The organism is Burkholderia sp. SIMBA_062 (genome assembly GCF_046534765.1).
GTDB lineage: Bacteria > Pseudomonadota > Gammaproteobacteria > Burkholderiales > Burkholderiaceae > Burkholderia > Burkholderia ambifaria.
In genome coordinates, this window is record NZ_JAWRYD010000004.1 from 169926 (window position 1) to 348503 (window position 178578).

Consider the following 178578-nt stretch of genomic DNA (forward strand, 5'->3'; position numbering starts at 1 on the left):
ACACTGAATGGAGTCGAAACAGGAGGAAGTCCGGCACGATCGGAGGCCGGCGGCGACGCGATCGGTCGCCGGGATGCGAGTCGAGTGGAAGGCGGCCCTTCAACCCGACTGCGTGGAGGAAAAACAGGAGCGACGAAGCGCGCATGCACGTGTCGTCGCTCGCGGCCGGCGACCCGACAGAAGCAACACCGGCCGGGGCAGCGGCGACGCATCACCATGCGCCGCCGCCTGGCCGGCCCCGGTCAAGCCATCACGCGGCAGCTTCGCCGGCGGTTGCCGGCGCCCAGCCGCCGCCCAGCGCGCGATACAACGCAATCGCATTCGCGAGCCGCAGCGCCTTGAGCCGGATCAACTCGTGCCCGGACTCGTACGTGCTGCGCTGCGCGTCGAGCAGTTCGAGATACGTCGCGACGCCGCCCGCATAGCGGCGCTCGGCGAGTTTCAGCCGCGCGCCGTCGGCCGCGTAGACGTCCTGCTGCGCGGCGAGCTGGCGATCGATCCAGTCGCGCGCGGCGAATGCGTCGGCCACTTCGCGGAACGCGGTCTGCACGGTCTTCTCGTACTCGGCGACCGCGATGTGCTTGCGCGCATTCGCGACGTCGAGATTCGCGCGATTGCGCCCGCCCGCGAAAATCGGCAGCGTGATGCGCGGCGCGAACATCCACACGCTCGTGCCGCCCGCGAACAGGCTCGAGAACGCATCGCTGACCGAGCCGTAGTCGGTGGTCAGCGCGACGCGCGGGAAGAATGCCGCACGCGCGGCGCCGATCTGTGCGTTGGCGGCCTCGAGCCGCGACTCGGCCTGCCGGATGTCCGGCCGCCGTTCGAGCAGCGCGCTCGGCGCGCCGGGCGCCACCGGCGCGATCGCGAGCGTGTCGAGCGCGGTGCCGTCGGCGGGCACGTTGCGCGCAAAATCGCCGGCGAGCAATTGCAGCGCGCGCACCGATTGCGCATGCTCGCGCTGCAGCGCGGCCTGCGACGCCCGCGCGGACGCGACCAGCATCTCGGCCGAACGCAGTTCGATCGCGTCGCTCGTGCCGGCCGCGTAGCGGCGCTGCGTGAGCGCGGCGATGCGCTCGCGCGCGTCGAGCGTGCGCTGGGCCAGCGCCAGTTGCTCGTGCAACGATCGCTCCGACACGTACGCCCCCGCGACTTCGGCAATCACGCCGATACGCACCGTGCGCTGCGCGTCGGCCGTCGCGAAATACTCGGCGAGCGCCGCATCGGACAGATTGCGCACGCGGCCGAACAGGTCGAGCTCGTACGCGCTGACGCCGACGCCCGCGCGATACAGCCCGCTCACCGCGCTCTCGCGCACGACCGGGTCGTACTGGCGCGTGCGTTCGTAGCCGAGGTTCGCGTCGACCGACGGCATCAGGTCCGCGCGCTGCACGCCGTACAGCGCGCGCGCTTCGTCGAGCCGGCCGGCCGCGATCCGCAGGTCGCGATTGTTTGCGAGCGCGGCATCGATCCACGCCTGCAGCGCCGGATCGGTGAAATACGCGCGCCAGTCGTCGAGCAGCGCGGCGTCGGCCGTCCCAGCCGCCCCAGCCGGCCCGGCGCCCTGCTGCGTGCCGCCATCGACCGTCGCATAGCTGGCCGGCACCGGCGCCGCCGGCCGCTCGTAACGCGGCGCGAGCGAGCAGCCCGCGAGCGCGAGCACGGCGGCCAGCGCGAGCTGAAGCCTCGGTGCGGCGCATGCATTCAATGCAAACATCACTGCGAACCCTCCATCGTCGCCGGCTGCGATCCGCCGCGCCGGCGCGGGCCGACGTCGAACAGGCGGCCGACGATCACGAAAAACAGCGGGACGAGGAACACCGCGAGCACCGTCGCCGTGATCACGCCGCCGAGCACGCCGGTGCCGATCGCCATCTGCGCGCCGGATGCGGCGCCCGACGCGAACGCGAGCGGCAGCACGCCGACGCCGAACGCGAGCGACGTCATCACGATCGGCCGCAGCCGCAGGCGTGCGGCCTCGAGCGCGGCGTCGACGAGCGACATGCGCTGCGCGACCAGGTCCTTCGCGACCTCGACGATCAGGATCGCGTTCTTCGCGGACAACCCGATCGTCGCGATCAGCCCCACCTTGAAATAGATGTCGTTCGGCATCCCGCGCAGCGTCACGCCGAGCACCGCGCCGATCACGCCGAGCGGGACGACCAGCATCACCGCGAACGGGATCGACCAGCTCTCGTACAGCGCCGCGAGCGCGAGAAACACGACGAGCACCGACAGCGCGAACAGCATCGGCGCCTGCGCGCCCGACAGCCGCTCCTCGAACGACTGCCCCGACCACGCGTGGCCGATGCCGGCCGGCAGCTTCGCGGCGAGCCGCTCGATCGCGGCCATCGCTTCGCCGCTGCTGTGGCCGGGCGCGGCCGAGCCGTTGATCGTGAACGACGGATAGCCGTTGTAGCGCGTGAGCTGCGGCGGCCCGAGCGTCCAGTGCAGCGTCGCGAACGCCGCGAGCGGCACCATCTCGCCGCCCGCGTTGCGCACGCGCAGCTTCTGCACGTCGGCCGGATCGAGCCGGTGCAGCCCGTCGGCCTGCACGATCACGCGGCGCACCTGCGTGCCGTGCATGAAGTCGCCGATATAGTCGGAGCCGAACATCACCGCGAGCGTCGTGTTGATCTCGTCCATCGACACGCCGAGCGCCGACGCCTTCGCGCGATCGATGTCGAGCTTCAGCTGCGGCGCGTCCTGCGTGCCGGCGAACATCACGTCGGTGAGCGCGGGATCCTTGCCGCCCGCCGCGAGCAGTTGCTCGCGTGCGGCGCTGAACGCGGCGTAATCGAGCCCGCTGCGGTTCTGCAGCCGGAAGTCGAAGCCGCTCGTCGAGCCGAGATCGGGCAGCGCCGGCGAGTTCATCGCGAACACCGTGGTGTTCGCCGTGCCCGCGAAGCGCGCGTTGATGCGCGCGACGATCGCCTGCACCTGATCGCGCCCGGCCTTGCGTTCCTTCCAGTTCTTCAGCGTGACGAAGATCATCCCGCCGTTCGGCCCTTCGCCGTACAGGTTGAAGCCGCCGAGCGCGAACGTGTACGCGGCCGGCTCGTCGCGGCGAATATACGATTCGACCTCGCGCACGCTCTGCATCGTTTCCGCGAGCGGCGTGCCCTGCGGCCGGATCACCATCACCATGAAGTTGCCCTGGTCCTCGTCGGGCAGGAACGCGCTCGGCAGTTGCGTGAGCATCAATGCCGCGGCCGCGGTCAGCGCGCCGTACACGACCAGCCAGCGCAGCGGCTTCTTCAGCATCGCGCCGACGCGCGTCGCATAACGCTGCGTCGAGCGCGCGACGAAGCCGTTGAACCAGCCGAAGAAGCCGCGCTTCTCGTGATGGTCGCCTGACACCGGCTTGAGCAGCGTCGCGCACAGCGCGGGCGTGAGCGACAGCGCGAGAAACGCCGAGAAGCCGATCGACACCGCGAGCGACAGCGCGAACTGCCGGTAGATGTTGCCCACCGCGCCGCCGAAGAACGCCATCGGCACGAACACCGACGTCAGCACCACGGTGATCCCGACGATCGCGCCGCTGATCTGCCGCATCGCCTTGACGGTCGCGTCGTAGGGCGCGAGCCCCTCCTCGACCATCAGCCGCTCGACGTTCTCGACGACGACGATCGCGTCGTCGACGAGGATGCCGATCGCGAGCACCATCCCGAACATCGTCAGCACGTTGATCGAGAAGCCGGCCGCGTACATCACGCCGAACGTGCCCGCGAGCGCGACCGGCACGACGAGCGTCGGGATCAGCGTCGCGCGCAGGTTCTGCATGAACAGGAACATCACGAGGAACACCAGCACGCCGGCCTCGATCAGCGTCGTGACGACCTTGTTCATCGACACGCGCACGAACGACGACGTCTCGTACGGGATCTGGTATTTCACGCCCGGCGGGAAATACGCGGACAGCTCGTCCATCGTCGCGCGCACGCGCTTCTCGGTGGATACCGCGTTCGAGCCCGGCGCGAGCTTGATGCCCATGCCGGTCGCGACCTTGCCGTTCACGTACGACGGATAGTTGTAGTCGTTGCCGCCGAACTCGATGCGCGCGACGTCGCGCAGGTGGAGCGCGGAGCCGTCCGGCTGCGTGCGCAGCGCGATCGCGCCGAAATCGGCCGGCGTCTTCAGCGGCGCATCGGCGAACACGGTCGCCGCGATCGGCGCGCTGTCCGGCACCGCGCTGCGGCCGATGTCGCCGACCGTCACGCGCGCGTTGTGCGCGCGCACGGCCGACGCGATGTCCGACGCGGTGAGGCCGTGACCGGCCAGCTTCACCGGGTCGGGCCAGATCCGCATCGCGTATTCGGCGCCCCAGAACTGCACCTTGCCGACGCCGTCGACGCGGCGCAGCGCCTGCACGACGTTCGCCGACGCGTATTCGCCGAGCTGCACGGCGGTCATCCGGCCGTCTTCCGACGTCAGCGACACGACGAGCTGGATGTTGTCCGCGGCCTTCTCGACCTGGATGCCGTCGCGCCGCACCGGTTCAGGCAGCCGCGCCTCGACCGTCTTCAGCCGGTTCTGCACTTCGACGGCCGCGAGATCGGCGTTGACGCCCTGCTTGAACGTCAGGTACAGCGACGCGGCCCCGGCGCTGCTCGTCGCGGACGTATACAGCAGCCCCGGCGCGCCGTTCATTTCGCGCTCGATCAGCGCGGTCACCGATTCCTCGACGACCTGCGCGGACGCGCCCGGATACGTCGCATAGATGCTGACGACGGGCGGGGCGATGTCCGGGTATTGCGCGACGGGCAGCGCGCGGATCGCGAACGCGCCGCCGAGCATGATGAAGAGTGCGATCACCCACGCGAAGACGGGGCGATCGATGAAGAAACGTGCCATGTTGGTCTATTGAACCGGTCAGGTTTGACGGGCGGCCGCCGGTTGCGCGGCCTTCGTCGGCGATGCCTGCTCGACGGGCTTGACGGCGGTATCGGGCGCGAACTGCGCGGCGTTGTCGACGATCACGCGCTCGCCGCCCGACAGGCCGCGCGTGACGCGCCAGTCGCGTCCGCTCATCTGGTCGGCGACGACCTCGACGTCCTTCACCTTGCCGTTCGTGCCGACCACGCGCACCGACGTGCGCTCGGCCGTGCGCAGCAGCGCATCGCGCGGCACGAGGATCGCCCGCTGGTCGACGGCCGCATCGAGCGCGATCCGCACATACGCGCCCGGCAGCAGCTCGCGCTCGGGGTTGGGGAACAGCGCGCGCATCGCGACGGTATCGGTGGTGGGATCGACCGCGAGATCGCTGAACAGCAGCTTGCCCTTCAGCGGATACGCGCTGCCGTCGGCGCGCCGCAGCGTCACCGTGACGTCGTGCTGCGCGATCCCGGTCGCGTGTCCGCTCTTCACCGCGCGACGCAATGCGTCGACGTCGGCCGCCGGCTGCGAGAAATTCACGTAGATCGGATCGAGCTGCTCGACGGTCGTGAGCGGCGTTGCCTGGTCCTGGCCGACGAGCGCGCCTTCGGTGACGAGCGCACGTCGTGCGCGGCCCGAAATCGGCGCGGTGACGGTCGCATAGTCGAGCTGCAGCTGCGCGCGTGCGAGCTCGGCCTTCGCGGAAGCGACGTCGGCCTTCGCCCGCGTGTCGTCGGCGACGGCCTCGGTGTGATCGCGCTCGCTGACCGCGCGGTCGCGCACCAGGTCGTCGTAACGGCGGCGCTTGTCGCTCGCCGCGAGCGCGGCGGCCTGCGCCTTCGCGAGCGCGCCCTGCGCGGCATCGCGCGCGGCCTTCAGCGGCGCGGGATTGATGCGGAACAGCACCGCGCCCTGCTTCACTTCCTGGCCTTCCTCGTAAGTCCGCGCGGTGACGATGCCCGCGACCCGTGCGCGCACTTGCGCTTGCCGATACGCGTCGAGCCGGCCCGGCAATTCGACGGTCATCGGCACGGCCGTCGGACGCACCGTCACGACCGTCGCGTTCTGAATGGCCTCCGGCGCCTTGTCCTTGTCGCCCTTTCCGCATCCGGCCACGGCCAGCATGGCCGCGAGCGCGACGGGCGCCAGCCGGAGGCGGCGCCGCAGGGAGCGTTTGTTATTCATGTGTGACCTCGGATCGTTCGCCGCCGATACAATGCGGCGGCTCAGGGTGGTCGATTATAATCAGTCACGACTGATTAAATACATGCTGTCGCCATTCGTCCGCCACACTGTCTCAATAAAACGACAGCGAACTGTAAGGAAATTCACGCCATGGCCCGCAAGACCCGGGAAGAATCGCTCGCCATCAAGCACCGGATCCTCGACGCCGCCGAGTTGGTTCTGCTCGAAAAAGGCGTCGCGCAAACCGCGATGGCGGACCTCGCCGAGGCCGCCGGGATGTCGCGGGGCGCCGTCTACGGCCACTACCGCAACAAGATGGAGGTGTGTCTCGCGCTGTGCGACCGCGCGTTCGCGCGGACCTCGGAAGGCTTCGACGCGGTCGACAGCCTGCCCGCGTTCGCCACGCTGCGCCGCGCGGCGTCGCATTACCTGCAGCAATGCGGCGAGCCGGGCTCGATGCAGCGCGTGCTCGTGATCCTCTATACGAAGTGCGAGCAGAGCGAGGAGAACGGCGCGCTGCAGCGGCGCCGCATGCTGCTCGAACTGCAGATGCTGCGCATCACGAAGGCGCTGCTGCGCCGTGCGATCGCGGCCGGCGAAATCGCCGCCGATCTCGACGTGCATCTCGCGGCCGTCCATCTCGTGTCGCTGCTGGAAGGTGTGTTCGCGTCGATGATCTGGACCAACCGCCTGCGCGGCAATCTGTGGAACGACGCGGAGGCGATGCTCGACGCCGGTTTCGACGCGGTCAGGACCTCCAGCGCACTGCGCGTGCGCCCGCAAAAATTGCCTGACTGACGAAAAGCCGCGCAATAAATGCTGATTTAACCCGATTTACCGCAGTGCGAAACGAATGCGCCGACCCTCTTTAAAATTTTTAACGTTTCGCGGAACATCGGTAGACTGGCGCTGTCATCTTTCTTTAGCGTCTTCGTGATAATCCGGGTTCGACCCGGAAAGTTCACGCCGCCGTTCGAAGCGGGCACCCCGCGAGTTGGGTCGAACGGAAACGACACAGGCCCCTCGCGGGGCCTGTTTTGTTGCACGCCCGTCGCCCGCCCCGTCGTCACCCGACGGATATGCCGCCGATGGCTCCCGCCCACACCTCTTTGAACCGTTTTCCTGGATGTGGACACTTTTGGTCAAGCCTGCCGCAATTCCTGATGCTTTCGCGCCCGGCCGCGCGCAGCGCCTCGTGCGCGCGCTCGTGCCGGCCGCCGTGCTCGGCGCCCTCGCCGCCTTCGGTCTCGCCGCCGCGCTGCCCGCCGTCTCGCAACTGCCGGGCGCCGTCGAGTCGGGCACGGCCGCGCTGCCGCAGCGCGTGCTGTCCGACACGCCGTTTCCCACCGCGCAGCATTTCGTGACGAGCGAGCTCGCGCGCACGCTCGGCGAGCGCAACGAACTCAACGAACAGGGCGACCGCAGCCCGCAGCCGGGCCTGTTCGCGCCGCTCAGCGCACACCGCAACGACATGCTCGGCTATGCGAGCCTGTTCCAGTTCGCGGCGCCCGAAACCCGACACGGAACGCGCGCCGGCGACATCGAACTTACGCTGTCCGATACGCTGAACCGTCTCGACGTGCCGCCCGAGGTGCGCATCCAGCTCGGCGATCTCGTCACCGGCAAGGTTGCAATGCGCGCCAGCGCGCAGCGCGGCGATTACTACCGCGTCGCGTACGACACGAACAACGGCACGCCGCGCCTCACCGCGCTCGAGCTGCGCGTCGCGGGCCGCACGTTCGGTGCGATCTGGTTCCGCGCACCGGGCGCCGACCACGGCGCGTACTACACGCTCGACGGCGCCCCGCTCGAGGCGGCAGCGTTCACGATGCCCGTCAAGTGGACGCGCATCAGCTCGTTCTTCGGCGAACGCGTCCACCCGCTGTCGCAGGCGATGGCGTTCCACACCGGTGTGGATCTCGCCGCGCCGTCCGGCACGCCCGTCAACGCGGCGGCCGATGGCGTCGTATCGTTCGTCGGCACCGATCCCGGCGGCTACGGCCACTACGTGATCGTCGATCATGCGGACGGCTATTCGACCTACTATGCGCATCTGTCCGCGTATGCGCACGGGCTGAAGACGGGCGAAACCGTGAAGCAAGGCCAGCGCATCGGCTCGGTCGGCATGACCGGCGCGGCCACCGGCCCGCATCTGCACTTCGAGGTGCGCGTCGCGGACGATCCGGTCGATCCGCTCGTCACGCTCGCGAACGCGCAGACGGGGCTGTCCGACATGCAGCTCACCGCGTTCCGCCAGGAAGCGGCGCAATGGCGCTTGCGCCTCGCGTCGATCAATACGTCGCCGTTCGCGTTCGCGCAAAGCGACGGCCCGCTGTGGGGCGACTTCGCGACCGATTCGTCAACGCTGCGCGCGGTCTTCAACACGCACTACAGCGCGTCCTGACGTCAACGCGCCGAAGCCCCGACGCAGCGCCACGCCCGTCGCGCCCGTCGCGCCCGTCGCGCCCGTCGCGCCCGTCGCGCAGCGACGACGCGGCCGGCCGTCACCGCACGGGTTCCGTGCGTTCGGCCGCGGCCTGCGCGATGCGCGCCGCACGCGGGCCGCGTGACAGCAGCCAGCGTGCCGCGCCGTCGAGCGACGTGCACAGCACCAGGTAAAGCGCCGCGACGAACAGGAAGATCGGCGCCGGATACACCATCAGCCGGTTGTTCACCTGCGTCGCGACGAACGACAGTTCCGGCACGCCGACGATATACGCGAGCGACGTGTCCTTCACGAGCGCGACCCACTGGTTGACGAACGACGGCGTCATGATCCGGATCGCCTGCGGCAGCAGCACGTAGCGCACCGTCTGCCAGCGCGTGAGCCCGAGCGACAGCCCGGCCTGCCACTGCCCGTCGCCGGCCGCGACGATGCCCGCATGCACCGCATGCGCGAGATACGCGCCCCCGATCAGCGCCAGCGCACACACGACCGTCGCGAGCCCCGGCACGTCCACGTGCAGCAGCATCGGCAGCAGGAAGTACGTCCAGAAGATCAGCATCAGCACCGGAATCGCGCGAAAGAAGCCGATGAACGCGAGCAGCAGCACGCGCAGCGGGCCGCGCGCGAGCGCCATCGCGACGCCGAGCGCCACCCCCAGCACCGCCGACGCGACGGCCGACGCGATCGCCAGCACGAGCGACAGCGCGGCGCCGCCGAGCGGGCCGTCCGGGAACGCGCCGACGAGCAGGTACGGCAGATTGTCGAGCAGCAGCGAGACATCCATCCTCAACGCCCCGCCCCGAGCCGGTCGCGCCATTGCGTGGCCGCGTACGCGCCGGCCTCGATCGCGGCCACCGCGGCGACGTACAGCACGGTCGCGACGCCGAACGCCGCAAAGGTCTTGAACGTCTCCGTCTCGACCTGCCGCGACGCATACGACAGCTCGGCGACGCCGATCGCCATCGCGAGCGACGAGTTCTTCACGAGATTCATGTATTGGCCGAACAGCGGCGGCAGCGCGATGCGCACGGCCTGCGGCAGCACCACGTAGCGCAGCGACTGCATCGGCGTGAGGCCGAGCGCCGCGGCCGCATCGTATTGCGCACGGCGTACGCCGCGCAACCCGGCTTCGCATTCCTCGGCGACGAACGCGGCCGTGTAGGCGCTCAACCCGACCCAGCCGGCGACGAACTCGAACGACGGCCACGCGAGCGTGAGCGGGCCCGCGCTCAGTTCATGGCGCGCGTTCAGCCACGTGATCCACGTGTCGGGCAGCAACGACGCGACACCGAAGTACCAGAACAGCAGTTGAACGAGCAGCGGCGTGTTGCGGAACGCGACGACGTAGCCGGCCGCTACCGTGCGCACTGCCGTGCCGCGTGCATGCCGCATGACGGCGAGCAGCAGCCCGCCGACGGTCGCGGCGAGCGCCGCCGCGGCCGCGAGGCCGAGCGTGAGCAGGAAGCCCTGCCAGAGCCAGGACAGATATTTGGGCGCCAAGCCGAGCATGCTGATGTGTGGGGTCGCGAAGCGCGATCGAAAGAGGCGAAAAATGCGAAAGTAGACGGAAGCAAGCGGAAAGCGCCGCGACCCGCGCATACCGGCACAGCCGGCGGCGGATCGCGGCGCACGCGGCGCGGCGCGCGACTCAGGTTCGGTCGCCGATCCGGAAGATGCGCGTGAGCGGCGTCTTCGTCGCCGGCCCGAACCACGCGTCGTAGATCTGTCCCGCGCGGCCGTTCGCCTCGAGCCCCTTCAGCGTGTCGTTCACGAAGCCGAGCAGGCGCGTCTCGCCCTTCGGCACGCCGACGCCCATGTAGTCGTTCGAGATCGTGAACGCCGGAATCTCGTAGTTCTGCTTGTCGGGCACGTTCGCGAGCAAGCCGATCAGTTTTGGTCCGTCCTGCGTAATCGCCTGCACGTTGCCGGCACGCAGCGCGGCGAACGCGAACGGCGTGTCGTCATACGCGACGATCGTCGCCTTCGGATACTTCTCGCGCAGCGTGATCTCGTTCGTCGTGCCCTTGTCCGCGCCGACGCGCAGATTGTTCAACTGGTCGGCCGATTTCAGCACGCCCTTCTTCGCGAGAAACTGCTGGCCCGACGAGAAGTACGGAATGCTGAAGTCGACCTGCTTCGCGCGCTCGTCGGTAATCGTGAAGTTCGCGAGCACCAGGTCGACCTTGCCGGAGGTCAGGAACGGAATGCGGTTCGCGGGGTTGGTCGGCTGCAGTTGCAGCTTCACGCCGAGCTTGTCGGCCAGCGCCTTCGCATAGTCGACGTCGAGGCCGACGATGTGGTTGCTCTTGCCGTCGACATAGCCGAACGGCGGATTGCTGTCGAAGGTCGCGACGCGCAGCACGCCGGCCTTCCTGATGTCGTCGAGCCGGTCCGCGTGCGCGACCGTGCCTGCCGTGACGAGCGCGGCCCCGACGAGCCACGTGGCGAGAGTGTGGAATTTCATGAGCACGACCTGAGTTGTTATAAGGGCCGCCACGGATCGCGCGGCGGCCCGGTTCGAGGAACATCGCGACGTGGTGTCGTCGCGAAGCCGCTAACGTATCAGCGCGTGCGGCGATTCCGAACCAACAAATGGTGCTTTGCTCTGCGGGTTTCGTGATGACGCATGGATCACGCCGGCCTGATCGCCGAGCCGCGCGTCGCCGTCACGGAAACGTGAACGAAAATTCCGCACCGCCGCCGGCATAGCCGGGCCCCAGCTCCGCATCCGTACCGGTACGAATGTACTGCGCCCTCAACGGCATCACGGCCATGTCGCCCGTGCGACGCATCGGATACTGGATGGCCGTGCCCGGCTCGCCGTATGCAATCCGCTCGCCGGTCAGCGTATTCGTCATCACGATGTTGAACCCGCGCGCGACCGACTGACCGGCCGGTGCGCTCAATTGCAGCAGCGTCTTGTCCGGATTCGGCTGCGTGGCCTTGTCGCGGAAACTGATCGACGGCTTCGCCGCTGCCGCGCACTGGCTGAGCGCGATATCGAAACTGACCGGCTTCGACATCGCGTTCACGGTTGGAAAATTGTTGATCGAAAAATTGCCGAGCGTGACCGGCACGATCATGTTCGACTGGATCTCGCAGCGGTTCGGCACCTGGATCTCGCACTGGCTGCCGATGCACACGTTGCCGACGCCGACGAAGGTCTTCATCTGCTTGCACAGGTTGGGCGGCATCGTTTGCTCGGGTACCGTCACCGTGCCGCCGATCGAAGCGACACCTTTTGGAAAGTCGATCGCATAAATCGCGACGGTCGGGCTGCCCGGCAGGTTCTTGACGACCAGCTTGCCCTCCGGCAATTGCGACACCGGTTTGTCGAGCACCAGAAATTGCCGGAAACGCATCATTCGTATGTCGTTGCCGCCGCCCGCTGTTTGAGCAAGTTCGGTCTTTGCGGTTACCATCGGCAATGCACCCTGCTGCAGCGTTCGCTCGCTGCTGTCGTCGGACACGCCGGCCCATTTGAAGCCGATCCCGCTCACATTCGTCTGCGCAACACCGTCCGCGACCACGCTGCCGGGCATCCAGTGTGCGGCGCTCACCAGCTCGTGCGCCGTCGGCGCGACGCCGTACGCGAACGAGACCATCAGCGAAACCGTGCGTTGATACAGGGTCGCGCCGACCGGCGTCGTGCTCGTCAACGGCGTGATCATGCTCCAGGGTGACGCGTCGGGGTTGCTGAACGTGCACCCCAGCGCCGTCGCGCCACTGCTGCCTTGCGCCATCGCGTGCGTGCCGAATGCAAGGATGCATCCCGCCGTCGCCAGGCGACGCATCGCCCGGCCGACTCGCCAAAGCCAGCGCCGTCGAATCGTCTTCATGCTGCCCTCCCGTTGAATCGGCGGCGGGCGCCGGCCATGCTCGCCCGCCGCCTGCTGCATTACTCGATCACACCGAGATTGAGACCGGCGATCTTCTGCAGCGCAGCTTCGCCGGACACGGTGCTGTTACGGAAGATGCCGCGATTGATACCGACGAGGCCGCCGAAGGTCTGGTTCGGCCGTCCGTCGACGCGACCGCTTGCGTCACCGCGCTCGACGAGCCCGGCGTTCAGACCCACCAGACCACCGAGCGTCGCGCAGTAGGCGGCGCCAACCCTCCCCGACGCCCATACGTCGCGCATCGTGCCAAGGTTTTCGCCTGCGAACCCGCCGATCGTGCTCGACGGGCCGCCCGTCACGTTGCCGGTTGCCGACGCGACGTCGATCGTGCCGGACCGCCTGTTAGCGCCCGCGAATCCGCCCACCGACGCACTGGTGCCGGCCGACACGTCGCCGCTCGCCTCGACGTCAGCCAGTTCGGCATCGTTGCTGCCGACGAAGCCGCCCGTCTTGCTGTAGCTGCCGCCCATCGTCTTGCCGCGTGCGACCGAGTGAACAATCCCGCCGCCGAGATGACTGCCGACGAAACCGCCGTTCGAGCCCTGGCCGCCCGTTACCGCGCCATGCGCTTCCGCCATGTCGATGAACGCGTTGTCGCCAAGGTTGATGCCGACAAAACCGCCCGTCGAACCTGCCGACGGGCTCGACACGGCGCCCAGCGCCTTGCTGTCGGTCACCTTGCCCTGGTTCAGCCCGACGAAGCCGCCGACTGCCTGCGCGTATCGGCCGTCCACGGCACCGCTCGCGCTCGAACCGGTGATCGTGCCGGTATTGTTTCCGGCAAACCCGCCTGCCGTGCCGCTCGAGCCGCCCGTCACGCGCCCCAGCGCCGTTCCGTCGACGATCGTGCCGAGCAGGTTCGACCCCACGAACCCGCCGACATTCGCGCTGGCGACATACACGCCCGATGTGGTGCCGCGGCTCGTCGAGCGCAGAATTTCACCGCGCCGATTCACGCCCACGAGACCGCCGACCGACGCGCCGCCGGAAACGGTCGCGTTGGACTCGCTGTCCGACACGATGCCGGCATGCTGATCCAGCCGGTTCTCGCCGACCAGCCCGCCGACGGCATCCGACATGCCGTTGCCCGTTACCGATCCCGAAAACTGCGCGCGGGAAAGCTCGCCGCTATTGATGCCGACGAGACCGCCCAGCACATTGCTGCGGCTGGCGCCGGCGCTCATCTGCATGCCCGTCGCGGTCACGTTCCAGACCTTGCCGGCGTTTTCGCCCACCAGCCCGCCGATCGCGACCGGGCCGACGCCCGAGGCTGCACTGACACGCAACGACTTCAGGTTGAGGTTGGCGATCGTGCCGGTGTTGCGGCCGAACAGCCCGGCATACGCATCGCTGCTCGCGATGGCGAGATTGCTGATCGTGTTGCCGAGGCCGTCGAACACGCCGGCGAACGGCGTGCCCGAGCCGATCGTCTTGAGCGACGAGCCGTAATAATAGGAACCGGCGATATCGTTGCCGAGCACGTACAGCGCGTCGAGATTCGCGTTGACGGCCTGCAACTGCTGCAGATTCTGGATCACGGTATAGCGATAGCCGTTCGATTCGAAACCGGCGCCGGCCCCCGACAGCGTCACGGCCGCACCGCCCGCGAGCGAGTGCGCGACGCCGTAATCGAGCGTCAGCAGCGCGTTGGCGCCGGTCAGCGCGATCGGCGCCGCGATCTGCACGCTCTTCTTCGCGGCAATGGCCATGCTCGCATTCGCACCAGTCGCACGCAGCGCGCCGTTGATCGACACGTCGCCTTGCCGGCCGGCGAGCGTCAAGCGATTGCCGCTGGCCCAGGTTACCGGGCCGTCGACCGACAGTTGGCCGCGTTCGGCGATCAGCTCGACATCGGTGGTCGCGAGATTGCGCGACAGCGTATCGGCCACGATCGTACCCTGCTCGTTCGCGCCCGCCTTGACCGACATATCCGACGATGCGATGCGCCAGGTGCCGACGCGTCCGTTGGTCGCGCGCGTGTCGACCCTCGCGCCAAGCGCGACCTTCACGTCGGCGCCGCGGGTTTCGACCGTGCCGCCGTTGCCCGGTGTCGACGCGCTCGCGTTCATCACGCCCGCGACGTTGACGGTGCCGGCGTCGTAGCCGTCCAGCGAAATCCGGCCCGCGACGTTTCTTAGCGTGCGCGCCTCGATGGTGCCCTGGTTGTTGACCACCGTGCGCAGCAGCGTATCGGCGGTCTTCGCGCTCATCAGCACTTGCCCGCCGTCGGCCTTCAGCAACTGCGCGTTGCTGACGAGCGCATTGACGATGCCTCGGTCGATCTGCACGCTGAGCAGCTTGCTGCCGTCGAAGTTCAGCGTGGCGTCGCTGCCCGCGCCCAGCGCGACAGTGCCCATCTGCGCCTGGACGATCCCGTAGTTGACGACTTTCGCGCCGAGCAGCGCGATCGCGCCGCCTTCGCCTGCCACGAGATTGCCGAAGTTGTGCACTTCGTTCGGAGACTGGCCGGAAAACCGGTAGCGGCCTGCGTCGAAGTCGTCGTTCTTGATATCCAGCGTCGTCGCCACCAGGCCGCCGACATTGACCTGTGCGCTCTTGCCGAACAGGATGCCGTTCGGATTGACGAGGAACACGCGGCCGTTCGCATCGAGATTGCCGTAGATTGCGCTGCCGTCCTGGCCGACGACCCGGTTCAGTGCGATCGACGCAGCGGACGGCTGGTTGAACTTGACGCGCTCGCCTTTGTCGATGTTGAACGCTTGCCAGTCCGTCACCAGCTTGTCGCTATGCTGGTTGATCGACATCTGCTGCCCGTTGTCGTAGCGATGGATGTCGCCGTTCCCGGACACGATCTTCTCGCCTGTCGGCAGCGCATACGCCGATGTCGCCACGCCGCCGGCGAGCAGCGCGAGCACCGCGACGACGCGCGCGCGCGTCGCCGACTTGCCGCGCCGGCGTACCCGTTCGCCGGCGACCTGCCACGCGCCTTGCGCGTCGTTCCATACCAAAGAATAGGTCTTGTTCACTTTCGTTTTTCCTTGTTGTGGTTGAATCCCTGCCGATGCCCACGGCAGGGCGGGTACTGCAAGCTTCCGCGCGCCGCCCGTCACCGCGGCGCGAGCTGCGCACGGTATTCGTGCGTTGCGCCGCTATCGTCGACGGCGTCGAACACGATCTCGCCCGGCCCCGTGCGGGCCTGCGTGCCGATCGGGATCTCGACACGGCCGAACGGCGCAACGTCCAACACCGGGTTCGCCGGCCCGGCACGCTCTCCGTTCAGCAACACGCGCGTGAGCGTCACGTAGTACGGCGTCGGATTGAGCGCGACGAGCGACGCTGCCGCGTTCGTGCCGGCGTGCGTCCATGCGAGCCGGTTCGGTGCGTCGTCCGGATCGCCGTCGAGACCGGGCGGCCGAACCAGCAGCTTCATCCTGAGCCGGTACGCGATGCGCAACGCGTGGTCGCCCGCCGCCGCGGCCGGCGGCACTTCGAGCAGATTGATCCAGAAACAGGATTCCCGGTCCGCGGCGAGGCCGCCGCCGATGGACTGCACACGGATCGACAGCGGCTGCCCCGGATCGAGCCGGGCGAGCGGCGGCGCGACGATGAACGGCACGCGCAGGCGGCTCGGGTCGGCGTTCGCATCGCCATCGTCGAGCCACGCCTGGACGAGGATCGGTGCGTCCCCGCCGTTGCGCGCGAAGATCGTCAGAGCGCGTGCGTCGCCCGGATAAACGAAGCGGGTACCGGCCACGGACAACGCTGCGTCGCACCGGACCGCGCCGATGCTCGCGACGCAGGCGAGCACCGCCGCACGCACGACGCGCCCGATGCCGGGCCGATTGGGCACGCGGCGCGGCGACGTGGGCAGGACGGAAGCGAAACGAGACGTCGATCGATGCATTGGGCTAGCGCTCGTCGATACGATCGGCCGGCGGTACTGCCGGCGTCGGCACGATCGTCGCCGCGCGGCAGATGCCGTCCAGCGTCACGTATCCGGTTCCCGAACGCTGCGCAGCCGGCACCGCGTAATCGATCACGCATTGCTGATCCGCACGCGTGCCCCATTCCACGCGAATCCGGCCGTCATCCGCGGCACTGCGCACGAACAGCCGACTGCCCTGCCCGACCACGCCGAGCGCCGCACCGGTGCCCGCGTCGAGCGCGCGCGCGGCGAATGGCAGCGGCCGACCGTCGTCGGTTTGCGCGTCGATCAGCAGCGCGCGCGCCTTCAGCGTGTCGTAGGACAGCATGACGATCGAACCCGAGCGCGGCGCCACGCTGTGCGACACGGTCTTCAATTCGACGTCCTCGGGCACGTCCTTCGGATCGATGTCGACCTTGTTGAGCTGATACGGAATAAGGCTCGGCACGATCGCGTAACCGAAGCGGTCGACGCGTGCAGTCGTGTTCGCAACCAGTGCGCCGCGCGCGTTCGGCGCGTGCACGACGCCGATGGTCTCGCTCAACGTGGGGGCCGGCGTCAGACCGCCCGGGTGCAACACCAGGCCGCCCGTTGCGCTCGCCGACGCCTGCTGGTAGTCGCGCCCGATGCCGACATTCGCCGACAGCGACACCGCCGGCCGCTGATAGCCGACGCCGAAATTGCCCGACGACGCGCGGTTGCTGCCGTCGTAGCTCGACGACAACGAATACGATCCGTCGCCTTGCTGGCCGAAACGGCCCGCGAGGCCCGCCGTCGCGCTCGTACCGGTGCTGCTGTCGTGCGTGACGAACGAGCTGAAGATCGGTGCGCGCCGCGTGTTGCGACCCAGCGGAATCGACACGTTCAGGCTCACGAGCGTGCTGCCCGACGCGCCGCCGAACGCCCGATCCATCACGGACAGATTGCGCACGCGCTGCACCGACGCCGTGATCGTGGCGTCGCGCCACTGCGTGTTGTAGCCAAGCGTGAAGCTGAGCGTCTGCCCGCGTCCCGCCCAGTAGCTGAGCGCCGATCCGTTCGCATAGACGCTGCCCGTGCGCCCGACCTGCTGACTCACGTTGAGGTCGACGCGGTTGCGCACGCGCGCGATCGACGCCAGGCCCGCGCCGGTGTTGCTCTGGGCATTCAGCAGCAGCGCGTCGCGCAGGCCGAGATAGCCTTTGGTCGAGTAGCGATACGCGAGCAGCGAAAAGTTCGTGCCGCTGTTCGGCAGGTTCTTGCTGTATGACACGCGTACGCTCGAGCCGGTCATGCGCTCGCTGCCTTGCGGCTGGGTGCGCGCGATCGTGACGTCCGCTGCGAAACCGCCGATCGCCGTATTGAGCGCGACGCCCGTCAGCACCGACTGGTAGCGGTTCGCGAACGCGGCGCCGCCATAGGCCGTCACCGCATTGCTGATGCCCCGCCGCACGGTGAACTGGCCGACGTACTGCGTGCCGATGTCGGTGCCGCTGCCGAGTTCGATCGCCTGCCCGGCCATCGCGCTGAACTGCGTGCTGCCGGGCCGCAACAACTGGACCGTCGTCGCGAACGGAACCACGAAGCTGCGCGTTTCGCCGTTGGCCTCGGTCACCGTCACGTCGAGGTCGCCGCCGTAGCTCATCGCCTGCAGGTTGTCGATCGTGAACGGCCCCGGTGCGACGGTCGTCTCGTGAACGAGATAGCCGCGCTGGTAAATCGACACCTTGGCATTCGACTGCGCGACGCCGCGCACGACGGGCGCATACTCGCGCTGTTCGTCGGGCAGCATCCGGTCGTCGCTGGAGATTTGTACACCGCGAAACGACACACCGTCGAACAGCGTGCCGTTGGTCGAGCTTTCGCCGGCCAGCAACTGTGCGCGCCAGTCGGGCAGATCGGTTTGCGCGTAAACGTAGCCGCGCTGATAGCGGGTGCCGCCGCGCTGCGACCACGTGAGGTTGCCGTTGTGGCGAATCCGGAACCGCCCGGCGCTCGCCGCCATCGACAGCCCCGTGTAGAGCTGCGAGAACGTGTAGCCGCTGGAACGCGTGTTGAACACGCTCGCGCTGTAGTTCAGCCACGCGGCCGGCACACCGTTCGTCCAGTTCGAAGGATCGACGTAGGTGCTCCGGCTGGCGAGCCGCATGTAGAACTGCGGCGCCGTCAGATACAGTTTCTGCTCGGCCGCATCGAACGACAGCGCGGCACCGGGCACGTAGCGCGACAGCGCATCGCAGATCGTGCCGTCGGGCATCGGGTTCGGCGGCTGGCTGCCGTCCTGGCCGCGCGCGCTTCGGTCGAGATCGACGCCGACCCGCTGCAGCAGCGTTTTATCGTAGCAAGGCAGCACGTCGCCACGTGCGTCGGGCCGAAACGTGATGTCCTCCACGCCCCGCCACAGCCCGTTGACGATCAGATCGACTCGATGCACGCCTGCCGGAACCGTATTCGGGCGCTCGAAAGGCGTCGTATCGATCGGCTCGCTGTCCGGGCCGTGCATCAGCATCGAATCGTCGAAGCGCGTCGCACCGGCCCCGGGGTCGGCCGGCGCCGTACCCGCGGTCGTGCGACGCTCGTCCTCCTGCGCCACCGCGTCGATCGTGTCCGCGACGGCGTCCGCACCCGACGCCATCGCGATCGTCGCGAACACGGATGCGACCGCCAGCAGACACGGCCGCTGCGGCAACCGGCGGGCAAGCCCCCCAGCGCATGAAGATTGGAAACCTGCTGAACTGCGCATGTGAATTCAGTTAGTTCGCATACCGAATTGATAAATGGAACCCGGCATGCTGGGTCGTGCCTTCTGGATGCGTTGCGTGGACGGACTGCTCAGTCGGCCAGTTTTTTCGTTATCGTGGTGCGGCCGCCGTAGTCGTCGATAAGCATGTAGCGTACGGCCGTCGGACGATGCGACTGCACGGCGGCGCCTCGCAACGGAAAACGCTGCGACTCGAACGGTGCGACCATCCCGCCACCGGCTGATACGAACGTGCCGCCGAAGTCGCCTTCGACCGTCCCGAACGAAACGTAATACGGCGTCGGGTTGGAAACGTTGAGCGATATCTGCCGTTCGCCCGCATGCGACGGATCGGCGGACGCCTTCCACACCAGTTTGTCCGGCGCCGTATCGACGTCGTTTGCCAATGACGAAGGCCGATAAAACAGCTTGATGCGGGTTCGGAACGCGAAACGCAGCTGATTGTCCGCATCGGGCTGTACCGTCGGAACCTCCAGCACATTCAGCCAGAACACCGATTCACGGTCGGCCGGCAACTTCGCCTGCATGTTGGTAATGCGCAGCACCGCACTGCGCCCCGCTTCGACGCGCACCAGCGTTGGCGTGACGACAAACGGCACGCGCATCTGCTCGGGCGGAACGTCGACGCGGCCGTCGTCGATCCAGCTCTGTGCGAGCACCGGATCGGAGCCGGAGTTTTCCATCCGGACCGTGACGTCGCGCGAACGCTCGGGGAAAATCACCCGCGTACCGTCCAGCAAAAGCGCTGCCTGCGCCAGCGTGGCGCAGGCGGCCCACGCCATGACACCGGCCACGACTTGTAAATAAGGACGACGAATTGACAAGGTCATGACATGGAACATGGAACAGGGAATGCGCCGATCAGTGGTATGCGAGCAGATAGCGGATGAACGAGTTACCCGAGCCGGTCTTGATCGCATCCGGCGCGGCCGTCGACACATACGACGCCGTATAGCTGAGCGTCGCGACGTTGTTCGCGACGGTCGCGACCTGCGCTTCGGTGATGTTCTGCGGCTTGCCGAGCATGATCTTGCCGGCCTTGCCGTTACCCGCGTCGCTGATCTGGATCTCGACGCCTTCCGCCGGCTTCGTGCCGATGAGCTTCAGGTTGCCCGTGGCGGGATTGATGTTCACCGATACCGGATCGAATTCGATCACGACCTTCGAGCCGTTGGTACAGCCCGTGTTGCCGCCGATAGCGAGATTGAACGTGACGGGCGTGGACGTCGCGCCGATCTTGTCGAACGTGCTCGGACTGATGCGGTCGCCGAGCTGCACCTCTTTCCGGTTGCCCGGGCCGGGCGCTTCGCCGTTGATGTTGCAAGTGACGTCGGAGATGCTGCCGTAGAAATCGAGCTGGCCGTCGAAGGCGTGGGAAACCGACGGCACCATTGCGACGCTCGCGACACCCGCTGCAACGCAACCCCGAAGCAGATTCATTTTCATCGTTGAATTCCTCTCAAAATGGACATTTTTCTCGGAACAGACCGATCGACACGCAGGCATTAACCCTTCCGCCGCTTGGCGGCAACGCCGACCGAATCGCCTTATTCCGGAAGACTGGACAACTTCATCCGAAAATTGACGACCGCGCCTATTCTATTTATTGAAACGGTTTGCCGATATCGTACGAGTAAGAAATATCGAAACCATTAATCCATTCAGAAAAAATTCGAATAACGCACAGGATAGATGCCCGCACGCCCGGCGTGGTGGCGCCTATCTGCGCATAGCGGCCAGGTCACGCAGACCGCTCTTGAATCGACTGCCGCGGCGGTGCGAAATACGGTCAACCGGGGACGCTCATGGCAGCCCGCCCAGAAACCGTCAAGCATCATTTACCCAAGAGAAAATGACTTCATATCTCCGAAATAAATTGATGAATAATGTATTATTTTGAAACTATGAAAATTTGACAAATCGCATTGCCGAGTGCGACGCGCCGTCGATGTTTCATCGCTGGATTAACCATGCATACCGCGCGTGACAAGGGGAATTTGCTTTCATTCCGAGGCACGGTTGCGAACCCGCATTTTTTGACGGATTGCCATCGACTCACGCACCATTACGAACTTGTCCCATACGCGTCGTCAGGGCGGGAGCCGGGCCGGCATCCGCCGTTCCTCGCCCGGCAACGGGCATAGCGCAAAAAAAACGCCCGCTGCACGCAGCGGGCGCGAATCCCAGTCAAGGAGGTGTCACACGAACTACGGGTTCAGAATAAAAGGATCGCCGGCGGCGGACAACGAAGCGATTGCGATATCGATATCGCTCACGCCGCGATGCACCTGTGCGCGATCCCCGATCCCCGATCGTTGCTGCCGTCTGGAAAAAAAACGGCGCCCCGCCTCGATGGTGGGACGCCGCTGGATATCTGCCTCATCAGGCAGCGCCGGCCTCAAGGCCGGGCCGCCGCGCAACCGATCACGGCTCGTGACGCAGATACCCTTCCTTGCTCGGGTCGCGCATCCGCCACGACACGATCAGCGACACCGCGCACAGCGCCGTCACGTACCAGTAGAAGGTTTCCTCGCTGCCGATCGACTTGAACCACAGCGCGACGTACTCGGCCGAGCCGCCGAAGATCGCGTTCGCGACCGCATACGACAGGCCGACGCCCATCGCGCGCACTTCTGGCGGGAACATCTCGGCCTTGATGAGGCCGCTGATCGACGTGTAGAAGCTGACGATCGCCAGCGCGATCGTGATCAGCACGAACGCGGCCGTCGGGCTCGTCACGGTCTTCAGCGTGTGCATCAGCGGCACCGTGCCGATCACCGCGAACGTGCCGAACAGGAGCATCGACGTGCGGCGGCCGATCTTGTCGGACAGCGCGCCGAACACCGGCTGCATCAGCATATACACGAGCAGCGCGACGGTCATCACGTTGCTGGCCGTCTTCGCATGCATGCCGGCCGTGTTCACCAGGTACTTCTGCATGTACGTCGTGAACGTGTAGAAGATCAGCGAGCCGCCGGCCGTGAAGCCGACCACCGTGAAGAACGCGCCCTTGTGCTGCCACACGCCGCGGATCGTGCCCGCGTCCTTCTTGTCGCGCGATGCGCTCGTCGATGTCTCGTCGAGCGATTTGCGCAGGTACAGCGAGATCAGCGCGGCCGCCGCACCGCAGACGAACGGAATGCGCCAGCCCCACGCCTTCAGTTCGTCATTCGACAGCGTCTGCTGCAGGATCACGAGCACCAGCAGCGCGCAGAGCTGGCCGCCGATCAGCGTCACGTACTGGAACGACGCGAAGAAGCCGCGCCGCCCCTTCAGCGCGACCTCGCTCATGTAGGTCGCGCTGGTGCCGTATTCGCCGCCCACCGACAGCCCCTGGAACAGGCGCGCGACCAGCAGCAGCGCCGGCGCGAGCGCACCGATCTGCGCATAGGTCGGCAGGACCGCGATCACGAGCGAGCCGCCGCACATCATCAGCACCGAGATCATCATTGCCGCGCGGCGACCGTGACGGTCGGCGATGCGGCCGAATAGCCAGCCGCCGATCGGACGCATCAGGAAGCCGGCCGCGAACACGCCGGCCGTGTTCAGCAACTGCGTCGTCGTGTTGCCGCTCGGAAAGAACGCCGGCGCGAAGTACAGCGCGCAGAACGAGTAGATATAGAAGTCGAACCACTCGACGAGGTTGCCCGATGAGGCGCCGACGATGGCGAACACGCGCCGCCGGGTGTCATGCGCGGACAGCGCAGCTTGGTCGGTCTGGACGTCCATGGGTTGGTCTGTTCCTTTTAGTGCTTTCTAGGCGAGACGACCTGGGGCCGCCGCGTGCGGTCGACGTGGCACCGGTTCCGGTGCACGGCGCTACGGGATTTTAGCGAAATGTAAAGTAACAGGCTTTCCGGGTTCGTCCGGATGTAGAAAAATTTTCTCGCGCTACCCGTTCGCCATATGAAAACGCCAGCCGTCAGGCTGGCGTCCGATGCAAGCTCTTGGCCGACGAATTCAGATACGCACCTCGGGCGGCACGTAGCGGCACTCGTAGCGCTTGCGCACGGTACCGGCCTCGTCGACGCTTTCCAGGAACACGTCGAACTGCCAGAGCCGCGCCATGTGCTTGAGCACCTCCTCGCTGTCGTTAGACAGATGGCGGTTGTCGGTCATGAAGTGGCGCAGCGTGAGGCTACGGTCGCCGCGCGTGTTCACGGCCCATACCTGGATGTTCGGCTCGCGATGATGGATGTCGTACTGCCGCGACAACGCCTGCCGCACGTATTGGTAACCGGCCTCGTCGTGGATCGCCGATACTTCGAGCGAATCGCGCATGTCGTCGTCGAGCACCGAGAACAGCCGCATCTCGCGGATCAGGTTCGGCGACAGATACTGCGCGATGAAGCTCTCGTCCTTGAAGTTGCGCATCGCGTAGTGCATCGCCGGCAGCCACGGGGTGCCCGCGATCTCCGGAAACCACTTGTAGTCCTCTTCCGTCGGCGCCTCGCAGATCCGCCGGATGTCGCTCATCATCGAGAAGCCGAGCGCATACGGATTGATCCCGTTGTAGTACGGCTTGGTCACGGGCGGCTGGTAGACCACGTTGCTGTGCGAATGCAGGAACTCCATCATGAAGCCGTCTTCCAGCTTGCCCTGGTTGTACAGCGTGTTCAGCAGCGTGTAGTGCCAGAACGTCGCCCAGCCCTCGTTCATCACCTGCGTCTGCCGCTGCGGATAGAAGTACTGGCCGATCTTGCGCACGATGCGGATCACTTCGCGCTCCCACGGCTCGAGCAGCGGCGCGTTCTTCTCCGCGAAATACAGCAGGTTCTCCTGCGGCTCCGGCGGATAGCGTTCCTCCTGCTCCTCCATCTGCTCGGGCTTCTTGCCCGGCAGCGTGCGCCACAGCTCGTTGACCTGCGACTGCAGATACGCCTCGCGCTCGCGCCGCAGCGCGGCCTCCTTCGACAGCGACGGCTTCTGCGGCCGCTTGTAGCGGTCGACGCCGTAATTCATCAGCGCATGGCACGAATCGAGCAGTTCCTCGACGCGATCGAGGCCGTAGCGCTCCTCGCATTCGGCGACGTAGTTCTTCGCGTACACGAGATAGTCGATGATCGCGTGCGCGTCGGTCCACAGCCGGAACAGGTAGTTGCCCTTGAAGAAGGAGTTGTGCCCGTACGCCGCGTGCGCGATGACGAGCGCCTGCATCGTCATCGTGTTCTCTTCCATCAGATACGCGATGCACGGGTTCGAGTTGATGACGATTTCGTACGCGAGGCCCATCTGGCCGCGGCGATAGCTCTTCTCGGTGGCGAGGAAGTGCTTGCCGAACGACCAGTGGCGATAGTTGACCGGCATCCCGACCGACGCGTACGCGTCCATCATCTGCTCGGCGCTGATCAGTTCGAGCTGGATCGGATAGATATCGAGCTCGTATTGCTCGGCGACCTGCGAGATGTGCGTGTCGTATTCCTCGAGCAGTTCGAACGTCCAGTCGGACGGGCACGGCAGCGGCTTGCGTTCGGCAACGTTCATACGCGCTTCCTTCTGCCCGGAGCCGGGCAAGTCGGCGGCCGGCGGCGCCGGTTCGACCCGGCCGCTTTGCTGCGATGCGGCAGGGCCGGCCGTGGCGTCGCCGGAAGGGCGCGGCGCGTAGCCGCGCGACTCGTTGTGCAGATGGCGGGTCGTCATGACATTTCCACCTGCTTTTCGAACAATTCGCGAAACACCGGGTAAATGTCGGCAGCCGATTCGGCTTTCTTCATCGCGAGGTGCGGTTGCGACAACGCCAGCTGCGCGTACTCCAGCCACAGGTTCTGCTCTTCCGGGGCGACCTGGATGTACGCGAAATAGCGCGTCTTCGTGAGGATATCCTCTTCCAGGATTTTGCGACACTTCGGCGAATCGTCGGTCCAGTTGTCGCCGTCGGACGCCTGCGCGCCGTAGATGTTCCACTCGCTCGGCGAGTAGCGCTCGTTCATCACCTTGCGCATCAGCTCGAGCGCGCTCGACACGACGGTGCCGCCGCTCTCGGTCGAATGGAAGAAGGTGTCTTCGTCGACCTCCTCGGCACGCGTGTGGTGACGGATGAACACGACCTCGATGCGCTCGTAGTTGCGCTTCAGGAACAGGTACAACAGGATGAAGAAGCGCTTCGCGAGATCCTTGCGCTGCTCGTCCATCGAACCCGACACGTCCATCAGGCAGAACATCACGGCCTGGCTCGACGGTTGCGGCTGCTTCACGCGATTGATGTAGCGCAGATCGAACGGATCGATGAACGGGATGCGCCAGATGCGCCCCTTCAGGTGATGGATCTCGGCCTCGAGCGTCGCGATTTCCGCGCGACGGTCTTCCGGATCGAGCTTCATCACCTCGAGCTGGGCTTCGAGCTCGCGCAACTCGTTGACGAGCGGCGAGCCGAGCGCGATGCGCCGGCCGAGCGCGCTTCTCAGCGAGCGCACGACGTCGATGTTGTTCGGCGTGCCTTCCGCCGACCAGCCCGCACGCACGTTCTTCCAGCTCGGCACCGTCAGCAGGTGCGTCTTCACGAGGCGCGGCAGTTCGAGATCGTCGAAGAAGTACTGCATGAATTCGTCGCGCGACAGCTCGAACACGAAGTCGTCCTGCCCTTCGCCCTCGTTGCTCGCCTGACTGCCGCCGCCGCCCGAACCGCCCTGCGGACGCGGAATCTTGTCGCCGCGGACGTAATCCTCGTTGCCCGGGTGCACGTATTCACGACGCCCGCCCGGCCCGTGCCGGAAATTGGGCTCCGCGATGTCCTTGCGCGGAATCGTGATGCTTTGCGTGCTCTGGATATCCTTGATGCTACGGTCGCGCACCGCGTCCGAGACGGCGCGACGAATGTAGTTCTTGACGCGACGCAGAAAGCGTTCGCGGTTGGCGATGCTCTTGTTCTTGCCGGCCAGCCTGCGGTCGATGATTTGATGAAGCACTCCCGGTCTCCCGCTCGAAAGTCGATATGCCGGGACGCTCGCCGCACATGCCGTCTGCCGTCATGCGGGCGGCGTCTCTGAGGGCGCCCGTACGGACGAGCCGCACGGGCGCGGTACCGCGCGCGTCATGACGACTTGCGCACGCGCAGATACCAGTCGCAAAGCAGCCTCACCTGCTTCGGCGTATAGCCCTTCGCGACCATCCGATTCACAAAATCCTCATGCTTGCGCTGCTCCTCCGCCGAGCCCTTCGCGTTGAACGAAATGACCGGCAACAGTTCCTCGGTATTCGAGAACATCTTCTTCTCGATCACGACGCGCAACTTCTCGTAGCTCGTCCACACGGGGTTCTTCCCGGCGTTCGCCGCCCGCGCGCGCAGCACGAAGTTCACGATCTCGTTGCGGTAATCCTTCGGATTGCTGATCCCGGCCGGCTTCTCGATCTTCTCCAGTTCCGCGTTCAGCGCGGCGCGGTCGAAACTCTCGCCCGTGTCGTGATCGCGGAATTCCTGATCCTGGATCCAGAAGTCCGCATAGGTGACATAGCGATCGAAGATGTTCTGCCCGTACTCCGAATACGATTCGAGGTAGGCCGTCTGGATCTCCTTGCCGATGAAGTCCGCGTAGCGCGACGCGAGCACGTCCTTCACGAAGGACAGGTACTTCTGCTCGGTTTCCGGCGGGAACTGCTCGCGTTCGATCTGCTGTTCGAGCACGTACATCAGGTGCACGGGGTTCGCCGCGACCTCGCTCGAATCGAAGTTGAACACGCGCGACAGGATCTTGAACGCGAAGCGTGTCGACACGCCCGTCATCCCTTCGTCCACGCCCGCGTAGTCGCGATACTCCTGATACGACTTCGCCTTCGGATCGGTGTCCTTCAGGTTTTCGCCGTCATAGACCTGCATCTTCGAGAACAGGCTCGAGTTCTCCGGCTCGTGCAGGCGCGACAGCACCGAGAACTGCGACATCATCTTCAGCGTGCCCGGCGCGCACACGGCTTCGGCCAGCGACGAATTGCGGATCAGCTTCTCGTAGATCTTCGTCTCTTCCGACACGCGCAGGCAGTACGGCACCTTCACGACGAAGATCCGGTCGAGCAGTGCCTCGTTGTTGCGGTTGTTGCGGAACGCCTTCCACTCCGACTCGTTCGAGTGCGCGAGGATCACCCCGTCGAACGGAATCGCGCCGAATCCTTCGGTGCCCTTGAAGTTGCCTTCCTGCGTCGCGGTGAGCAACGGGTGCAGCACCTTGATCGGCGCCTTGAACATTTCGACGAACTCGAGCAGCCCCTGGTTCGCGAGGCACAGGCCGCCCGAATAGCTGTACGCATCGGCATCGTCCTGCGCGTACTGCTCGAGCTTGCGGATGTCGACCTTGCCGACGAGCGACGAAATATCCTGGTTGTTTTCGTCGCCCGGCTCCGTCTTCGCGATGCCGACCTGACGCAGGATCGACGGGTAACGGCGCACGACACGGAACTGGCGGATGTCGCCGTTGTATTCGTGCAGGCGCTTGACGGCCCACGGACTCAGGATGCTCTTCAGGTAGCGGCGAGGAATGCCGTATTGCTCCTCGAGGATCGGGCCGTCCTCGTCGTAGTCGAACAGCCCGAGCGGCGATTCGTTGACGGGCGAGCCCTTCAGCGCATAGAACGGCACGCGCTCCATCAGTTGCTTCAGACGCTCGGCGATCGACGACTTGCCGCCGCCCACCGGGCCAAGCAGGTAGAGAATCTGCTTCTTCTCTTCGAGCCCTTGCGCAGCGTGGCGGAAATACGCGACCACCTGCTCGATCACTTCCTCCATTCCGTAGAACTCACGGAATGCGGGATAGACCTTGATGACCTTGTTCGCAAAGATCCGCGACAGGCGCGGTTCGTTGCGGGTATCGACTTGTTCGGGTTCCCCGATTGCAGCCAGCATGCGTTCGCCTGCCGTGGCATACGCGGACGGATCGTTCTTGCAGAGCGCGAGGTACTCCTCCAGCGAGAGCTCTTCCTCTCGCGTTTTTTCGAAGCGGTTCGCGAAGCTGCTGTAAATATCCATGCTACCTCCCTCGCCTGAGTCTGAAGACGTGCTTGCCGTCGTATGACTGCGCAGAAGCAAGCGCGTTCGAATTCATCCTAAACCCTTTCTTATTTTTTTTCACGAACTCTTCGTATGAAGCGCGTCATTCTCCACAACACCGCTTGGACAACGCATTTTGACGCTTTACAATGGATCTCCCGAGCCGCAGAAACTGCATCCGCCACGTCTCGTCGAGCATCGGAACGTCTCACGCGTTGGACATCTCCGTCGTCGCTGCGCGCTTCACTCCCCCTTCATCCCTACACGTTCGAGCGCGCGTTTACGACGACATGCGGCGAGCACCGTTACAAATTTTTTTCGCATCGTCCGGAGATACCCGTAGCGCGGATGCGCGCATGCAACGCGCGGCGATGTGCGAACGTTCATGCGCGCTGTCACATTCCATCGGTCGCCGAAACGACAACGCCCGCAGTAGCGGGCGTCGTGTGCTGCCAAATAGGGAAAGATGCGGGGATAGCGGCGCCGCGCGTCCGAATCAGAACGTCTCCCAGTCGTCGGCGCCGGCAGTCGTGGCGGCCGGCGCGGGCGCCGCGGACGCGCCCGCCGGCTTGCGCACCGGCACCGCACGCTTGGGCGCTGCCTCGCGATCGTCGCGCGCCGCGGCCGGTGCCGGCGAGCTCGCCGGCACGGCAGCAGGCGCGGGCACCGCGCGCGGCGCCTGACGTGCAGCGGGAGCGGCTGCCGGCCGCGCCGCGTCGTCGTCGATCCGGAATACCGACGCCGTGTCGCGCAGGCGCGCGGCCTGTTCGTCGAGCGACTGCGCGGCGGCCGCGGCTTCCTCGACGAGCGCGGCGTTCTGCTGCGTGACTTCATCCATCTGCGCGACCGCGCGCGCGACCTGGTCGATGCCGCCGCTCTGCTCCTCGGACGCCGCCGCGATTTCGCCCATGATGTCCGTCACGCGCTGCACGGCTGCGATCACGTCGCTCATCGTGCGACCGGCCTCGTCGACCAGCGTCGAGCCCGTGCGGATGCGGTCCACCGACGCGTCGATCAGCGCCTTGATCTCCTTGGCCGCGCTCGACGAACGCTGCGCGAGGCTGCGCACCTCGCCCGCGACGACCGCGAAGCCGCGCCCTTCCTCGCCGGCACGCGCGGCTTCGACGGCCGCGTTCAGCGCCAGGATGTTGGTCTGGAACGCGATTCCCTCGATGATCGCGATGATGTCCGCGATCTTCGCGGAGCTGTCGTTGATCTCGCCCATCGTGCCGACCACCTGGCCGACCACCGTATTGCCCTTGTTTGCAATCTCCGACGCGTTCGCGGCCAGCGAGCTTGCCTGCCGCGCATTGTCCGCGTTCTGTTTCACCGTGCCGGTCAACTGCTCCATGCTCGACGCGGTTTCCTGCAGCGCCGACGCCTGTTCTTCCGTGCGCGACGACAGGTCGATGTTGCCGGCGGCGATCTGCCGCGCCGCGGTCGCGATCGACTCGCTGCCGCCACGCACCGTGCGCACCGTATCGACGAAGCCGCGCTGCATCCGCGCGAGACCGTCGAGCAACTGGCCCATTTCGTCGCGCCGATGCACGACGATCGAGCGGCGCAAATCACCCGCGGCCATCGCGTCGAAATGCGCGAGCGCGTCCGCGAGCGGACGGCCGATCGCACGGCTGAGCGTCAGCCACGACAGCGCCGCGGCGACCAGGCCGGCCACCAGCACGACGACCGACAGCACGCGCAGTGTGTCGTACACCGATTCCGCATGGTCGAAGCGCGCCTGCGCGTCGCTGAACTGGAAATTGCGCAGCGCTTCGCCCGACACCGAAAGGTCGTTGTACAGCGTCTGGAGCTGCTTGGCGCCCTCGCCGATGCGGTCGTGGTCGCCTGTCGCGATCGCGCTCCCGAACGCGTCGCAACTGCGCTGCAACGCCTGCCGCTTCGCGGCGACGTCCTGGGCGAGTCGGTCCTCCTCCGGGCCGCGCGGTAGCGCGAGGTACTTCTGCCACCACGCGTCGGACTGCGTGCGCATCGCGCGGCTGCGCTCCACCGCGGCAGCAGAGTCGGGCGAGCCGGCCAGCAGCGCGGCGCGATCGAGCGCCAGGCGCTCGCGCGCCGCGTACATTTCCGCCACGGCCACGTTCACCGCGCTCGGCATCTGGTTCGTGAAGATTTCGCGTGTCGTGTCGTTCGAGCGCGTCATCCCGTACACGCCCAGCACGCCTGTCAATCCCAGCAGCACCGCGAGAAACGCCATCGTCAGACCGATGCGCGCACGTATCGTCAGGTTTCCGATCACCATCATTCTTCCTGTGTTGCGTCGTCATGAACGGGCCGGGCCCGCTTTCGAAACAGTGTTTCGCCCTGATGCATTTACGACCGTTCGCTGCACAACTTGATGGCATTGACGTCAATTTTCTCCGCAATTGATCTGTTTATTACAGATAGCAGAATAATAGGTGCGAATCCCGCTGGCCCGTGCCGTGAGATGACGTAGCAAATGTCGGGTTCCGGCCGATCCCGGAGAGGGCCGCCGCCTGCTGTCGCAGGCGCCGGCCACGATGCGCGACCCGGCCCTATCCGGCCAGTTCGGCGAGGGTGGGAATGGACGGCTGCGCGCCCGCGCGCGTGACCGACAGCGCCGCCGCGCGTTGCGCGAAGCGGATCGCGGTGTCGACGTCCTCGCCCGCGGCGAGCCGCGCGGCGAAACCGCCGATGAAGGTATCGCCGGCCGCGGTCGTGTCGATCGCCTGCACGACGGGCGCCGGATAATGGCGCGCCGCGCCGTCGGCTGGCAACGCGAGCACGCCGCGCGCGCCGAGCGTGATCAGCACGTTGCGCGCGCCGCCCGCCTGCAGCGCACGCGCCGCGGCTTCCGCCTCGGCCGGGTCACGCACCGGCAGGCCGGTCAGCGCGGCCGCCTCGACTTCGTTCGGGATCAGGTAATCGACCAGCGGCAGCCAGCCGTCCGGCAGCGGCGCGAGCGCCGGCGCAGGATTGAGCACCACGGTGCGGCCGAGCCGCCGTCCAGCCGACAGCGCCGCGAATACGGCGTCCGGCGGGGTCTCGAGCTGGCAGATCAGCACGTCGGTCGCGGCCAGCGCGGCCTCGTGCCGCGCCACCGTCTCGGGCGTGACTTCGCCGTTGCCGCCGGCAACGATCACGATCGTGTTCTGGCTCGCGTCGTCGACGACGATCAGCGCGACCCCGGTCGACGCCGCCGCGCTCGTCGCGAGCCGCGCGCAATCGATGCCTTCGGTCTCGAGGCCGGCCCGCAGCGCGGCGCCGTGCGCATCCGCGCCGACGCAGCCGATCATCGTGACCTGCGCGCCGAGCCGCGCGGCCGCGACGGCCTGGTTGCCGCCCTTGCCGCCTGCCGCCTGCGCGTACGCATGGCCGGCGAGCGTTTCGCCCGGCAGCGGCAGCCGCGGCGCCCGCACGACGAGATCCATGTTGAGGCTGCCGACCACCGTCACGCGGCCGGCGCCTACGGTGCGCGCCGTCATGCGCGAGCGCCCGGCGCGGCCGGCTCGCGATAGACCGCCGTCGATTCGCGCAGCACGAGGCGCGGCGACACGACGCGACGACGGCTCGGCGCCGCCGTCGAACCACCGCCGATCCGCTCGATCAGCGTCTGCGCGGCCATTTCGCCGAGCGCGCGCACCGACTGGCCGACCGTCGACAGCGCCGGGTACGTGTAGCGAGAAAATTCGATGTCGTCGAAGCCGATGATCGAGCAGTCGTCCGGCACGCGCAATCCGCGCTCGGCCGCCGCGCGCAGCGCACCGACGCCCATCAGGTCGTTGCCCGCGAAAATCGCGCTCGGATGCACCGACTCGAACAGCCGCGACGCCGCGTGATAGCCGCCGAGGCACGAAAAATCGCTTTCCGCGATCGCGCCCGGCACGATGTCGATCCCGCGCTCGGCCATCGCGCGGATGAAGCCGTGCACGCGCATCGCGCTGACGGCCGTGTCGGTCGGCCCGGTGATGCAGCCGATCTTCGCGTGCCCGAGTTCAAGCAGGTGACGCGTCGCCAGGTACGCGCCGCGTTCGTGATCGATCTGCACGAGGTCGGCCGCGAGCCCCTCGATGTTGCGGTCGACGACGACGAGCGGCGCATGCGCGTGCGCGAGCGTCTGCGCGAGCACCGCGTCCTCGCCGGCCGATGCGACGATCAGCCCGTCGATGCGCTTTTCCTGCAGCACGCGCAAGTAGTTGCGCTGCTTCACGGGATCGTCGTCCGAGTTGCAGAAGAACACGCAATAGCCGTTGGCCGCGCACTGATCCTCGATGCCGCGCGCAAGCTCCGCGAAGTACGGATTCGTACTGTTCGGCACGACGAGTCCGATGGTCGCCGTCGAACGCGCCTTGAGCGAGCGCGCCACGGCCGACGGCACGTAATTCAGCTCACGGATCGCGCCCTCGACCTTCGCACGCACGTCGGCGGACACCGGCCGCGAATTGTTCACCACGTGCGAGACGGTCGTAAACGACACGCCCGCCATGGCCGCCACATCCTTGATCGTCGCCATTTCCCGTTTCTCTCTGGTCTGCTTTCTGTGTAGTTCTTACCGGGCGCGCGCGCGCCGGCTGCGATACGTATCGAGCACGACCGCCACCACGATCACCGCCCCGGTGATGATCCGTTTGGTCGGCTCGTTCGCGCCGATCTGCGCCAGGCCCGCGGCCAGCACGGAGATGATCAACACGCCGAAGAACGTGCTGATCACCGAGCCGCGCCCGCCCATCAGGCTCGTGCCGCCGATCACGACGGCCGCGATCACCTGCAGTTCGAGGCCCGCGCCCGCGTTCGGATCGGCGGCCTCGAGCCGCGAGATCTGGAACAGCGACGCGAGCCCCGCGAGCGCGCCCATCAATGCGAATACGAGGATTTTATACGGCCGCGGGTTAACCCCGGCGAGCCGCACTGCTTCCTCGTTCGTGCCGATCCCGACGAGATAGCGCCCGAACACGGTCCGCGTGAGCACGAACTGTGCCGCGATCATCACCGCGACCGCGATCAGGAACGCAGGCGAGATGCCGAGCGCGATCGGGTTCGACAGGAAATCGAACGCGTCGCCGATGTAGGCCGTGCGCGAATTCGTCAGCTGGTAAGCGACGCCGCGCGCGGCCTCGAGCACGCCGAGCGACACGATGAATGACGGAATCCGCCACCCGACCGTGATCGCGCCGGTCAGCGAGCCGGTCGCGGTCGCGACCGCGATCCCGATCAGCGCGGCGGGCAGCGGCCCCCACTGCCATTTCAGCGCGGCCACGCTGACCATCGACGCGGCCAGCGCGAGCACCGAGCCGACCGACAGGTCGATGCCGGCGATGATCAGCACGAAGGTCATCCCGACCGACATCACGACGAGATCGGGGATCTGGTTCGCGATCGTACTGAACGTATCGTAGGTCAGGAAATGCGAGCTCAGCGCGGAAAACAGCGCGATCATCGCGGCGAGCGCACCGGCGAGCCCGAGATAGTTCGACAGGCCGAGCCGCGTGCCGGACAGCGTGCGCGCGCGGCGCCCCGTCACGTCCTGCTGCGCGCCTGCGTCGCCCGGGGTTACGGGAGGCTGGGTCATTGCTGTCGTCCTGTCGTCGAAGTGCCGGAAGCCGCGCGCGGCGCCGCTTGCGCATCCGGGTGGCGCGCGCCTTCGGGCAGCGCTTCGCGGCCGAAGCCGGCGAACGCCGCGGCCAGCAGCGCATCCTGGGTCCAGTTGCCGCGTTCGAACACGGCGGTCATGCGGCCGGCCGACATCACGCCGATCCGGTCGCAGATCAGCATCAGCTCGCGCAGATCGCTCGATACGACGACCAGCGCGCGGCCCTCGCGCGCCAGCGCGCCCATCAGCGTGTAGATCTCGAATTTGGCGCCGACGTCGATTCCGCGGGTCGGCTCGTCGAACAGCAGCACGCCCATGTCGCGGGCGAGCCAGCGGCCGATCACGACCTTCTGCTGGTTGCCGCCCGACAGTTCGCCGACCGGCTGCGCGGCGCCGTGCGTGCGGATCCGCAACGCGTCGATCTGCTGCTCGGCGAGCGCCGTTTCGCGCGCCGTATCGACGATGCCGCCGCGCGCGAGCCGCTCGAGCTGGCCGAGCGACACGTTCGACGTGACCGACTGCGACAGCAGCAGCCCTTCGCCCTTGCGGTCCTCGGTGATCAGCGCGATGCCGTGCCGCACCGCGTCGACGGGCGATCCGATGCGCGCCGGCTTCAGCGGATCGCCGACCGAGATCATCCCGGCGTCCGGCGTATCCGCGCCGTAGATCAGCCGCAGCAACTCGGTGCGCCCCGCGCCGATCAGCCCCGAGATGCCGAAGATTTCGCCCGAGCGCACTTCGAGCGACACGTCCTGCACCGCCGTGCCGCGCGTCATGCCCGACACGGCGAGTCGCGGCGCGCCGATCCGGCGCGTGCCGAGATCGATGTGCTCGCCGATCTCGCGTCCGACCATCAGCGTGACGAGCCCGTCGGACGTTGTCGCGGCCATGTCGCCGACGTGCACGAGCCGGCCGTCGCGCAGCACCGCGACGCGCTCGGCGACGCGCGCGAGCTCCTCGAGCCGGTGCGAGATGTAGACGATCGCCACGCCGCGCGCCTTCAACCGGTCGATCTGCTCGAACAGCAGCGCGACCTCGCGCGCGGTCAGCATCGCGGTCGGTTCGTCGAGGATCAGCACGCGGCAGTCGCCGATCAGGTTGCGCGCGATCTCGACCATCTGCTGGTGGCCGATGCCGAGCGCACCGACCGGCGTATCGGGGTCGACCGCGTCGAGCCCGACACGCGCCATCGCCGCCTGCGCGTCGTCATGCAGCCGCGCGCGGTCGATGATGCCGAAGCGTCGCGGCAAACGGTTCAAAAACAGGTTTTCGGCGATCGTCAGCGTCGGCAGCAGATTCAGCTCCTGCATCACCATGCGCACGCCGAGTGCCTCGGCCTGCGTGCGGCTCGCCGGCGCATAAGCTTCGCCGCCGAGCTGCATCGTGCCGGTCGTCGGGTCGACGAGCCCGCCGATGATCTTCGACAGCGTGCTCTTTCCTGCGCCGTTCTCGCCCGTCAGCGCGAGCGCTTCGCCCGGCGCGAGCGTCAGCGTGACGTCGGCGAGCACCGGTTCGGCGTAGGTCTTGCCCACACCGGAGACGGACAGCACGGGAGCAGCTGAACGGGAGGGTTGGAAGGTCGGTTCCATCGCGATCCTGATTGCGGCCGCGCGCACGCGACGCGCGGGTATGACGCTCACAAGTGCATGTGAATGCAGTGGCCGTGATCGCGCTCACTCCGTATAACGGCCGCCGGCCCGGATTCTTGAGCGTGGCGGCCGCGGCGGGGCGGCGTTACTTCGTCACGAGATCCACCGGCGTCTCGACCACGCCGGTCATGTCGGCCTGCTTGCGATGCTCGGCAATCGCCTTGAGCGCCGTGTCGATGCCGAACACGGCCTGCTTCGCCGCGTACTGGTCGGCGGTCGCGAGCACGCGGCCGTCCTTGAGCATCGGCTTGATCGCGTTGATGTTGTCGTAGCCGACCACGAACACCTTGCCCTGCTTGCCCGCCGCCCGCACCGCCGACACCGCGCCGATCGCCATGTTGTCGTTGCCGCACAGCAGCGCCCGCAGGTTCGGGTATTCGTTGAGCATCGCGGACGCGACCGCATTGCCCTTGTCGATCTCCCATTCGCCCGACTGCACCGACACGGCCTTCATCCCGCCCGCCTTCATCGCATCCTGGAAGCCGGCCGTGCGCTGCTGCGCGTTGGTCGTCGTCGACACGCCTTCGATGATGCCGACCTGGTCGCCCGCCTTCAGCCGCTTCGCGAGGTAATCGCCGATCTTGCGCGCGCCCTTGCGGTTGTCGGGGCCGACGAACGGCACGTTCAGGTGCTTCGACTTCAGCACGTCGGGATCGAGCCGGTTGTCGATGTTCACGACGATGATGCCCGCGTCGATCGCCTTCTTCACGACCGGCACGAGCGCCTTCGAATCAGCCGGCGCGAGCACGATCGCATCGACCTTGGACACGATCATCTGCTCGACGATGCGGATCTGGTTCGCGGTGTCGGTCTCGTCCTTGATGCCGTTCGTGATCAGGTCGAACTGGCCGGCGTTGTGCTTCTGGTATTCCTTCGCGCCGGTTTCCATCGTCAGGAAGAACTCGTTGGCGAGCGACTTCATCACGAGCGCGACCTTCGGCTTGCCCGGCGCTTGCGCATGGACGGCCGGGGCGGCGGCGACCGCGACGGCGGCAAGCGCGGCGGTCAGGAAGCGACGGCGAAAGAGGACATTCATACACATCTCCTGGCAACTGGCCCGCTGGGCCGGATTGTTGTCTGGTTGTTGTTTTAATGTGAGCAAACGTTTGCGCCACACTACCCGGATACTGGCCATCGATGCTGCTTGTCGGTACCAAGGAATGGAAGCGGGGCAGACGGCCGACTGCCTGGCACGTGCTGTCGTCGACGCGCCACCGCCGGCGGGAAGCCGGCGGAGTGGAGGCTATGCTGTACCGTTTCGGGGCGACGCGCAACCCGTCTGATCAATAATTAAGGGTTTATTCGGAGCACGTGGTGACGCGCGCCGATTGCGGCGCGTTACATCGGGTTCGCGGTTCGGGTTCGGTGATCGGACTTCGTCGAATCCGTCTTGTGCGTCGAATTCGCCCTGCTTTTTCCGCGGGCGCGCTCTGTGGATTTCCATTCGCCGCGATGCGTGCGATGCGCTCGCCGTCGCAGGTCCGAGGCAGCGCCGACGCGCTTTGCCGACCCGCGTTCCGGCGCATCAAGTCATATCTTTGTCAAATTGGCCCGGTCGAGAAGATCGACGCGAGCATTCGAATGTGCCCTCTTGTTGTTCTTGTAATCGGCGCATAAGTGCGGCCCTCATGCAGCCCGTCCGGCGGGCGCTCGCCGCGCCCCCCGGAACATCGCCCCGCCGTCAGACCGCTTCGCGCAGCCGCCCGGCGATTTCCGCTTCGTTCAGGTGCGGCGCGAACATCTCGATCAGCCGGTACGCATACGCGCGCAGGAACGCGCCCTTGCGCAGCCCGACCCGCGTCGTGCTCGCCTCGAACAGGTGCTGCGTGTCGAGCGCGACGAGCCCGGTGTCGCGCTGCGGATCGAAGGCCATCGCCGCGACGACGCCGATCCCCATCCCGAGCTCGACGTAGGTCTTGATCACGTCCGCGTCGATCGCGGTCAGCACGACGTCGGGCACCGCGCCGGCCTGCGTGAACGCCTGGTCGATGTGCGAGCGGCCCGTGAAGTCCTGGTCATACGTGATGATCGGATACTCGGCGATTTCGTCGAGCGTCAGGTTCTCGCGGCCGACGAGCGGATGCCCCTTCGGCACGACGACCGTGTGGTGCCACGAATAGCACGGGAACGTCACGATGTCCGGATAGCGGTCGAGCGCCTCGGTCGAGATGCCGAGATCGGCTTCGCCGTTCAGGATCATCTGCGCGATCTGCTGCGGGCTGCCCTGGCGCAGCGCGAGATGCACCTTCGGGAACACGTCGGTGAACTGCCGGATCACCTTCGGCAGTGCGTAGCGCGCCTGCGTGTGCGTCGTCGCGACGACGAGGTGGCCGCTGTCCTGATCCGCGAACTGGCGCGCGACGCGGCGCAGGTTCTCGGCGTCGAGCAGCATCCGCTCGATCAGCTGGTGCACGGCCTTGCCGGGCTCCGTGAGCCCCGTGAGCCGCTTGCCGCGCCGGATGAAGATGTCGACGCCCAGTTCGTCCTCGAGATCCTTGATCTGCTTCGACACGCCGGACTGCGACGTGTACAGCACGTTCGCGACTTCCGTCAGGTTCATGTTCTGACGCACGGCTTCGCGCACGAAACGCAATTGCTGAAAATTCATGGGTATGCCTCTTAGGCTGTCGTTGTTCGAATGTCGCTCCGGAGCGGTATCCGCCCTCTTCTCTTTACCGGGTTCGGACGTCAGTGTGCGGGAAATACGCGCACCGCGCGCGGCACGGCCGTCGCGCCGTCGCCGACCTGCAGCGCGAGCGCACGCCACGCGTCGCGATCGAGTTCCGCTTCGAGTGCGCCGCCCGTGCGCGCCTCGAGTTCGACCCGCACCGAGCCGCCGAGCGGGATCACGCGGCGCACGTCCACCGCGATACCGTCGCGATGACCGTCGCCGGCCGGCCACAGCTGCAGGTCGTGCGGCCGCACGTACGCGTTCGCGGGGCCCGCGAAATCGGCATCGACCGTGATCGGCGCCGCCGCGCCCTCGGCGACGAAGCCACGGCCGGCGACCGTGCCCGGCAGGCGGTTCGCCGCGCCGAGGAACTCGTAGACGAACGCGCTTTGCGGATGATCGTAGACGTCCTGCGGGCTGCCGACCTGCTCCACGTGCCCGCGGTTCAGCACGACGATCCGGTCGGCCACTTCCAGCGCCTCTTCCTGGTCGTGCGTGACGAAGATCGTCGAGATGTGCAGGTCGTCGTGCAGGCGCCGCAGCCAGCCGCGCAGTTCCTTGCGCACCTTCGCGTCGAGCGCGCCGAACGGCTCGTCGAGCAGCAGCACCTTCGGCTCGACCGCGAGCGCGCGGGCGAGCGCGATCCGCTGGCGCTGGCCGCCCGACAGCTCGGACGGATAGCGCTGCGCGAGCCAGTCGAGCTGCACGAGCTTCAGCAGCTCGTGCACCTTGTCGCGGATCACGGCTTCCGACGGCCGCTCGCGGCGCGGCTTCACGCGCAGCCCGAACGCGACGTTCTCGAATACGGTCATGTGGCGAAACAGCGCGTAATGCTGGAACACGAAGCCGACCTGACGATCGCGCGCGCCGACCGATGCAACGTCGAGCCCCTGCAGCACGACCTGGCCGGCGTCCGCGTGCTCGAGGCCCGCGATCACGCGCAGCAGCGTGGTCTTGCCGCAGCCGGACGGCCCGAGCAGCGCGACGAGCTCGCCTGCGGGGAAGTCGAGCGACACGTTGTCGAGGGCGGTGAAATCGCCGAAGCGCTTCTGAAGGTGACGGACGGTGATACCCATTCTGGTTGCCTCTTTACGATTTCGACGAAATGGCGGCGACGGGGCCGGCATGAGCGGGAACGTCATCGCGTGCGCCGGCCAGTTCGGCGGCGAGATGACGCTCGGCGAGCAGCTTCAGCGCGAGCGTGACGAGCGCGAGCAGCGCCAGCACCGACGCCACGGCGAACGCCGCCGCGAAGTTGTATTCGTTGTACAGGATCTCGACGTGCAGCGGCATCGTGTCGGTCACGCCGCGAATGTGGCCGGACACGACCGACACCGCACCGAACTCGCCCATCGCGCGCGCATTGCACAGGATCACGCCGTACAGCAGGCCCCACTTCACGTTCGGCAGCGTCACGCGCCGGAAAATCTGCCAGCCCGACGCGCCCAGCACGCGCGCGGCTTCTTCTTCGTCGGTGCCCTGCGCCTGCATCAGCGGGATCAGCTCGCGCGCGACGAACGGGAACGTGACGAAGATCGTCGCGAGCACGATGCCCGGCACCGCGAAGATGATCTGCACGTCGTGGTTCTGCAGCCACGGCCCGAGCCAGCCCTGCGCGCCGAACAGCAGCACATAGACGAGGCCCGAGATCACCGGCGACACGGAGAACGGCAGGTCGATCAGCGTGGTCAGCAACGCCTTGCCGCGGAATTCGAACTTCGCGATCGCCCACGACGCGCACACGCCGAACACGAGGTTCAGCGGCACCGCGATCACGGCGACGGTCAGCGTCAGCTTGATCGCCGACCATGCGTCCGGATCGGCGAGCGATTCGAGATAGAAGCCGACGCCCTTGCGCAGCGCCTCGAAGAACACCGCGGCGAGCGGCACGACGAGGAAGAACGCGAGGAACGCCAGCGCGATGCCCGTGAGCAGCCAGCGCACGACGCGCGACTCGCTGACGGGGTCGGGCTGTTTCGCGGCACGCGCACGCGCGGCGGACGGGTTGTTCAGCACGGCACTGGACTCCTGGCTCATTGCTGGCCTCCTGCGGCGGTCGCGGCAATGGTTGCGCTCGACGGCGCAGGGCCGCTCGCCCCCTTGCTCGTACGACGCAGCAGATACCACTGCAGCGTGTTGATCAGCAGCAGCATCAGGAACGACACGACCAGCATCACGACCGCCAGCGCGGTCGCGCCCGCGTAGTCGTACTGCTCGAGCTTCGTGATGATCAAGAGCGACGTGATCTCCGATTTCATCGGCACGTTGCCGGCGATGAAGATCACCGATCCGTATTCGCCGAGCGCGCGCGCGAACGACAGCGCGAAGCCGGTGAGCAGCGCCGGCAGCACGGCCGGCAGCACGACGCGGCGGAACGTCAGCCAGCGCGATGCACCGAGACACGCGGCGGCCTCCTCCTGCTCGCGCTCGAAATCCTCGAGCACGGGCTGCACGGTGCGCACGACGAACGGCAGCCCGATGAAGGTCAGCGCCACCAGCACGCCGATGGGCGTGAACGCGATCTTGATGCCGAACGGCGCGAGATACTGGCCGACCCAGCCGTTGGTCGCATAGACGGCTGCAAGCGAAATGCCCGCGACCGAGGTCGGCAACGCGAACGGCAGGTCGACGATCGCGTCGACGAGGCGCTTGAGCGGGAACCGGTAGCGCACCAGCACCCACGCGACGAGAAAGCCGAACACGGCGTTGATCAATGCGCCGCCCAAGGCGGCGGAAAACGTCAGCCGATACGACGCGAGCACGCGCGGCGACGTGACGGCGGTGACGAACTGGTCCCACGACAGCGTCGCGGTCTTCAGGAACGTGGCGGCGAGCGGGATCAGCACCACGAGGCTCAAATAGGCCACCGTGATGCCGAGCGTCACGCCGAAACCGGGCAGCGCGCTCGGCTTGCGAAAGGTGTACGTCGTCATCGGATGCTCTTGCTGGGTCGATGCTGCTCATGGGTCCGACGCAAACGCCGGCGCGGGGAATCGCGCCGGCGGCCGTCGGGGATGCGGCGCGCTGTCGTGGCGCGCCGCTGTCGTTATGGGTTTGCTGCGTGGCGTTACTGTTCGCGTTACTGCGGCTTGTAGATCGAGTCGAACACGCCGCCGTCCGCGAAATGCGTCTTCTGCGCATTCGTCCAGCCGCCGAACGTGTCGTCGACCGTATACAACTTCAGCTTCGGGAACTGCTTGGTCAGCTCCGCCGGCACGTTCTTCGAACGCGGACGGTAGTAGTTGCGCGCAGCGATCTCCTGGCCCTGCGGGCTGTACAGGAAATTCAGGTAGGCGTCCGCCAGCTTGCGCGTGCCCTTCTTGTCCACCACCTTGTCGACCACCGCGACGGGCGGCTCGGCCAGGATGCTCACCGACGGCACGACGATCTCGAACTTGTCGGTGCCGAATTCCTTGATCGACAGGAACGCCTCGTTCTCCCACGCGATCAGCACGTCGCCGATCCCGCGCTGCACGAAGCTCGTCGTCGCGCCACGCGCGCCCGAATCGAGCACGCCTGCATTCTTGTAGAGCTTCGTCACGAATTCCTTCGCGCCCTGCTCGTTACCGCCCGGCTTGTGCACGGCATACGCCCATGCGGCCAGGTAGTTCCAGCGCGCGCCGCCCGAAGTCTTCGGGTTCGGCGTGACGATCGAGATGCCCGGCTTGGTCAGGTCGTCCCAGTCCTTGATCCCTTTCGGGTTGCCCTTGCGCACGAGGAACACGATCGTCGACGTGTACGGCGATGCGTTGTCCGGCAGGCGCTTCTGCCAGTCCTTGTTCACCAGCCCCTTGTTGGCGAGCGCGTCGATGTCGTAGGCGAGCGCCAGCGTGACGACGTCGGCCTGCAGGCCGTCGAGCACCGAGCGCGCCTGCGCGCCCGAGCCGCCGTGCGACTGCTTGAAGTTGACCGTCTCGCCCGTCTTCGCCTTCCACTCCTTGCCGAACGCCTGGTTGAAATCCTGATACAGCTCGCGCGTCGGGTCGTACGACACGTTCAGGAACGTCGTATCGGCCTGGGCATGCGTCACGACGCCCAGCGCCGCCGCCGCGCCCAGCGCGAGTGTTGCGATCAGGCGGCCCGCTCCGCCTACCAGCCCCGTATTGCGCTTCGCCATCCTTGGTTCTCCAGTGTTGTCGGTGTTGCGATGTCGGGCCAGTCTAGCGAACGGGTTACATGATTAAAAATAATCGTTATTCATTTTTTAATACTCAAAAGTGCTAACGCAGACTGGGCGGACGGTTGAGGCAGACAAACCGGCGTCAGGACGTCGCGAAATCGCGGCGGAACCGGCGCGATCGCGTCGAACCTCAAGTAACACTTGAAATTCGCGAAGTACTGTATAAAAATACAGCTCACTGTCTATCCATACAGTTAAGCCATGACCAAACTCACCGCACGTCAGCAGCAAGTGTTCGACTTGATCCGCCGGGCGATCGAGCGCTCCGGTTTCCCGCCCACGCGCGCCGAGATCGCGGCCGAGCTGGGTTTCAGCTCGCCGAACGCGGCCGAGGAACACCTCCGGGCGCTGGCGCGCAAGGGCGTGATCGAGCTCGCCGCCGGCGCGTCGCGCGGCATCCGCCTGCTCGGCATCGAGGATGCCCCGCACCAGTTCACGCTGCCGCATGCCGGCCTGATGCAACTGTCGCTGCCGCTCGTCGGCCGCGTGGCGGCCGGTAGCCCGATCCTCGCGCAGGAGCACATCTCGCAGCATTACGCATGCGATCCCGCGCTGTTCACGAGCAAGCCCGACTACCTGCTGAAGGTGCGCGGCCTGTCGATGCGCGACGCCGGCATTCTCGACGGCGACCTCCTCGCCGTGCAGAAGCGCACGGAAGCGAAGGACGGCCAGATCATCGTCGCGCGTCTGGGCGACGACGTCACGGTCAAGCGCCTGATGCGCCGGCCCGGCGGCCTCGAGCTGATCGCGGAGAACCCGGATTACGAAAACATCTTCGTCAAGGCCGGCAGCGCGGAATTCGCGCTGGAAGGCATCGCCGTCGGGCTGATCCGCTCGGGCGAACTCTGACAATCGGTCTCGCTGAGGAGAACACCATGGAACGCCTTTCCCGTTTGCTGCCTTTCCGTCAATTCGGTCGCCTGCGTCACCTGCGCGGCCGCACGCCCTGTGCGCCGCTGTCCGCCGCGGCGCCCGTGGTGAGCCAAGAAGTCGCAGTCGAACGGCAGGCGTCGCTGCTGCCGTCGGCGCTTCCCGCATTCGCGCGGGTCTCGCTGAATGCCGGCCTGAATCACGCGGAACCGGCGCGCCGTGCGCCCGTGCGCGTCTATCACGGTCGGTCGCGGCTGATCATGGTCGGGACGATCGATGCCGTGTGCCGGATGATCGATCGCTGCATCGCCGAGGAACGATCGTCCACGCACGGCGGTCTCTGATTGCGGAACCTGTTCCCACCGGAGGCATCGTGACTGGAACTTCGGGCCGCGCGTGGCGGCTCAAGCCCCTGCTGATTGTCGTGCTGGCCGTCGCCGTCCTGGTGGCGGTCGGCTATGCATACGCGTCGCCGTACGTCGCGCTAGGTCGCCTGAAATCGGCGATCGACGCGCGCGATGCGCAAGCGGTCAGCGAATATGTCGACTTTCCGTCGCTGCGCATCAGCCTGAAGCAGCAGGTCACGGAAGAGTTGATGCGTCGGATCGACGCGGTGAAGAAGGACAATCCGTTCGCGGTGATTGGCGCGCTGATCGGATCTGCGTTGATCGGCCCGCTGGTCGATGCCTATGCGACACCGGAAGGTGTGGCGGCGTTGATGAGCGGCATCCCGCCGCGCGGTAATCCGGGCGAGCGGCCTCCCGAATGGTCGGGGCCGCCGTCAGGCGGTGCGCCCGGCAACGCACCGGCCGCGCCACCGGCCAATCCGGCTAGCGCACCCCTGCCGGGCAGCAATACCACCGCCTCGGCTGCGTCTGCGCCGGCACCCGCGCCAGCGAGCCCGAGCGAGGCCGGTCATCCGCGGCAAACGAGCGCCGGCTACCGGAATATCGATGAATTCGTTGTGACGTACCAGCGCAGCGCCGACGGCACGCACTATGCGGCGGTCTTCCGCCGCTTCGGCCTGTTCTCGTGGAAGCTGTCCGCGATCGACCTGCACGCCTGAGCAATCGCAATCGCAGTGACGGTCGCGGTCGATGCCGCTGATGCGGCACTGCGCGCGACCGCGCCTGAATCGCAGGCAATCCGGCCGTTCACGCGATTACTGCGTTACTTGCCGTTCGCGATGGCCGCTTCGCGTTCGCGCGCGATTTCGGCCTTTTGCTCTTCGGCCGACGAACACGCGACCAGAATGCTGCAGTTCACGCGATCGAGCAGTTGCGTGTTGCCCGACCCCATCCACCATCTCGACAACCCGCTGCGGCACCGATGGCCGACGACGACGAGGTCGGCCTTCAACTCCGTCGCAAGATTCGCGATTTCGTCGATCGGATAGCCGAACGCGAAATGGCCTTCCGCCTGAACGCCACGCTCGCGCAGCCAGTTCACGCCTTCCTGCAGGATTTCGCGCGCGGTTTCCTCGAAGCGGCCGCACGCGACGTCGGTCAGCAAGCCTGCGCTTTGCGCGATGCTCGAGCGCATGTCGACGACCGACAGCAAATGCGTTTCCGCCTTCAGGTCCAGCGCGAGATTGGCCCCGCATCGCAATGCCTTGCGCCCTTCGAGCGTGCCGTCGTAGCACAGCAGAATCTTGTTGTAGCTAGCCATGAAACCTCCCTATCGCGACTACGTGCGCTATGCACTCATCATGGTGCGCCGCAATTCAGGACGCAAGGGATGGAAAACGCTGATTCGCCACGCGGGGCGCGTCGACGATGATGCGGTGCACGATCCGCGCGCCGATGCACCGTGCCGCGCCGGCATGCGCTGAAGAGACGCAGCCGATGCACTAGAATGGCCCGTTCGTGCCCTCGACGTGCGTTCGCCCCGGTCATGCCCATGTGACACGCATTCGCCCGATCCGTTCGCCGGCCCGCAAGCCCAGCCAGCCGGCCGGCCGCGAAACGCGTCCGCGCCCGCTTACAACGACAACCTGCCCATGTCCGTTGCACCGATCGATTTCCGGAACGTTGAAAAGCGTTATGGCGACAAGCTCGTCGTCAACGATCTCTCCTTTCACGTGCAGGCCGGCGAATGCTACGGCCTGCTCGGGCCGAACGGCGCCGGCAAGACCACGACGCTGAAGATGCTGCTCGGCCTCGTGTATCCCGATGCCGGCGCCATTTCACTGTGCGGCGAACCGGTTCCGACACGCGCGCGGCATGCCCGCCGGCGCGTCGGTGTCGTCCCGCAGTTCGACAACCTCGATCCGGACTTCACGGTCCGCGAAAACCTGCTCGTGTTCAGCCGCTATTTCGGGATGTCGGCGCAAGCCGCACGCGCGCTCGTGCAGCCGCTGCTCGAATTCGCGAAGCTGGAAAACAAGGCCGATGCAAAGGTGGGCGAGCTGTCGGGCGGGATGAAGCGGCGTCTGACGCTCGCCCGTGCGCTCGTCAACGATCCCGACGTGCTGGTGCTCGACGAGCCGACCACGGGCCTCGATCCGCAGGCGCGGCACCTGATGTGGGAGCGGTTGCGCTCGCTGCTCGCGCGCGGCAAGACGATCCTGATCACCACGCATTTCATGGAAGAAGCCGAACGCCTGTGCGACCGGCTGTGCGTGATCGAGGAAGGTCGCAAGATCACCGAAGGCGCGCCGCATGCGCTGATCGAGTCCGAAATCGGCTGCGACGTGATCGAGATCTACGGGCCTGAGCCGGTCGCGTTGCGCGACGAGTTGGCGCCGTTCGCGAAGCACACCGAGATCAGCGGCGAAACGCTGTTCTGCTACGTGACCGATCCCGAGCCGCTCAGTGCGCGACTCAAGGGGCGCGTGGGGTTGCGCTATCTGCATCGTCCAGCCAATCTGGAAGACGTATTCCTGCGGCTCACGGGCCGCGAAATGCAGGACTGATCGATCATGGACGCACGCAACTATTCCGCCGCGGCACCGTCCGCGCCGCCCCGCGAGTCACGCTTCGCGATCGCACTGCCCGCGAACGCGACCAACTGGATCGCCGTGTGGCGGCGCAACTACCTCGTGTGGCGCAAGCTCGCGCTCGCATCGCTGTTCGGCAATCTCGCCGATCCGATGATCTACCTGTTCGGGCTGGGGTTCGGGCTCGGCCTGATGCTCGGTCACGTCGACGGCGTGTCGTATATCGCGTTCCTCGCCGCCGGCACGGTCGGTTCGAGCGTGATGATGTCCGCGAGCTTCGAGTCGATGTATTCAGGCTTCTCGCGGATGCACGTGCAGCGCACCTGGGAAGCGATCATGCACACGCCGCTGTCGCTGGGCGACATCGTGCTGGGCGAGATTGTCTGGGGTGCGAGCAAGGCGCTGTTGTCGGGCGTCGCGATCATGCTCGTCGCGGGCCTGCTCGGCTATGCGCATTTTCCGTCGATGCTCGCGGCGCTGCCCGTGATCGCGCTCGCCGGCCTCGCGTTCGCGAGCACCGCGATGATCGTCACGGCGCTCGCGCCGTCCTACGACTTCTTCATGTTCTATCAGACGCTCGTGCTGACACCGATGCTGCTGCTGTCGGGTGTGTTCTTTCCGATCACGCAGCTACCGCCGATCGCGCAGCGCGCGGCGCACATGCTGCCGCTCGCGAACGCGGTCGAACTGATCCGGCCCGCAATGCTCGGCCGGCCGGCGACGGACGTCGGCCTGCATCTCGCGGTGCTCGCCGGCTATGCGATCGGCGGATTCGTGGTCTGCGCGTGGCTGTTCCGGCGGCGGATGATGCGCTGACGGCCGGCGCGCCGGCCGCCGGCCCGCTGCGACGACGTCGAGACGCCATTCGGACGACGTTACTCGTCGTCATCGCTCCACGGGATCTCGACGTCGGTCAGGAAAGCGACGGTCGCCAGCGGGCCGCCTTCCTGGCGACCGAGCTTGCCGTCCGCACGATGCCATTCGACGCGGAATTGCGTACCCGGATCGTCGGCGATCAGATAGACCGCACGCAGCTCTTCCGCGTCGGCTTCGTCCACCGGGCCGTCGAACGACACCAGCATCTTCTGCGGCCACAGGCCGTTTACCGGATCGTAAATGCGGTCGCCCTGCGGAATCTCGATGCTGGCCTCGACGCCGATCGTGGCGGAGGCCTCGATGATCATCGTGCCGAGCGCGTTCAGCACGGCAGTCGCCCGCGCGGAATTGGCCTGGCGGATCGCGAGATCGCCGCGCGTCAGCGCCTTTTCGAGTCGAGGATGAATCTTCGGTTGGGTCATGCGTTTTCCTGTTTGCTTCTTGTAAAGGGCGCCGCCCGCGTGAAGCGGCAGCGCCGGATGAATACGACGATCAAGCGACGGGACCGGTCAGCGCGCGGCGCAGCGGCCATCCCGCAGGCCCGGTTGCCGGCTGCCGGGCAGGTCGCGCCGGCTGGCCGTCCCGTGCGTCGCCGTCAGAACCCGAACGCGATCGCGAGCAGCCCGCTCGCGATCCCGAACACGACGACGAGGGCCGCGACGATCGCCAGCATGTACGGTTTGAACGAACGCGCGAGCATCGCGAGCGACGGCACGCTGATCGGCGGCAGCGTCATCAGCAGCGCGGCGGCCGGGCCGACACCCATGCCGAGCGACAGCATCGCCTGGATGATCGGCACCTCGCCGGCCGTCGGGATCACGAACAACGTGCCCGCAACCGCGAACGCGATGATCCAGCCCAGATGGTTGCCGATATCCGGGCCGATATGCGGGAACAGCCAGGCGCGCGCCGCGCCGAGCAGCAGCACGAGCACGATGTATTCAGGCACGAGCCGCACGGCCATGCGCGCGAGCAGCTTGATCCAGCGGACGAACGGATTGCCGGCCGCGGCCTGTCCGGCCGCCAGCGCGGCGAGGTGCGCGTCGTCGATGCCGCGGTCCTCGGGACGCGCGATGCGGTTCAGCAGATAGCCGATCCCGAACACCATCGCAATGCCGAGCACGAGCCGCAGCGCGCTCCAGTGCCAGCCGAGCACGAAACCCATGAACACCAGCGCGGCCGGATTCAGCACCGTGTTGCCGAGCCAGAACGCGACCGCGCCGCCCGGCGACGCGTGCCGCGCGCGCAGTCCGGCGACGACCGGCGCCGCGCAGCACGTGCACATCATGCCGGGCAGCGACAGCAGGCCGCCCGCGGCGACACTGCCGAAGCCCGTGCGGCCGAGCACGCGTGCGACCCAGTGCGCGGGCAGCAGCGCCTGCACGGCCGAACCGAGCAACAGGCCGAGCACCATCGCCTGCCAGATCGCCTTGCCGTATGCCCATGCGTAGTCGAGCGCCGCCTTCAGCGACGGCTCGGGCGCGCTCGCCGACGTGCCCATCAGGATCGACTGGCCGATCGAATGATGCTCGGCGGCGACGAATGCCTTGTTGTAGTACGGGAACCATTTCACGTAGAACAGTCCCGCGACTGCGATCAGCAGGAAGGTCATCCAGCCGAGCGCCGGATTGGGTTGGGTGCGTGTGGTCGTCATCGTGTGGTGGTCGATTGGTTTGTGTCGATGGGGGATCCTGCTGCCGCGCCGGCGACGGGCGACGCCGCGAGGCCGGAGCGCGCGAGCGCGTCGAGCAGCGCGCGCGCCTGCTGGCGCACGTCGGCCGCATTCGGCCGGAAAGTGAACGTCAGCACGCGGTTCGATTTGTCGTACGACGAACGATAGGTGCGTGCATACGCAGGATCGTAATGCTTGTCGATCAGCGTGCGGAACAGTTCGGCGCGCGCGTTCGCATCGATCAGGGCGTTCCAGCGCGCGACCTCTTCCCGGCTGTGCAGGCCGATCAGTCGATGCAATTGCGCCTTGAACGCGGCCGGTTCGTCGAACAGGTGCGCATAGTCCTCGAGCAGGAACGCGATGCGTTCGTCATGCTCGGCCTCGACCTGCACCCACGGCCCCGCGCGAAACGCGTCCATCAGCGCGAGCGGCAACTGTACGAGCCCGATCTTGCGGCTTTCCGATTCGACGAAGACGGGCCATGCGGGGTCGAAACGCTCCAGCGTGCCGACGAGGCCCGAATCGAACGACTTCTGCGCGGGCTGCGGCACACCCGGCAATGCGCCGAGCAGCGAGCCGCGGTGGCAGGCGAGCGCCTCGAGATCGAGCGTCTGCGCCCCTTCGTCGCGCAGCGCGTTCAAGAGCCGCGTCTTGCCGCAGCCCGTATGGCCGACGAGCGCGATGTAGCGGAACCGCGTGGGCAGCGTATCGAGCGTCGCGCACACCGAGCGGCGATATGCCTTGTAGCCGCCGTCGAGCTGCCGCGCCTGCCAGCCGATCAGGTTGAACCAGGTCGTCATCGAGCCCGAGCGCTTGCCGCCGCGCCAGCAGTAGATAAGCGGCCGCCAGTTGCGCGGACGGTCGGCGAACGTGGTGTCCAGATGGCGCGCGATGTTGCGCGCGACCATCGCCGCGCCGACGCGCGTCGCTTCGTACGGCGACACCTGACGGTACATCGTGCCGACGATCACGCGCTCCTCGTTGCTGAGCACGGGCGCGTTCAGCGCGCCGGGAATATGGTCCTCGGCGAACTCGAGCGGCGTACGCACGTCGATGATCTCGTCGAACTCGCCGGCGCGATCGAGGGTGACAATCAGGTTCTTCAATTTGGCGTCGAACAGGGGCGATGCGGCTCGGTGAGCCGCACGGGCACGGAAGGCGGATTCGCGATTATCTCACGCCCGGGCGTCTCGGGCCGCGCGCGGCAACGGGCGGTGGCGACGCGGCGCTCATCACGTCGACCAGATGGTCGCGAAACGCGCGCACCGACGCGGGCAGGTCGCGCCCCGCCATGGTCTGCACCTGGATGCTGCGCTCGCGCAACTGCGGGTTCGTGACGGGCACGACGACGAAGCCGTCCGAGTCGAAGCGGTCGCGTACCGACAGCAGCCCCGTGAACATCACCGCGCCGGTGCGCTGCGCATAGCGGTACATCACGGCGGTGTTGTTGCTGGTCAGTTCCGGCTCGAGCATGAGCCCGTCGAGCACGCACGCGATGTCGATCAGCTGGCGCACCGTCGTGCCGGCCTCCGGCAGCACATGCGGGTGCCGCGCGACGTCGGCGAGCGACACGGAGTCGCGCGCCGCGAGCGGATGGTCGCGCCGCACGAGCGCGAAGACGGGCGCACGCTCCGTATGTTCCACGCGCACGCCCTGCTCCGGCGCCAGGCTGAACGTCAGCCCGATGTCGGCGTCGCCGTCGCGCACGCGCCGCGTCGCCTCCGCCGGCGATACGACCCACACCGAGAACTCGACGCCCGGGTGGCGCGCCTTGAAGCCCGCGAGCGCGCTCGGCAGGAAATCGATCGCGAACCCTTCCGAGCAGACGATCTTCAGCAGGCTGCCGTGCAGCGCTTCCAGGCCGCCGATTTCCTTCATCACGTGCTCGGCCTCCAGCAGGCTGCGCTGCGCGAAGCCCAGCAGCCGTTGGCCGGCCTCCGACAGCGTCATCCCACGCGGCCGCCGCTCGAACAGCGGCGCGCCGAGCTCGCTCTCGAGCTTCGCGATCTGCCGGCTGATCGCCGAGACGGCCACGTGCAGCCGTACCGATGCGTCGCTGATCGACCCGGTGCGCGCCACTTCGACGAAGTACCGCAGCGCAAGACCATGCAGGAAAGCCGCCATCGTTCTGTCTCCGGGCCCTCGGTCCGGGCCGCTTTGCTTTGCCTTTTCGGCAACGAGATGTTCGAAATTCGATCATTGTGACAAAAAAAGCGGCTTTCTAGAATCGATCGCACTCCCCGCCATGCGCGCCGCGCCCGCAGGAAAACCGACTAAGGAGACACGTCTTGAGCCGTACCGCCGCCATCCAGCACGCGCTGAACCAGTTCGAATCGGGCGCCTTCTTCACAACCCTGAGCCGCCGCGTCGGCCTGCGCACCGAAAGCCAGGACAGCGGCGCGGGCGCCGCATTGCGCGCGTACCTGACCGACGAGATCGCGCCGGAAGCCGCGCGCCTCGGCTTCACGTCGCGCATCGTCGAGAACCCCGTCGTCGGCGGCGGCCCGTTTCTGCTGGCGTCGCGCCACGAGGACGACGCGCTGCCGACCGTCCTGATCTATGGCCACGGCGACGTCGTGCGCGGCTACGACGCGCAATGGCGCGCGCCGCTGTCGCCGTGGACGCTGACCGTCGACGGCGATCGCTGGTACGGCCGCGGCAGCGCCGACAACAAGGGCCAGCACACGATCAACCTGGCCGCGCTGGCGAGCGTGCTCGACGCGCGCGGCGGCCAGCTCGGCTTCAACGCGAAACTGCTGATCGAGATGGGCGAGGAAGCGGGTTCACCGGGCCTCGACGCGCTGTGCCGCCAGGAGCGCGACGCGCTCGCGGCGGACGTGCTGATCGCGTCCGACGGGCCGCGCGTCACCGCCGAACGCCCGACCGTGTTCCTCGGCTCGCGTGGCGCGGTCAACTTCAAGCTGAGCCTGCACGCCCGCGACGGCGGCCATCACTCCGGCAACTGGGGCGGCCTGCTGCGCAACCCGGCGACCGTGCTCGCGAACGCGCTCGCGAGCCTCGTCGACGCGCGCGGCACGATCCAGGTGGCGGGGCTGCGCCCGCCGCCGATCCCGGCCGCCGTGCGCACCGCACTCGCCGACCTGTCCGTCGGCGGCGGCCCCGGCGATCCGGCGCTCGACGCCGACTGGGGCGAGCCTGGCCTGTCCGCCGCCGAGCGCGTGTTCGGCTGGAACGCGTTCGAGATCCTCGCGTTCAAGGCCGGCAATCCCGACCATCCGGTCAACGCGATTCCGCCCGTCGCGTATGCGCACTGCCAACTGCGTTTCGTGGTCGGCACCGACTGGCAAGCGCTGCATGCGCACCTGCGCGCGCATCTCGATGCGCACGGCTTCGCCGACGTCGAGATCGACGTCGAACGCGGCGCGCCGGCGACGCGCCTGCCGCCGGACGATCCGTGGGTCCGCTGGGCCGTCGCGTCGCTCGCGCGCACGACCGGCAAGAAGCCCGCGATCCTGCCGAACCTCGGCGGCACGCTGCCGAACGAAGTGTTCGCCGATACGCTCGGACTGCCGACGCTGTGGGTGCCGCACTCGTATCCGGCCTGCTCGCAACACGCGCCCGACGAGCATCTGCTCGCAAGCGTCGTGCGCGAGGGGCTGCAGATGATGGCCGGCCTCTTCTGGGATCTCGGCGACGCCGCGCCGCCCGTTCGCCGCGCGGCGCCCGCCGCGGCCGGCGCCGCCCTGTAACGCGATTCGCCCCTTTCTCGGGACCTGCCCACACGATGAATACGACCACCCTGACCTCGCAGGACGCCGCGCTCCCCAGCGCCGCGAAGATCCGGCGCATCATCTTCGCCGCCTCGATCGGCAATGCGCTCGAATGGTTCGACCTGATCGTCTACGGCTTTTTCGCGGTGACGATCGCCAAGCTGTTCTTCCCCGCGACCAGCGAGGCGACGTCGCTGCTGCTCACGCTCGGCACGTTCGGGCTGTCCTACCTGATCCGGCCGATCGGCGGCTTCGTGCTCGGCGCCTACGCCGATCGCGCGGGCCGCAAGGCGTCGCTGCTGCTGTCGATCGCGATGATGATGGTCGGCACGCTGCTGATCGCGCTGATGCCGACCTATGCGTCGATCGGCGTCCTCGCACCGCTCGGGATCATGCTGTCGCGGCTGATGCAGGGCTTTTCGGCCGGCGGCGAATTCGCGAGCTCGACCGCGTTCCTCGTCGAACATGCGCCGCAGCGGCGCGGCTTCATGTCGAGCTGGCAATTCGCGAGCCAGGGGCTCGCGACGCTGCTCGCGTCGGGCTTCGGCGCGCTGCTGACGTCGACGCTGAGCACCGCGCAACTCGAAAGCTGGGGCTGGCGCGTACCGTTTCTGTTCGGGCTCGCGATCGGTCCGATCGGCCTCTATATCCGCCGCTACGTCGACGAAGGGGTCGAGTTCCGGACGCAGGCGCGCTCGGAGGCGCCCGTGCGCGAGCTGTTCGCGGACCAGAAGATGCGCGTGCTGCTGTCGATCGGCGTGCTCGTGATCTCGACCGCGATCAACTACATGGTGCTGTACATGCCGACTTATGCGATCAAGCAGCTCGGGCTGCCGGCATCGACGGGCTTCGCGGCGACGCTCGCGACCGGCTTCGTGCTGACGCTCGTCACGCCGCTCGTCGGCCATCTGTCCGATCGCACCGGGCGGATCCGCGTGATGGCTGCGGCCGCCGTGTTGATGCTCGCGACCGTCTGGCCGACGTTCGTGTGGCTCACGCATCATGCGTCGTTTTCGACGATGCTCGCCGCGCTGATCTGGATCGGCCTGCTGAAGGCGACGTACTGCGGCGCGCTGCCGGCACTGATGGCCGAGCTGTTCCCGGCGCAGACCCGCGCGACCGGTCTCGCGGTCAGCTACAACACGGGCGTCACGCTGTTCGGCGGCTTCGCGCCGTTCGTGATCACGTGGCTGATCAGCGCGACCGGCAACCGGCTGTCGCCCGCACTGTATCTGATGGGCTGCGCGGTGTTGAGTCTCGTCGCACTGTTGGTCGCGCGCACGCGGCTCGGGATGCGCTAACCGCGCGCAAAGGAAACGACCGCGCACCGATGCGCGTCGGACGCTGCCCGTCGCGGCAAACCTGCCGCGCGGGCCGCTCGCCGTTTAGGGCGCCGGGTTCGGCTGCAGTTCGTGCAGCGCGTCGATCTCGACCACGATCTCGTCGGACAGCTTCACGTCAATGCTGCCGATGTTCTCCTTCAGCTGGTCGAGCGACGTCGCGCCGACCAGGTTGCTGCGGACGAACGGCCGGCTGTTGACGAACGCGAGCGCCAGCTGGGCGGGCGACAGCCCGTGCCGCTTCGCGAGCGCGACATAGCGCGACGTCGCTTCGACGGCGTGAGGCTTGCTGTAGCGCTGGAAGCGCTCGAACAGCGTGATACGCGCGCCGGCCGGACGCGCGCCGTTCTCGTACTTGCCGGACAGCCAGCCGAATGCGAGCGGCGAATAGGCGAGCAGGCCGACGCCATCGCGATGCGTGAACTCGGACAGGCCGTTCTCGAACGTGCGGTTCAGCAGGCTGTACGGGTTCTGGATGCTCGCGATGCGCGGCAGCCCGAGCTTCTCGGCCGCGCGCAGGAATTGCGCGACACCCCACGGCGTTTCGTTCGACACGCCGATCGCGCGGACCTTGCCGGCCTTCACGAATTCCGCGAGCACGCCCAGCGTTTCCTCGATCGGCACCGTATACGCATCGTCGACCCACGGATACGCAGGGCGGCCGAATGTCGTCGTGCTGCGATCGGGCCAGTGCAACTGGTACAGGTCGACATAGTCGGTCTGCAGGCGCTTCAGGCTGCCGTCGAGCGCCTCGGTCAGGTTCTTGCGATCGAACTGGTTGCCTTCGCCGCGAATGTGGCGCGGATTGTGCGGCTGCCGCGCCGGGCCCGCGATCTTCGTCGCGAGCACAATCCGGTCGCGTTGCGCGCGATGCTGCGCGAGCCAGGTGCCGATGTACTGCTCCGTGCGGCCCTGGGTGTCAGGCTTCGGCGGCACCGGGTACATCTCCGCAGCGTCGATCAGCGTGACGCCCTGCCCGAGCGCGTAATCGATCTGCTCGTGGGCGTCGCGCTCCGAATTCTGCTCGCCCCACGTCATCGTGCCGAGACCGATCAGGCTGACCTCGATGCCCGAATCGCCGAGTGTGCGGTATTCCATGCTGTTCCTGTCACGTCAGTGGAAAGCAGAAACGCTATCACATTGAACAGAACGCTTCAGATGGCCGAGTCGCACCCTTACGGGCGGCCTTCGGCGTGTGCACGGCCCTCGCTCATGCGGATGGCGGGCGCCTCCGCCTGTGCGTCGTTCGGGTGACGTCGGACGGCCGAGGTGGCACGCCGCCGCCGCTGCGTCACTGCGGCCGCTGAATGAAGCAGGTCGCCGATGCGTGCGCGACGATCTTGTCGTCGGGCGTCTTCAGCGTGCCTTCCGCGACGCCGAGCGAACGCGACAGGTGAATCACGCGCCCTTCGGCGATCAGGTCGACGTCGCGCGGCACGGGACGCAGCATCTTCACATGCAGGTCGACCGTGCCGTAGCCGACGCCCGCGTCGAGCATCGAATGCACCGCGCAGCCCGTGACCGAGTCGAGCACCGTCGCGGCGAATCCGCCATGCACGCCACCGAGCGGATTCAGGTGCCGGCCGTCCGCCCGCGCGGAAAACTTCACATAGCCGAGCTCGACGCCCAGCGGACGCATCGGGATCGTTTCGGAAATCGACGCGAGCGGCACGTCTCCGGCCGCGGCCGCACGCAGCAGATCGAGACCGGACAGGGAAAGCGGATTCATCGGGTTGTCTCCGGGGTTGATGGCGCGTCGCCGCGCATGTAAGTTCCAAATTAGAACTTATTATTGACAACCGCCCCGAGCTTGTCAACGCAGCCGACGCCCGTTGCAGCCGAAGGTCAGTTCTATAATCGAACCCGCTTCTTTGATGAACCGCCGCGCGAGACTCGACGATGAAATGGGATGACATCGGTACGCTGAACTGTTCGGTCGCGCGCACGCTCGCCGTGCTGGGCGATCGCTGGACCATGCTGATCCTGCGCAATGCCTTTCTCGGCTGCCGCCGCTTCGATGCGTTCCAGACGCAACTGGGCCTCACGCGCCACGTGCTGGCCGAGCGGCTCGCGCGCCTCGTCGACGAAGGCGTGCTGGTCAAGCGCGCGTATCAGGAACGGCCTCCGCGGTTCGAATACCGGTTGACCGAAAAAGGCCTTGATCTTTATCCGGCCCTGCTCGCGCTGATGACGTGGGGCGACCGCTGGAAGGACGACGGCCAGGGGCCGCCGCTGCAATTGCGCCATCACACCTGTGGTGAGCTGATGCATGCAGTCGCGGTGTGCTCCGCATGCGGCGAGCCGCTCGATGCCCACGACGTGCAGCCGGAGCCCGGCCCCGGATGGGTCGCACCCGAGGCAATCGGGCCGATGGAGCCCTGATGCCTGATGCCTGATGCCTGATGCCTGATGCCTGATGCCTGACGCGGCGCGCGTGCCCTGCGCATCGCAGCGCGGCCTCATGCGGGTGCGAGTTGCATGCGTTTCAGCCTACCGAACAATCGCGTTGCCGCGCCCGGCCCGCGGCCCTCATCTCATCGATCGCACAGCGCATTGAACCTGCACCAGCGCGTAAGCGCATTTGTTCATGCGCGGCCTTGTCGTTCCACCTGCGCACGCACGCGCTGAACAATCGACCTTCGTCAACCGGCGCGCCCATCCGGTCGCTGCGGAAAACCCCGCGGCATGATGAGCACCGCCCCATCCCCGCTGCAGGCTGTTACGCCATCGCTTCCATTCGCATCCGGGCGTGACCGCGCCACCGTGCTGCGTTACACTCACGGCCCGCCGTCTCAAAATCATTCGCTGTCCAAGATGTTGTCGCGCAAACGCCTCGCCGCCACCTGCCTCGCCGCTTCCCTGCTCGCCACACCCTTCGCCGCCTTCGGCAAGACGCACAATGAATCGCTGCTGCAGCAGGCAATCGACTTCATCGCGCAACTGCTGCCGACGCCGGCCCATGAAGCACCCGCCACGCAGGCCGTCGAATCGGCGTTCTCGCCCGATGGCGGCGCCGAGGCGCTCGTACTGAAGGCGATCGGCGCCGCGCGCACCTCGATTCGCGTGGCCGCCTACTCGTTCACGTCGCCGCCCGTCACGCGCGCGCTGCTCGCCGCGAAGCGCCGCGGCGTGAATGTCGCGGTCGTCGTGGACGACAAGGGCAATCGCGCCAAGAGCAGCAAGCAGGCGCTGAACCTGCTCGTCAACGCGGGCATTCCGACGCGCACGATCGACGCCTACGCCATCCATCACGACAAGTACCTCGTGATCGATGCCGAACATGTCGAGACCGGCTCGTTCAACTACAGCGCTTCGGCAGCCAGCCGCAATTCCGAAAACGTCGTCGTGGTCTGGAACAATCCGCAACTCGCGTCGCGCTATCTCGCGCATTGGCAAAGCCGCTTCGACCAGGGCGCGCCGTACCGCTCGTCGTACTGACGCATCGCACAAACGCAATCGCCACTCGCATGCGGCGCGGCCGACGCGCGTCGTTGCATGCATTCGCTTCGTGATGTCGTCAATGATCGCTGCGCATGACGCGGCAATCAACCTGGCCGAATGGCCGGCACACGCAGCGTGACCGCACCGCTAGCAGCGGAATCGATGAAATCAATGAATCTCGGGCGATCGCTCCGCGACATGCGCGGTCGCGACACACCGGCTCGCCCGCGCGTGCGCATCGCTTGACGAAAACTTCGGCAGATCGCGATTGCCGCCCGGCAGCGCGCGCAGTACGCAGTCCGAGCTGAAGGTCAGCGTGCTCTGGACCATCGGATAAAGCAGGTACAGCGCCAGCGCGAGATAACCCGCGTACAGAATTCGGACCATGGTGCGATAGATGAACGATTGACTCGTCCTATTTACGGCATCGCACCGGACAGCTTGAGGCACCGGACACAAATTCATCTCGTGCACGCGTGAAGCGCCTGCATGGTTCTGCTCGCATGGCGCATGCGCAGCTCGCGAACGACATGAGGGTGGTCCAGCGCGCGCGCAACAACGATCGCTTCCGCGACAACCCGCTCGTCACGGGCCAGCCGGGCATCCGCTTCCACGCAGGCCGGCTGCGCGCCGCACCGAACGGCCTACCCGTCGGCGCACGCGGAAGCGCGAACTCTGCGCCGGCGCACTCGCCCGGCTCGGCAGCGACGGATCGTCGTGCTGTTGAGCGCTGTTGAGCACCGCCGATCCGGACGACGTCGGCGAGCCGATCGCGCGCGTCACGCAGACGCTCGCCCTGCGCAACGCGGCCGACGCACGCGGCTATGCGATCCGGTCCAGTGCCGGTCACGCCGCATACGAACCCTGCGCGGCATCACGTCGCCGCGCTGCTCGCCTCAGCCGATCGTCGCAGGTACGAGGACAACCACCGTGGCAAGGCCACCGACGCATGAGGGCAGACGAACCGCGTGCCGATACGCGACGATCCGCGCCGCTGCATCCGCAGGCGCGAGCCGCGCTCAGCCGGCTTCGCCCGACTCGCTCAGCTTCCGCACGGCGGCGCGCTCGCCATCGCTTGCGCGATCTGCTCGGGCGTCAGATCGCCCTGATGGGTCGCGATCGACCAGCGATGGCCGAACGGATCCTCCACTTGCCCATAGCGATCGCCCCAGAACATGTCGGCGGCCGGCATCGTGACCGTTGCGCCGGCCGCGACGGCTTGCGCGATCGCCGCGTCGGTGTCCGGCACGTACAGGTGCAGGCAGACCGACGTGCCTTTCAGTGCCTTCGGTCCGAGTGCGCCATGCTCCGGCATTTCATCGACGAGCATCAGCGTGGAATCGCCGATCGCGAGGCACGCGTGCGCGAGCCGGCCGTCCGGGGTCGGCAGGCGAAACCGTTCGGTCGCGTTGAACGCACGCTTGTAGAAATCGATGGCTGCGGCTGCGCCGGCGCAGATCAGATGCGGCGTCAGCGTGCGCATTCCTTCCGGGATCGGGTTGACGGACGTGGCCATGGGTGTCGCTCCTTCAGTCGGTTGTCGTGTCGAAAATCGGGACGGACGCACGATGCGCACGCCTCCAACGCTACGACGGACGGCCTCGACGGAAATCGACACGCATGCCCGGATTTTTTATCGCTCGCGACAGGGCGGCCAGATCACGCACGACGCACGGGATCAGTCCGTTCGGCCGACAGGATCATCCGGCATGCCGAACTGCCGACGGCACGCTTCGAGCAACGCGGCAACCGCGTCGAGCGGAAGGTCGGCGAACCGGTTGATCGGCAGCATCACGCCGCCGGGCACCCTCGTGCGCGACGAGTGCGCCGAGAACTGGTAGCCGATGTACCGGTTGCCTGCGACGCTGATCATCCCGAACTCGGTCACGTCGCGCCACCGCGTCACCGGCTTTTCACGCACGGAACCGACCAGCCTGAAGCCGGTTTCGTCGATATGCAGCGCCATCTTGCGGCGCGACCCGAAGAAGAAGGCGCCGCTCGCGAGAGCCAGCACCACGGCCAGTGCCCCCACCGGCCAGAGCGTCCGGTCGGCCGCGTACCCGCACGCGGCCAACCCGGCCAGCGCCCCGCAGACGATCGCCTTGCGCCTGAAACTGCGGCCGTCGACCGGCAGGACCATCGGCAACGCGCCGATCACCGTTCCCGCAACCGGATCGACATGCGAGCCGGAATCGTTCGTTTCGCTTGCTTCGCTCACCGTTTCGGCCGCTCCCGTCAATTGCACACGTTGACCGTGCCGTTGGACGTGCATTGACCGACCGCCCAGTGACTCTGCGCCGCGAGGTGCGGCGCGACGCCGATTGCGCGAATCTGCGTCGCCGGCGACGAAGCCGGAATCGCGGCCGATGCGGTCTCGGGCGACGGCTGCATGGATTCGGTCTGACAGGCCGCGAGCATCAGACAGAGTGCGGCTCCCAACGGGGCAATGGCGTATCTGGACATGGCTTCGTGCGCGGTAGCGTGATTCATGTGTGGGCGGCTCGCGGGAACACGGGCCGATCGCCTTTCAGATCTGCGGAAGATCACGCAACGTGCGCGACTCGTTCGTCGCATCGATGTCGAGTTCGATCCCTGCCGACGCGTCGCGATACAGCACGCGCTTCAGTTTCGGCCCCACCGCCGTTCCGTCCGCTTCGTCAAACACGGCATGAACGTCGTTGCCCGCAGCAAGCGCGCGTGCCACTTCCTCCACCGGCGCCTCGCTCGGCGTGGCCGCCCACGACCGATCCGTCGGATTGACGGCCGCCCAGCGCACGTGCGTCACACGCGCAGTGAGCACGTCGATTCGGACACCATTCACAGCGAACATCGACATCGGAATCTCCTTCGAAACGATTGCGGCCGGGCGAACGCCCGACGCCGGAAGCCGACGATCGCGCGATAGCAGGCGAATTCGACTGCCATCGGGCCAGCCAGGCCAGCCGGATCGACAATCATCGGCGCGGCGTCGGCCAGCGCGATTTTCGATGATACATTGGGACGCTTTGCAACCGTCAACAGACAATCGTGCACGGGAGAAACACATGACCGACGCCTGGGGAACCTTCCCTGCCAGAATGGGCGACCATCAGGCTTTCATCAGCTTCAATCACCGCTTTGCGGAAATCGCCGAAAGCGATCCGCGCACGTCGCTGCTCAGCGTACGCGTCACGCTGGCGCATCCGACGCCCGAAGGTCTGCCGAGCGGTGACGAGTTCGCCGATCTCACGAAGATCGAGGATCTGCTGGACGCCGCCGTGACCGCGAAAGACGGCGTGCAGGTCGGCCGCGTCACGGTCGACGGCAACCAGGATTTCCTGTTCTACGTGCCGTTCGACGAAGAAACCGCGACCGGCATCGTCGACTCGCTGGCCGAACAGACGACCTACGCACTTCAGTACGCGTACCAGGACGATCCGGACAAGGAAACGTACTGGCGCACGCTCTACCCGACCGACGACGACTGGCAACTGATGCGCGACATGCGCGTGCTCGAGGCGCTGCGGCAGAAAGGCGACGTGAGCGACATGAGCCGGCGCGTGATGCACTGGGCCTACTTCCCGGAGCCGAGCGACGCGCACCAGTTCGCCGACTGGGCCGAGTCGAAAGGCTATCTGGTCGAATCGGTCGCACCGACCGAGGACGGCAAATCGGCCGTGCGGTTTGCGCACGAAGGCACGATGGTGCTGGCCGACATCACGCACCATACGCTCGAGATCAATCGCGAAGTACGCTCGCTTGGCGGCGAATACGACGGCTGGGAAACCAGCGTCGAGCAGGCGGGCTGATCCGGCCGACACGCGCGTTGCGCGCGACCGGGCCTTGACGGGTTCGGGACAAAAAAGCATCCCGGCAGCGCGAGCGCGCGCCGCCGGGACCAGGGCATCGCCGGCCTTAGCCTGCGATGGGCCCGAGCGGCCGCTCAGGCACGAGGAAAGCGATTCATGCGGATCAGGCGAACGAATGCCGGGGGTGCGAAACGCCGCGTGCCGAACGCCTGTCCGGTTTCGCCGACGCGGCTTGCATGCGCCGGGCGGGCAAAAAGCCCCGCTCCTGCGCGAGCGAGCGGGGAAACGGTTGACCGGGCCGGGGTAGAACGGTCAACCGGTCTGATTCTCATCGTGGCCCGTGCAACCGTCTGTGCGGCAACTCACCCTTTCAACCGGAAAGCCCATGCCCCCTCGCAGGCGCGCCGGGCAGCGACGATCGCGCCGGCAGTCAGCAGCGTTCCTATGTTCATGATTCGCGTGCGGATTTTTGATTGATGCGGGCGATTTCTTATATCGCGCCGCGACTTCTGGCATGTCGCGTGCATGGCTAAAACCGCATGATTCCGTTTTCCTTGAATCAGCGATTTGTCTTTTCGGATTTTCGTGAAATCATGTTTCGCGATTGGTATCTGCCGGATCCGCCACCGCGACCGTGCTGCTACCCTGCCGCCACAAAAATCGCTTCGCCACCGAAGGAAACAATGACACTCGCTCGGGCACAACATGACGGCGTCGATGTCTGGATCGTCCAGCTTCCGGGACACGCCGCCTATGCCTATACGCATCTCAAGCGGGTATTCGCATCCGACGACTCGCGGCATCGCGTCGTGATGGTCGACCTGACGAAACTGCTCGCCTGCGCCGATCGCGATACGACCGACTACGTGCTGCCGGCGGTTCAGTACTGGGCGCCCGGCAAGGCCGCCGGCATCCGCGAATTCCTCGACCCGGCCGAGCCCCGGATTCCCGATATGCCCTTCATCACGTTCCGCGAGATGAGAACGCGGACGCTGCTCGGCATCCCGGGCCTGTCGAAAGTCGGCGTCGCGTCGTTCCGCAACGGTCAGCATCGCGCGCGCTATCTGGCGCATGCGGGGGCGACGAGCCTGCCTGTCGAGGTGCATGACACGGAGGCCGATCTGCTCGTGCGGTATTGCGGCGAGTGACGGATGGAACCTTGGTCGATAGCGGAATGGGTCATGCAGCGGGCATGCGCACGGTGCGATGCCGACAGGCCGTCAGGCCTCGATCATGTAGATCCGGTCGGCGACTTCCGTCCGGCCGATGACGCTGGTTTCGACGCCCGCCAATCGCCAGCCGTTGTGCTCGTAGAAGCCAATCGCGCGGACGTTGCCCTCGAGCACCAAAAGATGAACCTTGTCCACGCCGATATTTCGAGTCCATGCGCGAACGGCTTCGATCATGCGCTTGCCGATCCCGCTTCCGTGATGTGCGGGAAGGACGTGAAGGCAATCGAGCAGGACGCCGAGCGCCGGATCGACCGGTCTTTCGGCGCTCACGAAACCGATGGGCGCACCGTCCGATTCCGCGATCAGCACGAGGCCCCATTCCGCTTCGTTGCGATCGAAATAGTGTCGCCACCGCGTCGCGTGCTCCGTCGGCACCTCATCGGACAGATAGGCCGCGGGCAGGATATGGCTATAGGCGTTCTGCCAGCTCAGCGTATGCAAGCCCGCGACGCGCTCTGCGTCGTGTGACGTCGCGCTGCGCAGTGTGAAGGTTGGGGTTTCCGGCATGCTGGGGTCGCTTGCGTTGCGTAATCGAGGCCGGGAAAGTGTAGCAGCCGCGATGTTTTCAGCGGCGGATTGCCTCGCGAATCGCATCAGATGTTGCACGGCGCCGCAGCTGGCAAAAAAATGCCCCGGCGCCTTCCGGGGCGCCAGGACAGAACGGCCCTGGAAAATCGAGGGCACGAGGAATCTATACATTACACGAATGCAAGCATGTTAAGCATGGGCGGCTTGCGCCAAGTCACTGGCTTATTCCGCCAATTTGCGTGCGACGGGCGTGCCAGGACGATCGTTTTGGCCTGGCGAGTTCGCGAACGACGCAGCGCTGCCTGGGTGACAACTTTCGAATGACGCAACGGCACCGGCTGCGGTATCGAAACGCTGCATGCGAATTACCCGAAATGAGGATGAGCCGAACGCTCCGGGGAATGACGCCACTCGAATCGACGCAGCAGCACCGCGCACATCACACCGGACCGGCTGGAGGCGACTTTCGAAGGCCATCCAATATCCGTGGTGGCTCGACTAGCGCCCGCAGCCTTCGATCGCTATGCTATGGCGCATCATCTTGATCCCACTGAAAGCTTGTTGCGTACTTCCGCCGGGCGAGAAGTGCTCGCGCCGGTATCCCACGATAACAGTCGCCCTAGCACGAGACGCAGGAGTGGAGGGAATGACCTTGATGAAAAGTCTTGGCCGCTCGATCGGTCCAATTCGCAAGCTCCACGATAACCGTAACGCACTGGCCGAAGCGCTTCTAGCCGCCGAACAGAGGATTCGCGATCTGGAAAATCAAGTGGAGGCGACTCGTGGCACGCCGTTCTTTGCCTATTACGCCAATTTTGACGCGCTTGAATGTATGCGTCGCCATGAAGTACACGACAGAAAGCCGACGCCTGGATTCCAGACGAACTGGCTTGGCGTGCTGGTGGACCCGAAAATTCTGCCTTTTCTTGCAGATCAGGGCGGCAAACTGGATCATTTTCCGCTGCCGGCCAACTGGCATGCCGATATTGCGGAATGGGCCTCGGCATTGCACGCCGTGGAATTGGCGCGCCCCGATACATTCACCATGATCGAGCTGGGCTGTGGCTGGGGTTGCTGGATGAATAATACTGGCATGGCCGTCAAACGTACCGGCCAAAGGTACATGTCGTAGGCATCGAGGGCGACGAAGGCCATCTTGAATTCGCCCGAGAAGCACTCGCCCGCAACGGGTTCGCGCAGGGCGAATATACGCTGCATCGGGGCGTCGCAGCCGCGACCTCAGGAAGCGCACTCTTCCCTCGTCAGGAGCATGCCGGCCACAGCTGGGGGCTTGAGCCGGTTTTCGGCGCGACCAAAGAGCAGCAAGACGAGGCCGTTGCGAACGGCAGTCACGACATCTTGCCGATGATCTCTTTAGCGTCGGCAATCGGCGATCGAGATCGCATCGATCTCTTGCATTTCGACATCCAGGGCGGTGAAGCTGCCTTGATCGAATCGTGTCTCTCGCTCCTCAATGAGAAGGTCGCCTACATTCTGATCGGCACTCACTCGAAGCACATCGAAGGGCGACTCTACGACATTCTGACGCCCGCCGGCTGGCTGATCGAAATGGAGAGGCCGGCTTTCTATCAGGTCAAGAACTGGATACCGGAGTTGATCGTGGATGGCGTGCAGGCTTGGCGCAATCCGCGTTTTGTTCCGCCAGGAAGCATTCAATAGAACGTCGCATCGCAGCGACGGGAAATGGCGGACCGCGATCACGACGAAGATCAGGAATCGACGCGCCGACGTGCACGTATTCACGTGCGCATGCGCAGCGGATCGGTCGCCTGTACCGCCGCGATCGTCTGCGGGGCGAGCACGCCGCGCCAAAAAAAGCCCCGACGATGTCCGTGAAACTCGCCGGGGCGAACGAACCATGCGACGTGCATGGGACGAGGAACTGTCGGGCCCATGGTACGCCCACAAAAGACCGTGACGCACCTCCGGGTTCCGCCGAAACCTCATTGGATTCGGCCAATAGCCTATTCAAGGAACGGGTATGACGACCACTGACAAGAGCCGCGCTGATGCGCTGACGGACCACACCGCATGCTGAGCCAATGCGCGCATGAAATCCTGCTCAAGCTCGACATCGTCGACCAGCGAGAAGGCGGCGCAAGTGCAGAGACAGAACGGAGTCAGGAAGACGTCGACATCCTGCAAGGCATCGCGCGCGACCTCGACCTTCTCGCCGCATCCCCTGTCGAGCATCCCGTATCGCTGACGGTGCAAGGCGCCCTTGCTGCAATCGAGACTTTCGAAATCGTCGGCGGAAAGAAATGCGGCGAAGTCATCGGGCACATCGAGATCACGCCCGCGCTGTCGGAGTTCATCGCGCGCCTGCGCGCCACTCGCAAGGACGAGTGCCTGTACGTGTTCTCCAATCGGTATGCGACGCACTACACCCCGGCCGGCTTCAACACCGAGTGGTCGAAGCTGATGAACAAGGCGCTGGGGCTGAAGAAGATAGGGAGGCGCTTCACGTTCCACGACCTGCACGCGTATTACGTGACTCGGCACAAGGCGGACGTGGTGCGTTGCACGCGAATCCGGCGATGGCGGCACGCGTCTACGATCGAACGAAAATCGTAAAGCGACGCGGCATGCGATTCCCAATTTGGGAATTTAAAAACAAAAACGGCACTGGATAAAATCTCAGTGCCGTTTCTCACTACTTGATACCGCTGGGAATTCTGTGGGGTGGCTGATGGGACTCGAACCCACGACGACAGGAATCACAATCCTGGACTCTACCAACTGAGCTACAGCCACCACTGATACTGCTTTGTTTCTTCGCTGTTTCGTTTCGTTCGTGTTCAGCAGCGAAGAACAAGATTATACGAACACTTTTCCGTCTTGCAAAGCATTTTTTTCAAAATTTTCGATCGCGTCGTTCAGATGCGTGCGCGCCTCGTCGAACACGGCCAGATCGCCGCGTGCGAGCTTCTTGTTGTCCGACAGCACGCGACGCCAGCCGCGTGCACCGCCGACGCCGCGATACAGCCCGAGTGCGTGCCGGACGATCGCGCCGAGGTACGTGCCGCGCTTCAATTCCGCCGCGCAGTATTCGATCAGTTTCGCCTCGGCCTCTTCGCGCGTCGGCACCGCCGCGGTTGAACCATAGAAGCGCGCATCGACGCCCGCGAGCACATACGGGTTGTGATAAGCCTCGCGGCCGAGCATCACGCCGTCGACATGCTCGAGATGCTGCGCGACTTCGTCGAGCGTCTTGATCCCGCCGTTGATCACGATCTCCAGCGACGGAAAATCGCGCTTCAGTTGATACGCATAGTCGTACTTGAGCGGCGGGATCTCGCGGTTCTCCTTCGGCGACAGCCCCTTCAGGATCGCATTGCGCGCGTGCACGACGAACGTCTCGCAGCCCGCTTCCGCCACCTTGCCGACGAAGTCCCGCACGAACGCATAATCCTCGACCGCGTCGACGCCGATCCGGTGCTTGACCGTGACCGGCACCGAGACCGCATCGCGCATCGCCTTCACGCAGTCGGCGACGAGCTGCGGCTCGTTCATCAGGCACGCGCCGAACGCTCCCCGCTGCACGCGCTCGGACGGACAGCCGCAATTCAGGTTGATCTCGTCATAGCCCCATTGCTCGCCGAGTTTCGCGGCGCGCGCGAGATCGTCCCGTTCGCTGCCGCCCAACTGCAGCGCGACCGGCGATTCGTTCGGCGCGAACGCGAGATGCCGCTGCGCGTCGCCGAACAGCAGCGCGCCCGTGGTAATCATTTCCGTATACAGCCACGTGTCGCGCGTCAGCGTGCGATGGAACGAACGGCAATGACGGTCGGTCCAGTCGAGCATGGGCGCCACGCAGACGCGGCGGGGAGGAAGCGAGGACGGTGCGGACATGGAATTCGGGGCAGCAAGCGGCGCGGGAAACAACCCGACATTTTACCGCAACGCGACGAGCCCAGCCCGGCAGGTTGACTAGACCGGCCCGCCCTCGCCCAGTTCGGCGTCGACGGCCCGCCGCGCCTCGTCGAGTACGCGCTCGATCACGCGCCGTTCGGTGAGCAGCATCCCGTCGACCTTCACGAGCCGCCAGTCGATCCGCACGGCCGCGCCTTGCAGCACACGGTAGTGCGCACGCTCGCCGTCCCACACCTGCTCGGTCTTCACCTCGATCTCGTAGCCGCGGTACGGCTCGCTGAAATCGCCGAGATCGCTGCCTCTCGGTTCCATCGCTCGCTCCGTGGCGACGCAGCGCCAGGCCGCCTTGGCGGCCGGCGCCGTGCGCTCAATCGTATTCGTTAGACAAAACGGATTTGCCGTCGGCGGTCAGGTCGACACGGTTGGCAGCCGCCTGGTAGATGAGCCCCTCGTTGAGCAACGCATAGACGACATCGTCGAACGCGGCGGGGACCGCCCGGCTGTCGCCGAACTGGTCGATCCACTTCAGCGCCTCGATGGCTTCGGGAGAAAGGATGGGGGTCATGCGTTGGCCTCCGGCGTCGGTGTCGTTCCATCCTAGCACTTCGTCCGGACGCCGAATACCGAGGCAAACGCGCGACGCGAAAGCCGGTGCGTCGCGCACGGTCAGGCCGCACGCGCCGCGCCGGCGCGCCAACCCGCGCTCAAAGGCGCGCGATCGACACTTCGGTGGACTTCACGAGCGCGACGACTTCGGCGCCGACCTTCAGCTCTAGCTCGTCGACCGAACGCGTCGTGATCACCGACGTGACGATGCCGAACGGCGTCTCGACGTCGACCTCGGACACCACCGGCCCGCGAATGATCTCCTTCACCTTGCCCTTGAACTGGTTACGTACGTTGATTGCAGTGATGCTCATCGGGTTGATCGCTCCGAAGAAAAAGTCTGAGAACGGGCGGCTGGTGCCGCCCGGATTTAAACGGCCCAGCGAATCTGCCCGACCGGTCGTACGTGATCGACTTCAAGTGCCGCCTCCCGAGCGGCGCCGCCCGGCCCGCCCGCGAGCACGCGTTGCAGCACACGGTCTTCCAGCGCGGCGAACGCGGCCGATGCGCGCGCACGCGGCCGATCGAGCGGTACCTGCTGATCGAGGGCGACGCGCCCCTGCTCGATCAGCAGGATGCGGTCACCCAGCGCGACGGCTTCCTGCACGTCGTGCGTGACGAGCAGCGCGGTGAACCGATGCTCGCGCCACAACCGCTCGATCAGCGCATGCATCTCGATGCGGGTCAGCGCGTCGAGCGCGCCGAGCGGCTCGTCGAGCAGCAGCAGTTGCGGCCGGTGCACCAGCGCGCGGGCGAGCGCGACGCGCTGCCGCTGGCCGCCCGACAGCTGCGCGGGCCAGTCGTTCGCACGCTCGAGCAGCCCGACTTCGTCGAGCACCGCGCGGGCCCGATCGCGCGCGCCGCGCCCCAGGCCCAGCATCACGTTCTGCAGCACGGTCTTCCACGGCAGCAACCGTGCATCCTGGTACATGATCCGCGTGTCGAGCGTGCCGCCGCCCTCGCCGCGCGTCACGAGCGCACCGCTGCTCGGCGCCTCGAGCCCGGCGACGAGGCGCAGCAGCGTGGATTTCCCGCAGCCGCTGCGGCCGACGATGGCGACGAAGCTGCCGCGCGCGATGCCGAGTTCGACGTTGTCGAGCACGGTGCGCGTGCCGAAGCGCTTGCTGACGCCCGACAGCGTCACCGCATCGTCGGGTGCAGGGCTGCCCGTGCGCCGCCGCGCGAGCGGAACGACGGATGCGCGGCCGTCCCGATCGACGATAGCCGCATTCCGTGCGTCGTCGTCCGTCACGCGCGCCTGCGCGAGTTCGGCCTCGAGATCCGCGCCAGCGAGCGGGCCGTAGGCGGCCGCCGAAGTGGTCGCATTCATGCCTTTGCTCCTGATTGATAAGCGGGGTGCCAGCGCAGCGTCGTGCGCTCGATCCATTTCGCCAGCACGTCGGCCAGCTTGCCGAGCACCGCATACAGCAGGATGCCGACCACCACCACATCGGTTTGCAGGAATTCGCGTGCGTTCATCGTCATGTAGCCGATGCCCGACTGCGCGGAGATCGTTTCCGCGACGATCAGCATCACCCACATCAGCCCGAGCGCGAAGCGCACGCCGACGAGAATCGACGGCAATGCGCCGGGCAGGATCACGTCGCGATACAGCGCGAAGCCCCGCACGCCGTAGCTCTTCGCCATCTCGATCAGGTTTGCGTCGACCGAGCGGATCCCGTGATACGTGTTGATGTAGACGGGGAAGAACACGCCGAGCGCGACGAGGAACAGCTTCGCCTTCTCGTCGATGCCGAACCACAGGATCACGAGCGGAATCATCGCGAGCGCGGGGATGTTGCGGATCATCTGGATCGTCGAATCGAGCGCGACCTCCGCCGCTTTCGACAGGCCGGTCGCAAGCCCCAGCGCCAGGCCGACGCCGCCGCCGATCGCGAAACCGAACAGCGCGCGCCAGGTACTGACCTTCACGTTCGCCCACATTTCGCCCGACGTCACGAGCGACCATGCGGCGCGCACGACCGCCACCGGGTCGGGCAGCACGCGGGTCGACAGCCAGCCGACGCGCGCGCCGACCTCCCATACGACCAGCAGCGCGAGCGGCACGAGCCACGGCGCGATTGCGCGCCACGCTCGGGCGGCCACGGCGGCGCCCGTCGTCGACGTTTTCGTTGTCATCGCAGGCCTCCTTCGCTCAGCTCTGGCTTGCCTTGGGCAGGTAGTTGTTGCCGACGATCTCGCCGAACGGACCCGACAGCGGGCCGGACGGCCGCTTTGCGCCCTCGCCGTTGATCAGCGGGAACACGAGTTCGGCAAAACGGTACGACTCCTCGAGGTGCGGATAGCCGGACAGGATGAACGTTTCGATGCCGAGATCCGCGTATTCGCGCATGCGTTCCGCGACCTGCTCGGGGTTGCCGACGAGCGCGGTTCCGGCGCCGCCACGGACGAGCCCGACACCCGCCCACAGGTTCGGATACACCTCGAGCGCGTCGCGGCCGCCGCGCTTGCCGCCGTGCAGCGCGGCCATCCGGCGCTGGCCTTCGGAATCCATGTTCGCGAATGCCTTCTGCGCGCGGGCGATCGTCTCGTCATCGAGACGGCTGATGAGGCGCTCGGCGTCACGCCATGCTTCGTCCTCGGTCTCGCGCACGATCACGTGCATGCGGATGCCGAAGCGAATCTTGCGGCCGCGCGATTCGGCGCGCGCGCGGATGTCGGCGATCTTCTTCGCGACGGCCTCGGGCGGCTCGCCCCAGGTCAGATAGGTGTCGATGTGATCCGCGGCGATCGCGTGCGCGGCCGGCGACGACCCGCCGAACCACAACGGCGGATGCGGGCGCTGCACGGGCGGATAAAGCGCCTTGCCGCCCTTCGACTGAAGGTGCTTGCCGATGTAGTCGAAGCCGCCGTTGTCGTGCGACGCGGCGAGCAGCCCGCGCCAGATGTGCAGGAAATCGTCGGTGATCTCGTAGCGCGTGTCGTGATCGGCGAACAGTCCGTCGCCTTCGAGCTCGGCGGCGTCGCCGCCCGTCACGACGTTGATCAGCAGGCGGCCGCCCGACAGGCGGTCGAACGTCGCGGCCATCCGCGCCGCGAGGCCGGGCGATGCGATGCCCGGGCGCACGGCGACCAGGAACTTCAGGCGCTGCGTCGCGGGAATCAGGCTCGACGCGACGACCCACGCATCCTCGCAGGAGCGGCCGGTGGGCAGCAGCACGCCTTCATAGCCGAGCGTATCGGCCGCGACGGCGATCTGCTTGAAATAGTCGTAATCCGCGGCGCGCGCGCCTTCGGCGGTACCGAGGTAACGGCTGTCGCCATGCGTGGGGATAAACCAGAAAACATTCATCTGCTGCTCCTGCTTGACTGTCCTTGCCGGAATCTGGATAAAACGAGGCCCTGCTCGCGTCGCGGATGAGCGACGCATGCATGATGTGCGTTCGAATCGGGATGGCTCGCCGGTCGGGCCGTGCCGCGGGCGAGTACGCGATTGCACGGCTGTTTCTGGGAAATCAGTCTATGGATCGGTGCAGGGCTTTGGAACGATTTTTTTGAGCTTAGGTTTTCCGCTTTCGTGATTAGCACGACGCTCCAGCGAATATCGCAGCGGCCGGGCCCTATAATGGCGCACCAATCCGAACAACTTCGCGCGGACGGCCCCGGCCAGCCGCGCCTGCAATGCACTTACCGATGCAGAAAGTCATCCTGCCGTTCCTGTCCGGCTTCCTGGCCGCCCTCTTCTTTCGCGAAGCGACGCTCGCGCTGCTGCACACGGCCGACCTGATCGCCGCAGCCGGGTTCTCCACGCAACCGTTCGCACCGCTCGGCATTCCTGAATTTGTCGCGAACGCGCTAATCAGCGCGTGCTGTGCGATCCCGATGGCATGGCTGCTGCGCGTGTCGCCGGATCGCGAGGCGCCGTGGATCGGCGCGCTGGTGTTCGGCGGCATCGTGCTGACGGCGGCGCGTGTGTTCGCGATCGATCCGCTGCGCGGAATCTGGCCGTCGGGCAACATGATGCCGGTGCTCGCGTCAGGCTTCGCCGCGAACGCGGTCTGGGGCTTCGGCGCGCTCGTGTTCATGCGTGCGTTCATGTCGGACGATGCCGGCGACGAATGACGCACGTCGTGCGGCGTGGCCCCGGCCCGCCGCCGAGCCCAACCGGCATCCGCCATTGAAGAGGCCGCCTGCACCTGCAGGCGGCCTTTTTGCATTTCATGTCGATAGCGCGCGCGTCAGTCCTTCAGGTCGCGCAGCGGATGCGTGTCGGGCGTCCACGGGCTGTCGAACATCGCGAGCACGTCGGCCCGGTCGATATCGGCGGCCGACTTGAAGCGCCAGACCGGCTGGTGGTCCTTGTCGACGATCAGCGCACGCACGCCTTCGATCACGTCGCCGTGCGCGAACGTCGAGCGCGTGAGGTCGAGATCGCGCCGCAGGCAATCGGCCATCGTCGCGCCATGCGCGCGTTCGACGACTTCGAGCGACACGGCCATCGACAGCGGCGACAACTGGCTGCGCATCGCGTGGGTCGCCTTCTCGACCCATCCATCGACGGCCGCGCAATCCTGCTCGGCGTCGAGCGACGCGAGGATCGCGCCGATCTCGGGTTGCGCGAAATGCCGATCGATCCCGGCGCGTGCGTCGGCCAGCGCCGACGTGTCGGGCGTCGGCACGACCTTGTGCGCGGCAGCCGCGTCGGCCACGCACGCGACTGCCTGAGCGCCGCTGTCGATGCGCGCGCTGCGCAGCGTATCGAGCAGCGCCGGCAGCGCGGCATCGGGCAGATAGACGTCGGCGAGCTGCGCATACAGTGCGCCGGCCGCGTCGAGCGACGCGCCGGTCACCGCGAGATAGCGGCCGATCGCGCCCGGCGTGCGCGCGAGGAACCAGCTCATCCCGACGTCCGGGAACAGGCCGATGCGCGTTTCGGGCATGGCCATCTTCGTCGAATCGGTGACGACGCGCAGCCCGCCCGTATGCCGCGCCGCCTGCGAAATGCCCATGCCGCCGCCCATCACGACGCCGTGCATCAGCGCGATGTACGGTTTCGGATAGGTGAAGATCGTGTGGTTGAGCGTGTATTCGTCGATGAAGAACCTGTCGATCGCATCGCGGTCGCCGCGCTGCCACGCGTCGTGGAAGAAGCGCACGTCGCCGCCCGCGCAGAACGCGCGCGGATGCGGGCTGTGCACGACGACGGCCACCACGTCGGCGTCGTCGCGCCACGCATCGAGCGCCTGCTGCATCAGGCGGATCATCCCGACCGACAGCGCATTCAGCGCCTTCGGCCGGTTCAGTTCGAGATAGCCGATGCGGTTCGCGACATACGCGCGCACGTCGGGCTGGGCGGCTTCGGCGGAAGCGGAAGCAGACACGGAAGCGGAATCGGTCATGTGAGCCATCCGGCGTATCGCGGGCGCACGCTCAGTGCGCCTGCATCTTCGAGAACAGGTTCAGCACCACGACGCCCGCGACGATCAGGCCGAGGCCGATCACCGCCGGCACGTCCGGCACCTGACGATAGAGCAGCATCGCGACGAGCGTGATCAGCACGATGCCGGCGCCCGACCACACCGCATAGATGATGCCGACCGGCATCGTGCGCAGCGTGAGCGACAGACAGTAGAACGCGATGCCGTAACCGGCCACGACGAGCGCCGACGGCCAGAAGCGCGTGAAGCCGTCCGCCGCGCGCAGCGCGGACGTGCCGATCACTTCCGCGACGATCGCGATCGCGAGCCATGCGTAACCCGGAAGCTGCATCGCTCAGCTCCTCGAAAGCGCCAGCACGGCGTAGTCCTGCCCGAGCTCGGCGCAAAGCGCTTCGACGACGAACTCGTGATCCGCGCGCTGCGGCAGCCCCGATGCGGTGATCGAGCCGATCACGCCGGCCCCCGCGACGGTCAGCGGAAACGCACCGCCATGCGGCGAATATTCGGAGATGGGCAACGCGTGCTTGTCCGCAAGCGACGCGCCGGCCTGCTGCATGCGCAGGCCGATCGCATATGAACTACGGCGGAAATGCGCGACGACGTTGCGCTTGCGGCGCACCCAGTCGGCGTTGTCGGGCGTCGCACCGGCGAGCGCCGCGTAGAACAGCGGCTGGCCGAACGTGACGATGTCGATCGCGATCGCGTGACCGCGCGCCGTCGCAAGCGCATGCATCCGGTTGCCGAGCGCCCACGCGCGGGCCGGGTCGAAATGGGGAAACACGAGCGCCTGTTCCTGCGCGCCGATCGATTGCAGATCGTGAGCGATGTCCATGAATCCGTCGAGGCAGTAGTAACAACAGTAGTGAGCGTTGCAACGGCACCGATGCGATCGCGCACGGCTTCGCTGCAGGAATGAACGACACGAGCAAACCGTTCGATTCTAGCGCACGCCCCCGCCGTACCGGCCCCGCAAGCTGCCCACGCGCGCCCGCGACGCGATTGTCAAAAAGTGCTTGCATGCGTTCGGGATAGCCCATATAATTCATTTCTTCGACGGACGCGGGGTGGAGCAGTCTGGCAGCTCGTCGGGCTCATAACCCGAAGGTCGTAGGTTCAAATCCTACCCCCGCAACCAACGTCCCGATTCATGCAAAAAGCCCGGCTCCACGCCGGGCTTTTTGTTTTTCCGTGCCCGTTCCCGCACATTGCGGTTGCGCTCCCCGCGGCACGCCGCACCCGTGCGCTCGCGTTCGAGAATGCCCCGCCCCGGTGATACACTCGCATTCACCTCGTCCCTTCCACTCGACATGAAATTCTGCTCCGTCTGCGGTCACGACGTCATCGCACGCATTCCTCCGGGCGATAACCGCGAGCGCTTCATTTGCGATCACTGCGGCACGATCCATTACCAGAATCCGCGCAACGTGGTCGGCACGGTGCCGGTCTGGGGCGATCAGGTGCTGCTGTGCCGCCGCGCAATCGAACCGCGCTACGGGTTCTGGACGCTGCCGGCGGGCTTCATGGAAATGGGCGAGACGACGGCCGAGGCCGCCGCGCGCGAAACGCTCGAGGAAGCCGGCGCGCGTGTCGAGGTACAGAACCTCTTCACGCTGCTCAACGTGCCGCACGTGCATCAGGTCCACCTGTTCTACCTGGCGCGGCTCGTCGATCCGGCTTACGAGGCCGGCGAGGAAAGCCTCGAGGTCAAGCTGTTCGACGAAGCCGACATTCCGTGGGACGAGATCGCGTTCCCGACCGTCAGCCAGACCCTGCGCTTCTTCTTCGCCGATCGCGCCGCCGGCGACTACGGCGTGCATACCGGCGATATCTTCCGCTCGCTGCGCAACGGCTGAGCACGCGCCCCATGGTCCCCTGGCTCGGCCCGGACGATCCGTTTCCGCCCGTCGAACGCGCGCTGGGTCCCGCGACCGGCGCGCCCGGACTGCTCGCCGCGAGCGCCGACCTGCTGCCGTCGCGCCTGATCGAGGCCTACCTGCGCGGCATCTTTCCGTGGTATTCGGACGGCCAGCCCGTGCTGTGGTGGAGCCCCGACCCGCGGATGATCCTCGCGCCAGCCGAATTCAAGGTGTCACCGTCGCTGCGCAAGACGCTCAGGCGCGTGCTGCGCGAACCCGCGTGGGAAGTGCGCGTCGACCATGACTTTGCTGGCGTGATGCGCGCGTGCGCGCAGGCGCCGCGCCGCGGGCAGCGCGGCACCTGGATCACGGCCGAGATCATCGACGCCTACACGTCGCTCTACCGCTCCGGCAACGCGCACAGCATCGAGACGTGGCACGAGGGGCGCCGAATCGGCGGTCTGTACGGGGTTGCGTTCGGACGAATGTTCTTCGGCGAGTCGATGTACGCGGATGCCACCGATGCGTCGAAGATCGCGCTGGCGACGCTGGTCGCCCACCTTCGCGAGCAGGGGCTGGAAATGATAGACTGCCAGCAGAATACGTCGCATCTAGCGTCGCTCGGTGGCCGCGAGATCGCACGCAAGGCCTTTGTTGCTCACGTGCGCCGCGCGGTGGCCGAACCGCCGATTCCGTGGCAGTTCGACAAGCGCGTGCTCGCCGCGCTGACTGGCCCCGCCGAACCGGCGGCTCCCTCCGGGATCGAGCGCTAGCGCGGCACTCCTTCCCTGCATCGAGAGCTGCCCATGACTCACCCCACTGAGCTGCCGCTTTCACCGCTTTCGGCGCTGCAATTCTACGCAACGGCGCCCTATCCGTGCAGCTATCTGGACGGTCGCATCGCGCGCTCGCAAGTCGCGACGCCAAGCCACCTGATCAACTCCGACATCTATACCGAGCTCGTGAAGGCCGGCTTCCGGCGCTCGGGCGTCTTCACCTATCGCCCGTACTGCGACGGCTGCCGCGCCTGCGTACCGGTGCGCGTGCCGGTCGGCGCGTTCACGCCGTCGCGCACGCAGCGCCGGATGTGGAAGCGGCACCGCGCGCTCGTCGCGACCGTCTCGCCGCTGCACTACGACGAGGAGCACTACGCGCTCTACATGCGCTACCAATCCGCGCGCCACGCGGGCGGCGGCATGGACCGCGACAGCCGCGACCAGTACGAGCAGTTCCTGCTGCAGAGCCGGATCAATTCGCGCCTCGTCGAATTCCGCGATCTCGACGCGCCGGGCGGCGAACCCGGCAAGCTGCGCATGGTCAGCATGATCGACATCCTCGGCGACGGACTGTCGTCGGTCTACACGTTCTTCGAACCCGACGACCAGCACGCCAGCTACGGCACCTACAACATCCTGTGGCAGATCGAACAGGCGAAGAGCCTCGGCCTGCCGTACGTGTATCTCGGCTACTGGATCCGCGAGAGCCCGAAGATGGCCTACAAGGCGAACTTCCATCCGCTCGAAGGGTTGCTCGACGGCCGCTGGAAAGTACTCGATCCCGATCGTGTCGAGCTGCCGCCGGTCGACGCGGCACTGGCGCGCGCGCCGCTGCCGGGCGGACATTCCGGGTCGGGTTGACGCGCCGTCCCGCAGCGCGGCTTCGCGCCTGCAACGGGCACCGATTCCGCCCGTGCATGCGCCGCCGCGCCGCACGAGAGGCTTCCCCCCGCCGGCGCGCGCGAAGCGAAGCGCGCCCTTGCCGCGCAACTCCCGGTAAAATACCGGGTTGTCATCCATTCCGGCTGTCCGCCCAATTCCCGTGTTCAGTTCCCTCTATCCGCTGGCCCGCGCATCCCTGTTCAAGATGGATGCGGAAGACGCTCACCACCTCACGCTGCGCGCGCTCGGCGCAGCCGGCCGCACGGGCCTCGCCTGCGCGCTGTCGGCGCGCGTGCCCGATGCGCCGCGCACCGTGATGGGGCTCACGTTCCGCAACCCGGTCGGCCTCGCCGCCGGCCTCGACAAGGACGGCGCGGCCATCGACGGCCTCGCGTCGCTCGGCTTCGGCTTCATCGAGGTCGGCACCGTCACGCCGCGGCCGCAGCCGGGCAATCCGCGCCCGCGGATGTTCCGCCTGCCGCAGGCCGACGCGCTGATCAACCGGATGGGCTTCAACAACCACGGCGTCGACCAGTTCGTGAAGAACGTCCAGGCGGCCCGCTATCGCGGCATCCTCGGCCTGAACATCGGCAAGAACGCCGACACGCCGATCGAGCGCGCCGCGGAAGACTATCTCTACTGCCTCGAGCGCGTGTACCCGTTCGCGAGCTACGTGACGATCAACATTTCGTCGCCCAACACGAAGAACCTGCGCCAACTGCAGGGCGCGGGCGAACTCGACGCGCTGCTCGCCGCGCTGAAGGACAAGCAGCAGCGCCTCGCCGACCTGCACGGCAAGCTCGTGCCGCTCGCATTGAAGATCGCCCCCGATCTCGACGACGAACAGGTGAAGGAAATCGGCGACACGCTGCTGCGCCACAAGATCGAGGCAGTGATCGCCACCAACACGACGCTGTCGCGCGCGGCCGTGCAGGGCCTGCCGCACGCGGACGAAGCCGGCGGCCTGTCGGGCCGCCCGGTGTTCGACGCGTCGAACGAAGTGATCCGCAAGCTGCACGCCGAAGTCGGCAGCGCGGTGCCGATCATCGGCGTCGGCGGCATTTTCTCGGGCGAGGACGCACGCGCGAAGCTCGCGGCCGGCGCATCGCTCGTCCAGCTATACACCGGCTTCATCTATCGCGGCCCGGCGCTCGTGGCCGAATGCGTGAAGGCCATCGCGCGCGACCGCACCGCGTAATATAGTCATAAACAAACGGTATTTAGTGGTCGATTGCATTTTTGCTATGATCGACCCCACTGTCAGAATCAAGCGCCCCGCTGGGGCAAGGAAGCTCACCCGATGAAAATTTCGCTGCTGAAGAAGCTGCTCGTTGCCGGCCTGATCGGCACGTCGTTCGCCGCCGCCACCGCACATGCGGCCGACCTCCTCGACCAGGTGAAGCAACGCGGCACGCTGCGCGTCGGCCTCGAAGGCACGTTCCCGCCGTTCAACTCGAAGAACCCGCAAGGCGAACTCGTCGGCTTCGACGTCGACATCGCGAAGGCCGTCGCCGCGAAGCTCGGCGTGAAGGCCGAGTTCGTCACGACCGAATGGAGCGGCATCATCGCGGGCCTGCAGGCCGGCAAGTTCGACGTGATCGCCAACCAGGTCGGCATCACCGACAAGCGCAAGGAAACGCTCGACTTCTCGCCGGCGTACACGTACTCGTCCGCGCAGCTGATCCAGCGCAAGGACGATACGCGCCAGTTCAAGTCGCTCGAAGACCTGAAGGGCAAGAAGCTCGGTGTCGCGCTCGGCACGAACTACATGGACATGGCGAAGTCGGTGCCCGGCATCGACGTGAAGACGTACCCGGGCGCGCCCGAGTACCTGCGCGACCTCGCGGCGGGCCGTCTCGACGCGGCACTGAACGACCGCCTGATGCTCGCGTACCTGACGAAGAACTCGCAATTGCCGCTGCGCCCGGGCGCGAACGTGGGCTCGGCGAATCCGTCGGGCATCCCGTTCAAGAAGGGCAACCCGAAGTTCCAGAAGGCGATCGACGACGCCATGGCGCAACTCGAAGCCGACGGCACGTTCACGAAGATCTCGGACAAGTGGTTCGGCATCGACGTGACGAAGCCGATCAAGTAAGCACGCCTTTGTTTTCCCGCCTGACGGCGGGCCGGAAAGGGCGGCATCCGAAACGATGCCGCCCTTTGTTTTATCGGTCCGGTTTATGATTGCGCTTTCGCGCACGCATTCGCTTCGTATTCCATGTCGACAACGTCCCTGCTCGTCCAATCGCTGCCGGTGCTCGCCCAGGGTGCCGTACTGACCGTCAAGTTCGCCGTGCTGTCGATGGTGTTCGGCCTGCTTGGCGCCGTCATGCTCGCGACGATGGGCATCCGGCAAAGCGAACCGCTCGAAGGCTTCGAACGCATCTGGGTCAACGCGCTCGCGTGGCTCGCCCGCGCGTATGTGAGCCTGATGCGCGGCACGCCGTTGCTCGTGCAGATCTTCGTGATTTATTACGGATTGCCGAGCCTCGGCATCTCGCTCGATCCGACGCCGGCCGGCGTCATCGCGCTGTCCGCGAACGTCGCTGCTTACATGTCCGAAAGCATGCGCGGCGCGATCAACGGGATCGCGCGCGGCCAATGGCTGGCCGCATACAGCCTCGGGCTGTCGTGGGGACAGACGCTCCGCTACGTGATCGGCCCGCAGGCGCTGCGCATCGCCGTGCCGAGCCTGTCGAACAGCCTGATCAGCCTGATCAAGGACACGTCGCTCGTGTCCGTGATCACCGTGACCGAGCTGCTGCGCAGCGCGCAGGAAGTGATCGCGGCGACCTATCAGCCGTTGCCGCTGTACCTCGCCGCCGCCGCTGTCTACTGGGTGCTGTGCCAGATCCTCGAATGGGTCCAGCGCTGGTACGAAAAGCGCCTGTCGCTGCCAGCGCGGCACTGAGCACGTTGCATCGCCCGCCGGGCCGCGGATGCGCGCCCGGCCCGCTCCTTCCCGCCTACTCGCCCGAATAGCGCACGCCGAGCGCCGCGCGTGCCGCGTCGGTCATCGCGATCATCTGTCGTGAATGGTCGTGCGTCATGATCGGGCTCTCGCGCTCACCCGCGCGCAGCAGGTCGCAGAAATGCGCGGTCTCGTAGTTCAGGCCGCCGCCGTCGAACGGTGCATCGAGTTCGACGGTGCGCCCGTCGGCATAGCGGATCGTCGCCCGCGTGGGGTTCCACCACTTCTCGTGAATCGTCGCGTGCCCGCCCGCCGCCGCGATCAGCGCGTCGCCGCGTCCCATCACGTCGAGCCCGCAAAAGAGCTGCGCGATGCCGCCATTCGCGTGGCGGCTGTTCAGGCTCGCGAAGACGTCGACGCCCGTCGCGCCGATACGGCCGAGCGTCTGCACGTCGCGTGCGGCGCCGAGCCAGTCGACCGCGAGAAACGCTTCGTAGATCCCGATGTCGAGCAGCGCGCCGCCGGCGCGATCGAGACGATAGACGGAATGATCGTCCGGCACCGACGACGACGCGCAGCCCGCGCGCACGAGCCGGATCTCGCCGATCGGATCGTCACGCAAGTGCGCACGTAACTGCCGGTACAGCGGAAAGAACGGCGGCTTCATCGCTTCCATGAAGAGCCGCCCGGCAGCGCGCGCCGCGTCCAGCACCGCATCGAGTTGCGCTGCGTTCAGCGTCGCCGGCTTTTCGCACAGCACGGCCTTGCCGGCGGCGAGCGCCGCCTGCGCGTACTGCGCATGACTGTCGTGGAGGGTCGCGATGTAGATCGCGTCGATGTCGCTCGCGAGGAGCGCGTCGAGGCTGGCCGCGGGCGTGCCGCCGCAGCTGGCGCAGAAGGCGGCTGCCGCGTCGGCGCGGCGTGCCCACACGCCGGCGAGCACGGCACCCGGCACGTGAGCGAGGCTTTGCGCGAAACGGCGTGCGATGCTGCCCGCGCCGACGATGCCGAAGCGCACCGGGCGGTTGTCGAGGTCGTTCATCGGGATGTTCCGTGTCGTTCGTATGACGGTGGCCGACACGCTGCCGGCCGGCCGTCATGATAAACGGCTCGCCGGCTCACGGCTAAGCGACGCGGTGGGATTCAGGCGCGGGCGGGCACGTCGACGGAGAAATCGCGCGAGATCTCGTCGGCGCTGAAATCGATCAGGGCGAGCGATGCCGCTTCGGCTTCGCGTGGATCGCGGCGTTCGATCGCATCGACGACACGCGCATGCGCCTTGACCGCGATGTCGTGCGCGCCCTCCTTCTGCACGACGCGCGGATTCACGAGCCGCACCGCGCCGCGTACGATCGCCGCCATCTGCTGGAAGAACTGATTGCCGCTCGCTTGAACGATGCGCGTGTGCAGCAGTTCGTCCGCCGTGTCGTAGCCGGGGTCGCCCGGTTGCAACACCTTGAACGCGTCGAATGCCTCGCGAATACTCGCGATGTCGACGGCCGTTGCACGGACCGCCGCCTGCGCGGTCGCGCGCGGTTCGATCAGCATCCGGAATTCGATGACGTCGCGCATGAATTGCGGATCCGGTTTCGCACGAAACCGCCAGCTCACCACGTCTTCATCGATCATGCGCCAGTCGCGCATCGGTCGAACGCGCGTACCGACTTTCGGACGCACGTCGAGCATGTCGCGCGCAAGCAACATCGATAATGCTTCGCGCATCACCGTACGGCTCACGTCGAACTCTTTCGACAGCACGTCCTGCGGCGGCAGAATGCCGCCGTACTTGTCCTCGACGATACCCGCGACAAGCCCATCCATCACTTTGGCGACCAGTGACCGGTCTTTGCCCTGCTCCATGACACCTCCCCGTGCGTCGATTTGCGAACACCTGCTCCGCAGTTCCGCCGGCCCTGGTTACGACTGTTCTTATGATCTATAAGTTGATGATTTCGGGGATATTCCGCTATCTGGTAAACACCTGACAGGGTTATCCCTCTTTTGGAAGAGGTGATTTATAAGGCTTCAAAAAAAGCCCGGAAAGCGCGCTGCGCTTGCCGGGCCGGGACTTCAACAAGATTTAAACATGCAATCCGTTACGGCTTGTTGACGCCATTACGGACTGCTTCTCATTCAGTTTTGATCAGCCGGGGTAAACGATCGTCTCGACGCCGTTCGGCGTGCCCAGCAGGCACAGATTCGCGCCGCGCTCGGCAAACAGACCGACCGTCACGACGCCCGGCCACGCGTTGACCTGCGCTTCGAACCCGCGCGGGTCGGCGATCTGCAGCCCCTTCACGTCGATGATCTCGTTGCCGTTGTCGGTGATGTACGGCGCACCGTCCTTCGTCACGCGCAGCACCGGCACGCCGCCGAGCGCGGTCACGCGCCGGCCGATCGCCGTGCGCGCCATCGGCACGACCTCGATCGGCAGCGGGAAGGCGCCGAGCACCGGCACGCGCTTGCTGCCGTCCGCGATGCAGACGAACGTATCGGCCACCGATGCGACGATCTTTTCGCGCGTCAGCGCACCGCCGCCGCCCTTGATCATTGCACCGCTTGCGTCGATCTCGTCGGCCCCGTCGACGTACACCTGCAGCGACTCGACCTCGTTCAGGTCGAACACCTTGATACCGTGCGATTTCAGGCGTTCGGTCGTCGCGACCGAGCTCGACACGGCGCCGCGATAGCGCGATTTGACGGCCGCGAGCGCGTCGATGAAGCAGTTGGCGGTCGAGCCGGTGCCGACGCCGATCACGGCGCCTTCCGGCACGTTCTGGATCACATAATCGGCGGCCGCCTGGCCGACCAGGCGTTTGAGTTCGTCTTGAGTCATGAGGTGGGAATACAGCGGGATTGCGGAAAACCGCCAGTTTACCGGACTCGCAACACGGCCCGGGCTTTTTCCGCGCCGATGTCGGCTCCGGGCACGCCGACGGTCACGGCGTGCCGTTGGCGGACGCGTTGTCGGCAGGCCCAGCGGGGAAATACTTGTCGAGCAGCGCCTGTGCGATCGCGTCGGTCTCGGCGTCCGGGTTGCCCGCGTAGTCGGATGGCCGGAAGTGCATCTGGAATGCGGCGAATACGCGTCGCGTGCGCGCGTCGAGCACGCCGTCGGTCGGCACATCGTAGCCGTAGCGCGCGAGCTTCAGCTGCAATTCGCGCACGTCGACGAGCGCGTGCGGATCGCGACCGCCGAGCCGCGCGGCCACCGTCGCATCGTCCGGCCATGCGCCGACGCCGGCTTGCGCGAGCGCATGCCACGGGAACAGCGGACCGGGATCGATCTTGCGTTGCGGTGCGATATCGCTGTGTCCGACCACGCGCGTCGGCGGAATTCCGTAGCGCGCGACGATGTCCTTCGACAGGCGAATCAGCGCATCGATCTGGTCGGGCGAATACGGCTGCCAGGTAAGGTTTTGCGGAACGAGCGGGCCGCGATTCACGTTCTCGATGCCGATCGACGCCGCGTTGAGCTCGGTCGTGCCCTGCCATTCGCTGATGCCCGCGTGCCATGCGCGCTTCGATTCGGGAACGAGCTGATAGACGACCGGCATCCCGTGTTCGATGCGCGGTTGCCGCGGCACGACGTAGTGCACGCTGACCGAATCGCCGGTCAGCGTGCGCAGCGATTTCGCTTCGTCGCTTTCGGTGTAGTGCATCACGAGAAAGCGAATCCGCGTATCGGCACCGCGCGCGTGCAGGCTCGTGTCGGCGTAGTACGTGCCGCGCTCGATCAGCGACGGCGACGTGCACGCGGCCAGCAGGCCAAGGATGGCGCACGATGCGCCGAGGCGAATCAGGGTCATGGTTCACGAGTTCCGGGGCCGCGTGCCGCGCACAATCGCGGCACGCGTCGTTCGGGTCATGACGGCCCGCGCATCGCGCGAGACCGCGTGCGTCAGCCCGTAAGTCGGCCGGTGAATCAGCCCTTCACGCGCCGCTGCCGCACCGCTTCGTACAGGCACACGCCGCTTGCAACCGACACGTTCAGGCTTTCCACGCTGCCGGCCATCGGGATGCTCATCACGTCGTCGCAGGTGTCGCGGGTGAGCCGGCGCATGCCTTCGCCTTCCGCGCCCATCACGATGGCGACGGGGCCGTCGAGCTTCGTGTCGTACAGCGTCGCGGACGCGTCGTCCGACGTGCCGATGACCCATACGCCCGCTTCCTTCAGCTCGCGCAGCGCGCGGGCGAGGTTCGTGACCGTGATGTACGGCACCGTATCGGCCGCGCCGCTCGCGACCTTCGCCGCAGTGGCGTTCAGGCCGACCGCGCGGTCACGCGGCGCGATCACCGCATGCGCGCCTGCCGAATCGGCGACACGCAGGCATGCGCCCAGGTTGTGCGGATCGGTGACACCGTCGAGCACCAGCAGAAGCGCCGGGCCCTGGATGCCGTCGAGCAGTTCGGACAGATTCTGCGCGAGGGGAACGTCCTCCACGCGCGCGACGACGCCCTGGTGGCGCTCGGTATGCGCGAGGCCCCACAGGCGGGTTTCGTCGGCCGCGATCAGCCGCACGCCCGCTTCCTTCGCGGCGTGCAGGAAGTCCTGCATGCGGCGGTCGCGGCGCGTCTGGTCGTACAGCACCTCCGCAACCGTCGATGCATCGTGCCGCAAACGTGCGGTCACCGCATGAAAACCGTAAAGAACCTTCAGACGTGACATGACTGGAACAACCTTCGATCAAACGTGCGGCCGCGCGACGCGCGCAGCCGCGATCCATGGAAAAGGAAAGCGCCGCGTTGCCGGCCGGTGACCGGTAGAACGCGGCGTCTCTCGATACTGCAAGGGCGTGCGCGTGCGCCGCCCCGAACGCTCAATACTTCTTGCGGGCGTGTGTCTTCTTCGCGGCCGTCTTCGCCGGCGCGCCGCCCTTCTTCTTCGCCGCACGCGCGTCGTTCACCGCGGCGGTCGGTGCGCTGGCCGTCCTCTTGCGACGCGGCGCGGCGTCCTCCACCGGCGGCAACGAGCGCACGCGCGGGCCGCCGGGATCGTTACCGTTGCCGGCGACGGCCGGCGCCGGTGCGGGACGCGGCACCTTCACCGGCGTGTCGCGCACGAGGCGGAAGTCGATCTTGCGCGCGTCGAGATCGACGCGGCTCACCTGCACGCGCACGCGATCCGACAGGCGATAACGGATGCCCGTGCGCTCGCCCCGCAGCTCGTTCTTGATCTCGTCGTACTGGAAGTAGTCCGAGCCGAGTTCCGTGACGTGCACGAGCCCTTCGATGAACAGCGTGTCGAGCTGCACGAAGATGCCGAACGACGTGACACCGTTCACCATCCCGCCGTATTCCTCGCCGAGCTTGTCGCGCATGAAGTAGCACTTGAGCCAAGCCTCGACGTCGCGCGACGCTTCGTCGGCACGCCGCTCGTTCGCCGAGCAGTGCAGGCCGAGCTCTTCCCAGATCGCGGTGTTCACGCGCGAACGGCCGCGCGCTTCGTCGTCGGCCTGCTGCATCGCGCGGGCGCGCGGCGACAGCGCGGTGTTCAGCTCGAAGCCGTCCGGTGCCTTCGGCGTGTACTTCTTGCCCGACAGGATCGCGTAGATCGCGCGGTGCGTGAGCAGGTCGGGATAGCGGCGGATCGGGCTCGTGAAGTGCGCGTACGCCTCATACGCGAGACCGAAGTGGCCGATGTTGTCCGGGCTGTAGACGGCCTGCTGCATCGAGCGCAGCAGCATCGGCTGCAGCATCTGCGCGTCGGGCCGGTCGCGAATCTGCGCCATCAGCGCCGCATAGTCGCTCGCATGCGGCTTCTCGCCGCCGCCGAGCGACAGGCCCATGCCGCGCAGGAACGCGCGCAGGTTCTCGAGCTTTTCCGGCGTCGGCCCCGCGTGCACGCGGTACAGGCCCGCGTGCTTGTTGCGCTTCAGGAAATCGGCCGCGCAGACGTTCGCGGCCAGCATGCATTCCTCGATCAGCTTGTGCGCATCGTTGCGCTGACGCGGCACGATCTGTTCGATCTTGCCCTGCGAATTGCAGACGATGTACGTCTCGGTCGTGTCGAAGTCGATCGCGCCGCGCTTCTGGCGTGCGGCGAACAGCGCCTTGTAGACGCCGTACAGATCCTGCAGATGCGGCAGCAGGTCCGCGCGACGCGCGGCCTCCGGCCCCTTCGTGTTCGACAGCACGGCCGCGACTTCGGTGTACGTCAGGCGCGCGGCCGAATGGATGACCGCCGGATAGAACTGGTACGCCTTGATCTCACCGCGCTCGGTAATCACCATGTCGCACACGAGCACGCAGCGGTCGACCTGCGGATTCAGCGAGCACAGCCCGTTCGACAGCTTCTCCGGCAGCATCGGAATCACGCGGCGCGGAAAATAGACCGACGTGCTGCGCTCCAGCGCGTCGGCATCGAGGCCGCTGCCCGGCTGCACGTAGTGCGACACGTCGGCGATCGCGACGATCAGGCGGAAGCCGTCGCCGCGACCGACCTTGGTCGGCTCGCAGTAGACGGCATCGTCGAAGTCGCGGGCGTCCTCGCCATCGATCGTCACGAGCGGCACGTCGCGCAAATCGACGCGGAAGCGCAGGTCGGCCGGACGTACCGCGTCCGGGAGCGCGGCGGCATCGTTGAGCGCCGGCGGGCTGAATTCGTGCGGCACGCCGTACTTGCGCACGGCGATCTCGATTTCCATGCCCGGATCGTCGATATCGCCGAGCACTTCGACGACGCGGCCGAGCGGTTGCGAATGGCGGCTCGGGAAGTCGGTCAGTTCGACGACGACGACCTGCCCGACCTTCGCCTTCTTCACGTTCTGCGTGATCAGGATGTCGTGGCCGATGCGCTTGTCTTCGGGAGCGACGATCAGCGCGCCGTTCTCGTTGAGCAGGCGGCCGATCACGCGCTTGTTCGCGCGCTCGGTGACCTCGACGACATGGCCTTCCGGCCGGCCACGGCGATCGTAGCCGACGATCCGCGCGAGCACGCGGTCGTTGTGCATCACTTTCTGCATTTCGCCGTTCGGCAAAAACAGGTCGTCCTGGCCGTCGTCGCGGATCACGAAGCCGTAGCCGTCGCGATGCCCTTGCACGCGACCGGCAACGAAGTTCGACGGATGAGTGAGCTGGTAATGGCCGCGCTTGTCGAGGCGGATCTGGCCGTCGCGTTCCATTGCGGCGACACGCCGGAAGAACCCCTCGCGTTCCTGGCGCTTGATCGACAGCGCTTCGGCGATGTCGTTGGCGGCCAGCGGCGCGTCGCTCGTACGCAGCACGCCGAGAATTTCTTCACGGCTCGGAATGGGGTACGGATATTTGCTCAAGGGTTTGTCGATGATTGTTCTCGTTGCGTTGACTGATGGTGCACGGCATCAACATAGAAGTGTCCGTCAGACAGTTCTATAGTGACGGCGGCGGATCATTCTATCATCCGACAGTGTCGCCAAATAACGCGAATGCCGCGTGCGGGCGCGGCGGCGGCCGGTTCGCGGCGCATCGCAAAAATGTGTTGACACGGATAATTGGGGCGCTATAATTTCGCTTCTTTGCAGCGAGCAGCTACTGCAAAACGTGCCCAGGTGGCGGAATTGGTAGACGCACTAGGTTCAGGTCCTAGCGGTGGCAACATCGTGGAGGTTCGAGTCCTCTCCTGGGCACCATCTGTTTTTTAAAAAGGTCGGCTTATGCCGGCCTTTTTTCATTTCCAGCCCAGGAAGCAAAGCGCCTGCGCGCTTTGCGGGAGGACGCGAAAGGCTGCGCTTGCAAGCGCAGCCGGGGTCGTGCTCGTGTGACCGAGTCCTCTGCTGGGCACCATCTGTTTTTAAAAAGGTCGGCTTATGCCGGCCTTTTTTGATTTCCGGCCCAGGAAGCAAAGCGGTTCGGGCCGCGTATAGGTCGGCGCGGTCGGCCTGATGGGCGTGCCGAAGTCGGGCAGCCGGCCGTCCGAAGCGCTCGACGGGCGGTCGGGCCGGCATGGCGCGACCCGGCCGCGTTTCGTCACAGCATGCGCTTCAGTACGCCGTTCTTCGACACGAAATGGTGCTTGAGCGCCGCGGCCGCGTGCGCGGCGACCAGGAACGCCAGCGCGTAGCAGCCGACTCGATGAAGCGCGAACCAGTGCTCGGTGACCGGCCCGGCGCTGAACGGCGTCGTCACGTAAAACGCCCAGAACAGCCAGTAGCCGTCCGGCACCATCATGAAACCGCTGAACAGCACGAACGCCACGAGCACGTAGATCGTCGAATGCACCAGGTGCGCGATCGAGCGCTGCTGCCGCGGGATCGACTCGACGTCGGGCGGCGTGCGGCGGAAGAACGACCATACGTAGCGCAGCGGAAACAGCACGATCAGACAGCTCGCCAGCGACATGTTGAGCGCCGACACGAAGCGCCAGACCGCCGGCTGCGTGATGAAGTGCAGCGAAATCCCTGCCGCCATCGTATACAGGATCACGGCCGCGAAAATCCAGTGCAGCACGCGCGAGAATCGATCGTAGCGGCCGTGGCCGGGCAATTGCCGTTGCGCGTCCATTCGAGACACAACATCCATGTTCATCCTTTATCAGTTGCCAGTGCGTTGCACGGGATAAGTGGATGAAATTGTCGATGCCGAACCCCGTATCGATAAACAATCTCAAGGATTTCAAAATATGCGCGGCCGGATGCGCGACGGCTCAGGTCCGCTCGAGCCGATACCCGTAGTTGTAGACCGTCGTGATCACGAGCCCGTTTTTCGGCCGCAGCTCGAGACTCGAGCGCAACTTGCTCACGTAGGTGGCGAGCGTCGCGTCGTACTTCCGGTCGACCTTCCCCCAGATGCGCTTGATCATCATGTCTTTCGACACGATCCGCCCGACGCCCTCGAACAGCATCAGCGCAAGATCGAACTCGCGCTGGGACAGTTCGACCGGCACGCCATCGATGGTCGCGACATGCGCGCCCGCGTCGAACGCGAACTTGCCGACCTCGACGCGCTTCGCGCGCTGCGCCTGCGGATAGTACTTGCGCGCCTGTGCATTCACGCGAGCAATCAGCTCGCGCTCGCGCAACGGCTTGACCAGGTAGTCGTCGGCGCCGCTGTTCAGACCGAACACGATGTCGTTCTCGCCGTCGTGCTGCGTCATCATGATGATCGGCAGCGCGTCGGCGAACGTTTCGCGCGCCCAGCACATCACGTCGATCCCCGATTTGCCGGGCACGTCCCAGTCGAGCAGCAGCACGTCGACGCGCTGGGTGCGCACCAGTTCGATGAAGCTGTCGCCGTCGTGCCGCACCCGCGTGTCGTAGCCTGCCTTGTCGAGCCAGCCGGCCACGACGCCCGCCTGCGTCACGATGTCTTCGAGTATTGCGACGATCATGTTCGTTCCGATCTCAGTGTGCCGCGCCGCTTTCGGGCTCGTTCGCCGCTCCTTCGGGAGCGGGCGGCAGGTAAACAAACGCCCATTCGCCGTACGCGTCGCTGTCGCCGAACGCGGCGTAGCGGGCAGGAAAGCCGTGGCGCTTCAGCGGCCGCCCCGGCGACTCGCTGAACACGCCCATGACGCCGCCGTCAGGCGCCTTCACGAGCCCCCATCGCGTGGACCGCGTTAGCGGATCGGCGTAGAGCCGTCGCAGGTGGCGCAGCGTCGGCAGCCCGCGGCGATCCTCGAGCAGTGCGTCGAGCGACGGCGGATAGCGACTGCCACCCGCGGCATTGTAGTAGCTTGCGATCGCCGCGCGGTACTGGTCGCCGACGAACAGCAATTGCGCCTCGCGATCGCGCTGCCGCACCGTCGTCCACACACCCGCTGCCTGCGTCATTCCAAGCCCCAGCGCCGCGACCAGCATCAGCACGCCGAGATACGCGATACCGCGCTGCCCGCGCGGGTTGCATGGCGGATCGCCGCGTCGCCGGTCACCACGTCGCATACGCGCTCCCGTCGAGCGCGCGCCCTTTCGCGCCGCTCTTCACGTCCGCGATGCCGCCCGCGTCGCCGGCCTGCGTCTGCCACGAGCCGCGCTTGCCGGTGATCGGGTCGAGCGGCATCTCGCGCAGATAACGCTTGTCGACCAGCACGTCGAGCGTATCGGGATCCCGACCGTGATCGGCCCGATAATCGTCGATCGACTGGCGCAACGTGTTCAGGTTGTGGCGCAGCACCGTTTCCTTCGCGCGGTCGCCCTGCTTCAGGTAGCCGGGCGCGACGAACGCGGTGAGCGCCGCGACGATCGCCATCACGACGAGCAATTCGATCAGCGTGAAACCGGCCGCGCGGCGCGCGCGCCTACCACCGGTAGTACGGGACGCCATCGAGGCCCTCCTTGCGGCTGGTCGAGCGGATGTCGAACACGTCGTCGCCCGACGAGAACGAATCGGGGTCGCTCGCGTAGCTGCGCGTGTCCCACATGTCTTCGGGCGCACGGCCGTCGCATTCGCACATCGGGTCGGCGGGAATCTTGCGCAGGAAGTACAACCTTGCGCCGTCAGGCGATTGCTTGTCCTCGACGCCGTCGACGAGCGCGCGCAGGTCGGGCGGATAACCGCTCGCGTCGACGCTGCGCTCGATCCGCCCGTCGGCGGCGGCCTCCTTGTACGCGTCGAGCGCCGAGCGGATCACCACCAGCGCGCGACGCAGTTCGGCCTCGTCGGCGCGGCGCTTGACGAGATCCGTCAACGGCAGCGCGACGGTCGCGAGCAGCGCGAGCAACGACATCGCGACCATCAGCTCGATCAGCGTGAACCCGCGCGCGCGGGCGCGCCGACGGACGTTCATGCGACGTCTCCCGCACGCGGCAGCAGCGGCACCGGTGCGCGGGCGCCGGTCATGCGATCGACGAACGCGTGCAGCGTACCGATCGGCGAACGCCCGGCGGCAGCGGTACTGGCCGATGCGGCATGCGGGGCACTGACGGCCGCAGCCGGCAGCCGTGCGGCATCCGCGCGCGTGCGCATCATCCCCGCCCCACCTACACCCCGCTCGGCTGGCGCGTTTGCCGCGTCGTTCCGCTTCGCGTCGTCGGACGTTTGCGTTTCCGCCTCCGTCGCTGCCTCGGCCGCCTCGGCCGTCTCCGGCTTCGCGGCCACGGCCGGGTTCGCGGGCGTCGACGGCTCGATCGGTGCGTCGAGGTCCGGGCCGTCCGACGACCGGCGCGCCGGCACGGCCTGCGCGGATTCGAGCGTCAGCGCTTCGGTCGTGACACGCGATTCGGTGCCCGACAGGAACGTCGTCACCGCCGACATCGGCAGGTCGAGATTGCGTTCGATATGCGGCGTGATCAGCAGCACGATCTCCGAGCGCTCGTTGCTGCGGCTGTTGGAGCCGAACAGCCGGCCGAGCAGCGGCAAGCCCGAGATGCCCGGCAGCCCGGCGATGCTGTCGCTTTCGTTGCGCTTGACGAGGCCCGCGAGGATCTGCGTTTCGCCGTTCTTAGCGGTCATCAGCGTCTCGGCGTTGCGCGTGCCGAGCGAATACGCGACAAGCCCGGTCTTGGTGGTTTCCTTCGACAAGATACTGCTGACTTCCATGTTGACCTTGACGCTCACCTCCTCGTTCAGGCTGATGCGCGGTTCGACCTTCAGCATCAGGCCGACGTCCTGATAGCTGACCGATTCGGTCACGACGCCGTTCGCGTTGGTGGTCGTGACGATCGGCACGCGCTCGCCGATCTTGATGCTGGCCTTCTCCAGATTGCGCACGCGAATCTTCGGATTCGCAAGCGTTTTGGTCTTGCCCTGCTTCTGCAGCATGTCGATCGCGAGCGCGAGCCCGCCCGATTCGCTCGATACGCCGATGCGATCGCGATTCATGCGCAGCAGATCGCCGAGCGTCAGCGCCGCGCCTTCCGCGCCGCCGAGCGCGCTGAACTGCACCTTGCCCGGATACTGGACGCCAAGATCGAGGCTGTCGTTCATGTTGACTTCGAGCACCTGCACCTCGAGCGTCACTTCGGATTGCGGAATGTCGAGACCCATCACGACGCGTTCGGCGACCTGGATCGTCTCCGGCGTGTCGCGCATCACGATCGCATTCACGCGCTCGTCCACGTAGACGTCCTTCGGCTTGATCATCTGCCGCAGTGCAGCCATGACCGACTTCGCGTCCGCGTGCGACAGGAAGAACGTGCGGATCGCGAACTCCGTATAGTTGCGGGCCTTTTCCGGCTGCGACGGGTAGACGAGCAGCGTGTGCCGGTCGAGCACCTTCTTCTCGAGCTGGTTCGTGCGCAGCAGCAGGTTGATCGCGTCCTCCGCGGTGGTGCGCTCGGCGAACAGCGTCGCGGCCTGGCCGGTATCCACGTCGCGGTCGAACACGAAGTTCACGCCGGACACGCGCGAGATCACGTCGAAGATGTCCGCGAGCGGCTGCTGCCGGAAGTTCAGCGACACCGGCTTGCGCAGCGCGTCGGACAGTTGCGGGCGCACCGCGCGGCTTGCCTGAGACTGGCGCAGCAGCCGGTCGCGCAGGCGCTTGGCGTCCGCGTGGTTCGGCTGCTCGGCGAGGATGCGCCGCGCGATCTCGAGCGCCTCCTGCGGCTTCTCGACGCCGATGCGCTGCGCGCGCGCGAGGTCGACCGCCATCTGCTGGCGGCGCTTGACCTGCTCGAGCATCTGGCTCGCCTTGAGATTGCCCGGATCCTCGCCGAGCACGTTGTCGAGGTGATCGATCGCGGCCGCATGGTCGCCCTGCGCGAGCTGGCGATCGGCTTCCTTCAGCTCCGCGCGCACATACTCCTGGCGGCTGAATTCGACGGCGGACGACAGCGCGATGTCGTCCGGCGCCGCCTCCTTCTGCTGCTGCAGCGCGCCGAGGCGCTCGGCAGGCGTCGCGCCGGCGGGCGCGTCACTGAACGGGGAACTCGCGCAACCTGTCTGCGAGAGCGCCGCGATCAGGAGCATAAGACCGACGGTACGTTTCATGATGATGTTCGGCACGGGTGATTCGGGTTCATCGGGTCGGGACGGGGGGCGACAGCTCGACGTCGGTGCTGTCCCGGGTCACGGTCACCGCGCCCTCTTCGCCCAGTTTCTTCAGCCGGTAGCCTTCGGCGATCTCGCCCCCCGGCAGCACGGCATCGCGCACGCCGCAGCGCGCTTCGCACAACAGGAATTTCCGGCCCACGCCTTCCAGCACGACGATGCGCCGGCCGTTCTCGCGCCATTCGCCGGCGATCTCGAACGGCGGCGGCGGCGCGACGGGCGGCCCGTCGATAGGATCGTCGAGCGACGGCGGCTCGGTTGCGGGCTCGGGCTCCGGTTCCGGCGACGCGGCCGGAGGCGCCGGGTCGACGCCAAGCGACGTCCAGCTCTGCGCCGGAAAGACGTCGACGATCGGGGCGGGGGCGGCGCGCTCGTGCGCGACGCTGCCGCCCGCGATGCAAGCCAGCGCGAGGGCGGCCGCGATCAGGCTCCGGGGCGCGCGCATCATGTGTCCGGCCCCCACAGGCTGACCCGCAGGTCGGCGGTCACGTTCGCACTGTCGATCCGGTCACGTTCGATCGACACGCCGTCGATGCGCACCATCGGCTGGTCGGCGATCTCGCGCATCGCTTCGCGCAGCCCGACATAGCTGCCGCTCATCGCGATGCCGATCGTGAGCCGGCGCAGCTTGCCCTTCACTTCGACTTCGCGGCGATAGGTTGCGTGCCTGCGATCCATCCCGTGCTGCGACAGGATCTGGAAGATCGAGTACGCCTGCTCGCTGCTGCGCAGTTGCTGCACCTGCTGCAATGTCATGCCGCCGCTGCCGGCCTGGCGGCCCGGCTTCGGCAGCGCGGCCAGTTCCTGCGTGCGCGCGTCGCGCTCGGCTTCGAGACGTTCGGCCACCGGCTGCAGATGAAACGCCTGCACGCCGAGCAGCGCGAGCACCAAGCCGCCCGCCAGCAGCCCAGGCATGCCGAGCTTGCGGGCCGCGACATAGGCGCCCCAGCGCAGCCGCGCGGCGAGCGCCGTCATGTCGATCGCTTCGAGGTTCGTCATGGGTGTTCGATGCTCACGCTGAAGTGAAAGATGTTCTTGCCGTCCTCCGCCTTCGTGCGGTGCTGCAACAGGCCGATCTTGCGGTCCGGGTGGCGGTCGTTCAGGCGGTCGACGAAGAGGTAGATGTGCGACAGCTCCGCCGCGCCGCCTTCGATGCGCGCTTCGCGGCCGGCCTGGTCGACCGTCAGCGACTTCAGCGCGATCCGCGGCGTCCACGCGTGCTCGATCCAGTCGATCACCGGCAGCCCCGAGCCTTGCGCACGCGTCGCCTGCTCGGCGAGCACGCGTTCGATGCGGCGCTGCTCCGGCGTCATGGTCTTCTGCCTGCGCTGCTCGCGCTGGATCGCGCGCTTGCGCTCGTCGATGCGGTTTTCGATGCCGTCGACTTCATCGCGCAGCCGGTCGACACGCGACCATTCGCTCGCGGCGAACGTGCCGCACAACAACGCGCAGCCCAGGGCGAGCGCCGCCCACGGCGTGACGCGCGCGCGCGGCGTCGCGAAATCCAGTTCGGTCAGACGCTTCATGCAAGCTTCTCCGGCCCGCATGCGTGCAAGTCGTCGGTGCGGCCGTCGAGCGGTGTGACGCCTTCCGCGGCCGGCAACGGTCCATCGAGCGCGCTCGCAAAAGCCGCGCCCACGGGCGGCTGCCCGGTCATCAGCGCCGCGGCGGCGAACCAGTCGTCGAGCCGCGCACCGCCCGCGCGCGGCAGCGTGACCATCTCGGCCCACTCGCCCGCGCGGCGAAACACGCACGTCACGACGCGCGGCTGCAGCAGCGCATAGCGGCAGTCGTCGCCGTTGAGGCGGCCCGCGTACGCATCGAGCGACGCGGACAACGCATCGCGCACGCTGACGAGCCGCCAGCCGGCCGCGCGGCTCGTCTGCGCGAGCGACGCGAGCAGCGTGTCGCAGGCCGCCACGGCGAGGCGCGTACGGCCGCGCCGCGCGGCTTCGATGCGGATGCGCAGCGCACCGCGCTGCGCGCGGGCCGCGAACAGCGCGCGCGCATAGCCATCCCACGCGGCGTCCGACACCAGCCCGTCCTGCCACGGCAGCACGACGCCGTGCGTCCACGGATGGCCGACGACGACATGGACGCGGTTGCGCATAGGCAGGCGCGCTTTCGGCAGGCCGCCGAGCACCTGGGCCAGCGCTTCGGCCGGCAGGCCGTCGTGTGCGACGACGACGTGCGGTTCGCCGGTGCGCCGCGCGCGCCAGCCTTCGTTCGTCCACACGCGAAGCGTATCGGCGTCGAGCAGCGCGAACACGTTATTCCACGGCGATCGCACGCTGCACCTCGTGGAACGTCGTCAGCCGCGCGCGGATCGCCGCGAGCCCCGCGTCGCGCATCGACCGGTAGTCGGGATGCTCGGCGAGCGCGTGCGTACGCTTGTCGAGCGAACGCTCGAGCAACGCGGCCTTCATCGCCGTATCGAGCATCAGCACTTCCGCGAGCCCGATCCGCCCGTGATAGCCGGTGCCGCGACACGTGTCGCAGCCCGCGCCGGGCGTGACCGCGCGCTTCAGTTCGTCGAGCGTCGCGCCGTGCAGGTCGGCGCCATGCGCGGCCGCGTCGCCGCAGCGCGCGCAGATGCGCCGAACCAGGCGCTGCGACACGACGCCGTTCAACGCTTCGAGAAATGTCGACGGCTCGACGCCCATGTAGATGAAGCGGTCGATCACGCTGAACCCGTCGTTCGCGTGCACGGTCGACAACACACGGTGGCCGGTGAGCGCGGACTGCACGGCAATGGAGGCGGTTTCCTCGTCGCGGATCTCGCCGACCATCACCGTGTCCGGATCGTGCCGCAGGATCGAGCGCAGCCCGCGCGCGAAGGTCAGCCCCTTCCGCTCGTTGACCGGAATCTGCATCACGCCCGTCAGCTCGTACTCGACCGGGTCCTCGATCGTGATGATCTTGTCGTCGCCGGTGTTGACTTCCGACAGCACCGCGTACAGCGTCGTCGACTTGCCGCTGCCGGTCGGCCCGGTCACGAGCATCAGCCCGTAAGGCCGATGCGCGAGCGAGCGCACGCGCCGCGCCGTCTGCGCGTCGAAGCCGAGCACGTCGAGGTTCACGCGCTCGCCGCGCTGCGATTTGTCGAGCACCCGCATCACCGCGTTTTCGCCATGGGTGCCCGGAATGATCGACACGCGGAAATCGATTTCGCGCCCTTGCATCACGACCTTGAAACGGCCGTCCTGCGGCACCCGCCGCTCCGCGATGTCGAGCGACGCGAGCACCTTCAGGCGCGACAGCGTCTGCGCGGCCGCGTCGAGCCCCGGGATGTGACGGATCGACTGCAGCACACCGTCGATTCGATAACGGATCGACAGGCCGTCCGGCACCGCCTCGAGATGGATATCGCTGGCGCGGCTCTGCAGCGCGTCGTAGAGCGTCGTGTTGACGAGCCGGATGATCGGGCTCTCGTCCTTCGCGATGCTCGCGAGCGAGATCGATTCGATCGCCTGCGCGAGCGAGTCGCCGTGCGTATCGATCGTCACGTCGTCCATCAGCCGCTCGTTCGATTCGATCTCGCCGAGCAGCCGCTCGACTTCGCCCGGCGTGCTCATCGCGAGTCCGACCGGTCGCGCGCCGAAGCGCGCGAGCAGTTCGTCGCGCACGTGGCGCGCGAACGGATCCGCGACGACGACGCACGGCGCGCCATCGAGTTCGACCGGCAGCACGCGCCAGGTCAGCGCGTCGTGCAGCGGCAGCAGGTCGAAGCGCGTCGGCGCGGCGCGCAACGCGTTCGCGTCGACCGCGCCGAGTCCGACGCACGCAGCGGCCGGCGCGAGCCGCGTCGGATCGGCGGCGAGCAGGCTGTCGACGTATTGCGCGAAGCCTACGCCGGATGCGGCGGATTCCGCCTGCCAGCGTTGAACGAGGTGTTCCGTTTTCATGCGGTTTTCTCCTGTTGGCCAGCGGGGTCGCGAACGCGTTGCCGGCCGGCTCGCTAGCCGACGCTGCCGGCCAATTCGAAGATCGGCATGTAGAGCAGCACGACGACCGCGCCGACCGTCGCACCGACCGCGAGCATCAGCACCGGTTCGAACACCTTGCTGAGCATCTCGATCGCGCGGTCGAGCGCGCCGTCGTGAAACTGCGCGATGTGCTCGCACATCCCGCCGAGGTCGCCGCTCTGTTCGCCCACGCGCAGCAGCCGCTCGGCGACCGATGTCGTCAATGCATGCGCGGCCAGCACGGCCGCCACCGGCCGCCCGGCGCGCATCTCGGTCAGCGCGACGGCAAGCCGCGCACGAAAATGCTCGGGAAGCACCTTGCCGGACAACTCCAGCGCGACGATCGCCGGCGTGCCGCCCGCGATCAGCAGGCCGACGGTCCGATAGAATCGCGTGAGCGCGAACAGCGCGCAGATGTCGCGCATTTTCGGCGCGCACCACATCAGGCGCTGCATGGCGCGCTTGACGCCTGCCGAGCGGATCGCGAGCACCGCGCCCGCGATCGATGCCGCGACGGCAAGCCCGACCGCCATCCCGTTCTCGCGCAGCAGGCTCGCCCACCAGAGCATCGCGCGCGCGGTCGCCGGCAGCGTCGCGAGCGACTCGAACACCACCGCGAAGCGCGGAATCACGAAGAACGCCATGAACAGCAGAATCGCGATGCCAACGCCGATCACGACAGCCGGATAGATCAGCGCACCGGTCACGCGCTTGCGAACCTGTTCGATTCGCACTTCATATTGCTGATAACGCTTGAGCACGACCGGCAACTGCCCGCTTCCCTCCGACGATTCGATCGTCGCGACCAGCAGCGGCGGAAAGAGGGCCGGCTGCTGCGCGAGCGCCGCCGACAACGGCCGCCCTTCAGTCATCACCGCGAGAATCCGGTCGATCACGCGCTTCGCGTCCTTGCCCGAATCGGCCTTGTCGCGCAACGCCTCGAGCGCTTCGATCAGCACGAGGCCCGCGTCAAGCAGCGTCGACAGTTCCTGGAGGAACAGCGCCAGCGCGAACTTCGGCGCGCGCCGGCGGGCGCCGATGCGCGCGGTGCGCCGGATCTCGAGCACGACGCCGCCCTGCCCGGCGAACCGGGCACGTACGTCCGTCTCGCTCGCGCCGTCGATCGTCTGCTGCGTGACCTTGCCGTCGGCGAGCACACGTACCCGAAATGCATGCATCGCTACCGCCGCCATTCGTCGAGCATCGCGCGGCTCGCGGCGCGATCCTGCGTCAGCGCTCGGTACGCGCGCCAGACCTTGGTCGCATAAGCCTTGCGCGCGGGCTCGCGCTTCGTCGACGATCCGGCGTTGTACGCGCCGACCGCATTCCACGTGTAGCCGTGCCGCTCGATGAAGTCGGCGAGAATCGACGCGCCGGTATCGATCGACGTGCACGGCTCGTCGAGCAGCCGCTTGTGCGTGACGCCGACCTTGACGAGACGCGGCAGGTGCGAGCTGTTGATCTGCATCAGCCCGATGTCGTAAGTGCCGTTCCGGTTCCAGTTCATCGCGCGCGTATTCAGCGAGGATTCCACTTTCGCGATCGCGACCAGCAGCAACGGATCGATGCCATGCCGCTCGCCGGCCCGGCTCCAGCAATCCTTGGCAGCGGCGCCGGATGCGCAGGCGGCGAACAGCGCCGCCCCGGCGATCCAGCGGCGCGGGCCATTACATGCCGTAGACGAGATCCGCATCGATATCGCTCCCGCCGACCCGACCGTCCCGCCCGAGCGACACGATCTCCGCCTCGCCGTCGCGGCCCGGCACGTTCCATTGATATGCGCGGCCCCAGCCGTCCTTCGGCACGGCCTTCGCGAGATACGGTCCGTTCCAGCCATCGGCGCCCTGCGGCTGCGCGACGAGCGCGTCAAGCCCTTCTTCGGCGCTCGGATAACGGCCGGTGTCGAGCCGGAATTGCGTGGCCGCGTCGCCCAGCGTCTTCATCTGCGCTTGCGTCGACTTGACCTTGGCCTTGTCGACCTGCGAAAACAGCTTCGGTCCGACATAGCCGGCCAACAGCGCAATGATCAGCAGTACGACCAACAGCTCCAGCAGCGTGAAGCCCCGCTGGCCGCGTTGCCTGGTCCATTTCAGATAGTCCGGTTTCACGTCGTTTGCCCTCTGCGGAGATCCCGGCGCGCGCGCGGCGGCCGGGCGCCGTCGTGTTGCAGACGGCAGGTGAATGAGGCACTTTCGGGAATGCGAATTCGATTGAGCGAAAGAAAGCGCCGATCGATGAAGCGATTTTCCGGGGGGAACGGAAACGTCACCACCTTTATCAACGAAGTATCAAAGCCTGTTTCCGCCGCCGCGCGTGTGTGCGAAGTGCGTGTGCGAAAGGCGTGTGCGAAATGAAGACGCCGCACGCATGAATGCGTGCGGCGTGCGTCATCGCGCGCTCAGGTCGTTACTTGGCGCAGGCGCCCAGGTCCTTCCACACCTTGCCGGTGTGATCGGCGCCCGTCGATGCCGGGTCTCCCGGCATCTCGTTCTGGGTCCACCAGCGCGCCTCGTACGTGCGGCCCTTGTACTGCACCTTCGCGCCGCCCGTATAGGCCGTGCCCTGCTTCCATTCGGCCTGACACTGCGCGCCCTCGCCGCCGCCCGACTCGCTGACCAGCTTGAACGTCGTGGTTTCCTGCTTCAGCGTGCCGCCGTCGATCTGCGACGTCGCGACCGCCGTATGGTTGCCCGCCTTCGCGTTCGCGATGTCGACGCTCAGGTCGCCCTGCATGCGCATCGTCGCCGACTTCGAGCCGACCATCGAGTTCGATGCGTCGTAGACCTTCACGGTCACGTTCGTGTCCTTCGCGTGGTTGAACTTCATGAAGAACTTCGCGGTGGCCTTGCCGTTCCGGATCTTGAACTCGCCGTTGTTCGTGATGCTGAAGCCTTCGTCGATGCCGCCTTCCGGCTTGTGATCGATCGTCGTCTCGGTGCGCACGATGCCGCTGTCGCGCTTCGAGAACACGTCGTTCTTGCCGAGCGACGGCTCGATGCGACCGTCGCGCTCGATGCCGGCGATCAGGCTCGCCGCCTGCGTGCGGTTGATCTCCTTCGCGAGCAGCATCGGCCACACGTTGCGCTCGCCCTGCTGTGCGGAACCGATCGTGACCGTGGTCTTCATCGACGGCACTTCGCCGCCCGACTTGAACACGCGGTTCGACACCTTGTCGCCGGTCTTCAGGTCCATCGTCGGCGCGATGCTGCCGACGTTCGACCAGTTCGGCTTGCCCGGCTCGGTCGGGCCGCCGGCGTCCGTGATGTTCAGATCGGCGACGTTGTAGAACATGCCGGCCGTGTCGCCGACGTGCCACGTCGTCAGCATCACGTGATGGCCCTTCTTGTCCGACGGAATCGTGCAGTTGTGCGGGCCGATCTCGTCGGCTTTCTTCATCCCGCCATCGATCGTGCAGAACGGCGTCAGGTCGAACTGCTCGCGCGTGAGCTTCGCGTTCGGATTCCAGCCCTGCTTCGTCAGGTAGTACTTGAAGTCCTTCGTCACGTGCGGCGCGGTAAACGTCCACTTGAACCGATGCGCGCCCGGCTTGATGTCGTTGATCTTCCAGCGATCGACAGCCTGTTCGTTCAGCTCGCTGAACTGCGCGATGCCGCCGCTCGCGATCTCGCCGTCCGGCGCGCCGGCGGCCGGGAAACCCTGCTTGCCCTCGATGCTTTGCGGTTCATACGCGACCGAGCCGCAGTTGAAGTTTTCGATCTTGCCTGCCTTCGAGCTGCACAGCAGGCCACGCGACGGCGGCTCCGACAGATAGCCGTGCGCAAACGCGGCTTGCGCGAAGAACATCGACGCACAGGCGACGAGCGGCGACACGGTAAAGAGAGTCTTTTTCGCAGTTCGGTTTCTCATCTGAATCTGGTTCTGTTGATTGAATAGTGGAATGGAGCATCCGATTCGACGAATCGGAAGCGCACGTCGGGGTTCGCATGGCGCAGGCGCCGCCGACGAAACGCCGGGCGCAGTATCGTCACGCGCCGCGCCTGGGCGTAGCTTCCTCAACGATCCCTCAACGATCTCTCGGCGATGAGTCGTTCTCCTGCCCGATACGCGGTACGCGCCGGGCCGGCTGTGTTCGCATCGCATGCGTTGAGATTGCGTTGAGATTCGTTGCCGTCGATCCGTCCGCGAAAAAGAATGTGCTGGCTTTCACGGCACTCATTTTTCAACACCAGGATGGATGGCTATCAAATTGAAATCGAAGAAACGGACTCCCGGCATCGTGATTCGACGTCGTTCGCTGCGACGCGCGCACGTCGCATATGCGGCGCTTGCGGCAGCCAGCGCACTGAGCTTCGCCAATGCGGCGCTGGCCGCGCCCGGCAAGCCGAGCCTGAAGCAGTACGAAATCACGTCCCAGCCGCACGGCTTCGTCGAAGTCGACCTGCAGAAAGCCGGCGTCGCGCCGTACAAGGACATCGTCAAGCTGAACAAGAAGGTCGACGTGCCGCTGCCGTTCGACATCTGGAGCAACGGCACCGCGGTGAAGGCGGTGGCGATGGTCGACGGCGTCGTGGACCCGGCGTCCGAGGTCAGGATGACGCCAGGCGGCACGCAAAGCGGCCAGGTGGTCGCGAACATCAAGACGCCCGGCGTGAAGAAGATGCAGGTGCGCGTGATCGACGCGAACGGCGCATCGACCGATAGCGCGCCGCTCGACGTGGTCGTGTTCGACACGATTTCCGAGCTCGCGGACGATCTGCCCGACAATGCGAGCAAGAACCACAAGCCTTACGCGAACACGTCCGGCTCGGTGGTCGGCACGTACTTCGCGACCTGGTCGATCTACGATCGCAAGTTCAACGTCGACAACGTGCCGGTCGAGAACCTCACGCACATGCTGTACGGCTTCATCCCGATCTGCGGCGGCGCGGACGTGAACGCGTCGCTCGCGAAGGATCTGCCCGGTTCGTTCAACACGCTACAGCAAAGCTGCAAGGGGCTGCCCGATTTCAGCGTCGCGATTCACGACACCTACGGCGAAATGGCCAAGGCGTTGCCGGGCCAAACGGCGAACTCGAAGCTCAAGGGCGTGCTCGGTCAGATGATGGCCGCCAAGAAGCGCAATCCGAACCTGAAGATTCTGCCGTCGATCGGCGGCTGGACGCTGTCGGATCCGTTCTTCCATCTGCACGATCCGGCCAAGCGCAAGGTGTTCGTCGACTCGACCGAGCAGTTGCTGCGCACGTGGAAGTTTTTCGACGGCGTCGACATCGACTGGGAGTTCCCCGGCGGCAAGGGTGTGAATCCGTCGCTCGGCGATCCGGTGAAGGACGGCCCGCTGTACGTGACGCTGATGAAGGAACTGCGGCAGATGCTCGACACGCTGTCGCAGGAAACCGGCAGGACGTACGAGCTGACGTCGGCGATCGGCGCGGGCAAGGACAAGATCGACGTGGTGAACTACAAGGAAGCCACGAAGTACATGGACTACATCTTCGACATGACGTACGACTACTACGGTGCGTTCAGTCTGACGGAGCTGGGTCATCAGGCGGCGCTGTACGCGCCGGACTGGCGGCCGGACACCGCGTACACCACGCATAACTCGATCAAGGCGCTGCTCGCGCAGGGCGTCGATCCGAAGAAGCTCGTGGTCGGCGCGGCCGCGTATGCGCGCGGCTGGACCGGCGTGCACGGCTACGCCGACGGCAACCCGTTCACCGGCACGGCAACTGGGCCGCACACGGGCCAGTGGGAACGGGGCATTCTCGACTACAAGAAGCTCAAGGCCGAGATGATCGGGCCGAACAACGCCGGCATCAACGGCTACGAGTATCACTATGACCAGACGGCCGAAGCGCCGTACGTCTTCAACAAGAGCACCGGCGAGCTGCTGACGTTCGACGACGAGCGCTCGGTGCTCGCGAAGGGCGACTACGTGCGCGCGCATCAGTTGGGCGGCCTGTTCTCGTGGGAAATCGACGCGGACAACGGCGACATCCTGAACGCGATGCACAAGGGCCTCGGCCACGGCGACGAAGGCGGCGGCGCCGAAAACCATCCGCCGGTGGCGAATGCAGGCGCCGACATGACGGTCGCCGGTGCGCAGACCGTGACGCTCGACGCGTCGAAGTCGCGCGACCCCGACGGCGACAAGTTGAGCTTCAAATGGGAACAGGTCGGCGGCGATCCGCTGAAGCTGACCGATGCGACCAGCGTGAAGGCGAGCGTCGACGTTCCGGCGGTCAAACAAGACACGAAGTACACGTTCCGTGTGACGGTCAGCGATCCGGCCGGCCTGAAGGACACCGCGCAGGTCGTCGTGACCGCGCAGGCCGATGCGACGGTCGAACCGCCGCCGGGCGAAAACCGTCCGCCAATCGCGCAGCTGGCCGGCCCGGCGACCGCGCAAGCCGGTCAGGCCGTCACGCTGTCGGCCGAGAAATCGACCGACCCGGACGGCGACAAGCTCACGTTCAAGTGGAGCGTGCCGACCGGCATCGAGGCGAAACCGGCCGGCGCGAAGCTGACGTTCAGCGCGCCCGAGCTGGCGAAGGACCAGTCATTCACGTTCTCGGTCGCGGTCAGCGACGGCAAGCTGTCGAGCACGGCAAAGCACACGGTGCTCGTGAAGGCGAAGGATGCCGGCGGCGAAGGCGGCAAGTACCCGGCGTACAAGGCCGGCGCGCAGTACAACGCCGGCGACATCGTGTCGAACCTCGGCAAGCTGTATCAGTGCAAGCCGTTCCCGAACAGCGGCTGGTGCTCGGGTGCGCAGGTCGCGTACGAACCGGGCAAGGGCTTCGCGTGGAACGACGCATGGACGCTTTACGGTGACGACGAAGGCGGCAACGGCGGCGGCGGCGAAGGCGGCGGTGGCGAAGGCGGCGGTGGCGAAGGCGGAAACGGCGGCGGCGAAGGTGGCGGCAACGGTGGCGAAGGCGGCAATCATCCGCCGTACAAGGAAGGCACCAAGTACAACGCGGGCGACATCGTCTCGAACAACGGCGAGCTGTACCGTTGCAAGCCGTTCCCGTACACCAACTGGTGCTCGATGGCGGCCTGGGCCTACGAGCCGGGCAAGGGCACCGCGTGGGACCAGGCATGGGAGGAACACAAGCAGTAAGCAAAACGGCAAGCCACGCGCGGCCGGCCCGGGCGCCGCGCCGCGCCTGCCGATACGAAACCCGCGTCTGCTGACGCACAACGGCTGATGCCGGTACCGCCCTCGCGTCGTGCGAGGGCGTTTTTGTGTGCGTCCGCGGGCGACACGCCGGAATCGGACCGCGATCGCCGTGAAGCTTCGCCGCCGTATCGCGGCCGCGACGTCCATACGGAGACCCTGCCTTCGATCGGGCGGTTTCAATGCCCGCGCGACTTCGATGAATCGCGCACGCAAGCCGCGATGGCGGCTGCCCTTCGTTCACGCGTCGTCGAGCATTTCCGCAACGGTTCTCGGCAAGCGCACGATGAAGCGGCTGCCCCGCCCCGGCGTCGACGTCACGTCGACCGATCCGCCGTGACGCTCGATCACCGCCTTCACGAACGGCAGGCCGAGCCCGACGCCGCGGCTCGCGTCGCGATACATGCCGTCGATCTGGAAGAACGGTTCGAACAGCCGCGGCATCGCGTCGGCGGGGATGCCGATCCCCTGATCCTGCACCGTCACCGACACCCGGTGTTCGTCGGCGTCGATCCACACGTCGACGACGGTCGCGTCGGTGGAGTATTTGATCGCGTTGTCGAGCAGATTGATCAACGTACGCAACAGCATGTCGCGATTGCCGAGCACGAACACGTCGTCGCCGTGGTAATGCGGGCCCTCGACACGGATACGTTTGCCGTTCGCGCTGTGCCACACCTGGTCGACTGCTTCCGTCGCGAGATCGTTCGCCGACACCGGCACGTACGCGTGCTTATCGAGGTGCTCGGCGCGCGACAATTGCGTGAAGTCCTGCGCGACGCGCAGGCTGTAGTCGACGAGCCGATGCAGGTCCGCGAGGAAATCCTCGTCGGTCGCGCCATCGGCCTGGTGTCGCTCCTCGAGCAGCGACAGCACCGTGGACAGCGGATTACGCAGATCGTGCGCCATGTGCCGCAGCGTCAGCCGGTCGCTTTCAGCCGCGGCCTTGATGTTGTGGATATCGACGAGGCAGATCATGCTCGCGGTCGAACTGTGCCCGTCGCCATCGCCGAACGGCGTCACCATCATCATCTGCGTGCGTCCGTTCAGCGCGAGCTCGGCCGAATGAATCTTGCCGGTCGCCTTGGCGGTCAGCACTTCGTCGTGCACGATCGTCAGCACGCGCCGGGCCGCCGCGTCGCCGTCGGCGTCGAGCGTCTCGAGCATCACGCGGCCGCGCGCGTTGCACATCAGCATCCTGCCGCGCCGCTCGACGAAGATCGGATAAGGCAGCGTCTCGATCATGTCGACGTAGGCCGTCTGCCATGCGCGAATGCGCTGCATGGCGAGTTCGACTTCGTCCGTCGTCGGCATCGCGGGGTGGGCTTCTGCCGCGTGCGGCAAGCCGACGAATGCGTGCTTGCCGGCCAGCCCGCGCAGCATTCCGTATTCGTTCAGCAGGAACGCGCGCAGGCTGCCGGCGCGCCGCCACCCGCAAACCGCGAAGATCAGTACGCACACGGCGAGCAACGGCCCGATCGGCGCCCAGTACGACCAATGCACGAGCAGCACCACTTCGGCGACGACGAATATCGCGAGCCAGGCGAGCGCGAACGCATACATCCGCCATCCGGGCACCAGCAAGCAGATCAGCAGCATGCCCGTCGCGACCGCGATGCTCACCGCGACCTGGACGGCCTCCGGCTCGCGCCGCAGGATGTGGCCGTCGAGCAGCGCCTGTGTCACCAGCGCGTCGACCTCGACGCGGCGCAGCCGTCCGCCGTCCAGCGTCGACAGGTCGTACACGCCGGAAAGATCGGACATCGTGTCGCCGATGAAGACGATCCGGCCGCGCCATGCCGACGCGGGGACGCGCCCCTTCATCACGTCGACGTACGAATAGCGATCGAGGTCGAAGCGCGCCGGCAGAAACAGCGCAAGCGAGCGCGCTTCGACGTGCCCGAGCTTGGACACGTGATCCTGCACGTGATCGCGTACGTCGCCGGTCGGCATCGACGCGCCCGCGACGCGAATCGCCTGCAGCGCGACATGCGGCAGTTCGTCGTCCGAATCGGCTGTCCGTACGTAGGGCACGATGCCTTGCAGCAGATAATCAGTGCCGAGCACGGCGCTGCGGTGCCCGACGGCGGCTGCCGCGCCGCGCAACTGCGGCGCGGGCGGCAGCACGGTCTCGGCATGCACGGCCTCCGGCGACGCGTGGGCCGGCAGCACGACGCGCCCTTGCCGGGCGATCGCGGCCGCGAGCGCATCGTCACCGCGCGCGGGCCCGAACATCGTCATGTCGAGCACGACGCTCGACGCGCCGCCGAGCCGAGCGAGCACCTGCGCATGGGATGTACGCGCATAGCTCCCGGCGCCGCCCAGTTCGGCAATCGTCTTCCTGTCGATCGAAATCACCGCGACCTCGCTACGATCGCCATAGTCGAGATGGCTCGCGACCAGGTTCCAGTACAGACGGTCGAGCGGCGACAGCAGCGTTTCGGCCGCCGGCGTGCAACTCAGCGCCGCCAGCAATGCGACGCCGGCCGTGAGCGGCCATACGCCCGGCTGTATGGCGGCCGCTGTTTTTCGGACGCGATTGAGCCATTCAGGCATTGGGTGCTTACCTCGTTATTGTTTTCACCCGAGTGTTTACAGCGTGTGCGCTTCGTGAATCGTTGCTGCGAACGGCCGCATTCTTCGTACACGCCGCGCCGCCGCGCCACTGACGTTCGGGCGGCTCGGGTCCGTTGAGACACGACCGCGCGGCTTCGGCCGCAGATCGCGAAACCGCCATGTTGCCTGAATCGTTTTGATGTTTATCGGGCAGCGCGTTCAATTACCCCTTGTCCCATAACGAAACACATTAATTTAGTACTTGTCTCATGCTTCGCTGTTCGATGTCACGCCGGGCCCGTGTGTCGGCGCGGCGTGCAAAAAGACACTTCGATGGGATGCTGGCGCGGGGCCTCGATGTCGTTCCCGCGGAGGGCGCGCGGACGAGACGACGCGGCCGCATCGAAACGGGCGTTGCGCAGGGATGGCGACGAAGCGAGCGGATCGTTCCGCTGCGCGGGCGCTCGTCTGCGACGGAGCGGTACTTTTGTTCGTTTTCGACGAAATTGTGTTGACAGCGATCGCGGACACGCTATAATAGCGGTCTTTCGCACTGCATTAAGCGAAACGTGCCCAGGTGGCGGAATTGGTAGACGCACTAGGTTCAGGTCCTAGCGGTGGCAACACCGTGGAGGTTCGAGTCCTCTCCTGGGCACCATCTGTTTTTAAAAAGGTCGGCTTCTAGCCGGCCTTTTTCATTTCCGCGTCGGATTGATACGCGCGCGGCGACATCTGCCCACGTCACGACACATCGATGATGCGTTACCGCACTCGCCCAACGTCGCAAGCAAGCCGTCAAATAATTTTCGTTCGCAACCCGTTGACAGATCCTTCAGACACGCTATAATTTCGCTTCTTTGCAGCGAGCAGCTACTGCAAAACGTGCCCAGGTGGCGGAATTGGTAGACGCACTAGGTTCAGGTCCTAGCGGTGGCAACATCGTGGAGGTTCGAGTCCTCTCCTGGGCACCACTTATATCTCCAGAGACTTCCAATAAGGGTTTTCTGGAACCTCGGAGAAGCCCGCCATTGCGGGCTTTTTCGTTTTTGCGCGTCCATCACGATCTACTGAGGACCGTGGCAAGCCAGCACCAAAGTGGTACATTTTTCGGCACATCGAAAGTTCGAGTTTGTGGGGCCGATCGAGGGCGATGCCTTGCTGCCGGCCATGGACATGCTTGCGACTGAAGACCAGCCTGCCGCGACCGAAAGGCCCACCGGCGTCGCCCGCCACCTGCTCCGGTAGCCTCCGGCATTCAGAGCAAGGTCGCGCTAGCGCCGGGAGTGAATAGCTTGATGACAGGCGCGGCCTGCCGGCCGCACAAAATCAGCGCATCTTGAGCAAACGCTCAAATTCCGCCGGGATGGCCTGAAACTTGTTCACGCCCTTGGGCGGCTAGGAATCAGGGCTGCAATCGCCGAGATCCACACGGGATGGCGCAGCGGCAGGCCGGTAGCCATGGAGGGCGAGCGGCAAGTCGGTTCCATCACAGCTCAGGCGCGCGAGCAAAACACCGGTGCGCTTGTTCACCACCGTTGCCTCCCGGCATTCATCGGCACAGCCTCGCGATTGGTAGACGAGCTTTTCGCCGGGATGTGGCCAATTCAGCTCAAACGGGCCGGAAGTCTGCGCCTGAGCAGAGGCGACCGCGCCCAACAGAAAACATGTGGCCGCCAGAATGTGGCAGGAAGACACGAGCAATTTCCTCTTATTTGCCGCAGCTCGTTGCTCGATGGTTTCGTGCTGGAAAATTCGCATGCGGAGTGCCGCTACACGATCAGTAGTCCAGCAGTTCCGCCGAAGCAAGAGCGCTGTTGTTGTTAAAATCATCTTCCCGAAAAATTCCACGCGCAAGCCGCTCCCTGAAACCGGGCTTGGACTCTACATAACCTCGATCGCCGCCCGCCGCCAGCAACTTGCCGTTAGGCAGCAAAGAAAGCGTAGCCCAGATTCCAACAGCGTTTTGCATCGGCACCGTGGCGATCGAGGCGCCTTTCGTCACGTCGTAAATTTCAGTCGAATTCAGATTCAAGTTCCGGCTGTCGCGACCACGCGCGAAAAGCACATTCCCATTAGGCAGCAGCACCGCCGTATGCTCCGACCGAGCGCCGCTCATGCGCCCTGCGGATGACCATTGGCCTGTGGCCGGATCATAGATCTCCACCGAATTCAGATACGGCCGAGCGTCCTTAGCAATGGCCGCATCTAGGTCCGCCGCCGTGACATTGGGGCCCTTCTCCTTGATAACTTCGGCGACCACCGCATCTTCGTCAGCCCTCTCATCATCTTCGCCACCTGCCACCAAGACCTTGCCCGATCGCAGGAGCGTCGCCGTGTGACCGCAGCGAGCCGCTCTCATGTTGGCGGCCTCGGTCCAGGTGCCAGTCGCCGGATCATATAGCTCTGCTGATGAAGTTGCCGTTTTGCTGCCGTAGGTAGGTTGCTCGGTCCGCCCTCCCGTGACAAGCACCTTGCCGTCTGCCAATACCGTGGCGGTATGGCAAGTACGGTGCGCAGCCATAGACCCAGTGGCCAGCCACGCACCTTGAGTGGGATCGAACAGCTCCGCAGAGCCCAGAACCTCATAGACCCCACCATCGTTGGTGCCGCTCTGGCCTCCGACGGCAAGCACTCGGCCGTTCTGCAACGCGGTAAGCGTATGGCGCAGGCGTCCTGTCGCCATAGGCCTAACCGCTGACCATGCTCCGCGCTCGGGGGTATACATCTCAGCCAACGGGGTGCCATCAAATGAGAGTCCGGTCACGCTCCCCGTTGAAACTGTGATGGTCTCCACAGACCGACCACCTGCAACCAGCACTCTACCGTCGCGCAACAATACGGCTTTGGCGGCAAGCAGCGGCACCGTCATGGAGCCGGTCTTCAACCAACGCTGAGATTCCGCATCATAAAGCTCGCTGGAAGCCAGCACCCTGCCTCCGCCCTTTCCCCCGAAACCGCCGGTCACCAACACGTGGCCATCAGGCAATGAAACGGCGGTATGACCGAAGCGTGACGTCAACATCGGTTTCGTGAGCCTCCATCGGGGAGGCTCATTCGTCGTTTGAGTTTCGCCGTTCGCAGACTGGGCGACGGCCTGGCCACAAAGTGTAAGGGCGGCAAAGAAGCTCAAGACCGTCCCGCGCAAAAATCCTATCGTGTGCAGCATGTCCAAGAAGGGCGTTGTCACGTGAAAGATGAAAGTCTAGCAAAGACGCTGGCTGACGCGTGATGGACAAGATGCAGGCGGATTTTGGGCAATCTCTGTGTATTCGCACAAAGCTGACCTGCCCTGAAATTTTCAGCCTAATCGAAGCCTGAGAAAACGGCTCCCGCATAACGCTAAGGAATGCGGTGCATCTCGAAAACGGATTCTTGGTAGAGCACTCACCGGGTATGCGGTGCAATGCATGCCTGACCCGCTCCCAGGCACTGCACCATGAAGCTCCCTCACCTCGCTGCCACTGCACTGTTTGCATTGCAGGCTGCCACCGCGTTGCCAGTCCTAGCGGCCGACCTCCACGTTTTTACCGACGAGGCGCATCCGGTTCGCGGTGTACCCGCCGGTGCTGTCGTCGTCGAGTTGGACACCGCGGCACAGCTCGAGGCCGAACTGGCTGCGGACCTGCCGGGAGATGCCGACAAAGCAGCCCCCATCGCCCAGCGGCGTCTGGAGCAAGGTGGCCCCGAGCTGCAGCGGCGGCTGGCGGCTGCTTACCAGGGGGTAACCGAGGCATGGAGCCTGGGCGCGGCCAAAGTCCCGGCCGTTGTGGTCGCTCACCGCTACGTCGTCTACGGGGAGCCGGATGTGTCGATCGCGCTGGCCCGAATTGCGCAGTACAGGAAGGAGCACCGATGACCGCCTCTCGCCGTCTGCGCGTTGCCGCAGCATCGTTCCTGCTCGGGGTGTCCGGTAGCGCATGCGCTCTGGATACCGTCACCATCGCGGCCTCGGCACTCTCGCCTAGCTGCCTCGCGTCATCGAAGCGCTGCGCGACGAACCGGATCAGGACCTGCTTGGGCAGCGCCTGGCCTCGGAGGTGGCACTGACCGGCGTGCTCGAGAAAGCCCTGCTGCTGCAGCGCACGCTGCTCGGCGGCAAGAAGGAGCCGAACGTTTCGGCGAACGAGCTGGCGATCCACGCCGTGGACCAGGAAAGCGCTGCGCTGGCGCAGGAAATTGGCAACCTCGAGACGGAACTGGAACTGCGCCGGACGTTGGCCGCCAACTCGCCAATGGCGATCATCCAACGCCACGGCGCGCGCAACAGGCTCGCGCGGCATCTACGAGGGCGATACAGTGCCTGGCCGCCTTGATCAGTTGCAGGAAGGCAAGCCGGGAAGCAAGCCACGAGCCTGATCCACACACGCTGGCTGCGGCCGCGCTGGCTTTTCAGCCGGCGAACAGCGAAGGCGCTGCTGGGAGCGGTGCTGATCCTCACCGCAGCCGTGGCGGCCAACATCACCGGCATCTACCTGGCCGGCAGCATTGCCAGCTGGGAGCGGTGGCTGGCTACCGCCGCAGGCTACTTCCTGGTGTGGCGGCTGTGCCTCTATACGGCGACGGCCTGCGGCTGGATGTGGATGCGCCGCCGACTGCTGGCGCGCGAGAAAGACGCGCAGGCGCGACGCCGCCTGATGTGAAGCGAGATCGCGGGCGTCGTCGCCATCGCGGCACTGGAGGCCAGCCTGCTGATGCAGGCCGGCGCGTGAGCAAGCTTAAACCGAGCGTTGCAGCTGCTCGTTACGCCGCTCAACTGATGCAACTCATGTAGCGCGTAATGCACTTGCCTACTCGTCAATCCGCCGCCCGATGCATCGCTCAAATACCGCCTCGAGCGGCCGATAGTCGCAAATCACTGCGGCCACGTTGGCGTCGATCCATTCCGGTTCCTCAACCTGCCACCAACTGATTTCGAACCCTGCATTCACGATCAGATGTTCGAACAACAAGCGTTGAGCGCGGCCATTCCCTTCACGAAAGGGATGGATCATATTCAAATCGCCAAACTTCTCGGCTACAGCAACAATCAGCGCAGGACGATCCAATTCTTCGAACCAGTCACGGCGCTCCATGGCCTCGAAGATTTTTTGAGCCTCTGGCTCAATGCGGCCGGCAGTGCAAAAGCGTGTGTTGCCCTTCGATATGTCGATGGTGCGAGACTCACCCGCCCACTCGTACACATCCTGAAAGAGCTCGCGATGGATTTGTTTGAGGTAGGCCAGATCGTAGGGAGGAAGGGAAAAATCGATCTGGCTTGCAGCGATCTCGGAGAGTTCGCGCTCGGCTTGCGCAAGCCTTTCGTCACCCCGGATGTCCAACCGGTTGCGCAATGTACGGCTATCGGGATAGCAGTACGGATCCTGGCCGGTACCGTACTTATCCAATGTCAAGCGGGCTTCCGGTAAGTGCGCAGCACATCTTCGCGCGAACGCAGTTTGCGCTTGGCTCCAGTCGGGGTGACCTCGTACCCCTCCAGCCGAAGACTGGCGGCGTAGTTCGAACGGCGCGTCTTCGAGCAGTAGTCTAACTTGGCTTGCAGGCTCGCTTTCTTCACGGAGAACGCCTCATTTCAGATTCGACGGTTCAGGTGTCAATTATAGCGAAACCGCTGCAATCTTCACGGATTCAATCCCACCCTACAGGTGACGAGACCTGCATACGTCCCCTTTTCTCCATCAAGGCGGCAGCATTCCCTTCATGGCGCAGCCCATCGGCACGCCCGGCGCGGAGTGGACCGAAGAATATGGAGCATGGCCGCAACGGATTTGTAGCGGGCCGCCATGATCTACGGTCGACTGTACGCTTGCCCCATCCTCTGGCGCTACATCATGAATCTCGTGCTTACGGCGACTGCTGCTCTGCTGGCAGCCACGGCACTGCCAGCGGCATCGGCCGGTACTGGCCGTGCCCGTGGCATCAATGGCCTGGTCGATCCATTCCTGCGGCAGATGCTCGCCTAGCCGAGTCAGGTCGGCGAGCGCTGTATCCAATAGAAAGGTTAGATGGCCGTTGCTCTGCTGGCAGCCACGGCACTGCCAGCGGCATCGGCCGGTACTGGCCGTGCCCGTGGCATCAATGGCCTGGTCGATCCATTCCTGCGGCAGATGCTCGCCTAGCCGAGTCAGGTCGGCGAGCGCTGTATCCAATAGAAAGGTTAGATGGCCGCTTAGCATCGCGGCCAAAGTTAACAGCTTGTCGCTCCGTTTACGACTCCAACCCTAAAACAAAAATGCCGTTCAGTTGCTTAACTGAACGGCATTACGGCTTATGCCGGCCTTTTTTTCATTTGCGCTTGCGCAAGCGCGATATCGCGTTCACATCGCGACTCATCCCGCCCCGCCCCCTCCCCATTCCGCGCGCCGGGCGTACCGACGAACTCACGCGCATCATCGGCGTCAAGCAAACGCTCCGTCGGCTCAGGCTGAAACGATGCGGCGTCCGAGACCGCGAGCTCTGCCGCCAGCCCAATTCTGCGCGTCTTCGCAACTGGCAACGACGCACCCTGAGAACCTGCCGCGCCCGCAACCCTACGCCCGGCATGCTTTTCCGGCCGAAGCCGGGATTTCCCTAGGCTGACATCCGAGCGCTCACGCGGTTAAATAAATCAACGTGATTTATTTAATGCGTCGACAGACGACGCGCCATGGAAGGAGACGCCATGCGAAGCCCGCACATCGGCCAGGGAAGCAACTCGGCCAACGTGCGCCGTTACAACGAGCGCCTGCTGTTGAAGACGCTGCGCCGTGCGGGCAGCGCGTCGAAGGCCGACCTTGCGCGTCTCGCGAGCATGACGGGCACGGCGGTCGGCAGCATCATCGCGTCGCTCGCCGACGCGAAGCTGATCGAATTCGCCGGCCGCACCGAGGGCCAGCGCGGCCAGCCGGCATCGCTGGTCCGTCTCGATCCGCGCGGTGCGTTCGGCATCGGCGTCCATCTCGACCGGATGCGGATCGAGACGGCGCTCGTCAATTTCGCGGGCGACGTGCTCGGCCGCCGCTCGCACGACACGCTACTTCCCCCGCCCGCCGACGTGCTCGACATCGTGCGGCGCGACATCGATGCCATGCAGGATCTGCTCCCCGCGCATGAGCGCGCACGGCTCACGGGCGTCGGCGTCGCCCAGCCGTACAACCTCGGCGCGTGGATGCGCGAGCTCGGCCTCGCGCCCGACACGTTCCGCGCGTGGGAAGACGTCGATTTCGCGAGCGATCTGGGGCGCATGCTGTCGCTGCCCGTGTTCGGCGAAAACGACGGCAACGCCGCCGCGATCGCCGAACTGTTCTACGGGTACGGCCGACAGTGCGACGACTTCGTCTACCTGTTCATCGGCCCCGCGATCGGCGGCGGCATCGCCGTCGACGGAGACTGCCTGCGCGGCGTGACCGGCAATGCCGGCGACATCGCCGTGATTCCCGTGCCGCCGAGCCGGCTGGCGTCCGCACCGCCGCCGCGCGGCCCGTGGGACATCCTGCTCGCCCGCGCGTCGCTGCATGCGCTCGCGCGCCACCTGCGCCATCACGGCGAAACGGTCGAGAATCGCGCCGACCTCGAGGCCTGCATCGCGCGCGGCCTGCCGGCGGTCGACGAATGGATCGATGACTGCGTCGACGCGCTCGCGCCGGCATTGCGCGCGGTGCTGTGCGTCGTCGATGCGCCGGTGGTGGTGCTCGACGCCGATACCGACGCCGGTCTGCTCGACACGGTGACGACCCGCCTGCGCGCGGCCCTCGTCGCCACCGCGCCGGAAGCGCGCGGCACGCCGACGCTCGTACGCGGCACGTTCGGGGCCGACGCCGGTGCGATCGGCGCCGCGACGCTGCCGATGTTCTTCAACTTCTCCCCGCGGGCCGGCATCCTCAAGGGCGCCCGCATCGAATCGCAGGAGGTCAACCATGTCGCGATCTGAGTCGTCCCGGCCGTTGCTCGAGATGCGCCGGATCAGCAAGACGTTCCCGGCCGTGCGCGCGCTCGACAACGTCAGCCTGACTGTCTATCCGGGCGAGATCCATTCGCTGATGGGCGAGAACGGCGCGGGCAAATCGACGCTGATGAAGATCCTGTCCGGTGCGTATCGCGCCGACGCCGGCGGCGAGATCCTGATCGACGGCGAGCGCATCGACGTCGACGGCCCGCTCGCCGCGCGCGATGCGGGCGTCGCGGTGATCTACCAGGAGCTGTGCCTCGCGCCGAACCTGACCGTCGCGGAAAACATCTACGTCGGCCGCGAACTGCGGCGTGGCAACCGGCGCTGGGGCACGATCGACCGCGCGGCGATGGCGCGCGGCTGCCAGGACGTGCTCGCCCGCCTCGGTGCGCCGTTCGGTCCGGACACGCTCGTCGGCACGCTGTCGATCGCCGAGCAGCAGCTCGTCGAGATCGCGCGCGCCGTGCACACCCGCGCGCGCATCCTCGTGATGGACGAACCGACGACACCGCTGTCGTCGCGCGAGACCGAGCACCTGTTCGGCCTGATCCGCCAGTTGCGCGAGGAAGGCCTCGCGATCATCTACATCAGCCACCGGATGGCGGAAATCTACGAACTGTCCGACCGCGTGTCGGTGCTGCGCGACGGATCGTACGTCGGCACGCTCGAGCGCGAATCGCTGTCGGCCGAGCGGCTCGTTGCGATGATGGTGGGCCGCGACATCTCCGGCTTCTACAAGAAGGAACATGCGCCGTACGACCCCGGCCACCTGCTGCTGTCGGTGCGCGACATCGCCGACGCCGATCGCGTGCGCGGCTGCAGCCTCGACCTGCATGCCGGCGAGGTGCTCGGCATCGCCGGGCTCGTCGGCGCGGGACGCACCGAACTGGCGCGGCTGATCTTCGGCGCGGAGCCGCGCACGCGCGGCGACGTGAAGCTCGGCGACCGCGCGTTCGGCGCGCATTCGCCGCGCGACGCGATCGACGCCGGCCTCGTCTACCTGACGGAAGACCGCAAGCGCCAGGGTCTGTTCCTCGACATGAGCGTACGCGACAACATCAACATCTCCGTATGCAACCGCGATGCGCGGCTCGGTGCGCTCGATCTCGCACGCGGTGCGCAACGCGCACGCGACGCAATCGCATCGCTGTCGATCCGCGTGCCGAACGCTCACGTCAACGTCGGCGCGCTGTCGGGCGGCAACCAGCAGAAAGTGCTGCTGTCGCGCCTGCTCGAGACGAAGCCGCGCGTGCTGATTCTCGACGAACCGACGCGCGGCGTCGACATCGGCGCGAAATCCGAGATCTACCGGATCATCAACGAACTGGCCCGCGCGGGCGTCGGCGTGATCGTGATCTCCAGCGAACTGCCGGAAATCATCGGTGTCGCCGACCGCGTGCTCGTCATGCGCGAAGGCGAGATCGCCGGCGAGCTCGGCGGCCACACGCACACGCCCATCACGCAGGAAGCGATCATCGCGCTCGCGACCGGCTCGCAGGCCGAACTCGCCGACGCGCACTGACCACGGCCCCTTCATTTCCTTCTTCATTCAAGGTACCGAAATGATCAACCCGACCAAGCAGCGGAACCTCGCTTCCGCGACGGCCCATCCGGTGGCCACCCGTACGCCGCTGATGCGCGGCGCCGATCATCGCGCACGCATGCAGTCGCTGATGCGCACCGCCGGCATGCTGCCGGTGCTGCTGGTCCTCTGCATCGCCTTCGGATTCCTGACCGACGGCTTCTTCACGCTGCAGAACCTGTCGATCGTCACGCAGCAGGCGTCGATCAACATCGTGCTCGCGGCCGGCATGACTTTCGTGATCCTGACGGGCGGCATCGACCTGTCGGTCGGCTCGATACTCGCCGCGTCGGCCGTCGCCGCGCTGCTCGCGTCGACCATCCCCGGCTGGGGCTGGCTCGGCGTGCCGATCGCGCTCGCCGTCGGCCTCGGGTTCGGCGTGATCAACGGCGGCCTGATCTCGTTCCTGCGCCTGCCGCCGTTCATCGTCACGCTCGGCGCGATGACGGCCGTGCGCGGGGTCGCTCGCCTGATCGGCAACGACACGACCATCTTCAACCCGCAACTGCCATTCGCGTTCATCGGCAACGGCACGATCCTCGGCGTGCCGTGGCTCGTCGTGATCGCCTGCGCGGTAATCGCGCTGTCGTGGTTCATCCTGCGCCGCACGGTGCTCGGGATGCGGATCTATTCGGTCGGCGGCAATCCGGAAGCCGCGCGGCTGTCGGGCATCAACGTGCGGGCGATCCAGCTGTTCGTCTATGCGGCGTCGGGCCTGCTCGCGGGGCTCGGCGCGGTGATGTCGTCCGCGCGGCTCTATGCGGCCAACGGCCTGCAGCTCGGCCAGTCGTACGAACTCGACGCGATTGCCGCGGTGATCCTCGGCGGCACGAGCTTCGTCGGCGGCGTCGGCTCGATCGTCGGCACGCTGATCGGCGCGCTGATCATCGCGGTACTGACCAACGGCCTCGTGCTGCTCGGCGTGTCGGACATCTGGCAGTACATCATCAAGGGGCTCGTGATCATCGGCGCGGTCGCGCTCGACCGGTATCGCCAGCGCGACTCGGCCCGCACCTGACACGCTTTCCTCACCGTTCAACCATCGGGGCGCAGGCAGGTCCTCCTGCGCCCGTCCGCCAACGGACCATCCGGAGACACAACGACATGTTCAAGCACCAAGCCGCCCTGACCGCCGTCGCCTGCACGCTCGCATTCGGCGCTGCCGTCGCCCAGGCAGCCGACAAGCCGCTGAAATCGATCGGCGTCACGGTCGGATCGCTCGGCAACCCGTACTTCGTCACGATCGTGAAAGGCGCCGAAGCGCGCGCGAAACAGCTCAACCCGAACGCGAAGGTGACCGCGGTATCGGCCGACTACGACCTGAACAAGCAGTTCACGCAGATCGACAACTTCATCTCCGCGCACGTCGACATCATCCTGCTCAACGCGACCGATCCGAAGGCGATCGAGCCGGCGGTGAAGAAGGCGCAGGCGGCCGGCATCACGGTCGTCGCGGTGGACGTCGCGGCGGCCGGCGCGAACGCGACCGTGCAGACCAACAACGTGAAGGCCGGCGAGCTGGCGTGCGACTATCTCGCGAAGAAGCTCAACGGCCGTGGCAACGTGATCATCGAAAACGGCCCGCAGGTGTCGGCCGTGATCGATCGCGTGAACGGCTGCAAGGCGGTGCTCGCGAAGAACCCGGGCATCAAGCTGCTGTCGAGCGACCAGGACGGCAAGGGCTCGCGCGAAGGCGGGATGAACTCGATGCAGGGCTACCTGACGCGCTTTCCGAAGCTCGACGGCGTGTTCACGATCAACGACCCGCAGGCGATCGGCAGCGATCTCGCGGCGAAACAGCTGAACCGCCCGAACATCGTGATCACGTCGGTCGACGGCGCACCGGACATCGAGGTGGCGCTCAAGTCCAACACGCTCGTGCAGGCATCGTCGAGCCAGGATCCGTGGGCGATGGCGCAGCAGGCCGTCAACGTCGGCTATGGAATCATGAACGGCCAGAAGCCGGCCAATCCGATGATCCTGATCGAGCCGACGCTCATCACGCGCGACAACGTGAAGGGCTACAAGGGCTGGACCAGCCCGCGCTGATCGCGCTGCGCGACCTGCGACGCCGGGCGGCGCCGGGCCGCAGCGCCGCGTGCGACGCGCGCCCTGCCCGTCCGTCCACCTCAACCACCGCACCGCCGCGCGACACGCCGCGGCACGAGGTTTCGACATGACGACGAGGTTCCCCCGCCTGATCGTATTCGGCGAAGCGCTGACCGATTTCATCCGCGACGATGCGCGCCACTGGCGCAGCGTCGCCGGCGGCTCGTGCTGGAACGTCGCGCGCGTCGGCGCGCGGCTCGGCGTGCCGACCGCGTTCGCCGGCACGGTCAGCCGCGACATCTTCGGCGACGAACTGATGCGCCGGAGCGCCGATGCCGGGCTCGACCTGCGCTTCATGCGACAGGTCGATCGCCCGCCGCTGCTCGCGATGGTCGTGTCGAAACAACCGCCCGACTATTTCTTCATCGGCGAGAACAGCGCCGATCTCGCGTTCGATCCGGCCGACCTGCCCGATGGCGCGCTCGACGCGGCCGAGATCGTGCACGTGGGCTCGCTCGGGGTCGTGCGCGAGCCGCTCGCGCCGCGCCTGATCGAGCTCGTGCGGGCTGCCCGCGCGGCCGGCAAGCGGATCTCGTTCGACCCGAACTATCGCGCGCCGATGGCCGCGCCGTCGTATCGCGACACGCTGCGCGCGCTGGCCGGTCTCGCCGACTGGATCAAGGTATCCGATGAAGATCTGCGCGGCCTGTTTCCCGAACTCGATGAAGCCGCCGCGCTCGCGCAATTGCGCGCGTGGGCGCCCGATGCGACCGTGCTCGTCACGCGCGGCGCGGCCGGCATGCAGCTCCTGCACCGCGACACCGCGCTGTTCCAACCGGCGTTCGCGACCGAGGTCGCCGACACCGTCGGCTGCGGCGACGCCAGCATCGGCGGCTGGCTCGCCAGCCAGCTCATGCATCCCGGCGCATCGGCCGCCGAGCATCTGCGCTACGCGGCGGCCTGCGCGGCGGTCGCCTGCGCGCATGCGGGCGCATATGCACCGACGGCTGCCGAAGTCGCCGACGTCGTGGCCGGCCGCGCGAGCGCCGAGACGGCCGACGCCGCGCTATCGCACTAGGCGCACTGGGCGCACCGGCGCGCTAGCCGGCGCGTGTGCCCCGCCCGGTCACGCGCCTGCCTTCCCGGCCTTGCCGTGCGCCTGCAGCAGTTGCAGGCTCTCGTCGACGCTCAGTTCGGACATCGCGTCGTCACGCAGCGTATCGTCGGCCGCGCGACTTAGCGCATGCAGCGCGTGCTCCTTGAGCCGCACGATCGCGAACTGCAGCCCGCGTGCCGCGCATTCCGCCGCGAACGTGCGCAACGACTCGATCGTCGTGCCGTCGACGTCCGGCGTTTCCTCGAGGCTCAGCATCACGGTATGGGTATCGGGCGCGGCCTTCATCAGCGCGCGCACGCGATTGAGCATCCGGTCGGCGTTGGCGAAGAACAGCTGCGCCTCGGGCCGCACGATCAGCACGCCAGGTATCGGCTTCGCATCGGCGTGATTCGCGACGTCGACGAAGTCGTGCCCGTCGCGCAGCCGGCCGAGCACGCTGACGTTCGGCTCCGACAACTTGCGCAGCGTCAACAGCAGGTTCACGCCGATGGCCGCGAGCAGCCCATGCAGCACGCCGAGCACGAGCACGGCGAGCAGCGCGGCGACCACGACGAGCCGATCGCGATGCCAGACCCAGTACGGCCGGAACACCGACGGATGCAGCGAATGGCTGACCGCGAAGATCACGATCGCCGCGAGCACGGGCTCCGGCGTGCGCGCGAGCTGCGGCAGCAGCAGCCACACGATCAGCGCGACCACGGCGGCTGCCCACAGGCTCGAGAAACGCGATTGCGCGCCGGCCGCCTCATTCGCCGACGTCGCCGAATAGCCGGCGCCGACCGGCATCCCGTGCAACAGCCCCGACACGAGGTTCGCGCAGCCGAGCGCGACGAGGTCGCGATTCGGCGACACGCTGTCGCCGTGCTTCAGCGCGAAGTTGCGGATCGATCCGTACGACTCCGCGTACAGGATCAGCATCAGCGCGAAAGCCAACTCGACCGTCTGCATCCATGCGTTGCGGTCGAGATGCGGCAGCCCGAATGCGAGGTGCCGGAAATCGATGTGTCCGACGATCGCGATCCCGTAGTGCTGCCAGTCGACCACATAGCCGGCCGCGATCGACAGCACGATGACGACGAGCGTGGCCGGCACCCGCTTGCTGCGCCCGAGCACGAACAGCAGCGCAAGCGCGCTCCCGCCGAGCGCGACGCTCGCGAGGTTCGCACGCGGCGCACCGGCGACGAGGTCGAGCGCGACATGCGGCGCATCGCTGTGCTGCACGGTAATCGCGAGAATCTTCGGCAGTTGCTTGAGGACGATCGTCAGCGCGAGTCCGAACGTGAACCCGCGCAGGACCGGACGCGCGACGAAATCCGACATGCCGCCGAGCCGCGCCGCGCTCGCCAGGATGAACAGCACGCCCGTCATTGCGACAAGCGCGGCCGCCAGCGCGAGTTGCGCGGCGAGCGCCATCCCCGATTCGGCCAGCACGGTGGCCGCGAGCACGGCCGCCGACGACGAGGTCGACGACACGATCGCAAAGCGGCTGCTGCCGGTCAGCGCATAAACCACGAGCCCCGACAGCAGCGCGATGAGACCGGCCTGCGGCGGCAGGTTGGCGAGCCCCGCATACGCGACCGCCTCCGGAATCAGCAGCCCGGCGATCGACAGACCGGCAAGCGCGTCAAGGCCGATGCGCCGCGTGGGCGGCGGCGTTGCCGCACCCAGTGCGGCGAAATGCTCGGGATGCTGCGGGCCGGTATCCGGACGGGGCGAGGCGGTCGTCATGAGGCGGTAGGCATCGTGCGCGTGTCAGGGTTTGGCGGCGATGACACCCGACCAGCCGGGCAGATAGCGCGCGTCCTGGTCATGTGCCCGGCGTAGCGAGACGTCCAGCGCCTTCGAGAAGTTCTTGCGGATCTGGTCGAGCGTCACGTGCTGGCGCAGGTAGTCGGCCCACAGGAATTCGCTGAACGGCGTCGCATCCTTCGCATAGCCGCCCGCCGTGCGCAGTTCGCCCGCGAGGCTGCGGTACGGATCGTCCTCGAGCCCCGTCAGCACCTTCGGCAGATTCGCGTAGTCGCGACGCGAGCCGTCCGAACCGAACGGATGCACCCACTGGTTGTGTTCCATCATCCGCCAGAAGATCGTGTCCTCGAGCCAGGACAGATCCTTCAGCAGCATCGCGTTCACGCGCGTCTGCCCTTCCTCGATCAGCGCGAGGCCGAGATGGTGATGATCGGTGATGTAGTAAAGGCCGCCCGGGCCGAGCACGGCCGGAAACCAGTGCGAGTCGATCGCGGCCTTGCGCGCACGCTTGTCGAGCGCTTTCCAGTGCCTGCGCTTCGCTTTCACTTCGCGATAGCCGACGGTCATTTGCGTCGGACGCAATGCGTCGAGCCGGACAGGAATGAGATGAACGTCGTTGCCGAGTGCCATGGTCGTACCCCATGTTGGGAATTTCCGGCAACGATACTCCAGATCGTGCGAGCTGCTAATCCCTCGCGACCAGGACAGGCATGCGCTTGACCTTCCCCGACAACCGGCGTCGCTGCCGCGTCGCGTCGCCGCGTCATGCTCGCAGGTCGTCGCGCTCGAAACGATGACGCACGTAGGGAATCCCGTCGTGCACGACGCCCACGCGCCGCATCCCGAGCTTGCGTGCGACGTTCAGCGAGCCCGTGTTCGCCTCCGCGATATCGGCGATCACGCGCGGCAGCCGCACGGTGTCGAACGCATGACGCACGACGGCCGCGGCGGCTTCGCACGCGATGCCGCGGCCCCACGCCGCGCGCACGAGCCGCCAGCCGATCTCGACGTCGCGCGCGCCGTGCGCATAGTCGGGAATCAGCAGGATCCAGCCGATGAACGCGTCGGGCGCGGCCTTCTCGAAGATCGACCAGTAGCCGAGGCCCGGCGGATAGTCGCGCGTGATCCGGTGCGTGACGAAGCGGCGATGTTCGTCAGGGTCGTGCCACGGGCCGGCGATGTAGCGCGTGACTTCCGGATCGCGATCCATCTCGATGCTCGCGTCGAGATCGGCCAGCACGCGCGGGCGCAGCCACAACCGCTCGGTCTCGAGCACAGGCAATGCGGCTACGGAAGATGTGGTCATCGGGACTCCTGATTCGGGCGCGATGCGCATCGCGCGCATCACGCATTACATAACTGCTACAAAAAGCCTTCCGGAATGATACAGACGCCTGACGCTTGTCTCGCACGCCGTTGTTTCGGCTTTCTCAACAGATCATTTCGTAGGGATTATTCCCGATTCACGGTTATCGCGCCCCACCTCGGACGGCATCGCGGCCTACACTCGACCCATGCTCCCGCGCCGCGCGCCAGCCGGGCCGGCATCCGCCTTCAGATCGTGAGCGCAAGTCAACGAGGAGACCTCGGACATGAGCTGGACCCGCGAACAACGCAACGTCACGATTGCCGCCTACCTCGGGTGGACGCTCGACGCGTTCGACTTTTTCCTGATGGTCTTCGTGCTGAAGGACATCGCCGCCGAATTCGCGTCGACGATCCCCGCCGTCGCGTTCGCACTCACGCTGACGCTCGCGATGCGCCCGATCGGTGCGCTGATCTTCGGCCGGCTCGCCGATCGCTTCGGCCGCCGCCCGACGCTGATGGTCAACATCGCGTGCTATTCGCTGCTCGAACTCGCGTCGGGCTTCGCGCCCAGCCTGACCGCGCTGCTGGTGCTGCGCGCGCTGTTCGGCATCGCGATGGGCGGCGAATGGGGCGTCGGCTCCGCGCTGACGATGGAAACCGTACCGACCCATGCGCGCGGCTTCGTGTCGGGCTTGCTGCAGGCCGGTTATCCGAGCGGCTATCTGCTCGCGTCCGTCGTGTTCGGCCTGCTCTACCAGTACATCGGCTGGCGCGGGATGTTCATGGTCGGCGTGCTGCCCGCGCTGCTCGTACTGTACGTGCGCGCGCACGTGCCCGAGTCGCCGGCCTGGAAGCAGATGGAAAAGCGCCCGCGGCCGAGCCTCGGCGCCACGCTGCGGCAGAACTGGAAGCTCACGATCTACGCGATCGTGCTGATGACCGCGTTCAACTTCTTCTCGCACGGCACGCAGGATCTCTACCCGACCTTCCTGCGCGAACAGCATCACTTCGATCCGCACACCGTGTCGTGGATCACGATCGTGCTGAACCTCGGTGCGATCGTCGGCGGCCTGTCGTTCGGCGCGATCTCGGAGCGAATCGGCCGCCGGCGCGCGATCTTCATCGCGGCGCTGATCGCGCTGCCGGTGCTGCCGCTGTGGGCGTTCTCGAGCGGCCCGGTCGCACTCGCCGCCGGCGCGTTCCTGATGCAGATCTCGGTACAGGGTGCGTGGGGCGTGATCCCCGTCCACCTGAACGAGATCTCGCCCGACGAGATCCGCGCGACCTTCCCCGGCGTCGTCTACCAGCTCGGCAACCTGCTGGCGTCGGGTAACGCGACGATGCAGGCGTCCCTCGCGGTTTCGCAGGGCAACAACTACAGTTTTGCCCTCGCGCTCGTGGCCGGCATCGTCGCCGTCGTGATCGCCGTGCTGATCATATTCAGCCGCGAACGGCGCGGCATCGACATGACGCAATCGGTCAATACGCGTAGCACCGTCGGCTGAACCCGCGCGTTGCCGCGTTGCATCATCGCGTGAGCCTCGTCCCGCAGGGGCCACACGCGATGTATGCCGCACCCGCACATCGAACTAGAGGAATTTGTCCAGATTCCCCGCTTGCCCGCGCCGCCTGCATTTTTTTATCTTAATAAAAACGGCTGTTTGAATTACATAATCAAATCACCTGTTCGCGGCCGCGCGACCGGCATAGGGAGGCGGGACATGGCAGTAAGTCAGGAGGGGCGATCGTCCGCGGGACGGCCGTCCGGGACGCGGGCACCCGGCAATCGGCAGGCCGGCGGAACGAAGGCGCGCATCCTCGACGCGGCCGAGGACCTGTTCATCGAGCATGGCTTCGAAGCGATGTCGATGCGGCAGATCACGTCGCGCGCGGCGGTGAACCTCGCCGCGGTCAACTACCACTTCGGCAGCAAGGAAGCGTTGATCCACGCAATGCTGTCGCGTCGGCTCGACCAGCTCAACCAGGAACGCCTCGGCATCCTCGACCGCTTCGATGCGCAGCTCGGTGCGCACATCACCTGCGAGCACGTGCTCGGCGCGATGTTCATTCCCGCGCTGAAGGCGTCGCGCGACCCCGATCGCGGCGGCCCCGCGTTCCTTCGCTTGATCGGCCGCGCATACACCGACCCGTCGCCGTTCGTGCGCAACTTCCTGACCGCGCACTATGCGAGCGTCGCGGGCCGCTTCTTCGATGCGTTCCAGCGCGCGCTGCCGCATCTGCCGCGCACGGAGCTCGGCTGGCGGCTGCACTTCGCGATCGGCGCGCTGTCCGGTGCGCTTGCCGGCGCCGAAACCGAAAGCCTGATCGACGAATTCTCGCAACGCCGCACGATGAACGACGTGCAGATGATCGCGCGGCTGTCCTCGCTGATCGTCGCCGCGCTGAAGGCGCCGATGCCCGACAGCACGCAGCTGTCGATCTTCGCGGCCGTGCTCGACGATGCGGGCGCGAGCGAAGCCTTCGGGCTGTCGCCGGGTACGGGTACGGCCGCGGCCGCGGTCGATACGGCGACCGCGCATTCGGCGAGCTGATTGCGTCACGCCGCGCAGGCGGCGATTCACGATTTGGGCGGCCCGGGCCGGCGTGGATGCGCCGGCCCGGGCCGTACGAATGTCATGCGGCGGGAGCCACGGCTGGCCGGCTTTCGTCGACGAAAAGCATGGGACGAGCGCAACGCGCCGAAGCGCCGACGCTCGTCCACCGCACAGCATTGGAGACACATCATGTCCTCGTCCGCAGCAACCGCAACGACCCAGCTCCCGCCGAACAGCGACGGCGTCTGGTACGCGTCGTATCCGCCCGGCGTGCCGCACGAGATCGACGTCACGCAATACACGTCGCTCGTGCAGTTCTTCGACGAATGCACGACGCGCTTCGCCGAGCGGGTCGCATACGTGAGCGCGGGCGCATCGATGACCTACCGCACGCTCGCGCAGAAAGTCGAAGCGTTCGCGTCGTATCTGCAAAGCACCGGCGTGAAGCCGGGCGACCGCGTCGCGATCATGCTGCCGAACACGTTCCAGTACCCGGTCGCGCTGTTCGGCACGCTGAAGGCCGGCGCGATCGTCGTCAACGTCAATCCGCTCTATACGGCGCGCGAACTCGCGCATCAGCTGAAGGACAGCGGCGCGCAGACGATCGTCGTGTTCGAGAACTTCGCGCGCACGCTGCAGGAAGCGCTGCCGGAAACGCAAGTGAAGAACATCGTCGTCACCGCGCTCGGCGACCTGCTCGCCGACGGTTTCAATGCGAAGGGACGCCTGATCAACTTCGTGCTGAAGCACGTGAAGAAGCTGGTGCCCGACTACAGCCTGCCGCAGGCGATCCGGCTGCGCTCCGCCCTCGCGCTCGGCGCGCGCGTCAAACCGCAGCCGGTGCCGACGACGCGCGACGATCTCGCGTTCCTGCAATACACCGGCGGCACGACCGGCGTCGCGAAAGGCGCGATGCTCACGCACGGCAACCTGATCGCGAACCTGCTGCAGGCCAAGGCGTGGATCGCCGATCAGATGTCGGGCGACGTCGAGACGGTGCTGACGCCGCTGCCGCTCTATCACATCTACTCGCTGACGGTGAACGCGTTCATCTTCATGGGGCTCGGCGGGCGCAACATCCTGATCGCGAACCCGCGCGACATGACGATGGTGATGAAGATCATCCGCAACGAAACGTTTACCGGGATCACCGGCATCAACACGCTGTACAACGCGTTCCTCGACAACGAGGAATTCCGCAAGCGCGACTTCTCGCAGCTCAAGCTCGCGATGGCGGGCGGGATGGCGATGCAGCGCGCGGTCGCGGAGCGCTTCCAGGAGGTCACGGGCCGGCCGGTCGTCGAAGGTTACGGGCTCACCGAATGCTCGCCGATCGTCACGATGAATCCGGTGAACCTGAGCGACATGGCCGCATTCAGCGGCTCCATCGGCCTGCCCGCTCCGTCGACGCTCGTGCGCTTTCGCCGCGAGGACGGCACCTGGGCCGCCGTCGGCGAGCCGGGCGAGCTGTGCGTGCACGGGCCGCAGGTGATGCGTGGCTACTGGCAGCGGCCCGACGAGACCGCGAAGGTGATCGACGCCGACGGCTGGCTCGCCACCGGCGACATCGGCGTGATGGACGAGCGCGGCTTCATCCGCCTCATCGACCGCAAGAAGGACATGATCCTCGTGTCGGGCTTCAACGTGTATCCGAACGAGATCGAGGAAGTGCTGGTGATGCATCCGGGCATCAGCGAAGCCGCAGCGATCGGTATCCCGGACGAAGTCCAGGGCGAACGGATCAAGGTCTTCGTCGTGCGCCGCGACCCGGCGCTGACGGTCGACGACGTGCTCGCGCACTGCCGCAAGAACCTGACCGGCTACAAGATGCCGAAGGTCGTCGAGTTCCGCGACGCGCTGCCGCAGACCAACGTCGGCAAGATCCTGCGCCGCGCGCTGCGCGACGAGGAGGTCGCCAGGATCAAGGCCGCGAAACAAGGCTGAACGACGCATCGCTCCGGGAGACACTGTCGATGAACGAAGGAAACAAGCGCCGCGCGACGCAGGCTACGCGTACTGCCGCAGCAGTCGCCTGCACGCTGTTGCTCGCGCAGCCGGGCCTGCATGCGCAGGAAACTGCCGATGCCGCGAGCGCGACGCAGGCGGCCGCCCTGCCGGCGGAGCTGGCGAAGGTCACGCACGAGCCGCTCGCTCAGCAGGCGCGCTGGCTGCGCACGGCCGCCCAGCGCGGCACGCTCGCACAACTCGACGATGCGACGCTCACGACGCTGTTCAAGGCGCTCGATCCGCTCGCCGTGCCGCTCTACATCCGCAATGGTCCCAACGGTTATCCGTCGTACCAGTTCACGGTGGTGCGGCAGGAACGCATCAGCGGGAAATGGTCCGACACGCCCGATCGCATGCTCGTGAAGACCACCCGCGAGCCGCTGCGGGTCTATGCGAAATGGCTGCCCGGCGGCGCGCATGCGGGACAGGAGACGATCTACGACACGACCCAGCGCAAGGACGAGATGTACGGCCATCTCGGCGGCCTGCTCGGCAAGATTCCGTTGTGGACGGCGCTCGACGGCGCACTCGCCCGCGCGCAGTCGAATCACCAGGTCAAGGATCTCGGCACCGAGTTCATCACGAACCTGTACCTGACCGAAGGAAAGAAATACCAGGAAGCCGGTGTGCAGCGGCCGACGCAGGTAGAAGCGAAGACGATGGGCGGTGTGCGCGTCGTCGCGCTCACCTACGAGACGCCGACCGGCCGGCCGCAGTTTTACGCGAAGAAGGAAACGCTCGGGCTCGACCTGCACGCGCCCTACTTCCGGACCGTCGAATCCTATGACAACGACGGCAAGATCTTCGAGCGGATCATCATCGAGAAGATCGCGCCGGCAACGCTCGACGAATCCGCGTTTGACCCGAAAAACCCGGACTACGCATTCTGAGCGTCGACGGCGCACCGCATGTCGCGCTCAGTCGTCGTCATCGTCGTGGTGATGCTTGTGCCAATGCTTGTAATAGTGCTTGCGCCATTTCCGGTAACGGTCGTCGTCCTCGTCGCCGTCGTAGCCGTATCCGTAACCCGGATACGCGACGACCGCCGGCTGCGGCGCCACATAGACCGGTGCCGGCTCGACATAGACTGGCGCGACCGGCACGCCGATGCCTACCGACAGGTCGACGTGCGCCATTGCACTGGCGGAAGCGAGCAACGCCACACTCCCGATCGATACCGCCCATCCCCTCTTGTTCATGTTTCCTTCCCTCATCCGCCGGCCTGCCCGGCACGCGCGATGAAGATAAGCCGACCGCGCCGGGCCAGGTGCTACGCCGCTGCGAGAGTCGTAACGCGACGTAACGAAACGGCACTAGCCATTTGGCCGAATCGCGAAAACGCGCTGGAACGTCTATAGTGGGTTACGGTTCGACACAATCACGAGCGCGCGCTGGTGGAACGAACAGGGTAAAATCCCGCCAAACACCTGGTGGGCGACCACGCCATCCACACGCACAACATATTCTCTGACGCAGGCTCCTGCCGCACCTCAATGGCCAATCCCGCAGAATCCCATCCGCAAAACGACTTCATCAATTCGGCGCGCAAGGAACGTAAGCGTGTTGAAATCTATCTCGTCAACGGCATTCGTCTGACGGGGTGTATCGAGTCGTTCGACCAGTACCTGGTGATGCTGCGCACCCCCGTGGGTCTGCAAGGCATCTACAAGCGTGCGATTTCCACGATCCAGCTCGATACGGGCGGCTCCCGCCCGGGCGGCGGCGGCCCCCGCGGCCCGCGTACCGGCGGTCGACCGGGCGGCCGCGAAGGCGGTGGTCACAGCCCGTACGGCTCGCACGGCGGCTCCCGCGAATCGCGCGGCGACGGCGGCTACGGCTCGCGCGAGCCGCGTGAAGGTTACGGCTCGCGTGAACCGCGCGAAGGCTATGGCTCCCGCGAACCGCGCGAGGGTTATGGCGCGCCCCGCGAAGGTTACGGCGCGCCGCGCGAACCGCGTGAAAGCTATGGCGCGCCGCGCGACGCCGGCGACGCATCGGGCAACACGTCGCCGTCCGATACCCGCGGCGGCAACGGGCCAGTGATCGTCACGCGCCGCCGGCGAATCGTGCCGGACGGCCAGTAAGACAAAAGGGCAAGCCAACCGGCTTGCCCTTTTTCCTGGTGGGCCGGCGCGGCATGTCGCCGCACCGGCCGTACCGTGGTCGCTCAGTGTGCCTTCACCGGCAAGCCTGCGTTGGCCTCGCGCTGCAGCGAACGCACCTGCTGCTGCAATGCGCGCAGTTGCGACTGAAGCTCCGCCTGCTGCGCCTGCAACGCCGCCGTTTCATTGCGGACGCTCTTCTGGCGATCCACGACCGCAGCCTGCTGCTCGCGTGCGATGGAGATGTCGGCCTGCAGACGCCGCGCCCTGTCCTGCGTGAGCGCGATCTGCCGGTCCGTCTGGGCCTTCTGCGATTCCAGCTTCGCCGCACGCAATTCGTTGACGGCCAGCCGTTCCGCCTGACGCGAGAAATCGCGATAGACCGCTTCCGCCCGCGTATCGTCGTAAGTCTTGATCACGCGCCAGAACGCCTTCTGCTGGAACAGCGCGACGAAATAGGCACCGTCCTTCACGCTGAACAGCAGGCTCGCGCCGTAGCTGCCGTTATAGCTGGTGCGCATTTCCGTCAGCGAATGCGCCTGGATCTGGCGCTGCAGCTCGTCAACCGTGCTCGGCCCGGTCGTCTCGCCCGCCTCCGGCTGCACCGAGGTTTGCACCTGCTGATCCAGCACCGGAATCGCCGCAACCGGTGCCGACGCCTGCTGTACCGCCGGTGCGCCATTGCCTGCCAATCCCTGCGCGTACGCGCCCGGCACGCCGCCCATCATGGCGAGCACCACGCACGCCCGTCCCAACCCCGTCATATGGCTCATGAATTTTTATTCCCGCCCGTGTCGTTGTAATTCAGCGCGATTTTATCTCATTAATTACTCGCTTTCGCGGGTCTCGGGCTCTTCGTCGAATATCTGATATTTACGCATCTTTTCCCACAACACCTTGCGGCTGATGCCGAGCTGCAGCGCCGTATCCTGGCGCCGCCAACCGTTTGCATCCAGGGCCGCGATCACGCGGCTGCGCTCGTTCATGTCCCACTTGCTTCGGTCGACGAAAACTTCCGCCGCGCTTTCCACCGGCACCGGCTGCGCCGAGTTGCGCGCATGCGCGACCAGCCGCTGCAGCCGCGCCGCGTCCCAGCCGCCCGTCTGCCGCACCGTCACGCCGACGCGCTCCGCGAGGTTGCGCAGTTCGCGCACGTTGCCGGGGAAATAGCTGTCCGCGACCGCGTCCGCGAGCCAGTAAGGCAGATCGGACAGCTGCGCGAGCCGCTCGTCGCCCACCACGTCCGCGACGAACGACTTGAACAGCGCAATCTTGTCGACCGCGCCCCGCTCCTCCAGCGACGGAATGCTCAGCTCGATCACCGCGAGCCGATAGTAAAGATCCGCGCGGAACAGGCCGTCCTTCACGAGCTGCGGCAGCTTCTTGTTGCTGGCCGCGACGAGACGAAAATCGACCTTGATCGGCGACGTCGCGCCGACCCGCAGCACGGCGCCGTCCTCGAGCACGCGCAACAGCTTGACCTGCTGGTACAACGGCAGGTCACCGACTTCGTCGAGGAACAGCGTGCCGCCCGCCGCCTGTTCGAAATAGCCTTTATGCGCGACAACCGCGCCGGTGAACGAACCTTTCGCATGTCCGAAGAAGAGAGATTCGAACAGGCCGTCGGGGATCGCGCCGCAGTTGACCGGCACGAATTCGCCGTTGCGATAGCGCGAATGCTTTTCGTGGAGCAATTGCGCGATGCGTTCCTTGCCGACACCGGTTTCGCCGTGCAGGAGCACGTTGGTGTCGCAGTCGGCGAACGTGTCGACCTCGTGCAGCAGCGCCTGCATCGACTCCGAGTGCGCGACGAGTTCGGACGGTTGCAGGGTTTCGGCCGCGTGCGCGCGCAGCTGCGTGACGAGCTTGCCGATCATCCCGCGCAGTTCGGCGCAGGTGAAGTCGAGCGGCAGAATGTGCGAATAGTCGGGCGGATACTGCGATGCGTCGTGGTCGCGCGCCGCGCCGACCCAGACGACCGGCATGCCGATGTTGGCTTGCCAGTCGCGCAGGAACGCCGCGCCGGTTTCAATCATCGTCACGCTGATGATCGCGAGCGATGGCCGCAATGCGGCGCGCTCCGGCGAGATTTCCGCATTGTCGGCGCGGATCACTTCGACGTCGAAGCTCGCCATGCAGCGGGCAACGCGGTCGACAATGTCCGCCTTGCCTTCCCAGACGTACAGATCGAGTTCTGCGATTGCGGGCGTGTTTCTCATCGGGTGGTCTTGCTTCTCTAATTACTGACAGTTTGCGCAGCGCCGCAGGTCAGCGACATCTGATGTACCGTGGCGGCACCGAGCTGGACGCCAAGCAGATCCAGCAGCGGATCGATGATACCGTCCAGCGCGCTCAACAGCGGACTCAAAACACCGGTCAGGACCCCCAGCAGTTTCGGAATGAAATCCGGTGTGATCGGGACAGTGACGAATCCGAACAGCAGATCCACTTTCGGCGTGATCGTGGCCGAGCTCAGACCAGCCAATGCATTGCTCACGGCCGAACCCAGCGCATTCGTGTTGGTGGTCCAGTAGTAGGACGGATCGCTTCCGCCTCGTCCGTTAAATGTCTTGGTCGCCGTGTTGCCGGCCAGATTCACCGACACGTTGGAGACGGTCGCGGAAACTTCGACCGCGCCAGCCAGTAGCAGCACGTCGAGCACCTTGGCGGGCGTCGAGCAGCTGTAGGTCGCCGGCAGGTTCAGCACGTTGCCGCTGAGTGGCGGCTGGCCGATACATAGATTCGCGACGCTCGGTTGCGCGCTGATCGTGGCCGAATTCGGCAAGGTCAGGCAATTGGTCGACAACAGCGTTGCGCTGCCCGCGCCGAGCTGCACGTAAAGCGGCAGATACACGTTCGCGGACGCCACGACCGGCAGCGGATTCACACCGAGGTTGACGAGCAGATAGAGGCCGATCTGCGCATTCGTCGCGACCGTGCGCCACGCGCCGGTCGCGTCCTTCCCGCCTTCGCCCACCGCGATGGTCGGCGGGCTGATGACCTGCACCTGCAACTGCGCGATCGATACGGAATTGCCGTTCGGCAGCGCAAGCGGCACATTCGCGCCGATTACGACGCCCGGCTTGCCGCTCTGTGCGATCTGCGCCATCGCCATCACGAGATCGAGCACGTTTACGGTTGCATCGGCCGCCGCCTGCGCGTTCGCGAGGCCGAGCGTGAGCAGCGACGTGGCACTCTGTCCGGTCAGGCGCGCGACGTTGATGCTGGTATTGCTGAGCAGGCTCAGGTTGAGGATGCTGTTGAGTGCGCCGGTAGCACTCGACTGCACAGCGGTGCCGAGGGCGGTGGTCTTCCCGACTGCCGCCACCGTCGCCTTGAGCAGCGTGCCGACCGATGCCTGCGCATTGACCAGACCGCCCATCGTCCCGTTGCCTACCGACAGCGACTGCAGTGCGACAGCGATATCGCCCAGCTTGACGTTCGCGCAGGCAAGCCCCTGATAAGACGCAAGATTGAGCGTCAGCGGCGTACCGCCCTGGCCTTGCAGCAGCGCGCCCAGCAGCGCATTCACCAGACCGGGATTGCCGGTCGGCACACCCGAGCAGCCGACTCCACCGACGGCGGCCAGCGTCGCGCCGATCGAGAACGTGTCGATGTTGGTCGCCTTCGCGGTCGACGTGGCGATCACGGTGCGCGTCGGTCCGAAGAAGAAATACGGTATCGACTTGGAAATCGTGACCCGGACCGCATTCAGCTGGGTGAGCATGGGAACCGATGTCTTCGACGAATAGAAACTGTTCGACGTCCCGGTGGCCGTCGGTGCCCAATAACCGCAATCGGCCGACAGGGTCGTGGTGCCGCCGACGGAAAAGCCGTTCGTCGACGCGTTATTCGTGGCCACGCTCGTCACGTTCGCACACGCATCGTCCAGCCGCTGGACCGCGGCCAGCGCCGCGAGATCGGCGACGCGCTGCATGTCGCGACGGGCCAGGAACACGTTGCCGATGTCGACCGAACCGAGAATGACCATCGCCAGCAGTATCCATACGGACGCCATGACGACGACCGCACCGCGCTGTCGGCGCGGCGCGGCGTGTCCCCGTCCGGTCACTCGATTCGATGAATGGCGAGCCGCGATCATTACCGTCTCGCTCAATACGATTGCATGGAATGCTGTCCGCCGGAGCCGCCGCTGCCGTTCGCGTTGACCGGTGATCCCAGCGACTCCGGAATCTTGTGCTTGAACGAATCGAGATAGCGCTGGTAGCTGAGCGACGCGGTATCCCCCAACATCGGCAACGCCGGTCCGGCCGCACGGTTGTCCCGCTGCAGCGCAAGCAGCGCGTCGGTCGAATGGCCGACTTCCGCCGCCGACGGCGTCGATTCCGCGCAATGCGCCGCAGTGGCGGCGCCCAGCAATGCAACCACTGTGATGCCGCGATGCAGCCATGCAAGGCGTCGATTGAAACGTTTGTCGTTCGTCATGTCACTTCCCCCGAATGCTTTGTCATTGTGCGAACCGTTGCAGCAGCGGCGCGGTGGGATCGAATCCCTGAATGTTCGCGACTGGCGACGGCCGCCGTGAGACATCGGCGCCCGACACGTCGACCACGCTGCCCGAGCCGACCGGCGTCACCGTCGCGACCGAGGCCGGTGGCGGTGCCGCGCGGCGCCACGCACGCGCTGCCGCCGTGATTTTCGTCGCGTCGCCGCGGATGTCGTTGCGCACGTCGGCCGACAGCTTCTGCTGTGCCATCAGCCGCTGCGCGTCGCGCGTACGGCCGGACGCGAGCAGATACAGCGCCAGGTTGCTGATGATCTTTGGATTGTTCTGGTCGAGTTCAGCCGCCTTCATCAGCGGGATGCGCGCACCGTCGATATCGCCGCCGCGCAATTTTGCGTAGGCGAGATCCGACAGCGTCGCGGCATCGGTCGGTGCCAGCACCGTCGCCTGCGACAATGCCTGCGCGGCGCGCGGGAAATCGCCCGCGGCACCGGCGATCAGCCCCAGCCCGCGATACCCACGCGCCGCAAGCGGCGTGTTGAGCAGTTGCGTATAGACAGCGGTGCTCGCAGCCGGCTGGTCGGTCATGCGCAATGCATCGGCGCGTAGAAGGAGGGTCTGCGGTGACGCACCATACTGCTTCTCGTACGCATCGATATGCGCGAGCGACGCGTAATACAGTCCTTGCGACTGCATCCGCTCGATCAGGCCCAGATACATGCCGGGCGTATCGGGTGCTGCCTGTTTCTGTGCCGCGGCGTCCATCAATGCCGCACGCTCCGCCTGCGGACCGACGCCGTACCCGCTTTCCTTGAACGCCGAACACGCGCAGAGCAGGCTCGCCATCGCCAGCATCCCGGCCACTTTCGCGACTTCATCGATGCGTTTCATTTTCCGTCCTTTCCCTTCCCTGCATCAGTGCTGCGCCTGGCTCAGCGCGCGCAACACAGAGATCATCCCCGGCCCGGCCGTCACGATCAGCAGCGCGGGCAGAAGCGTCACGATCATCACGCCCGTCATCTTCACCGTCAACCGACCGATGCGCTCGCGCAGCATCGCACGACGGGCCTCGCGCAAGCGTTCGCCGAACTGCTTGAGCGGCTCCTGGACCGCGCCGCCGTGCTTGTCGACCTGTATCAGCAATCGCACGATGGCGCGCAGATCCTCGTTTTCAAAACCCGACGACAACCGCTGCAACGACTGTTCGCGTGTTCGCCCCGCCGCGAACTGCCGTTGGGCGATTTCCATTTCCGACGAGAGCACGGGCATCATGCCCTTGAAGTCGTTCGTGACGACCTGAATACTCTGATCGAGCGACAAGCCAACCCCTTGAAGCAGACGCAGCATGTCGACCAGCAGCGGCAACTCGTCGGTCACCGCTTGTCGACGCTTCGCGGCACGGCGCCTGAGGTAGAGCTTCGGCACCATGAATCCGACGATGAACGAAATACCCGCGCCCAGCCACCACTGCGTGCCACTCACATGCGGCCCGACCACGCCGATGTATGCGAGCGGAATGACGATCGAGCAGGCGATCCGCGCACTCAGGAACAAGCCGCGCGTGCGCGTATCGACAAAACCGCATTGCTCGAGCAGCAGCCGATCCTCTTCGGCCACGACCAGCCGACCGATACCGGTATCCAGCCAGCGCATCCCGAACACCGACAGACGCGCCTGCATTTGCGCGAATCGCGACGGCTGACCGGGTGCCTGCCGGGCGTCCGGCTCGTTCCGCAACGATTCGTCCGCATCCTGGGCCGCCCGCCCGCTTGCGGCCGCCAGCGCTGCAAGCCGCCGCTCGAGTGCGTCGGTCAGTGTCCGGCCGCTGCGCGATTGCGCATTCGCGCTGCGAATCGCGAGCAGCGCCAGCAACAGGATGCCCAGCGCGCCAAGCACCAGTGCGAGCGAACCAAGTTGATTGGCTGTCATGCCGTCACCTGAGTTTGGCCATGTGATAAAGCCAGATCCCGCCCGCTGCCTGCAGCATGAAAGCGAGGACCAGCAACTGGCGACCGGTGTAATCGTTCCACATCGACTGGAGATAGAGCGGATTGGTCGCAATGACGAAGCTGCCGATCGCGATCGGCAGCATGACGAGCACCCATGCAGACAAACGCGTTTCCGACGACATCGCCTCCAGTTCCCGCTCGGCTTGTTCGAGATCGCGCATGAACGTCGACATCCGGTCGAGCATGATGTCCGCGCGACCGCCGTACCGCACCGACAGCCGCAGCACCGACCCGACCAGTTCGAACTCCTTCGTGTGGTACACGTTCGCGATATGCATCATCGCGCGGTCGATCTCGACGCCCGTCCGCAGCATCCTCGACACATGGTCCAGGCAGCCGCGCAACGGCGCCTCGGTGGTCTGCAGCGCGGCCTGGAACGCGGCCGGCACGCTATTGCCCAGCGTCACCAGCCGCACGATGCCGTCCAGAAACGACGGCAACTGACGAACGATCATCTGGCGCCGCCGATGTATGCGCGACACCAGCCAGAACACGAGCAGCGCAGCGCCGCAGACGAGCGCGGCGATGCCGCCGAGCCAGCCGCCCCGATCGCCGGCGGCAAACGCGGCTCCGGTCAGCGCCAGCAGCGCCAGCAGCGCAAGCAGCGCTTTGCCGCGCGCGTCCTCGATTCCCGCACGGCTTGCCACGTTGGCGAAATACTCGGTCGCGACTGCGCGCCAGCGTCCCCATTGCGAAGCTGGTACGCCGGCTGACGCGCGTGCCGCGGCGGGCGCAACCGGCCGGGCTTGCTGCTGAGGCACACCGCCCGCTCGCGCGCCGGGTTCGATCCGGCTGTCGATGAAGCGCTGCACGTCGGCGCGATCGCGCTTCATCTCGCCGTGCCGCCACAGCATCAGCGCGGCGGCCACGAGCAGAAGCGCCATTGCCAGCACGCTATACATTGAAACCCCCGCCGCCGCGGCCGAACCCGCCGCCGAACCCGCTACCGCCGCCACTAGCGCCGAAGCCGCCCTGCAGCGTCTGACGGAAGCGGGCGAGCTTCGGCGAGTGCGGATGAATGCCGAGCGATTCCCAGGTGTCGACTTCTTCACCTTCGGGCGTCACGCGCGCCTCGTAACGATACAGTTCCTGCGTCGCGATGATGTTGTCCGACAGGCCGGTTACCTCCGTAATCGACAGGATCCGGCGCCGGCCGTTGGACAGACGGCCAATTTGCACGATGAAGTCGATCGCGTTCGCGATTTGCCGGCGCAGGCTCGACTCGGTGCCCTGGAATCCGGCGAAGCCGGCCAGCATCTCGAGACGATAGAGGCACTCGCGCGGCGAACTCGCATGCACGGTCCCCATCGAGCCGTCGTGACCCGTATTCATCGCCTGCAGCATCTCCAGCACCTCGCCGCCGCGCACTTCGCCCACGATGATCCGGTCCGGACGCATCCGCAACGTATTGCGCAGCAAATCGCGAATCGACACGACGCCTGTGCCGTCAAAGCCGCCGGGCCGGCTTTCGAGGCGCACGACGTGCGGGTGATTCAGCGACAGTTCGGCCGTATCCTCGATCGTCACGACGCGCTCCGGCTCGGGAATGTGGAACGCGAGCGCATTGAGCAGCGAAGTCTTGCCCGAGCTCGTGCCACCCGACACGAGGATGTTGCAGCGCGCCTCGACCGCCGCCTCGAGCAGCGCGCCGATTTCCGCATTGAACGTGCCGTTGCCGAGCAGATCGGCCGGCTTGAGCGGATCCTTGCGGAATTTCCGGATCGACACGACCGGCCCGTCGATCGACAGCGGCTCGATCACCACGTTGACACGCCCACCGTCCGGCAGGCGCGCATCGACCATCGGATTCGATTCGTCCAGGCGCCGGCCGATCGGCGCAAGGATGCGCCGCACGATACGCAGCAGGTGCGCGTTGTCCGTAAAGCGAATCGGCAGCTTGACCAGGATCCCGTGGCGCGACACGTAGATATCGTTGTAGCCGTTGATCAGGATGTCCTCGACATGCGGATCGGCGAGCAAGTCCTCGATCGGCCCGAACCCGGCAAGCTCCTTGGTCAGCGCCTCGGCAATCGTCCTGACCTCGTTCTCGTTGAGCGGGATGCGCCGCAAACGCACGAAGCTGTCGATTTCCAGGTCGACGAACTGGTTGATTGCCTGGCGCGACCAACGACCGAATTCGGCCCCCAGTTCCTCAATGCGCGTCAGCAAATGTTCGTGCGCGGCATTCTTGATGTCATGGAACTGCTGCGACTGGGAGAACGGCGCGGCGCCGTCGGCAAATTGAATGTCGTGTGCCATCGCTTACGAACGCTTGGACGAAGGTTGAATGAAACGCTTGAGCACGGACAGGCCCGAAGCGGCGCTCTTTGCTGGCGCCACCGTGCCTGCCAGTCGCTCCGCGAGCGGCTCGAGCGCACGCACATACGGATCGCGCTCCGACATGTCGACGATCAGTCGCCCCTGGTTGGCCGCCTGCCCGATCGACACGCGCCGCGCAGGCAGCGTCGTCAGCAACGCGATGCCGAGCCGGTCTGCGATCTGGGCCGGCGTCAGGCTCAGTGCCGCGTCGTACTGGTTGACGACGAGACGCATCTTGCCGAGGTCCATCCCCGCATCGCGCAGCCCCTCGAGCAGATCGACCGCGGAGACGATCGACGCGACGCCCTGGTCGCAGACCAGCCACGCCTCGTCGGCAACCGCCGCGATCTGCGCGACGAACTCCAGGTTCGTAAAGCCGCCCAGATCGACAATCTGCTGATCGAAGAATGCGCGCAGCCGGTTCAGCAGGCCGACGCAGGCCGCATACGACACGTCCCGCAAATCGGCGAGGTTCGGCGGCAGCGTCGTCAACGCGACGCCGCTCGCGTGTCGGGCGAGGGCCGTGTTGACGAAGGTCCGGTCGATGCGGCGCAGGTTGCGCACGGCCTCGACGAAATGGAATTCGCAACGCGTGTTGAGAAAGAGTGCGCTATCGCCCGCCGGCAGACCCAGGTCGACGAGCGCCGTCTGCCGGGCAAGCGGCGTGGCAACACCGAAGGCAGGCGCGTCGCCGGCGACGATGCCTGCAGCGCCGCGCTTGTGCAGCCATACGGCGAGATTCGATGCGAGCGTACTCACGCCCATCCCGGCGCGCGCACCGAGCAGCGCGACCAGCTTGCCGTGGCGATTGGCCGGTTCCGCGCCGGCGTGCTCGAGCAGTCCGCGCGTGATACGCAATGCGTCTTCCGCACTGCCGGAAACGTCGATGAAATCGCGCACGCCGGCCCGTAGCGCAGCGAGCGCGCTTTCCGGCTGCGCCAGCGTACCGAGCGCGACGACCGGCAGGCTCGGGTGTGCAAGACGCACCGCCGCCGCGGCAGCACTCGCTTCGGCCTGGGCACGGGAAAAATCGATGAACACGATCGCGGGGTTGAGCCCGAGGATGCGTTGGGCCAACGCGCCGGGCTCCAGCGATACCGCTTCCACCATGCCGGCCGAGACGAGCGTATCCCGCAGCCAGCGGAGATGCTCGTCTTGGTGGGATGCGCATACAAAATAATCAGTCACGGCGGGCTCAGCCAATGAAAGGGTTCTCGCGTTCATGTTGAATACCCCCGAATCCATATCGCGCGATGCCGCGCCGTGCGGTCATTTCGAAAATCCCGGCGCGGCATCCGGGGAAGCGATACCGCCAAGATACGAGCGCCAGACAGGGCCGTCGCGCTGCTCGGACAATTCGCCCGGCGTGGCCGGCAGCGGTGCGCCCTTCGCGATCGGCGCCACCAGATGCGGCGTCACGATGATCACCAACTCCTTGTCGTTCTGCTGGTAATTCAACGACTTGAACAACGCACCGATGATCGGCAGATCGCCCAGGACCGGCACCTTGCTGATGTTCGACATCGTTTCGCGGTCGATCAGACCGCCGATCACAAAGCTCTCGCCATCGCCCAGTTCGACCGTCGTATCCGCGCGCCGGGTCGTGATGGCCGGCACCGACACGCTGTTGATCGTTACGCCATGCTGAAAGTCGAGCTGGCTCGATTCGGGCGCGACCTTGAGCGCAATCCGGCGCTGGCTCAGCACGGTCGGCGTGAGCGTCAGACCAACGCCGTACTGCTTCCAGTCGATCGCCGTCGAGCCGAGTGCCTGCGGCACCGGTACCGGGATTTCGCCGCCCGCGAGAAAACTTGCGCTCTGCCCCGACAGCGCCACCAGCGTCGGCTGCGCAAGCACGCGGGCCAGGTTGTTCGCTTCGAGAATCGAAATATTGCCGAAAATGCCGCGACCGGCGGAATTCACGACCAGGTTGAACGCCGACGCGATCGGAATGCCGGCCGTCGCCGCGAAGCCCGGCGTCGCGCCGCCCGTCACGGACTGAAGGCCGCCCGGCGAAAACGCACCGAACGCGAACCCGTTGCTCTGCTTGAAGAAGTTCAGCCCCGCTTCCTTCAGCACCGAGCGGCTGAATTCGACGACGCGCACGTCGACCTGCACGACGCTCCGGTTACCCACCGTCGACGCATCCATTACCGTGCCGTCCTTGCCGCCCATCCGCTTGCCGACGGCCACGGCCCGTTCATGCGCATCGAGCGACGCAGAGGAGCCGGACAGGACGGCGGCTCCGCCGTATGCCTTGACCTTCGGCCCCGAACCATCCAGTGCCGCCTGAGCGGCCGCATCGACGACATTGACGTTCCACACCGTCGGCTCGTCGCGGCCCCGCTCCCACAACAACACGTTCGTCGAACCCGGTGCCTTCGCAACCAGCAGCACCGATCCGGCATGGCTCCCCTTCATGACCAGCACGTCGACGACGGCGGGATCGCCAACCGCAATCCGTTGCAGCGTTCGGCCGGCAGCAACCTGTCGTTGCGAGCCGACCGCGAGGTCAATCGACGCGTTCGTACCGGCAGCCTCCGTCAGGACACCAAAGGTCATGGCCCAGATAGCAATCGCGTATGCAATCAGTTTGTTTGTCATTGTGTCGGGGCCGTCGCGCGGCCTTCTCTCTTCCGTAGCTGCTGTCGATGATCGTACGTTGATGTCAATAGGCCACCGTTTCGGCACGCCCGCCACGAATGACTTCGATGCTGCTGCCGTTCCCCCGGGCCATGACAGGCGCGCGCGGGACGACCGGCGCGCGGGGCGTACCGCGTGCACGCCCGCCCGACAGGTCGTCCAGCCATACGCCGCTCGCGGCCTGCGCCGACGGCGTCGCGTCCCCGCTCCCTGTACGAACCGCGACCGTCTGTGTCGCGATTTCGGTGTCGCGCGGATTGCGCAGCGCGAGCGTCAGACGACCGCTTGCCTCGGCGAGCGTGAGCGCATCGACCTGTGCGGTCGGCACGGCGAGCACCGCGGTCCGCACCGCGCCGCTCGGTCCGCCACCGCCGTCCCGATCGGAGGTCGCATCGCCAAACGACAACACACGGACCTTCGACAGCAGCAGGCGCGCCTGCGTAGCGGGAATCTCCGAATTCGTCTGGGCGCCGCCGGATCCGTCACGCCGCAGATTCAGGAATACGTCGACAAAATTGCCGGGCCGCAACCGGTTGCCGACCGCGTTCGATTCGTCGACCTTCACGGCGATGGCTCGCTCACCAAGCGCCACCTGGTCGGCCAGTCCGGAGGTCAACCCACCTTCGAGCACCGGTGCTGCGGCAAGAATGTCGTTTGCCGGCACGCGACCGACAAGGGCCGTCGGATCGCTGAACCCGCCAGTCGGCATCATGGGAACCTGTGCAAGCTTCAATGCATCGGCGGGAATCGGCTGGCCGGCCGGCAGCAAGCGCGCGGCCACGACGATCGGCACCGATTGCGCCGCGACAGTCGGCGTTGCCACAACCGGCGGATGAGCCGGCGCGCGACCAAGCGTCCATGCATAGATCCCGAGCAGAACTGCGATTGCGATCAGCAGCCCGGCGACGATCTTCGTCAAGTTGTTGGCCATGGTGAATGTCGGTGCCGTAGATTGATGTTGTTATGTTCGAGCGTGGACACCGCTGTGTGCATGTGACCCGCCGTGTATGCTGCCCGGCTCATAAGATGGTTGCCGGATTGATCTGGACGGTGGCCGTGCCGGTAAGCTGCTTCGGCGTGACGAGACCCAGCAACGGCAGAGACGGAACCAGCGGATGCGCCTGGTACGGATAGGTCACCGTGACTGTCACGCAATACATCGTCGGGTCGTAGCTGCAGGTTCCTGATACCGGCGTCGGGATCTGGACATGGGCCAGCCATGAAGTGAGGCCGACAGCCGTCGTCTTTGCTGCGCTGGCCCGGTCCGTCAGCGCCTGCGTGCCCGAACCGTTGGCCTCATACACATAGTTCAGTGCCGAACGCGCCCCCTCGGTCGCGGCAAGCGTGAGGCCCTGCTGAACCGCGAAAATCAGCCCGAACGTCACGATCGCGTACAGAATCAGGAAAAACAGCGGAAATACCAGCGCGAATTCGACGGCAGTCGCTCCTCGTTCCCTCGAGCGCGCGGCCGGTCGATACTGTCGTTTCATCGCCCGCTCCAGGTAACGACCAGATAGCCCAGCCAAATTGCCGCGGGAACGACGAGACACGCCGCGTACGGTGTCGAGCGCCGTCCGCCGAGCGCCATTGCCGGCAATCCGCGCACCCATAACGCGCCGAGCGGCGTGCGGGTGAGCAACATCAATCCAAGGACGTGCGCGCCGGCGGCAAGGCTGGCAATAACCCACAGCCAAAACAATATCGGCAAACCGCACCACGCACCGAGAACCGCGAATACCTTGATGTCCGCCGCACCCATGACGCGCATCGCAAAAAGCGGGAAGAAACTGACCAACCCGACCAGCAAGCCGATCAATGCCTGCCCGGTCGAAATACCAAATGGATTTGCGTGTATCAGTGAACTGACGAGCGCAGCAGTGCCTCCGCAGATGACCAGCGAGTTTCGAACGAGCCGAAATCGAATATCACCGGCAGCAACAAGAGCGGCCCAGGCAAAAAAAATGCTGGTGCTGAGGAGATGTGCCATATCGCGAACGATTGCGCATGCCGATGTAACGGCGAGCGAGCCGCGACCGCGACTCGCTCGCCCCCAACGAACTGCAATGGTCAGGGCAACGAACTGGCAATCGTGGAGAACAGAAGCGAGATCTTCGTGCCGATGGTCGTCACGCTGGTAATGATCAAGGCCGCAATCAGACCCGCAATCAGCCCATACTCGATCGCGGTAACCCCGTCTTCTTCCTTGAGGAAGCGCTTGATAAGTGCTTTCATTTTTTAATTCCTCGTGCCTGTATGTACGTTTTTGGCCTTTTATACGTTGTACATCCCCCGTATAACCGGCCCTTGCCCCGCGCCGTTCGTTACTGTGTAACGACGACCGGGTGCGCTTTCTTTATATGTCACCCCGAAGGGCATGTATCACAATTTGATGGAAGTTAACATTCGCGATAGTGACCCTCCTCGAACGTCGTGTACCGACCCGTACATTTCCTTACATCTGCTCCGGATTCTATATCCGATCCTATTTAAGTTCCAACCTCTTTCAAGACCGGTCGAAAAAACTTTCCGAGAGCACAGCGCATTTGTACGGCGTTTCGGTACGTCTTACACATAGGATTTACGATAGGTTAGATGTGCATGCCTAATCCACCAGTAAAACAACAGACCGCCCGCGGGGCCTCCGTATCGGCCCCACGTTACGCCGCACGCGTAACGCCAATGTTGTGACGTTACGTTACGAAACGGCCGGAACCGTTCTCATCTGACTGCCTTTAAACATTTTCAACAATCTTTCAATTCCCCCAAATTCCTTTTCCGACAAGGAATTGCGTCGTTTAAAACCAATCGTCGAACCGATGCCTCTCGAAATGGCACGACAGTTGCAGAGTAATCCTCGCATCACTCAACACAACATCAGCTTCAATGCGAGGACGAAATGGACATTCAGGTTATCCCCCATGGCATGCTTCGGACGACTATGATCGCGGCCACCGTAGCAGCCATGCTTTCCCTCTCCGCGTGCGGCGGCTCAGGTTCCATCAGCAAGGGCATCAGCGGCGGCTCCAGCTCGGGCGGCGGCGACTCGATCTCCACGTCGGGCGGCGGCACCTCGGGCGGCACGTCCGGTTCGACGAGCGGCAGCACCTCGGGTAGCACCAGCGGCTCGACCAGCGGCAGCACGAGCGGTTCGACGAGCGGCAGCACCAGCGGAACGACGAGCGGAACGTCCAGCGGTACGAGCGGCACCTCCGGTGTGTCGTCGAACCCGGTGGGGAGCGTCCTCGCAAAGGGCAGCAACCTCGTCACGGATCTCGGTGGAACCGTGTCGAACCTCGGCAGCACCGTCGCGAACCAGTCGCTGCCCGGCGTCGACCCGGCCACGACGCAGGCCGCGGGCGGCATCATCCAGCACGTCGGCGGTGCGGTCACGGCGCTCGGCAATGGCGTGGGCGACGGCCTCGGCCAGCTCGGTGCGGCGAAAGACCCGGTCGGCGTCACGGTCGCCAGCACGGGCGGCGTCGTCAACCAGCTCGGCGGCGCGGTCACGCAGACCGGCAACCTGGTCACGAGCCTCGGCAGCGGCCCGCTGTCGCCGCTCGCTCCTGTCACCGGCGCCGTCGGCGGCCTCGTGACGCAAGTCGGCAACGCGGTATCGAACGGTGGCACCACGCTGTCCAACGCGCTGTCGACCGGCCCGATCCAGCAGGTCACGCAGACGGTCAGCTCGGTCATCACGCCGATCACGACGATGGTCGGCCAGACGACGCAGACGATCGGGACGGCCACCGGCCTCGGCGCCCCGGTCAACACGCTGCTCGGCACGCTCGGCAACGGCCTGAACCAGGCCGGCGCGCTGATCGCCTCGACGGGCGGCAACCCCGTCACGACCGGCCTCGGCAATACGGTCTCGTCGACCGGCAATACCGTGAAGGCTGTCGGCGGCCTGCTCACGGGCAGCACCGGCGGCGCGACCAACCCGCTCGCACCGCTCACCGGCCTCCTCTCGACGGTCACCGGCCCGCTCGGCGGCGCAACCGGCGGCACCAGCGGCGGCCCGCTCGCTCCGATCACCGGCCTCGTCTCCACCGTCACCGGCGCACTCGGCGGCGCAGCGGGCGGCACGAGCGGCGGCCCGCTCGCTCCGGTCACCGGCCTCGTCTCCACCGTCACCGGTGCACTCGGCGGCGCAACGGGCGGCAACAGCGGCGGCCCGCTCGCTCCGGTCACCGGCCTCGTGTCCACCGTCACCGGCGCACTCGGCGGCGCGACGGGCGGCACGAGCGGCGGCCCGCTTGCCCCGGTCACGGGCCTCGTCTCCACCGTCACCGGCGCGCTCGGCAGCGTAACGGGCGGTGGCAATCCAATCGCCGCTCCGGTCCCCGCGGTCACCAGCACGGTCGGCGCACCGTCACTGAGCGGCACCACGGGCGCCGTGACGAACTCGGGCTCGGGTTCGAATCTGCTCGCACCTGTCACGTCGCTGATCGGCGGCCTGCTCGGCGGCACGCACGGCAAGTAACCAGACATCCATTCATCGACAAGACAGCGAGGAGTCCATCATGTCCCAGCAACGTTCCATCACGACGGTCGCCCTGCGCCAGTGGCGCATGCCCCTCACCGTGTTCGCCGCTGCGTGCCTGCTGGCCGCTTGCGGCGGCAACAGCGTCAGCACGCCGCCGACCAGCAACAACGGCGGCAGCTCCAGCGGCACGAGCGGTACCAGCGGCACGAGTGGCACCAGCGGTACGACGACCGGCACCAAGGGCGTCGTCAGCACGGTCGGCCAGACCGCGACCGACCTCGGCAGCACGGTCGGCAACATCAGCGTGCCGGGCCTCGGCGACGGCGTGACGAAGGGCGTAGGCAGCACCATCTCGAGCACCGGCACGATCGTCGGCGCGGCCGCCGACGCGTTGAGCAACGGGCTGGGACAGACCGGCACGATCAAGGACCCCGTCGGCACGACGGTCGCCGGCCTCGGGAACGTCGTCGGCGCGACGAGCAACACCGTGTCCGGGCTGAGCTCGACGGTCAAGGCGCTCGGCACGGGGCAACTCTCGCCGCTCGCCCCTGTGACGACGCCGGTCGGCACCGTGCTCGACACCGTCGCCAACGGTCTGACGGCCGCCGGCACGACGATCGGCTCGACGCTGTCGTCGGGTGCCGTGCAGCAAGTGACGCAACCGCTCAGCTCGGCCATCACGCCGCTGGTGATCACGGCGGGTCAGGTCACGCAACAGGTCGGCACGACCACGGGCCTCGGACAACCGGTATCGGGCCTGCTCGGCCAGGTGGGCGGCGCGATCAGCTCGGCGGGCAAGCAGGTGGCCAGCACGTCGAATCAGCCGCTCGTCGGCGATGTCGGCCAGCTCGTCACCGCGGTCGGCAACACCGTGACCAACGCGGGCGGCCTCGTGAACCCGAACGGCCCGAACGGCGCGGCACCGATCCCCGGCCTGATCACGAGCCTGGTCGGCGGCTCGACCACTACCGTTCAGAACGGCTCGTCGTCGGGTTCCAGCTCGACGAACCCGCTCGGCGGCCTGCTGTCCGGCCTCGGCTCGACGCCGCTCGGTTCGCTCACGGGCGCAGTCGGCGGCGCAACGGGCAGTTCGGGCAGCAATCCGCTCGCGCCGGTCACGGGGCTCGTGTCGACGGTAACGGGCACGCTCGGTGGCGCGACGGGTGGCGCAGGCGGGGCAAACCCTCTCGCGCCGGTCACCGGTTTGCTGAATACTGTCACCGGAACAGTCGGCGGTGCAGCGGGTTCCGGGGCTTCGTCGAATCCGCTCGCGCCGGTCACGTCGCTCGTCGGCGGCGTGTCGGGGACGGCCTCGCCGGGCGGCTCGACGGGCCTCCTGGCGCCGGTAACGGGGCTGCTTGGCACGTTGGGTAGCGTCGGCAAGTAAGGAGGACGGTCGCGCCTTTGCAGCCGGAGCAGGAGGCGCGGCCGTACAAAACACAACCGGCAATGCGGCACGCGGCGCGCGACACCCCGATGTCGCGCGCCCGCATTAGAACGAAGACGAAAAGAAAGGCCTACGAGGAAGAACAATGAAATCCAGATTCGACACATGGATGATGCTGCTCGCCATCGCAGCAGCAGGCACGGCACAGGCACAGACGCGTGCAGCAGGCAACCCGCTCGACTCCCTCCCCCAGATCAACGCGCCGAAGAAAGGGCCGAGCGTCACCGTGCAGGTCGCGCCGCAGGCACCGCAGTTGCAGGAGCTGCTGTCGCGGCACGTGACACCGACAACGTTCCAGGTCGAAGGCGTGAAGTCGGTGCCGTTCGATGAAATCTCCCGTCGCTTCACGCCTCTCGTCGGCAAGGACATCACGATCGGCGAGCTGATCGAAACCGCCAACGGCGTGACCAAGCTGTACCAGGATCGCGGCTATGCGCTGTCGTTCGCGTTCATTCCCGCGCAGACGTTCGAGAACGGCGTCGTGCGTGTCACGGTCGTCGAAGGCTACGTGTCGGACGTCAAGGTCACCGGCAAGCCCGGCGCGATGGAATCGAAGATCCGCGCGATCGCCGCGCACATCACGGCCGATCGCCCGCTGCGCCGCGCGACGTTCGAACGCTACGTGAACACCTTCGGCCTCCTGCCCGGCGTCACGGTGAAGGCCAACGTGCCGCCGCCGCAAACGACCGACGGGGCGACGACGCTCGAACTCGCCGTCGACCGCAAGGCATTCAACATCAGCACCGGCATCGATTTCAATCACCCGGGCGTCCAGGGGCTCATCACCGCGACGGAGAATGGCCTCACGTCGTTTGGCGAGCAATTGAGCATTTCCGCGCTGGTGCCGCCCGGACGCGACAAGCAGACCTACGTCGCATTCAGCGGCGCGGTGCCGGTCGGCAGCAGCGGCCTGGTCACGCGCCTCGACGCCAGCACGTATCGCGGCAAGCCGACCGACAACCCGGGCCTGCCGTCGACCGTCGAGCGCACGGTCAAGAACGAGAAGCTCGGTCTTTCGGCCTCCTATCCGTTGCTGCTGAACAACCAGCGCAGCTTGCTCGGCACCGTGTCGGGCTATGCGTCGCACAACGAAGACCGCTACCAGAACAAGATCACCGGCAACAGCATCGACACGCGCTCGCAGGTCCGTGTGCTGCAGATGCAGCTCGACTACACGAGCGTGTCGGCCAAGCAAGTACAGAAGCTCAGCGTCAACGTCGCGAAGGGCCTCAACATTCTCGGCGCGTCGAAATCGCAGGACATCACGATCGGCTCGAACACGACGTCGGTGGACAGCCCGATTTCGCTGACGTTCGTGCGCACCGGCGCGACCTTCACGCAGACCAACGAATGGCCGTTGAAGATCGGCACGTCGGTCTCGCTGACGGGCCAGTACAGCCCCGATTCACTGCCGACGTCGGAACAGATCTCGTTCGGTTCGACGCGCTATGCGCTCGGCTACCAGCCCGGCGAAACATCGGGCGACTCGGGTTGGGGGATGTCGCTGGAGGTCAATCGCGCCTTCACGCCGGGCTGGACGTACATGAAGTCGATCACGCCGTACATCGCTTATGACAGGGCACGCGTCTACCTGCATACGGGCACGCCGTCGCCGAGCCGCTTGTCGTCGGTCGGTATCGGCGTACGATTTACGGACAGCCGCTACTACAGTCTCGACCTGAATATCGCGAAGCCGGTCGGCGATGCACCGGTTGAAAGCGCATCGCGCAGCCCCCGCGTGAATGCCGCGTTCTCGTATCAGTTGAACTGATCGGTCACCAGACAGCTCGCGTCTCGCGCGCTGTTTGGATTAGAGCCCCCTCTATCAAACGCAGCGCGCGGTTTCACGTATTCTGGCAAAGCTCGCAACATGCCACCGCCCCATGCAGGCGGTCGTGCGGGCGAATCGAACGCGACATGAAACAAGGAGGAAGACAATGATTCGACTGACCCACCCGTTGCGCGCACTGGCCGTCGCAAGCGCACTGCTCGCTTGCGCCGCCCCCAGCTATGCCCAGGCCGCCAACCCCGTCGGCATGTGGCAGACGATCGACGACAACACGCATCAGCCGAAGGCACTCGTGCAGATCGCCGAGGACGGCGACGGTATGCTGTCCGGCAAGGTCGTCAAGGGCCTCGGCGCCAACGACACGCCCGATCGCCGCTGCACCGCATGCACGGACGAGCGCAAGGATCAGCTCATCAAAGGCATGACGATCATCAAGGCGATGAAGAAGGACGGCGACCACTGGGACGGCGGCAACATTCTCGACCCCGAAAACGGCAAGGTCTACAAGTGCAAGATGTCGCTGGAAGACGGCGGCCAGAAGCTCGTCGTGCGCGGCTACATCGGCGTATCGCTGCTCGGCCGGTCGCAGACCTGGGTTCGCGCACAATAACGCGACGCGCGTCGATACGCGCGACGCAATGAAAAATCGGCCTGCGACGTAGTCAGGCCGATTTTGTTTTGGTGCGTGCGTGAATGGAACCGAGCGACATCACGCTGCGTGCTTCAGCGTATCCGGCGCATAGCTGCCCGGTGCACGATACGCCGGCGCCGCGGCATCCCGCGCCTCTGCCGCCTTCGATTGCGTGTGCTTGCGCATCCGCGTGGACAGTTCGTTGCACAGATTCACGCCTGCGTCGCCATACAGTTCGCGCATCACCTGCATCAACGTGCCGGCCTCGTGCCAGACCTTGAAGCGGCGATGGCATGTCTGGTACGAAGGGTAACGACGCGGCATCGCGGACCACGTCGCGCCGCTATAGATGACCCATAGAACGCCGTTCAGGACGGCGCGCGTGTTGGCCAACGGCCGGCCGCGCAACTCGGTGCGCGGCTGCATTTCAGGCAGAAGCGGCACGACGGAGTGCCACTCGTGGTCGGTCAGATCGCGATACGGTGTCATGGATATCTCCAGCCTTAGGAACCATGACACAACGATATCGGCCGACTTCAACGATGAATATAAGACAAGTCCGAAAATACCCGGGGATCTCAATAATTTGACCGGAATTGACGTTTAAAGCCTGTCATTTGTCGAAAACTACGATCAGGTCAGCGAAGTATCGATGATGCGACGCGGCGTTTCAATGTATTCCTTCGACTGCATCTCGACGATCCGCGACACGGTGCGCGCGAACTCGTTCGCCATCGGCCCTTCGATGTACAACTGCTCCGCCGGCACTGCCGCCGACATCAGCAGCTTGACCTTGTGGTCGTACAACACATCGATGAGCCACGTGAAGCGCCGCGCCTCGGATGCCATGCGCGGCGACATCTGCGGCACTTCGGACAGCACGATCGCGTGAAAACGGCTGGCCAGCTCGAGATAGTCGTTCTGCGAACGCGGGCCGCCGCAGAGCGTCGCGAAATCGAACCAGACGACCCCATCGGCCTTGCGCAACGCCTTCAGCTCGCGCTTCTCGATATGCAGGATCGGGCTTTCGTCGGGCACCGCGGCGAGCTTCGCGAATGCATGACGCAGTTCGCGATCGGCGTCCGCGCCGAGCGGCGTGTGGTACATCCGCACCTGCGCGAGCGTGCGCTGGCGATAGTCGACGCCCGCGTCGACGTTCAGCACGTCGAGCTTTTCCTTGATCAGCGCGATCGCCGGCAGCATGCGGTCGCGATGCAGGCCGTCGGGATACAGATCGTCGGGATCGTAGTTGGACGTCATCACGAACTGCACGCCGTTGTTGAACAGGCGATCGAGCAGCCGGTACAGGATCATCGCGTCCGCGATGTCCGATACGTGGAATTCGTCGAAGCAGATCAACCGGTAGCGCTTCGCGATGCGTCGCGCGAGTTCGTCGAGCGGATCGGCCTGCCCTTTCAGCTCCTCGAGTTCGCGGTGCACTTCACGCATGAATTCGTGGAAGTGCAGGCGCGTCTTGCGCTGCACGGGCACCACCGCGAAGAAGCTGTCCATCAGGAAGCTCTTGCCGCGGCCGACGCCGCCCCACATGTAGACACCACGCGGCAGGTCCGGATGATTGATAAGCTTCTTGAACGCGTTCGAGCGACGCGCCTTGTAGTCGACCCACTCGTCGAAGCAGTGCTGCAGGCGGTCGACGGCCGCGCGCTGGGCGGGATCGGACTGATAGCCGCGCGTGGTCAATTCGCGCGTGTAGTATTCGGTGACGTTCATCGGGCAAACCGGAAAAACGAAGGCGAGCGGGAAACTCCCGCCCGCCTTCGTCATGAGGCGGCTGCGCCGGCCAAGGGCCGGCCGCCGCTATACCGCGCTCAGCTGTTCAGCGAGCGCTTGTCGACGGCGAGCGCCGCTTCGCGCATCACTTCCGACATCGACGGGTGCGGATGGCAGATGCGTGCGATGTCTTCCGACGCCGCCTTGAACTCCATCGCCACCACGGCTTCGGCGATCAGGTCCGACGCGTTCGCACCGATCACGTGCACGCCGAGCAGTTCGTCGGTCTTCGCGTCCGCGATCATCTTCACGAAACCGTCCGGCGCGTTCATGCCGAGCGCGCGACCGTTGATCGAGAACGGGAACTTGCCCGACTTGATCTCGCGGCCTTCGGCCTTCAGCTGCTGCTCCGTCTTGCCGACCCATGCGATTTCCGGGTACGTGTAGATCACCCACGGAATGCAGTTGTAGTCGATGTGCGGCTTCTGGCCGTCGATCACTTCCGCGACCAGCACGCCTTCGTCTTCCGCCTTGTGCGCGAGCATCGGGCCGCGCACCACGTCGCCGATCGCGTAGACGTTCGGCACGGCCGTACGGCAGTGGTCGTCCACGTCGATGAAGCCGCGCTCGTTCGCCTTCAGGCCGATTGCCTCGAGGCCGAGGTTGTCGGTGTTCGGCACGCGGCCGACCGACACGATCAGGCGGTCGGCGTCGAGCGTCTGCGCGTTGCCGTCCTTGTCCGTGTAAGTGATCGACACGCCGTTCGCGGTCGTCTTCACGTCACCGATCTTCACGCCGAGATGGATGTCGAGGCCCTGCTTCTTGAACAGCTTGGCCGCTTCCTTCGCGAGCGCTTCGTCGGCCGCGCCGAGGAACGCCGGCAGCGCTTCGAGCACGGTCACTTCGGCACCCAGGCGACGCCACACCGAGCCGAGCTCGAGGCCGATCACGCCTGCGCCGATCACGGCGAGCTTCTTCGGCACCGACTCGAACGTCAGCGCACCTTCGTTGTCCGACACGATCTTGTTGTCGACCGGGACGTTCGGCAGGTGACGCGCCTTCGAGCCCGTCGCGATGATCACGTTCTTCGCGGTGACGACTTCGGTTTCACCTTCGCCGCTCACTTCGATCTGCACGCCGGCGTCGGTCTTGCCGGTGAACTTGCCATGGCCCTTCAGCCAGGTGATCTTGTTCTTCTTGAACAGGAACTCGATCCCGCTCGTCATCTTCTCGACGATCGCGTCCTTGCGGCCGAGCATCTTCGCGACGTCGATCTTCACGCCGTCGACCGTGATGCCGTGGTCGGCCAGGTGATGCGAAGTGTTCTCGAACTCTTCCGACGACGCGAGCAGCGCCTTCGATGGAATGCAGCCGACGTTCAGGCAGGTGCCGCCGAGCTTCAGCGCGCCGGCCGGGTTCTTCCACTTCTCGATACAGGCAACGGTCTTGCCGAGCTGCGCGGCGCGAATCGCGGCGATGTAGCCACCGGGGCCGGCGCCGATCACGACGACGTCAAATTCCTTGGACATGACAATCCTTTCTACTTGTACGTCCGCACGCTCGCGCGTTGGCGCGAGCGTGCGGAGCGGGTCAATGCAGTGAGACTCGGCTTACAGATCGAGCAGCAGGCGTGCCGGATCTTCCAGCGCGTCCTTCATTGCGACGAGCGACAGCACGGCTTCGCGGCCGTCGATGATCCGGTGGTCGTACGACAGCGCCAGGTAGTTGATCGGACGGATCACGATCTGGCCGTTTTCGACAACCGGGCGCTCCTTCGTCGCGTGCACGCCGAGGATGGCCGACTGCGGCGGGTTGATGATCGGGGTCGACAGCATCGAGCCGAACACGCCGCCGTTCGAGATCGAGAACGTACCGCCCGTCATTTCCTCGATCGACAGCTTGCCGTCCTTCGCCTTCTGACCGAATTCGGCAATCTTCTTCTCGATCTCGGCGAGGCTCAGTTGATCCGCATTGCGCAGGATCGGCACGACCAGGCCACGCGGCGAACCGACCGCGATACCGATGTCGAAGTAGCCGTGATAGACGATGTCGTTACCGTCGATCGACGCGTTCACCAGCGGGAACTTCTTAAGCGCGTGCACGGCCGCCTTCACGAAGAACGACATGAAGCCGAGCTTCACGCCATGTTCCTTCTCGAACTTGTCCTTGTACTTGTTACGCAGTTCCATGACCGGAGCCATGTTCACTTCGTTGAACGTCGTCAGGATCGCGTTGGTCTGCTGCGACTCGAGCAGGCGCTCGGCGATACGCGCACGCAGGCGCGACATCGGCACGCGCTGTTCCGGACGGTCGTTCAGCCACGTCGCTGCCGACGCCGGCACCTTCACTTCCGGCAGCGCCGGCTTCGCAGCGGCGGTCTTCGCCGGTGCGGCAGCCGGAGCAGCCTTCGGTGCGCTGCCTGCGGCCAGCGCGTCGCCCTTCGTGACGCGGCCGTCGCGGCCCGAACCTGCGACGTCGCCTGCCGACAGGCCCTTCTCGGCCAGCAGCTTCGACGCGGCCGGCGATGCGGCAGCCGAGCTCGATGCGACAGCGGCAGCCGGCTGGGCTGCCGGTGCGGCTGCAGCCGGTGCCGCGGCCGGCTTCACTTCGGCGGCGCCTGCCGCTGCTTCGGCAGCACCTGCCTTCGCTTCGGTGTCGATCGTCGCGATAATCTGTTCGGCAACGACCGTGTCACCGTCGTTCTGCAGCACTTGCGCGAGCACGCCCGCGGCCGGCGCCGGCACTTCGAGCACGACCTTGTCGGTCTCGAGTTCGATCAGGATTTCGTCCTGCGCGACTGCTTCGCCCGGCTTCTTCTTCCACTGCAGCATGGTGGCTTCCGAAACCGACTCCGAAAGCTGGGGGACTTTGACTTCTACGATAGCCATGTGATTTTCCTGGATGCTTAATCTGGGTAATGACGAGGTTCGTGCGATTCCTTCGGCCGGTGCGGCGCGCGACGCGCACGGCGGGCCAAAAGAGACGGGAAAGCGCAGCGCGCCTTCCCGTTTCGCTTCCGTCGGTTATTTCGCGATCGATGCGCTCTTCAGGCGGCCGAACGCACCTTCGATCAGTGCCTTCTGCTGCTCGTAGTGCTTCGCGTAGTAGCCAACCGCCGGCGAGGCCGAAGCCGGACGGCCGCTGTATGCCAGCTTCTGCCCTTCCTTCATGCCTTCCTTCAGGTGGTGCTCGACGTAGAACCAGGGGCCCTGGTTCTGCGGCTCGTCCTGCACCCAGACCACTTCAGTCGCGTTCTCGTACTTCTTCATTTCGGCTTCGAACTGCTTGTGCGCGAACGGATACAGCTGCTCGATACGGATGATCGCGACGTCGTTCGCCTTCGCTTCGCGGCGATGTGCGACGAGGTCGTAATACACGCGGCCCGAGCATGCCAGCACGCGCTTGACCTTCTTCGCGTCGATGCCGCCGTCGGTTTCGCCCAGCACCGGCTGGAACGAACCCTTCGCGAGTTCCGACAGATCCGACACCGCTTCCTTGTGGCGCAGCAGCGACTTCGGCGTTGCGACGATCAGCGGCTTGCGGAACAGACGGATCATCTGGCGACGCAGCAGGTGGAAAATCTGCGCCGGCGTCGTCGGCTGAACGACCTGCATGTTGTGATCGGCGCACAGTTGCAGGAAACGCTCGATACGCGTCGACGAGTGTTCCGGACCCTGGCCTTCGTAGCCGTGCGGCAGCAGCATCGTCAGACCCGACACGCGGCCCCACTTCACTTCACCCGACGAAATGAACTGGTCGATCACGACCTGCGCGCCGTTGACGAAGTCGCCGAACTGGGCTTCCCACAGCACGAGCGTGTTCGGCTCGGCGGTCGAGTAACCGTATTCGAAGCCCAGCACCGCTTCTTCCGACAGCACCGAGTCGATCACCGTGAACTTCGCCTGACCTTCGGCGATGTTCTGCAGCGGCACGTACGTGCCGTCGTTCCAGCGCTCGCGGTTCTGGTCGTGCAGCACCGCGTGACGGTGCGTGAACGTACCGCGGCCCGAGTCCTGGCCCGTCAGGCGCACCGAGTAGCCCGATGCGACGAGCGACGCGAATGCGAGGTGTTCGCCCATGCCCCAGTCGAGCGGCTGGTCGCCGCGCGCCATGTTGCGGCGGTCGTTGATCACGCGCTCGACGAGCGGATGAACCTTGAAGTTTTCCGGGACAGTCGTGATGCGTTCGCCGAGGCGCTTCAGTTCGGCGAGCGGCACGGCCGTATCGGCTGCGTCCGTCCACTTGCGGTTCAGGAACGGAACCCAGTCGACCGCGTACTTGCTCTTGTAGTTCGACAGGACCGGATCGACGGTGTGGTGGCCGTCGTCCATCGCCTTGCGGTACGCCTTCACGTAGTTGTCGGCGTCTTCCGCGGCGATCACGCCCTGCTGCACGAGCTTCTCGGCGTACAGCGCACGGGTGCCCGGGTGCTGCGCGATCTTCTTGTACATCAGCGGCTGCGTGACGGCCGGCGTGTCCTGCTCGTTGTGACCCAGCTTGCGGAAGCAGACGATGTCGATCACGACATCCTTGTGGAACTGCATCCGGTAGTCGATCGCGATCTGGATCGCGAGCACGACGGCTTCCGGATCATCGCCGTTCACGTGCAGCACCGGCGCCTCGATCATCTTGACCACGTCGGTACAGTACAGCGTCGAGCGCGCGTCGCGCGGGTCGGACGTCGTGAAGCCGATCTGGTTGTTGATGACGATGTGCAGCGTGCCGTGCGTGCCGTAACCGCGCGTCTGCGCGAGGTTCAGCGTTTCCATCACGACGCCCTGGCCGGCGAAGGCCGCGTCGCCGTGGATCTGCACCGGCAGCACCTGCAGGCCGTCTTCGTCGCCGCGGCGGTCCATCCGCGCCTTCGCGGAACCTTCGACCACCGGGTTCACGATTTCGAGGTGCGACGGGTTGAACGCGAGCGACAGGTGGACCGGGCCGCCTTCCGTCGACACGTCCGACGAGAAGCCCTTGTGATACTTCACGTCGCCGGCCGGCAGATCGTCGACGTGCTTGCCTTCGAATTCGGCGAACAGGTCGGCCGGCATCTTGCCCAGCGTGTTGACCAGCACGTTCAGACGGCCGCGGTGCGCCATGCCGATGATGATTTCCTGCACGCCGCTCTTGCCTGCGTGCTGGACGACTTCGTCCATCGCCGCGATGAAGCTTTCGCCGCCTTCGAGCGAGAAGCGCTTCTGGCCGACGTACTTGGTGTGCAGATAGCGCTCGAGGCCTTCCGCTGCCGTCAGGCGATTCAGGATGTGCTTCTTCTTGTCGATCGAGAAGGCCGGCGTCGCGCGGGTCGATTCCAGGCGCTCCTGCCACCAGCGCTTCTGCTCCGGATCGCTGATGTACATGTACTCGGCGCCGATCGTGCCGCAGTACGTGTCACGCAGGCCCTTGACGATGTCGCGCAGCGAAGCCTGGTCGAAACCGAAGTACAGGTTGCTTGCGCTGTACGTCTGGTCGAGGTCGCCTTCGGAGAAGTCGTAGAACGCGGGTTCGAGTTCGGGGATGGCGGGACGTTCGCGACGCTTCAGCGGATCCAGATTGGCCCATTGCGAGCCGAGGAAGCGATATGCGCTGATGAGCGACTGGACGTGGACCTGCTTGCGCGCGGTCGCCAGATTGCTGGTGCTTTCGCGCGGGATGAAGGCATTGGCCTTCGCACGCTCGGCAAACGATTCGACGATCGGAAAATGAGCGACGTCATTGGCAGTCGAGCCGTCCGTTGCGGGCACGTTCTGCAGCGCGTCGAAATACTCTCGCCAGTTCTCCGGCACCGATGCCGGATTGTTGAGGTATGCATCGTACAGTTCTTCAACGTACGAAGCATTGCCGCCGAACAGATAGGAGTTCAGCTGAAACTGCTTCATTACATCTGACATTTTACGCTCACCTTTCTTCGAGCTTCTCGAGAAATAGCGGGTTACTCAACCTTCCGCGACACGGCCTGACCGTTTAGCGGATTGCGAATCAAGTCTTGCTTGGAAGGACCTAAAACTTGCGTGCGCGCAGCATATCACAGAACCGATACCGAAGCTCACGACGGAATGCGCCGAAAGCACCGTACGACGGGGTTTTGCCGGATTGCCACGACGCTTGGGAACAGTGTTTTGCAACCGCCCCGGTTGCGCCGCGCGCGAATGCAAAAATGGCCGCCCGAAGGCAGCCATTTTTCGTCATGCACGGGAACGATCGATGCTTAGTCGACCGCGCCTTCGCGGCTCGCGCGGCGACGCTCGTGCTCCTTCAGGAAGCGCTTGCGCAGGCGGATCGACTGCGGCGTCACTTCGACGAGCTCGTCGTCGTCGATGAATTCGACCGCGTATTCGAGCGACATCTGGACCGGCGGCACCAGACGCACGGCTTCGTCGGTACCCGACGCACGCACGTTGGTCAGCTGCTTGCCCTTGATCGGGTTCACGACGAGGTCGTTGTCGCGGCTGTGGATGCCGATGATCATGCCCTCATACAGCGCGTCGCCCGGCTTCACGAACATGCGGCCGCGATCCTGCAGCTTCCACAGTGCGTATGCCACTGCCGCGCCGTCGTCCTGCGAGATCAGCACGCCGTTGCGGCGCTCGAACACCGAGCCGTCCTTGACCGGTGCGTACGAGTCGAAGATGTGGCTCATCAGGCCCGTGCCGCGCGTGAGCGTCAGGAATTCGCTCTGGAAGCCGATCAGGCCACGCGCCGAGATCTTGTATTCCAGACGCGTGCGGCCGCGGCCGTCCGACGCCATGTCGAGCATTTCGCCCTTGCGGCGGCCGAGCTCTTCCATCACGCCGCCCTGGTGCTCGTCCTCGACGTCGACGGTCAGCAGCTCGTACGGCTCGTGGCGCACGCCGTCGATTTCCTGCATCACGACGCGCGGACGCGACACGGCCAGCTCATAGCCTTCACGGCGCATGTTTTCGACGAGAATCGTCAGGTGCAGCTCGCCGCGACCCGAGACTTCGAACACCGTTTCGTCGCCCGTGTCCTTCACGCGCAGCGCGACGTTGTGGTTCAGCTCCTTCATCAGGCGATCGCGAATCTGGCGGCTCGTCACGAACTTGCCTTCGCGGCCGGCCAGCGGCGACGAGTTGACGAGGAAGTTCATCGTCAGCGTCGGCTCGTCGACGGTGATCATCGGCAGCGCTTCCGGCGTATCCACCGCGCAGATCGTCGCGCCGATGCCGACATCTTCAATACCGTTGATCAGCACGATGTCGCCCGCTTCGGCCGAGTCGACCTGAACGCGCTCGAGGCCCGTGAACGACAGCACCTGGTTGATCTTGCGGTTCAGCACATCGCCTTCCGGGCCGAAGCGCATCACGACCGGCTGGCCCGGCTTGATGCGGCCGCGCGTAATGCGGCCGACACCGATCCGGCCGACGTACGTCGAATAGTCGAGCGACGTGATCTGCAGCTGCAGCGGCGCGTCCGGATCGGCCGGACGGACCGGCACGTGCTCGAGGATCGCCTCGAACAGCGGGCGCATGTCGCCTTCGCGCGCGGCCGGGTCGAGCGACGCATAGCCGTTCAGGCCCGATGCGTAGACGATCGGGAAGTCGAGTTGCTCCTCCGTCGCGCCAAGCTTGTCGAACAGGTCGAAGGTCTGATTGATGACCCAGTCGATCCGCGCACCCGGACGATCGATCTTGTTGACGACAACGATCGGCTTCAGGCCGAGCGCGAGCGCCTTCTTCGTGACGAAGCGGGTCTGCGGCATCGGCCCTTCGACCGCGTCGACGAGCAGCAGCACCGAGTCGACCATCGACAGCACGCGCTCCACCTCGCCGCCGAAGTCCGCGTGCCCCGGCGTGTCGACGATGTTGATGTGCGTGCCTTCGTATTCGACCGCGCAGTTCTTCGCGAGAATCGTGATCCCGCGCTCTTTTTCGATGTCGTTCGAGTCCATCACCCGTTCGGCAATCTGCTGGTTCTCGCGGAAGGTGCCGGACTGGCGGAGCAGTTGGTCGACGAGCGTGGTCTTGCCGTGGTCGACGTGGGCGATGATGGCGATATTGCGAAGGGCGCGGGTCATAGAAACCTGGAAATCGTTGAACGCGCAAACGCGCACGCTCGTCAGTCCCTGGGACACGTGCGCGCGCGTTGCAGCTTGGAAACCACAAATTATAGCACGTGAGCGTGGCTGGAGCTGGAGTGTTCGTTGCAGCGCAACAAACGCCCCACTCCGCCATCATCCAGATCGAGGCACCCAACGGACAAACCGGCCGCCGACACGCGGAAGACCCTGACGCCAACAAGGGGATTCGGGGGCACGAAGCGCACCCTCGCCCCTTCGATTAACATTTGCCGCGGCAAGCAATTATACCTATACTACTGCCTAGTCAACTATTGCAGCCTCAGGGTTTTATGTCGGATTCTCCTTCCCAATCGCCGGTTTCGCCGCTGTCCTCGTATCAAATCAACGACAGCGTCGGTTATCTGATGTCGCGCGTGAAATCGGTGATGACCAACCTCGTCACGCAGCGCACGCAGGAAGAGCTCGGCATCACGGGCACGCAGGCGAGCATGCTGTTCATGATCGCGGTCGGCAAGTGCTCGACGGCCGCCGAGCTCGCGCGGGAATACGGGATCGACGCAAGCGCGGTCACGCGCCTGCTCGATCGCGTCGAGAAACGCGGCCTGCTGTCCCGCGTGCGCAGCATCGAGGATCGGCGGGTCGTGCGGCTCGAGTTGACCGACGAAGGCCGCGCGCTGGCCGAGCGGTTGCCGCCGGTATTCCGCAGCGTGCTAGACGAGCTGCTGGGCGGATTTACGCCGGAAGAAGTCGGGTTCCTCAAGAGCATGCTGCGCCGCATTCTCAGCAACTATTGCGAGAACGCCGGCGGTAGCGCCCAGCAATAGTTGCCATAACAATTACTTTTGACAGATTAATGTAAGGAAATCCTTGCAGTGTCCATCATTCATTCCGAGTCAGGGAACAGCGCGATGAAATCCTCCCCGTTGTCCGTGCGCGCCGGGTCGTGCCGCGCCGCCGTCACCGCCGCGGTTGCCGCGCTGGCGCTGGCGGGCTGCGCAAACTACATCGGCATCAAGAGCGACAAACAGATCGCTCCCGCGTCGCAATTCGACACCACCCAGAGCCTGCCGGCCCAGGGCGGCCAATGGCCGGCGCTCGACTGGGCAAACCAGTTCGGCGATCCACAGTTGCCGAAGCTGATCGACGAGGCGCTCCAGGGCAACCCGTCGATCGCACAGGCGCAGGCGCGCATCGCGAAAGCATCGTCGTACATCGAATCGTCGCGCTCGAACCTGATGCCGAAGGCCGAAGCCAGCTACTCGTGGACACGCGAGCTGTATTCGTCGAACGCGCTGTTCCCGCCCCCGTACGGCGGCCAGTGGTACAGCGAGAACAACGCGCTCGCGAGCGCGTCGTGGGATCTCGACCTGTGGGGCAAGAATCGCGAGCGCCTGCACACGGCCGTGTCGCAGGAAAAGGCCGCCGAAGCCGACATGCAGCAGGCGCGGATCACGCTCGCGGCGTCGGTCGCCCGCACCTACAACTCGCTCGCGCAACTGTATGCGCTGCGCGACATCGCGCAACGCGAGATCACCAACCGCCAGACGGTCGGCAATATCACCGACGGCCGCGTGTCGGCCGGCCTCGACACCAATGTGGAACGCCAGACCGCGCGCGGCAATATCGCGACGACCCAGGCGTCGCTGTCCGACCTCGACGGCCAGATCACGACCGTGCGCTACCAGCTCGCAGCGCTCCTCGGCAAGGGTCCGGACCGCGGGCTGCAAATCGCCGCGCCGGTGATGAGCCCGGCCGGCGACGTCGCGCTGCCCGGCAACCTGCCGGCCGACCTCGTGTCGCGCCGCCCCGACATCGTCGCCGCGCGCTGGCAGGTCGAGGCCGCGATGCACGACGTGAAGGAAGCGAAGGCCGAATTCTTCCCGGACGTGAACCTCGCGGCCGGCTTCGGCTTCGATGCGTTCGGCTGGGGCAAATTCCTGAATTTCGCGAGCCGCCAGGCGCAGTTCGGCCCGGCCATCCACCTGCCGATCTTCGATGCCGGCGCGTTGCGCGCGCAGCTCAAGGGCCGCTATGCGGACTTCGACCTGTCGGTCGCGAACTACAACCAGACGCTGATCAACGCGCTGAACGACGTCGCGACACAGGTCGCGTCGATCCGCGCGGTCGATCGCCAGATGGACGACGCGCAGCGTGCGCTCGACGCGTCGACGCGTGCGTACGATCTCGCCGTGATCCGCTACAAGGCCGGCCTGTCGCCCCAGCTCCAGGTGCTGAATGCGGACAGCAACCGCCTCGCATCGGAACAGACGGTGACCAACCTGAAGATGCGCCGGCGCGACATGCAGCTCGCGCTGATCAAGGCGCTCGGCGGCGGGTTCGACGCGACCGGCACGCGGCTCGCCGCGCCCGACGCCGACAAGCCGACGAAACAGGCCGCCAACTGATTCGGCGCCACCACTACGCAGACACTCGAAATAACGGACGGAGAAAATCGCCATGAGCGACCCTCAACAAAACGCCGCCAGCGCACAGCCGCAGAACAACGGGAAGCGCAAACGGATGATGACGCTGCTGATCGTGGTCATCGTGATCGCGGCCATCGCGTACGGCCTGTACTACTTCCTCGTCGCGCGCTTCCATGAAGAGACCGACGACGCATACGTGAACGGCAACGTCGTGCAGATCACGCCGCAGATCACCGGTACCGTGATCGCCGTGAAGGCCGACGATACGCAAACGGTCAAGGCCGGCGACCCGCTCGTCGTGCTCGATCCGGCCGACTCGCAGGTCGCGCTGCAGCAGGCCGAGGCCAACCTCGCGCAGACGGTGCGCCAGGTGCGCGGCCTGTTCGTCAACGATGACCAGTACCGTGCGCAAGTCGCGCTGCGCCAGTCCGATTTGTCGAAGGCGCAGGACGACCTGCGCCGCCGCGTGGCCGTCGCGCAGACGGGCGCCGTATCACAGGAAGAAATCTCCCACGCCCGCGACGCGGTGCGCGCCGCCCAGGCGTCGGTCGACGCGGCGCAACAGCAGCTCGCATCGAATCGCGCGCTGACCGCGAACACGACGATCGCATCGCACCCGAACGTGATGGCTGCCGCGGCGAAGGTTCGCGACGCGTACCTCGCGAACGCGCGTAACGTGCTGCCCGCGCCGGTCACCGGCTATGTCGCGAAGCGCTCGGTGCAGGTCGGCCAGCGCGTGTCGCCGGGCAACCCGCTGATGTCGGTCGTGCCGCTGAATGCGGTGTGGGTCGACGCGAACTTCAAGGAAGTCCAGCTCAAGCACATGCGCATCGGCCAGCCGGTCGAGCTGACGGCCGACATCTACGGCTCGTCGGCGGTCTACCACGGCAAGGTCGTCGGCTTCTCGGCCGGGACGGGTTCGGCGTTCTCGCTGCTGCCGGCGCAGAACGCGACGGGCAACTGGATCAAGGTCGTGCAGCGCCTGCCGGTGCGTATCGAGATCGATCCGAAGGAGCTCGAGAAGCATCCGCTGCGCATCGGCCTGTCGATGCAGGTCGACGTCAACATCAAGGACGAGCGCGGCGACCAGCTCGCCAACGCGCAGAACACCGTCTACGAGACCAACGTGTTCGCGAAGTACGGCGATGAAGCCGACGCCGAGATCGCCCGCATCATCGCCGAGAACGCCGGCGGCAACGCGCCGGCACCGGCCGCGGCGAAGTCGAGCGGCGCCGCCAAGATGATGTAACGACTCCGACTCCGGAAAAACTACCGACATGGCACAGGCTCCAGTCTCCCACCCGCCCCTGCAGGGCGGGCAACTCGTGCTCGGGACGATCGCGGTATCGCTCGCGGTGTTCATGAACGTGCTCGACACGTCCATCGCGAACGTCGCGATCCCGACCATCTCGGGCGACCTCGGCGTATCGTCCGACCAGGGTACGTGGGTCATCACGTCGTTCGCGGTCGCGAACGCGATTTCCGTGCCGCTGACGGGCTGGCTGACCGATCGCTTCGGACAGGTTCGCCTGTTCCTCGCGTCGATCATCCTGTTCGTCATCTCGTCGTGGATGTGCGGCCTGGCGCCCACCCTGCCGTTCCTGCTGGCGTCGCGCGTGCTCCAGGGTGCGGTCGCGGGGCCGATGATTCCGCTGTCGCAATCGCTGCTGCTGTCGAGCTACCCGCGCGCGAAGGCGCCGATGGCGCTCGCGCTGTGGTCGATGACGACGCTGATCGCACCGGTCGCGGGCCCGATCCTCGGTGGCTGGATCTCGGACAACTATTCGTGGCCGTGGATCTTCTACGTGAACATCCCGGTCGGCATCGCCGCCGCGCTGGCCACGTGGTCGATCTATCGCACGCGCGAATCCACGGTGCGCCGCGCGCCGATCGATGGCGTCGGCCTCGCGCTGCTCGTGCTTTGGGTCGGTTCGCTGCAGGTCATGCTCGACAAGGGCAAGGATCTCGACTGGTTCGCGTCGACGACGATCATCGCGCTCGCGCTGATCGCGGTCATCTCGTTCGCGTTCTTCGTGATCTGGGAGCTGACTGCCGAACATCCGGTCGTCGACCTGTCGCTGTTCCGCATGCGCAATTTCACGGGCGGCACGATCTCGCTCGCGGTCGGCTACGGGCTCTACTTCGGCAACCTCGTGCTGCTGCCGCTGTGGCTGCAGACCCAGATTGGCTACACGGCCACCGATGCGGGCCTCGTGATGGCGCCCGTGGGGCTGTTCGCGATCCTGCTGTCGCCGCTGACCGGCAAGTTTCTGCCGCGCACGGACCCGCGCTACATCGCGACCGCTGCGTTCCTGACGTTCGCACTGTGCTTCTGGATGCGCTCGCGCTACACGACCGGCGTCGACCAGTGGTCACTGACGCTGCCGACGCTCGTGCAAGGCATCGCGATGGCGGGCTTCTTCATCCCGCTCGTATCGATCACGCTGTCCGGCCTGCCCGGCCATCGCATTCCTGCGGCATCGGGCCTGTCGAACTTCGTTCGGATCATGTGCGGCGGCATCGGCACGTCGATCTTCCAGACCGCGTGGGATCACCGGAACAACTTCCACCACGCGCAACTGGTCGAGCAGGCCAACCCGTACAACCCGACGTTCAACCAGGCCGTCACGCAGATGGGCAGCCTCGGGCTGACGCAGAATCAGGCGCACGGCCTCATCAACAACATGGCCACGCAGCAGGCCGCGCAACTGGGCGTGAACGATCTGTTCTATATCTCGGCGGTGATCTTCGTGCTGCTGATCGGACTGATCTGGATCACGAAGCCCGAACGCGCGGGCGGCGGCGATGCGGGTGCGGCGGCGTCGGCTGCGCACTGAGCACCGCGCCCGAACGAGCGCGCCAAACAAAAATAGCCCGGTCGGAGTCGACCGGGCTATTTTTTCATTCCAACGGCGGCGCTTGCGCGCCGTGCATCATGCAGCCGTCACGACAAGGCGTTCGGGTGCGAGCACGCCATTGGCCTTGCGAGCCACGCCGAGCAGCCGTGCCGCATCGTACACGCGCACACGCTCGCCCTCCGCCGCATCGATCGGATCGAGCGCCGACAGCGGCAAGCGCTGACCATGCAGGAACCGCTTCGCGCCGGCTTCGTCGAGCCGCACCAGCGGAAACGTCGACAACAGCACGTCGACGGGCTGAAGCCACGCATCGCGCGCCGCTTCGTCCGCATCGGACAGCGCGTCGAGCGTCACCGCATGCTCGAGCGTCAGCGCACCGACACCCGTGCGACGCAACATTGTCAGATGCGCGCCGCAACCGAGCGCTTCGCCGATATCTTCGGCCAGCGTACGCACATACGTGCCCTTGCTGCAGGTCACGCGAAACGTCACGTCCGGCAGCTCGCAGGCCAGCAGGTCGAGTGCATGAATCGTCACGTTGCGGCCTTCCCGTTCGACGGTCTGGCCCGCGCGCGCATATTCGTACAGCGGCTTGCCGTCGCGCTTGAGCGCCGAATACATCGGCGGCACCTGCACGATCTCGCCGGTAAAGCGCACGAGTGCGGCTTCCACCGCCGCGCGGTCGCATTCGACGGCGCGTGTGTCGAGCACGTCGCCTTCCGCATCGCCGGTGGTCGTGCGTACGCCCAGACGCATCGTCGCTTCGTAGGTCTTGTCCGCTTCCAGCAAGTCCTGCGAGAACTTCGTCGCCTCGCCGAAGCACAACGGCAACAGGCCCGAGGCCAGCGGATCGAGCGTGCCGGTGTGCCCGGCTTTCTTCGCGAGAAGCAGGCGCTTCGCGCGAATCAGGGCGTCGTTGCTGGACAGGCCGACCGGCTTGTCGAGCAGGAGAACGCCGTCCAGCGCGCGCCGAGGCACGCGCGGACGCTGGGGGGCTGCATTCGTCATAGGGCGCGCGCGCTCAATCGTCCTTCGCGGGCGCGTCGGCTTCGTCGTCGTCCTTCGCGCGCGTCGAGTTGGCCTCCTTGATCAGGCGCGACATTTCCACGGCCTTCTCGATCGTTTGATCGTAATGGAAATGCAGCGTCGGCACCGTATGAATGTGCAGGCGCTTGAACAGCAGGTTGTGAAGGTGACCCGATGCGTGGTTCAGCGCTTCCTGCGTCTTGTCTGGATCACCGGTGAGCGCCGTGAAATATATCTTCGCGTGCGCGTAGTCCGGCGTGAGCTCCACGCTCTGGATGGTCACGATACCGATGCGCGGGTCTTTGACCTCGCGCATGATGAGTTCGGACAGATCGCGCTGAATCTGGTCAGCGATCTGAACGTTGCGATTGGGGGAAGTACGTTTCCTGGACATGATCGATCCCTGATTCGTTTATCAGGATAAAGGGGCCGCCTTCTGGCGCGCCGCCATGAAAATGGGCGGGACAGGCCCACAAGCCTGCCCCGCCCACGAGCCGATACGCGACGATTACAGCGTACGCGCGACTTCGGTCACTTCGAAGACTTCGAACTGGTCGCCTTCGATGACGTCGTTGAAGTTCTTCACCGACATACCGCACTCGAAGCCTTGCTTCACTTCCTTCACGTCGTCCTTGAAGCGCTTCAGCGATTCGAGTTCGCCCGTGAAGATCACGACGTTGTTGCGCAGTACGCGCACCGACGACGAGCGCTTGACGATACCGTCCGTGACCATACAACCGGCGACCGTGCCGATCTTCGGCACCTTGAACACCTGGCGCACTTCGACCATACCGGTGATGACTTCGCGCTTCTCCGGCGCCAGCATGCCCGACATCGCCGCCTTCACCTCATCCACTGCGTCGTAGATGATGTTGTAGTAGCGGATGTCGATACCGTTCGCTTCGGCCAGCTTGCGCGCCTGTGCATCCGCACGCGTGTTGAAGCCGATGATGACCGCCTTCGATGCCGTCGCGAGGTTGACGTCGTTTTCGCTGATGCCACCCACCGCGCTGTGCACGATCTGCACGCGCACTTCGTCGGTCGACAGCTTGAGCAGCGACTGCACGAGCGCTTCCTGCGAGCCCTGCACGTCCGCCTTGATGATGAGCGGCAGGTTCTGCACTTCGCCTTCGCCCATCTGCTCGAGCATGCTTTCCAGCTTCGCGGCCTGCTGCTTCGCCAACTTGACGTCGCGGAACTTGCCCTGGCGGAACAGCGCGATTTCGCGCGCCTTGCGCTCGTCCGGCAGCACGATCACTTCCTCACCGGCACCCGGCACTTCCGACAGACCCTGGATTTCGACCGGGATCGACGGGCCGGCTTCCTTCGTCGGCTTGCCGTTCTCGTCGAGCATCGCACGCACGCGGCCATAAGCCGAGCCTGCGAGCACGACGTCGCCGCGGTTCAGCGTACCCGACTGGACCAGGATCGTCGCGACCGGGCCCTTGCCCTTGTCCAGCTTCGCTTCGATCACGATGCCCTTGGCCGGCGCCTCGATCGGTGCCTTCAGTTCCAGCACTTCGGCCTGCAGCAGCACGTTCTCGAGCAGGTCGTCGATACCGACGCCCGTCTTGGCCGACACCGGCACGAACGGCGAATCGCCACCGTATTCTTCCGGCACGACGCCTTCAGCGACCAGTTCCTGCTTGACGCGGTCCAGGTTCGCTTCCGGCTTGTCGATCTTGTTGATCGCCACGACGATCGGCACCCCACCCGCCTTAGCGTGAGCGATGGCTTCCTTCGTCTGCGGCATCACGCCGTCGTCGGCAGCGACCACCAGCACCACGATATCGGTGGCCTTCGCGCCGCGTGCACGCATTGCCGTGAACGCCTCGTGACCCGGCGTATCGAGGAACGTGATGACGCCGCGCGGCGTTTCGACGTGGTATGCGCCGATGTGCTGCGTAATGCCGCCCGCTTCGCCGGCTGCAACCTTCGCACGACGGATGTGGTCGAGCAGCGAGGTCTTGCCGTGGTCGACGTGGCCCATCACGGTGACGACCGGCGGACGCGGCAGCTGCTCCGCATCGGTGGTGGTCTCGCCTTCGACCAGCAGCGCTTCCGGATCGTCCAGCTTCGCGGCAACCGCGCGGTGACCCAGTTCCTCGACGACGATCATCGCCGTTTCCTGGTCCAGCACCTGGTTGATCGTGACCATCTGGCCCATCTTCATCATCACCTTGATGACTTCCGAGGCCTTGATCGACATCTTGTGCGCCAGATCGGCAACGGAGACGGTTTCCGGCACGTGCACTTCACGCACGATCGGTTCGGTCGGTGCCTGGAACGTCGATGCGCTGTCTTGGTGACGGCCGCGACCCTTCGGGCCGCCGCGCCAGCCGCGGTCGACGCCGCCGCTCGAATCGCCGCGCGTCTTGATGCCGCGGCGCTTGGCTGCGTCGTCCTGCCAGCCGCCCTTGCCGCCACCCGGCTTCTTGTTGCGGTCGCCCGCACCTGCCGGTGCCTGCGTCGTCGCCGGCGCTGCGCCGGCCGGCTTCTTCACGGCCGGACGTGCCGCGCCTGCGCCCGCCGGCTTTGCCGGCTTGTGCAGCGTGCCCTTCGCTTCGACCGGCTTCGGCGGTTCCACCGGCTTCGGCGGCTCGACTGCCTTGACCACGGCCTTGCGCGGCGTGTTCATCATTTCGCGGATCGCGCGCGCTTCGGCCTCGGCCGCCTCGCGACGCTTGCGAATCTCTTCCTGCTCGGCGCGCGTCTTGTCCGCCGCCTCGCGGGCGGCGTCCTCGGCCTTCTTCGCCGCTTCGCGCTGGGCCGCACGTTCGGCGGCCGCGCGTGCCTCGTCCTGCGCGGACTGCGCACCGGCCGATTCCTGCTGAGCCTCGGCGGCCTGCTGGGCGGCAACCTGCTGTGCCGCTGCGGCTTCGGCCGCGGCACGCTTCACCACCGCTTCTTCTTCGGCACGACGGCGCTCCGCTTCGGCCGCTTCCTCACGGGCGCGGCGCTCGGCTTCCTCGCGTTCGAGGCGCTCCTGGCGCTCGCGCAGTTCCTGCGCCTGCTTCTCGAGCAGTTCGGCCTCGCGGCGCGCTTCTTCCTCGCGACGCTTCAGTTCCGCATCGTCGTCCGCTTCGGCGACCTGCGCCTGACCCTGCTCCGCACCCTCGGCCACGTCGTCGCGCTTGACGAACGTACGCTTCTTGCGGACCTCGACCTGAATGGTGCGAGCCTTGCCCGTCGCGTCAGATTGCTTGATCTCCGACGTATGCTTGCGGGTCAGCGTGATCTTGCGCTTGTCGCCGTCGGTTGCGCCGTGCGACTTGCGCAAATGATCGAGCAGACGCGCCTTGTCCGCCTCGGACAGCGCATCGTCTTCACTCGCTTTCTGGACGCCCGCTGCCTGCAGCTGTTCGAGCAGCACACCAGCAGGCATTTTCAGTTCCGCGGCAAATTGGGCTACGTTGTTACTCGCCATTCATTCCTCTTAGTGCAAGGACCGATTCCTTGCGGTTAGCATCGGGTCAGGCCATACGGCCGCCATCAAATCAGTGCGCCATGGTCATTTCTCACTGGAACCAATGTTCACGTGCTTTCATGATCAACGCCTTAGCGGCATCCTCTTCCATCCCGGTCATGTCGACCAGTTCATCCACAGCCAACTCGGCGAGATCGTCCCGCGTCTGCATGCCGTGTTCGGCCAGCTTTGCGAGCAACTCCGGCGTGATGCCGTCGAGGCCCTTCAAATCCAGCGCTGCGTTTTCGACCTTTTCTTCGTTCGCGATCGCCATCGTCAACAGTGCGTCGCGTGCGCGGTTGCGCAGCTCGTGCACGGTGTCCTCGTCGAACGCCTCGATTTCGAGCATTTCGTTGAGCGGCACGTAAGCGATCTCTTCGAGGCTCGTGAAGCCTTCGTCGATCAGGATATCGGCAACTTCTTCGTCGACGTCGAGACGTGCCATGAAGAGCGCACGCAGTCGATCGCGCTCTTCACCCTGCTTCAGGGCGGATTCGTCCGGCGTCATGATGTTGATCTGCCAGCCGGTCAATTCGCCGGCGAGGCGAACGTTCTGACCGCTGCGGCCGATCGCGACAGCCAGCTCGTTCTCGTCGACGACGACGTCCATCGAGTGCTTTTCTTCATCGACGACGATCGACTGGACGGCTGCCGGCGCGAGCGCGCCGATCACGAACTGGGCGGGATCCTCGGACCATAGCACGATGTCGATGTTTTCGCCACCAAGCTCGTTGCGCACGGCCTGCACGCGGGAGCCGCGGATGCCGACGCAGGTACCGATCGGATCGATCCGCTTGTCGTAGGCGATCACGCCGATCTTCGCGCGCACGCCCGGATCGCGAGCGGCAGCCTTGATCTCGAGCAGGCCCTGCTCGATTTCCGGCACTTCCATCTCGAACAGCTTCATCAGGAACTCGGGCGCCGTGCGCGAGAGTTCGATCTGCGGGCCGCGCGCGGTGCGGTCGACCTTCGCGATGTACGCACGCACGCGGTCGCCCACGCGCAGGTTTTCCTTCGGAATCAGCTGGTCGCGGCGCAGCAGCGCTTCGACGCGGCCCGATTCGACGATGAAGTTGCCCTTGTCGAGGCGCTTCACCGTGCCCGTCATGATCTTTTCGCCGCGCTCGAGGTAGTCGTTCAGGATCTGCTCGCGCTCGGCATCGCGCACCTTCTGCAGGATCACCTGCTTGGCGGCCTGCGCGCCGATACGGCCGAACTCGATCGACGGCACCGGCTCCTCGACGAATTCGCCGACTTCGACGTCGGGATTCTGCTCACGCGCTTCGAACAGCAGGATCTCGCGATCCGGCTCCTGCAAGCCTGCCTCGTCGGGAACGACGAGCCAGCGACGGAAGGTTTCGTGCTCGCCGCTTTCGCGATCGATATGGACGCGGATTTCGGCGCCTTCGTCGAACAGCTTCTTGGAAGCGGACGCGAGCGCAGCCTCGAGGGCGCCCAGCACCACATCCTTGTCGACGTTTTTCTCGCGCGCCAGCGCATCCACCAGCATCAACACTTCGCGACTCATTATTTGCGGCTCCTAAAGTCAACTTGCGGAATCAGGCGGGCTTTGTCGATGTCTGCCAGCGTGAAATCCAGCATGGCCGCCTCGCCCTTCTTCCCCTCAAATTCCAAACCGATCGTTTCGCCATTCGGCGCGTGCAGAATGCCCCGGTACGTCTTGCGCCCGTCCAGCGGCTTTTTCAAGGTCACGGAAACTTCGCTGCCGGCGAAGCGCTCGAAGTCGGCCAGTTTCTTCAACGGGCGGTCGAGCCCCGGAGACGAGACTTCGAGCCGTTCGTAATCGATGTTTTCGACCGTCAAGACGTGCTGGAGCTGACGCGTGACCTTTTCGCAATCTTCGAGCGAGATGCCGGCAAGCTGATCGATATAGATGCAAAGCATGCCGCGCCCGGTGCGCTCGAGATCCACCAGCTCGTAGCCGAGCCCGGTGACCGTGGTTTCTATCAGTTCCGTCAGTTGCACAGTGTCCTCTCAGGTGTTCGCGCCCGCCGCTCGCGATTACACCCGCGGGCGCGCGCCTTAGCCGGCGCAGGAAGCGCTACCCGAGATGCCTAACCGTTTCAGCAAAAAAAAATGGGCGGAACGCCCATCTTCTTACTGGTGGTCGCACCTGAGCCGCACATTGAATCCGTACGCCCAGCGACTCCGCGATTATAGCGTTTTTTGGCGCAAACGCCAAGCCAGCCGGTAAAAGCAGCGCCCAGCCCGCATTTACCGACCAAAAATGCGAAACCGGACTGTCCGAGCAGGCACAATCCGGCAGCGCGATATATATACAGTCAAAAGCAGGTCGCGCAACGCACGTGCCGACCAAACCGGATTCACGCCGATTTCGCCGGCGCACCGGCGGCGTCACGCCGCCGTCCGCCAGAAACGCTCAGCGACCGCGCGAGCGATTGCGCTGGGGGCGCTGGCCGCCGCGCGCACCACCACCGGCGTTGCCGGCGCCTTCGGCGCGATTGCCGTTCGGGTTGCGATTGCCGCCGCCCTTGCCGCCGCCACGCTTGCCACCCGCGCCGCCTTCACGCTTGGGACCCGCGCCATACGACGCGCGATTGCCGTCGACATCGCGACCGCCACCCGAGCGATTGCCATGGCCCGACGGCGAAACCGGCAGACTGCCGTAGCCACTCAGGCCCGGCAGGCCCGGGCCGCCGCGCCGACCGCCACCGCGACGCGGCTGGTCGAGTTGACCATGCGTGGTCAGCACCGGCTCACGGCTGATGAAGCCCATCGACGTCTGCATCGGATCCGGCTGGCGGCGCTCGGCCGGCCCACTGCCACCGCGCGTGCCCTTTTCCTCGGACGGCGCCTTCAGACCGACGGTCGCCATCAGCTTGCGCACCTGCGCCTCGTCGAGCTCTTCCCAACGACCGCGCTTCAGGCCGCGCGGCAGCGGGATCGGACCGTGGCGCGTACGGATCAGGCGGCTCACCATCAGGCCGGCCGCTTCGAACATACGGCGCACTTCGCGGTTGCGGCCTTCGGCCAGCGCAACGTGATACCAGTGGTTCGTGCCTTCGCCGCCGCCGTCGCGGATGCGCAGGAAGTTCGCCGGGCCGTCATCGAGCTCGACGCCATGCAGCAGCTTCTGCCGCATCCCTTCGGACAGTTCGCCGACGACACGCACCGCATACTCGCGCTCGACGCTGTAGCGCGGATGCATGAAGCGGTTCGCGAGATCGCCCGACGTGGTCAGCATCAGCAGACCTTCGGTGTTGAAGTCGAGGCGGCCCACCGCGAGCCATTTCGCCGTCTTCATCGGCGGCAGGCGATCGAACACCGACGGCCGACCTTCCGGATCCGCATGGCTGACGATCTCGCCCGTCGGCTTGTGGTACAGCAGCACGCGCGGCGGCTTGTTCGGCAGCTTGCGCTTGACCGGCTTGCCGTTGATGCGGACCTGGTCGGTCGGCATGATGCGCTGGCCGATGTGCGCGGGCTCACCGTTCACCGACACGCGGCCGGCGACGATCAGCTCTTCCATTTCGCGGCGCGAGCCCATGCCGGCTTCCGCGAGCACCTTGTGAAGCTTCGGCGCGTCGTCGTCCGGCGACAACACGCGCTTGTTCGTCGGCTGGGTGCGACCGCGGCGCAGCATCGGTGCACGCACGCCGCTGCCGCCCGCGGAGTTGTCCGCGTCGAAGGCCGGCGACGTCACATAGGCGAACAGATCGTCCTGCGACGCTGCATCGCCGTCGGCCTTCGCCGCGCCGCCCTCGGCTTTCGCCGGGCCGCCACGCCGCGACTGGCCGCCTTGTCCGCCCGGTGCACCCTTGGCTGCACCTTCACGCCTGGCGGCCGGCTTGCGGCCGCCCTTGGCCGCGCCTTCCTTGCGCGGTGCGCGTGCGGGCTGCGCTTCGGCGGCCTCGGCGGGCTGCGCGTCTGCGCCTTCGCCGTCCTGCGACTCGCCATCGGCGCCCTTCGACTTGGCCGCCGCGCGGCGACGCGCGATCAGGCTGCGCGGACCGCGCCGCAGGCCGCGGCGGGGACGCTCGTCACCACCCGCGGCCGGAGCGTCCTGCTCCGGCGCATCGTCGGCACGCGCGGCCTGCACGGCAGGCGCGGACGATTCAATATCGTGGATATCTGTCAAAACAACCTCAAAATGTCAGGTCTCGCGCCCGGCGCGGGCGCGGCAAGAAGTCGGCCGCGATCAGGCGCGGCGCTGTTCGGGTTCTGCTTCGTCGTCCGGCAGCGCGTCGGCGCCGATGGGCGCACTGGCACTGCGTATGGCATCGGCGAGGCTGTCGGACGTATCGTCCAGCATCTCGCCGTCCGCGGGACCGGATCGTGTGGCGCCGGCGTGTCCAGCCTCGCCCGGCATGTCGCCGACCGCCACCGCTGCGTCTCCGGCAACCGCGTCGGCGGCCGGCTTGCGATCTTCCTCGTTCCACTCCGCGCGCGGCGGCTCGGACTGCCCGCCGGCCGGCGCTGCTTCGGCGCCGCCCTGTTCGGTTTGAACGCGATCAGCTTCCAGCGTATCGCGGTTCGGTATTTCGTGCGTCGACGCGACGTCCGTCGCCGCGTCGCCCGGCAATTCGTCAGGCTGCGCTTGCGGTTCGTCGGCCGCCGCTTCGCCGGCTTCCTGCACTGCTTCCACCACCACCGCATCGCCGTCGAAGTCCATCGCCTGCTGCGCGAGCAGCACGGCCTCGATGTTCGCGGCGGGCTCCTCGAGCGCGGGCAGGTCGTCGAGCGCCTTCAGGCCGAGATCGTCGAGGAACTGCTTGGTCGTCGCATACAGCGCCGGACGCCCCGGCACGTCGCGATGCCCGATCACCTCGATCCAGCCGCGGTCCTCGAGCTGCTTGACCACCTGCGTATTGACCGTGACGCCGCGAATCTCTTCGATATCACCGCGCGTGACGGGTTGCCGATACGCAATGATCGCGAGCGTTTCGAGCACCGCGCGCGAATATTTCGGCGGCTTCTCGGGATGCAGTCGATCCAGGTAGTGACGCATCGCCGGCTTGCTCTGAAAGCGCCATCCGGTTGCCAGCGCCACCAGTTCGACACCGCGGCCGGACCAATCCTGTTTCAGATCTTCGAGCAACGTGCGGACCGTGTCAGCCGACACGCCGTCGGCAAAGAGCTTGCGCAAATCGCCGAGCTTCAGCGGTTCCTGCGCGCAGATCAAAGCAGTCTCGAGGACGATCTTCGCCTCTTGGGTATTCATGCAGCTAGGCCAGACCCTGTGGTCAAACGAACCGGATCAACAAACAGACGAAAGTAACGGAAGACGCGCTCGCCCGATTCTGATCGGTCATATTGATGGGAGCACGAACCGGGGGCGGCGAACCAACTTCAAGCCAGGCCCAAACCGGACGGAACAGCACGGCTCAACGACGGAACCGCGTGACTGAGCGCCATATTACGCAAAATCGCCCGGTGCGTAAAGATGAGCCGTACGGCCCGCCGCTCCGCAGGCCTCCGGCCGCTCCGCCCCCGCTTCAGCGCGAGCCCGCGCCGCGCGCGAGGAAGCGGCGCAAGCGCTCGACGCCCGCATCGAGCCGCACCGGATCGCATGCATAGCACCAGCGCACGAACCCTTCCCCCTCCGGGCCGAACGCACGCCCCGGCGCCAGTCCGAGCCCTGTCTCACGCACCAGCGACTTGCAGAACGCGAGACTGTGTTCCGCGCCGGGCAAGCGCAGGAACAGATACATCGCACCCGGCGGAGGCGGCACGTCGACGCCCGGCAGCGTGCGCAGCGCGGCGACCAGATGGTCACGCGCGTCGCGCAGCGCCGCGACGAAGGACTGAACGAACGGCTCGCCATCGCGCAGCGCGACTTCGCCCGCGGCCTGGATGAAACCGGGGGCGCACGACGTGTTGTATTCGACCAGCTTCGACAGATCGCCCATGACCGGTGCCGGCGCGACCAGCCATCCGAGCCGCCAGCCCGTCATCGCCCAAGCCTTCGAGAATGAATTCACGACGATCAGCCGTTCGTCGCGCGACGCGATATCGAGGAACGACGGCGCGCCGGCCGCACCGAACGCGAGTCGTTCGTACACCTCGTCGGCGACCACCCAGATGCCGTGACGTCGGCAATGCGCGAGTACGGCCTGCTGGTCATCACGGGACATCGTCCAGCCGGTCGGATTGTTCGGCGAATTGACGAACAGCATCCGCGTGTCGGGCGTCAGCGCCGCGAGCAGCCGGTCGACATCGAGCCGCCAGCCCGCATCGCCATGGCCGAGCGGCACGCATTCGACCTGCGCACCGAGGATCTTCGGGATTTCGACGAGATTCGGCCAGAGGGGCGTGACCGCGACGACGCGATCACCCGGACCGACCAGCAGTTGCGCAGCGAGCATCAGCGCGCTCACGCCCGAACTCGTCACGGCGACCGTATCGACCGGCGTCGCGCCGTGACGCGCGCTCACGTAGCCCGCGATCGCGCGGCGCAGCGGGACGGTGCCGAGGTTCTGCGTATAGAAGGTTGCGCCGTCGCGCAGCGCCGCCGCGGCCGCGTCGCGAATGAATGCCGGCGTCACGCGATCGGACTCGCCGAACCAGAACGGCAGGAGGCCGGGCACGTCGAAGCCGGCATTCGCCACTTCCCTGATCAGCGACGGACGCAGCGCATGGACTGCGCCGCGTGCCGCCGGCGCGCCCGTCGCCGGGCCGACATCCGCGGAATGCGTCATAGAACCGCCATCGTCGAACACGATCCGCGTAGTGTACCGGCGTGCGCGCCGGATCCGCACCCTCAGTCAAGGTCCTCCGCCCGCGCCGGCATCTGGCGCGCGAGCTCCCAGATCGCCTGCGCGGCGGGCGACAGCGACCGGTCGCGGCGGCGCACCAGCTCGACGGTGCGCTCGGTACGCGGCGTCAGCGGCCGTGCGACCAGTGTCGATCCCGCCGGCAGCGGCAGCGACAGCCATGGCTGCACGCTTACGCCGACGCCGGCCTCGACGAGCCCGAATACCGTTGCCGAATGCCCGAGTTCCTGCATGACCGTCGCATTCACCTGATGGGCGGCCAGCGCAGCGTCGATCAGCGGCCGGCTTCCGGACGCATGGTCGAGCAGCACGAGGCGCTCCCCGTCGAGTGCCGTCCACGGCACCTCGGGCCGCGCCGCAAGCGGATGATCGGCGCGCGCGACCAGGCAGAACGAATCGGTCATCAACGGTTCGCACACGAGATCGGCAACGGTGAGCGGCCCGATGACGACGCCGAAATCGACCTCGCTCGACTTCACCTTGCGCAGCACGTCGCTCTGCACGTCGTCGCGCAAACCAAGCGTGACGAACGGGAACTGGCGCTCGCACGACGCGACGACACGCGGCATCAGCCGGCACGCGATCGTCGGGCTTGCGGCGACGATCACGCGCCCCCGCCGCTGCTCGCCGATCTCGCGAATCTCGCGCAGCGTGTCGTCGAGATCGTCGATCAGGCGGGACACGCTCGCGATCAGGTTTGCCCCGACATCGGTCAACTGCACGTCGCGCGTCGTCCGGTCGATGAGCTTCAGCCCGAGCTCGGTCTCGAGCTCGCGCACGCAACGGCTTACCGCGGACTGCGTGAGTCCAATCTCGTCGCCCGCGCGGCTGAAGCTCCTGAGCCGCGCAACCTCGATGAAGACGCGAAGCTGGCGCAGCGTAACGTTCATCCCCTCACCTCATCAATCGTGGATACCGATGCGCGATTTTAATGCGCGAAACATGCTTCGATGTGCGAATCCGGCATCGACCGCCCATGTTTCGCTGCGGTGCAATATTCGCGAGAACGCACGCGGCACGGGCGAATTGCACAAGATTGGTGATTGTCCCGATTTGCTGCCGGGTTATTTTGGCGTCTTATACGCCCCTAGCTGACTTAGCCGTTAGCCCGCTGCCAAGCGGCTCTCGAGGGAATCGCCTCCGACGTGGCACACATCGTGCTTTATCTGACGCACAGGGCGCAGGTTTCCGTCGGACGGGAAGGCAGAAACGCCGCTGCCGGCCAACCGGACGCCCCCACCCGGCACTCGACGCTCGAGTGCCTGAAGAGTGCGCGGCGCAGGGCAGCGCACCGGAGTTAGCTTCGCTGAGGTGAGGACATGATGCTGTTCGACGATTTGAGAGATAACGAGTGGGCGCTGGTCGAGGGTCTGTTTTGCTCGGAACCCGCACGAAGCGAACGGCGCGGCCGTCCCCGCGTGGAGGCCCGTTCGGTGGTCAATGCCGTGCTGTGGGTACTGTCGACGGGTGAAGGCTGGTCCAAGCTGCCGGGCCGCTATCCGTCGCCGCCGACCTGCCGCCGTCGCTTCGACGAATGGCAGGCAGACGGTACGCTCGCCGAAATCGTCAAGCGACTCGGCACGAGCGGCCGCCAGATCTCATTGCGCGGTCGCATCGGAGCAAGCGCGGCAAAGCCGCCTGCACCGCCGAGCCGCGACCGGCTGCGCGGCGCCTTCTGGACCAATCCGGAATCCTGGCGCGCCCCCGTGAAGATGGCGTAACGCATGCTCGATCGGGCGGCTTCGGCCGCCCGGTTTCTTTCGGCGCCTCGTTCATTGCGCGGCGCTCGCGTCGTCGTCGATCACCGCTGTCGTGCTGCGATACATCTCTTTACTATTATTTACAGCAAACCTGCACTCCCGCGCTTACCTTAGCGTCATATCAACAAGCTGCGCCGGCGGCTTGAAGGGAGCCCCCGCCATGAAACCAATGTCACTGCTCGTCGCATGCGGCATTGTCATTTCGCTGGCGCTGACCGCCCCCGCTCGCGCCGACGATCACGGCAAGCCCCCTCACCGCCAGCAAGAGCACCGGAACACCCTTCGCCAGCAACCGCCCGCCACGTCGCCCAACCGGCAGACCGTGCCGCGCGGCGATCTGCGCGGCGACATTGCCAGCAACGCGCGTGCGCGCATCGGCTCGCAGCCATCCGAGCTGCCGCGTCATCCGTAGTTCGGCAACAGGCGGGTTTTCGTCAAAGAAAATTCCCCGATTCGGGAACTGCTCGATATGCGACGAGTCACATTCGTTGCCATGAGCACAGCGTGGCAACAGCAAAAGTATCCGGTACGCCCGTATCCTCGCGATACGGGCTTTTTTTCGGCGTGTCGCGCGGATGGGTGCGCGAGGACAGGCGCGCGCCGCTACAGGCGGCTTTCGAGAATCGCCACGGCGCTGGCTTCGCTCAATGCGTAGTCGTCCATACGGCGATCGGTCCAGGAAAGTAATTTCTCGTCGCGCTCGAGGCGCGCGCATTCGGCTCGACCGTTGTCGGTCAGCACCGCGATGTCGACCGGAGCATGAAAACCCGGTGCGGGAGCAACGGTCTTCTGCCTGACCGTGTCCATCAGTCCTAGCGACCGGAGATACTCGAACACGCCCGGGCGGCGCGCCCACGGTACCTGGCGGTACTGCACTCGTCTCAATGCGTCGAGCACCGCTTCGTTGGAATACGTGGCCATCTCGATTCTTTCTTAAAGTGCAGCGACAATGCGAAGCGGCGCGCCGGGCGGGAGCTCCGCCCGCCGATACCGCCACCGATTCCGGAGGCCGACGTTCGGCGTCGCGTTAGGGCCAGATCGTCAGCCGTCCATAAAAAGACACCATACCCCAATCAAATTGATTCTGTTCGATTCATTTGTACTTCTCTTCATCTGTTTCATGCTCTGCCGCAAGCGGCGGCGACAGATCGCAATCGCCGGCGTCGCGGTGTTCTGGCTGCTCGCGACAGGCTGGCTCGCGGCGCCGCTCATCGCGTGGAGCGAGGCCGGTGTTACGCCGGTCGAGCGCCCCGACATGCATGGCCGGACCACGCTGATCATCCTCGGCATCGGCACGCGGCGCGACGAAACCGGCCTGCGCGTGCCGCCCGACGGCGAAGCGCGCATCCGCAAGACCGCAGCGCTCTACCGCACGTGCCTGCAGCAGGCCACCCGCTGCACCGTGGTGATGTCGGGCGGCGACCCGCAACATCACGGCGAAACCGAGGCGGCCGTCTACGGGCGCCGGCTGGTGGAGGAAGGCGTCGCTCCCGCCGACCTCGTGCTCGAGCCGAACAGCCGTACGACCTACGAAAATGCGAAATTCACTGCTTCTATACTACGCTCACAACATGACGACACGCGCATTCTCGTCGCGTCGTCTTACCAGATGCGCCGTGCATTGCTCGATTTCCGCCACTTCGGTATCGATCCGCAGCCCGTTTATTCGAACCGCCGGCGCGCTCGGATGGGCTGGCTGCCCCGCAGGGACAACCTGGAAAACGCGAACCGGGCGTTGCACGAGCTGGTCGGCATCGCGCAATTCCACGTCTATCGATGGCTCGGCTGGTTCTGACGGTACGACGGTGCCGCCCCGGCATGGCAGGCGCGTGACGGAACGCATGAAGTGTTGCGCGACTTCAACGGGGCCTTGCACTGCGCCGCGATCCGGTGCACATTGATCCGTCACTTTTGTTACACTCGACACGCACTCGATTGCAGTCGCCAGACAAAACGGCAACATTCGGGTTCATCACCACTTAGCGGAGGTAAAGCAATGAAGAAGACGTCCCTGGCTATTCTGGTCGCGATGTCGGCGCTGACTGGCGCAGCGTATGCGCAAGAGAGCACGCAAATCCAGACCATCACCGATCCGGCAAAGATCGCCGAGATCGAGCAGCGCGCACAGGCACTGCAACAGCAGCAGGCAGCCGAGGCTGCACAGCCGGCGGCGCAGGAAGAGCATCACCACGTCAAGAAGGCGACGCATCACAAGGCAGCGAAGAAGGCCGGCAAGAAGGCCGCTCCGGCAGAAGCTGCCAGCCAGTAAGTTCGGCGGCACCGCACAAGCGAAAAGCCGAATCCGGGCAACCGGGTTCGGCTTTTTTGGTTGCGGCGCCTGCGCGCTGTGCTAAAGTCGCGCACCGAAATTTTCCACCCGTGCGCACCCCGGTGCGGAGGACAGCATGAGCAACATTCAACTCGACATCGAGTGGACCGAAGAAGCCACTCGCAAGATCAAGCAACTGATGCCGCGCGGCTCGACCGACGCCTTCCTCGCACTGCCGCCGATCGAGTGCCTGCCGATGGAGGGCGACGTGCTTTTCCTCGGCCCGCAAGGCAAGCAGCAACCGTTCATCGTCGCCGAGCGCCAGTATCATCACGACGGTGATGCCGACTGGACGATCATCCTGATTCTCGACGTACCCAGCACGTCACACTGACGGGCAACAGCGGCCGGCAACACGTCCGGCCGCGCCGCCCCGCTCACACGAACCTCCACAGCGCGCGAATCCCGGAACGATCGATCGCTCCGCGGCGAGCCAGATTGTGCGGCGAATGCGCATGGGCGGCCAACGCAGCCTCACTCCTCCCAACGCTCGACGAATACGAATCCCCGCGGCCGGAACGGCACGCGCTCGCTTTGCCGTCCCACAAAAAAATGGTTCTTCACGGATTACCGGGATAGGCGGCCTTGATCTTGAGGAAGAAGTAAGCGCTGTCGCGGTAGCCGTAGGCCA

General features: G+C 66.0%; 159 protein-coding genes, 5 tRNA genes and 4 pseudogenes. 56 read left to right on the forward strand and 112 right to left on the reverse strand.

Translation table 11 applies throughout. The features are described from left to right. Nucleotides 1–250 precede the first annotated feature (250 nt). From SB786_RS05695 to SB786_RS05705, 3 genes are read right to left on the reverse strand one after another with little or no spacing between them, the layout of a single operon-like run. Nucleotides 251–1717, reverse strand: coding sequence for an efflux transporter outer membrane subunit (locus SB786_RS05695; RefSeq protein WP_410726802.1), 1467 nt, complete (start codon nt 1715–1717; stop codon nt 251–253). After that, entirely contained in the window at nt 1717–4854 is a 3138-nt protein-coding gene (locus tag SB786_RS05700) for a multidrug efflux RND transporter permease subunit (protein WP_410726661.1), read from the reverse strand. The genes SB786_RS05695 and SB786_RS05700 overlap by 1 nt, the downstream gene beginning before the upstream one ends. An 18-nt stretch (nt 4855–4872) precedes the next feature. Beyond that, nucleotides 4873–6060, reverse strand: coding sequence for a MexX/AxyX family multidrug efflux RND transporter periplasmic adaptor subunit (locus SB786_RS05705; protein ID WP_410726662.1), 1188 nt, complete (start codon nt 6058–6060; stop codon nt 4873–4875). A gap of 150 nt (nt 6061–6210) precedes the next feature. On the opposite strand from SB786_RS05705, the gene SB786_RS05710 reads away from it, so the two are divergent. Together SB786_RS05710 and SB786_RS05715 are read left to right on the forward strand one after the other, a co-directional pair. Continuing rightward, entirely contained in the window at nt 6211–6858 is a 648-nt protein-coding gene (locus SB786_RS05710; protein WP_410726664.1) for a TetR family transcriptional regulator, read from the forward strand. Nucleotides 6859–7186: 328 nt separating this feature from the next. Continuing rightward, nucleotides 7187–8464, forward strand: a complete 1278-nt coding sequence (locus tag SB786_RS05715) for a M23 family metallopeptidase (RefSeq protein WP_410726665.1) — start codon at nt 7187–7189, stop codon at nt 8462–8464. 100 nt (nt 8465–8564) lie between these two features. On the opposite strand, the gene SB786_RS05720 is transcribed toward SB786_RS05715, so the two are convergent. The 24 genes from SB786_RS05720 to SB786_RS05835 form a co-directional block, all read right to left on the reverse strand. Continuing rightward, nucleotides 8565–9290 (reverse strand): amino acid ABC transporter permease, encoded by a 726-nt coding sequence (locus tag SB786_RS05720; RefSeq protein WP_410726667.1) that lies wholly within the window; start codon nt 9288–9290, stop codon nt 8565–8567. A gap of 2 nt (nt 9291–9292) precedes the next feature. Next, nucleotides 9293–10015 carry an amino acid ABC transporter permease gene (locus SB786_RS05725; protein ID WP_410726669.1) on the reverse strand — a complete coding sequence of 241 codons (723 nt, stop codon included), beginning with the start codon at nt 10013–10015 and terminating at the stop codon, nt 9293–9295. Nucleotides 10016–10154: 139 nt separating this feature from the next. After that, the gene (locus SB786_RS05730; protein ID WP_006759313.1) at nt 10155–10970 is read right to left on the reverse strand and encodes an ABC transporter substrate-binding protein; all 816 of its coding nucleotides are present in this window, start codon (nt 10968–10970) and stop codon (nt 10155–10157) included. 202 nt (nt 10971–11172) lie between these two features. Continuing rightward, on the reverse strand, nt 11173–12345 hold the full coding sequence (locus SB786_RS05735; RefSeq protein ID WP_410726672.1) for a fimbrial protein: 1173 nt from the start codon (nt 12343–12345) through the stop codon (nt 11173–11175). A gap of 59 nt (nt 12346–12404) precedes the next feature. Continuing rightward, entirely contained in the window at nt 12405–15392 is a 2988-nt protein-coding gene (locus SB786_RS05740; protein ID WP_410726674.1) for a filamentous hemagglutinin N-terminal domain-containing protein, read from the reverse strand. A gap of 80 nt (nt 15393–15472) precedes the next feature. Continuing rightward, on the reverse strand, nt 15473–16270 hold the full coding sequence (locus SB786_RS05745) for a molecular chaperone (protein WP_410726675.1): 798 nt from the start codon (nt 16268–16270) through the stop codon (nt 15473–15475). 4 nt (nt 16271–16274) lie between these two features. Continuing rightward, complete coding sequence (locus SB786_RS05750) at nt 16275–18923, reverse strand: fimbria/pilus outer membrane usher protein (protein WP_410726676.1); 2649 nt, start codon at nt 18921–18923, stop codon at nt 16275–16277. Nucleotides 18924–19102: 179 nt separating this feature from the next. Then, complete coding sequence (locus SB786_RS05755; protein ID WP_410726677.1) at nt 19103–19873, reverse strand: molecular chaperone; 771 nt, start codon at nt 19871–19873, stop codon at nt 19103–19105. A gap of 19 nt (nt 19874–19892) precedes the next feature. Then, the gene (locus tag SB786_RS05760) at nt 19893–20477 is read right to left on the reverse strand and encodes a fimbrial protein (RefSeq protein WP_410726678.1); all 585 of its coding nucleotides are present in this window, start codon (nt 20475–20477) and stop codon (nt 19893–19895) included. 978 nt (nt 20478–21455) lie between these two features. Next, nucleotides 21456–22760, reverse strand: a complete 1305-nt coding sequence (locus SB786_RS05765) for an MFS family transporter (protein ID WP_410726679.1) — start codon at nt 22758–22760, stop codon at nt 21456–21458. 231 nt (nt 22761–22991) lie between these two features. Continuing rightward, nucleotides 22992–24671, reverse strand: a complete 1680-nt coding sequence (locus tag SB786_RS05770; RefSeq protein WP_006759305.1) for a SpoVR family protein — start codon at nt 24669–24671, stop codon at nt 22992–22994. Further along, nucleotides 24668–25936 (reverse strand): YeaH/YhbH family protein, encoded by a 1269-nt coding sequence (locus SB786_RS05775; protein ID WP_410726680.1) that lies wholly within the window; start codon nt 25934–25936, stop codon nt 24668–24670. Before SB786_RS05775 ends, SB786_RS05770 begins: the two co-directional genes overlap by 4 nt. A gap of 125 nt (nt 25937–26061) precedes the next feature. Next, on the reverse strand, nt 26062–27984 hold the full coding sequence (locus SB786_RS05780; protein WP_006754311.1) for a PrkA family serine protein kinase: 1923 nt from the start codon (nt 27982–27984) through the stop codon (nt 26062–26064). A 517-nt stretch (nt 27985–28501) separates the two neighbouring features. Beyond that, entirely contained in the window at nt 28502–30265 is a 1764-nt protein-coding gene (locus tag SB786_RS05785) for a methyl-accepting chemotaxis protein (RefSeq protein WP_410726681.1), read from the reverse strand. Between the two features lie 274 nt (nt 30266–30539). Further along, entirely contained in the window at nt 30540–31469 is a 930-nt protein-coding gene (gene rbsK, locus SB786_RS05790; protein WP_410726682.1) for a ribokinase, read from the reverse strand. Next, the gene (locus tag SB786_RS05795; RefSeq protein ID WP_410726683.1) at nt 31466–32497 is read right to left on the reverse strand and encodes a LacI family DNA-binding transcriptional regulator; all 1032 of its coding nucleotides are present in this window, start codon (nt 32495–32497) and stop codon (nt 31466–31468) included. Before SB786_RS05795 ends, rbsK begins: the two co-directional genes overlap by 4 nt. A 36-nt stretch (nt 32498–32533) precedes the next feature. Then, nucleotides 32534–33553, reverse strand: coding sequence for an ABC transporter permease (locus SB786_RS05800; RefSeq protein WP_410726684.1), 1020 nt, complete (start codon nt 33551–33553; stop codon nt 32534–32536). Further along, a complete protein-coding gene (locus SB786_RS05805) occupies nt 33550–35163 on the reverse strand; it encodes a sugar ABC transporter ATP-binding protein (protein ID WP_410726685.1) in 1614 nt (537 codons plus the stop codon). The genes SB786_RS05800 and SB786_RS05805 overlap by 4 nt, the downstream gene beginning before the upstream one ends. A 145-nt stretch (nt 35164–35308) precedes the next feature. Continuing rightward, on the reverse strand, nt 35309–36259 hold the full coding sequence (locus tag SB786_RS05810) for a sugar ABC transporter substrate-binding protein (protein ID WP_410726686.1): 951 nt from the start codon (nt 36257–36259) through the stop codon (nt 35309–35311). A 645-nt stretch (nt 36260–36904) separates the two neighbouring features. Continuing rightward, nucleotides 36905–37831, reverse strand: coding sequence for a CysB family HTH-type transcriptional regulator (locus SB786_RS05815; protein WP_410726687.1), 927 nt, complete (start codon nt 37829–37831; stop codon nt 36905–36907). Nucleotides 37832–37911: 80 nt separating this feature from the next. Next, nucleotides 37912–38970 (reverse strand): sulfate/molybdate ABC transporter ATP-binding protein, encoded by a 1059-nt coding sequence (locus tag SB786_RS05820; RefSeq protein ID WP_410726688.1) that lies wholly within the window; start codon nt 38968–38970, stop codon nt 37912–37914. 13 nt (nt 38971–38983) lie between these two features. Beyond that, a complete protein-coding gene (gene cysW, locus SB786_RS05825) occupies nt 38984–39931 on the reverse strand; it encodes a sulfate ABC transporter permease subunit CysW (protein ID WP_006759462.1) in 948 nt (315 codons plus the stop codon). After that, complete coding sequence (gene cysT, locus SB786_RS05830; RefSeq protein WP_410726689.1) at nt 39928–40827, reverse strand: sulfate ABC transporter permease subunit CysT; 900 nt, start codon at nt 40825–40827, stop codon at nt 39928–39930. The genes cysW and cysT overlap by 4 nt, the downstream gene beginning before the upstream one ends. 146 nt (nt 40828–40973) lie before the next feature. Further along, nucleotides 40974–42011 carry a sulfate ABC transporter substrate-binding protein gene (locus SB786_RS05835; protein ID WP_410726690.1) on the reverse strand — a complete coding sequence of 346 codons (1038 nt, stop codon included), beginning with the start codon at nt 42009–42011 and terminating at the stop codon, nt 40974–40976. 264 nt (nt 42012–42275) lie between these two features. Here SB786_RS05835 and lexA point away from each other — a divergent pair, with 264 nt between their 5' ends. Genes lexA through SB786_RS05850 form a run of 3 tightly spaced genes read left to right on the forward strand, consistent with a single transcriptional unit; the run spans nt 42276 to nt 44010 of the window. Beyond that, complete coding sequence (gene lexA, locus SB786_RS05840; protein WP_006759459.1) at nt 42276–42923, forward strand: transcriptional repressor LexA; 648 nt, start codon at nt 42276–42278, stop codon at nt 42921–42923. A gap of 26 nt (nt 42924–42949) precedes the next feature. After that, on the forward strand, nt 42950–43288 hold the full coding sequence (locus SB786_RS05845; protein WP_006754654.1) for a hypothetical protein: 339 nt from the start codon (nt 42950–42952) through the stop codon (nt 43286–43288). 29 nt (nt 43289–43317) lie between these two features. Further along, nucleotides 43318–44010: a DUF2939 domain-containing protein gene (locus SB786_RS05850; protein WP_410726691.1), complete on the forward strand. Its 693-nt coding sequence runs from the start codon at nt 43318–43320 to the stop codon at nt 44008–44010. 104 nt (nt 44011–44114) lie between these two features. Here SB786_RS05850 and SB786_RS05855 read toward each other — a convergent pair whose 3' ends face one another. Next, nucleotides 44115–44612: a universal stress protein gene (locus tag SB786_RS05855; RefSeq protein WP_410726692.1), complete on the reverse strand. Its 498-nt coding sequence runs from the start codon at nt 44610–44612 to the stop codon at nt 44115–44117. Here SB786_RS05855 and SB786_RS05860 point away from each other — a divergent pair. The 3 genes from SB786_RS05860 to SB786_RS05870 all read left to right on the forward strand — a co-directional run bounded on the left by SB786_RS05860 (nt 44611) and on the right by SB786_RS05870 (nt 46698). Next, nucleotides 44611–44775 carry a hypothetical protein gene (locus tag SB786_RS05860; protein ID WP_410726693.1) on the forward strand — a complete coding sequence of 55 codons (165 nt, stop codon included), beginning with the start codon at nt 44611–44613 and terminating at the stop codon, nt 44773–44775. The two genes, SB786_RS05855 and SB786_RS05860, sit on opposite strands and share 2 nt — an antisense overlap. Nucleotides 44776–44943: 168 nt before the next feature. Continuing rightward, nucleotides 44944–45858, forward strand: coding sequence for a nodulation factor ABC transporter ATP-binding protein NodI (gene nodI, locus SB786_RS05865; protein WP_410726694.1), 915 nt, complete (start codon nt 44944–44946; stop codon nt 45856–45858). Between the two features lie 6 nt (nt 45859–45864). Next, entirely contained in the window at nt 45865–46698 is an 834-nt protein-coding gene (locus tag SB786_RS05870; protein ID WP_410726695.1) for an ABC transporter permease, read from the forward strand. Between the two features lie 59 nt (nt 46699–46757). On the opposite strand, the gene SB786_RS05875 is transcribed toward SB786_RS05870, so the two are convergent. From SB786_RS05875 to SB786_RS05890, 4 genes are all read right to left on the reverse strand, one after another. Further along, nucleotides 46758–47180, reverse strand: coding sequence for a hypothetical protein (locus SB786_RS05875; RefSeq protein ID WP_006759454.1), 423 nt, complete (start codon nt 47178–47180; stop codon nt 46758–46760). 173 nt (nt 47181–47353) lie between these two features. Beyond that, complete coding sequence (locus SB786_RS05880; protein ID WP_006759453.1) at nt 47354–48412, reverse strand: permease; 1059 nt, start codon at nt 48410–48412, stop codon at nt 47354–47356. Next, entirely contained in the window at nt 48409–49536 is a 1128-nt protein-coding gene (mnmH, locus tag SB786_RS05885; protein ID WP_410726696.1) for a tRNA 2-selenouridine(34) synthase MnmH, read from the reverse strand. Before mnmH ends, SB786_RS05880 begins: the two co-directional genes overlap by 4 nt. Nucleotides 49537–49600: 64 nt before the next feature. Further along, nucleotides 49601–50554, reverse strand: a complete 954-nt coding sequence (locus SB786_RS05890) for a LysR substrate-binding domain-containing protein (protein WP_410726697.1) — start codon at nt 50552–50554, stop codon at nt 49601–49603. Nucleotides 50555–50718: 164 nt separating this feature from the next. Here SB786_RS05890 and SB786_RS05895 point away from each other — a divergent pair, with 164 nt between their 5' ends. Further along, nucleotides 50719–52140, forward strand: coding sequence for a M20 family metallopeptidase (locus SB786_RS05895; RefSeq protein ID WP_410726698.1), 1422 nt, complete (start codon nt 50719–50721; stop codon nt 52138–52140). A 35-nt stretch (nt 52141–52175) separates the two neighbouring features. Next, complete coding sequence (locus SB786_RS05900) at nt 52176–53462, forward strand: MFS transporter (RefSeq protein WP_410726699.1); 1287 nt, start codon at nt 52176–52178, stop codon at nt 53460–53462. 84 nt (nt 53463–53546) lie between these two features. Here the strand turns inward: SB786_RS05900 and SB786_RS05905 are convergent, their stop codons facing one another. Both SB786_RS05905 and SB786_RS05910 read right to left on the reverse strand, forming a co-directional pair. Beyond that, entirely contained in the window at nt 53547–54599 is a 1053-nt protein-coding gene (locus tag SB786_RS05905; protein ID WP_410726700.1) for an NADP(H)-dependent aldo-keto reductase, read from the reverse strand. Between the two features lie 193 nt (nt 54600–54792). Then, nucleotides 54793–55230 (reverse strand): PaaI family thioesterase, encoded by a 438-nt coding sequence (locus SB786_RS05910; RefSeq protein ID WP_006757989.1) that lies wholly within the window; start codon nt 55228–55230, stop codon nt 54793–54795. A 170-nt stretch (nt 55231–55400) separates the two neighbouring features. Here SB786_RS05910 and SB786_RS05915 point away from each other — a divergent pair, with 170 nt between their 5' ends. Both SB786_RS05915 and SB786_RS05920 read left to right on the forward strand, forming a co-directional pair. After that, complete coding sequence (locus SB786_RS05915) at nt 55401–55883, forward strand: winged helix-turn-helix transcriptional regulator (protein WP_410726701.1); 483 nt, start codon at nt 55401–55403, stop codon at nt 55881–55883. A 432-nt stretch (nt 55884–56315) separates the two neighbouring features. Beyond that, nucleotides 56316–56939 (forward strand): phospholipase D family protein, encoded by a 624-nt coding sequence (locus SB786_RS05920; RefSeq protein WP_410726702.1) that lies wholly within the window; start codon nt 56316–56318, stop codon nt 56937–56939. Nucleotides 56940–57110: 171 nt separating this feature from the next. On the opposite strand, the gene SB786_RS05925 is transcribed toward SB786_RS05920, so the two are convergent. The 5 genes from SB786_RS05925 to SB786_RS05945 form a co-directional block, all read right to left on the reverse strand. Further along, entirely contained in the window at nt 57111–57329 is a 219-nt protein-coding gene (locus tag SB786_RS05925) for a hypothetical protein (protein WP_410726703.1), read from the reverse strand. Between the two features lie 655 nt (nt 57330–57984). Then, nucleotides 57985–58458, reverse strand: coding sequence for a VOC family protein (locus SB786_RS05930; protein WP_410726704.1), 474 nt, complete (start codon nt 58456–58458; stop codon nt 57985–57987). Between the two features lie 162 nt (nt 58459–58620). Continuing rightward, nucleotides 58621–59214: an aspartyl-tRNA synthetase gene (locus tag SB786_RS05935; protein ID WP_410726705.1), complete on the reverse strand. Its 594-nt coding sequence runs from the start codon at nt 59212–59214 to the stop codon at nt 58621–58623. Further along, nucleotides 59178–59432 carry a hypothetical protein gene (locus tag SB786_RS05940; protein WP_410726706.1) on the reverse strand — a complete coding sequence of 85 codons (255 nt, stop codon included), beginning with the start codon at nt 59430–59432 and terminating at the stop codon, nt 59178–59180. The genes SB786_RS05935 and SB786_RS05940 overlap by 37 nt, the downstream gene beginning before the upstream one ends. A gap of 37 nt (nt 59433–59469) precedes the next feature. Beyond that, a complete protein-coding gene (locus SB786_RS05945; RefSeq protein WP_410726707.1) occupies nt 59470–59778 on the reverse strand; it encodes a phosphatidylserine/phosphatidylglycerophosphate/cardiolipin synthase in 309 nt (102 codons plus the stop codon). A gap of 208 nt (nt 59779–59986) precedes the next feature. Between SB786_RS05945 and SB786_RS05950 the strand changes: the two genes are divergently transcribed. Both SB786_RS05950 and SB786_RS05955 read left to right on the forward strand, forming a co-directional pair. Next, nucleotides 59987–60730: a DUF695 domain-containing protein gene (locus tag SB786_RS05950; RefSeq protein ID WP_410726708.1), complete on the forward strand. Its 744-nt coding sequence runs from the start codon at nt 59987–59989 to the stop codon at nt 60728–60730. A 683-nt stretch (nt 60731–61413) separates the two neighbouring features. After that, nucleotides 61414–61878, forward strand: a complete 465-nt coding sequence (locus SB786_RS05955; RefSeq protein WP_410726803.1) for a plasmid fertility inhibition factor family protein — start codon at nt 61414–61416, stop codon at nt 61876–61878. A gap of 72 nt (nt 61879–61950) precedes the next feature. Here SB786_RS05955 and SB786_RS05960 read toward each other — a convergent pair whose 3' ends face one another. Then, the gene (locus SB786_RS05960) at nt 61951–62469 is read right to left on the reverse strand and encodes a GNAT family N-acetyltransferase (protein ID WP_410726804.1); all 519 of its coding nucleotides are present in this window, start codon (nt 62467–62469) and stop codon (nt 61951–61953) included. Nucleotides 62470–63136: 667 nt separating this feature from the next. Here SB786_RS05960 and SB786_RS05965 point away from each other — a divergent pair. The 3 genes from SB786_RS05965 to SB786_RS05975 all read left to right on the forward strand — a co-directional run bounded on the left by SB786_RS05965 (nt 63137) and on the right by SB786_RS05975 (nt 65085). Next, on the forward strand, nt 63137–63622 hold the full coding sequence (locus SB786_RS05965) for a hypothetical protein (protein WP_410726709.1): 486 nt from the start codon (nt 63137–63139) through the stop codon (nt 63620–63622). 233 nt (nt 63623–63855) lie between these two features. Beyond that, nucleotides 63856–64170 (forward strand): hypothetical protein, encoded by a 315-nt coding sequence (locus tag SB786_RS05970; protein WP_410726711.1) that lies wholly within the window; start codon nt 63856–63858, stop codon nt 64168–64170. A gap of 372 nt (nt 64171–64542) precedes the next feature. Next, entirely contained in the window at nt 64543–65085 is a 543-nt protein-coding gene (locus tag SB786_RS05975; RefSeq protein WP_410726712.1) for a hypothetical protein, read from the forward strand. 104 nt (nt 65086–65189) lie between these two features. On the opposite strand, the gene SB786_RS05980 is transcribed toward SB786_RS05975, so the two are convergent. From SB786_RS05980 to ssuD, 8 genes are all read right to left on the reverse strand, one after another. Further along, nucleotides 65190–65265, reverse strand: a tRNA-His gene (locus SB786_RS05980). 63 nt (nt 65266–65328) lie between these two features. Further along, complete coding sequence (dusA, locus tag SB786_RS05985) at nt 65329–66315, reverse strand: tRNA dihydrouridine(20/20a) synthase DusA (protein ID WP_410726713.1); 987 nt, start codon at nt 66313–66315, stop codon at nt 65329–65331. A gap of 126 nt (nt 66316–66441) precedes the next feature. Further along, nucleotides 66442–66696, reverse strand: a complete 255-nt coding sequence (locus tag SB786_RS05990; RefSeq protein ID WP_410726714.1) for a hypothetical protein — start codon at nt 66694–66696, stop codon at nt 66442–66444. A gap of 55 nt (nt 66697–66751) precedes the next feature. Beyond that, nucleotides 66752–66949: a hypothetical protein gene (locus SB786_RS05995; protein ID WP_410726715.1), complete on the reverse strand. Its 198-nt coding sequence runs from the start codon at nt 66947–66949 to the stop codon at nt 66752–66754. A 139-nt stretch (nt 66950–67088) separates the two neighbouring features. Further along, entirely contained in the window at nt 67089–67304 is a 216-nt protein-coding gene (locus SB786_RS06000; RefSeq protein WP_006400187.1) for a molybdopterin-binding protein, read from the reverse strand. Nucleotides 67305–67360: 56 nt separating this feature from the next. After that, nucleotides 67361–68320, reverse strand: coding sequence for an ATP-binding cassette domain-containing protein (locus tag SB786_RS06005; protein ID WP_410726716.1), 960 nt, complete (start codon nt 68318–68320; stop codon nt 67361–67363). Continuing rightward, entirely contained in the window at nt 68317–69129 is an 813-nt protein-coding gene (gene ssuC, locus SB786_RS06010; RefSeq protein WP_410726717.1) for an aliphatic sulfonate ABC transporter permease SsuC, read from the reverse strand. Before ssuC ends, SB786_RS06005 begins: the two co-directional genes overlap by 4 nt. 16 nt (nt 69130–69145) lie before the next feature. After that, nucleotides 69146–70303, reverse strand: coding sequence for an FMNH2-dependent alkanesulfonate monooxygenase (gene ssuD / locus SB786_RS06015; protein ID WP_410726718.1), 1158 nt, complete (start codon nt 70301–70303; stop codon nt 69146–69148). A gap of 341 nt (nt 70304–70644) precedes the next feature. Here ssuD and SB786_RS06020 point away from each other — a divergent pair, with 341 nt between their 5' ends. Then, nucleotides 70645–71073 carry a hypothetical protein gene (locus SB786_RS06020; RefSeq protein ID WP_410726719.1) on the forward strand — a complete coding sequence of 143 codons (429 nt, stop codon included), beginning with the start codon at nt 70645–70647 and terminating at the stop codon, nt 71071–71073. 116 nt (nt 71074–71189) lie between these two features. On the opposite strand, the gene SB786_RS06025 is transcribed toward SB786_RS06020, so the two are convergent. The 3 genes from SB786_RS06025 to SB786_RS06035 are packed head-to-tail and all read right to left on the reverse strand — an operon-like array spanning nt 71190 to nt 73221. Further along, nucleotides 71190–72350 carry an enoyl-CoA hydratase/isomerase family protein gene (locus tag SB786_RS06025; protein ID WP_410726720.1) on the reverse strand — a complete coding sequence of 387 codons (1161 nt, stop codon included), beginning with the start codon at nt 72348–72350 and terminating at the stop codon, nt 71190–71192. A gap of 31 nt (nt 72351–72381) precedes the next feature. Then, nucleotides 72382–72720 carry a DMT family transporter gene (locus tag SB786_RS06030; RefSeq protein WP_006758010.1) on the reverse strand — a complete coding sequence of 113 codons (339 nt, stop codon included), beginning with the start codon at nt 72718–72720 and terminating at the stop codon, nt 72382–72384. 3 nt (nt 72721–72723) lie between these two features. Further along, nucleotides 72724–73221 (reverse strand): heme-degrading domain-containing protein, encoded by a 498-nt coding sequence (locus SB786_RS06035; RefSeq protein WP_410726721.1) that lies wholly within the window; start codon nt 73219–73221, stop codon nt 72724–72726. 226 nt (nt 73222–73447) lie between these two features. Here SB786_RS06035 and SB786_RS06040 point away from each other — a divergent pair. The 7 genes from SB786_RS06040 to SB786_RS06070 all read left to right on the forward strand — a co-directional run bounded on the left by SB786_RS06040 (nt 73448) and on the right by SB786_RS06070 (nt 78814). Further along, nucleotides 73448–73524 (forward strand) — tRNA-Met (locus SB786_RS06040). A 172-nt stretch (nt 73525–73696) separates the two neighbouring features. After that, nucleotides 73697–74242 (forward strand): NUDIX hydrolase, encoded by a 546-nt coding sequence (locus SB786_RS06045; protein WP_006751026.1) that lies wholly within the window; start codon nt 73697–73699, stop codon nt 74240–74242. 11 nt (nt 74243–74253) lie between these two features. Continuing rightward, the gene (aat, locus tag SB786_RS06050) at nt 74254–75018 is read left to right on the forward strand and encodes a leucyl/phenylalanyl-tRNA--protein transferase (protein WP_410726722.1); all 765 of its coding nucleotides are present in this window, start codon (nt 74254–74256) and stop codon (nt 75016–75018) included. A 33-nt stretch (nt 75019–75051) separates the two neighbouring features. Continuing rightward, nucleotides 75052–75882 (forward strand): arginyltransferase, encoded by an 831-nt coding sequence (locus SB786_RS06055; RefSeq protein ID WP_410726723.1) that lies wholly within the window; start codon nt 75052–75054, stop codon nt 75880–75882. Nucleotides 75883–76063: 181 nt separating this feature from the next. Then, on the forward strand, nt 76064–77101 hold the full coding sequence (locus SB786_RS06060; RefSeq protein ID WP_006758014.1) for a quinone-dependent dihydroorotate dehydrogenase: 1038 nt from the start codon (nt 76064–76066) through the stop codon (nt 77099–77101). Between the two features lie 102 nt (nt 77102–77203). Then, on the forward strand, nt 77204–77998 hold the full coding sequence (locus SB786_RS06065; RefSeq protein WP_057924360.1) for a cystine ABC transporter substrate-binding protein: 795 nt from the start codon (nt 77204–77206) through the stop codon (nt 77996–77998). Nucleotides 77999–78121: 123 nt separating this feature from the next. After that, complete coding sequence (locus SB786_RS06070) at nt 78122–78814, forward strand: amino acid ABC transporter permease (RefSeq protein WP_410726724.1); 693 nt, start codon at nt 78122–78124, stop codon at nt 78812–78814. A 55-nt stretch (nt 78815–78869) separates the two neighbouring features. Here SB786_RS06070 and SB786_RS06075 read toward each other — a convergent pair whose 3' ends face one another. The 6 genes from SB786_RS06075 to rnr all read right to left on the reverse strand — a co-directional run bounded on the left by SB786_RS06075 (nt 78870) and on the right by rnr (nt 86088). Then, nucleotides 78870–79856: a Gfo/Idh/MocA family protein gene (locus SB786_RS06075; RefSeq protein WP_410726725.1), complete on the reverse strand. Its 987-nt coding sequence runs from the start codon at nt 79854–79856 to the stop codon at nt 78870–78872. A gap of 101 nt (nt 79857–79957) precedes the next feature. After that, entirely contained in the window at nt 79958–80674 is a 717-nt protein-coding gene (locus SB786_RS06080) for a FadR/GntR family transcriptional regulator (RefSeq protein ID WP_410726726.1), read from the reverse strand. A 283-nt stretch (nt 80675–80957) separates the two neighbouring features. Further along, nucleotides 80958–81650 carry a ribose-5-phosphate isomerase RpiA gene (rpiA, locus tag SB786_RS06085; RefSeq protein ID WP_410726727.1) on the reverse strand — a complete coding sequence of 231 codons (693 nt, stop codon included), beginning with the start codon at nt 81648–81650 and terminating at the stop codon, nt 80958–80960. A 103-nt stretch (nt 81651–81753) separates the two neighbouring features. Beyond that, nucleotides 81754–82623, reverse strand: coding sequence for an N-acetylmuramoyl-L-alanine amidase (locus SB786_RS06090; protein ID WP_410726728.1), 870 nt, complete (start codon nt 82621–82623; stop codon nt 81754–81756). A gap of 116 nt (nt 82624–82739) precedes the next feature. After that, the gene (gene rlmB / locus SB786_RS06095) at nt 82740–83483 is read right to left on the reverse strand and encodes a 23S rRNA (guanosine(2251)-2'-O)-methyltransferase RlmB (protein WP_006751036.1); all 744 of its coding nucleotides are present in this window, start codon (nt 83481–83483) and stop codon (nt 82740–82742) included. Between the two features lie 151 nt (nt 83484–83634). Next, nucleotides 83635–86088, reverse strand: a complete 2454-nt coding sequence (rnr, locus tag SB786_RS06100; RefSeq protein WP_410726729.1) for a ribonuclease R — start codon at nt 86086–86088, stop codon at nt 83635–83637. Nucleotides 86089–86337: 249 nt separating this feature from the next. Between rnr and SB786_RS06105 the strand changes: the two genes are divergently transcribed. Then, nucleotides 86338–86424, forward strand: a tRNA-Leu gene (locus SB786_RS06105). Between the two features lie 337 nt (nt 86425–86761). On the opposite strand, the gene SB786_RS06110 is transcribed toward SB786_RS06105, so the two are convergent. The 15 genes from SB786_RS06110 to gbpA form a co-directional block, all read right to left on the reverse strand. Then, nucleotides 86762–87319 (reverse strand): cytochrome b, encoded by a 558-nt coding sequence (locus SB786_RS06110; RefSeq protein WP_410726730.1) that lies wholly within the window; start codon nt 87317–87319, stop codon nt 86762–86764. 118 nt (nt 87320–87437) lie between these two features. After that, complete coding sequence (locus tag SB786_RS06115) at nt 87438–88121, reverse strand: response regulator transcription factor (RefSeq protein ID WP_410726731.1); 684 nt, start codon at nt 88119–88121, stop codon at nt 87438–87440. Nucleotides 88122–88134: 13 nt separating this feature from the next. After that, on the reverse strand, nt 88135–88671 hold the full coding sequence (locus SB786_RS06120) for a type II secretion system protein (RefSeq protein ID WP_410726732.1): 537 nt from the start codon (nt 88669–88671) through the stop codon (nt 88135–88137). Next, complete coding sequence (locus SB786_RS06125) at nt 88658–89053, reverse strand: type II secretion system protein (RefSeq protein ID WP_410726733.1); 396 nt, start codon at nt 89051–89053, stop codon at nt 88658–88660. The genes SB786_RS06120 and SB786_RS06125 overlap by 14 nt, the downstream gene beginning before the upstream one ends. Next, entirely contained in the window at nt 89028–89516 is a 489-nt protein-coding gene (locus SB786_RS06130) for a type II secretion system protein (RefSeq protein ID WP_410726734.1), read from the reverse strand. Before SB786_RS06130 ends, SB786_RS06125 begins: the two co-directional genes overlap by 26 nt. Beyond that, nucleotides 89513–91660: a secretin N-terminal domain-containing protein gene (locus SB786_RS06135; protein ID WP_410726735.1), complete on the reverse strand. Its 2148-nt coding sequence runs from the start codon at nt 91658–91660 to the stop codon at nt 89513–89515. Before SB786_RS06135 ends, SB786_RS06130 begins: the two co-directional genes overlap by 4 nt. A gap of 28 nt (nt 91661–91688) precedes the next feature. Further along, complete coding sequence (locus SB786_RS06140) at nt 91689–92165, reverse strand: hypothetical protein (protein ID WP_410726736.1); 477 nt, start codon at nt 92163–92165, stop codon at nt 91689–91691. Beyond that, nucleotides 92165–92719, reverse strand: coding sequence for a hypothetical protein (locus tag SB786_RS06145; RefSeq protein ID WP_410726737.1), 555 nt, complete (start codon nt 92717–92719; stop codon nt 92165–92167). The genes SB786_RS06140 and SB786_RS06145 overlap by 1 nt, the downstream gene beginning before the upstream one ends. Further along, a complete protein-coding gene (locus SB786_RS06150) occupies nt 92716–93246 on the reverse strand; it encodes a hypothetical protein (protein WP_410726738.1) in 531 nt (176 codons plus the stop codon). The genes SB786_RS06145 and SB786_RS06150 overlap by 4 nt, the downstream gene beginning before the upstream one ends. Continuing rightward, complete coding sequence (locus SB786_RS06155; protein ID WP_410726739.1) at nt 93243–94010, reverse strand: hypothetical protein; 768 nt, start codon at nt 94008–94010, stop codon at nt 93243–93245. The genes SB786_RS06150 and SB786_RS06155 overlap by 4 nt, the downstream gene beginning before the upstream one ends. Further along, nucleotides 93991–95625 carry a GspE/PulE family protein gene (locus tag SB786_RS06160; RefSeq protein WP_410726740.1) on the reverse strand — a complete coding sequence of 545 codons (1635 nt, stop codon included), beginning with the start codon at nt 95623–95625 and terminating at the stop codon, nt 93991–93993. The genes SB786_RS06155 and SB786_RS06160 overlap by 20 nt, the downstream gene beginning before the upstream one ends. A 53-nt stretch (nt 95626–95678) precedes the next feature. After that, the gene (locus tag SB786_RS06165) at nt 95679–96863 is read right to left on the reverse strand and encodes a type II secretion system F family protein (RefSeq protein WP_410726741.1); all 1185 of its coding nucleotides are present in this window, start codon (nt 96861–96863) and stop codon (nt 95679–95681) included. A 2-nt stretch (nt 96864–96865) separates the two neighbouring features. Then, nucleotides 96866–97378 (reverse strand): lytic transglycosylase domain-containing protein, encoded by a 513-nt coding sequence (locus SB786_RS06170; protein WP_410726742.1) that lies wholly within the window; start codon nt 97376–97378, stop codon nt 96866–96868. Further along, on the reverse strand, nt 97353–97793 hold the full coding sequence (gene gspG / locus SB786_RS06175) for a type II secretion system major pseudopilin GspG (protein ID WP_410726743.1): 441 nt from the start codon (nt 97791–97793) through the stop codon (nt 97353–97355). The genes SB786_RS06170 and gspG overlap by 26 nt, the downstream gene beginning before the upstream one ends. 298 nt (nt 97794–98091) lie before the next feature. Beyond that, nucleotides 98092–99552 (reverse strand): N-acetylglucosamine-binding protein GbpA, encoded by a 1461-nt coding sequence (gene gbpA, locus SB786_RS06180; RefSeq protein WP_410726744.1) that lies wholly within the window; start codon nt 99550–99552, stop codon nt 98092–98094. Nucleotides 99553–99922: 370 nt separating this feature from the next. Here gbpA and SB786_RS06185 point away from each other — a divergent pair, with 370 nt between their 5' ends. After that, a complete protein-coding gene (locus SB786_RS06185) occupies nt 99923–102769 on the forward strand; it encodes a glycosyl hydrolase family 18 protein (RefSeq protein ID WP_410726745.1) in 2847 nt (948 codons plus the stop codon). A 297-nt stretch (nt 102770–103066) separates the two neighbouring features. Here SB786_RS06185 and SB786_RS06190 read toward each other — a convergent pair whose 3' ends face one another. Further along, the gene (locus SB786_RS06190; protein WP_410726746.1) at nt 103067–105382 is read right to left on the reverse strand and encodes an ATP-binding protein; all 2316 of its coding nucleotides are present in this window, start codon (nt 105380–105382) and stop codon (nt 103067–103069) included. A gap of 571 nt (nt 105383–105953) precedes the next feature. Between SB786_RS06190 and SB786_RS06195 the strand changes: the two genes are divergently transcribed. Further along, a tRNA-Leu gene (locus SB786_RS06195) sits at nt 105954–106040 on the forward strand. Nucleotides 106041–106266: 226 nt separating this feature from the next. Beyond that, a tRNA-Leu gene (locus SB786_RS06200) sits at nt 106267–106353 on the forward strand. 424 nt (nt 106354–106777) lie between these two features. Here SB786_RS06200 and SB786_RS06205 read toward each other — a convergent pair. Both SB786_RS06205 and SB786_RS06210 read right to left on the reverse strand, forming a co-directional pair. Further along, nucleotides 106778–107140, reverse strand: coding sequence for a hypothetical protein (locus SB786_RS06205; protein ID WP_410726747.1), 363 nt, complete (start codon nt 107138–107140; stop codon nt 106778–106780). Between the two features lie 19 nt (nt 107141–107159). Next, on the reverse strand, nt 107160–108401 hold the full coding sequence (locus SB786_RS06210) for a kelch repeat-containing protein (RefSeq protein ID WP_410726748.1): 1242 nt from the start codon (nt 108399–108401) through the stop codon (nt 107160–107162). A gap of 417 nt (nt 108402–108818) precedes the next feature. On the opposite strand from SB786_RS06210, the gene SB786_RS06215 reads away from it, so the two are divergent. The 3 genes and pseudogenes from SB786_RS06215 to SB786_RS06225 all read left to right on the forward strand — a co-directional run bounded on the left by SB786_RS06215 (nt 108819) and on the right by SB786_RS06225 (nt 110091). Beyond that, nucleotides 108819–109238, forward strand: coding sequence for a TIGR03757 family integrating conjugative element protein (locus SB786_RS06215; protein WP_410726749.1), 420 nt, complete (start codon nt 108819–108821; stop codon nt 109236–109238). A 118-nt stretch (nt 109239–109356) separates the two neighbouring features. Continuing rightward, nucleotides 109357–109738: pseudogene (locus SB786_RS06220) on the forward strand (integrating conjugative element protein); the annotation flags it as partial. Next, nucleotides 109738–110091 (forward strand): annotated as a pseudogene (locus SB786_RS06225) (hypothetical protein). The pseudogenes SB786_RS06220 and SB786_RS06225, both read left to right, overlap by 1 nt. 78 nt (nt 110092–110169) lie before the next feature. On the opposite strand, the gene SB786_RS06230 reads toward SB786_RS06225, so the two are convergent. Together SB786_RS06230 and SB786_RS06235 are read right to left on the reverse strand one after the other, a co-directional pair. After that, nucleotides 110170–110772 carry a putative adenosine monophosphate-protein transferase Fic gene (locus tag SB786_RS06230; protein WP_410726750.1) on the reverse strand — a complete coding sequence of 201 codons (603 nt, stop codon included), beginning with the start codon at nt 110770–110772 and terminating at the stop codon, nt 110170–110172. Next, nucleotides 110769–110936 carry a YhfG family protein gene (locus tag SB786_RS06235; RefSeq protein ID WP_410726751.1) on the reverse strand — a complete coding sequence of 56 codons (168 nt, stop codon included), beginning with the start codon at nt 110934–110936 and terminating at the stop codon, nt 110769–110771. Before SB786_RS06235 ends, SB786_RS06230 begins: the two co-directional genes overlap by 4 nt. 274 nt (nt 110937–111210) lie before the next feature. Here SB786_RS06235 and SB786_RS06240 point away from each other — a divergent pair, with 274 nt between their 5' ends. Further along, the gene (locus SB786_RS06240) at nt 111211–111342 is read left to right on the forward strand and encodes a hypothetical protein (RefSeq protein ID WP_410726809.1); all 132 of its coding nucleotides are present in this window, start codon (nt 111211–111213) and stop codon (nt 111340–111342) included. A gap of 78 nt (nt 111343–111420) precedes the next feature. Here SB786_RS06240 and SB786_RS06245 read toward each other — a convergent pair. Beyond that, nucleotides 111421–111555 (reverse strand): annotated as a pseudogene (locus SB786_RS06245) (DDE transposase); the annotation flags it as partial. Between the two features lie 485 nt (nt 111556–112040). On the opposite strand from SB786_RS06245, the gene SB786_RS06250 reads away from it, so the two are divergent. The 5 genes from SB786_RS06250 to SB786_RS06270 all read left to right on the forward strand — a co-directional run bounded on the left by SB786_RS06250 (nt 112041) and on the right by SB786_RS06270 (nt 118015). Then, entirely contained in the window at nt 112041–113288 is a 1248-nt protein-coding gene (locus tag SB786_RS06250; protein ID WP_410726752.1) for an ROK family protein, read from the forward strand. Then, nucleotides 113275–114828: a sugar ABC transporter ATP-binding protein gene (locus SB786_RS06255; RefSeq protein WP_284891614.1), complete on the forward strand. Its 1554-nt coding sequence runs from the start codon at nt 113275–113277 to the stop codon at nt 114826–114828. Before SB786_RS06250 ends, SB786_RS06255 begins: the two co-directional genes overlap by 14 nt. Nucleotides 114829–114868: 40 nt before the next feature. Beyond that, complete coding sequence (locus SB786_RS06260) at nt 114869–115906, forward strand: ABC transporter permease subunit (protein WP_410726753.1); 1038 nt, start codon at nt 114869–114871, stop codon at nt 115904–115906. A gap of 86 nt (nt 115907–115992) precedes the next feature. Further along, nucleotides 115993–116937 carry an ABC transporter substrate-binding protein gene (locus SB786_RS06265; RefSeq protein ID WP_410726754.1) on the forward strand — a complete coding sequence of 315 codons (945 nt, stop codon included), beginning with the start codon at nt 115993–115995 and terminating at the stop codon, nt 116935–116937. Between the two features lie 127 nt (nt 116938–117064). Beyond that, nucleotides 117065–118015 (forward strand): carbohydrate kinase family protein, encoded by a 951-nt coding sequence (locus tag SB786_RS06270; protein ID WP_410726755.1) that lies wholly within the window; start codon nt 117065–117067, stop codon nt 118013–118015. Between the two features lie 48 nt (nt 118016–118063). On the opposite strand, the gene SB786_RS06275 is transcribed toward SB786_RS06270, so the two are convergent. The 3 genes from SB786_RS06275 to SB786_RS06285 all read right to left on the reverse strand — a co-directional run bounded on the left by SB786_RS06275 (nt 118064) and on the right by SB786_RS06285 (nt 121109). Then, the gene (locus tag SB786_RS06275) at nt 118064–119782 is read right to left on the reverse strand and encodes a SulP family inorganic anion transporter (protein ID WP_410726756.1); all 1719 of its coding nucleotides are present in this window, start codon (nt 119780–119782) and stop codon (nt 118064–118066) included. Between the two features lie 24 nt (nt 119783–119806). Beyond that, nucleotides 119807–120433, reverse strand: a complete 627-nt coding sequence (locus tag SB786_RS06280; RefSeq protein WP_228907511.1) for a ParB-like protein — start codon at nt 120431–120433, stop codon at nt 119807–119809. 133 nt (nt 120434–120566) lie between these two features. Further along, nucleotides 120567–121109, reverse strand: a complete 543-nt coding sequence (locus tag SB786_RS06285; RefSeq protein ID WP_410726758.1) for a GNAT family N-acetyltransferase — start codon at nt 121107–121109, stop codon at nt 120567–120569. Between the two features lie 286 nt (nt 121110–121395). On the opposite strand from SB786_RS06285, the gene SB786_RS06290 reads away from it, so the two are divergent. The 4 genes from SB786_RS06290 (at nt 121396) to SB786_RS06305 (ending at nt 126563) form a co-directional block, all read left to right on the forward strand. After that, nucleotides 121396–122616 (forward strand): MFS transporter, encoded by a 1221-nt coding sequence (locus SB786_RS06290; RefSeq protein WP_410726760.1) that lies wholly within the window; start codon nt 121396–121398, stop codon nt 122614–122616. 216 nt (nt 122617–122832) lie between these two features. After that, the gene (locus tag SB786_RS06295; protein WP_410726761.1) at nt 122833–123663 is read left to right on the forward strand and encodes a TetR/AcrR family transcriptional regulator; all 831 of its coding nucleotides are present in this window, start codon (nt 122833–122835) and stop codon (nt 123661–123663) included. Nucleotides 123664–123855: 192 nt separating this feature from the next. Next, entirely contained in the window at nt 123856–125610 is a 1755-nt protein-coding gene (locus tag SB786_RS06300; RefSeq protein ID WP_410726762.1) for an AMP-binding protein, read from the forward strand. A 29-nt stretch (nt 125611–125639) separates the two neighbouring features. Continuing rightward, nucleotides 125640–126563: a DUF1571 domain-containing protein gene (locus SB786_RS06305; protein WP_410726763.1), complete on the forward strand. Its 924-nt coding sequence runs from the start codon at nt 125640–125642 to the stop codon at nt 126561–126563. 27 nt (nt 126564–126590) lie between these two features. On the opposite strand, the gene SB786_RS06310 is transcribed toward SB786_RS06305, so the two are convergent. Next, nucleotides 126591–126872 carry a hypothetical protein gene (locus SB786_RS06310; protein WP_410726764.1) on the reverse strand — a complete coding sequence of 94 codons (282 nt, stop codon included), beginning with the start codon at nt 126870–126872 and terminating at the stop codon, nt 126591–126593. A 294-nt stretch (nt 126873–127166) separates the two neighbouring features. On the opposite strand from SB786_RS06310, the gene hfq reads away from it, so the two are divergent. Next, nucleotides 127167–127757 carry an RNA chaperone Hfq gene (hfq, locus tag SB786_RS06315; RefSeq protein ID WP_410726805.1) on the forward strand — a complete coding sequence of 197 codons (591 nt, stop codon included), beginning with the start codon at nt 127167–127169 and terminating at the stop codon, nt 127755–127757. An 83-nt stretch (nt 127758–127840) separates the two neighbouring features. On the opposite strand, the gene SB786_RS06320 is transcribed toward hfq, so the two are convergent. From SB786_RS06320 to SB786_RS06385, 14 genes are all read right to left on the reverse strand, one after another. Then, nucleotides 127841–128548, reverse strand: a complete 708-nt coding sequence (locus tag SB786_RS06320; protein WP_410726765.1) for a DUF2968 domain-containing protein — start codon at nt 128546–128548, stop codon at nt 127841–127843. Between the two features lie 54 nt (nt 128549–128602). Further along, nucleotides 128603–129994, reverse strand: a complete 1392-nt coding sequence (locus tag SB786_RS06325) for a sigma 54-interacting transcriptional regulator (RefSeq protein WP_410726766.1) — start codon at nt 129992–129994, stop codon at nt 128603–128605. Between the two features lie 17 nt (nt 129995–130011). Beyond that, a complete protein-coding gene (locus tag SB786_RS06330; protein ID WP_410726767.1) occupies nt 130012–131877 on the reverse strand; it encodes a TadG family pilus assembly protein in 1866 nt (621 codons plus the stop codon). 11 nt (nt 131878–131888) lie between these two features. Continuing rightward, nucleotides 131889–132326, reverse strand: coding sequence for a DUF3613 domain-containing protein (locus SB786_RS06335; protein ID WP_410726768.1), 438 nt, complete (start codon nt 132324–132326; stop codon nt 131889–131891). Continuing rightward, a complete protein-coding gene (locus SB786_RS06340; protein WP_410726769.1) occupies nt 132244–133131 on the reverse strand; it encodes a pilus assembly protein in 888 nt (295 codons plus the stop codon). Before SB786_RS06340 ends, SB786_RS06335 begins: the two co-directional genes overlap by 83 nt. A gap of 24 nt (nt 133132–133155) precedes the next feature. Further along, on the reverse strand, nt 133156–134169 hold the full coding sequence (locus SB786_RS06345; RefSeq protein ID WP_410726806.1) for a type II secretion system F family protein: 1014 nt from the start codon (nt 134167–134169) through the stop codon (nt 133156–133158). A 4-nt stretch (nt 134170–134173) separates the two neighbouring features. After that, nucleotides 134174–135151, reverse strand: coding sequence for a type II secretion system F family protein (locus SB786_RS06350; protein ID WP_410726770.1), 978 nt, complete (start codon nt 135149–135151; stop codon nt 134174–134176). Then, nucleotides 135144–136508: a CpaF family protein gene (locus SB786_RS06355; RefSeq protein ID WP_410726771.1), complete on the reverse strand. Its 1365-nt coding sequence runs from the start codon at nt 136506–136508 to the stop codon at nt 135144–135146. The genes SB786_RS06350 and SB786_RS06355 overlap by 8 nt, the downstream gene beginning before the upstream one ends. Before the next feature lie 3 nt (nt 136509–136511). Continuing rightward, a complete protein-coding gene (locus SB786_RS06360; protein WP_410726772.1) occupies nt 136512–137792 on the reverse strand; it encodes a fimbrial protein in 1281 nt (426 codons plus the stop codon). Between the two features lie 45 nt (nt 137793–137837). After that, on the reverse strand, nt 137838–139172 hold the full coding sequence (locus SB786_RS06365; RefSeq protein WP_410726807.1) for a type II and III secretion system protein family protein: 1335 nt from the start codon (nt 139170–139172) through the stop codon (nt 137838–137840). Between the two features lie 64 nt (nt 139173–139236). Beyond that, nucleotides 139237–140142, reverse strand: coding sequence for a Flp pilus assembly protein CpaB (cpaB, locus tag SB786_RS06370; protein WP_410726773.1), 906 nt, complete (start codon nt 140140–140142; stop codon nt 139237–139239). Between the two features lie 88 nt (nt 140143–140230). Further along, nucleotides 140231–140701, reverse strand: a complete 471-nt coding sequence (locus SB786_RS06375) for a TadE/TadG family type IV pilus assembly protein (protein WP_410726774.1) — start codon at nt 140699–140701, stop codon at nt 140231–140233. Beyond that, entirely contained in the window at nt 140698–141198 is a 501-nt protein-coding gene (locus SB786_RS06380) for a prepilin peptidase (RefSeq protein WP_410726775.1), read from the reverse strand. The genes SB786_RS06375 and SB786_RS06380 overlap by 4 nt, the downstream gene beginning before the upstream one ends. An 80-nt stretch (nt 141199–141278) precedes the next feature. Further along, a complete protein-coding gene (locus SB786_RS06385) occupies nt 141279–141443 on the reverse strand; it encodes a Flp family type IVb pilin (RefSeq protein WP_410726776.1) in 165 nt (54 codons plus the stop codon). 664 nt (nt 141444–142107) lie between these two features. Here SB786_RS06385 and SB786_RS06390 point away from each other — a divergent pair. The 4 genes from SB786_RS06390 to SB786_RS06405 all read left to right on the forward strand — a co-directional run bounded on the left by SB786_RS06390 (nt 142108) and on the right by SB786_RS06405 (nt 147540). Continuing rightward, nucleotides 142108–143691, forward strand: a complete 1584-nt coding sequence (locus SB786_RS06390) for a collagen-like triple helix repeat-containing protein (RefSeq protein WP_410726777.1) — start codon at nt 142108–142110, stop codon at nt 143689–143691. Nucleotides 143692–143731: 40 nt separating this feature from the next. Beyond that, a complete protein-coding gene (locus SB786_RS06395) occupies nt 143732–145081 on the forward strand; it encodes a collagen-like triple helix repeat-containing protein (RefSeq protein WP_410726779.1) in 1350 nt (449 codons plus the stop codon). Nucleotides 145082–145226: 145 nt separating this feature from the next. Then, nucleotides 145227–146912 (forward strand): ShlB/FhaC/HecB family hemolysin secretion/activation protein, encoded by a 1686-nt coding sequence (locus SB786_RS06400; RefSeq protein ID WP_410726780.1) that lies wholly within the window; start codon nt 145227–145229, stop codon nt 146910–146912. Nucleotides 146913–147078: 166 nt separating this feature from the next. Next, nucleotides 147079–147540, forward strand: coding sequence for a DUF2147 domain-containing protein (locus SB786_RS06405; protein WP_410726781.1), 462 nt, complete (start codon nt 147079–147081; stop codon nt 147538–147540). A 99-nt stretch (nt 147541–147639) separates the two neighbouring features. Here SB786_RS06405 and SB786_RS06410 read toward each other — a convergent pair whose 3' ends face one another. The 6 genes from SB786_RS06410 to typA all read right to left on the reverse strand — a co-directional run bounded on the left by SB786_RS06410 (nt 147640) and on the right by typA (nt 157324). Then, nucleotides 147640–148050 (reverse strand): transposase, encoded by a 411-nt coding sequence (locus SB786_RS06410; RefSeq protein WP_410726782.1) that lies wholly within the window; start codon nt 148048–148050, stop codon nt 147640–147642. Between the two features lie 144 nt (nt 148051–148194). Then, complete coding sequence (zapE, locus tag SB786_RS06415; protein ID WP_410726783.1) at nt 148195–149292, reverse strand: cell division protein ZapE; 1098 nt, start codon at nt 149290–149292, stop codon at nt 148195–148197. A gap of 98 nt (nt 149293–149390) precedes the next feature. Beyond that, complete coding sequence (lpdA, locus tag SB786_RS06420) at nt 149391–150821, reverse strand: dihydrolipoyl dehydrogenase (RefSeq protein ID WP_410726785.1); 1431 nt, start codon at nt 150819–150821, stop codon at nt 149391–149393. An 81-nt stretch (nt 150822–150902) separates the two neighbouring features. Beyond that, the gene (gene odhB, locus SB786_RS06425; RefSeq protein WP_410726786.1) at nt 150903–152180 is read right to left on the reverse strand and encodes a 2-oxoglutarate dehydrogenase complex dihydrolipoyllysine-residue succinyltransferase; all 1278 of its coding nucleotides are present in this window, start codon (nt 152178–152180) and stop codon (nt 150903–150905) included. A 135-nt stretch (nt 152181–152315) separates the two neighbouring features. Then, nucleotides 152316–155180 carry a 2-oxoglutarate dehydrogenase E1 component gene (locus tag SB786_RS06430; protein WP_410726787.1) on the reverse strand — a complete coding sequence of 955 codons (2865 nt, stop codon included), beginning with the start codon at nt 155178–155180 and terminating at the stop codon, nt 152316–152318. A 317-nt stretch (nt 155181–155497) separates the two neighbouring features. Continuing rightward, on the reverse strand, nt 155498–157324 hold the full coding sequence (gene typA, locus SB786_RS06435; RefSeq protein WP_006757635.1) for a translational GTPase TypA: 1827 nt from the start codon (nt 157322–157324) through the stop codon (nt 155498–155500). Nucleotides 157325–157656: 332 nt separating this feature from the next. Between typA and SB786_RS06440 the strand changes: the two genes are divergently transcribed. The 4 genes from SB786_RS06440 (at nt 157657) to SB786_RS06455 (ending at nt 162590) form a co-directional block, all read left to right on the forward strand. Continuing rightward, the gene (locus tag SB786_RS06440) at nt 157657–158151 is read left to right on the forward strand and encodes a MarR family winged helix-turn-helix transcriptional regulator (protein ID WP_410726788.1); all 495 of its coding nucleotides are present in this window, start codon (nt 157657–157659) and stop codon (nt 158149–158151) included. 84 nt (nt 158152–158235) lie between these two features. After that, the gene (locus tag SB786_RS06445; RefSeq protein WP_410726789.1) at nt 158236–159732 is read left to right on the forward strand and encodes an efflux transporter outer membrane subunit; all 1497 of its coding nucleotides are present in this window, start codon (nt 158236–158238) and stop codon (nt 159730–159732) included. 52 nt (nt 159733–159784) lie between these two features. Beyond that, a complete protein-coding gene (locus SB786_RS06450) occupies nt 159785–161002 on the forward strand; it encodes an EmrA/EmrK family multidrug efflux transporter periplasmic adaptor subunit (RefSeq protein ID WP_410726790.1) in 1218 nt (405 codons plus the stop codon). 28 nt (nt 161003–161030) lie between these two features. After that, nucleotides 161031–162590: a DHA2 family efflux MFS transporter permease subunit gene (locus tag SB786_RS06455; protein ID WP_410726791.1), complete on the forward strand. Its 1560-nt coding sequence runs from the start codon at nt 161031–161033 to the stop codon at nt 162588–162590. Between the two features lie 96 nt (nt 162591–162686). Here SB786_RS06455 and truB read toward each other — a convergent pair whose 3' ends face one another. From truB to SB786_RS06500, 9 genes are all read right to left on the reverse strand, one after another. After that, nucleotides 162687–163619 (reverse strand): tRNA pseudouridine(55) synthase TruB, encoded by a 933-nt coding sequence (gene truB / locus SB786_RS06460; RefSeq protein WP_410726792.1) that lies wholly within the window; start codon nt 163617–163619, stop codon nt 162687–162689. A 13-nt stretch (nt 163620–163632) separates the two neighbouring features. Next, the gene (gene rbfA, locus SB786_RS06465; RefSeq protein ID WP_006752288.1) at nt 163633–164031 is read right to left on the reverse strand and encodes a 30S ribosome-binding factor RbfA; all 399 of its coding nucleotides are present in this window, start codon (nt 164029–164031) and stop codon (nt 163633–163635) included. Nucleotides 164032–164145: 114 nt separating this feature from the next. Then, the gene (infB, locus tag SB786_RS06470; RefSeq protein WP_410726793.1) at nt 164146–167064 is read right to left on the reverse strand and encodes a translation initiation factor IF-2; all 2919 of its coding nucleotides are present in this window, start codon (nt 167062–167064) and stop codon (nt 164146–164148) included. A 91-nt stretch (nt 167065–167155) separates the two neighbouring features. Then, entirely contained in the window at nt 167156–168631 is a 1476-nt protein-coding gene (gene nusA / locus SB786_RS06475) for a transcription termination factor NusA (RefSeq protein ID WP_006757628.1), read from the reverse strand. Then, nucleotides 168631–169089 (reverse strand): ribosome maturation factor RimP, encoded by a 459-nt coding sequence (gene rimP, locus SB786_RS06480; protein ID WP_006752291.1) that lies wholly within the window; start codon nt 169087–169089, stop codon nt 168631–168633. The genes nusA and rimP overlap by 1 nt, the downstream gene beginning before the upstream one ends. Before the next feature lie 415 nt (nt 169090–169504). Then, nucleotides 169505–171223, reverse strand: a complete 1719-nt coding sequence (rluB, locus tag SB786_RS06485) for a 23S rRNA pseudouridine(2605) synthase RluB (RefSeq protein WP_410726794.1) — start codon at nt 171221–171223, stop codon at nt 169505–169507. 60 nt (nt 171224–171283) lie between these two features. Beyond that, nucleotides 171284–172306 (reverse strand): SMC-Scp complex subunit ScpB, encoded by a 1023-nt coding sequence (gene scpB / locus SB786_RS06490; RefSeq protein WP_410726795.1) that lies wholly within the window; start codon nt 172304–172306, stop codon nt 171284–171286. Between the two features lie 274 nt (nt 172307–172580). Further along, a complete protein-coding gene (locus tag SB786_RS06495) occupies nt 172581–173783 on the reverse strand; it encodes a pyridoxal phosphate-dependent aminotransferase (RefSeq protein ID WP_410726796.1) in 1203 nt (400 codons plus the stop codon). A 62-nt stretch (nt 173784–173845) separates the two neighbouring features. Then, the gene (locus tag SB786_RS06500) at nt 173846–174748 is read right to left on the reverse strand and encodes a LysR substrate-binding domain-containing protein (protein WP_410726798.1); all 903 of its coding nucleotides are present in this window, start codon (nt 174746–174748) and stop codon (nt 173846–173848) included. A 432-nt stretch (nt 174749–175180) separates the two neighbouring features. Here SB786_RS06500 and SB786_RS06505 point away from each other — a divergent pair. Together SB786_RS06505 and SB786_RS06510 are read left to right on the forward strand one after the other, a co-directional pair. Beyond that, nucleotides 175181–175576: pseudogene (locus tag SB786_RS06505) on the forward strand (transposase); the annotation flags it as partial. A gap of 202 nt (nt 175577–175778) precedes the next feature. Beyond that, complete coding sequence (locus tag SB786_RS06510) at nt 175779–176030, forward strand: hypothetical protein (RefSeq protein WP_006758859.1); 252 nt, start codon at nt 175779–175781, stop codon at nt 176028–176030. Nucleotides 176031–176221: 191 nt separating this feature from the next. On the opposite strand, the gene SB786_RS06515 is transcribed toward SB786_RS06510, so the two are convergent. Further along, on the reverse strand, nt 176222–176539 hold the full coding sequence (locus tag SB786_RS06515) for a hypothetical protein (RefSeq protein ID WP_006754206.1): 318 nt from the start codon (nt 176537–176539) through the stop codon (nt 176222–176224). Nucleotides 176540–176738: 199 nt separating this feature from the next. Here SB786_RS06515 and SB786_RS06520 point away from each other — a divergent pair, with 199 nt between their 5' ends. From SB786_RS06520 to SB786_RS06530, 3 genes are all read left to right on the forward strand, one after another. After that, nucleotides 176739–177413 (forward strand): YdcF family protein, encoded by a 675-nt coding sequence (locus tag SB786_RS06520; protein WP_410726808.1) that lies wholly within the window; start codon nt 176739–176741, stop codon nt 177411–177413. A 201-nt stretch (nt 177414–177614) separates the two neighbouring features. Continuing rightward, complete coding sequence (locus SB786_RS06525; protein WP_006758857.1) at nt 177615–177887, forward strand: hypothetical protein; 273 nt, start codon at nt 177615–177617, stop codon at nt 177885–177887. A gap of 136 nt (nt 177888–178023) precedes the next feature. Continuing rightward, nucleotides 178024–178281, forward strand: coding sequence for a hypothetical protein (locus SB786_RS06530; protein ID WP_006758856.1), 258 nt, complete (start codon nt 178024–178026; stop codon nt 178279–178281). The last annotated feature ends 297 nt before the right edge of the window (nt 178282–178578 follow it).

Excerpts from the sequence above, each read along its gene's own strand:
- SB786_RS05695 (WP_410726802.1), bottom strand. The coding sequence starts at position 1,717 with ATGTTTGCATTGAATGCATGCGCCGCACCGAGGCTTCAGCTCGCGCTG.
- SB786_RS05700 (WP_410726661.1), bottom strand. The coding sequence starts at position 4,854 with ATGGCACGTTTCTTCATCGATCGCCCCGTCTTCGCGTGGGTGATCGCA.
- SB786_RS05705 (WP_410726662.1), bottom strand. The coding sequence starts at position 6,060 with ATGAATAACAAACGCTCCCTGCGGCGCCGCCTCCGGCTGGCGCCCGTC.
- SB786_RS05710 (WP_410726664.1), top strand. The coding sequence starts at position 6,211 with ATGGCCCGCAAGACCCGGGAAGAATCGCTCGCCATCAAGCACCGGATC.
- SB786_RS05715 (WP_410726665.1), top strand. The coding sequence starts at position 7,187 with ATGTGGACACTTTTGGTCAAGCCTGCCGCAATTCCTGATGCTTTCGCG.
- SB786_RS05720 (WP_410726667.1), bottom strand. The coding sequence starts at position 9,290 with ATGGATGTCTCGCTGCTGCTCGACAATCTGCCGTACCTGCTCGTCGGC.
- SB786_RS05725 (WP_410726669.1), bottom strand. The coding sequence starts at position 10,015 with ATGCTCGGCTTGGCGCCCAAATATCTGTCCTGGCTCTGGCAGGGCTTC.
- SB786_RS05730 (WP_006759313.1), bottom strand. The coding sequence starts at position 10,970 with ATGAAATTCCACACTCTCGCCACGTGGCTCGTCGGGGCCGCGCTCGTC.
- SB786_RS05735 (WP_410726672.1), bottom strand. The coding sequence starts at position 12,345 with ATGAAGACGATTCGACGGCGCTGGCTTTGGCGAGTCGGCCGGGCGATG.
- SB786_RS05745 (WP_410726675.1), bottom strand. The coding sequence starts at position 16,270 with ATGCATCGATCGACGTCTCGTTTCGCTTCCGTCCTGCCCACGTCGCCG.
- SB786_RS05755 (WP_410726677.1), bottom strand. The coding sequence starts at position 19,873 with ATGTTCCATGTCATGACCTTGTCAATTCGTCGTCCTTATTTACAAGTC.
- SB786_RS05760 (WP_410726678.1), bottom strand. The coding sequence starts at position 20,477 with ATGAAAATGAATCTGCTTCGGGGTTGCGTTGCAGCGGGTGTCGCGAGC.
- SB786_RS05765 (WP_410726679.1), bottom strand. The coding sequence starts at position 22,760 with ATGGACGTCCAGACCGACCAAGCTGCGCTGTCCGCGCATGACACCCGG.
- SB786_RS05770 (WP_006759305.1), bottom strand. The coding sequence starts at position 24,671 with ATGACGACCCGCCATCTGCACAACGAGTCGCGCGGCTACGCGCCGCGC.
- SB786_RS05780 (WP_006754311.1), bottom strand. The coding sequence starts at position 27,984 with ATGGATATTTACAGCAGCTTCGCGAACCGCTTCGAAAAAACGCGAGAG.
- SB786_RS05785 (WP_410726681.1), bottom strand. The coding sequence starts at position 30,265 with ATGGTGATCGGAAACCTGACGATACGTGCGCGCATCGGTCTGACGATG.
- rbsK (WP_410726682.1), bottom strand. The coding sequence starts at position 31,469 with ATGACGGCGCGCACCGTAGGCGCCGGCCGCGTGACGGTGGTCGGCAGC.
- SB786_RS05795 (WP_410726683.1), bottom strand. The coding sequence starts at position 32,497 with ATGGCGACGATCAAGGATGTGGCGGCCATGGCGGGCGTGTCGTTTACG.
- SB786_RS05800 (WP_410726684.1), bottom strand. The coding sequence starts at position 33,553 with ATGACCCAGCCTCCCGTAACCCCGGGCGACGCAGGCGCGCAGCAGGAC.
- SB786_RS05805 (WP_410726685.1), bottom strand. The coding sequence starts at position 35,163 with ATGGAACCGACCTTCCAACCCTCCCGTTCAGCTGCTCCCGTGCTGTCC.
- SB786_RS05810 (WP_410726686.1), bottom strand. The coding sequence starts at position 36,259 with ATGAATGTCCTCTTTCGCCGTCGCTTCCTGACCGCCGCGCTTGCCGCC.
- SB786_RS05815 (WP_410726687.1), bottom strand. The coding sequence starts at position 37,831 with ATGAATTTTCAGCAATTGCGTTTCGTGCGCGAAGCCGTGCGTCAGAAC.
- SB786_RS05820 (WP_410726688.1), bottom strand. The coding sequence starts at position 38,970 with ATGGGTATCACCGTCCGTCACCTTCAGAAGCGCTTCGGCGATTTCACC.
- cysW (WP_006759462.1), bottom strand. The coding sequence starts at position 39,931 with ATGAGCCAGGAGTCCAGTGCCGTGCTGAACAACCCGTCCGCCGCGCGT.
- cysT (WP_410726689.1), bottom strand. The coding sequence starts at position 40,827 with ATGACGACGTACACCTTTCGCAAGCCGAGCGCGCTGCCCGGTTTCGGC.
- SB786_RS05835 (WP_410726690.1), bottom strand. The coding sequence starts at position 42,011 with ATGGCGAAGCGCAATACGGGGCTGGTAGGCGGAGCGGGCCGCCTGATC.
- lexA (WP_006759459.1), top strand. The coding sequence starts at position 42,276 with ATGACCAAACTCACCGCACGTCAGCAGCAAGTGTTCGACTTGATCCGC.
- SB786_RS05845 (WP_006754654.1), top strand. The coding sequence starts at position 42,950 with ATGGAACGCCTTTCCCGTTTGCTGCCTTTCCGTCAATTCGGTCGCCTG.
- SB786_RS05860 (WP_410726693.1), top strand. The coding sequence starts at position 44,611 with ATGAAACCTCCCTATCGCGACTACGTGCGCTATGCACTCATCATGGTG.
- SB786_RS05855 (WP_410726692.1), bottom strand. The coding sequence starts at position 44,612 with ATGGCTAGCTACAACAAGATTCTGCTGTGCTACGACGGCACGCTCGAA.
- nodI (WP_410726694.1), top strand. The coding sequence starts at position 44,944 with ATGTCCGTTGCACCGATCGATTTCCGGAACGTTGAAAAGCGTTATGGC.
- SB786_RS05870 (WP_410726695.1), top strand. The coding sequence starts at position 45,865 with ATGGACGCACGCAACTATTCCGCCGCGGCACCGTCCGCGCCGCCCCGC.
- SB786_RS05875 (WP_006759454.1), bottom strand. The coding sequence starts at position 47,180 with ATGACCCAACCGAAGATTCATCCTCGACTCGAAAAGGCGCTGACGCGC.
- SB786_RS05880 (WP_006759453.1), bottom strand. The coding sequence starts at position 48,412 with ATGACGACCACACGCACCCAACCCAATCCGGCGCTCGGCTGGATGACC.
- SB786_RS05890 (WP_410726697.1), bottom strand. The coding sequence starts at position 50,554 with ATGGCGGCTTTCCTGCATGGTCTTGCGCTGCGGTACTTCGTCGAAGTG.
- SB786_RS05900 (WP_410726699.1), top strand. The coding sequence starts at position 52,176 with ATGAATACGACCACCCTGACCTCGCAGGACGCCGCGCTCCCCAGCGCC.
- SB786_RS05905 (WP_410726700.1), bottom strand. The coding sequence starts at position 54,599 with ATGGAATACCGCACACTCGGCGATTCGGGCATCGAGGTCAGCCTGATC.
- SB786_RS05910 (WP_006757989.1), bottom strand. The coding sequence starts at position 55,230 with ATGAATCCGCTTTCCCTGTCCGGTCTCGATCTGCTGCGTGCGGCCGCG.
- SB786_RS05915 (WP_410726701.1), top strand. The coding sequence starts at position 55,401 with ATGAAATGGGATGACATCGGTACGCTGAACTGTTCGGTCGCGCGCACG.
- SB786_RS05920 (WP_410726702.1), top strand. The coding sequence starts at position 56,316 with ATGTTGTCGCGCAAACGCCTCGCCGCCACCTGCCTCGCCGCTTCCCTG.
- SB786_RS05925 (WP_410726703.1), bottom strand. The coding sequence starts at position 57,329 with ATGGTCCGAATTCTGTACGCGGGTTATCTCGCGCTGGCGCTGTACCTG.
- SB786_RS05930 (WP_410726704.1), bottom strand. The coding sequence starts at position 58,458 with ATGGCCACGTCCGTCAACCCGATCCCGGAAGGAATGCGCACGCTGACG.
- SB786_RS05935 (WP_410726705.1), bottom strand. The coding sequence starts at position 59,214 with ATGCACGTCCAACGGCACGGTCAACGTGTGCAATTGACGGGAGCGGCC.
- SB786_RS05940 (WP_410726706.1), bottom strand. The coding sequence starts at position 59,432 with ATGAATCACGCTACCGCGCACGAAGCCATGTCCAGATACGCCATTGCC.
- SB786_RS05945 (WP_410726707.1), bottom strand. The coding sequence starts at position 59,778 with ATGTCGATGTTCGCTGTGAATGGTGTCCGAATCGACGTGCTCACTGCG.
- SB786_RS05950 (WP_410726708.1), top strand. The coding sequence starts at position 59,987 with ATGACCGACGCCTGGGGAACCTTCCCTGCCAGAATGGGCGACCATCAG.
- SB786_RS05955 (WP_410726803.1), top strand. The coding sequence starts at position 61,414 with ATGACACTCGCTCGGGCACAACATGACGGCGTCGATGTCTGGATCGTC.
- SB786_RS05960 (WP_410726804.1), bottom strand. The coding sequence starts at position 62,469 with ATGCCGGAAACCCCAACCTTCACACTGCGCAGCGCGACGTCACACGAC.
- SB786_RS05965 (WP_410726709.1), top strand. The coding sequence starts at position 63,137 with ATGACCTTGATGAAAAGTCTTGGCCGCTCGATCGGTCCAATTCGCAAG.
- SB786_RS05970 (WP_410726711.1), top strand. The coding sequence starts at position 63,856 with ATGATCTCTTTAGCGTCGGCAATCGGCGATCGAGATCGCATCGATCTC.
- SB786_RS05975 (WP_410726712.1), top strand. The coding sequence starts at position 64,543 with ATGCTGAGCCAATGCGCGCATGAAATCCTGCTCAAGCTCGACATCGTC.
- dusA (WP_410726713.1), bottom strand. The coding sequence starts at position 66,315 with ATGCTCGACTGGACCGACCGTCATTGCCGTTCGTTCCATCGCACGCTG.
- SB786_RS05990 (WP_410726714.1), bottom strand. The coding sequence starts at position 66,696 with ATGGAACCGAGAGGCAGCGATCTCGGCGATTTCAGCGAGCCGTACCGC.
- SB786_RS05995 (WP_410726715.1), bottom strand. The coding sequence starts at position 66,949 with ATGACCCCCATCCTTTCTCCCGAAGCCATCGAGGCGCTGAAGTGGATC.
- SB786_RS06000 (WP_006400187.1), bottom strand. The coding sequence starts at position 67,304 with ATGAGCATCACTGCAATCAACGTACGTAACCAGTTCAAGGGCAAGGTG.
- SB786_RS06005 (WP_410726716.1), bottom strand. The coding sequence starts at position 68,320 with ATGAATGCGACCACTTCGGCGGCCGCCTACGGCCCGCTCGCTGGCGCG.
- ssuC (WP_410726717.1), bottom strand. The coding sequence starts at position 69,129 with ATGACAACGAAAACGTCGACGACGGGCGCCGCCGTGGCCGCCCGAGCG.
- ssuD (WP_410726718.1), bottom strand. The coding sequence starts at position 70,303 with ATGAATGTTTTCTGGTTTATCCCCACGCATGGCGACAGCCGTTACCTC.
- SB786_RS06020 (WP_410726719.1), top strand. The coding sequence starts at position 70,645 with ATGCAGAAAGTCATCCTGCCGTTCCTGTCCGGCTTCCTGGCCGCCCTC.
- SB786_RS06025 (WP_410726720.1), bottom strand. The coding sequence starts at position 72,350 with ATGACCGATTCCGCTTCCGTGTCTGCTTCCGCTTCCGCCGAAGCCGCC.
- SB786_RS06030 (WP_006758010.1), bottom strand. The coding sequence starts at position 72,720 with ATGCAGCTTCCGGGTTACGCATGGCTCGCGATCGCGATCGTCGCGGAA.
- SB786_RS06035 (WP_410726721.1), bottom strand. The coding sequence starts at position 73,221 with ATGGACATCGCTCACGATCTGCAATCGATCGGCGCGCAGGAACAGGCG.
- SB786_RS06045 (WP_006751026.1), top strand. The coding sequence starts at position 73,697 with ATGAAATTCTGCTCCGTCTGCGGTCACGACGTCATCGCACGCATTCCT.
- aat (WP_410726722.1), top strand. The coding sequence starts at position 74,254 with ATGGTCCCCTGGCTCGGCCCGGACGATCCGTTTCCGCCCGTCGAACGC.
- SB786_RS06055 (WP_410726723.1), top strand. The coding sequence starts at position 75,052 with ATGACTCACCCCACTGAGCTGCCGCTTTCACCGCTTTCGGCGCTGCAA.
- SB786_RS06065 (WP_057924360.1), top strand. The coding sequence starts at position 77,204 with ATGAAAATTTCGCTGCTGAAGAAGCTGCTCGTTGCCGGCCTGATCGGC.
- SB786_RS06070 (WP_410726724.1), top strand. The coding sequence starts at position 78,122 with ATGTCGACAACGTCCCTGCTCGTCCAATCGCTGCCGGTGCTCGCCCAG.
- SB786_RS06075 (WP_410726725.1), bottom strand. The coding sequence starts at position 79,856 with ATGAACGACCTCGACAACCGCCCGGTGCGCTTCGGCATCGTCGGCGCG.
- SB786_RS06080 (WP_410726726.1), bottom strand. The coding sequence starts at position 80,674 with ATGGAGCAGGGCAAAGACCGGTCACTGGTCGCCAAAGTGATGGATGGG.
- rpiA (WP_410726727.1), bottom strand. The coding sequence starts at position 81,650 with ATGACTCAAGACGAACTCAAACGCCTGGTCGGCCAGGCGGCCGCCGAT.
- SB786_RS06090 (WP_410726728.1), bottom strand. The coding sequence starts at position 82,623 with ATGACCCTGATTCGCCTCGGCGCATCGTGCGCCATCCTTGGCCTGCTG.
- rlmB (WP_006751036.1), bottom strand. The coding sequence starts at position 83,483 with ATGTCACGTCTGAAGGTTCTTTACGGTTTTCATGCGGTGACCGCACGT.
- SB786_RS06110 (WP_410726730.1), bottom strand. The coding sequence starts at position 87,319 with ATGAACATGGATGTTGTGTCTCGAATGGACGCGCAACGGCAATTGCCC.
- SB786_RS06115 (WP_410726731.1), bottom strand. The coding sequence starts at position 88,121 with ATGATCGTCGCAATACTCGAAGACATCGTGACGCAGGCGGGCGTCGTG.
- SB786_RS06120 (WP_410726732.1), bottom strand. The coding sequence starts at position 88,671 with ATGCGACGTGGTGACCGGCGACGCGGCGATCCGCCATGCAACCCGCGC.
- SB786_RS06125 (WP_410726733.1), bottom strand. The coding sequence starts at position 89,053 with ATGGCGTCCCGTACTACCGGTGGTAGGCGCGCGCGCCGCGCGGCCGGT.
- SB786_RS06130 (WP_410726734.1), bottom strand. The coding sequence starts at position 89,516 with ATGAACGTCCGTCGGCGCGCCCGCGCGCGCGGGTTCACGCTGATCGAG.
- SB786_RS06135 (WP_410726735.1), bottom strand. The coding sequence starts at position 91,660 with ATGAAACGTACCGTCGGTCTTATGCTCCTGATCGCGGCGCTCTCGCAG.
- SB786_RS06140 (WP_410726736.1), bottom strand. The coding sequence starts at position 92,165 with ATGCGCGCGCCCCGGAGCCTGATCGCGGCCGCCCTCGCGCTGGCTTGC.
- SB786_RS06145 (WP_410726737.1), bottom strand. The coding sequence starts at position 92,719 with ATGACGAACCTCGAAGCGATCGACATGACGGCGCTCGCCGCGCGGCTG.
- SB786_RS06150 (WP_410726738.1), bottom strand. The coding sequence starts at position 93,246 with ATGAAGCGTCTGACCGAACTGGATTTCGCGACGCCGCGCGCGCGCGTC.
- SB786_RS06160 (WP_410726740.1), bottom strand. The coding sequence starts at position 95,625 with ATGAAAACGGAACACCTCGTTCAACGCTGGCAGGCGGAATCCGCCGCA.
- SB786_RS06165 (WP_410726741.1), bottom strand. The coding sequence starts at position 96,863 with ATGCATGCATTTCGGGTACGTGTGCTCGCCGACGGCAAGGTCACGCAG.
- SB786_RS06170 (WP_410726742.1), bottom strand. The coding sequence starts at position 97,378 with ATGCGGATCTCGTCTACGGCATGTAATGGCCCGCGCCGCTGGATCGCC.
- gbpA (WP_410726744.1), bottom strand. The coding sequence starts at position 99,552 with ATGAGAAACCGAACTGCGAAAAAGACTCTCTTTACCGTGTCGCCGCTC.
- SB786_RS06190 (WP_410726746.1), bottom strand. The coding sequence starts at position 105,382 with ATGCCTGAATGGCTCAATCGCGTCCGAAAAACAGCGGCCGCCATACAG.
- SB786_RS06205 (WP_410726747.1), bottom strand. The coding sequence starts at position 107,140 with ATGCGAATTTTCCAGCACGAAACCATCGAGCAACGAGCTGCGGCAAAT.
- SB786_RS06215 (WP_410726749.1), top strand. The coding sequence starts at position 108,819 with ATGAAGCTCCCTCACCTCGCTGCCACTGCACTGTTTGCATTGCAGGCT.
- SB786_RS06240 (WP_410726809.1), top strand. The coding sequence starts at position 111,211 with ATGAATCTCGTGCTTACGGCGACTGCTGCTCTGCTGGCAGCCACGGCA.
- SB786_RS06250 (WP_410726752.1), top strand. The coding sequence starts at position 112,041 with ATGCGAAGCCCGCACATCGGCCAGGGAAGCAACTCGGCCAACGTGCGC.
- SB786_RS06255 (WP_284891614.1), top strand. The coding sequence starts at position 113,275 with ATGTCGCGATCTGAGTCGTCCCGGCCGTTGCTCGAGATGCGCCGGATC.
- SB786_RS06260 (WP_410726753.1), top strand. The coding sequence starts at position 114,869 with ATGATCAACCCGACCAAGCAGCGGAACCTCGCTTCCGCGACGGCCCAT.
- SB786_RS06265 (WP_410726754.1), top strand. The coding sequence starts at position 115,993 with ATGTTCAAGCACCAAGCCGCCCTGACCGCCGTCGCCTGCACGCTCGCA.
- SB786_RS06270 (WP_410726755.1), top strand. The coding sequence starts at position 117,065 with ATGACGACGAGGTTCCCCCGCCTGATCGTATTCGGCGAAGCGCTGACC.
- SB786_RS06275 (WP_410726756.1), bottom strand. The coding sequence starts at position 119,782 with ATGACGACCGCCTCGCCCCGTCCGGATACCGGCCCGCAGCATCCCGAG.
- SB786_RS06280 (WP_228907511.1), bottom strand. The coding sequence starts at position 120,433 with ATGGCACTCGGCAACGACGTTCATCTCATTCCTGTCCGGCTCGACGCA.
- SB786_RS06285 (WP_410726758.1), bottom strand. The coding sequence starts at position 121,109 with ATGACCACATCTTCCGTAGCCGCATTGCCTGTGCTCGAGACCGAGCGG.
- SB786_RS06290 (WP_410726760.1), top strand. The coding sequence starts at position 121,396 with ATGAGCTGGACCCGCGAACAACGCAACGTCACGATTGCCGCCTACCTC.
- SB786_RS06295 (WP_410726761.1), top strand. The coding sequence starts at position 122,833 with ATGGCAGTAAGTCAGGAGGGGCGATCGTCCGCGGGACGGCCGTCCGGG.
- SB786_RS06300 (WP_410726762.1), top strand. The coding sequence starts at position 123,856 with ATGTCCTCGTCCGCAGCAACCGCAACGACCCAGCTCCCGCCGAACAGC.
- SB786_RS06305 (WP_410726763.1), top strand. The coding sequence starts at position 125,640 with ATGAACGAAGGAAACAAGCGCCGCGCGACGCAGGCTACGCGTACTGCC.
- SB786_RS06310 (WP_410726764.1), bottom strand. The coding sequence starts at position 126,872 with ATGAACAAGAGGGGATGGGCGGTATCGATCGGGAGTGTGGCGTTGCTC.
- hfq (WP_410726805.1), top strand. The coding sequence starts at position 127,167 with ATGGCCAATCCCGCAGAATCCCATCCGCAAAACGACTTCATCAATTCG.
- SB786_RS06320 (WP_410726765.1), bottom strand. The coding sequence starts at position 128,548 with ATGAGCCATATGACGGGGTTGGGACGGGCGTGCGTGGTGCTCGCCATG.
- SB786_RS06325 (WP_410726766.1), bottom strand. The coding sequence starts at position 129,994 with ATGAGAAACACGCCCGCAATCGCAGAACTCGATCTGTACGTCTGGGAA.
- SB786_RS06330 (WP_410726767.1), bottom strand. The coding sequence starts at position 131,877 with ATGATCGCGGCTCGCCATTCATCGAATCGAGTGACCGGACGGGGACAC.
- SB786_RS06335 (WP_410726768.1), bottom strand. The coding sequence starts at position 132,326 with ATGTCTCACGGCGGCCGTCGCCAGTCGCGAACATTCAGGGATTCGATC.
- SB786_RS06340 (WP_410726769.1), bottom strand. The coding sequence starts at position 133,131 with ATGAAACGCATCGATGAAGTCGCGAAAGTGGCCGGGATGCTGGCGATG.
- SB786_RS06345 (WP_410726806.1), bottom strand. The coding sequence starts at position 134,169 with ATGACAGCCAATCAACTTGGTTCGCTCGCACTGGTGCTTGGCGCGCTG.
- SB786_RS06350 (WP_410726770.1), bottom strand. The coding sequence starts at position 135,151 with ATGTATAGCGTGCTGGCAATGGCGCTTCTGCTCGTGGCCGCCGCGCTG.
- SB786_RS06355 (WP_410726771.1), bottom strand. The coding sequence starts at position 136,508 with ATGGCACACGACATTCAATTTGCCGACGGCGCCGCGCCGTTCTCCCAG.
- SB786_RS06360 (WP_410726772.1), bottom strand. The coding sequence starts at position 137,792 with ATGAACGCGAGAACCCTTTCATTGGCTGAGCCCGCCGTGACTGATTAT.
- SB786_RS06365 (WP_410726807.1), bottom strand. The coding sequence starts at position 139,172 with ATGACAAACAAACTGATTGCATACGCGATTGCTATCTGGGCCATGACC.
- cpaB (WP_410726773.1), bottom strand. The coding sequence starts at position 140,142 with ATGGCCAACAACTTGACGAAGATCGTCGCCGGGCTGCTGATCGCAATC.
- SB786_RS06375 (WP_410726774.1), bottom strand. The coding sequence starts at position 140,701 with ATGAAACGACAGTATCGACCGGCCGCGCGCTCGAGGGAACGAGGAGCG.
- SB786_RS06380 (WP_410726775.1), bottom strand. The coding sequence starts at position 141,198 with ATGGCACATCTCCTCAGCACCAGCATTTTTTTTGCCTGGGCCGCTCTT.
- SB786_RS06385 (WP_410726776.1), bottom strand. The coding sequence starts at position 141,443 with ATGAAAGCACTTATCAAGCGCTTCCTCAAGGAAGAAGACGGGGTTACC.
- SB786_RS06390 (WP_410726777.1), top strand. The coding sequence starts at position 142,108 with ATGGACATTCAGGTTATCCCCCATGGCATGCTTCGGACGACTATGATC.
- SB786_RS06395 (WP_410726779.1), top strand. The coding sequence starts at position 143,732 with ATGTCCCAGCAACGTTCCATCACGACGGTCGCCCTGCGCCAGTGGCGC.
- SB786_RS06400 (WP_410726780.1), top strand. The coding sequence starts at position 145,227 with ATGAAATCCAGATTCGACACATGGATGATGCTGCTCGCCATCGCAGCA.
- SB786_RS06405 (WP_410726781.1), top strand. The coding sequence starts at position 147,079 with ATGATTCGACTGACCCACCCGTTGCGCGCACTGGCCGTCGCAAGCGCA.
- SB786_RS06410 (WP_410726782.1), bottom strand. The coding sequence starts at position 148,050 with ATGACACCGTATCGCGATCTGACCGACCACGAGTGGCACTCCGTCGTG.
- zapE (WP_410726783.1), bottom strand. The coding sequence starts at position 149,292 with ATGAACGTCACCGAATACTACACGCGCGAATTGACCACGCGCGGCTAT.
- lpdA (WP_410726785.1), bottom strand. The coding sequence starts at position 150,821 with ATGTCCAAGGAATTTGACGTCGTCGTGATCGGCGCCGGCCCCGGTGGC.
- odhB (WP_410726786.1), bottom strand. The coding sequence starts at position 152,180 with ATGGCTATCGTAGAAGTCAAAGTCCCCCAGCTTTCGGAGTCGGTTTCG.
- SB786_RS06430 (WP_410726787.1), bottom strand. The coding sequence starts at position 155,180 with ATGTCAGATGTAATGAAGCAGTTTCAGCTGAACTCCTATCTGTTCGGC.
- typA (WP_006757635.1), bottom strand. The coding sequence starts at position 157,324 with ATGACCCGCGCCCTTCGCAATATCGCCATCATCGCCCACGTCGACCAC.
- SB786_RS06440 (WP_410726788.1), top strand. The coding sequence starts at position 157,657 with ATGTCGGATTCTCCTTCCCAATCGCCGGTTTCGCCGCTGTCCTCGTAT.
- SB786_RS06445 (WP_410726789.1), top strand. The coding sequence starts at position 158,236 with ATGAAATCCTCCCCGTTGTCCGTGCGCGCCGGGTCGTGCCGCGCCGCC.
- SB786_RS06450 (WP_410726790.1), top strand. The coding sequence starts at position 159,785 with ATGAGCGACCCTCAACAAAACGCCGCCAGCGCACAGCCGCAGAACAAC.
- SB786_RS06455 (WP_410726791.1), top strand. The coding sequence starts at position 161,031 with ATGGCACAGGCTCCAGTCTCCCACCCGCCCCTGCAGGGCGGGCAACTC.
- truB (WP_410726792.1), bottom strand. The coding sequence starts at position 163,619 with ATGACGAATGCAGCCCCCCAGCGTCCGCGCGTGCCTCGGCGCGCGCTG.
- rbfA (WP_006752288.1), bottom strand. The coding sequence starts at position 164,031 with ATGTCCAGGAAACGTACTTCCCCCAATCGCAACGTTCAGATCGCTGAC.
- infB (WP_410726793.1), bottom strand. The coding sequence starts at position 167,064 with ATGGCGAGTAACAACGTAGCCCAATTTGCCGCGGAACTGAAAATGCCT.
- nusA (WP_006757628.1), bottom strand. The coding sequence starts at position 168,631 with ATGAGTCGCGAAGTGTTGATGCTGGTGGATGCGCTGGCGCGCGAGAAA.
- scpB (WP_410726795.1), bottom strand. The coding sequence starts at position 172,306 with ATGAATACCCAAGAGGCGAAGATCGTCCTCGAGACTGCTTTGATCTGC.
- SB786_RS06495 (WP_410726796.1), bottom strand. The coding sequence starts at position 173,783 with ATGACGCATTCCGCGGATGTCGGCCCGGCGACGGGCGCGCCGGCGGCA.
- SB786_RS06500 (WP_410726798.1), bottom strand. The coding sequence starts at position 174,748 with ATGAACGTTACGCTGCGCCAGCTTCGCGTCTTCATCGAGGTTGCGCGG.
- SB786_RS06510 (WP_006758859.1), top strand. The coding sequence starts at position 175,779 with ATGAAACCAATGTCACTGCTCGTCGCATGCGGCATTGTCATTTCGCTG.
- SB786_RS06515 (WP_006754206.1), bottom strand. The coding sequence starts at position 176,539 with ATGGCCACGTATTCCAACGAAGCGGTGCTCGACGCATTGAGACGAGTG.
- SB786_RS06520 (WP_410726808.1), top strand. The coding sequence starts at position 176,739 with ATGCTCTGCCGCAAGCGGCGGCGACAGATCGCAATCGCCGGCGTCGCG.
- SB786_RS06525 (WP_006758857.1), top strand. The coding sequence starts at position 177,615 with ATGAAGAAGACGTCCCTGGCTATTCTGGTCGCGATGTCGGCGCTGACT.
- SB786_RS06530 (WP_006758856.1), top strand. The coding sequence starts at position 178,024 with ATGAGCAACATTCAACTCGACATCGAGTGGACCGAAGAAGCCACTCGC.